210 protein-coding genes and 4 tRNA genes (2 of these 214 only partly in view) are annotated in these 230,686 nt (G+C 40.7%); 123 read left to right on the top strand and 91 right to left on the bottom strand.

Annotation, left to right across the window (positions count from 1 at the left end; all coding sequences use genetic code 11):
* The 3 genes in view from FJX03_02845 to FJX03_02835 are tightly spaced (at most 26 nt apart) and all read right to left on the bottom strand, a layout consistent with a single transcriptional unit that may run on beyond the window.
* A protein-coding gene (locus FJX03_02845; GenBank protein ID MBM3632633.1) for a coproporphyrinogen III oxidase crosses the window boundary here: on the bottom strand, positions 1–381 show its 5' end (the start). Its footprint begins 768 nt before the window's first position; 381 of the gene's 1,149 nt are visible here — the first part of the coding sequence; its start codon is at positions 379–381; its stop codon lies off the left edge, out of view.
* Positions 374–985, bottom strand: a complete 612-nt coding sequence (rdgB, locus tag FJX03_02840; GenBank protein MBM3632632.1) for an RdgB/HAM1 family non-canonical purine NTP pyrophosphatase — start codon at positions 983–985, stop codon at positions 374–376. Before rdgB ends, FJX03_02845 begins: the two co-directional genes overlap by 8 nt.
* 26 nt (positions 986–1,011) lie before the next feature.
* The gene (locus tag FJX03_02835) at positions 1,012–1,731 is read right to left on the bottom strand and encodes a ribonuclease PH (GenBank protein ID MBM3632631.1); all 720 of its coding nucleotides are present in this window, start codon (positions 1,729–1,731) and stop codon (positions 1,012–1,014) included.
* A gap of 72 nt (positions 1,732–1,803) precedes the next feature.
* Between FJX03_02835 and hrcA the strand changes: the two genes are divergently transcribed.
* Positions 1,804–2,847, top strand: coding sequence for a heat-inducible transcriptional repressor HrcA (gene hrcA / locus FJX03_02830; GenBank protein MBM3632630.1), 1,044 nt, complete (start codon positions 1,804–1,806; stop codon positions 2,845–2,847).
* A gap of 42 nt (positions 2,848–2,889) precedes the next feature.
* Here hrcA and FJX03_02825 read toward each other — a convergent pair whose 3' ends face one another.
* From FJX03_02825 to FJX03_02815, 3 genes are all read right to left on the bottom strand, one after another.
* The gene (locus tag FJX03_02825; protein ID MBM3632629.1) at positions 2,890–3,333 is read right to left on the bottom strand and encodes an RpiB/LacA/LacB family sugar-phosphate isomerase; all 444 of its coding nucleotides are present in this window, start codon (positions 3,331–3,333) and stop codon (positions 2,890–2,892) included.
* A gap of 201 nt (positions 3,334–3,534) precedes the next feature.
* Positions 3,535–3,795 carry a glycine zipper 2TM domain-containing protein gene (locus tag FJX03_02820; GenBank protein MBM3632628.1) on the bottom strand — a complete coding sequence of 87 codons (261 nt, stop codon included), beginning with the start codon at positions 3,793–3,795 and terminating at the stop codon, positions 3,535–3,537.
* Positions 3,796–3,856: 61 nt separating this feature from the next.
* Positions 3,857–4,117 carry a hypothetical protein gene (locus FJX03_02815; GenBank protein MBM3632627.1) on the bottom strand — a complete coding sequence of 87 codons (261 nt, stop codon included), beginning with the start codon at positions 4,115–4,117 and terminating at the stop codon, positions 3,857–3,859.
* 59 nt (positions 4,118–4,176) lie between these two features.
* On the opposite strand from FJX03_02815, the gene FJX03_02810 reads away from it, so the two are divergent.
* The gene (locus FJX03_02810) at positions 4,177–5,949 is read left to right on the top strand and encodes a class I poly(R)-hydroxyalkanoic acid synthase (GenBank protein ID MBM3632626.1); all 1,773 of its coding nucleotides are present in this window, start codon (positions 4,177–4,179) and stop codon (positions 5,947–5,949) included.
* A gap of 123 nt (positions 5,950–6,072) precedes the next feature.
* Positions 6,073–6,942, top strand: coding sequence for a DUF2608 domain-containing protein (locus tag FJX03_02805; protein ID MBM3632625.1), 870 nt, complete (start codon positions 6,073–6,075; stop codon positions 6,940–6,942).
* On the opposite strand, the gene FJX03_02800 is transcribed toward FJX03_02805, so the two are convergent.
* From FJX03_02800 to fsa, 11 genes are all read right to left on the bottom strand, one after another.
* Positions 6,939–8,291 carry an AarF/ABC1/UbiB kinase family protein gene (locus tag FJX03_02800; protein ID MBM3632624.1) on the bottom strand — a complete coding sequence of 451 codons (1,353 nt, stop codon included), beginning with the start codon at positions 8,289–8,291 and terminating at the stop codon, positions 6,939–6,941. The two genes, FJX03_02805 and FJX03_02800, sit on opposite strands and share 4 nt — an antisense overlap.
* An 85-nt stretch (positions 8,292–8,376) precedes the next feature.
* Positions 8,377–9,582, bottom strand: coding sequence for a hypothetical protein (locus FJX03_02795; GenBank protein MBM3632623.1), 1,206 nt, complete (start codon positions 9,580–9,582; stop codon positions 8,377–8,379).
* The gene (locus FJX03_02790; GenBank protein MBM3632622.1) at positions 9,582–10,283 is read right to left on the bottom strand and encodes a hypothetical protein; all 702 of its coding nucleotides are present in this window, start codon (positions 10,281–10,283) and stop codon (positions 9,582–9,584) included. The genes FJX03_02795 and FJX03_02790 overlap by 1 nt, the downstream gene beginning before the upstream one ends.
* Before the next feature lie 12 nt (positions 10,284–10,295).
* Complete coding sequence (locus tag FJX03_02785; GenBank protein ID MBM3632621.1) at positions 10,296–11,948, bottom strand: type II and III secretion system protein family protein; 1,653 nt, start codon at positions 11,946–11,948, stop codon at positions 10,296–10,298.
* Between the two features lie 6 nt (positions 11,949–11,954).
* Positions 11,955–12,764 (bottom strand): Flp pilus assembly protein CpaB, encoded by an 810-nt coding sequence (gene cpaB / locus FJX03_02780; GenBank protein MBM3632620.1) that lies wholly within the window; start codon positions 12,762–12,764, stop codon positions 11,955–11,957.
* Between the two features lie 3 nt (positions 12,765–12,767).
* Positions 12,768–13,334, bottom strand: coding sequence for a hypothetical protein (locus FJX03_02775; protein ID MBM3632619.1), 567 nt, complete (start codon positions 13,332–13,334; stop codon positions 12,768–12,770).
* Positions 13,331–14,125, bottom strand: coding sequence for a tetratricopeptide repeat protein (locus FJX03_02770; GenBank protein MBM3632618.1), 795 nt, complete (start codon positions 14,123–14,125; stop codon positions 13,331–13,333). Before FJX03_02770 ends, FJX03_02775 begins: the two co-directional genes overlap by 4 nt.
* Positions 14,126–14,243: 118 nt before the next feature.
* On the bottom strand, positions 14,244–14,507 hold the full coding sequence (locus FJX03_02765; GenBank protein ID MBM3632617.1) for a hypothetical protein: 264 nt from the start codon (positions 14,505–14,507) through the stop codon (positions 14,244–14,246).
* Positions 14,508–14,701: 194 nt separating this feature from the next.
* Complete coding sequence (locus FJX03_02760; protein MBM3632616.1) at positions 14,702–15,529, bottom strand: ATPase; 828 nt, start codon at positions 15,527–15,529, stop codon at positions 14,702–14,704.
* Between the two features lie 188 nt (positions 15,530–15,717).
* Positions 15,718–16,926, bottom strand: a complete 1,209-nt coding sequence (locus tag FJX03_02755; GenBank protein ID MBM3632615.1) for a hypothetical protein — start codon at positions 16,924–16,926, stop codon at positions 15,718–15,720.
* Between the two features lie 97 nt (positions 16,927–17,023).
* On the bottom strand, positions 17,024–17,674 hold the full coding sequence (fsa, locus tag FJX03_02750; protein ID MBM3632614.1) for a fructose-6-phosphate aldolase: 651 nt from the start codon (positions 17,672–17,674) through the stop codon (positions 17,024–17,026).
* 188 nt (positions 17,675–17,862) lie between these two features.
* Here fsa and FJX03_02745 point away from each other — a divergent pair, with 188 nt between their 5' ends.
* A complete protein-coding gene (locus tag FJX03_02745; GenBank protein ID MBM3632613.1) occupies positions 17,863–18,552 on the top strand; it encodes a hypothetical protein in 690 nt (229 codons plus the stop codon).
* A 140-nt stretch (positions 18,553–18,692) separates the two neighbouring features.
* The gene (locus tag FJX03_02740) at positions 18,693–21,215 is read left to right on the top strand and encodes a hypothetical protein (protein ID MBM3632612.1); all 2,523 of its coding nucleotides are present in this window, start codon (positions 18,693–18,695) and stop codon (positions 21,213–21,215) included.
* A 134-nt stretch (positions 21,216–21,349) separates the two neighbouring features.
* On the opposite strand, the gene FJX03_02735 is transcribed toward FJX03_02740, so the two are convergent.
* The 3 genes from FJX03_02735 to FJX03_02725 form a co-directional block, all read right to left on the bottom strand.
* The gene (locus FJX03_02735; protein ID MBM3632611.1) at positions 21,350–23,509 is read right to left on the bottom strand and encodes a PBP1A family penicillin-binding protein; all 2,160 of its coding nucleotides are present in this window, start codon (positions 23,507–23,509) and stop codon (positions 21,350–21,352) included.
* A 7-nt stretch (positions 23,510–23,516) separates the two neighbouring features.
* Positions 23,517–25,499 (bottom strand): sensor histidine kinase KdpD, encoded by a 1,983-nt coding sequence (locus FJX03_02730; protein MBM3632610.1) that lies wholly within the window; start codon positions 25,497–25,499, stop codon positions 23,517–23,519.
* A 117-nt stretch (positions 25,500–25,616) separates the two neighbouring features.
* On the bottom strand, positions 25,617–26,399 hold the full coding sequence (locus FJX03_02725; GenBank protein MBM3632609.1) for a porin family protein: 783 nt from the start codon (positions 26,397–26,399) through the stop codon (positions 25,617–25,619).
* 175 nt (positions 26,400–26,574) lie between these two features.
* Here FJX03_02725 and ettA point away from each other — a divergent pair, with 175 nt between their 5' ends.
* The 17 genes from ettA to FJX03_02640 all read left to right on the top strand — a co-directional run bounded on the left by ettA (position 26,575) and on the right by FJX03_02640 (position 49,451).
* A complete protein-coding gene (gene ettA, locus FJX03_02720) occupies positions 26,575–28,254 on the top strand; it encodes an energy-dependent translational throttle protein EttA (protein ID MBM3632608.1) in 1,680 nt (559 codons plus the stop codon).
* Between the two features lie 48 nt (positions 28,255–28,302).
* Entirely contained in the window at positions 28,303–28,788 is a 486-nt protein-coding gene (locus FJX03_02715) for an Lrp/AsnC family transcriptional regulator (protein MBM3632607.1), read from the top strand.
* A 61-nt stretch (positions 28,789–28,849) separates the two neighbouring features.
* A complete protein-coding gene (gene priA / locus FJX03_02710; protein MBM3632606.1) occupies positions 28,850–30,832 on the top strand; it encodes a primosomal protein N' in 1,983 nt (660 codons plus the stop codon).
* A gap of 137 nt (positions 30,833–30,969) precedes the next feature.
* Positions 30,970–31,524 (top strand): CAP domain-containing protein, encoded by a 555-nt coding sequence (locus FJX03_02705; protein ID MBM3632605.1) that lies wholly within the window; start codon positions 30,970–30,972, stop codon positions 31,522–31,524.
* A gap of 150 nt (positions 31,525–31,674) precedes the next feature.
* On the top strand, positions 31,675–32,319 hold the full coding sequence (locus tag FJX03_02700) for a phospholipase (GenBank protein MBM3632604.1): 645 nt from the start codon (positions 31,675–31,677) through the stop codon (positions 32,317–32,319).
* A gap of 48 nt (positions 32,320–32,367) precedes the next feature.
* Positions 32,368–33,318, top strand: a complete 951-nt coding sequence (gene mdh / locus FJX03_02695; protein MBM3632603.1) for a malate dehydrogenase — start codon at positions 32,368–32,370, stop codon at positions 33,316–33,318.
* Positions 33,319–33,344: 26 nt separating this feature from the next.
* The gene (sucC, locus tag FJX03_02690) at positions 33,345–34,514 is read left to right on the top strand and encodes an ADP-forming succinate--CoA ligase subunit beta (GenBank protein ID MBM3632602.1); all 1,170 of its coding nucleotides are present in this window, start codon (positions 33,345–33,347) and stop codon (positions 34,512–34,514) included.
* Positions 34,514–35,401, top strand: coding sequence for a succinate--CoA ligase subunit alpha (gene sucD, locus FJX03_02685; GenBank protein ID MBM3632601.1), 888 nt, complete (start codon positions 34,514–34,516; stop codon positions 35,399–35,401). The genes sucC and sucD overlap by 1 nt, the downstream gene beginning before the upstream one ends.
* A 39-nt stretch (positions 35,402–35,440) precedes the next feature.
* Entirely contained in the window at positions 35,441–36,004 is a 564-nt protein-coding gene (locus FJX03_02680) for a hypothetical protein (protein ID MBM3632600.1), read from the top strand.
* A gap of 124 nt (positions 36,005–36,128) precedes the next feature.
* On the top strand, positions 36,129–38,984 hold the full coding sequence (locus tag FJX03_02675) for a 2-oxoglutarate dehydrogenase E1 component (GenBank protein MBM3632599.1): 2,856 nt from the start codon (positions 36,129–36,131) through the stop codon (positions 38,982–38,984).
* Positions 38,985–39,015: 31 nt separating this feature from the next.
* Positions 39,016–40,320 (top strand): 2-oxoglutarate dehydrogenase complex dihydrolipoyllysine-residue succinyltransferase, encoded by a 1,305-nt coding sequence (gene odhB, locus FJX03_02670; protein MBM3632598.1) that lies wholly within the window; start codon positions 39,016–39,018, stop codon positions 40,318–40,320.
* 1 nt (position 40,321) lies between these two features.
* Complete coding sequence (gene lpdA / locus FJX03_02665) at positions 40,322–41,764, top strand: dihydrolipoyl dehydrogenase (GenBank protein ID MBM3632597.1); 1,443 nt, start codon at positions 40,322–40,324, stop codon at positions 41,762–41,764.
* Between the two features lie 197 nt (positions 41,765–41,961).
* Positions 41,962–42,855 carry an arginase gene (locus tag FJX03_02660; GenBank protein MBM3632596.1) on the top strand — a complete coding sequence of 298 codons (894 nt, stop codon included), beginning with the start codon at positions 41,962–41,964 and terminating at the stop codon, positions 42,853–42,855.
* Positions 42,852–44,078 carry an ornithine--oxo-acid transaminase gene (rocD, locus tag FJX03_02655; GenBank protein MBM3632595.1) on the top strand — a complete coding sequence of 409 codons (1,227 nt, stop codon included), beginning with the start codon at positions 42,852–42,854 and terminating at the stop codon, positions 44,076–44,078. The genes FJX03_02660 and rocD overlap by 4 nt, the downstream gene beginning before the upstream one ends.
* Before the next feature lie 108 nt (positions 44,079–44,186).
* Positions 44,187–46,190 carry a transketolase gene (gene tkt / locus FJX03_02650; protein ID MBM3632594.1) on the top strand — a complete coding sequence of 668 codons (2,004 nt, stop codon included), beginning with the start codon at positions 44,187–44,189 and terminating at the stop codon, positions 46,188–46,190.
* Between the two features lie 4 nt (positions 46,191–46,194).
* Positions 46,195–47,589: a UbiA family prenyltransferase gene (locus FJX03_02645; GenBank protein MBM3632593.1), complete on the top strand. Its 1,395-nt coding sequence runs from the start codon at positions 46,195–46,197 to the stop codon at positions 47,587–47,589.
* Positions 47,586–49,451 (top strand): hypothetical protein, encoded by a 1,866-nt coding sequence (locus FJX03_02640; protein ID MBM3632592.1) that lies wholly within the window; start codon positions 47,586–47,588, stop codon positions 49,449–49,451. Before FJX03_02645 ends, FJX03_02640 begins: the two co-directional genes overlap by 4 nt.
* 47 nt (positions 49,452–49,498) lie before the next feature.
* Here the strand turns inward: FJX03_02640 and FJX03_02635 are convergent, their stop codons facing one another.
* A complete protein-coding gene (locus FJX03_02635; GenBank protein ID MBM3632591.1) occupies positions 49,499–50,482 on the bottom strand; it encodes a GNAT family N-acetyltransferase in 984 nt (327 codons plus the stop codon).
* A 216-nt stretch (positions 50,483–50,698) separates the two neighbouring features.
* On the opposite strand from FJX03_02635, the gene gap reads away from it, so the two are divergent.
* The 3 genes from gap to FJX03_02620 all read left to right on the top strand — a co-directional run bounded on the left by gap (position 50,699) and on the right by FJX03_02620 (position 56,176).
* Entirely contained in the window at positions 50,699–51,706 is a 1,008-nt protein-coding gene (gap, locus tag FJX03_02630; GenBank protein MBM3632590.1) for a type I glyceraldehyde-3-phosphate dehydrogenase, read from the top strand.
* A gap of 86 nt (positions 51,707–51,792) precedes the next feature.
* Positions 51,793–54,189 carry a PAS domain-containing protein gene (locus FJX03_02625; GenBank protein ID MBM3632589.1) on the top strand — a complete coding sequence of 799 codons (2,397 nt, stop codon included), beginning with the start codon at positions 51,793–51,795 and terminating at the stop codon, positions 54,187–54,189.
* A 214-nt stretch (positions 54,190–54,403) separates the two neighbouring features.
* Positions 54,404–56,176, top strand: a complete 1,773-nt coding sequence (locus FJX03_02620) for a hypothetical protein (protein MBM3632588.1) — start codon at positions 54,404–54,406, stop codon at positions 56,174–56,176.
* Between the two features lie 22 nt (positions 56,177–56,198).
* Here FJX03_02620 and FJX03_02615 read toward each other — a convergent pair whose 3' ends face one another.
* The 4 genes from FJX03_02615 to FJX03_02600 all read right to left on the bottom strand — a co-directional run bounded on the left by FJX03_02615 (position 56,199) and on the right by FJX03_02600 (position 60,183).
* The gene (locus FJX03_02615; GenBank protein ID MBM3632587.1) at positions 56,199–57,290 is read right to left on the bottom strand and encodes an NAD(P)/FAD-dependent oxidoreductase; all 1,092 of its coding nucleotides are present in this window, start codon (positions 57,288–57,290) and stop codon (positions 56,199–56,201) included.
* Positions 57,291–57,335: 45 nt separating this feature from the next.
* Positions 57,336–57,605 carry a 30S ribosomal protein S20 gene (locus tag FJX03_02610; GenBank protein ID MBM3632586.1) on the bottom strand — a complete coding sequence of 90 codons (270 nt, stop codon included), beginning with the start codon at positions 57,603–57,605 and terminating at the stop codon, positions 57,336–57,338.
* A gap of 111 nt (positions 57,606–57,716) precedes the next feature.
* Entirely contained in the window at positions 57,717–60,005 is a 2,289-nt protein-coding gene (locus tag FJX03_02605; GenBank protein MBM3632585.1) for an NADP-dependent malic enzyme, read from the bottom strand.
* Positions 60,006–60,096: 91 nt separating this feature from the next.
* Positions 60,097–60,183: transfer RNA gene (locus tag FJX03_02600), tRNA-Leu, on the bottom strand.
* Between the two features lie 197 nt (positions 60,184–60,380).
* Between FJX03_02600 and FJX03_02595 the strand changes: the two genes are divergently transcribed.
* A complete protein-coding gene (locus FJX03_02595; protein MBM3632584.1) occupies positions 60,381–61,952 on the top strand; it encodes a hypothetical protein in 1,572 nt (523 codons plus the stop codon).
* Here FJX03_02595 and FJX03_02590 read toward each other — a convergent pair.
* The 3 genes from FJX03_02590 to lpdA (FJX03_02580) are packed head-to-tail and all read right to left on the bottom strand — an operon-like array spanning position 61,949 to position 64,669.
* Positions 61,949–62,389, bottom strand: a complete 441-nt coding sequence (locus FJX03_02590) for a type II toxin-antitoxin system RatA family toxin (GenBank protein ID MBM3632583.1) — start codon at positions 62,387–62,389, stop codon at positions 61,949–61,951. The two genes, FJX03_02595 and FJX03_02590, sit on opposite strands and share 4 nt — an antisense overlap.
* Positions 62,376–63,287: a lipoyl synthase gene (gene lipA, locus FJX03_02585; GenBank protein MBM3632582.1), complete on the bottom strand. Its 912-nt coding sequence runs from the start codon at positions 63,285–63,287 to the stop codon at positions 62,376–62,378. The genes FJX03_02590 and lipA overlap by 14 nt, the downstream gene beginning before the upstream one ends.
* The gene (gene lpdA, locus FJX03_02580) at positions 63,287–64,669 is read right to left on the bottom strand and encodes a dihydrolipoyl dehydrogenase (protein MBM3632581.1); all 1,383 of its coding nucleotides are present in this window, start codon (positions 64,667–64,669) and stop codon (positions 63,287–63,289) included. The genes lipA and lpdA (FJX03_02580) overlap by 1 nt, the downstream gene beginning before the upstream one ends.
* A gap of 93 nt (positions 64,670–64,762) precedes the next feature.
* Between lpdA (FJX03_02580) and FJX03_02575 the strand changes: the two genes are divergently transcribed.
* Together FJX03_02575 and FJX03_02570 are read left to right on the top strand one after the other, a co-directional pair.
* The gene (locus tag FJX03_02575; GenBank protein MBM3632580.1) at positions 64,763–65,479 is read left to right on the top strand and encodes a response regulator; all 717 of its coding nucleotides are present in this window, start codon (positions 64,763–64,765) and stop codon (positions 65,477–65,479) included.
* A 77-nt stretch (positions 65,480–65,556) separates the two neighbouring features.
* The gene (locus FJX03_02570; GenBank protein ID MBM3632579.1) at positions 65,557–66,453 is read left to right on the top strand and encodes an LD-carboxypeptidase; all 897 of its coding nucleotides are present in this window, start codon (positions 65,557–65,559) and stop codon (positions 66,451–66,453) included.
* On the opposite strand, the gene FJX03_02565 is transcribed toward FJX03_02570, so the two are convergent.
* Complete coding sequence (locus FJX03_02565) at positions 66,439–66,726, bottom strand: hypothetical protein (GenBank protein MBM3632578.1); 288 nt, start codon at positions 66,724–66,726, stop codon at positions 66,439–66,441. The two genes, FJX03_02570 and FJX03_02565, sit on opposite strands and share 15 nt — an antisense overlap.
* A 66-nt stretch (positions 66,727–66,792) precedes the next feature.
* Between FJX03_02565 and FJX03_02560 the strand changes: the two genes are divergently transcribed.
* The 6 genes from FJX03_02560 to FJX03_02535 all read left to right on the top strand — a co-directional run bounded on the left by FJX03_02560 (position 66,793) and on the right by FJX03_02535 (position 71,598).
* Positions 66,793–67,761, top strand: a complete 969-nt coding sequence (locus FJX03_02560) for a glycosyltransferase family 9 protein (GenBank protein MBM3632577.1) — start codon at positions 66,793–66,795, stop codon at positions 67,759–67,761.
* A gap of 188 nt (positions 67,762–67,949) precedes the next feature.
* Positions 67,950–68,417: a 30S ribosomal protein S6 gene (locus tag FJX03_02555; protein ID MBM3632576.1), complete on the top strand. Its 468-nt coding sequence runs from the start codon at positions 67,950–67,952 to the stop codon at positions 68,415–68,417.
* Complete coding sequence (rpsR, locus tag FJX03_02550; GenBank protein MBM3632575.1) at positions 68,414–68,683, top strand: 30S ribosomal protein S18; 270 nt, start codon at positions 68,414–68,416, stop codon at positions 68,681–68,683. Before FJX03_02555 ends, rpsR begins: the two co-directional genes overlap by 4 nt.
* A 184-nt stretch (positions 68,684–68,867) precedes the next feature.
* On the top strand, positions 68,868–69,764 hold the full coding sequence (locus FJX03_02545; GenBank protein MBM3632574.1) for a hypothetical protein: 897 nt from the start codon (positions 68,868–68,870) through the stop codon (positions 69,762–69,764).
* A 37-nt stretch (positions 69,765–69,801) separates the two neighbouring features.
* Positions 69,802–70,425 carry a 50S ribosomal protein L9 gene (locus FJX03_02540; protein ID MBM3632573.1) on the top strand — a complete coding sequence of 208 codons (624 nt, stop codon included), beginning with the start codon at positions 69,802–69,804 and terminating at the stop codon, positions 70,423–70,425.
* A gap of 195 nt (positions 70,426–70,620) precedes the next feature.
* A complete protein-coding gene (locus FJX03_02535; GenBank protein ID MBM3632572.1) occupies positions 70,621–71,598 on the top strand; it encodes an RluA family pseudouridine synthase in 978 nt (325 codons plus the stop codon).
* Positions 71,599–71,625: 27 nt separating this feature from the next.
* Here the strand turns inward: FJX03_02535 and FJX03_02530 are convergent, their stop codons facing one another.
* Positions 71,626–73,707 (bottom strand): oligopeptide transporter, OPT family, encoded by a 2,082-nt coding sequence (locus FJX03_02530; GenBank protein ID MBM3632571.1) that lies wholly within the window; start codon positions 73,705–73,707, stop codon positions 71,626–71,628.
* Positions 73,708–73,996: 289 nt separating this feature from the next.
* Between FJX03_02530 and FJX03_02525 the strand changes: the two genes are divergently transcribed.
* The 4 genes from FJX03_02525 to FJX03_02510 all read left to right on the top strand — a co-directional run bounded on the left by FJX03_02525 (position 73,997) and on the right by FJX03_02510 (position 77,691).
* On the top strand, positions 73,997–75,151 hold the full coding sequence (locus FJX03_02525; GenBank protein MBM3632570.1) for an EAL domain-containing protein: 1,155 nt from the start codon (positions 73,997–73,999) through the stop codon (positions 75,149–75,151).
* 26 nt (positions 75,152–75,177) lie between these two features.
* Entirely contained in the window at positions 75,178–76,335 is a 1,158-nt protein-coding gene (locus FJX03_02520) for a trypsin-like serine protease (protein MBM3632569.1), read from the top strand.
* An 80-nt stretch (positions 76,336–76,415) separates the two neighbouring features.
* Positions 76,416–76,502 (top strand) — tRNA-Leu (locus tag FJX03_02515).
* 328 nt (positions 76,503–76,830) lie between these two features.
* Positions 76,831–77,691 (top strand): hypothetical protein, encoded by an 861-nt coding sequence (locus FJX03_02510; GenBank protein ID MBM3632568.1) that lies wholly within the window; start codon positions 76,831–76,833, stop codon positions 77,689–77,691.
* Between the two features lie 205 nt (positions 77,692–77,896).
* On the opposite strand, the gene FJX03_02505 is transcribed toward FJX03_02510, so the two are convergent.
* A complete protein-coding gene (locus FJX03_02505) occupies positions 77,897–79,852 on the bottom strand; it encodes a tyrosinase family protein (protein MBM3632567.1) in 1,956 nt (651 codons plus the stop codon).
* Between the two features lie 284 nt (positions 79,853–80,136).
* Positions 80,137–80,574, bottom strand: coding sequence for a hemerythrin domain-containing protein (locus FJX03_02500; protein MBM3632566.1), 438 nt, complete (start codon positions 80,572–80,574; stop codon positions 80,137–80,139).
* Positions 80,575–81,131: 557 nt separating this feature from the next.
* Here FJX03_02500 and FJX03_02495 point away from each other — a divergent pair.
* Entirely contained in the window at positions 81,132–81,647 is a 516-nt protein-coding gene (locus FJX03_02495) for a hypothetical protein (protein ID MBM3632565.1), read from the top strand.
* A gap of 84 nt (positions 81,648–81,731) precedes the next feature.
* On the opposite strand, the gene FJX03_02490 is transcribed toward FJX03_02495, so the two are convergent.
* Together FJX03_02490 and FJX03_02485 are read right to left on the bottom strand one after the other, a co-directional pair.
* A complete protein-coding gene (locus FJX03_02490) occupies positions 81,732–83,291 on the bottom strand; it encodes an NTP/NDP exchange transporter (protein ID MBM3632564.1) in 1,560 nt (519 codons plus the stop codon).
* Between the two features lie 269 nt (positions 83,292–83,560).
* Positions 83,561–84,712 (bottom strand): flagellar motor protein MotA, encoded by a 1,152-nt coding sequence (locus FJX03_02485; protein ID MBM3632563.1) that lies wholly within the window; start codon positions 84,710–84,712, stop codon positions 83,561–83,563.
* A gap of 252 nt (positions 84,713–84,964) precedes the next feature.
* Between FJX03_02485 and FJX03_02480 the strand changes: the two genes are divergently transcribed.
* Complete coding sequence (locus FJX03_02480) at positions 84,965–87,118, top strand: hypothetical protein (protein MBM3632562.1); 2,154 nt, start codon at positions 84,965–84,967, stop codon at positions 87,116–87,118.
* A gap of 26 nt (positions 87,119–87,144) precedes the next feature.
* Here FJX03_02480 and FJX03_02475 read toward each other — a convergent pair whose 3' ends face one another.
* Positions 87,145–87,810 carry a hypothetical protein gene (locus FJX03_02475; GenBank protein ID MBM3632561.1) on the bottom strand — a complete coding sequence of 222 codons (666 nt, stop codon included), beginning with the start codon at positions 87,808–87,810 and terminating at the stop codon, positions 87,145–87,147.
* Positions 87,811–88,398: 588 nt separating this feature from the next.
* On the opposite strand from FJX03_02475, the gene FJX03_02470 reads away from it, so the two are divergent.
* Positions 88,399–89,292, top strand: a complete 894-nt coding sequence (locus FJX03_02470; protein MBM3632560.1) for a LysR family transcriptional regulator — start codon at positions 88,399–88,401, stop codon at positions 89,290–89,292.
* A gap of 34 nt (positions 89,293–89,326) precedes the next feature.
* Positions 89,327–90,568 (top strand): MHS family MFS transporter, encoded by a 1,242-nt coding sequence (locus FJX03_02465; protein ID MBM3632559.1) that lies wholly within the window; start codon positions 89,327–89,329, stop codon positions 90,566–90,568.
* Positions 90,569–90,585: 17 nt separating this feature from the next.
* Here the strand turns inward: FJX03_02465 and FJX03_02460 are convergent, their stop codons facing one another.
* The 3 genes from FJX03_02460 to FJX03_02450 all read right to left on the bottom strand — a co-directional run bounded on the left by FJX03_02460 (position 90,586) and on the right by FJX03_02450 (position 92,728).
* On the bottom strand, positions 90,586–91,434 hold the full coding sequence (locus FJX03_02460) for a phosphatidylcholine/phosphatidylserine synthase (GenBank protein MBM3632558.1): 849 nt from the start codon (positions 91,432–91,434) through the stop codon (positions 90,586–90,588).
* Positions 91,434–92,132, bottom strand: a complete 699-nt coding sequence (locus tag FJX03_02455) for a phosphatidylserine decarboxylase (protein MBM3632557.1) — start codon at positions 92,130–92,132, stop codon at positions 91,434–91,436. Before FJX03_02455 ends, FJX03_02460 begins: the two co-directional genes overlap by 1 nt.
* A gap of 137 nt (positions 92,133–92,269) precedes the next feature.
* Complete coding sequence (locus tag FJX03_02450; GenBank protein MBM3632556.1) at positions 92,270–92,728, bottom strand: winged helix DNA-binding protein; 459 nt, start codon at positions 92,726–92,728, stop codon at positions 92,270–92,272.
* A gap of 584 nt (positions 92,729–93,312) precedes the next feature.
* On the opposite strand from FJX03_02450, the gene FJX03_02445 reads away from it, so the two are divergent.
* The 12 genes from FJX03_02445 to FJX03_02390 all read left to right on the top strand — a co-directional run bounded on the left by FJX03_02445 (position 93,313) and on the right by FJX03_02390 (position 102,391).
* On the top strand, positions 93,313–93,807 hold the full coding sequence (locus FJX03_02445) for a hypothetical protein (GenBank protein MBM3632555.1): 495 nt from the start codon (positions 93,313–93,315) through the stop codon (positions 93,805–93,807).
* A gap of 89 nt (positions 93,808–93,896) precedes the next feature.
* Positions 93,897–94,679 carry a pyrroline-5-carboxylate reductase gene (locus tag FJX03_02440; GenBank protein MBM3632554.1) on the top strand — a complete coding sequence of 261 codons (783 nt, stop codon included), beginning with the start codon at positions 93,897–93,899 and terminating at the stop codon, positions 94,677–94,679.
* Positions 94,676–95,203: a hypothetical protein gene (locus FJX03_02435; GenBank protein ID MBM3632553.1), complete on the top strand. Its 528-nt coding sequence runs from the start codon at positions 94,676–94,678 to the stop codon at positions 95,201–95,203. Before FJX03_02440 ends, FJX03_02435 begins: the two co-directional genes overlap by 4 nt.
* On the top strand, positions 95,197–96,393 hold the full coding sequence (locus tag FJX03_02430; protein ID MBM3632552.1) for a 2-octaprenyl-6-methoxyphenyl hydroxylase: 1,197 nt from the start codon (positions 95,197–95,199) through the stop codon (positions 96,391–96,393). Before FJX03_02435 ends, FJX03_02430 begins: the two co-directional genes overlap by 7 nt.
* A 77-nt stretch (positions 96,394–96,470) precedes the next feature.
* Positions 96,471–97,685 carry a CCA tRNA nucleotidyltransferase gene (locus FJX03_02425; protein ID MBM3632551.1) on the top strand — a complete coding sequence of 405 codons (1,215 nt, stop codon included), beginning with the start codon at positions 96,471–96,473 and terminating at the stop codon, positions 97,683–97,685.
* 104 nt (positions 97,686–97,789) lie between these two features.
* Positions 97,790–97,865: transfer RNA gene (locus FJX03_02420), tRNA-Phe, on the top strand.
* Between the two features lie 118 nt (positions 97,866–97,983).
* Positions 97,984–98,196 (top strand): DUF465 domain-containing protein, encoded by a 213-nt coding sequence (locus FJX03_02415; protein ID MBM3632550.1) that lies wholly within the window; start codon positions 97,984–97,986, stop codon positions 98,194–98,196.
* 113 nt (positions 98,197–98,309) lie between these two features.
* Positions 98,310–98,726 carry a rubrerythrin gene (locus FJX03_02410; protein ID MBM3632549.1) on the top strand — a complete coding sequence of 139 codons (417 nt, stop codon included), beginning with the start codon at positions 98,310–98,312 and terminating at the stop codon, positions 98,724–98,726.
* A gap of 18 nt (positions 98,727–98,744) precedes the next feature.
* Entirely contained in the window at positions 98,745–100,046 is a 1,302-nt protein-coding gene (locus FJX03_02405; protein ID MBM3632548.1) for a glycerol-3-phosphate dehydrogenase, read from the top strand.
* Positions 100,047–100,130: 84 nt separating this feature from the next.
* Positions 100,131–100,718 carry a DUF3501 family protein gene (locus FJX03_02400; GenBank protein MBM3632547.1) on the top strand — a complete coding sequence of 196 codons (588 nt, stop codon included), beginning with the start codon at positions 100,131–100,133 and terminating at the stop codon, positions 100,716–100,718.
* 159 nt (positions 100,719–100,877) lie between these two features.
* Entirely contained in the window at positions 100,878–102,194 is a 1,317-nt protein-coding gene (gene gltA, locus FJX03_02395; protein ID MBM3632546.1) for a citrate (Si)-synthase, read from the top strand.
* Positions 102,191–102,391, top strand: coding sequence for a hypothetical protein (locus FJX03_02390; protein MBM3632545.1), 201 nt, complete (start codon positions 102,191–102,193; stop codon positions 102,389–102,391). The genes gltA and FJX03_02390 overlap by 4 nt, the downstream gene beginning before the upstream one ends.
* 65 nt (positions 102,392–102,456) lie before the next feature.
* On the opposite strand, the gene FJX03_02385 is transcribed toward FJX03_02390, so the two are convergent.
* Both FJX03_02385 and FJX03_02380 read right to left on the bottom strand, forming a co-directional pair.
* Complete coding sequence (locus FJX03_02385) at positions 102,457–103,428, bottom strand: hypothetical protein (protein ID MBM3632544.1); 972 nt, start codon at positions 103,426–103,428, stop codon at positions 102,457–102,459.
* A gap of 166 nt (positions 103,429–103,594) precedes the next feature.
* Positions 103,595–104,026: an aminoacyl-tRNA hydrolase gene (locus FJX03_02380; protein ID MBM3632543.1), complete on the bottom strand. Its 432-nt coding sequence runs from the start codon at positions 104,024–104,026 to the stop codon at positions 103,595–103,597.
* Between the two features lie 87 nt (positions 104,027–104,113).
* On the opposite strand from FJX03_02380, the gene FJX03_02375 reads away from it, so the two are divergent.
* The 12 genes from FJX03_02375 (at position 104,114) to FJX03_02320 (ending at position 118,629) form a co-directional block, all read left to right on the top strand.
* Positions 104,114–105,043 (top strand): TerC/Alx family metal homeostasis membrane protein, encoded by a 930-nt coding sequence (locus FJX03_02375; protein MBM3632542.1) that lies wholly within the window; start codon positions 104,114–104,116, stop codon positions 105,041–105,043.
* 98 nt (positions 105,044–105,141) lie between these two features.
* Positions 105,142–107,388: a response regulator gene (locus tag FJX03_02370; protein ID MBM3632541.1), complete on the top strand. Its 2,247-nt coding sequence runs from the start codon at positions 105,142–105,144 to the stop codon at positions 107,386–107,388.
* A gap of 162 nt (positions 107,389–107,550) precedes the next feature.
* Positions 107,551–108,606: a recombinase RecA gene (gene recA / locus FJX03_02365; protein ID MBM3632540.1), complete on the top strand. Its 1,056-nt coding sequence runs from the start codon at positions 107,551–107,553 to the stop codon at positions 108,604–108,606.
* Between the two features lie 7 nt (positions 108,607–108,613).
* Positions 108,614–111,244, top strand: a complete 2,631-nt coding sequence (gene alaS, locus FJX03_02360; GenBank protein ID MBM3632539.1) for an alanine--tRNA ligase — start codon at positions 108,614–108,616, stop codon at positions 111,242–111,244.
* A 330-nt stretch (positions 111,245–111,574) separates the two neighbouring features.
* Entirely contained in the window at positions 111,575–112,228 is a 654-nt protein-coding gene (locus FJX03_02355) for a porin family protein (GenBank protein MBM3632538.1), read from the top strand.
* A 221-nt stretch (positions 112,229–112,449) separates the two neighbouring features.
* Complete coding sequence (locus FJX03_02350) at positions 112,450–113,154, top strand: hypothetical protein (GenBank protein MBM3632537.1); 705 nt, start codon at positions 112,450–112,452, stop codon at positions 113,152–113,154.
* A 304-nt stretch (positions 113,155–113,458) separates the two neighbouring features.
* A complete protein-coding gene (locus FJX03_02345; GenBank protein ID MBM3632536.1) occupies positions 113,459–114,097 on the top strand; it encodes a porin family protein in 639 nt (212 codons plus the stop codon).
* Positions 114,098–114,325: 228 nt separating this feature from the next.
* Entirely contained in the window at positions 114,326–115,003 is a 678-nt protein-coding gene (locus FJX03_02340) for a porin family protein (protein MBM3632535.1), read from the top strand.
* 98 nt (positions 115,004–115,101) lie between these two features.
* A complete protein-coding gene (locus FJX03_02335) occupies positions 115,102–115,941 on the top strand; it encodes a porin family protein (protein MBM3632534.1) in 840 nt (279 codons plus the stop codon).
* Positions 115,942–116,261: 320 nt separating this feature from the next.
* Entirely contained in the window at positions 116,262–116,930 is a 669-nt protein-coding gene (locus tag FJX03_02330) for a hypothetical protein (protein ID MBM3632533.1), read from the top strand.
* Between the two features lie 144 nt (positions 116,931–117,074).
* A complete protein-coding gene (locus FJX03_02325) occupies positions 117,075–117,809 on the top strand; it encodes a 1-acyl-sn-glycerol-3-phosphate acyltransferase (protein ID MBM3632532.1) in 735 nt (244 codons plus the stop codon).
* Positions 117,802–118,629, top strand: a complete 828-nt coding sequence (locus FJX03_02320; protein MBM3632531.1) for a hypothetical protein — start codon at positions 117,802–117,804, stop codon at positions 118,627–118,629. Before FJX03_02325 ends, FJX03_02320 begins: the two co-directional genes overlap by 8 nt.
* A gap of 20 nt (positions 118,630–118,649) precedes the next feature.
* On the opposite strand, the gene FJX03_02315 is transcribed toward FJX03_02320, so the two are convergent.
* The 3 genes from FJX03_02315 to FJX03_02305 form a co-directional block, all read right to left on the bottom strand.
* Positions 118,650–119,393 carry a class I SAM-dependent methyltransferase gene (locus tag FJX03_02315; protein ID MBM3632530.1) on the bottom strand — a complete coding sequence of 248 codons (744 nt, stop codon included), beginning with the start codon at positions 119,391–119,393 and terminating at the stop codon, positions 118,650–118,652.
* 70 nt (positions 119,394–119,463) lie between these two features.
* The gene (gene rfaE1, locus FJX03_02310) at positions 119,464–120,918 is read right to left on the bottom strand and encodes a D-glycero-beta-D-manno-heptose-7-phosphate kinase (GenBank protein MBM3632529.1); all 1,455 of its coding nucleotides are present in this window, start codon (positions 120,916–120,918) and stop codon (positions 119,464–119,466) included.
* 132 nt (positions 120,919–121,050) lie between these two features.
* A complete protein-coding gene (locus tag FJX03_02305) occupies positions 121,051–121,752 on the bottom strand; it encodes a hypothetical protein (protein MBM3632528.1) in 702 nt (233 codons plus the stop codon).
* 228 nt (positions 121,753–121,980) lie between these two features.
* Between FJX03_02305 and FJX03_02300 the strand changes: the two genes are divergently transcribed.
* A complete protein-coding gene (locus FJX03_02300) occupies positions 121,981–122,517 on the top strand; it encodes a translation initiation factor IF-3 (protein ID MBM3632527.1) in 537 nt (178 codons plus the stop codon).
* A gap of 323 nt (positions 122,518–122,840) precedes the next feature.
* On the opposite strand, the gene FJX03_02295 is transcribed toward FJX03_02300, so the two are convergent.
* Positions 122,841–123,494 (bottom strand): carbonic anhydrase, encoded by a 654-nt coding sequence (locus tag FJX03_02295; protein ID MBM3632526.1) that lies wholly within the window; start codon positions 123,492–123,494, stop codon positions 122,841–122,843.
* A 2-nt stretch (positions 123,495–123,496) separates the two neighbouring features.
* Complete coding sequence (gene polA, locus FJX03_02290) at positions 123,497–126,256, bottom strand: DNA polymerase I (GenBank protein ID MBM3632525.1); 2,760 nt, start codon at positions 126,254–126,256, stop codon at positions 123,497–123,499.
* Positions 126,257–126,436: 180 nt separating this feature from the next.
* Here polA and FJX03_02285 point away from each other — a divergent pair, with 180 nt between their 5' ends.
* Genes FJX03_02285 through pgsA form a run of 3 tightly spaced genes read left to right on the top strand, consistent with a single transcriptional unit; the run spans position 126,437 to position 129,908 of the window.
* Complete coding sequence (locus tag FJX03_02285) at positions 126,437–127,375, top strand: hypothetical protein (GenBank protein ID MBM3632524.1); 939 nt, start codon at positions 126,437–126,439, stop codon at positions 127,373–127,375.
* Between the two features lie 31 nt (positions 127,376–127,406).
* Positions 127,407–129,266, top strand: coding sequence for an excinuclease ABC subunit UvrC (gene uvrC / locus FJX03_02280; GenBank protein ID MBM3632523.1), 1,860 nt, complete (start codon positions 127,407–127,409; stop codon positions 129,264–129,266).
* A 24-nt stretch (positions 129,267–129,290) separates the two neighbouring features.
* A complete protein-coding gene (pgsA, locus tag FJX03_02275) occupies positions 129,291–129,908 on the top strand; it encodes a CDP-diacylglycerol--glycerol-3-phosphate 3-phosphatidyltransferase (GenBank protein ID MBM3632522.1) in 618 nt (205 codons plus the stop codon).
* 19 nt (positions 129,909–129,927) lie between these two features.
* On the opposite strand, the gene FJX03_02270 is transcribed toward pgsA, so the two are convergent.
* The 5 genes from FJX03_02270 to FJX03_02250 form a co-directional block, all read right to left on the bottom strand.
* Positions 129,928–130,398 carry a flavin reductase family protein gene (locus tag FJX03_02270; GenBank protein MBM3632521.1) on the bottom strand — a complete coding sequence of 157 codons (471 nt, stop codon included), beginning with the start codon at positions 130,396–130,398 and terminating at the stop codon, positions 129,928–129,930.
* A gap of 222 nt (positions 130,399–130,620) precedes the next feature.
* Positions 130,621–130,995, bottom strand: coding sequence for a hypothetical protein (locus FJX03_02265; protein ID MBM3632520.1), 375 nt, complete (start codon positions 130,993–130,995; stop codon positions 130,621–130,623).
* A 77-nt stretch (positions 130,996–131,072) separates the two neighbouring features.
* Positions 131,073–134,120: a multidrug efflux protein gene (locus FJX03_02260; GenBank protein MBM3632519.1), complete on the bottom strand. Its 3,048-nt coding sequence runs from the start codon at positions 134,118–134,120 to the stop codon at positions 131,073–131,075.
* A gap of 16 nt (positions 134,121–134,136) precedes the next feature.
* Complete coding sequence (locus FJX03_02255) at positions 134,137–135,234, bottom strand: efflux RND transporter periplasmic adaptor subunit (protein ID MBM3632518.1); 1,098 nt, start codon at positions 135,232–135,234, stop codon at positions 134,137–134,139.
* A gap of 83 nt (positions 135,235–135,317) precedes the next feature.
* Positions 135,318–136,856: an efflux transporter outer membrane subunit gene (locus FJX03_02250; GenBank protein ID MBM3632517.1), complete on the bottom strand. Its 1,539-nt coding sequence runs from the start codon at positions 136,854–136,856 to the stop codon at positions 135,318–135,320.
* A gap of 152 nt (positions 136,857–137,008) precedes the next feature.
* Here FJX03_02250 and pgeF point away from each other — a divergent pair, with 152 nt between their 5' ends.
* From pgeF to FJX03_02230, 4 genes are all read left to right on the top strand, one after another.
* Positions 137,009–137,764: a peptidoglycan editing factor PgeF gene (pgeF, locus tag FJX03_02245; GenBank protein ID MBM3632516.1), complete on the top strand. Its 756-nt coding sequence runs from the start codon at positions 137,009–137,011 to the stop codon at positions 137,762–137,764.
* Positions 137,765–137,914: 150 nt separating this feature from the next.
* Complete coding sequence (locus tag FJX03_02240; GenBank protein MBM3632515.1) at positions 137,915–138,886, top strand: ribose-phosphate pyrophosphokinase; 972 nt, start codon at positions 137,915–137,917, stop codon at positions 138,884–138,886.
* Between the two features lie 100 nt (positions 138,887–138,986).
* Entirely contained in the window at positions 138,987–139,640 is a 654-nt protein-coding gene (locus tag FJX03_02235) for a 50S ribosomal protein L25/general stress protein Ctc (protein MBM3632514.1), read from the top strand.
* 15 nt (positions 139,641–139,655) lie between these two features.
* Entirely contained in the window at positions 139,656–140,237 is a 582-nt protein-coding gene (locus FJX03_02230; GenBank protein ID MBM3632513.1) for an aminoacyl-tRNA hydrolase, read from the top strand.
* Between the two features lie 60 nt (positions 140,238–140,297).
* On the opposite strand, the gene FJX03_02225 is transcribed toward FJX03_02230, so the two are convergent.
* Positions 140,298–140,705, bottom strand: a complete 408-nt coding sequence (locus FJX03_02225; GenBank protein MBM3632512.1) for a hypothetical protein — start codon at positions 140,703–140,705, stop codon at positions 140,298–140,300.
* Between the two features lie 287 nt (positions 140,706–140,992).
* On the opposite strand from FJX03_02225, the gene FJX03_02220 reads away from it, so the two are divergent.
* Entirely contained in the window at positions 140,993–142,219 is a 1,227-nt protein-coding gene (locus FJX03_02220; GenBank protein ID MBM3632511.1) for a hypothetical protein, read from the top strand.
* Positions 142,220–142,235: 16 nt separating this feature from the next.
* On the opposite strand, the gene FJX03_02215 is transcribed toward FJX03_02220, so the two are convergent.
* From FJX03_02215 to FJX03_02180, 8 genes are all read right to left on the bottom strand, one after another.
* Positions 142,236–143,039: an ABC transporter permease subunit gene (locus tag FJX03_02215; protein ID MBM3632510.1), complete on the bottom strand. Its 804-nt coding sequence runs from the start codon at positions 143,037–143,039 to the stop codon at positions 142,236–142,238.
* A 16-nt stretch (positions 143,040–143,055) separates the two neighbouring features.
* The gene (locus FJX03_02210; GenBank protein ID MBM3632509.1) at positions 143,056–143,985 is read right to left on the bottom strand and encodes an ABC transporter permease subunit; all 930 of its coding nucleotides are present in this window, start codon (positions 143,983–143,985) and stop codon (positions 143,056–143,058) included.
* A complete protein-coding gene (potA, locus tag FJX03_02205; GenBank protein ID MBM3632508.1) occupies positions 143,982–145,124 on the bottom strand; it encodes a polyamine ABC transporter ATP-binding protein in 1,143 nt (380 codons plus the stop codon). Before potA ends, FJX03_02210 begins: the two co-directional genes overlap by 4 nt.
* Before the next feature lie 183 nt (positions 145,125–145,307).
* A complete protein-coding gene (locus tag FJX03_02200; GenBank protein MBM3632507.1) occupies positions 145,308–146,492 on the bottom strand; it encodes an extracellular solute-binding protein in 1,185 nt (394 codons plus the stop codon).
* Entirely contained in the window at positions 146,493–147,563 is a 1,071-nt protein-coding gene (locus FJX03_02195; protein ID MBM3632506.1) for a sulfite exporter TauE/SafE family protein, read from the bottom strand. It lies immediately after the preceding gene.
* Positions 147,564–147,751: 188 nt separating this feature from the next.
* Positions 147,752–148,264: a disulfide bond formation protein B gene (locus FJX03_02190; protein ID MBM3632505.1), complete on the bottom strand. Its 513-nt coding sequence runs from the start codon at positions 148,262–148,264 to the stop codon at positions 147,752–147,754.
* A 14-nt stretch (positions 148,265–148,278) separates the two neighbouring features.
* A complete protein-coding gene (locus tag FJX03_02185; GenBank protein ID MBM3632504.1) occupies positions 148,279–148,896 on the bottom strand; it encodes a DedA family protein in 618 nt (205 codons plus the stop codon).
* On the bottom strand, positions 148,893–150,515 hold the full coding sequence (locus tag FJX03_02180; protein MBM3632503.1) for a lysine--tRNA ligase: 1,623 nt from the start codon (positions 150,513–150,515) through the stop codon (positions 148,893–148,895). The genes FJX03_02185 and FJX03_02180 overlap by 4 nt, the downstream gene beginning before the upstream one ends.
* Before the next feature lie 137 nt (positions 150,516–150,652).
* Here FJX03_02180 and FJX03_02175 point away from each other — a divergent pair, with 137 nt between their 5' ends.
* The 3 genes from FJX03_02175 to mrdA are packed head-to-tail and all read left to right on the top strand — an operon-like array spanning position 150,653 to position 153,451.
* Positions 150,653–151,264 (top strand): SIS domain-containing protein, encoded by a 612-nt coding sequence (locus FJX03_02175; GenBank protein ID MBM3632502.1) that lies wholly within the window; start codon positions 150,653–150,655, stop codon positions 151,262–151,264.
* A 60-nt stretch (positions 151,265–151,324) separates the two neighbouring features.
* Positions 151,325–151,606, top strand: coding sequence for a DUF2312 domain-containing protein (locus FJX03_02170; GenBank protein ID MBM3632501.1), 282 nt, complete (start codon positions 151,325–151,327; stop codon positions 151,604–151,606).
* 42 nt (positions 151,607–151,648) lie between these two features.
* On the top strand, positions 151,649–153,451 hold the full coding sequence (gene mrdA / locus FJX03_02165; protein ID MBM3632500.1) for a penicillin-binding protein 2: 1,803 nt from the start codon (positions 151,649–151,651) through the stop codon (positions 153,449–153,451).
* Between the two features lie 66 nt (positions 153,452–153,517).
* On the opposite strand, the gene FJX03_02160 is transcribed toward mrdA, so the two are convergent.
* The 5 genes from FJX03_02160 to hemC all read right to left on the bottom strand — a co-directional run bounded on the left by FJX03_02160 (position 153,518) and on the right by hemC (position 158,646).
* Complete coding sequence (locus tag FJX03_02160; protein ID MBM3632499.1) at positions 153,518–154,549, bottom strand: sensor domain-containing diguanylate cyclase; 1,032 nt, start codon at positions 154,547–154,549, stop codon at positions 153,518–153,520.
* Between the two features lie 215 nt (positions 154,550–154,764).
* Complete coding sequence (locus FJX03_02155) at positions 154,765–156,108, bottom strand: hypothetical protein (protein ID MBM3632498.1); 1,344 nt, start codon at positions 156,106–156,108, stop codon at positions 154,765–154,767.
* Complete coding sequence (locus FJX03_02150) at positions 156,105–156,956, bottom strand: hypothetical protein (GenBank protein ID MBM3632497.1); 852 nt, start codon at positions 156,954–156,956, stop codon at positions 156,105–156,107. The genes FJX03_02155 and FJX03_02150 overlap by 4 nt, the downstream gene beginning before the upstream one ends.
* 32 nt (positions 156,957–156,988) lie before the next feature.
* Positions 156,989–157,711 carry a uroporphyrinogen-III synthase gene (locus FJX03_02145; GenBank protein MBM3632496.1) on the bottom strand — a complete coding sequence of 241 codons (723 nt, stop codon included), beginning with the start codon at positions 157,709–157,711 and terminating at the stop codon, positions 156,989–156,991.
* Entirely contained in the window at positions 157,699–158,646 is a 948-nt protein-coding gene (gene hemC / locus FJX03_02140; protein MBM3632495.1) for a hydroxymethylbilane synthase, read from the bottom strand. The genes FJX03_02145 and hemC overlap by 13 nt, the downstream gene beginning before the upstream one ends.
* Before the next feature lie 222 nt (positions 158,647–158,868).
* Here hemC and FJX03_02135 point away from each other — a divergent pair, with 222 nt between their 5' ends.
* On the top strand, positions 158,869–159,573 hold the full coding sequence (locus FJX03_02135) for a hypothetical protein (protein ID MBM3632494.1): 705 nt from the start codon (positions 158,869–158,871) through the stop codon (positions 159,571–159,573).
* Between the two features lie 401 nt (positions 159,574–159,974).
* On the opposite strand, the gene crcB is transcribed toward FJX03_02135, so the two are convergent.
* Positions 159,975–160,376, bottom strand: coding sequence for a fluoride efflux transporter CrcB (crcB, locus tag FJX03_02130; protein MBM3632493.1), 402 nt, complete (start codon positions 160,374–160,376; stop codon positions 159,975–159,977).
* Between the two features lie 281 nt (positions 160,377–160,657).
* Here crcB and FJX03_02125 point away from each other — a divergent pair, with 281 nt between their 5' ends.
* The 4 genes from FJX03_02125 (at position 160,658) to FJX03_02110 (ending at position 165,421) form a co-directional block, all read left to right on the top strand.
* A complete protein-coding gene (locus FJX03_02125) occupies positions 160,658–161,416 on the top strand; it encodes a helix-turn-helix transcriptional regulator (GenBank protein MBM3632492.1) in 759 nt (252 codons plus the stop codon).
* 91 nt (positions 161,417–161,507) lie between these two features.
* Complete coding sequence (locus FJX03_02120) at positions 161,508–162,323, top strand: helix-turn-helix transcriptional regulator (GenBank protein MBM3632491.1); 816 nt, start codon at positions 161,508–161,510, stop codon at positions 162,321–162,323.
* Between the two features lie 542 nt (positions 162,324–162,865).
* Positions 162,866–164,494: an ABC-F family ATP-binding cassette domain-containing protein gene (locus FJX03_02115; protein MBM3632490.1), complete on the top strand. Its 1,629-nt coding sequence runs from the start codon at positions 162,866–162,868 to the stop codon at positions 164,492–164,494.
* A gap of 24 nt (positions 164,495–164,518) precedes the next feature.
* Complete coding sequence (locus FJX03_02110; protein MBM3632489.1) at positions 164,519–165,421, top strand: 3-deoxy-D-manno-oct-2-ulosonic acid (Kdo) hydroxylase; 903 nt, start codon at positions 164,519–164,521, stop codon at positions 165,419–165,421.
* A gap of 16 nt (positions 165,422–165,437) precedes the next feature.
* Here the strand turns inward: FJX03_02110 and ubiG are convergent, their stop codons facing one another.
* The gene (gene ubiG, locus FJX03_02105) at positions 165,438–166,190 is read right to left on the bottom strand and encodes a bifunctional 2-polyprenyl-6-hydroxyphenol methylase/3-demethylubiquinol 3-O-methyltransferase UbiG (GenBank protein MBM3632488.1); all 753 of its coding nucleotides are present in this window, start codon (positions 166,188–166,190) and stop codon (positions 165,438–165,440) included.
* 91 nt (positions 166,191–166,281) lie between these two features.
* On the opposite strand from ubiG, the gene FJX03_02100 reads away from it, so the two are divergent.
* The 8 genes from FJX03_02100 (at position 166,282) to FJX03_02065 (ending at position 174,751) form a co-directional block, all read left to right on the top strand.
* Entirely contained in the window at positions 166,282–167,499 is a 1,218-nt protein-coding gene (locus FJX03_02100; protein MBM3632487.1) for an aspartate kinase, read from the top strand.
* Entirely contained in the window at positions 167,477–168,565 is a 1,089-nt protein-coding gene (locus FJX03_02095) for a 2-nitropropane dioxygenase (GenBank protein ID MBM3632486.1), read from the top strand. Before FJX03_02100 ends, FJX03_02095 begins: the two co-directional genes overlap by 23 nt.
* Positions 168,549–170,369 (top strand): phosphoenolpyruvate--protein phosphotransferase, encoded by a 1,821-nt coding sequence (gene ptsP / locus FJX03_02090; GenBank protein MBM3632485.1) that lies wholly within the window; start codon positions 168,549–168,551, stop codon positions 170,367–170,369. The genes FJX03_02095 and ptsP overlap by 17 nt, the downstream gene beginning before the upstream one ends.
* 35 nt (positions 170,370–170,404) lie before the next feature.
* Complete coding sequence (locus tag FJX03_02085; GenBank protein ID MBM3632484.1) at positions 170,405–170,995, top strand: hypothetical protein; 591 nt, start codon at positions 170,405–170,407, stop codon at positions 170,993–170,995.
* 5 nt (positions 170,996–171,000) lie between these two features.
* The gene (locus FJX03_02080) at positions 171,001–173,217 is read left to right on the top strand and encodes a hypothetical protein (protein ID MBM3632483.1); all 2,217 of its coding nucleotides are present in this window, start codon (positions 171,001–171,003) and stop codon (positions 173,215–173,217) included.
* A 103-nt stretch (positions 173,218–173,320) separates the two neighbouring features.
* Entirely contained in the window at positions 173,321–173,698 is a 378-nt protein-coding gene (locus FJX03_02075; GenBank protein ID MBM3632482.1) for a VOC family protein, read from the top strand.
* A gap of 33 nt (positions 173,699–173,731) precedes the next feature.
* On the top strand, positions 173,732–174,349 hold the full coding sequence (locus FJX03_02070) for a hypothetical protein (protein ID MBM3632481.1): 618 nt from the start codon (positions 173,732–173,734) through the stop codon (positions 174,347–174,349).
* 12 nt (positions 174,350–174,361) lie between these two features.
* Positions 174,362–174,751 (top strand): hypothetical protein, encoded by a 390-nt coding sequence (locus FJX03_02065; protein MBM3632480.1) that lies wholly within the window; start codon positions 174,362–174,364, stop codon positions 174,749–174,751.
* Positions 174,752–174,778: 27 nt separating this feature from the next.
* Here FJX03_02065 and FJX03_02060 read toward each other — a convergent pair whose 3' ends face one another.
* From FJX03_02060 to FJX03_02050, 3 genes are read right to left on the bottom strand one after another with little or no spacing between them, the layout of a single operon-like run.
* Entirely contained in the window at positions 174,779–175,330 is a 552-nt protein-coding gene (locus FJX03_02060) for an ActR/PrrA/RegA family redox response regulator transcription factor (GenBank protein MBM3632479.1), read from the bottom strand.
* A gap of 59 nt (positions 175,331–175,389) precedes the next feature.
* On the bottom strand, positions 175,390–176,295 hold the full coding sequence (locus FJX03_02055; protein ID MBM3632478.1) for a HAMP domain-containing histidine kinase: 906 nt from the start codon (positions 176,293–176,295) through the stop codon (positions 175,390–175,392).
* A 9-nt stretch (positions 176,296–176,304) separates the two neighbouring features.
* Positions 176,305–176,496: a hypothetical protein gene (locus FJX03_02050; protein ID MBM3632477.1), complete on the bottom strand. Its 192-nt coding sequence runs from the start codon at positions 176,494–176,496 to the stop codon at positions 176,305–176,307.
* Between the two features lie 653 nt (positions 176,497–177,149).
* On the opposite strand from FJX03_02050, the gene FJX03_02045 reads away from it, so the two are divergent.
* The 8 genes from FJX03_02045 (at position 177,150) to FJX03_02010 (ending at position 185,387) form a co-directional block, all read left to right on the top strand.
* Positions 177,150–177,782 (top strand): SCO family protein, encoded by a 633-nt coding sequence (locus tag FJX03_02045; protein MBM3632476.1) that lies wholly within the window; start codon positions 177,150–177,152, stop codon positions 177,780–177,782.
* A 263-nt stretch (positions 177,783–178,045) separates the two neighbouring features.
* Positions 178,046–178,678, top strand: a complete 633-nt coding sequence (locus FJX03_02040) for a DUF882 domain-containing protein (protein MBM3632475.1) — start codon at positions 178,046–178,048, stop codon at positions 178,676–178,678.
* 176 nt (positions 178,679–178,854) lie between these two features.
* Positions 178,855–179,877, top strand: coding sequence for an SPFH/Band 7/PHB domain protein (locus FJX03_02035; protein MBM3632474.1), 1,023 nt, complete (start codon positions 178,855–178,857; stop codon positions 179,875–179,877).
* Positions 179,874–180,317, top strand: a complete 444-nt coding sequence (locus FJX03_02030) for an NfeD family protein (protein MBM3632473.1) — start codon at positions 179,874–179,876, stop codon at positions 180,315–180,317. The genes FJX03_02035 and FJX03_02030 overlap by 4 nt, the downstream gene beginning before the upstream one ends.
* A gap of 106 nt (positions 180,318–180,423) precedes the next feature.
* A complete protein-coding gene (locus tag FJX03_02025; protein ID MBM3632472.1) occupies positions 180,424–181,362 on the top strand; it encodes a helix-turn-helix domain-containing protein in 939 nt (312 codons plus the stop codon).
* A 171-nt stretch (positions 181,363–181,533) separates the two neighbouring features.
* Complete coding sequence (locus FJX03_02020) at positions 181,534–181,962, top strand: hypothetical protein (GenBank protein ID MBM3632471.1); 429 nt, start codon at positions 181,534–181,536, stop codon at positions 181,960–181,962.
* A 159-nt stretch (positions 181,963–182,121) separates the two neighbouring features.
* The gene (gene scpA, locus FJX03_02015) at positions 182,122–184,227 is read left to right on the top strand and encodes a methylmalonyl-CoA mutase (GenBank protein MBM3632470.1); all 2,106 of its coding nucleotides are present in this window, start codon (positions 182,122–182,124) and stop codon (positions 184,225–184,227) included.
* Between the two features lie 335 nt (positions 184,228–184,562).
* Positions 184,563–185,387: a hypothetical protein gene (locus tag FJX03_02010; GenBank protein MBM3632469.1), complete on the top strand. Its 825-nt coding sequence runs from the start codon at positions 184,563–184,565 to the stop codon at positions 185,385–185,387.
* Here the strand turns inward: FJX03_02010 and FJX03_02005 are convergent.
* The 5 genes from FJX03_02005 to FJX03_01985 form a co-directional block, all read right to left on the bottom strand.
* On the bottom strand, positions 185,377–185,973 hold the full coding sequence (locus FJX03_02005) for a hypothetical protein (protein MBM3632468.1): 597 nt from the start codon (positions 185,971–185,973) through the stop codon (positions 185,377–185,379). The genes FJX03_02010 and FJX03_02005 overlap by 11 nt on opposite strands.
* Positions 185,974–186,106: 133 nt before the next feature.
* Positions 186,107–188,245, bottom strand: a complete 2,139-nt coding sequence (locus FJX03_02000; GenBank protein ID MBM3632467.1) for a glycine--tRNA ligase subunit beta — start codon at positions 188,243–188,245, stop codon at positions 186,107–186,109.
* Positions 188,245–189,114: a glycine--tRNA ligase subunit alpha gene (locus FJX03_01995; protein ID MBM3632466.1), complete on the bottom strand. Its 870-nt coding sequence runs from the start codon at positions 189,112–189,114 to the stop codon at positions 188,245–188,247. Before FJX03_01995 ends, FJX03_02000 begins: the two co-directional genes overlap by 1 nt.
* A gap of 191 nt (positions 189,115–189,305) precedes the next feature.
* Positions 189,306–189,779: a DNA polymerase III subunit chi gene (locus FJX03_01990; protein ID MBM3632465.1), complete on the bottom strand. Its 474-nt coding sequence runs from the start codon at positions 189,777–189,779 to the stop codon at positions 189,306–189,308.
* Positions 189,772–191,262, bottom strand: a complete 1,491-nt coding sequence (locus FJX03_01985) for a leucyl aminopeptidase (GenBank protein MBM3632464.1) — start codon at positions 191,260–191,262, stop codon at positions 189,772–189,774. Before FJX03_01985 ends, FJX03_01990 begins: the two co-directional genes overlap by 8 nt.
* Positions 191,263–191,535: 273 nt before the next feature.
* Here FJX03_01985 and FJX03_01980 point away from each other — a divergent pair, with 273 nt between their 5' ends.
* From FJX03_01980 to FJX03_01960, 5 genes are all read left to right on the top strand, one after another.
* Complete coding sequence (locus FJX03_01980) at positions 191,536–192,597, top strand: DUF1849 family protein (protein MBM3632463.1); 1,062 nt, start codon at positions 191,536–191,538, stop codon at positions 192,595–192,597.
* A gap of 96 nt (positions 192,598–192,693) precedes the next feature.
* The gene (locus FJX03_01975) at positions 192,694–192,912 is read left to right on the top strand and encodes a ribbon-helix-helix domain-containing protein (GenBank protein MBM3632462.1); all 219 of its coding nucleotides are present in this window, start codon (positions 192,694–192,696) and stop codon (positions 192,910–192,912) included.
* Between the two features lie 422 nt (positions 192,913–193,334).
* Positions 193,335–193,799, top strand: a complete 465-nt coding sequence (locus tag FJX03_01970) for a hypothetical protein (protein ID MBM3632461.1) — start codon at positions 193,335–193,337, stop codon at positions 193,797–193,799.
* Between the two features lie 37 nt (positions 193,800–193,836).
* A complete protein-coding gene (locus tag FJX03_01965) occupies positions 193,837–194,853 on the top strand; it encodes a hypothetical protein (protein ID MBM3632460.1) in 1,017 nt (338 codons plus the stop codon).
* A gap of 402 nt (positions 194,854–195,255) precedes the next feature.
* On the top strand, positions 195,256–197,040 hold the full coding sequence (locus tag FJX03_01960) for a tyrosinase family protein (protein ID MBM3632459.1): 1,785 nt from the start codon (positions 195,256–195,258) through the stop codon (positions 197,038–197,040).
* Between the two features lie 395 nt (positions 197,041–197,435).
* Here the strand turns inward: FJX03_01960 and FJX03_01955 are convergent.
* The 8 genes from FJX03_01955 to FJX03_01920 all read right to left on the bottom strand — a co-directional run bounded on the left by FJX03_01955 (position 197,436) and on the right by FJX03_01920 (position 203,120).
* Positions 197,436–197,512, bottom strand: a tRNA-Met gene (locus FJX03_01955).
* Between the two features lie 86 nt (positions 197,513–197,598).
* Entirely contained in the window at positions 197,599–198,156 is a 558-nt protein-coding gene (locus tag FJX03_01950; GenBank protein MBM3632458.1) for a class I SAM-dependent methyltransferase, read from the bottom strand.
* A gap of 295 nt (positions 198,157–198,451) precedes the next feature.
* Positions 198,452–198,895, bottom strand: coding sequence for a HigA family addiction module antidote protein (locus tag FJX03_01945; protein ID MBM3632457.1), 444 nt, complete (start codon positions 198,893–198,895; stop codon positions 198,452–198,454).
* 11 nt (positions 198,896–198,906) lie between these two features.
* A complete protein-coding gene (locus FJX03_01940; protein ID MBM3632456.1) occupies positions 198,907–199,185 on the bottom strand; it encodes a hypothetical protein in 279 nt (92 codons plus the stop codon).
* 74 nt (positions 199,186–199,259) lie between these two features.
* Positions 199,260–200,015 (bottom strand): cytochrome c1, encoded by a 756-nt coding sequence (locus FJX03_01935; protein MBM3632455.1) that lies wholly within the window; start codon positions 200,013–200,015, stop codon positions 199,260–199,262.
* A complete protein-coding gene (locus FJX03_01930) occupies positions 200,012–201,208 on the bottom strand; it encodes a cytochrome b (protein ID MBM3632454.1) in 1,197 nt (398 codons plus the stop codon). The genes FJX03_01935 and FJX03_01930 overlap by 4 nt, the downstream gene beginning before the upstream one ends.
* Before the next feature lie 18 nt (positions 201,209–201,226).
* Complete coding sequence (petA, locus tag FJX03_01925; protein ID MBM3632453.1) at positions 201,227–201,787, bottom strand: ubiquinol-cytochrome c reductase iron-sulfur subunit; 561 nt, start codon at positions 201,785–201,787, stop codon at positions 201,227–201,229.
* 181 nt (positions 201,788–201,968) lie between these two features.
* Entirely contained in the window at positions 201,969–203,120 is a 1,152-nt protein-coding gene (locus FJX03_01920) for a hypothetical protein (GenBank protein ID MBM3632452.1), read from the bottom strand.
* A gap of 135 nt (positions 203,121–203,255) precedes the next feature.
* Between FJX03_01920 and FJX03_01915 the strand changes: the two genes are divergently transcribed.
* A complete protein-coding gene (locus tag FJX03_01915) occupies positions 203,256–203,768 on the top strand; it encodes a hypothetical protein (protein ID MBM3632451.1) in 513 nt (170 codons plus the stop codon).
* Between the two features lie 42 nt (positions 203,769–203,810).
* Here FJX03_01915 and FJX03_01910 read toward each other — a convergent pair whose 3' ends face one another.
* Complete coding sequence (locus FJX03_01910) at positions 203,811–204,275, bottom strand: NUDIX domain-containing protein (protein MBM3632450.1); 465 nt, start codon at positions 204,273–204,275, stop codon at positions 203,811–203,813.
* Positions 204,276–204,454: 179 nt separating this feature from the next.
* Between FJX03_01910 and obgE the strand changes: the two genes are divergently transcribed.
* Positions 204,455–205,516, top strand: a complete 1,062-nt coding sequence (obgE, locus tag FJX03_01905; GenBank protein ID MBM3632449.1) for a GTPase ObgE — start codon at positions 204,455–204,457, stop codon at positions 205,514–205,516.
* Positions 205,517–205,522: 6 nt separating this feature from the next.
* On the opposite strand, the gene fumC is transcribed toward obgE, so the two are convergent.
* Positions 205,523–206,914, bottom strand: a complete 1,392-nt coding sequence (fumC, locus tag FJX03_01900; protein ID MBM3632448.1) for a class II fumarate hydratase — start codon at positions 206,912–206,914, stop codon at positions 205,523–205,525.
* Positions 206,915–207,006: 92 nt separating this feature from the next.
* Here fumC and FJX03_01895 point away from each other — a divergent pair, with 92 nt between their 5' ends.
* Entirely contained in the window at positions 207,007–207,435 is a 429-nt protein-coding gene (locus FJX03_01895; protein MBM3632447.1) for a nucleoside deaminase, read from the top strand.
* 11 nt (positions 207,436–207,446) lie between these two features.
* Here the strand turns inward: FJX03_01895 and FJX03_01890 are convergent, their stop codons facing one another.
* The 5 genes from FJX03_01890 to FJX03_01870 form a co-directional block, all read right to left on the bottom strand.
* Positions 207,447–208,796, bottom strand: a complete 1,350-nt coding sequence (locus FJX03_01890) for a glutamate--cysteine ligase (GenBank protein MBM3632446.1) — start codon at positions 208,794–208,796, stop codon at positions 207,447–207,449.
* Entirely contained in the window at positions 208,793–209,386 is a 594-nt protein-coding gene (locus FJX03_01885) for a DUF721 domain-containing protein (GenBank protein ID MBM3632445.1), read from the bottom strand. Before FJX03_01885 ends, FJX03_01890 begins: the two co-directional genes overlap by 4 nt.
* A gap of 18 nt (positions 209,387–209,404) precedes the next feature.
* Positions 209,405–210,727: an AmpG family muropeptide MFS transporter gene (locus tag FJX03_01880; protein MBM3632444.1), complete on the bottom strand. Its 1,323-nt coding sequence runs from the start codon at positions 210,725–210,727 to the stop codon at positions 209,405–209,407.
* 150 nt (positions 210,728–210,877) lie between these two features.
* The gene (locus FJX03_01875; GenBank protein ID MBM3632443.1) at positions 210,878–211,222 is read right to left on the bottom strand and encodes a hypothetical protein; all 345 of its coding nucleotides are present in this window, start codon (positions 211,220–211,222) and stop codon (positions 210,878–210,880) included.
* Positions 211,223–211,573: 351 nt separating this feature from the next.
* Positions 211,574–212,533, bottom strand: coding sequence for a hypothetical protein (locus tag FJX03_01870; protein MBM3632442.1), 960 nt, complete (start codon positions 212,531–212,533; stop codon positions 211,574–211,576).
* A gap of 167 nt (positions 212,534–212,700) precedes the next feature.
* On the opposite strand from FJX03_01870, the gene hflK reads away from it, so the two are divergent.
* The 4 genes from hflK to FJX03_01850 all read left to right on the top strand — a co-directional run bounded on the left by hflK (position 212,701) and on the right by FJX03_01850 (position 218,806).
* Positions 212,701–213,939, top strand: a complete 1,239-nt coding sequence (gene hflK / locus FJX03_01865; protein MBM3632441.1) for an FtsH protease activity modulator HflK — start codon at positions 212,701–212,703, stop codon at positions 213,937–213,939.
* Complete coding sequence (locus FJX03_01860) at positions 213,936–214,814, top strand: protease modulator HflC (protein ID MBM3632440.1); 879 nt, start codon at positions 213,936–213,938, stop codon at positions 214,812–214,814. The genes hflK and FJX03_01860 overlap by 4 nt, the downstream gene beginning before the upstream one ends.
* Positions 214,815–214,835: 21 nt before the next feature.
* Complete coding sequence (locus FJX03_01855) at positions 214,836–216,587, top strand: Do family serine endopeptidase (GenBank protein MBM3632439.1); 1,752 nt, start codon at positions 214,836–214,838, stop codon at positions 216,585–216,587.
* A gap of 89 nt (positions 216,588–216,676) precedes the next feature.
* Positions 216,677–218,806 carry a mechanosensitive ion channel family protein gene (locus FJX03_01850; protein MBM3632438.1) on the top strand — a complete coding sequence of 710 codons (2,130 nt, stop codon included), beginning with the start codon at positions 216,677–216,679 and terminating at the stop codon, positions 218,804–218,806.
* 32 nt (positions 218,807–218,838) lie between these two features.
* Here the strand turns inward: FJX03_01850 and FJX03_01845 are convergent, their stop codons facing one another.
* Entirely contained in the window at positions 218,839–219,861 is a 1,023-nt protein-coding gene (locus FJX03_01845; protein MBM3632437.1) for a polyprenyl synthetase family protein, read from the bottom strand.
* 237 nt (positions 219,862–220,098) lie between these two features.
* Between FJX03_01845 and FJX03_01840 the strand changes: the two genes are divergently transcribed.
* The 12 genes from FJX03_01840 (at position 220,099) to FJX03_01785 (ending at position 229,434) form a co-directional block, all read left to right on the top strand.
* Positions 220,099–220,842 carry a methyltransferase gene (locus tag FJX03_01840; protein ID MBM3632436.1) on the top strand — a complete coding sequence of 248 codons (744 nt, stop codon included), beginning with the start codon at positions 220,099–220,101 and terminating at the stop codon, positions 220,840–220,842.
* Positions 220,843–220,853: 11 nt separating this feature from the next.
* Complete coding sequence (locus FJX03_01835) at positions 220,854–221,450, top strand: J domain-containing protein (GenBank protein ID MBM3632435.1); 597 nt, start codon at positions 220,854–220,856, stop codon at positions 221,448–221,450.
* A 58-nt stretch (positions 221,451–221,508) separates the two neighbouring features.
* Complete coding sequence (gene ccmA, locus FJX03_01830; protein MBM3632434.1) at positions 221,509–222,087, top strand: heme ABC exporter ATP-binding protein CcmA; 579 nt, start codon at positions 221,509–221,511, stop codon at positions 222,085–222,087.
* A complete protein-coding gene (locus tag FJX03_01825) occupies positions 222,080–222,715 on the top strand; it encodes a hypothetical protein (GenBank protein MBM3632433.1) in 636 nt (211 codons plus the stop codon). The genes ccmA and FJX03_01825 overlap by 8 nt, the downstream gene beginning before the upstream one ends.
* A gap of 432 nt (positions 222,716–223,147) precedes the next feature.
* Positions 223,148–223,840 (top strand): hypothetical protein, encoded by a 693-nt coding sequence (locus FJX03_01820; GenBank protein MBM3632432.1) that lies wholly within the window; start codon positions 223,148–223,150, stop codon positions 223,838–223,840.
* 215 nt (positions 223,841–224,055) lie between these two features.
* The gene (locus tag FJX03_01815; protein MBM3632431.1) at positions 224,056–224,796 is read left to right on the top strand and encodes a heme transporter HemC; all 741 of its coding nucleotides are present in this window, start codon (positions 224,056–224,058) and stop codon (positions 224,794–224,796) included.
* Positions 224,796–224,942 carry a heme exporter protein CcmD gene (gene ccmD / locus FJX03_01810; GenBank protein ID MBM3632430.1) on the top strand — a complete coding sequence of 49 codons (147 nt, stop codon included), beginning with the start codon at positions 224,796–224,798 and terminating at the stop codon, positions 224,940–224,942. The genes FJX03_01815 and ccmD overlap by 1 nt, the downstream gene beginning before the upstream one ends.
* The gene (gene ccmE / locus FJX03_01805; protein ID MBM3632429.1) at positions 224,932–225,375 is read left to right on the top strand and encodes a cytochrome c maturation protein CcmE; all 444 of its coding nucleotides are present in this window, start codon (positions 224,932–224,934) and stop codon (positions 225,373–225,375) included. Before ccmD ends, ccmE begins: the two co-directional genes overlap by 11 nt.
* A complete protein-coding gene (locus FJX03_01800) occupies positions 225,345–227,603 on the top strand; it encodes a heme lyase NrfEFG subunit NrfE (protein MBM3632428.1) in 2,259 nt (752 codons plus the stop codon). Before ccmE ends, FJX03_01800 begins: the two co-directional genes overlap by 31 nt.
* Positions 227,604–227,629: 26 nt before the next feature.
* Positions 227,630–228,064 carry a DUF1937 family protein gene (locus FJX03_01795; GenBank protein ID MBM3632427.1) on the top strand — a complete coding sequence of 145 codons (435 nt, stop codon included), beginning with the start codon at positions 227,630–227,632 and terminating at the stop codon, positions 228,062–228,064.
* The gene (locus tag FJX03_01790) at positions 228,061–228,645 is read left to right on the top strand and encodes a DNA-3-methyladenine glycosylase I (GenBank protein ID MBM3632426.1); all 585 of its coding nucleotides are present in this window, start codon (positions 228,061–228,063) and stop codon (positions 228,643–228,645) included. Before FJX03_01795 ends, FJX03_01790 begins: the two co-directional genes overlap by 4 nt.
* 84 nt (positions 228,646–228,729) lie before the next feature.
* Positions 228,730–229,434 carry a pirin family protein gene (locus tag FJX03_01785; protein ID MBM3632425.1) on the top strand — a complete coding sequence of 235 codons (705 nt, stop codon included), beginning with the start codon at positions 228,730–228,732 and terminating at the stop codon, positions 229,432–229,434.
* Between the two features lie 64 nt (positions 229,435–229,498).
* On the opposite strand, the gene FJX03_01780 is transcribed toward FJX03_01785, so the two are convergent.
* A protein-coding gene (locus FJX03_01780; protein ID MBM3632424.1) for a YifB family Mg chelatase-like AAA ATPase crosses the window boundary here: on the bottom strand, positions 229,499–230,686 show its 3' portion. 339 nt of this gene lie beyond the right edge of the window; 1,188 of the gene's 1,527 nt are visible here — the last part of the coding sequence; its start codon lies beyond the right edge, outside the window; it ends in the stop codon at positions 229,499–229,501.

Genomic DNA, 230,686 nt, shown 5'->3' with positions numbered 1-230,686 from the left:
TAAAGCTTGTACGCCGATGGATATACGATTGATTCCTGCATTTTTTAAATCATGGAAGCGATTCACTTCCACAGAATTAGGGTTGGCCTCAAGAGTGATTTCGATATTGGGACTTGCCGTCCAGTGATTCAGCGCACGCTTGATCAAAGCTTCAACAGTTTTGGGGCGCATGAGAGAAGGGGTTCCCCCACCAAAAAAAATGCTTGTAAGGGTTCTTGGGCCTATGCGTTTGGCTGTTTGATCAAGCTCCTTCAAGAGGGCTTCCTCCCAGGAATTCTCATCTATAGATGCTCTAACATGGCTATTAAAATCGCAGTATGGACATTTTGATAAACAAAAAGGCCAGTGTATATAAAGAGCTAAATTTTGATTTTTAAGCATGAGGTGTGAAGCATGCATGTATCATTTTCTGAATGGCTATGGCTCGGTGTGAAATGCGTTGTTTCAGTTCAGGTGCCATTTCTGCGTACGTGATAGAATGTCCTTCAGGAATAAAAATGGGGTCATAACCAAACCCTTTTTTACCGCGGGGAGGAAAGGTGAGATGACCGTAGACTTTTCCTTCAAGAGTTACGTCAGAGCCATCGGGCCAAACCAAGCTCAGCGCACACACAAAATGGGCAGACAGATCACTTTTATCTGTCAAATCTTGATTGATACGATTAATGGCATAAGAAAAATCACGTGTTCCATCTGGTAATTGTGCCCAACGACCAGAATAGATACCAGGCTGTCCTTCAAGGGCAGTAACTGCGAGGCCTGAATCGTCAGCCAAACAGGGTAAGCCTGTGACATTCATCCCTGCTTGTGCTTTGAGAAGAGCATTTTCCATAAATGTTGAACCTGTTTCTTCTGGTTCCTCTAAATTCAAAGCGGCAGAGGAAGTTGTGATAATTTGAAGGGGGCCCAAAAGGTCTGCAATTTCCCGAATTTTACCAGAATTATGACTGGCAATAAGCAACTTAGGTTCTTGAAATAAACGCATATCGGTATCCTTAGTTTTTCTATAGATCACTCGATTTTTAAAGCTTGTTTCTGCAACTTAACAAGTTCTGTGATGCCCTCGCGAGCCAATTTCAACATATGCCCAAAGGCTTCGTCTCCAAAGGAATTCTTTTCGGCTGTAGCTTGAATTTCAACAAGATTGCCTGATCCTGTGATTACAAAATTAGCGTCAACCTCTGCGTTTGAGTCTTCTTGATAATCAAGATCGAGAAGAGGCTCATCTTTGACTATTCCGCAAGAAATGGCAGCAACTTGATCAATAATTGGCATTTTTGCTAATGTTTTATTCTTAACCAATTTTTCCAGTGCTTGGTGCATGGCTACGTAGGCACCCGTAATACTGGCGGTACGGGTTCCTCCATCGGCTTGAATAACATCACAGTCGATTCGAATTTGTCGTTCTCCCAATAGACTTAAATCAACAACGGCACGTAAGGATCTCCCAATTAACCGTTGGATTTCTTGGGTCCGTCCCGATTGCTTGCCTTTGGAAGCTTCTCTGTCTACACGTTGATGAGTTGCCCGCGGGAGCATGCCATACTCAGCTGTAATCCAACCGGAGCCGGTATTTCGTAAAAAAGGGGGAACTTTTTCCTCTATTGTTGCTGTACAAATCACGTGTGTATCGCCAAATTTAACAAAACAAGACCCTTCAGCATACTTTGCGTAACTTGGGCCTAAGAAAACACTTCTTAATTCATTCGTTTTTCTTTTATTATTGCGCATATGGATTTCTTCTCTCCCTTGACGATTTGTTGTTTTTTTACTACATGTTAAAGACGAATGAAAGGCTAAAACATGTCATTGACAGTTGCAGAACTAAATAAACGCTCGATAGATATTTTTCGTGAACTTGTCGATGCGTACGTGGAAACGGGGGAACCTGTTGGATCTCGTAAACTTTCCCGTCGTCTGAAAACAACTTTATCCCCCGCAACAATCCGCAACGTGATGGCGGATTTAGAGGAGGCGGGGCTTTTATACGCACCCCATACCTCTGCAGGACGTTTGCCGACAGAAGCAGGTTTGCGCTTTTTTGTCCATGGTTTGTTGGAAGTAGGAGATCTTTCAGAAGGAGATCGATCCTACATTGAGCAACGCTGCACGAACGCAGGACGAAAAGTTGATGATGTCTTAGAAGAAGCAACTTCGATGCTGTCGGGCTTATCCAAATGTGCTGGCTTAGTTCTCGCGCCAAAGACTGAATCCCCTCTTAAACACGTTGAATTTTTAAGTTTAAGTGCTGGTCGGGCTATTTTGGTTATGATTACAGAAGATGGGGTTGTTGAGAATCGTTTGATTGAGGTTCCCATTGGGGTTCCTCCAACCATATTAATTGAAGCTTCAAACTATTTAAATAATCGGCTAGCGGGTCGTACATTAACAGATGCAAAACGCGTCATTTTTGAAGAATTAAAGCAACATAAGGCCCATTTAGATACCTTGACTGCAAAAGTGGTGGAAACCGGTATTGGGGTTTGGAGTGAAGGAGATCAAGGTGGTTCTTTAATTGTAAAGGGCCAAAGTAACCTCCTCACAAACGTAAATGTCGTTGAAGACCTAGATCATATAAGGGATTTATTTGCGGTTCTGGATACCAAAGAAACGCTTATTCAATTGTTAGATGCCTCGATACAAGCCGAAGGGGTACAGATTTTTATTGGGGCTGAGAATAGCCTTTTTAGTCTTTCGGGATGTTCGTTAGTTGTGGCGCCTTATAAAAACTCTCGACAACATATTCTGGGTGCAATTGGTGTTGTGGGGCCCACTCGAATGAATTACGGAAAAATAATTCCCCTTGTCGATTACACCTCAAAATTGGTGGGCCAACTGCTTGGTTAACTATTTGATTTTTATAAAAATTTCTATTTAAAATTCAAAATGTCAACTATGATTACTGTCAATTGCTTTTAACTCAGAAACACCCTTTATCCCGATTGTGTGATCATAATCCTGAAACCAAGCTGTTAAAATTTCTTTTGCAATATCTTGGCTGAGAAGTCGATTTGATAGGGCCAATACGTTAGCATGGTTCCAAATGCGCGCACCACGAGTCGTTTCAGCATCTGTGCACAGAGCAGCTCTAATTCCCGAGATTTTGTTGGCAGCTATCGAAATACCCGTTCCCGTCCAGCAGAAGAAGATTCCATCGGTACATATCCCATTTTTTATGGCCTGTGCCGCTTCATGGGCCGCCTTTACCCAAGATTCATCACGTTGAGACTTGAGGGCCCCAAAAGGAATGGGCTCATGACCATTAGCTTTCAACCAATCCATTACGAAGGCATGGACAGGGTAAATTTCATCCGTTGTTATTGCTATTTTCATTCCCAAAACCCTCTTTCCGTCTCTCTCAAAAATGCATAGCAAACCTTAGCTTATTTTCAAAGTTATTTTAATGATTTGGCTTCAGAAAAGTCTCGTAGGGAAAGGGAGGCGGAGAAACAAATAAAGCTTTCTAAGCCATTGGAATTTTTAGTCCCAATGGCTTAGAAGATGTTTTTAGACTATAAATGTTAAGCCTTAGGCTTAATAACGGCCATGGCGATGATTATCATCCATGCTCTTGCCAATTTGGTTGCCAGCGAAACCACCCGCTAAACCACCAATACCAGCCCCCAAAAGAGCCCCGCTGCCACCTCCCATACTGGACCCTATAAGTCCACCAGCAAGTGCGCCTCCGCCGGCACCGAGTAAGGTACCATTATATTGATTTGTGCCTTGAGGGGTTGAGCATGCTGATAATAAGAGACAAGCAGCACAACTAATGGCAACAAAATTTTTTTTCATAATACACTCCTATAAAATTTCTATTCCTACCTTTATAAAACTAGGGTGATCGGATTGAAAATCAAGGGGTGGTTTGCGGAATTGTTAATTTCTTTTCAGATTTTAAGATTTCTGTTTGTTTTTGAGAAGCTTCTTCAATTTCGCGGCGAAGACGTTTTTGTTGAAGGCTAATGTCTTCAAAGGGCGGAATTGAGTCTCGATTGGGTATATTGCCTAAGAGGGGGAATTGTCCTTGGGGCGCTTCATAGGCTTCCTCTGATACGGGATCTGTTGTGCAAGCTGATAAAAGGAACGTTACACCTATTCCGAGTATTTTATACATTTTATTAATCTTTTACCATTACGTTAGACATATACAACCCTACTTTAGAGCATTCAACCATGGCGAAGCAACCAAAGGAATTTGAAACCCTACCGTCTCCGGGGAGTTCTTATGGAACTTCAGGGAAATGGAAGGATAAGTGGAAAAAAATTGCATCAGAAAATCATAAGTTAATGGCTCAATACATGAAAGTAGCAGATATTCCTTCGGCCCCTTGGGTAGATGAGGGGCTTTTTAAGCCCCAGGAAGTAATAAATACGTTCTCGCAAACCTTAAAAAAACTGTCGGATCAAGCGACGAATGAAGAGGAAATCCCCGAAAAGGGATTGGTAGATGTTCAAGATTTTCTACAATCTACTTTGAATCATTTTCAAAAAAAGACCATAAAAACTAACCTGAATTCTCAAATAACCCAGGATCAAAAAGGAGCATGGGATGATCATCCATTTTTCCATTTGCTTCATCAATCTTATATTTTGAATGTGCGCTTTTTAAAAGATGTAGCAAGTCGAATAGACGGTCTTGATCCGCTTATAAGTAAAAAATTAGGACTTTATACGCGCCATCTGGCTGATGCTCTCTCTTTGACAACTCATTCTTCGTCAAATGTGGCAAATTTGGAAGGGGCATTAACCTCCTCGAGTCCAAGATCAAAAAGCCCGAAAATTAAAGTTGCAAGGGGCCCTAAGAAGGGGTTTGAATTGGGTGAAAATTTAGGTTTGACACCGGGAAAAGTTGTCTTTCAAAATGATCTATTTCAACTTATACAATATGAACCCAAAACAACAAAAGTTGCTCAACAGCCTTTGTTGATAGTGCCACCCTGGATCAATAAATATTATATATTTGATTTAAGTGCCGAAAATTCCTTTATAAAGTGGGCCGTTGAGTCTGGCCTTACGGTATTCATAATGTCTTGGGTTAACCCGGACGAACGTCAAAAAAATAAAACCCTAACGGATTATGTCTTAAATGGGGTCAACGCAGCGCTTGATGAAGTGTGTCAAATCACTGCAGAAGAGAAAGTTAATACGCTGGCATATTGTTCTGGAGGCACGTTGCTTATGGTATTAATGGCCTACTTGAAGGCCAAAAAAGATACGCGCATCGCCTCTGCAACATTTCTAGCAACTCCCTTTGATTACAGCAAAATTGATGAATTGGGGATTTATCGATATGATCGTCAGCAAAAGAAATTAGAAGAATATGTTGCCACCAAAGGGTATTTAGAAGGTCAATATATGGTCCAGGCGTTTAATTTGCTGCGGACCAATGATTTAATATGGTCATCAGATGTAAATCACTACCTATTGGGTCATGAACCCTTTCCTTTTGACATGCTTTATTGGACATGTGATGCTTTGCGAATGCCGGTTAAGATGCACAGCACCTATTTGCGAGATTTTCTCATTGAAAATCGATTGATTGTTCGGGGAGGACTCTCTATAGAAGATACACCATTACAGCTGCAACAAGTATCATCTCCCTTATTTATTGTGGCGGCTTATGAAGATCATATTGCTCCTTGGCAATCAGTCTATGCACTAACTCAAGTGACCAAATCTTCCGCACAAAAATTTATTTTGGTAGGAGCGGGTCACCTAAAAGGAATTTTCAATCCCCCAGAGCTTAATAAACATCATTTCTGGAAAGGTGATTCGTTATCCATGGAAGCCGACGAGTGGCTAAAAGAGGCAACCTATCAGGCTGGATCTTGGTGGAATGAATGGCGACAATGGTTAGTTCCTTTTGAGGGTAGGAAGGTTTCTGCGCGAATAATTCACAAGAAGCATGTCATTGAAGATGCTCCAGGAGCTTATGCGCGGACATAGACATATTGTGAAGGGAGGCAGGAGCACCCTTTTGAAACCTATCTCATTTTTTAAAATAAAAATTAACCCGTCATTCCAATTTTGTGATAAAATAGAGGGTAAAAATTCAACATCGGGTTGAACATGCTCTCGACATTATTTGGAATCATTATGATGGTATGTATTTTATCATCGTCAACTCAAGCACAAATTTTTTCTATTAAAGTTATGAAAGAGGTTCAAGCCAAAGTTGAGCAAGTTTTAAAGGTGCACAAGCCTGAGGATGTTTGGGTTGCTTTTGATATTGATATGACATTAATTCAATCAGAGCATCCAGCTACCTATTATCCAGTTTTAAAAAAATATAAGGATGTTTATAAAAGAATTCTGGGAAAGTTATCGCCTCTCCAAATCGATCTTATGCACACCCTTCTTGTTCTAACAACACCCCAAAAACTGGTGGAAGCAGATACGCCACACCGTATTAAAAATCTTCAAAAAAAGGGTGTGGGAACTATTGCCTTTACGGCTGTTTTAACCGGAAAATTACCGGGATATAAGAATAAGGTACTTGTCCTGCGTAAAGATCATTTACAAAAAATAGGACTCGACTTTGCCAAGAAACGGACACAATTTCCTCCTTGTGTGCCTTTTATGGATTTCCCTCACTATGGAGGATACTTCCCGCTTTTATACAACGGAATTTTATCCTCAAATGGAGAGCGTAATGTGACAAAAGGAGAAACTTTTGTTGCATTTTTAAAGCACATGGGCCCTTCCCATTTGATAAAAGTAGGTAAATGTCGGTATCCTAAAGTGGTTATATTGGTGGATGATCGTAAGAAAAATCTTGAAGATGTGGGAAGATCCTTGAAGGCGTATGATTCATCGATTCAATTTATTGGCCTTGAGTATCAAGCGGCTTATGATTATGCTCCTACAGATATCTCAAAAGAGGACTTTCAAAAATTTTGGGAAGGACTTGCTGAAAAAGCAAAAGCTGTCAATTTCTAAGTCCGATAATTTCCAGAACTCTTAATATTTAGGGCTAATTTTTGACGACGTTCAACTTGGTCAATATCAAAGTTTTCAATCAATCCTTCAAAAAGCTGGTGCCAATTTTGTTCGGCTTTTAAGCGCATAATAACAGATCCAATTCCCACAGCAGCTCTATCCATAAAGACAAACTCCTTAGGCGGCCGGATGCCACCCAGGCGTTCCAATTCTGCATGGACTTTGGTTGCCGTTTCCCAGCCTAAACTGCCGTCCAAAATGTCTTGAATGGGTCGTACACGATCATCAAGAAGGGGGCTATAGAGCAGGCGTGCCCATTGCGTAATGATATCGATCATTTCCTTGTTTAAATTTTTGAAGCCCCAAGCCTCGTAGGCCTTAACGGCTAAGTCCTGATTCTCTTGTTGGAGAGCTCTATAGAGGTCAATGACACCTTGAATAAAAGGGGGAGGGAAAATACGCACACACCCAAAATCAAGAATATTCAAATGATTGTTTTCTCGTACTGTGTAATTTCCAGGATGAGGGTCTCCATGAATAACTCCAAAATGATAAAAAGGGTAATACCAAGCCATGAATAGTTGACGACTTAAGATATTGCGCTCTTCTTCGGGTGCTTCTGTTTTGGTTAAAAGTGATTGTCCGTCCATCCAGGAGAGGGTCAGTAATCTTTTGGTAGATAGATCATTGGAAACGGTGGGAATATGGACAGCGTATGTGTCCTCTTTGCCTTGAAAAATATGTTGATAGATTGCAATATTTTGAGCTTCATTTTGGTAATCAAGTTCTTCAGCGAGACGTAAAGCAATTTCTTCTTGGACTTCTGTTGTGTCGAGTGCGGAACTCCAATTCTCGTATAGGGATAGGACTAACTTGAGTTGGGCAAGATCAGCTTGAATAATTGAGGCCATAGCGGGATATTGGAGTTTACAAGCCAAATTATTGCCCATAGTATCTTTGGCGCGATGCACTTGACCAAGTGAAGCTGCCGCGATGGCTTGTTGTGAGAATTCTAAGAAGCGATTTTGCCAATCGGCTCCGAGTTCCCGAACCATGCGTCGGCGCACAAAGGCCCACCCCATAGGAGGTGCGTTCATTTGCAAAGATAAGAACATTTCGGCATATTCAGGCGGTAGAGCACCTGGGACGGTTGCGAGAAATTGACCAACCTTCATCAAGGGGCCTTTTAAGTTTCCCAGGACGCTTGTTAACCCTTGAGCATGGGAAGCTTGATCAATTTCAATACCAAATAATTTTTGCCCAACCAATCGAGCCGCCAATCCCCCTACAGCAGAGGAAACTTGGCTATATCGTTTTAAACGGGCGCTTAAGGAGTCTTCATCATTCATGAAGGGAATGGTAGCAAGTGCGCACTAAACACACAAGAGACTCGCACGATGGGGTCTCTTTTAATCAAGGGAGTGTGTTTTTGCTTTACCGTCCTGTGAGACTTTTGGCAATTTTTGTAAGAAAGGGAGCTTGATTCTTTCGAATGCTCGATCCAGTAATGACTTCCACAATTTTATTGATATCTGTTCTGAACCCTTGACTTTTGGTTGCTAAAGGTACGCCTAAATCAGCGGCTCCAGAAGCTCCAGAGTTATAGGCAACTTCAATGTCAATTTTTTGACCCAGCAACTCTTCAAATCGTTCACGTTTAATGGTTTGCTTTTCATGCGTATGGCTAAGGATAATAGAATGCGTTTTAGTGTCTTTTTCTTCGGCTAAAACACTCGATATCCTTAACGTGTCTCTGAGAGAAGTAATATTTAAACCCGTTACGAAAAACACCATATTTGCATGTCGATTAAAATAGCGCCATAAAACGGGATGGTGGCGAGATAAATCAATAACAATATAATGAAATTTAGATGTAATAAGTTCCATAAGGTGGTCAAGATTTGCGAGACGTTCTTGATCTAGTTCAAGATACTCGTTTAAAGATTCTTCTGAACTAATGACACGTAAGCGGTCTCCATATTCACCCATGGATTGCTCAAGAAACACATCATCAATACGATCAGGGCTTTCAAGGGCATCATGAAGCGCGTGAGATGCAGGCAAATCAAGAAGAGTTCTTACATTTCCAAATTGGAAATCGCCATCAATCAAAACAACTTTTTTGCCAACTTCTGAAGCAATCATAACAGCTGTATTTGTTGCTAAGGTAGTTGTACCAATTCCCCCAACAGTTCCTAAAAAGAGAATGACTTTACCTGCACGTTTTTTCCGTGTGAGAGATTCATTCGTATCAAGTTTTAAGGCAACACTGAGAGAGCGGGAAATAATTTCTGCGCTTGCAGGTTTAACTAAATAGTCCGAGATATTTAATTTCATCAAATCTCGAAAGATACTGACTTCATTTCTATCTCCTAAAATAATGACATTTGTGTCTGGCGGACAAAATTCCATCAGTTTTTCTACATCGGAAATAAGCAAGTCACTTTTGCTACAATCGACACATAAAACCTTACACCGGGCAGATGACTTGGTATATTCAATAGCGTGGGTCAAGTCCCCGGGGAATATTTTATATTGAATATCTCCGAGTCTTGAAATGGCTTCAGCTACCGCGGACCCCGTTCCTTCATCTTGCGTAAAGCAAGCAACGTCGAAACTATCGAAATCTATTTTTGTCATTATTGACCTCCACCACTAGCGGAACCAGAAGAGCCACCAGCTCCTTCAGATTTTTCAACTTTTAGCCACTTACCTTTATCCTTGCCAGCTCGATGATCTGCTATCGCGAGGGAATCTCGAGCCGCGTCACGACTTACGCTTTGTTCGCCTTTGAAGAGAATAATGGGATCATCTAACATTAACAAGAAATTGGCAGCAGTTGCACAGCCAAAATTCCCGGTCTGACCTCTGCTATAACCGGATCCATATTGGGTCGACCAGTTAGGACAAAGGGGAGGAATAGCGTGATAGGTATCTAGGACAATCTCAATTGAGTTCCCGCTCGCTTTCGATAATTTGTCATTTTTGTGAATTTGTTTTGCTTTTACACCTGATTCTAACAACGTACGAATAAGATTTTTTAAGCGCTGCTTATCTAGACGTGATCCCTTATTGGGAATTGTAACATGAGTTGACATTTTTCCAGGGCCTGAAGGTTTTATGGCCGCTAGGAGGCGGACCCTCTCTGGTTCAGAAAGTTTGCTGTTACGGCCGTGAAAATGGACGGTATATAACTTCGTGTCATGCTTCAAGATATAAGGTTTTTCGGGCATAGGGATTTCTTGTTTATTGGGGACTTCACACCCCTCTAAACTTAAAAGCATCAAAAGAGCTATACTTACTTTGCTCATTTTCAGGTTCGGATTTCTTGTTTTCATCATATTATCTCACTTTTAAAAGTAAAAACCTGCGTTGCCAATCAAGGATGGGCAAGGTGCCGCACCTGTCGCTTCATTTATGTGCTTGTATAAAATCATTTCCAACAGTTTAGCAAACTTTAAGCCTTGTGTCGGGAGAATGACATCTTCTGGATTGTCGATAGGTTCTACAATGTAAGGCGTAACAATGATCACTAATTCCGTTTTTTCATTTTGATAATCGACGGAACGGAATAACGCGCCCAAAATTGGAATATCTGCCAAACCAGGGAGATTGTTGATGGTGCCAGCAGTTTGGTCGGTTAGAAGCCCCGCCATAATCATGCTTTGTCCATTAGCCATTTCCATCGTGCTTTCGGCGCGACGCGTTTGAATGGAAGGAATTTTATTTCCATTTTGATCCGTAATTGTGACGGTATTGTCAAGTCCGCTCACCTCTGGACGAACACGAAGACTGATCATATCTCCAATGACAACGGGGACGAAAGAAAGACTAATACCATAAGGTTTAAATTGAATTGTTACTGTCAAATTTTGTCCATATCCTTGAGAAATTGGGTAAGGATATTCACCGCCAACAAGGAAACTTGCTTCTTCTCCCGAACGTGTCACCAAGGTTGGTTCTGCTAGAACTGTAGCTAAGCTTTCTTGAGCAAGGGCATCAATTAAAGCGGAAAAATTTGTTTTTCCAAAATTTGATTTGAAGTTGGCGCCAATACTGCTTTTTTGCGGTGTTGTTGAAGAGGGGAAAAAGTTTACGGGTAAACCTGTAGCGGCGCTAATAACGGTGCTGGGGCGGCCCGTAAACAACCCGAACTTGAAGTTTTGTATGGGTGCTGTTGACCAGTTAATTCCCAATTGATTCACGACATTTCGCTTAACTTCAGCAATTTTTACTTTTAAGCTAATTTGCGTTGAACCTTTGACTTTAAGTTGATTAACAACCGTACCTTGTGTCCCAACATAACGTTGTGCAAGAGAGCGAATATCTTCAGCTTGTTTTGCAGACTCAACTGAGCCTTGAAGGAGCAGCCCGTCGGGTACAGAATGAACTTTTATTTTGTTGTTAGGAACAAATCCATGAATCAAATTTTCTAACTCGCGATAGTCAGAAACAACTTGGACTTCGTAACGATAGGCTGTTTGCATATCTTGTCCCGTGACAACAATTTCTGTATTGCCGGGAGAACGACCATAAACATATAACGTTGAGGGGGTTACCAGTTGGACGTCTGCTATTTTTGGATCTGTCAACAAGACCTGTCCCCCTGCTTGTTTTAAATTAATAACTTGTGTTCCATGATTGGCTAATTTGATGCGTTTTGTTGTGGCTACACCAACGTCTTTCACTGGGACGGGGGGAATACCTTTTGGTGGCGCATCAACAATAAGATTCTTAGCTTCTGAGGGAACCGGTGCTGTTGAGGCGGGAGCAGCAGCGGGTGTAGCCGGTGCATCTCCAGATTTTGCTCCTTTTGCAGGAGCTGCAGTCGATGCTGGCTTATTTTCCGATTTGGATGAAGCGGCGGGAGCCTCCTCTTTTGCAGGATATTGCGAGTTTGAGGGAAGATTTTGCCCGGCATACGTTGCGACTACCAGTAGGGAAGCGAAAATGCCTCCTTTTGTGAATAATTTCAAGTTAAATAGATTTTTTCTCATGTTTATCATCACTCTTTATTTCTGTTGCGTAGGGGCTTGTGTCCCGTCACCACGGATAATCTTTATTTGGTCTACCGGTTTTAACGAAGATTCAACGCATGTTGTTTTATCATCATTGCTTGAATGTAAGCTTAAGGAAATTGTTCCCATCTTCACAGCTGATGCCAAAGCAGATGCTTGTCGAGGCGTGACTTCAAGGGTTACAGACTTGGGTGCTTGAATTGCCTCACTTACTTTTTTGCTCAGGACTTCTACCGAACTTGATAGATGTTGGTCTATGGCTAAGACTCGAACTCCGCACAGAATTGTCCGATTGAGATCTTCATGATCTTTTTCTTCCTTGCCTGTATTATTTAAGGCCACAATAACGTCAACTATATCACCGGGATTTAGTAAGCCAGACATACCAGAATTTTGATCCAATCCAATAGATACTGCGCGCATACCTTCATTTAGTAATGCGGAAAGCACACCATGATCCTTACGATCAACAACGCTATTTTTTGCAATTGGTTCGCCTTGATTAATAATACGTCGAGCAATCAATGATTTTAATTGTTCTGGCGTTATTTGGTCTTTGGCATAGAATCCAGCTCTTATGGAAGATGTTGGCCATTTTTCGTAAACAATGGAACCGTTGATAGGATCTCCCGTATTAATGATTGACTTGGCAATCATGATTTCTTTCATCTCTGGAAGGGGAGGACAATGCTCCATATTGGTAGTTTGTTTGGGTGCAGTATAAACCAAATGATAGACACCAAACGCTACCAAGATGGCAACGACAAAAGCAATGACAGCAATAATGGGTTCAAGACGTTGCATAATTTACATTATCCCCTTTAATAGAATAATTAATCCGGCTCCCGCGATACAAATACCATAAGGAACCATTCTTTTTTGTTGCAAAGAAATAACCTCACCTTCAATATTATCCACGTCAGAAACTAAGAATTTGACGCCCTTTTTGAGGAAAGTTTGCTTTTGAATAAAGTGGCGCGTTTGGGCGGTTATATGATAAATCATTTTTGGGAAAAATAAGTATGCGCAAGAGACAACTCCCCCAAAAATGAGCAGCCAAAGCATAAACGGAACGATATTATTCCAGCCCATCCATAAAGTGACGGCTGCAAGTAATTTGGCGTCTCCCCCTCCAATAATAGCAGTAGAAAATAGACAAAATCCGATGAGTATTGATCCTACAAAAACCAAGTAGTTGCTAAAAAGATGAAACTTAAAAGAAAGAAGGATATAGATGGGGAAAAGGTAAAAAATTATATAAAAAAGTTTATTTGGCAATCTGTAATATAGAAAATCTAACAGCGCTGCCAATAAAAATATGGTGCCGACAATGAGAGGAATAGAATTAAATACAGGTTGTAATGTATCTATCATTCTACGGTCGCTCCCTCATCCATGGCTATTGATTCCATGGTTTCGTTTTTCATAGTTTGAGGTTTCACAGTCATGTTTAGTGCATGGAGATTCTCTTGAATTTCTCTTGCATCCATATCTTTCCCGTAAATTTCTTGGGCTTTGGCTTTGTTTCCGGATAACCCATAAACTAAAGCAAGATTGTGCCGATGTTTGGATGTCGCTCCTACGGCTTCACCAAGGGGTTGTAAAAGTTTTAAGGCTTCATCGTATTTACCGGAAAATGCAAGTGATAGGCCAAGATTACTTTTAACTTGGTCATTATCTCCGTTGATTATAAGTGATTTGCGATAAAGATCTTGAGCCCGTTGGTGGTCACCTTTTATATCATACGCAACGCCCAATCCGTTCAATGCTTTCCCATCATCTTTATGGACCAACAGAATACCTTCAAACATTGAAATAGCTGTGTCCGGTTGCCCTGTAGCAATATAAAGGCGACCTAGCTGTTTTTTAACTTCATCATTCTCATCGTAAGGCAATGCTTCTTCGTAAGTTTTTTTGGCCTCTTCTAGGCGCTCCGCATTCATATAAGCTTCACCCAATTTTAAATACAGAGGAAGTTTTTGAGGAGGATTTTTTTCTAACGCACTTTTATATACGTTTATGGCTGAAGTAGAATCACCAGCTTGATTGACACGATCCCCAGCGCGAATGAGACCATCTTGATCACCTTGCTGCCCCGATTTGTGATTACAGCTTGACTGCAAAAAGCTACAAAGTAGCACTAATAACAATGGTCGTTTCATCATCACCGCGGTATTTAAGAGTTAATATTAATTTAATTTTATACAAATTTTAAAATAATACTAGACAATAAATTCACTGAATTAATTTTATTTGAAATTAAGGAAAGTAGCCAAATTTTTGCTATTTACTACTTTGTGAGGATTCAGAAGATTTTAAGTGGGAATCATTTTCTTCTAAACGCGCCACGAGGGCGCGCAATTGATCGTCGGACATATCACTAATCTGAGTAACTTTGGGAAACTCTTGCGTGTGGAATAAACCAATAATTTTACTTTGAAGTTCTTTTGCTTTCAATGCGACCTGTAATCTATCCGTATCTAAAGCTTTTTTATATAAATCTTCAATATCTTTAAGAATGAATTCTTTGGAAGGTTTAAAGAGCATCTTTAATTTCTCCTTTGTTAAGGTTTTAAAGATTGCCCCCCCTTATTAGCAAGACAAATGATTGCCCCAAAGTCATGTTGGATCTTCTCAGGCATCCCAAACACTTTGATTCTAATTATATTCTCATTTGGTTGAGAATTAAAAAAGGCCAACCGACTAAATGCTTCCCTTAATTCTTCTCTTCCCAGGGAAAATTACGCGACTCTTGCGGCTCGTGAATGGTTAGGTAACTGAATCATATTCATCAAAGAAACCAGCTCCTGTTTGGCAGCTATGTGAGACAGAGTCAGGGCTGTGTTACTTTCTTTCATATCAAGGAGCGTTAGTCCATTTAAAAATAATTCCCGGAAAATAACACGTTCTCCGAATCCTGCAACGAGGCGGAAGCCAATACGTTTAGATAATGCAGACAACACCCGCTCCATTTCTTCTTTGTTTCGAGAGTTTAGGCTGCTAAGGCGGTTACGAAGAACAATCCAATCAATTGATCCACTATCACGCATTGCGCGTTGTTTCTTTTGATCCCACACCATTTCAGAATATGTGCTTGGCCGTAAAATATCGAGAGAATCTGCATTGACTCTCACCAACATGTCTAAGTCAATAAAACTGTCGTTGAGGGGGGTAATGAGTGAATCAGCATAGGAGTGGGCTAAGCGAGAAAGATAAGTATCACTTCCAGGTGTATCAATGACGATAAAGTCATTTTCATTTAGACGAGTTAAGGCTTGGGTGAAGACTGATGTTTCTTCAGCCTCTGCTGCAGGTACAGATTCTAATTTGCTACGATAGACAGGGATATGGTCAGATAAGGGTAAATTCTCATTTGTTTTTTCTTTGCGTGCCCGGCGATTTTCGATATACCGTGTTAAAGTTCCTTGGCGCGCGTCAACGTCAATAGAGCCTACGGAATGGCCTTCGCGTAAAAGGTGAACAATGATGTGCATAGCAACAGTAGACTTACCCGTCCCCCCCTTTTCATTACCGAGGACGATGATGTATGGTTTATGTTCTTGTATCATCAATAACTCCTGAAATTGTCTGCCGTAATCTTAGAAATTTACCTAAATTAAGTGTGTTAAATTTTTTAACCTATATCTTTAGATACTTTTTACGCCATTTGAAGTCGATATGGAACTAAAATGAATCCAAGGATCAAAATAAAGCTATATTCAGACCCTTGGAATATGGTGGGGGCAAAAACTGAAGACTAGGTCTTATCGCTACCGTCTTTCGCAGCTCCTGTTAGGATACTTTGAAGACTTTTTTCGTCCGTTGGACTGACAACGCGTATCCCCTTTTTGCTGACCAATAAGCTGGTTGGTGTTCCCTCTAAGCCAATGTCGAGTGCGAGTTTCTTGGTGTTATCAACAATGTCTTTTGTTGCTTGTGACTCAAAATCCTTTTTAAACTTGGTAACATCGAGCTTGTGGTCTGTGACCCACAAAAGCAATTTCGCAAAAGTATACCGATCTTCGCTTGCCGCTATGGCTTTGGTGATAGCATTAAACTTATCACTTCCTTGTTGTTTAATAGCCCATAAGCCACGGGCAACTTCCTCGGAGTCTGGACCTAGAATGGGCCATTGGCGAACAAAAATAGCAACATTCGGATGTTCTGTACTTACTTTCGTCAAAGCCTGGGAGAAAGGACGACAGTGTGGGCAATTTGGGTCTAAAAAGACGACGAGCTTAATTTCCGCATCCTTCTTTCCCAAAACGATTGCGCTCGAATCTTTTGAGATTTCATCTTTATATTTTACTAAGGAAGCATCCAATTTTTCTTGTTGGATGCGATGTTGAGCTTGATTGAATTTTTGTAAAGCTGCGACAATCATCTCTGGACTGTCTGTGAGAATTTTATTAATTCTTCTAGCAAGAATAGTATCATCAATGCCTTCTAAGGATTCTTTCGCACTGGCAGGAGATGTCGCTCCTTCTCCACTTGTTCCGGAGATTTCCTTTATGGCCGTACTCCCTGAAGAGGAGGAAGATCCAGAAGTTTCGCTTGTTGCTGTAGAACCAAGATTCTCAGCTGTCCCGGTTGTTCCTGAAGTCTCACGGATCCCTGTAGAACCAGAAGTTCCCACACCACCAAGGCCACCAGAAACTTCCGTTGGATTGGCCTGTTTAGTGGTTTCTTTGGTCCCAAGGGACGAAGAGTGAGTCAAACCTTCTGAGGCTCCAGTAGTCTCTTTTGTTCCAGAGCTCGATGAATTATCCAATACTCTAGCAAGTCCAGAAGTTTCCTTTTTTCTTGTGTTCTCGCCTTTCGACTCTGCTCCTGCAGTCCGTGGTTCCTTTGATTCCAGAAGAGAGGGAGCTAAATTTTCAGAACCCGTACCGATTTTCCCTACTGCGAAAGAAACTGCTAAGACGCTTGCTAATAAACCAAGAACAAATTTTCCTTTACTGACCATAATTGACCCCTATTAATAAAAGTTATCTAAATTTTATTGTAATAGATGTTGGCCAGAAAACAAACCCTGATTTTAAAGGGACTGATATCTTATAAGATTAAATTGTCAAACCGCTTTGATTCCAATCTTTGATAAACGTGTCTAATCCACTATCGGTAAGGGGGTGTTTATAAAGTTGGCGGAGTACTTTTGGGGGCATGGTTACTACATCGGCACCAGCTTTAGCGGCTTCAAGAACATGAATGGGATGGCGAATCGAGGCGGCTAAAATTGCCGTTGTGTATCCATAATTGTCATAGATAGTTCGAATATCATGGATAAGTTCCATGCCGGATTGGCTAATATCATCAAGACGACCGATAAAAGGTGAAATAAAAGTTGCCCCCACTTTTGCGGCTAAGAGGGCTTGAGTTGCGGTAAAACATAAAGTTACATTTACCATGATGTCTTCGCTGGTTAAGACATGACATGCCTTCAGCCCCTCAACCGTTAAAGGAACTTTCACCGCAACATTTTTGGAAATTTTTGCCAATTGACGTCCTTGAATTATCATGGTTTCCGCATCAATTGCTGTTACCTCTGCACTAACGGGTCCTTCGACCAATTCGCACATTTGGGTAATAAGGTGAGTGAAAGGGATACCGGAAGATGCTGCGAGTGTGGGATTGGTTGTGATCCCATCGATCATGCCGGTTGCAACGAGTTCTTTCACTTCATTGACGTCTGCTGTGTCTAAAAAAAATAACATCTCTCTCTCCTTATACTATTGAGCTTTGATTCTTGATTATCAGGATTAGGTTATAAAACACAACTGATTAATCAAAATTATTAAGTTTCCTTTTTAAGAATAGAGAAAATTATAGTGTCTTGTTCAGCTTTTGTTATTAATTTCCTTGTAATATCAATGATAGGCTAAAGAAATGATTGGTATAAGCAATGAATTTCACAAAAAGATTAGGACTTGGGTTCCTTTTTCTTCTTTGCGGTTACGTCTTACTCGGTATGTACGGGAATGCTCAGCGTTTATCCAATCCCCAAACCATCATGACAAATAATCTTTTTGGGGGTTATCAAGCTCCCCCTATCTCATCCACACTATACCCTAACAATCAAATTCAAGCCTTGTCGCCCCAGTTGCCTTCTGGCATTCAAGTGGTTCGGTCTCTATTGGGATTAGAGGTGAACTTTGCTAATGGTCATGTGACTTATCCTGGCCCCATGATTACGAATGATGCAAGATACCAGGCTCTTACTTCTCAAGAAAAACTTGTTGATGCTATTATGTTTCGACCACAGAATGTATCTCCTTTTCTGCTACTTATTGCCATTGCAAAGAATACAAATGGATCTCCCACTATTGTTCCGGGAAAATTTGATATTGTTCAAACTACCCTGCAAAACGGTTTCATACTTTATGACTCTCATAAACGATTGTTTTATTATTCGGGATATGTCCTAGCAACACCCCAATGGCAAAATTTGCCTCTTGGGCAAAGTCTTACAGATCAATTTTGTAAGGACTTGGTTCCGCTAACGATGTGTTCTCCTCAAAAAATCGTTAATGTTGTTTTGAGGAAATCTCTCGATCCACGCAAAGATATACCCCTGTTTGAGTTGGTACAATAAAGGGATTGATAACCCTTAGGTTGCCGACAATTTCGAAATTATACAAAATAGTAAGGCTACCAAGATAGTCCGGTTATTAATCAAATATTAATTTAAAGTATTTACGGTAAATTTAGGGGAAAAAATGTAAAGAGGCAAAAATGTTAAAATTATTGTTATTGAGTATGGCTCTCTTCCTTTCTACAATGCAAGCTGTTGAAGGGAGTTCGAGGGTAACCGCACCACAGTCCCAAACTTCTAATCTTCCTCAGCAGGGCTTTACGTCAGGTGAGTATTTGCGGGATAAAGATCAAGCTCAATCCCATAAAATATTTTTGGACAAGCAAAAATTAAAATTAGATCCTACTCAAGCTTACAATCCCGATATTGAAAGAAACCTTTCCCAGACAGAAGCAAATCTTTACAAAGCTATTGAAGCGGAAGAAACGAGCGAAAAGTTAATTGCTGCCACTGTAGAAAAAATTTCTGCAACAATGGATACGACTTACACATCAGCCCTTAAAATTCTCAGTCTAGGATACATTAAAAACAATCACCCGGATGCCGGTAAATACTCCCAAAAGGATTTAGAGGAAGTTCAAAATGAATTAGCAATTTTGCAACAATCTATAAAGGCACAAGAAGACGAATTGGAAGTTGTCAGTCAATCACTTAATGAAATGACAGCGGAAAAAGAAAAACTAGAAACGTCAACCCCTGATTTTTTGACAAAAGGAAATAAAGAAAGTGCTCCCCGTACCTTAAAGACGAAAAAGGGAGATTTGAAAATTCAAGATCCCCTAGCGCAAAGATTAAAAGATATTAAGCGGGGAGTAGCGAAGGATAGCGTTGGAGTGGCTATTCTGGCAGAACGATTTATTTTAAAGCTCGTAGCTCTTGATAAAATTTTTGACATTTTACGATCAAAAATAAATATTTTTCGAGGTCGAGTTGACGAAGATAAAGCCATTCTTAAATTAATGGCGGACGACCCCGAACTTAAGCAAGAGGGCGTTGCTTTGTGGGAAAAATTATGGGCCCGTATTTTTGTGGTAGGCAAAACACCTGCAGGCTTAACACTAGAAGAAAACAATAGATTACGCGCGGGCTTAACAAAAATAAAAAAAATTTTAAATGATGAAGTTTCCCAATACGAAAAAGTTATCAAGATTTTTGAAGACTATGCCTATGGATTGCCCGATAAGATAAATGAATTTAAAAAAAGAAAAATCGATTTTTTTAAACGCCATTATGCTGAAGTTAAAACTGATCTGGATAATCTACATAAAAGTGCCATTGATAATCTCATTCAGGCAGAGCGAGCTAATAATAAGACACTCATGATTGATTTGAGGAACAAAACGGGCTCTTTGAAACGTCAACTTTACTTTCTAGAACAATCTGTGTCAGTTGAACCGCTAACAGCAGAGAAACTTGCTCATTTAACGCAGAAAGTTAAGCAATCAATGACTCAAGAACAAGAACGCCCTTCCCAATCAAAAGACACCAGATCCATTGATGATTTGCTTGAAACGCTCGTGACATTGACGCAAATAGTCCAAGAAAGTGGAGCAGATGTTTTAAACCCGGTTCTTAAGGATAAAGTGAGAGGATTTTTTGGGGCCAATTTGATTAAAGAAGTTGCCATAAAGAGTGCTCCTATTTTGATTTCAACTTTAACCGGTATGGCCCAAAGTAAACTGGCAGAACTTGCGGCAACGAGTGGGGTTGTCAAAAATTCTCCCCAGTTAGAATTGTTGAAAATTATTAGTCAACTGAATGCGATAGATTCTCAATTGGCTGCAAATGGGGAAGGTGCGAGTAAGGATCTTAAAAAGAAAAAAAATGAGTTGAGAGAAGAACTAGCGATTTTCCTAAGTCTTGTAAATTGTGAGAATGAGGGAGCCGATGTAGGGAAACGTCAAAAATCGTGTAAGAAAGTTTTGAAAATAATAGAAGAAAAAAACAGGGAATTAAAAACCAAAAATATCAATCTTTCTGCCAAAGACCAAGTGCTCATTCTACAACAAAAAAGTCTTATGGCTAATTTAGCAAAACTTGATACGGAAACTAAGAAAGGCCGTGTTGTAAAATCTTCCGCTAAAAATGAAGTTCAACGCCAACAAGAGTCTCTGGGGCTGATATTTGATGCTTTAGGTGAGGTTGTTGCTGATTCTCAAGCCATTCGTAGCGATGCTGTAGAAATGGCTATCAATAATGTTTTGCCGGAATTTCAGTCTAAGTCTCTGGATGGGGCAAAGAAAAATGTAGTGAATTGGGTTGTGCCCCTTTTAAGTGGGTTTTTTGATGCAAAACTAGAGGCTATTGTTGAGTCATCAAACCCAGATCCAACAAAGCACAAGTACTATGATTCGGGTATCGTGAATCTTCTCACGGCCCGAATTGCGGCTCAGCCTGATTCAGCAGAATATCAAAAGCTTTCTGATGATATAAAAAAGGCTTATGAAGAAATTATGAAAGTTAGAATGGCCTATAAAAAATCTATATTGCAGTTGGGAAGTCATGAAAAGAAAACAGTACTTTCTTTTGGATTTGGTGAGGAAACCGCTAAGAGCAAAAGACAAGAACAACGCCTAATACAAAATGCTCGAGAATCGGCGGGAGAATTGCGGAATAAAAGCGAGAAGTACTCAGGAGATATTAAAAAGCAGGCTGGTAAGTAAGACAATGCGTTTTCCTTATTGCGACTCCTCAAAATTATTCCTGATCAGGAATTTTTAGAAGTTATTTTTCAAAAAAGGACAAATATTACCGCTCGGTAATTTTTGGTGGATTTGTTAATTTTGTAAAGTCTTTCTTAAAGTCCATCAAAGGTTAAGGCAGGTTTGTTCTTCATGGCTTCAGTCATAAACCTTTTGAAAATGGGAACGGCAACCTTTGAGCCGGATTCGTCAGGCCCCAAGGTACGTGGAGTTGCAAAACCCACAAAGACTCCAACAACAAGATTCGGGGTGAACCCCACAAACCAACTATCCTTAAAGTCATTTGTACTGCCAGTTTTCCCTGCGATGGGGCGTTCCAAACTGATGAGGCTTTGGGCTGTGCCCTTTTGAATGACGCCTTCCATCATTCGAATGATTTGGCGAATGGACTTCTCACTTGCAACCCGGGTTTTCTCAAAAGGCTTTTCTTCATAAATACTTTGGTTATGGCGATCCAGAACTTCTTCAATAAAAACGGGAGTGATGTGGTGTCCCCCATTGGCAATCATACCATAAGCAGCTGTGAGTTTAAGAAGGGTTGTTTCTGCAGCGCCTAAGGCCATAGAGAGTTGATGAGGGAGCTTGTCAACCAGCCCAAAAGTTTTTGCTGTATTTTCAATTTTTCGTAAACCAATTTGTTGAGCCAGACGAACAGTCATTACATTTCGGGAATAAATAAGACCTGATCGCAAAGGTGTAGGTCCATAGAATTTATTCGTAATATTTTTAGGGGCATATACGCCCATCTTTCCCCCAACATTGAGCATAAGAGGAGCATCTAATACGCGCGTTTCTGGAGTATAACCATGTTCTAAAGCCGTTAAGTAAACGAAAGGTTTAAAGGCAGAGCCTGGCTGTCGTTTGGCTTGCGTAACACAGTTATATTGGCTGAGTTCAAAATCATATCCGCCAACCATGGCCAGGATGTGGCCTGTTTGGGGATCAAGAGCAACAAGGCCTCCTGTCACTTCCGGAATTTGTTCTAAGCGAAAGGATTTATCTTGAATGACGGATACAGCAATGACATCTCCCGGGTTTAAAACATCTTCGGGATGAGTAATTTCAGGACCGAGTAATTGATTCGGCAGATTTTTTTGTGCCCATTTAAGGTGTTCTAGGGATATAAAGCCTATCTCACCATCTTTAAGACCAATTTTTGCTTTTTGTGATGTTGTTTCAAGCACAATTGCAAGCATCCAATTTCCAAGACCCGGGGGAGAAGCTATTTTTTTGAGATCATGGTGCCAATCTTCGTTATCGCCAGAGTCAAAATTAATATGATCGATGGGGCCTCGCCATCCGTGGCGTCGATCGTAAGCAATTAAGCCTTGTTGTAAAGCCTTAATGGCAATGGGTTGCAAATCAGGGTCCAGAGTTGTCTTAATACTCAGGCCGCCTTGCATCATTGTCTCTTCACCCAGCTGACTTATAAGTTCTTGACGAACATATTCTGAGTAATAGTCGGGAGGGCTTTTTTCTGTTTTTCCCAAAGAAAATTCTAAGGGTTCATTCTTGGCTTCTTGAGCTTCGGTTTCAGATAGAAGTCCTTCTTCATATAATCGATCAATAACCCAATTTCGTCGACTCATGGCTCGAGTTAAGTCTTTTTGGTTGGGATAAAAAGAAGGAGCTTTGGGCATAGCCGCTAAAAAGGCAATTTCTGCGATTGATAATTTATCGAGGGGCTTATTAAAGTAAGTCGAGGCGGCGGCAACAACACCATAGGCCCCCATGCCGAGATAAATTTGATTGAGATATAACTCAAGAATACGCTCTTTTGTTAATGCGGATTCTAGGCGCAAGGACATAATCGCTTCTTTGGCTTTTCTTTCAAAAGATCGATCATTTCCAATCAGAAAATTTTTGGCAACTTGTTGGGTTATGGTTGACCCTCCTAAAGGTCTTGTTGACCACGAGCCTTGGGTGCTGTTAGCGATAACTGCGCGCAGAATTCCTTGAATGTCTAACCCACAGTGATAGAAAAAATTCTTATCTTCTGCGGCTAAAAAACTATTAACAACCATAGGTGGAATTTCGTCCAACGGAATAGTAATACGTCTTTCGTGTGAAAATTCTCTCAAAACATCACCGTTGTTGGTTTTGATGCGATTTATAGTGAAGGGTTCGTAATTGTGAAGAAAGTCATAATCGGGCAATCCTCTACCGTAATAAAAGAAAAGGAAAAAAATCGCAACACCCGTTGAAGTTAATATAAACGTTAAAAAGGTGAGCCAATTGATAAGACGGCGTTTCATACGGTACTCATTTTTCCTTTTTCTTGGGCTTTGATACGTAATTTAACCGATCAATGGCCAATGCGGCTTGATCAATGAGAGTTTGGGCCATACGCAAATCATCAATAGTTAATTGACCTTTTAAAGCTCGAATACCTACAACCCCCAAACTATTCTTCCCTATTTTTATGGGTAAGTAAAGATAACGAGCATCAGAAAAATTCTTTGTAGATCTACCGCTGCGACTTTGGTGGGCCAAAGCCCACTGAATAGCACTTTCATCTACAGGGGTGAGCTCAGGATTTTTGGTTTTGGGAAATCTGTGTGCAGGTGTAAATTTATCATGTATTTCCCAAAAAGCGATAACGGAAATATTCAAGAATTGATGCAATTCCTTACACAGGTAAGATAAAATCTGTTCTTTGGCTCTATGGCGCGTGAGTTGAGTCGTAAAGTTGGAAAAAAAACGAATCTGACGTAATCGTCCTTGCGATGCTTTAAAAACATTTTGAGAATGAATAGCCAGATTTGAGATAACGATGGATGCAAAAACAAAAGAGACGAATACAATCCATCCTCCTAACGTATCCATTCCCACATTACGCAGGGGATCAATATATGTATAATCGTAAACCAGACTTCCAATTATTGTCGCCAATACGGCAGGTCGTAATCCAAATTTGATCGATACCCACAATACACTCAAGAACAAGAAAGTTGAGACATCCGTAATTTTTGTGTATTTGGTTATTTGACCTGCAGCTGCCAACATCCCTAGTGTAATAAATAAACTAGAAATATAGGGTAAAAAGGGTTTTAAAGGAGATTTGGTAAAGGATTTGTTGTGGGGAATTGGTCCATTTTGTTCTGTAGGAATAACTCGCAAAGTCAAGGAAGGACGATAAGACAGTATTTTCTCAGCTGTAGATTTGCTGACCAATAGGGGACCAATTACAGGAATTTTCTCCCATTCTTTTCCTTGAGAAGCTTGACCCACAAGTATATCCGTAACGTTATTTGTGAGGGCATATTGAACTAAGGTCTCGGCAACATCCGTTCCATCAAGTGCGACGACTTCTGCACCTAACTCTTCTGCTAAATGTAAATTTTGTGAGAGCTGTTGCTGAGCAATTAGGGAACGATTTTCATCATCTGATGTTTCAATAGTGACGGCAACAAGCTTGGCATGCAACCGATCAGCAATACGACGGGCGGTGCGAATTAAGTAGGCACTTGATAAATCTGTGCTCACACATACCATAACTTTATCACTTGTTGGCCAGGAGCCCTTGATACCCCGTTGTTGGACGTCTTGCGTTACTTTTTCATCGGCAACAGTAATGGTTTGACGCAAAGCAAGTTCACGTAAATTTAAAAGATTCGAGCGCGTAAAAAAATGATCAATAGCTGTCTTTGCTTGTTCAGGTATATATATTTTACCATCTGAAAGTCTTTGAAGTAAATCATTGGGTGGCAAATCAATAAGTTGCACTTCATCTGCTGATTGCGTGAAAGAGTCAGGGACAGTTTCCCGAATTGTGATGCGCGTCATTTGCTCAATAATATCTTTTAAACTTTCAAAATGTTGAATATTGAGAGTTGTGTAAACATCGATGCCATGCTCAAGGATTTCCGTTATGTCATCATAGCGTTTTGGATGGCGGCTTCCCGGAAGATTGCTGTGGGCACACTCATCAATTAAAACCAATTGAGGAGCACGTGCCAAAATACCATCAAGATCAAGTTCTTCAAAAGTACGACCCCGATAATTTAATTTTTTTCTCGGCAAAATTTCAAGATTTGCGAGTTGTTCTTCTGTCTCTTTTCGTTTGTGCGTTTCAACCAATCCGACAACAACATCTACGCCTTCTGATTGTCTTTCTGAACCGGCTTGTAACATAGAAAATGTTTTGCCAACGCCCGGAGAAGCTCCCAAAAAAATTTTTAAATGACCTTTTGGAAAAAGCCGTGTGGAGGGTCCAACGATAGGGGGATCAATGGGTACGGTCACAGGATGCGATCCTTATGATAAAGAGCTTATAATAAATTAGAAGGGATTCCTTGAATTTTTGCAAGGGCTAAACCGGAACCCTTTCATCAGAGTCAAATTAACGACTATTCATTATGCTCATGTTTTTGGGGGTCGAGATCTTTTCCGTTTTCTTTCTTTGGGTTGAGGTGTTGCAAAATCAACAGCACTCAACTTATAACTGAAGCGAAACATGACTGCGTGAGAGGTGGGGATGATGCTCATATTCAATTGAGAAATCCCAGCGGTGTCCGCTAAATTATGAGAAAATGTCGGATATCTGCGATAATTATATTCTGTCCCAAATGCTAAACGATCCGTGACGGGAAATTCGGCCCCCACACCCATTACTAAACCAAACGGTCTTATGGCTTTATCTCCTTTATATTTCAGGGCATTACTGACAGAGCTTGCTTTCAAAGTTCCAAAACTCGGACCCACTCGCACATAGGCTACAGCTGCTCCTTTAAACATATATCCAAACTTAGCAACAACTTCTAAAGATCGTTTGTAAAAAACACTTGTTGATAAATCACCTGTGTATACATCCACAGCTGAGGGAAAAGTTCCCATGGTACTTTTTTTTCCTTTTGTCGTTAAGAAATTAATACTGGCTTCTGCGCCTGCCATAATATCAGAATTACCGACTAAGCTCATCCAATCGACTGATAATCCTAAGATGCCGCCTCGACCAGAAATGTCAGAATAATCTACGTTGGGTACGGGTATAAGTAGGGTGCGTGTCGTTGTTAGTTTTGAATCGATGACACCGAATCCCACCTGCAATCCAGCTCGAACCCCTTCACAGGCAGTATCGGCTCGAACCGTAGTGGGGAAAGTTACAAAGCAGATGAGCCAAGTTATCCATAGAAAATTTTTCATCGCGTCTTCCTACTCAATTAATAATACAATTATTGTCAGGTGAGCATTTCAATAAAGCAAGACCCTTTTTTAAAAGCAAAATTCGAGTAAGGGCGTGGATTTTACTATGATAAATCCTCATTTTGACGTATAAAGAGTATCAACTTCAAAATCCTGTTTCGGGAAAGGTTATTCTATGGCCAGTTATCAATATATCTTTGTAATGAAGGAGCTCTCTAAACTCTTTCCCGGTGGTCGGGAAGTTTTAAAAGAAGTAACATTATCTTTTTTCCCAGGCGCTAAAATTGGTGTCATTGGTGCCAATGGCGCTGGAAAATCGACTCTCCTTAAGATTATGGCAGGCATAGATAAAGAGTATAACGGAGAAGCTTGGGCAGCAGACGGTGTGACTGTTGGTTATTTGCCTCAGGAACCTGAGTTGGATACAAGCTTAACGGTGGCAGAAAATGTCATGGCTGGATTGGCTTCAACGAAAGCTCTTCTGGATCGATTTGATGCTGTTAATGCAAAGTTTGGCGAGTCTCTTTCTGATGATGAAATGAATAATCTGATTGCCGAACAAGCTGAGTTGCAGGAAAAAATTGATGCATTAGATGCTTGGGATTTATCTAGACAAATTGAGATTGCAATGGATGCATTGCGTTGCCCACCCGGTGACGCTGACGTTAGTAAGTTGTCTGGGGGAGAGCGTCGGCGTGTAGCGTTGTGTCGTTTATTGATGCAAAAACCTGATATGTTATTGTTAGATGAGCCCACAAACCATTTGGATGCAGAATCTGTCGCCTGGTTGGAGCGCTTTTTAAAGAACTATACGGGAACAGTTGTTCTTATTACCCATGATCGTTATTTCCTCGATAATGTTGTGAATTGGATTTTGGAATTGGATCGGGGTCAAGCGATTCCCTATGAGGGAAATTATTCCAATTGGCTGGAGCAAAAACAAAAGCGATTAGTCGTAGAACAACGTCAAGAAACAGGTCGACAAAAACAGCTGGCTCGCGAATTGGAGTGGATTCGTCAGTCCCCAAAAGCCCGACAAACGAAGAGCAAGGCTCGTATTCAGGCTTATGAAGTTTTGCTGAATCAAACAAGCGATCAAGGCACAGGAGATGGCGCTATTACCATTCCTGCGGGTCCTCGTTTAGGAGATAATGTTGTAGAAGCTAAGGGTTTGACAAAGGGTTATGGGGATCGTCTGCTAATTGATGCCCTCAATTTTCGTCTTCCACCGGGGGGTATTATCGGGGTTGTTGGGCCAAATGGTGCAGGAAAAACGACACTATTTCGCATGTTGACGGGCCACGATCAACCGGATGAAGGCGCATTGCAAGTCGGGGAATCGGTTGTGATGGGATATGTAGATCAATCGCGAGATGCCCTAAATGCTGCAAAAACTGTTTGGGAAGAAATTTCTGGTGGTCATGATGAAATTTTGTTAGGTAAACGTCCCATTCCAAGCCGTGCTTATTGCGCTTTGTTTAATTTTAAAGGTGCTGATCAACAAAAACGAGTGGGGCAATTATCAGGGGGAGAGCGTAACCGAGTTCACCTGGCAAAAGTTTTAAAGTCTGGTGCTAATGTGTTGTTGTTGGATGAACCGACCAATGATCTGGATGTGGAAACCTTAAGATCCTTGGAAGAAGGCCTATTGGATTTTGTTGGGTGTGCTATTGTCATCAGCCATGATCGATGGTTCCTCGACCGTATTGCTACCCATATTTTGGCTTTTGAAGGAGAAAGCCAGGTTGTGTGGTTTGAAGGAAATTATCAATCCTATGAAGAAGATCGTAAACGAAGATTAGGGATGGCGGCTGACCAACCTCATCGAATAAAATACAAGCCACTGGTTCGATAAAGGCGATGGTGTGGTGGAACAAAAGATTATAGAAACTAGGAAAATGCCGTGGACACAAGACTTGATGTAGTTGATTTGCAGATTTTAGAAGACTTACAAGCTGATGGTCGAATAACAAATGTTAAATTAGCTGAGAATGCGGGAATCTCTGCGCCTCCTTGTTTGCGTCGCGTTCGTGCACTTGAAAAATCGGGAGTTATTGAAGGATATCATGCGTCTCTCAATTCAAAAGCTCTCGGGTTTCAAGTAATCATATTTGCGCAAGTTGGTCTTTCCAGTCAAAGCGATTCTGATCTTCGGGCATTTGAAGCTAAAGTTCATCAATGGCCTCTGGTTCGGGAGTGTCATATGATTGCAGGAGAAGCTGATTTTTTTCTCAAAATAGTGGCCCGTAATTGGGATGAGTATCAACAATTTCATTCTCAGCATTTAACCACCTTGCCGATTGTGGCCAGCGTAAAATCCATACTTGTGATTCGAACGACAAAGCAACAAGCAGGTATCCCAGTGGATTTGGTAAAAGTCGAAGATTAAGGGAGTGATAAACTCTTTGAAAAATATATAAAAATTTTGACAGAGAGTAACCCCTTAAAGGATGGCTATGTCGACTTCTAGCTCTATAGTGCAAGTTCTTCTTCCGATGGCAATTGATCGTCCATTTGCTTATGGCTTACCCCAAGAGGTTAATTGTGAAGTTGGTGATTTGGTAGAAGTTCCATTTCGGGGCAAAACGGCAACAGGGGTAATTTGGAAAAAAGGCAGCACTGAATATACAGGTAAAGTTAGAGAGCTTATTCGTAAATTAAATCTTCCTCCTCTTTCGTTGGAAAGCCAAGAATTTATTTCCTGGGTCGCTCGGTACAATTTGGTGCCTATGGGTATGGTTTTGAAAATGGTTTTGCCCGTGACTTTAGAGTCTAAAAACACCCGCAAAAAATTATTAGAAATTAATATCCCTAATCTTGATCAGCTAGAAAAAATTTCTTTATCAAGTGACCAAAATGATGCAGCTGAGGCTATAAAAAAAGCTATTGTTACACAAAAATTCCAACCCTTTTTACTTGATGGGGTTACAGGATCAGGGAAAACAGAAGTCTATTTATGCGCTATGGAATCTGCTCTCAAAGCGGGTCGGCAAATTTTGGTTTTATTGCCAGAAATTGCTTTGACGGCACAGTGGTTGGATCGATTCCAGCGCCGTTTTGGTGTGGAGCCTCTTCAATGGCATTCTGGTTTAACGACAAGTGTGCGACAACAAACTTGGACCGCTATTCTTGAAGGACGAGCGAGCGTTATTGTTGGGGCGCGATCTGCTCTATTTTTACCCTATTCAAACTTAGGACTTATCATTGTTGATGAAGAGCATGATCCCTCTTATAAGCAGGAAGAACAGGTTATTTATCAAGCAAGGGATATGGCAGTCGTACGAGCTAAAATAAGCCATATTCCTGTTGTGTTGGTTTCGGCTACGCCCTCTTTAGAAACAGTAGCAAATGTTGAGCAAGGACGATATGAACATTTGGTTTTGAAGAATCGTCATGGGGGTGCAAATCTTCCCATAATACAAACAATTGACATGCGGCTCTATCCCCATAATTGGATTTCTCCTCCTTTACAGAAGGCAATAGGAGAAAAATTAGCTGAAAAAGAACAAGTCATGTTGTTTCTAAATCGTCGAGGTTATGCACCCTTAACTTTATGTCGATCATGTGGCCATCGTCTTATGTGCCCAACATGTACTTCCTGGTTGGTAGAGCATAAACGTAGTGGTCGTCTTCAATGTCATCAATGTGGTTATAGTCTTAAAGTGCCGTCGCATTGCCCAGAATGCAAAGGTGAAGATTCTCTCATTGCCTGTGGCCCCGGGGTCGAGCGTATCCATGAACAAATAATACAAATGTTTCCCGATGCGCGGTGTGAAATGTTAACAAGTGATATGATGACAACGCCGAAACAAGTCCACAACCTTATCCGTCGAATTACCGGCCATCAAGTAGATGTTATTATTGGAACTCAAATATTAGCCAAAGGGCACCACTTTCCCATGATGACTCTTGTCGGTGTTGTGGATGCAGATTTGGGATTGAGTGGCGGAGATTTGCGGGCGTGTGAGCGTACCTATCAATTGTTGCACCAAGTTTCTGGGAGAGCAGGGCGAGAAATGTTGCCGGGACGGGTTCTTTTACAAACCTTTAATCCTGATCATCCTGTAATGGCAGCATTAGCATCTCAAGATCGAGATAGTTTTATCAAGGCCGAAAAATTGGAAAGAGAAGCTCGTGTCATGCCCCCCTTTGGTCGGTTAGGGGCTATCATTCTTTCCGGTTCTGATGCGGAAAGTGTCGAAAAAACTGCCAAGACATTAGTGCGTCGTGCCCCTGTATATGCTGATGTTACGGTACTGGGGCCGGTGCCAGCGCCTCTTGCGCAACTGCGGGGACGTCACCGATGGCGTATTCTCGTAAAAGCTACAAAAAGTGTGCCTTTACAGACATTTCTTGCTGCTTGGGTAGGGGGAATAAAGGTACCTGCAAATGTCCGCATTACTATTGATATTGATCCTTATAGTTTCTTGTAAGGAAAGGAGAAGCTTTTGGTCATGAATTAGGGGGGCTTAAAAAAATTTTAACAGAAAATTTATATATTTGCGGGTAAACTATTAAGAGATTTACAGCAACAAAAAATGTGTTTTAAGAACTTTAAGGCACTATAGTGATGAGAAATTTTTTACCTTTGTTAAACCGACCATTTCTCACTAAACTTCTTTCTCTATGGTCGTATAGTATTTCGCTTGTTATTTTTTTATTATCCTTATCAGGTGTAGAGGTTACGCAAGCTGTTCGTAATCCCGTAAAATCTGCAATTCAAAAAAATAAAGGGGGTTATCTCTCTGAAGAATGGAAGCTTCTGGAACTCACCAATCGTGTAAGAGTTCGTAAAGGTCTTAAACCTTTAAGAATGAATAGCAAGCTTGCGCATGTGGCGCGAAATCAGTCGTTGGACATGGCGCGTCATCATCATCTTTCTCATTCTGTGAAAGGGAAAAATCTTGGCATCCGTATCAAGAAGTCAGGTTATGTATATCGTGACCTTGGGGAAAATGTTGCTAAATCTAGGAAATCTTCTTCTCATGTTGTCCATATGTGGATGAGATCTTCCGGTCATCGAAAAAATATTTTAAATCCCAATTTTACTGAAATGGGAGCTGGCATTAAAAGGGTTCGTAATGGAACTCGCTATTTCACGCAAGTTTTTGGGTCGCAACGATAATCCTTTTAAATAATTGAAAATAAAATTTTAAAATTGGAAAAGGGATAGAGCTGAAATTGTTTGAAAAGCCTTGTTAGGTGATCTTGAATGAAAAAGTCTATCGGCGTAAGATTCAGGATAATGGACTCGAAAAATTAGAAAGGGACTGCAATGCTAGAGGGACCTAGCCTTTTGCCGTTATCTGGAAAAAAGGCGAAAAAATTAGTTGTTTTTTGTCATGGGTATGGATCCAACGGGCAAGACCTTTTGAGTTTGGCGCCTTACTGGTCGCGTATTTTGCCCGAGGTTGAATTTATATCTCCCAATGCGCCGGAAATAGGGGAAGCTTATCCTGCAGGATACCAGTGGTTTAGCTTGAAAGAATTCACCCCTCAAGCGATAAGAATAGGTTTGAATAAGGCTGTTCCGGTTTTGCAAGAATTTATTCTTCAAGCGCTTGAAAAACGAAATCTCACCCCTGCTGATTTGGCCATTGTCGGATTTTCCCAAGGAGGCATGATCGCTCTAGAAATGATATTTGCACTCCCGGACTTAAAGGGAGTCATTAGCTATTCTGGTGGATTTTATCCGTCGGTACTTTTAACACCTATTACAGGACAACGTACCGAAATTTTACTTGTTCATGGTAATGAAGATACAGTTGTGCCTTATGAGTTTCTATCTGAATCTCAAGAACACTTGAGAAAACTGGGTTTTGATCCCCACACATTGACCTGTTCGGGATTGGGGCATAGCATAGACGAAGAAGGACTGAAAGCAGGTGGGAAGTTTCTGGCGGATGTTTTAGGTCATTAACCTCACCTTAAAATCGGAATAAAACAGGAATAGGGACGAAATAAAAAAATGGTACGAAAAAAAATTGCCCTCGTGGGAAGTGGTAATATTGGGGGAACACTGGCTCATCTCATTGGTTATAAAGACCTGGGAGATGTAATCTTGATAGATGTTGCAGAAGGGCTCCCACAAGGTAAGGCTCTTGATTTAGCTCAAGCGATGGCAGTTGAAGGACGATCAAGCAAGATTGTTGGTAGCAATGATTATGCTGGGATGGAAGGGGCAGATGTTGTCATCGTAACGGCAGGTCTGGCCCGTAAGCCAGGCATGAGCCGGAATGATCTTCTGACCATAAATGCAAAAATTATTTCTGATGTGGGCAAAAATATCAAACGATACGCGCCGAACGCATTTGTCATTGTTGTTACAAATCCCCTGGATGCTATGGTTTGGGTGATGCATGAAGCTTGCGGTTTGCCACACCATCGCGTTGTAGGTATGGCGGGTGTTCTGGATAGTGGTCGTTTCAGGTGCTTCTTGGCGGATGCGCTGGGCGTATCTCCAACAGATGTGCAAACTTTTGTTTTGGGCGGTCATGGAGACGCGATGGTGCCTTTGCCACGCTACACAAGCGTTGCAGGTATTCCCTTACCTGACCTCATTAAGAAGGGTTGGATTAGCCAAACCCTAGTTGATGCAATAGTCGATCGAACTCGTAATGGAGGGGCCGAAATTGTGAATTTGTTGACAACAGGTTCAGCTTATTATGCCCCGGCAACTTCAGCGATTGCGATGGCAGAATCCTATCTTAAAGATCAAAAACGTATATTGCCGTGCGCAACATGGCTTACAGGTGAATATGGCGTCGAGGATGTCTATGTCGGCGTTCCGGCAATAATTGGTGGGACTGGCGTTGAAAAAGTTGTTGAATTTGACCTGACTCCTCTCGAACGGGAAGCGTTCACCCAATCTGTTAACGGTGTGAGAGCACTCGTAAAAGAGATGGAGTCGAAGCATTAGGATATTATACAAAAAGGCTTTACGAAATGAATATTCATGAATATCAAGCGAAATCTATCCTTGCGGGCTATGGCGTACCCGTATTGCGTGGGAAAGTCGTTAATACTGTTGAAGAATCTGCCCAAGCCGTTTCAGATTTAGGGGGATCCTTGTGGGTAGTCAAAGCCCAAATTCATGCTGGGGGACGGGGTAAAGCGGGTGGTGTTATACTTTGCCATTCCTTGGATGAAGTTCGTCAAGCCGCACAAAAATTGTTAGGAGCTCGCTTGGTAACCCATCAAACCGGTCCTGAAGGTCAAATTATTAAGCGGCTTTATATAGAAGAAGGATGTGATATTGCGCAAGAACTGTATTTGAGTTTGGTTGTGGATCGCAGGCATCAATGTCTTTCTTTTGTCGCTTCTGAAGCTGGGGGAATGGATATCGAGAGCGTGGCTCAAAAGACGCCTGAAAAAATATTAACATTTCAAATTGATTCGGCGTCCGGTTGTCAGCCATATCATGCTCGAAAAATTGCATACGGTCTTAACCTTTCTGGTCAGGCCGCTCAACAAATGGAGGCCTTTGTTCTCAACCTATACGAGAGTTTCTGTGGCGAAGATGCAAGCCTCATTGAAATTAATCCCCTGGTCGTAACGAAAGTAGGAGATTTGGTGGCTCTGGATGCGAAAATGACTTTTGATGATAATGGTCTATTCCGTCGACCAGAGATTGAGAAATTAAGAGATGAGGATGAAGAAGATGCTTCAGAGTTAGAAGCCAATCGTCAGGGTTTAAGTTATGTCAAGTTGGATGGAAATATAGGGTGTATGGTCAATGGTGCAGGTTTGGCAATGGCAACCATGGATATTATCAAACTGAATGGTGCCTCGCCGGCAAACTTCCTAGATGTTGGGGGGGGAGCTTCCCGGGATAAAGTTGCAACAGCTTTTAAATTGATTTTAGCCGACACAAACGTTAAAGCCATTTTAATTAACATATTTGGTGGCATAATGCAGTGTGATGTAATCGCTGAAGGCATCGTTTCTGCAGCAAAAGAAGTTCATTTACGGGTTCCTATGGTTGTTCGACTTCAGGGGACGAATGAGAAAGAAGGGAAACTAATTTTGAAGAATTCTTCTCTCACAATAATTTCTGCTGATGATTTAGGAGAAGCTGCATATAAGGTTGCCCAAGCAGTAAGGGAGGCTGCTTAATGACTATTCTTGTTAACCGCGATACCAAAGTAATTTGTCAAGGATTTACAGGCAAACACGGAACCTTTCACTCGGAACAAGCCTTAGCCTATGGGACGCAATTGGTTGGGGGTGTGACTCCAGGAAAAGGGGGTAGGGAACATTTGGGTTTGCCGGTTTTTGATACCGTAGGTCAAGCTGTTAAAGCGACTAAGGCAACGGCTTCCGTAATCTATGTTCCTGCGGGTTACGCTGCTGATGCTATTTTTGAAGCCGCAGATGCTGGTATTGAGTTGATAGTGTGTATTACGGAAGGCATACCTACCCTCGATATGATTCGAGTAAAAAGGGCTCTAAGGGACACCAACGTGCGATTGATTGGTCCCAATTGTCCAGGAATTATTACCCCCAATCAGTGTAAAATTGGCATTATGCCGGGAGTAATTCATACGCCAGGAAAAATTGGTGTTGTCTCTCGTTCGGGAACATTAACCTATGAGGCCGTCTCTCAAACAACGGCTATCGGATTGGGGCAGACAACGTGTATCGGGATTGGCGGAGACCCTGTAAAAGGCATGAACTTTGTTGATATTCTTCAATTATTTTGGGCTGATGAAGAAACAACTGGAATTTTACTGATTGGGGAAATTGGTGGTCAGGATGAGCAGGAAGCAGCTGAGTACATTCATCACCAATACAAAAAAGGATCTGGCAAACCTGTAGTTTCCTTTATTGCAGGAATAACAGCACCTTCTGGGCGCCGAATGGGGCATGCTGGAGCCATAATTGCCGGCGCAGGAGCAAGCGCGAATGAAAAAATTGAAGCATTACGTAAAGCGGGTGTACAGATTGCGATTTCTCCTGCAGAATTAGGGAGTACAATGCTGAAAACTATGCAAGGTCGTTGATAAAAACTAGTGAACACAGAAATATAAGGAGTGATAGTCGTGCTAAAGAACATGCAAATTCTATTAGGTATTTTTGTCGGGTTTGCCCTTAACGCTTTCGCCACTCTCCCCATTGAAAATAATAAAGTGGGGCCAAAAGGAAACGACAAGCTTAAGCCAGAAATTGATGCTTATGTTGAAAAGCAAGAGAATCAAGATCCGGCGTTTACTAAAGCAGTTGAAGATGCCCTTGTTGCTGTTAAAAAAGAGGCTCCAGATGTTCATGAACAAGCCTTGAAAGTATGGAAAAATTTTGATGGTAAGACAAATCCAAATTTCACTTATCGATTTTGGGCGCGAAGTATTATTATGTGGTTAAAAGATAACAAAAAAATTGTCTTTGATAGTGACAAAAAAGTTGCAGATGTCTTCTTGGAGCTTTGGAAAAAAGGTAAAATCTCTCGAAGTGCTGCCATCACCTTAAGCTTGGATTCTTGGGGGCATTTGGTTTATCTACAAGGTTTGCCCGCTTGGGAAAGTCGTATGGAAAATCAAAAGAAAAAAGATCAAGGGAAACAAAGTGATATTAATAAATCAAAATCAAAATCTGAAGCTGAGACTTAGGTTTGCAGGATATTGATCAAATTAATATCGGCTAATTTCGACAAGCAATTCTTAACGCTTTTAGGAGTAAACTAGTTACAGTCGACTCGTCTATCTAAAATAAGCGGAAAGCAAAATGACAGAAATGGAAGTTACCACGGATCAAGATAGTTTCCTATATGGGGCAAACATGCCTTTTATAGAGGAGCTCTTCCATACCTATCGTCAAGATCCCCATTCTGTTTCAGAGGATTGGCGTACATTTTTCCAAAGTCTTGGATCAAGGGATGAGCTCATTCCGGATAATCGACCCCCCAAATGGTTAAAGCGCATAGATAATTTGATGACCCCATCAACGCAGGCCAATGAATCACAAAGTATACCCCACGTGACTCAAGGTATGCTTGATTCTCTGCGCGCTTTGATGATGATTCGAACGTTTCGAGTGAGAGGTCATCTTATTGCCAATCTAGATCCCTTAGGATTAGAAAAGCGCATGGGTCACCCCGAAGTTGATCCCGCAACCTACCATTTTGGTCCTGAAGATTATGATCGCCCCATTTTTATCGACAATGTTTTGGGATTTGAATGGGCAAGCTTACGGCAAATTTTGGATCGTCTTCGCTCTACCTATTGTGGAACCGTTGGTATTGAGTTCATGCATATTCAAGATCCTGATCAAAAAGCATGGATACAAGAGAGACTCGAGAATATTTCCGATGAGGATCGGATCACAGACGTTAAGCGACTTCAATTATTGAAAGATCTAATTCGGGCGGATGCTTTTGAGCATTTCTTACATGTAAAATTTTCGGGCGAAAAGCGATTTGGTTTAGAAGGGGGGGAAAGTTTGATTCCTGCCTTGGAATCCATTTTGGCAAAAGTTGTTTCTCAAGATGTAAAAAGTGTTGTTTTTGGAACAGCTCATCGTGGTCGATTAAATATTTTGGCTAATGTTTTAGGCAAGCCTATGCATAGCATTTTTGCAAAATTCAACCATAGTAAAAACTCTTCAGGCCTAAAGTATGGATCAGGCGATGTGAAGTATCACCTAGGATTTTCAGGCGATCGAGAAATTGAGGGACGTCCCGTTCATCTTTCCTTAACATCTAACCCTTCCCATTTGGAAGCCATTAATCCTGTTGTATTGGGTAAAGTTCGCGCACAACAATTTCGCGTAGGGGAAGAGGGGAAAAATCAAGTTATTGCCTTATTGATTCACGGAGATGCAGCGTTTGCCGGACAAGGTCTCGTGGCTGAAACTCTCGAATTATCAGGATTAAAGGGTTACCAAACAGGCGGAACAATTCATCTTATTATTAATAATCAGATTGGATTTACAACAAGTCCACCCCATTCACGATCTTCGCCCTATAGTTCAGACATAGCCAAAGCCATTCAAGCGCCAATTTTTCATGTGAATGCGGATGATCCTGAAGCGGTTGTATGGGTATCAGAATTAGCTGCAGAATTTCGTAAAAAGTTTTGCCAGGATGTGGTTGTGGATATGATTTGTTATCGACGCTATGGCCACAATGAAATTGATGAACCCTCTTTCACTCAGCCCAAAATGTATAAAGCGATTGCCAATCATCCAACGACGCGCCAAATTTACACTCAAAAGATGCTGTCTAAAGGATTAGTTACAGAAGAAGAAGTGAAGCGCATTGCTAGTGACTATGAAGCAATATTGCAAAAAGAATATGAAAAGGCTAAGGAAGAAACGCAGCAAGATAGTTCTGAAAAAATAGACTGGTTGGAGGGAATTTGGTCAGATATTAAACCCCCTAAACATATTGAAGAAGATGATGATATCGAGGCAAAAACCGGCGTTTCTCTCGATCGTTTACGGGAGATTGGACTTGGCAATTTTCGAATTCCAGATGGCTTTAATTTACATCCCCGCATTGCCCGTCAGATGGAAATGAAACGTCAATTGATAGAATCTGGAGACAACATTGACTGGGCAACGGGTGAAGCTTTGGCAATAGGAAGTCTTTTATTAGAAAACAATCCTGTGCGTTTGAGTGGTCAAGATTGTAGCCGAGGGACATTTTCCCAACGGCATGCCGTATGGATTGATCAAGAAACAGAAGCAAGATATGTTCCCTTAAATCACCTAAAAAATGATCAAGCACCTTTTCAAGTTGTCGATAGCCCTTTGGCAGAAGCATCTGTCTTGGGCTTTGATTATGGGTATAGTTTGTCCAGCCCCCATGCACTCGTAATGTGGGAAGCTCAGTTTGGTGATTTTGTGAATGGGGCTCAAGTCATTATTGATCAATTTATTTCATCAGCAGAAATTAAATGGCTTCGTCTTTCCGGATTGGTAATGTTATTACCTCATGGACATGAGGGACAAGGGCCAGAGCATACTTCGGGACGATTAGAGCGCTTTTTACAATTATGTGCGGAATCAAATATGCGGGTTGCCAATTGCACAACCCCTGCAAATTTTTTCCATATTTTGCGTCGCCAAATTCGCAGTGAAACCCGCAAACCCCTGATAGTCATGACACCCAAGTCTCTGCTCCGTCATGCCAAGGCTGTGTCCTCTTTGCGTGACATGGATATTGAAACCCACTTTCAAACGGTCATTCCGGATTTTAGTATCCCCCCCCACCGTGCAAAACGCGTCGTGTTATGTAGTGGTAAGGTTTATTATGATTTGTTGGAGGAGCGCGAAAAGCAAAACGCACAAGAAGTCGCAATTATTCGGTTAGAACAATTCTATCCTTTCCCCCGTAAGAAATTGATAGAGGTATTATTGCCGTACAAAGAAACCCAGTTAATTTGGTGCCAAGAAGAACCTATGAACATGGGCGCCTGGACATTTTTGGATCGACGATTAGAAAGTGTACTGATAGAAGCGGGGGCTAAACATATTCGTCCTTTATATATTGGACGAGCCGCATCAGCTTCACCTGCAACAGGTATTTTGAGTCGACATCTGACAGAACAAGAACACTTGGTTGCTCAAGCCATAAGACTGGAATCATAAAAGAAAATTAATTAAGGAAAGGGAAGAGATGATGTCATCAAGCGAACAAAGCGAAATTAGAGTTCCCTCGTTGGGAGAATCTATAAGAGAAGCAACGATTGCGCGATGGTTGAAATCAGAAGGTGAAGGGGTAACAGCTGACGAGGTTTTGGTAGAGCTGGAGACCGACAAAGTTACTCTTGAAGTCAGTGCTCCCGCCACTGGGACTTTGAGTAAAGTGCACGTTCCTAAAGGCGGAACGGTGACGGTAGGTGAAGTCATTGGGTCGATTACTCAAGGATCCAGTGCAAAGCCAGAAGAAGGGACATCTATGACGCTTCAACAAGCATTGGAGAAAAAAATATCTGGCTTGAATAAAGTTGATTTAACGCTAGCTGCTTCTCAAATAGGGTCACCAGTTACTGAAAAAATCAAGTCACCTGTTCAAAATTCTCCTGCATTTGAGAGTGTTGCGCCTTCTGTACGTAAACTAGCTGAAGAACTTGATATTAATCCCAACGATGTTTCGGGGAGTGGAAAAGGGGGACGTGTAACCAAAGGTGATATGCTCAATTTTTCTGAGGAAACCGCAAACCCAGTTCATAAGCCAGTTTCAACCTCGGGCTTGCCAGTAGGGTCAAGTGTCCGGACTTCCTCTCGTCGTGAAGAGCGTGTAAAAATGTCTCGATTACGTCAACGTATTGCAGAGCGTTTAAAACATGCACAAAACACGGCGGCAATTTTAACAACATTCAATGAAGTCGACATGTCTGCCATTACCCTCATGAGGAATGAATTTAAAGAATCTTTTGAGAAAAAACATGGCGTGCGATTGGGTATGATGTCTTTTTTTGTAAAAGCTTGTATTCAAGCCTTAAAGGAATTCCCCGCAGTCAACTCAGAAATTGACGGGGATGAAATCATTTATAAAAATTATTACGATATTGGTGTAGCGGTTTCAACGCCTCAAGGGCTTGTCGTTCCCGTTGTGCGCAACGCAGATTTATTAAGTTTTGCTGAATTGGAACTTGAAATTTCTGCATTGGCTCTTAAAGCCAAAGAAGGAAAATTAGCCATTGCAGAAATGACAGGGGGCACATTTACTGTTTCAAATGGGGGTGTATTTGGCTCCCTATTAGCAACACCCATATTGAATCCACCTCAAACAGGTATTTTAGGCATGCATAAAATACAAGATCGTGTAATTGTTATAGAGGGAAAGATGGAAATTCGACCGATGATGTATTTAGCTTTATCCTACGATCATCGTGTTATAGATGGCCGAGAGTCCGTTACGTTTCTTGTTAAGGTAAAAGAAAATTTGGAAAATCCTGAACGCCTAATGTTGGATATGTAATATGAGTGCAAATTCCGTAGATTTATTGGTTATTGGTGCTGGTCCTGGGGGTTATGTAGCGGCGATTCGAGCAGCTCAGTTGGGAATGAAAGTTGCTGTGGTTGACAAGCGGAGTGTTCCTGGAGGGACTTGTTTAAATGTGGGATGTATTCCCTCAAAAGCCTTACTCCATTCTTCTCATAAATACACAGAAGCCAAAAATCACTTAGAAAATCATGGCATTGATGTTGAACGGGTTCGATTAAATCTAAAAAAAATGCAAGGGCGCAAAGAAAATGTTGTTGATGAACTGACCCGTGGCATTGGATTTTTATTTAATAAAAATGGGGTGACTTTTATCCAAGGTACGGCGCATCTTACGGCTCCTGGCAAAGTTCAAATTACAACAATGGATGGTAATTTCTCCCATTGGGATGCTCGACATATTCTCATTGCCACCGGCTCCGAACCCTTCGTACCCAAAGGTTTTGAAGTTGATGAAGATCGTATTGTGACTTCTACGGGCGCCTTAAATCTCGATAGAGTTCCAAAGCACTTGGTCGTTATTGGTGCGGGTTATATCGGCTTAGAATTAGGATCTGTATGGGCACGTTTGGGGGCTGGGGTTACAGTTGTTGAGTATTTGGATCACCCGTTGCCGACTCTGGATCGAGAGATGGCTTCCGCCTTACATAAGTCATTAACATCTCAAGGTTTGACTTTTAAATTTGGGCATAAGGTGGCCAAAATTATTAAACGAGAAAAGGATGTTGCTATTCATCTTCATCCCGCTCATTTGGAGACTTTAGAAGAGCCCGAAGTGATGACATGTGATGTTGTTTTGCTTGCTATGGGGCGGCGTCCGCATAAAGAAGGGCTCGGGTTGACAAATGTTGGCATAACTCTTGATGAACAAGGCTATATCCCCGTTAAGCATCTTACCTATGAAACCATATGTCCTGGCATTTATGCGATTGGAGATGTTATTCCAGGGCCGATGTTGGCCCATAAAGCTGAAGAAGAAGGTATTGCTGTTGTCGAACGAATTGCCGGCCAGGCGGGTCATGTCAATTATAGGGTTATTCCGGCCGTGATTTACACCTCTCCCGAAGTCGCAACGGTTGGAAAAACCGAAGAAGAATTGAAGGCAGAAGGTAAATCCTATACTGTTGGGAAATTTCCATTTATGGCCAATAGTCGTGCCAAAGCTGTTGGAGATACGGCGGGGTTTGTTAAGATTTTGAGTGAACATAAGTCCGATCGAATTTTAGGCGTTCATATTATAGGGGAAATGGCAGGGGCGATGATTGCTGAGGCAACTTTAGCGATGGAAATGGGTGCCTCTTCTGAAGACCTTGCTCGCACATGCCATGCTCATCCCACGCACTCCGAGGCACTGAAAGAAGCCGCCATGGCAGCGTATGACAAACCCATCCACATGTGGTACCCTAAAGACAAGAGTTAATCTCTTATTCTTTCTTTTTTTAAACCTCTCATTAAAACTGACGATACCATAGTTATATCTTCATAAATCTATATATTTATCCCCTCTTATTTGGTTAAAAAGGAATAGGTCTATTAAACGATACAATTTCATACAAAATTTACCTTTTTATTCCACAATAAGCTATAGAGCCCAAAGTTGTCAGAAAGGACTTACAGGTGCGTCAGTGGAAAATTATTGGTGTTGGCTCGGGATGGGGCGCTCGAGATATGGGGACGGCGGACGGACCAAAAGTTCTGTTTGATCAAATTCCTAAATTTTTTCAAATTTTCCCTAAAGCTCTTACCTATTGGCATAAACACCCTTTAGGTTTTTCTCATTCTGTGCCGTTGTCTTCTCTTGAAGCAACTCTGCATGCAGATCATGTCTTAGAAGTCGTATCTCACTTGTATGATCAAGCAAAAGCCACGATTCAACGAGGAGAGATACCTCTTGTTCTGGGGGGAGATCACTCCATTGCTATTGGTACTTGGGGTGGGGTGAAGGCGGCTCTACCTGAAGAAGATATAGGATTAATTTGGATAGATGCACATTTGGATGCACATATTCCTCAAACAAGTCCTTCATTAAATATTCATGGTATGCCGGTGGCTGTCCTTTTGGGGCAGGGGGATACTTGTTTTACGCACCTGGGGAAGGAAGTGCCAAAAATAAAACCAGAAAATCTCTGTCTGATTGGTATTCGTAGTTTTGAAAAAGGAGAGGCTGACCTTTTAACGGGATTGGGTGTAAAAATCTACTCTATGACTGAAGTACAAGAGAGAGGTTTTTCCGTTGTTTTCGAGGAAGCACGAGATAAGATTACTGCGCGGCGGTTTGGATTAAGTATTGATGTGGATGCATTCGATCCGGAAGAAGCACCAGGGACGGGAACGCCCGAAGTAGCCGGTTTGAAGTTAAATGACGTAAAAAGAGTTTTATGGGAATTGGGGCATGATCCTGAATTCCTTGCTCTAGAAATAACGGAATTTAACCCCCATAAGGATTTAGATAACAAGACATCTCAATTGGTATGGGATCTTGTATCAATAATAACAGGAGAGCTCCCATGATAGACGTAAAAAGAGAACAACTAAAATCGCAAAGTTATATTGATCTTGAGGAAAAATGGTGTGCTCATAATTACCGACCAATTCCTGTAGTTTTGACACGGGGAGAGGGTGTTTGGTTATGGGATGTGGATAACAATAAATATTTAGACATGATGTCGGCCTATTCTGCAGTGAGTCACGGGCATTGTAATCCCAAGCTTCTGGCAGTTTTGATGGCTCAAGCGAGTCGCTTATCCATGTGTTCGCGGGCTTATTACACAGATGTTTTGCCTCCCTTTTTACAAAAACTATGTGAATTTACACGTATGGACAGAGCCCTACCCATGAATACCGGCGCTGAAGCTGTTGAAACTGCTATTAAAGCTGTAAGACGTTGGGGGCATTTTATCAAAAAAATTCCTGATAATAAGGCTGAAATTATTGTCATGGCGAGCAATTTTCATGGTCGTACAAGTGGGGTCATTAGCTTTTCCAGTGAACCTTCCTATAAAGAAGGATTTGGTCCCTTCTTGCCTGGTTTCGTTGAGGTCCCTTTTGGGAATGCGGCTGCAATCCAAGCAGCCATTACACCAAATACCTGTGCCGTTTTGACTGAACCTATTCAAGGAGAAGCAGGTATCATTGTTCCCCCAAAAGGTTGGCTCTCTGAAGTGTCTCAAATATGCAGAAAAAACAATGTGCTTCTGGTCGTGGATGAGGTGCAAAGTGGTCTTGGACGTACGGGAAAAATGTTTGCTTGCGATCATGAAAATGTTGAGCCAGATGCCATGATTTTAGGAAAAGCATTGGGGGGTGGGTTTTTCCCTGTTTCCGCTCTTGTGGGTAAGGAACATCTTATGAGTGTCTTTAATCCCGGTAGTCATGGATCAACCTTTGGTGGTAACCCATTGGCTGCAACCCTTGCTCATCGTGCTCTTGAAATATTAGAGGAAGAAAAACTGGCAGAACATAGTGCTGAACTTGGAGCTTATTTTATGGAAGAGATGAAATCGATTAAAAGTTCAGCGATTCTTAATGTAAGGGGGATAGGTTTGTGGATAGGGGTTGATCTTGATCCTGATATTATTTCTGCGCGCAAGGTTTGTGAAAATCTCTTGAAACAGGGAATTCTATCAAAGGAAACCCATGAAACTGTTGTGCGTCTTGCGCCTCCGTTAGTGATTACAAAACAAGAATTAGATTGGGCTATTGAAAAAATAAGATTGGTTCTCGAAAATTTGTGAAAGGGGTAGGGATCTTTAATCTAAAGATCATTAATACACTGCCAAAAATTCTCCTCAAGGTTATTTGTTTATGCTATAAAAATGGGTTATATGAAAGTAGCTGAACCAATGACAAAATCTTCTTACGAATCCAAATGTGATCCATCTCATCGGGACATGGCTAATGCCATTCGTTTCCTCGCCATAGATGCTGTTGAAGCGGCCCAGTCTGGACATCCTGGTATGCCAATGGGTATGGCAGATGTAGCAACGGTATTATTCCGAGATTTCTTGAATTTTGACCCCCAACAGCCGACATGGCCCAATCGGGATCGTTTTGTTTTATCTGCAGGGCACGGCTCTATGCTGCTCTATGCTCTTCTCTATTTAACGGGCTATTCGGATATGACTGTGGATCAGTTAAAACAATTCCGCCAATGGGGGAGCATTACTGCCGGACATCCTGAATATGGACATGCGCTTGGCATTGAAACAACCACTGGGCCTTTAGGTCAAGGTTTGGGGGCTGCTGTTGGGATGGCCTTAGCAGAAAAAATGGCTGCTGCACATTTTGAAGCTAACCTTTTCAATCATTATACTTATGTTATTGCGAGCGATGGGGATTTGATGGAAGGAATTTCCCATGAAGTCGCATCGTTTGCAGGTCACTTAAAACTGGGAAAATTAATTGTTTTCTTTGATGATAATCATATATCGATTGATGGCCCAACCTCATTAGCTGTATCTGATAATCAATCCGCTCGGTTTGAGGCGTTGGGATGGCATTGTCAAGCTATTGATGGTCATGATGAGGCTGAGATTAGAAAGGCCATCCTTGCGGCTCAAAGGTCGGACCGCCCTTCAATGATTGCGTGTCGAACAAGCATTGGTTTTGGAGCGCCTAAAAAGGAGGGAACAGCTGCGGCTCATGGATCTCCCTTGGGAGCAGAAGAGGTGGCAGCGACACGTAAAGCTTTGGGATGGCATCATGAACCTTTTGTAGTGCCAAGTGAAATTTTAAAGGCTTGGCGCGATATTGGAAAGCAGGGTGAGAAAAAATCAAATGCCTGGATATCTGTGCTAGAAAAGTCTCCCTATAAGTCAGAAATTTTAAGAAGGCTCGAGGGCAAATTGCCAGAAAAATGGTATGAAGGAATACAAAACTTTATCTTGCAAGTGCAAAGCGAATTACCCAACCAAGCCACACGTCAATTATCTCAACGCATGTTGGACATATTAACCCATAAAATTCCCGAACTTGTTGGAGGATCTGCTGATTTAACAGGTTCAAATAACACAAAAGGCCAATCTCAAATCGATATATCATCTCTTAATTTTGAGGGATCTTATATACGGTATGGTGTACGGGAACATGGTATGGCGGCCATTATGAATGGGTTAAGTCTATCTAATCTTTTTATCCCTTATGGGGGGACATTTTTAATTTTTAGTGATTATTTGCGGCCGGCGTTGCGCCTTTGCGCTTTGATGAAGCGTCAAGTCATCTATGTACTTACTCATGACTCGATTGGGTTAGGGGAGGATGGTCCAACTCATCAACCTATAGAACATCTTGCGGCTTTGCGAGCAATTCCCAATCTCAATGTTTTTCGACCTGCAGATGGTGTTGAAACGGCCGAGTGTTGGGCGTTAGCGTTAGAACATCGAGAAACACCCTCTGTTTTAGCTTTAACACGTCAACCTATTCCAACAGTGCGTACGCAAAAAACGACAGAAAATTTATCTTCCTATGGAGGATATGTTTTAAGAGAAAGTAAAGCAGCTCGACAGGTTACACTTCTGGCGACGGGATCAGAGGTTCACATTGCATTGGATGCCAAGAACCAGCTTGCAGAATTAAATATTAATGCAGCAGTTGTTTCTATGCCATGTTGGCAGCTATTTGACCAACAATCGAAGACCTATCGTGAGGAAACCTTAGGGTCAGTTTTGCGCGTAGCTATTGAAGCGGCAAGTCCATTCGGTTGGGAAAAGTATATTCGAGATGAGGGATTTATCGTTGGTATTAATAGTTTTGGAGCTTCAGCACCTTATAAGGACCTTTACGCTCATTTTGGCATAACATCCCAAGCGATTGTTAAAATGATTCAAAAAAAATTAAAGGATATTTAATCGGATGAAACCAATCCTTTTTGTAGATCTTGATGAATCTTTAATCCATACAGATATTTTAAGAGAACAGCTTATCCGTTCTTTCGCCATTTCTCCCTGGCAAACTCTCAAATTACTTTTCCGGCAACGGTTTCGCCCCGAAAAAATTAAAGCTGCTATTGTTAATGAGATGAAAACAGACCCAGCTACTTTACCCTATAATACTGAGGTTATGGCGCTTATTCACCAAGCCAAAAAGGATAAACGCCTCGTAGTATTGGCAACGGCTACCCATGAAAAAGTAGCGCATCAAATTGCGAGTTACTTAGGGATTTTCGATGCCGTTTTGGCGACATCCCATACCCATAATTGTAAGGGGAGAAAAAAACTTCTAACTATGCAAGAATTTGCAGCTGGTCGTCCTTTTGATTATGTGGGGGATAGTCGTGCTGATCTTCCTATTTTTAATAAATCTCAAACGGCTTATATTGTAGGGGGTTTAGCCTACTCTCACAAACACGAGAGATTTACGCGACCTTCAATTTTTTTACCCTTTCTCAAAGCTATACGTCCCCATCAATGGGCAAAAAATGGGTTGATTTTTCTACCTCTTTTGACGAGTCATTTTTTAAGTTTGCGAACGCTTTCGATCGGAGTTTTTGGTTTTATTTGTTTTTCCTTAGCAGCATCGGCTATCTACTTAATTAATGACATGGCCGATGTGGAAGATGACCGCCATCATCCTGAGAAAAAAAAGCGTCCTTTTGCAAGAGGGGATCTGACAATCGACCAAGGAATTTGGTTGAGTCTAACATTGCTAACGTCAGCAATTGTCCTATCTTACTTATGGCTACCTGAAGGACTATGGGTTCTTATTGGATACATTTTCCTGACTTTTCTTTATTCATTTTCTCTAAAATCTCAGCCTATTTTAGATGTGTTTTGTTTAAGCACACTTTATGCTGTTCGGGTTCTTTATGGGCAAGTGATAAACGATATTGAGCAGTCATCATGGTTGTTAGCATTTTGTGTATTTTTCTTTCTGAGCTTAGCTTTCATGAAGCGAACGGCAGAAATTGAAAAGGCTAACCGAAATGAACAACCTCTAGAGACTCGTCGGGGGTACCAACTTCAAGATGATTTGTTGCTTAAAATTGCAGGAGCAAGTTCTGGATTGTTATCCATACTCATTCTTACCCTATATATTAATTCGACTCAAGTGACCAAGCTGTATGCTCATCCAGACTTCTTATGGGGCTCAGCTTATGTATTATTGTATTGGAAATTACGACTCTGGTTAATTGCGCTACGCGGTGAAATGAATCAAGACCCAGTTTTATTTGCCTTGAAGGACCCGATTTCCTATCTTGTTGGAATCATAATTTTTCTATTTGGCGTATTTGCCAAGGGCTTAGGATGATGAATTTGAAGGGTCAATCTGTTCTGGTCAAACTTCTATTTCTTCTGTGCCTATATGTTTTTCATGGTCGACCTTTTGAAGGAATATTTGATTATTCATTTGCACTTCTAACTATATATTTACTTTTATTCGGCATTATACGAGAGAGAGTGAAGCCCACTTTTCTTATTATGGGTATATCCTTTCTGATGCTTAGTCATTGGGTGCCCCAGCTCGCAATTCCCGAACAAGAAAGATTTCTACTCGACACGAAAGCAACGCCCGTTACGCCCAATCAATTCCTGGAAGATACTGAAAAATATCCCTACTTTTTAACGGCAGATGGTTACTTGCAGGGTTATAAAGACAGGCGTTTGGTGCGAACAATTGATATTGATGAAGGTGTGCTTTCTTTGCGCAGTGGATGGATCAATCTTCCAAAATATAATTTCTATTTACCCCTAAACTCTCTTGAGAGGAAAAATATTCCTTACGTTGTAAGTTATGAAATTATACCAGAGATGGTAGGTATGACCTTGGCTCTGAAAGGATTATGGTTTTTTATTCGTGATGGTCAAAGCAAAATTCACGATATCACCGTTGAGACTTTAGTGGTTCAAAAGGATCATGTAGGGTCCAGAATCCAGGGATTTGGAGGTCAATGGGATGAAAAGGGGTATAATAATTTAAAAATAAAATTAGAGAAAACTGCACTCTATAAATTTTATGATTTCACTCGCATTTTATGTCTTTTCTTGGGTCTTGCGGCGCTTTTCTGTGGATTATTTTTTCTTAACCCCACTCTTGATTTTGGATTGCAATCTTTGCTTTTGGGACTGTCTGCAATCTCTTTTTGGGTGAATTTTCCAAATATTTTTCGATGGGGTATTTTGGCAAAAGGGGGTGGGGATGGCATTATACATGGTGGTTTTCCCTATGAGATGCTGGAGAAATGGGTGATAGGAGATTGGGGGGTAGCGTTAATGTCCCCGGAGCGAGTCTTTTATTTTATGCCGGGAACGCGTTATGTTCGTTTTCTCGAAATGCTCATGTTTGGTGATGCTTATATTCTTCAAGTTTGTCTTATCATTTTTGTTCCCGTTATTTTTTATCGCTTCTTTTCGGTATTTTTAACACGTTATACTGCTCTTATATTGTCACTCTTGGCTTTTGCCCATATGTTTAATGGCATCGGTCTGAGCTTTAAATTGTATCTCAACTCAATCATTAATTTATACGGGGAAGGAATTGCCTTTGCCTTGCTATTTATAACTTTGACTCTTTTGGCAAAATCTATCCACAAAACGGGATGGGGTGTTCTTGCTTTTTTCTTAAGTGCAATCAGTATTTCCATTCGGCCCAATTTGGCGATCTTTATGGGAGTGATTGTGGTGTTTCATCTCTTTACTACGACCTTTACCCCCCTAGGGTGGAGATCTCGGTTTATAATGCTTTGTGGCTTGGTACCTGTACTTTTGATACCTCTACATAATATTTGGGGGGGAGAATTTGTGTTATTAACAAAAGCCTCCCAAATACCCGAGAATCTGCCCTTATATCCTTCTTTGTATTATCAAGCTATCACTTATATTTTGGGTTTGAATGATTCTTTTAACGAAAAGGGGCTTTTTTTGATTCACTTCCGTGAGTTTTATCCGCAATATATATTAGCCGGAGTAGGCTTGTTTTGGTTGGCCCTTAAAGGAAATGCGCCCAATGTTCGAGTTATTGCGTTAGCGGCATTTGCAGGATTGTCTCTTCACTTATTCTACTTGCCAAACATACGGTATATCCATCCGTATCTTACAATCGCTATTATTTTAGGCTTGTCCCAAATCTCCCGATTGTGTGCAAAAGAAAATTCTCCTCAGCTTTCTAAATAACGGTATAAATGTTAACTCTTTATTTTATCATTGATAATGATTAAGGCTTAAAGTTCTTTCCTTAAATATGTCTTAGCTAAAGAATTATCATTTTCATAACCCATAAATTTATAAAAATCATGAGTTGTCCCTTCACTGCGCGCTGAATCACTCATAAGATCAATAAAAGTTCCCTCATTATCTCTTACAAATGACTCGACACTTTGCATAAGTTTTCGTTTAATAGAAAGGCCAGACGGCGAGCTATCGACAACTAATTTTTCAATGTGGCATCTCTTTCCCTTACATTCAAATAAATCATAAATAATAAAGGCAATGAACCCAACAATTATCTTTCCTTTTTCAGCAATCAAAATGTGATTATGATTCCCATAAGAATAGGCTTGTATTCGTGCCTTCATATTTTCATCACCTTTGGGATGGCCGAGGTTTTCCAGGAAAGTTAAGATTAGGTCCGCATCTTTAGGAGATGCTTTTCGAAGATTAATTTTATTGGAAAGAATTTTGTGACTCAAATTAAGGGGAATTTTAATCGCCATATCGCGCATATCTAGGCGACTTTCTAAGCGGCGTTTTTTCATCCACATTTTAAAGGCCGCATCTTGAGCAATTTCCTTGGACTCAAAACCATTATATTGGTTTTGGAGACGGCTTAGTGTCCACGAACATTCCCAATTTGGACGGATGGTTGCTTTGAGTTTTGGGTTATAAAAACTTCCCTCTTTATTGACATACCATTTCTTTCGTGCAGAAAGAATTTTCCAAACATATAGTCTTCGTTGTGTGTAGTGATAAAAAGTAGATAATTTTGAGGCAACCAATAATGTAAATTTAGCGATAGAGCTTAAAATAAACGCGAGGTATTCAAATAATTCTGATATAACGAATACCACAAAACCATAAAACTTTTTTATCACAGCAAAAACAAGAGATACTTTCCCGTTTAAAGACCGGTGGTAAGTAATAAATATTTTTTGAGCCCATTTAAGCTGTTCTCTTGTTTTTGTATGAAATGCGGTAACTGGGATCATCTGTCGAATCTCCAAACTAGCGATATTATAAGCTGCTACTCGTCAAATGGGTATCTTCCTATAGGGTATAATGAGATAAAGGATTTTACAAATATGTTTTGTATATTCAAGATAATGCACAATCAAAGTCAGTGAGGGCTCTTGCGAAAATTAAATACGCGGGTATAATCCGTTATCAAGAGATTAGAGAAAATTATGAAGGTATGAGGGACAAACATGACAATTAAAATAGCAATTAATGGATTCGGACGCATTGGGCGGATGGTATTGCGGGCATTGGTTGAAAGTGGTCGTAAAGATATTCACGTTGTTGCAATTAATGACTTGGGTTCAATTCAAGATAATGCCCACATGTTTAAATATGATTCTGTCCATGGTCGATATACAGGGAAAGTTTCCACATCTGGGGATTCTTTAGATGTAGGTCAGGGGCCGATTAAAGTATTTGCCGAACCTCAACCTGAAAAACTTCCCTGGAAAGATTTAAACATTGACATTGTCATGGAATGTTCGGGTTATTTTACGGATAAGTCCTCCGCATCTAAACATTTGACTGCAGGAGCAAAGCGTGTCCTGATTTCAGCACCGGCGACGGGAGCGGATATTACAGTCGTTTATGGGGTTAATCATCAAAATATATCTCAAGATCATCTTGTGATCTCTAACGGATCTTGCACGACAAACTGTTTGGCACCTGTTGCAGATGTTTTGCACACTGGAATTGGTATTGAGGCAGGTTATATGACGACAATTCATTCCTATACAGGTGACCAGCGGTTGGTGGATACACTTCACAAAGATTTGCATCGAGCTCGTGCTGCAGCCGTTTCAATGATTCCCACCTCAACCGGTGCTGCTAAAGCTTTAGGTTTGGTTCTGCACGGCCTACAAGGAAAATTAGATGGATGTGCCATTCGTGTTCCAACACCGAACGTATCTCTTATTGACTTTACCTTTACGCCCAATCGGGAGACAAGTGTGGAAGAAATTAACACATTAATGACCAATGCTGCGCAAGGGAAATTGAAAGGGGTATTGGAGGTCACGAGTGGTCCTTTGGTTTCTATCGATTTTAATCACCATCCCGCGAGCTCAATATTTGATATAGGTCAAACACAAGTTGTAGGCGGAAAGTTCTGTCGTATTTTGTCTTGGTATGATAACGAATGGGGTTTTGCGAATCGCATGAGTGATGTGGCGATAGTTATTGGTAAAACCTTGTAAGATCATCCTTTTGCCCTTTCCGAAATTATAAAAATCCTGTTAAAATTTCTTCAGGCTTTGTAATTGAATTTAAGGGCATCAATTTTGTGTTAGACTGGCTTGTTACCACAACCCCACTGTTAAACTGGTTTGAACTGCTAGGTCTGATTCTTGGAATCTTGGGTATCATCGGATTGCCCGTACTTACCTATATGCGTCATTTGTATGATCAACATCATATTGTTTCAGATACGCAAAATGATCTCTTCAAAATCTTAGAAGGAATACCTGAGGCCCGTTGCTGGTGGCGCGATACTGAGAGTCGTGTGAAATGTTCGAGTTCTTTTGCCAAGTTACTGGGCCTTAATCTTGCTCATCCCATCGAGGTTGTTGATGTAACGAACCAGTTCGATTATCAGTCCGCATTTGTGTTGGATCAAGCGATTCAAAATGCGCACCAAACCGGAGAAAATTTTACCCATCAATTAACCCTTCTTGATCAGAAAACACTGGTGCAAGTTGAGGGGATGCGTCTTGTTCAACCCTCACATACCCTTATTGTTTTGTCGGTGATCGATATCTCAGATCGGGCTTATGAAACTCAGAGATTAACCCAAGAAGTCAAAACATTGCGAGCTGAGCATGAAATTTTGCAAGCCATGATTGATATTGTTCCTGTAGCTTTGTGGTATCGCAATGCTGAAAATCAGGTCGTTTTTTGTAACCAATCCTACGCTGGTGCTTTAGAAAGTACGCCTCCTCAAGTCGCTCAAGAGCATAAGGAATTAATTGAAAAATCTCGCAGTACAAGCCCCCACCATTTGGCACTTAAAGTTCGACAAACCGGCAACAGTCAAAGTCAACGAGGACATGTTGTCATAGATGGATTCCGACGTTTACTGGAAATGACAGAAGTTGCTCACGATGGGGGAGCAACTGTTGGATATGCAATTGATCTGACAGATAGTGAAGAGATGGCTTCAGATTTAAGTAAGCATATTTTGGCTCATCAGGAAGTTTTGCATCAACTCTCAACCCCAATCGCAGTATTTGGTGCGGATACACGATTGGAATTTTTTAACAACGCTTACACAAAGCTTTTTGGATATGAAGAAGCTTGGCTTCATACAAAACCAACTTTTGGGGACGTTTTGCAAGATATGCGGGAACGACGTAAGTTGCCTGAATATCCAGATTTTCAAGCCTTTAAACGCGGCAGGCTTCAACTTTTTAAAACGCTCCTTCAGCCTATCCAGGAGCTTATTCATCAACCCGATGATCAGATTTTGCGTCTCCTGATTGCTCCCCATCCTTTGGGGGGGTTATTATTCATGTATGACGATGTTACAGATAAATTGGCTTTAGAACGGCGCTACAATACCCTTATTGCTGTTCAAAAAGAAACCTTAGATCATTTGTATGAGGGTATTGTTGTGTTAGGAAGTGATAGCCGACTGCGCTTGAGCAATCCAGCCGCTGCTCGTATTTGGCAAGTCGATGTGTCAGAGATTACACCGGGAAGGCATGCAACAGAAGTTTTGGCACAGATTCGTCCCTCATTTGCAACCGAAGAGGAGTGGAATGGATTCCAAGCGCGTCTTTTAACGATTATAAGTCAAAGAGTTCCCAAAACGGGCCGATTCAATCGAGCGGACAAAACAATGATTCAATACGCCTATGTTCCGTTACCCGACGGCTCTCATTTGCTCAGTTTTATCGATGTTTCAGATCGTTGGAGATTTGAGCAAGCCTTGCAAGAGAGGAATCAAGCTTTGGAACAAGCAGATCGTATTAAGTCGGATTTTTTGTCTCACGTATCTTATGAATTACGCGCTCCCCTGAACACTGTTATTGGTTTTGCAGAAATTCTAACAAACCAATATTTTGGCAATCTGAATGAGCGACAATTAGATTACTGCCGAGGCATTGTGGATTCTGCCCAGAGATTATTAGCCCTTATTAATGATATTTTAGATTTAGCCAGTATTGAGGCTGGTCAAATGACATTAACGGAACAGCCTGTTCATTTAGATAATTTCTTAGCTAGCGCGGTGGGGTTAGTTTATAACCGGTCGCATGATCAAGGCGTCAATGTTACCCATGAAAATAAATCAAAAATCCAAACATTTATTGGGGATGAACGGCGACTAAAGCAAGCTGTATTCAATTTGTTGAGTAATGCTATTAAATATACGCCATCGGGGGGGCGAATTGAACTGAAAGCTTTCACCAAACAATTTGGGGATGGCCAAGAGCTTTGCTTAGCTGTTCACGATACGGGCGTTGGAATTAATGATGATGACCGCGCGCGCATTTTTAAACTTTTTGAACGAGGACCCCATCATCCAAAATCAAGATCCATTGGGGCAGGCTTGGGACTTTCTCTTGTCAAAAGCCTTATAGAACTTCATGGGGGCTCCATTAGTATCGATTCAACTCAAGGAAAAGGTACTATTATCACATGTAGAGTACCCTTGGTGGCTCAACAGGATCTTGCTTCTTAAAATTCTCTTTTATTTGACAAAATTTGGAAAAATATAGTATTTCTATACATCTACGCAATTTCAATTCTTAAGTATAACCATAAATATGATTACAAAATTTATAATATTCTCTACATTTTTTTTCCTTTTCGGCCCTACTTTTGCTGCAGAAAGCTCTCAAGCGTTGCAAAATCCATCGTCTGGGAGAACATTATCCAATCGAATGGCAATTGTTATGAAATATTTGCCGGCAATCGACGAAGAACAAAAACGCGGATATTTTCTAAACAGAGATAAAAAACCGGTACCAGTCCAGCTTTGTGAAACTGTAGGGGGAAAAATAAAAGAGAATTTTAAGAAGCAATTTTTATTGCCAAAGCCGGATAAGAAAATTTTATTGAATGACGTTAGAGATTATGCATGTGTCATGAGTTTTTCTCGTGTTCATGCGGCTTTAACCGTATTGGATAAATTAATTACGGCTGAACATACACGCTCAATATGGTTGGTTCGACTTATTCTGGAGCAAGCCGTTAGTGATAAAGATGTTGTTTCAAGAGATTATGTATTGTTTGGTTTTGCACTCTTGAGGGGTGCGACAATTAAAATTTATAAGGGTGAAGATTACGGCGAGATTTGGGATGAAGTTTACCTGATGCTTAAAAAAGGATTAGATCTTAAAGTTGGGCTTACGAATGAAGAGTTAATCGAAACTTATGTAGCACTGTTAAAGTATACCTCTGATAAAAAGCTATATGCTGAACACATTCGTTATAATCTGGCCTTTCAAGAATTAAATGCAGTACATCATAAATGGCAAGCTACGGATGTAATCAGAGCGTTGTTTCTTTCTGAATACTCCCATACACTTGCTCAAAGTTATTTTTATTGCGGGCGTTATCGGGAAGCCTTTGAGCTATACAAGAAAATCTTTGGTTCAAAAGATCTTTTTGGCAATCCTCATTATAAGAAATTTGTTAACGCAATAAAATTAGATGATTTGGTTGTATTGTATTCTTTATATATGGTTGTTGAAAATGAGGAAGATAGAGCTGCCATTTGGGAAATGTTTCATGCTACGACAGAAAATATGAATCCAGAAAGTATATATGAAATTTGTCGTAAATTCCATGAAGCATCTTCTCAGTCTTCATCCGCGCAAAGTGTTGCGTCAAATTCTAAGAAAAAAGACAAGCCTATAAAACAACAAAAGTCAAATCCTGCAAGTTTGCGAGAAATTATTGTGAAACAGTTTATTAAAGATCGCAAACAAAAAATTAAGGAATTGGTGCGGACTGTAAAAGAGTTAAATATGACTCAATATGAAAAAGATCAAGAAACATATCAAGTTGATCCGGAATATCTTCTTCTTATGAAAAAACTTGTATCTAATATTGAAGCCGTATCCACTGATGCCGAAAGTCTTAACGAGGAAAAGTCAGACTTAGCACTTCAAGCAAGGTTATGTCATGAGAAAATGAAAAATAATGTTGAAGACTTGATGAAAGTATCTAAACAGTTTAGAGAAGCAGTTCGCCGTAAAAGTAGAGAAAATTATCGGTCAGACAAACCTACTTTTGTGGTCTTTCCAATCTTAAATCTTAATCAAAAAAGAGAACTATCGTTAGAGCAGGAACAGTTAAAGAAAAAAGAAAAGAGACGAGGTGACCAGACTTCCCCTAGTGAACAACAAGTGGGGAGTCCAGAAATTCAACAGAAGGAAGATGAGCCCAATAATATTATTTCGTGTCAAAAGAATGTCGTGGATATATTAACTACACAAAATTCGGGAACATTTCCTCCTAATGCTATTGAACTTCTTAATATTTTAAGAAGGAGTGAAAACATTTTTGAATTAGGGAACAATCTAAAAGGGCATAACTCGCAGCTAAAAAAATTAGAGGAAACGAACAAATGGTCTTTCCGCGTAAATGATGCCTATCGTATACGGTTCCATGTCGATTCATCTGATCACTTTACAGAGGTTGAAATTGGTGATTTTCACTAAAAATCATTATTTTTCGGAATTTTCAAGCTGCTGTTGCAGATTTTAATTCAGCTTCTGGAGTTGGCACACCTTTGGTCGTTGAATATTCGAAATGTAAAATTTCCTCAGGATAGAGGAATTTGCGTATAGCATGGGCAGCTTGTGCCCCTTCTGCAAAGCCATTGAGAATTAACTTTAATTTATGAGGATAAGTGGCAATATCGCCAATAGCATAGATGCCAGGGCGATTGGTGGCGCCCGTTGCAGGATCAATAGTTATGTGGTGATTGTCCAAATTCAATCCCCACTCTGCGATCGGCCCCAAATTCATAGAAAGCCCAAAAAAAGGCAGCAACACATCTGCGGCTAAAGTTTTTGTTTGCCCATCTAAGGACTGGACAATAACGTCGGTCAATTGTGCACCATTTCCTTCTAATCCAGCTAATTGATAAGGGACAACCAGATCAATGACGCCCTTATCAGCTAAAGCTTTGAGGCGGGCTTCGCTCTCAGGAGCCGCGCGAAATTTGGGGCGACGATGAACAACGGACACATGACTTGCCACTTCGCTTAAAGAGAGTGCCCAATCCACGGCAGAGTCACCGCCCCCGGCGATAACAATCTTTTTCCCCCTATAAGATTCTCGTGACCCTACATAATAATGAACACACTGGCCTTCAAAATTTTCTATGTTTGGCAAGGGAGGCCTATTGGGCCCAAACGCACCAACACCTGCAGCTATGATAATGGTCTTTGTTAGTATTTGAGTTCCTTGAGAGGTGGTCACACGCCAGCTTTGGTTAGAATTATTTTCAGCGCTGATAGCGGTTACTTGCTGATTTAAGTGATAAGTTGGATTAAATGGGGCAATTTGTTGACGCAAATTTTCAATGAGCCCCTCGCCGGTGATTTGAGGGTGGGCTGGAATATCAAAAATGGGTTTTTCGGGGTAGAGAGCAGCGCACTGTCCTCCAATCATGCTTAAAGAGTCAATCACATGACAATCTAATTTGAGCATGCCGCATTCAAATACCGCAAAGAGCCCAACAGGACCAGCCCCAATTATCACAACATCCGTTGTATGGGTTGGGCTTTCTTGCGCAAAAAGAGATTCAATTTGGTTTAATATTGACATGGGATATGAGCTCCGGCTTGGTAAAGCGGTAGCCCTTTTGCAGCTTTAAGCAGCTGCTAAGGCTTTCACTCGCTTAGATAAACGAGAAACTTTGCGAGAGGCTGTATTTTTATGCATTGTTCCTTTGGTGACGCCCCGCATGATTTCAGATTCAGCTTCTCGTAAAGCAACAAGAGCTTCTGATTGGTTACCGGATTCAACGAGAGATTCAACTTTTTTAACAAATGTACGAATACGGCTAACACGTGTACGATTTTGCTCAGTACGTGTTGCAATTTTTCGAATCGCTTTTTTTGAGGACGTATGATTGGCCATAATTCACCTTAGTTAATAAAAAAGTATTATTTGACTAGTATATACCTGAAAACTTTCCCTCACGTCAATCATTTATTGTCGGCAAGAATCTCTAAAGTAAAGAAATTATGCCTATCTTGAGTCTGCATCAACGACGGCAAGTGCTGCCATATTCACAAGCCCGCGGGGAGTTACAGAAGGAGTGACAATATGGACAGGTTGGGAGCACCCCATAAGAATGGGGCCAACAGTCAGGGCATTCCAAAGAGATTTTGCCATGTTAAAAGCAATATTAGCTGAATCTAAACAAGGCATGATGAGAAGATTGGCTTGCCCATGAAGTTTTGAATTGGGGAAAATTTGTTGGCGAATGGCTTCGGAAAGTGCAGCATCTGCATGCATTTCCCCTTCCACTTCGATATCCGGTACATTTGCATGGAGCCAAGCGGTGGCTTGACGCATTTTGCAGGCAGACTCCGTTGTTCCTGCCCCAAAGCTAGAGTGAGAAACGAGAGCAACCTTAGGCGTTACGCCAAAACGACGGACTTGATCTACAGCCATTAAGGTCATTTGACAAATTTGCTCAAGAGATGGGTTAGGATTGACGTAAGGGTCACAAATAAACAAAACGCCATCTTCTCGGATTAAAACACCTAAGGCTGCAAGTTCGTTAGAATCCTCCGGGGAAGAGCCAAAAATTTGGCGAATATGTTCAAGATGAATATGATAGCGTCCAATGGCTCCACAGATCATGGTATCGGCATCACCGAGATGGACAGTCAAGGCTCCAATAATTGTAGGGCTTGTACGGGTCAGAATCTTGGCGACTTCCGGAGAGATTCCTTTTCGTTCCGTCAGTTGGTGATAGGCATGCCAATAGCTGCTGTATCGGTTGTCTTTATTGGGATCTATAATCTCAAAATCCGTTCCTTCTTTGAGGCGCAAGCTGAGTCGTTTGATACGCTTTTCAATCACAATAGGACGTCCAACCAATATGGGTTTTGCAAACCCCTCATCTACCAAAATTTGCGTTGCGCGTAATACGCGCATGTCTTCTCCTTCTACAAACGTAATCCGCTTAGGATTTTTCTTTGCTTTTTGGAAGATAGGTTTCATAACCATTGCAGAACGATAGACATACTCACTTATTTTTTGTCTATAGGCTTCCATATCTTGAATAGGACGTGTGGCTACTCCTGTTTCCATAGCTGCAAGAGCGACAACAGGAGCGATTTCCATAATGAGGCGAGGATCAAAGGGTTTTGGAATGATATAGTTGGGCCCAAAGGTATGCATTTCACCACCATAAGCATTAAAAGCAACATCAGAACCCTCAGCATGGGCAAGACTTGCAATCGCCTTTACGCAAGCAATTTTCATTTCTTGATTGATGGTTGTGGCACCAACATCCAAGGCTCCTCGAAAAATAAAAGGGAAGCATAATACGTTATTAACTTGGTTAGGATAGTCTGTTCTGCCCGTGGCGATAATGGCATCGGGACGCACTTCCCGAACAATTTCTGGGAGGATTTCTGGATCTGGGTTCGCTAAGGCTAAAATTAAAGGATTTTGGGCCATGACCGTAAGCATATCTCCCTTGACAACATTGCCAACGGAAACGCCTAAAAATATATCTGCATCTTTTAAAGCTTCAGCTAAGGTACGGTGAGGTGTATCAATCGCATACCGTTGCTTACTGTCGTCCATATGTTCTTTACGACTCTTATGAACAACACCTACGCTATCACACAAAATGATATTCTGAGGTGATAATCCAAGGCCTACAAGCAAGTCAATGCAAGCTATTGCTGCAGCACCCGCACCGGATGTTACAAGTTTTACTTTTGCAATATCCTTATTGACCAACTTGAGTCCATTAAGGACTGCTGCGCAAACAATGATGGCTGTTCCATGTTGATCATCATGAAAGACAGGAATTTTCATCCGTTCATTGAGCTTCTTTTCGATGTAAAAACACTCTGGTGCTTTGATATCCTCTAAATTGATTCCGCCAAAGGTTGGTTCTAAAGCCGCAATAATATCGACAAGTTTGTCAGGATCATTCTCATTGATCTCAAGGTCAAAAACATCTATGCCTGCAAATTTTTTAAAGAGAACTGCTTTTCCTTCCATGACAGGCTTGGCTGCTAAAGGGCCAATATTGCCAAGGCCGAGAACGGCAGTTCCATTTGAAATTACGGCAATAAGGTTACTTCGTGCTGTTAGGTTCGCAGCTTCTCCAGGATTTTCCACAATGGCGCGACTCGCACCGGCAACACCTGGTGAATAAGCAAGAGCTAAATCTCGCTGATCTGCCAAAGGTTTGGTTGGGTGGATAGAGAGTTTACCAGGAGTGGGATAACGATGATAATCAAGGGAATCTTTGTAAATATCAGGCTTTGATGGGGTGTCGGGTTTCATTCGTGTTTGCTCTTTATTTGAAAACTTGAAAGACTCAGATCTTGATATCAATTTTCAATGAAATTGAAATCAATTGGTAGCCTTAAAAAAATGGTGCGGTCGAGAAGACTCGAACTTCCACAGTGTTTCCACCACAGCCACCTCAAGGCTGCGCGTCTACCAATTCCGCCACGACCGCACAAATGTCATTAGGGACTTCCTCATCTGAATACCAGATCGCTTGGAATCGTTCAAGAAGAATACGTGATCGTCCTGACCATAAGTGGCTTTTAGATAGGTTATTTTTCAAAAACAATGATGACGATGATTTTATTCAACATCACCCATTCTTATGTTAAATTAATTTTATAAAAATCAAATTAAGAAGATAAAAAAATGAAAAAATTACCCGTTATTTTTTTAATTATTATTTTGGCGTTATCTAAATTTACTATGGCAACAGAAAAATTTGAGACATCTGCTTCACTCGCCGTTACAAAACAAAATTATCAACGGAATTGGAACTTTCCTTGCAAAGAACTTGCTAGTGGCCTTGCGTTTTTAGCAGTATCTTATGCGTCTCCTTTTGAAGAACTTGCTGATATAGCAATGGTAGCTAGTGTTGGTTTTTTATTTGATGGTGCTCTGCGTTTTAGCAGAAATTTTATAGAGTATTATGCAGAAAAATTAGGGCAAAAAGAAATCGATAAAAGAAAAAAAGGGTTACCCGGCTATTACAGGACTCATTCAGAAAGGAGAAATGAATTAGAAACTCTCTTGATTTATCCGAAAATCAGGAGCACAAGAGCTGCTTTTCGTTTGACGGAAAATTTGGTCAATCTGGCGGCAAATCTTTCTCTTACCTATCTCGTGTTTATAGGGGATAGCTCCCAAGTTTTTACAATCAGTGGCGTGGGATACCCAATACTTTTTACGCTCCTCATGGCGGGGACAGTTTATAACGCAGATGAAATTCGGTATACCCTCCAAACAGGTCTTACGCGCGGTGACCGTCCCGTAGCTAAAATTTCCAACGCTCTCACTCAAGCCATGTTGGCACATTTTTATTTTGTGCACCATTCACAGCGTGAAATTGTCAAAATTCCTGGTCTTTCGTATGCCGTATCTATGCCGCGTCGATTGACTTCGGGAGAGTGGGCTTTTTATCGATTTTTACAAGCCCATGGAGATAGTGAAGCCGTCGTTGGCTTGACTCAACTGGTTTTAAATTCTAAGGATTTTTTAAACCACTTTTTTTATCGCCAACCCATTGTGGAAGAAATTAAACCTATTCATTTTACGCAAAAGCAAGAGCCTATTCAAAAAGCGAAGTCAGTACCTCACCATGCAGTAAGACCCCCGGTTCAGGAGAGGAAAGAACCTCTCTTTGAAAGTTACAGCCAAGATATTCGGGCTGAATTGCCTCCCCCCAAAGAACCGAAAAAAAAGACCAGAGGTGAAAAAAACAATTCCCAGACTTCAAGTGCCTCTGAAAGTTCGGCACCCCATCAGGGAATATCTGTGTCACCTGTATTGCAGGAAGATAATGAAAATAATAAACGTGATCAAGTGATACTAGACGCATTAGCCAGAATTGAGCAACTCAGTCGCCACAACCACACATTAGCTGTTAGAGTGGCCAATCAAGAAATTAGCACCATGCTTAGATTTTTACCCAATGCAAGTCGTAGAGAATCTGGGCATAACAAAAGTGCCATCCATATTACCTTTTCGAATGGTACAGAATTTAAATTAAGATTTGAGGCCCCTCATCAACAAAGTGGTGCCAGTTCCTCTGAATATAAGGGTGCGCGGAAAGAGCGCGTGTTAGATGTTTTGCGAATCTGCTATTTGGCAGGTTGGGATGAACGGAAAATCAGAGAATATATGCAGGCACAACAGATCGTCAGTTTTTATAATGTTCCAGGACATCTTATCCACGTTTTATGGGAGCGTGGCGATCTTTAACGAAGAGAACGACTTAAGATACCAGCACGTTCTTCAAAAGCTGTAATCATTTTTGAAACGGCACTTGTGAATACAGACTGAATCATGCCTTGGAAAAATGAGGATTGAAATTCGAAGTCGATAAAGAAATCTACTTGAACGTTATTTCCTGGGGCTGGGTTGAAAATCCAATAATTCTCTAAGTGCTTAAAGGGACCTTTGATATAGTGAATATCCACCCGGTCTTGTGGGGTAAGAATGACTTCAGAGCGGTAAGTGTCTTGGAACATTTTATAGCCAACCGTAAGATCGGCAATAAATCCCTTTTCAGTCTTTTTCAAAATATCTGCTGTCACAATCCAGGGTAAAAATTCTGGATATCGTTCCACATCAGCTACAATGGCATAAAGAACTTCCGGTGGATAAGGAAGAAGGCGCTTTTCGCTATGACGGGGCATTGGCCTTCAATCGTGCGGCTTTCAGTTTAGCAAAATCATCACCAGCATGGTAAGAAGATCGTGTGAGAGGAGAGGCGGAAACCATTAAAAATCCTTTGCCTCGAGCCATAGAGGCATATTCATCAAATTCTTCAGGTGTTATAAAATCGATGAGGGGATGGTGCTTAGGCGTTGGTTGTAAGTATTGTCCAATGGTGATGAAATCCACATTGGCAGCTCGAAGATCATCCATAACTTGGTAAACTTCTGCTTTAGTTTCTCCCAGTCCTACCATAATTCCTGACTTTGTAAACAAAGTTGGATCTATCTTTTTCACTTGATCCAGAAGCCGTAATGAATGGAAATAACGAGCCCCTGGGCGGACTTCAGAATAAAGACGGGGAACAGTTTCTAAGTTATGGTTGTAGACGTCTGGGCGTGCGGCTACGACAATTTCAATGGCGCCTTCTTTTCTTAAAAAATCAGGGGTCAAAATTTCAATGGTTGTTAAGGGAGCTGTTGTTCGAATGGCGTGAATTGTTTCAGCAAAGTGAGTAGCACCGCCATCATCTAAATCATCTCGATCAACGGAGGTGATAACAATATGAGATAGCCCCATTTTACCAACAGCTTCTCCCACCCGTTGCGGTTCATGAGGGTCAAGTTGGTCTGGGCGTCCTGTCTTAATATTACAAAACGTACAGGCTCGCGTACAGACTTCGCCTAAAATCATGATGGTGGCGTGTTTTTTAGCCCAACATTCCCCAATATTGGGGCAAGCTGCCTCTTCACAAACTGTATTCAGTTTGTGATGGCGCATGAGAGCAGCTGTTTCTTGATATTCTTTTGAAACAGGAGCTTTCACCCGAATCCAGGGGGGTTTACGTTTAATACTTGGCGTTGTCAATAAGGTCTCCATTAAAAATGGATGGCTTGGTTGTAGGCATCCAATACCGCTTCTTGCATCATTTCAGATAAGGTGGGGTGCGGGAAAATGCTGTGCATCAATTCAGCTTCTGTGGTTTCTAATGTCTTGGCAATACCAAAACCTTGAATCAACTCTGTGACTTCTGCCCCAATCATATGCGCTCCTAAAAGGGTACCGGTTTTGCTATCAAAAATAGTTTTGATAAGGCCTTCCGTTTCACCCAAAGCTAAGGCTTTGCCATTAGCTTTATAAGGGAATCGACCGACTTTGAGATCCTTATATCCGGCCTGAATTGCCTGAGCTTCAGTAAAACCAATGCTGGCAATTTGGGGTAAACTATAAGTACAACCCGGAATATTGCGAACATTGAGGGGGTGAATGTTCGGAAGGCCTGCAAGTTTTTCTACGCAAATAATTCCTTCATGACTGGCTTTATGAGCAAGCCATGGGGGGCCGGTGACATCACCAATTGCATAAAGATTAGGCTCATCAGTTTTGGACCACGAGTCCACAACAATCTGTCCGCGATCAATCTTAACTTTCGTTTTCTCTAAGCCAAGATCAGTCGTATTGCCAACAATTCCTACAGCTAGGATTACCCGATCAAAAGTATGGTCTTTGCCCTGAAGCGTGACATTGACAGAATCTTTTCCTTTGGTGACTTTCTCAACTGATGTGCCCAAAAGAAACTTAATGCCTTGTTTTTCAAATGATTTTTGAGCAAGTGACGAAATTTCTTCGTCTTCTTGAGGGAGAATTCTTGTTTGCAGTTCAACCACTGTTACCTCTGAGCCGAGAGCATGATAAAAACTGGCGAACTCTATGCCGATAGCGCCGGAACCAATTATCAATAAAGATTTTGGGAGAGCTTCAGGTGTCATGGCGTTTCGTGCGGTCCAAATCAATTTGTCATCTGGCTTAATGCCTGGCAAAGATCGTGCACTCGCGCCTGTGGCTAAAATAATATGTTTTGCAGAAATTTCTGAAAGCCCTGTTGACGAGGTGACACTGATACTCCCACCACCCTTGAGACGAGCATGTCCTTCTATGACTGTAATCTTATTTTTTTTCATAAGGTGTTTAATGCCTGTAACGAGCTGAGCGGAAATCTTTCGAGACCGATTCACAATTGTTTTCAAATCAATTGTTACGGGACCGACGTTCAGTCCATAATCCGCGGCGTGGGATATAAGAGTTTTTATTTCAGCCGTCCGTAAGAGGGCTTTTGTGGGAATACATCCCCAATTTAGGCAGACGCCGCCCAATTGCTCTTTTTCAACTAAAGCTGTGGAGAGCCCAAGTTGACTCGCACGAATAGCGGCAACGTATCCACCGGGACCGCCGCCAATGACAATAAGATCATATTTGGTCATACGCTCTCTACTCATTATTAATTTTACTGTACCTTGTTCTTGCTTAGCATATATTATACCTTAATCCCAAGAGTGTTAATTGAATGTTTAAATATGACAAGTTCTCAAACACAATCTCGGCTTCTTATTGTTGATGATGATCGACGGTTACGCGAACTGTTAGTTAAATTCTTGAGTGAGAACAATTTTTTGGTATCATCTGCAGCAAATGCAGCGGAAGCCAGAGCTTATTTAGCCAGTCAGTCTGCGGATCTCATTGTATTAGATATTATGATGCCTGGCGAAGATGGTTTGTCATTGACCAGAAGTTTAGCACAAAAAGATGAAACAGAGGCAGGGATCAAAGGATTGATCCCTATTTTGTTTCTTACAGCGAGAGACCAAGTGGATGATCGTATTGAAGGGCTTGATGCGGGGGGGGATGACTATTTAACAAAGCCTTTTGAGCCTCGCGAATTATTGGCGCGTATTCGAGCCATACTCAGGCGATCTTCTGTCCCTAACGGGCAGATTGATCAGGAAATGATTTTGGGTGCTTACCGATTTAACACAAGTACAGGCATACTAACGAAAGGCCAAGAAGTCGTATTTTTATCATCTACGGAATTGGTTTTGCTCAAAATTCTCTCCCAAAATCCCCATAAACCTTTTTCGCGTGAAGATCTAGCTCAACGTATTGGCCATCGGGTGAGTGAAAGAACGATTGACGTGCAAATTACTCGTCTGCGTCGTAAAATTGGTGATGACCCTCGTCAACCTCGTTATTTACAAACAGTACGGCATATAGGGTATGTTTTATCACCAGATTGACAGGCAATAAATCTTTAAATTTTTTTCATATATTCGTTAGAGATACGTGGATAAAATAAAGAAAACAGGAAATTCTTATGAAGCAACTTTATTTAATTGCCCCTTCATGGCCAATTCCTATAGAAAAAGTCAATTTAACAAAATTATATCTTGAATCTTTAGGTCGTAAAGTGATCCTTCCGGCGGATTTGTTCGGAGAAGATCTTCTGTGTGCCAATACAGATGCTGGGCGATTTTCACACTTAAAAGAAGCCCTCACGTCGGATGCAGATGAAATCATGGCTATTATTGGTGGCTATGGTCTTACCCGCTTAATGCCAGCATTGCTTTCCTTACCTAAACCAGGCAAAGCAAAAGTGATGTATGGATTCAGCGACATTACCGCACTCCATATATTTTTAAATCAATTCTGGAATTGGCCCACGGTTCATGGCCCTTGTGGCGTTGGGCTTATCAATGAGAAGGCTGATAAAGTTTCTATAGCGCGCACCGTTCGCATTATGAATGAGGGGCTGTCGGCTTATGAATTGCCGGAGTTAATTCCGTTAAACTTGGTGGCCACAAGCATCACAGATGTTTTAGGGGAAGTGGTTGGGGGAAACCTTTGTCTTGTTCAAACGTCACTGGGGACACCGTGGCAATTAAATACGAGAGATAAAATTCTTTTTCTAGAAGATGTTAGTGAGCGGGGATATCGTATAGACCGTATGTTGAACCACCTGGAACAAGCGGGCCTATTTCAGGGAATTAAGGCTGTTTTGTTTGGTGAATTTACAAAAGGAAACGAGCCGAACGGATTAAATCTAGTCGGAGATGTTCTCCAGGCATTTGCAAAAGCCATGTCATTCCCTATTTTTCAATTATCAGGGTGCGGTCATGGACTTCAAAATTATCCAATTCCTTTTAATTTTACAATCAATTTGAAGGTGAGAAGGCAAGAAAATAATTCTATATATACTTTAGGGTCTTCGTAAAAAGATCATTTCATTGATTGCGGATTGGGTAAGGATAGGGCGTTGCCGATAGCGAATAAATTCGCGAAAGATTTTGATATTTTCAGCGTAAGACTCCCGACCTTGACCTACATCCATATTAAAGCTCAAATATTTTCGACGCATAATTTGAGAAAGATCAACTTCAATATCGAAAGTTCCACAATCATAGCAGGCAATACTATAAATGCCCCCAACAATTTGTTCGCCCTTTTCTTTTAAATATTTGTTACAAATAGGACAATTCAGGAGCATTTTTTCTCCCCTTTTTGTGATAACTCTTCTATGATTATGCAAAATATTTGTTTAAGGAGGAGTTAATTGAAACTCTTATTTATTACGGCCAGCCGGATTGGTGATGCAATCATATCTTCAGGGGTTCTCAATGAGATGATTGAAAGACACCCTGGCATTGAAGTTACTGTTGCAGCCGCTCCTCTAACTTTGCCTCTATTTGAGGGTGTTCCTAACCTCAAACGTCTCATCCCAATTGTGAAAAAACCACACCATCGGCATTGGATTGATCTATGGCAAGAGTGTCGACAGGAGCAATGGGATATCATCCTGGATATTCGGGGCTCTTTGGTTACGTATTTTTTAAAAGTGGGGAAAAGGTATGTGTGGAAAAGTCCTAAAGCTTATGATCATCGGGTTGTCCAGCTGGGTCGTTTAATTGGCAAAACGCCGGCGCCATCCCCGCGCCTTTGGTTGACGCAAGCCCACACTCAAAAAGCTGCGCGTCTCGTTCCACCGGATACGCAAGTTTTAGCCTTGTCTCCGGCTGCAAATTGGATTGGCAAGCAATGGCCACCGGCTTCTTTTGCAAATCTTCTGACTCAATTCCTAGAAAAATATTCCGCAAAAGTAGCTATTTTTGCTGCACCTGAGGAAAAAGAATCCATTCAAGTTGTCATAGATGCTATTCCTAAAAAGCAGCGCTTAGATTTTGTGGGTCAATTAAGTCTTCTTGAAATTGCAGCTTGTATTCAAAATTGTCGGGTTTTTATTGGGAATGATTCGGGTCTCATGCATATGTCTGCGGCCATCGGTACGCCGACGTTAGGGTTATTTGGTCCCACCGACAACAATATGTATGGTCCCTATTGCCCTCCAGAAACCCCGATTAATCAGGTTGTTCGTACACCCGAATCTCGCGAGGCGCTCATGAAAATTCCTGGCTTTACTTTTGATGCGCCGCGTAGCTATATGAATAACTTGAAACCAAAGACGGTTTTCCAAGTTCTTGAGGAGATGTGGGGTAAAACGTATGAAAGGTGTCGTGAAAATTAACATTTCTCATGAACGATTTCGAGCTTTTTCGGTTTTTACTTGTATGCTATGGGGTCATTAAAAGCTTGATTTTTGAGAAGTTCAGAGATTATAGTGATCTCGAACTCATCAAAAATTAGTGAGTCCCCTTGCCCGCAGGACGTGGGCTGTAGCTTGAATTACCAAGCTATCAACCGTAAGGAGACATTATGAATTGTTACGAAACTGTCTTTATTGCGCGTCAAGATTTAACGAACGCGCAAGTCGAAACCATGGCCAATACATTTACTCAAATTATTAAGTCCCATAAGGGAGAAGTCAGCAAAACCGAGTTTTGTGGTTTGAGAAACTTGGCTTATAAAATCAAGAAAAATAAAAAAGGTCATTATGTTTTATTAAATATTTCTTGCGAACCAGCCGGCATTACGGAAATGGAGCGCCAAATGAAGTTAAGTGAAGACCTTTTACGCCACTTAACCGTACGAGTTGAAAATCTTGATCCCAATCCATCGAAATTGATGCAACGTGTTTATAGCGATGAGCGTTATCGGGGATTTGATGATGATCAAGATGATATTTTAGCTGGATTGCCAGAGATAGAAGAGCGTCCCCTTGCTGACAAGCCTTCTCGTCCCCGGCATCAAGCAACAACTGAAGATGAAGGAGAGACTATATGAGCGCGAATCATGAATCCAGTGGCGAAGATATGGGCGGTCCAGTTCGTCGACAGTTTTTCAGACGTCGTAAAACGTGCCCTTTTTCCGGTGATAATGCAATTCCCATAGATTATAAAGATGTGCGTCTATTGGGTAGATTCGTTTCAGAACGGGGAAAGATAATTCCCAGCCGCATCAGTGCGGTCTCTATGAAGAAACAGCGCGAATTGACAGTGGCTATAAAGCGAGCTCGTTTTCTTGCATTAATGCCTTTTGTTTCTGATTAATATCTACGAATATTTCCTTTAAAATGTTAGCGTGCTCTCTTTATTCTTCCCTTTGAGGAAGAAGAAGAGGGCCCCATATTATGGGGGAAGACCTAATCGATATTTCGTATTATACTTGTTATTAGATTTAAACTATTCCAAGGTGAGCAATGATCAATACTGTAGTTGATGTTGGAATGAATTTATGAGTATAGAACGATTACAAAAGCTTAATCCGAATATTATTGCCATTTGTGGCGGTATCTTAACAGCTGGGTTTGCGCTTTTCCCTTTAAATTTGAGCCTTGTTTCATTTCTGGTCACCTATTTTGCTGCTATTCCATTATTTTTTGTTGGATTATGTTGGGGATTTTCTCAACTTATTGTAAGTTGTATTGTTGCCTTTGGTATATTTTCGCTCGGCTCAGGCCTTCATTCCGGGCTCGTGTTTGGTTTGACAACACTCGTTCCTTCCCTTCTCATGGTTTATCGGTTTTTCAAAGGGGATCCGGCAGGTTATCTTGTGTCCTGGCTTGCAGGGTTGGCAATCGTTTTATTCTTGGGAATACTTCTTGCCTTATCTTCTCAAAATATGAATGTACTTGATATTATGCATTCTTGGTTTACATTCTTTGCAGACGAACAAGCTTTTAAAAGTTTGCATAGTAATGTTATTCAGTTGCTTCCTGCAATTTCTTCCATTTCTTGGATTATGATGTGTTTGGTGAATGCTTCCATAGCGCAACGATTTGCCGTAAAAAATGAGTTGGCATTGAGACCCTATCCGCTTCCTAAGGATACTCAAGTTTATGAGTATTGGGATCTTATTTTAGTGTTAAGCCTTATGCTGATATTGACAGAAGCCCCCTTGTTTGCTTTTATAGGGAAAAATATAGCCATAATCAGTTGTATTCCGATATTTTTTGTGGGCCTAAAAGTTGTTTATGCTTGGCTAAATCAGTTTGATAATCCTAAATTATGGATGGTAACAATTGTATTTATGTCGATTTTTCTTGTATGGCCAGGGATAGTTATAGTAATGTTTGGGGTTTTAGAACCTACGCTCCGTCTTTGCCAAAGATGGACTGGCAAAAAAAGTTAATAGTAAAAAGAATGGATTGATGAGGGGAGAATGAAAGATGCAGGTCATCTTGCTGGAAAGAGTTGAGAAATTAGGTCAAATGGGCCAAGTCGTTAGTGTAAAAGCTGGATATGCACGCAATTTTTTATTGCCAAAGAAAAAAGCTTTGCGAGCCACAAAACAGAATTTAGGTTTTTTTGAAAATAAGCGTGTTGAGTTCGAAGCTAATAACTTAAAGCGTAAATCAGAAGCTGAAAATGTTGGCACAAAAATGGATGGCGTCATGATTACCTTGATCCGCCAAGCGAGTGAAGTTGGCCATTTGTATGGTTCCGTTCGATCTGGCGACATTGTGCAAGGCCTTAGTGAAGCTGGGTTTCAAACAGCACGGTCTCAAGTGCAAATTGATGTTCCTATTAAATACTTAGGTATGCATCAAGTGCGCATTCTTCTTCATCCGGAAGTGTCCATCAATGTGAACGTTAACGTGGCCCAATCTGAAGAAGAAGCAGCAGTTCAAGCGGCTGCAAAAGATAAAAAAGAGCCAGAGACATTCGGTGATGTTGAAAAGGCTTTTGGTGGAAAAGCAAAAGTTGATGCACCAAATAAGAAAGCGGCAACTGCAAAAAAAGCAAAAGCAGAAACCCCTGATAATACAGAAGACTCAGTCTTGGCTGAGTAATATTTGCGGCCTAAGGATGTTATTTATTTTATAAATGACATCTTTAGGGAGTGCAAAATCGGCATCCTTGAATTTAGTTAATTGCTATGATGATGACATTTTTTTGGTAAAAACAAATATTTTATCTCTAAATTCTCCTTCAAAATTTATTATGAGAATAAAGTCTTATCTCACTCTCTAAAAAGAAAAGCCGTTATGAAAAAACCTTTTATATTAACATTACCCGTAGAAGATAGTGAAGGGATGCGTCTCGATCGTTGGTTGCGTAAACATTACCCAACTTTAAGCCAAGGTATTATCGAGAAGCTGCTTCGTTTGGGGAAAATTCGTCTTGATGGAAAAAAGGTGACTTCAGGGACACGCCTTTCTATTGGTCAGTTGGTTGAAGTTCCAGATACCATTGATGCTGACGCGCATAAACCCTTAACGCCCCGGTTGAAACCAATCTCCGTTTTGACCCAAGAAGATGAGCACTATATTGAGTCAATGATTCTTTGGGAAGACGAAGAGGTTCTTGTGCTTAATAAACCTGCAGGTCTGGCTACGCAAGGTGGTAGTAAAACGGTGCGTCATTTGGATGGATTATTATCCGCCTATGGAGCAAAGAAGGGTGTGCGTTATCGCCTTGTTCACCGGTTAGATCGGGATACAAGTGGTGTATTTTTAGTTGCGAAGACCAGTGATTCTGCTACATTTTTAGGTGAGGCTTTTCGTAAAGGAGCGGTTAAAAAAATTTATTGGGCCATCGTTGTTGGCCAACCCAAGCCAGGGCAGGGAACCATTAATGCTCCCCTATTGAAGGGGGGGGATGGAAATCAAGAAAAAGTGGCAGTTAACAAAGCAGGAAAACCCGCTATCACAAATTATCGTACGATCAAAGGGTTGCAAAAGCGGAGTGTTACAGAATTTGCCTGGTTGGAATTATCCCCTGAAACAGGCCGTACTCATCAGTTGCGTGTTCACCTTACCTATATTGGCTGCCCAATTTTAGGGGATGGGAAGTATGGTGGCCAATTGGCAACGGCAGCAAGTCGGGAGATGCATCTTCATTCCCGCGCGATAACGTTTCCAGACCGATTAACAGGCACACCCTTGACATTTATGGCTCCTCCGCCATCCCATTTTGAAACAACTTTAAGAGCCTATAAGGTTGATTGGGAGCAGATGGCTTAGGTTCTAAGCTTTTAAATATGGACTCCTCTAACGATTCGGCGTTGCAACTTTTCCTTGGTATCCAAGTCGATAAAGATAATAACACATCCCCACGAAGGTCAAAGTTCCAAGATATGTTGCTATGCCGTGAAAAGATGGCCCAACAATAGCCAGAATGCTTGTGCTTTGATAAGCGGCAAAAGGAATGGCCAAACAAATGCCAATTAGCGCATCTCCCGCAATAAGTCCTGAGGCAAATAATAGTCCCTGACGCTCAGTATGGGCTTCAACATTTTTAAAGTTTTTTCCATGGTAGCCTTTAAGAGAATTTAAGCGCAATTTGGCTAAGAAATTAACAAATCCCCCAATAACTAAAGGCATAATAACTTCTAGAGGCAGATAAATGCCCAGAGCCACAGCCATTACGGATAAACGGTACGTGGATTTCAACGGTTTTAAAACACCTCGATCAATTAATACAATACCCAAACCGATTCCGACCCCTAAAATAACCAAAGGCCAATCTAGGTCATGAGCGAAGACTCCTTTAGCTACAGATGCCATTAATGTTGCTTGTGGGGCAGAAAGAGCATGCAACGGGTCCATTCCAAGGCGAGGGAAACGTCCTCCCATTCCATAGGCATCATATAAAAGTTGCAAAATAGGAGCGATAACAGATGCGCCGGCAGCAACACCGATCATTAATACCAACTGCTGTTTCCAGGGTGTAGCCCCAAGAATATGGCCGGCTTTCAAATCTTGTAGGTTATCACAACTCAAAGCAGCTGCCGTTGCGACGACGCCCCCAATAAGAATGACTGTTGCAGCTAAACTTAATGACTCTTTTGTTTCACCCCCAAAACTCATCTGACTCCCTAAAAGAACAAGCAGAGTGCCAGAAACAGCAAGAATGGCTCCAATAGTAATGCCAGAAATAGGATTCGCTGAAGATCCAACAATACCTGCCATATAGCCCCCTATAGAGGCACAGATAAATCCAATGAGGAGAGATAACAAAGTGAGAAAGGTAACAGTCGTCCAATATAATGTAGAGGTAATGGGAAGGTCAGCCGTTCCCAAAACATTGTTAAAAATAAAGAAAATAAGAACAGATAAAGCGGCAATGGATATCAAAACCGTGGTCATTGGAATGTCATATTCAGTACGTATAATTTGACGAGGCACCCCAGAGCGAGATTTTCGAATGGCTGCAAAAGAAGAAGAAATGGCTGTGCGAATGGGACGTGCCAATGAAAACAAAGCAAATAATCCGCCAAAAATCATGGTGCCCACACCAATATAACGAATTTTTGTCGTTCGAACCGCCATTGCCCAATCAAAAGCACTGGCATCTGCACTCAATCCAAAATCCTGAGGCTGGCCAAATGTTGTGTATAATGGAACGCCAATAAGCCAAACAATACCGGCTCCAACTAACAGATTTATGGCAACTTTCATGCCAACTATATACCCTGCACCCATCATAGAAAACGTGAGGCCAGTACTAGCTCCAAACACGGTGCCTCCGATAGAGAACCATCCTTGTAGGCTTTCTGCAAAGATGTGCAATCCAGTTTGGCAAAACTTGTACGCACTTGCGCAGATGGCACCTCCCGCCAAGATACCAACACCTGTTTTATTGCCAGCGTTAATCTGATCACCGGCTTTTAAAACTTCTGCCGCAGCAATACCTTCGGGAAATTTTAATTTCTCATCGATGATAAGTGCGCGGCGTAAGGGGACAGAAAAAAGAACCCCCAACGTTCCCCCAACAATAGCAATGGTTGTAATTTGCCAATACCCAAAATCTTGCCAATAGCCCATTACAACAAGGGCAGGAACAGTGAAAATAATGCCACTGGAAACCACGTAACCCGCAGAAGCAATCGTTTGCACGATGTTGTTTTCTAGAATGGTCGAATTCTTAAACAAACGTAAGATGGCCATTGAAATGACAGCTGCCGGTATGGAAGCAGATATGGTTTGCCCCATCTTTAATCCTAAATAGGCTGTGGAACCCGATAAGACAATGGCTAACATGATCCCTAAGAAAATAGCTTTTAGTGTTGTTTCCGGAAGAATTGTTGATTCAGGAATGTAGGGGGTAAATTCTTGTGGGCTGGAATTCATTATTTTATTTTCCCTTCAAGTTTAGTGTGATCCAGGTGTAAAAAATATTTTTCTAAAATTAAATGATCTTAGCGTAAATTATTACAAATAGAAGAGGGAAGCTATAGAAATTTAATTGGAGATCAAGTTAAGGATTGTGAAGAAATAACGTTGCAACATATCAAATAAGTCAAAAACTTGTTAAAACCTTTTCCTCTCACGTTTCTAAAGAAAGATAAATAATTTAAAATTTTATAAAAAATCGTTCTTATTAACGGAATTTCAACTATTTTTAACCATTCTGACTCTTATGAAGGACTATTTTAACATAGAAAAAGTTGTGGCGGTGTTCACTTCGCTGGGTCAAATTCCTTCAGTGATTCGCCGCTTGGTGCCTCCCCTCATTTGTGGGTTGGTCGGCATAATGTTAACTATTACCCTTGGAAAAATCCCTCATAGTTTTTCGTCGCTGATTCTTCTCGGATTTGTTGTGTTTTTTATTTATGCTCATATCGTGTGGTTTCAAAAAGTCATTCAAAATTTGCGACATGATCTTAAATTTTCAGCTGATCCTATCAAGCGCCACTCTTTGCCCCCCTACGTTTCCATTGAGGAAGAACATCATCATGATGCGGTCATTGAAGCCACATTTTTTCAGCTGTTACGAGATCAATTGAATACGACTCATCCCCCTCATATTCAGGCGCAAAGCTTACAAGATAATAAGATTCACCTGATTCAAACGGGAGGACTTATTCCCTTATTAAGGGATAATCAACTTGAAATTTTGACTCAACCCATTGTGAATTTGCCACAAAAGAGATTAACTTTTTTTTATTGTGTCCCTTGCTTAACTATTGAGAATGGGATGATTATTAATTTAAATACCTTTTCTAGCGGGGCGAATAATTTAGCATCGCAACAAGCTATTGAGCGGATGATTTTATTTCAAAATCTACAGTTTGTAAGGCGTCATTATATCTCACATCCTAACCATGCTTTTATCTGTTCACTTTCACCACTCTTATATCAGGATTCGAGTTGCTTTCAGGAATTTTGTGAATTTCTTCATAAAAGTCATTTTCCTTACCAGGCGGTAATTTTTGAAATTCCCTTAGATATATCTATCAGTCAATTGAATAATTTTACTAAGCTTAAAAAATATGGAGCACGCTTTATTGGTAAATGGAAAAATAAGGATTTACCTGAAAATTTAGGCGATCTTCCCTTTCCAGCTGTGGATTTTATTATGCTGTCCTATACGGGAATATTGGCTTGGTTGAAGAAGCAACCCCGGCGTCAAAGTTTGGGTGCCCTTCAGCAGATTCTTGAAAGTGCCCCGCAAACAATCATTTCACATGTAGAAAATGAGCAAGATCTTTACCATTACATGCCGTTACCTTTTGATTATGCAGCTGGGGGCGCCTTTGGGGGTGCTAAGCCATTTTATCATATTCAAATATAGAATTTTTAAAGAAAGAGTTGTAATTTATGGAAAGAATTTCATCCCTTCTTTTTCGGAACTTTCTATTAACAATGACCATAATTCCAAAAATTATCTTGCTCATAGTGTTTTTTTTAACCCCTTGCCACACAATGCTTTCCGATGGCCTTCACCAAGCGCAAGACTATATAGATTTTGTCGAAACAGAAGAAGCATTTAAGGCAAGTTGTTTTATTTATGATCATCATCGTCATATTTTGCAGACGGGGGTTTTAATTACACCAGACATTGTCATGACAGCGGCTCATGGGTTTGAAGGAAAAATTCATTTGAACAATATTATTGTTGGTTTTGGGAATGTCATTTCTCGCGAATCAGAACAAAATTATCAGGTTAAAGCCTTAAGGACACATCCTCGGTATTATCAAACAGAATTTCCCTTGCAGGCAAAATATGATTTGATGTTTTTGAAACTAAAAAAACCTGTACAGGGCATTAATCCTGTTCCTTTATTTAATGAAAAAATATTCAATGACGTGCCTCCCTTGTATGTTGCAACTTTTGGTTCTGCAGATATACCCCGAGGGACGCCGGTCCAACGTCGCGCTTTTTCCCTTCCTGAATCTGACATTTTTTCTATTATGGGAAAAGATCCCGAAGCATTATATGACCGCAAAACAGTCATGATGGGGGCTATTTATTTTGAGCCGAATGATCATTTGAAGCCCTTTAAAGCTTCTGATTCTGAACGAACAATTCGAACCTATCAAGCCAATCGTGAGTGGCAAAAATTGGGGAAACCTCCTTATGCACTGGCCCTAGCGGGTAGTAGTGGCGCCCCTTTGTTTATCAAAGTAATGGAAGAGGGATTGCCAAAAATGTATGTTTTTGGTGTTATCCAAAGCTTCTCTCACCTTTCCGCCTCATCATTTCGGCATTCCTCAGGAGAGCGGGAAACTCATCGACTTCTTCATACGCCGCGTCAGAAAATTTATGGGCATTATCAGTCGGTTTTTTGTATTCCGTATAAACTGTCGCTCACTTTTAAATCCTATGAAGATATTCCACGGGTGTACCAACTTTCAAAGCATGTTAAAAAAATCTTGAATGAGTTAGAAGAGGGCCCAGTGCCGTCTTCACTTCAACCAAAAAGGAAAATTCCTCGACAGAAGAATGAGCGGGTTCATTCGGCTCGAAAAAATTAAATTTTTTTCTATTGAACTTATTGTGTAAATCGGTATGATTCGATATGGTCAGGCGGATTGCAAGCTGTCTGACCATGTTAGCCCTTGTGGCGGAATTGGTAGACGCGGCAGACTCAAAATCTGTTGTTCGTAAGGACGTGGGAGTTCGATTCTCCCCGAGGGCACCATGAAAACCAACCGTGTGAGAGGATTTCGCTAAATCTCTCAAAATACCTCAAAAAAATTTCCTCTAAATTGTCACAACCGTGAGAATTATGAGAGGTATTCAAAAATTCTTTAGTGTTCTCCCTTTCAATTATAAGCGAACAGGACCCCCTTTTAAAGGGAGCATAAAATAATAAGATTTCTATGGAGGGTTGTGATATGGTGTTAAACATGAATCTTTTTAATTAAATTAATAAAGAAAATAATGAATTAAAACATATGTTTGATCTTTAATTTTATTTGTTTTTCAATAATTTTGAGGAAGCGTTTTATTAAGGATGACATTTAACTTTGATAAAAGATTATTCAGATCTTCTGGCCTATAATATTCAGCAACAAGAAGTTTTTAGTAATATATGCAAACCCCTTTTTGAACATTTACCCATTTCTCATTTTTTTTATGGAAGATATTATTTAAACGGACGCTACTTTGTTTTAGGAAATCGACCTAAGTTTCTCAAATTTTATTTTGATCATAATCTAACCAAACCTAATGAAATTTTTCTGGAAGATTTTGTATATATCCCTTCCCAAGGTGTTCATAAGTATTTGTGGCCTCTTGAGTCGACAGTCTTGTCTTCTACCATGAATGTCTTAAAAGAAATGGGCATTAGAAATGGACTTAATGTCACAATTAACAGGGGTGACTTTTTTGAAACCTTTATTTTTAGCTCAAGTGTTGGAATTCAACAAGCTCACAATCTATATCTGAATTCGTTTGATCTACTTCAACGGTTTATGACTTATTTTCATCAACAGGCAAGAACTCTCGTGACTGGTGAAGAAATAAAGAGCTTTCCCTATTCTGCTCTTTATGAGAATAAAATGAGGGAGGCAAGCTTAGAAAATTCTCAAAAAACAAGTAGAATGAAGCTGATTGAACAAACAATTTTATCTCAGCACCCCATCATGATTTTGGGGAAAGAGTTTAGCATTTCTACCAGAGAATTTGACTGTATGACGCATCTGAGTAAAGGAAAAAGTATTAAAGAAATAGCCTCTATTTTAGAACTTTCCCCCCATACAATAACATCTCATATAGGCAACATAAAAATTAAACTCGGTGTTATCAGTAAATCAAAATTGATCGATTATTTTTTAGAGTCATCCCCTGCATCTCCAAATTATAAGGATGATGAGAATAACTTTTAGAATATTAATGGTCATTCATGCAGAGTAATATTCACTTTTTAAAAAAGGCGCATAAACCAAGAGATTTCTTAGCTTATGCGCCTGTAATTAGAAAACTTAATATTGCTTTTATCTCGTTGAATGTAACCTTTTTATTAAAAGACCTACAGAGACTAAATATGTAAGTAAGTTACATTCAATTTCTCTTACCCATATCAATTTCTATCTACATAGTTAAAAAATATGCTCCACTAACCATAGGTGCCCGTAGACAACCAAGAGGTCCCATATCAAGCGGAATCCATGTTGTTCCGTCTTCAGTATATCCACCCTGTACTATACAGTCGCCAGGCTTAGAAGTTACTAATAACATTCTGTTTGGGGAAGAAATTAATTGTAAAGGCGAAGCCGTCCAATTTAAGTTTTGTGTTTCTTCCCATTTAGTTCCGTCAGTTGATGATGAGATCTGTATTTGACCATTACCTGGATTAGAAGATGCCATGTAAAATTTATCTTTAAAAGATGCTAAACTTATGTACGATGCTCTACGCTCCGGGTCTCCAGGCCCAGTTACTAAGTCATCCCAAGTTTCCCCATCTGTTGAAGAAAGCTGAATATATCCATAATTATTATTTGTGCAGGTTGCCACATATAATCGGTTTAAGAAAGTTGCTATGCTTATGGCAGATCCTCTTCTATCAGTCTCTCTTGGGGAAGTCTCAAATTTGTTCCATGTCGTCGTTCCATCATTATTGGAAATTTGAAGTGCTCCCGAACCAGGCATGGTGCTTGCCAACCATAATTTCTTATTGAAAGATGCCATACTTATGTCATTGGCTCTACGATCGTTATCTCCCGGAAAGGTTAGTACTTTACCCCATTTAATCCCATCGCTTGTTGAAGAAAGATCAATAATTCCACTTGATGAAGGTCTGCAAGTAGCCAACCATAATTGGTCATTGAAAGTTGTCATGCTTACGGCATGCCCTGTTCGCATATAGTCTTTTCGAATACCGTCTCCAGGATTTTGGGATATTGGAAGGTTCCATGTTATTCCACTATTACTAGCGGTAAGGTTTATAATTCCCTCATCAGAAGTCGTGATTGCTACAAAGTATGGAGGAGGAGTGAGATTAGAATATCTATACCCAAGTGTCCTATAGTTAATTACTTGACCTGGAGTACATGACACACCAGGTGTTTTCCACTCATATGGGGTCGGATCAACCATACTTGTGTCCCATGGTTCCATATTATCATCAAGATTTTGTCCTTTACTATATCGAGACCCACGTGGATATGAAGTTCTATCAACGGAAAGTTCAGAAAATAATCTCTTCTCTTGCCAAATTGCCCAAATACGATCGATGTTACACAGATGTAGAAAATAGGCTGGATCGTTCGGTGAAGGCACACTCATTGTGCCACCTATCCACTGACAAACTCGTTGATGAAAGTTTGGTGCTATTTGTGGGTTATCAAGTAACCCCTCTAAAGTGATTCTCAAGCCACCTTCACTTTTACCATCTTGGCTAGTATACTCATAGGTTGGGCATTCAAGAGCATAATTTACATCTGCAAGCGTAGGCAGTGTTGGAGCCTTGGGATCTCTCCCCATAGCCCGGCTTAAAGTTGTTCCTGTTTGTTTCCTTTGGGAATCAGGAACTGTAACCCAAGTAGTGGTCTGAAGTTCACTTTTACCAATGATAATATTATCACCATCTCCTCCCATAAAATTAGAAGCCCAAATAGATGCTTGTTTTGGATCGGGCAATGCAGCATCTTCGGTCCAATCCCAATAAGGTAGGGCAAAAGATGGCTTTTGAAGTACTCGTTGAAGATCTTTTTCAAATTGCAAAATGAATTGACGGTGCCATGGTAAAAATGAGGGTTGATTCGTAAAATTGGAGTGGTTGACTACGCTATCTTGCATATAAGTAACCACGTAAAAATCGTATGTGTTCGTGTAGTTTTGTCCTTTTACGACTCCTTTGGTAACTACTTCATTTTTTAGTAAGTAGCAACCCCTAACATAATCACTTCTCTCCACAGATGTTAATGTATTAACATTTTTCCTTAAGACAGTGGGTTCACCCTTCACTGCTTGATCCATAGCTAAAATTGACGTGCAATTCGTTGCTAAAGTTAAAATATAAAGTAAACATTTCGTTCTAATTCTCATAAAATATATCCCTTTTCTTTTATTTTATAGCGCAATTTATGTTTAATAATTTTCAAATGATTAAAATTATAAATACATTCTTAATTATTTAATTTAAAAATTATTTTAAACATCTGCTATCCATTATTTTTGGGGGTATCATTTTTTTTATAAAGGGCGTATAGGGCAAAATAATTACGATTGTAATGTTGGGTGATTGGATATTTGTACCTTATATAAGATAATCTAAACTTTGTTAAAAATTTTTGGTGCCCATTCATAAGAAAAGGCACCAAATTAATATATTATGCGGCCATTAATTCGCCTTTTAATGCATCCATCTCTTTGGCTAATTCATTAGCTTCTTCCGTACTTAAAACTTCTTTTGCTAAATCGAAAATATCCCCTTCCTCTTCTTCGACATGGTGTGTAACGGAATGCTTAAATTCTCCAAACAATTCCATCCATTTTTCATTTTCAATGGAAACACCCCTTATCCTCGAAATATATTCTTTAACTTCTTCATGTTCTTTATCAGCATGTTCAATTTTCTCATAAATTTCTTCATACTCCCTTAAGGCATTGTAAAATGTAGCATTTTCAGTTTCAATATGCAGAAGCAGTTCCTTAGCGACTTCTTCAAATAGGGATTCACGCTTTTTAAGGCTTTTCGTGGAAAGTATGTGTTGAAAAATTTCATCAACGGCACGATGATCTTTTTTTAAGTAATTATAAATATTCATTTTTCCCTCCCTTTTTAATTTTTTGCTTACCTCATAAGATAAATATTTATAAAATAAGATTTTTATTTTTTATCCTCGACTCAAAACATTCGAAAAGAGGATAAAAAGGAACTTACTCTTCAATCATGCCAAGAGATAGGTGAATTATGATCAAATTTTAACCTATATAGTTTGCAATGGGCTTGATCAGGGATGCTTATGTTTTATGCGAAAAATTGAGGTTCTCATCATATGAACTCCAAATAAAAACAGCAAGTATGCTTTTTGAAACTCATAGCCATAACCTGATCGTATCTCTAAACATTTATGAGGGTGAACCTGATGGACTAATGCAAAGGAAAAGAGTTATTTATGGTAATCGTTTAACAGTCTGATAAGTTCCTAGACTCTTTCATTAGAATAATAAACTCAATGATTGCGCAATCAAGCTTGCCATCAATGGCTTAAAGCCCCCTGTTAATCCGTCTGCTATACGAAGAATTAGGAATATGATAACAATCATAGGCTTAATGCCAGGTGAAAGACCATTATTAATAATTAAAGAAAGTGAGGTTATTATGTTTCAAATATTTCTTCCCGTCCGCACAAGAAATGGGTTGATTGGTAGCTTATATATAGCTTTATTCGTGAGCTCAGGCTGGGCAAACTTTCCTGGGGATTTAGAATTGCGAGAGTTACGGGAATTCGATGATGTTCGTCAAAAATGGTACGATGCTGATGAATATCAAGAAAGAAAAATTCGCGACGAAATGCTAAAAATCTCTCCGGAGATGCTTTTTCAATGTCAATTCAGTCAACCCAAGCAATCTATGGATTACTTTCGGGGAATAATGAGCCAATGGGTTAATTCGCACCTTGAACTTATCGATGTGGCAGGAGATGAAAAGGTCCTAAAAAGATATCAAGGGGTATTGCGGAATGCATTTGCGAAAGCTGTCAATAAAGTTATGGCGGTTACCCCATCAAGTCCTACGATGGCTTTGGCGGATGTCAGGAATGACGATGATAAAGTATCGGAATCTTTAACTCCGCTCCATTCTCAAGAACGATCTTATTCTCCAGATGTTTTTTAATCAAAATAATTTTTTAGTATTTTGGCCATAAAAAAACGGGGAGAAAAATCTCCCCGCTTCCCTACAAAAGTCGGTTAAAAACCTTTATTTAGCGGCTTTTGTTTCTTCAGCGCGTCTTGCGACAGCTGCTGTAACTTTGGTAGATAAGCCTTTTACAGCGAAGAGCCACAGAACGCAAATGACGGCAAAAATACCAAATGCATAAGGAGCTGTCGCTGCAACTTCACCTGCACCACTGCTGATTCCAACAGCGGCTAGGATCATTTGAAGGTTACTTTGAACGAAAGCACCACCGGCTTTACCAGCACGCCCACCAATGACGTCTACGGCCGCTTTACCTTTGGTTTTCAATTCATCATCTAGGGGAATATATGCCATTTCTTTCGTGGAATCGAACAAGATATATTTGATTCCTTTTGAGATGATAATAATTCCTGCGCCTAAGAAGCTTGCAGCTGCCACGGGGCTTGTCGATATGGCATGCAAGATAAAGTCAACCCAGTCTTTCGCAAAGATAAAGGCGAAGAATATAAAACCACCCAACGTAATAACAAGAGGTGTGATGACAGCAGCACTAAACCAACTGACACGGCGTAGAATATTCGATCCAACAACCAATCCAAACACAATGGTGAAGATACCGGTCAATGTGGAGAAATTCCCCATGAACGCGTTGTATCCCCCTTTATCTCCTCCGAAAAAGAGACCGAGCTGATTTTTCCATTGAACTTCAATCAAGTTAATTGTAATTCCATAGGCCATAATTAAGAGGGCAATGAATCCTAATTCAGGGGAACGAAGAATTAACTTAAAGCTTTCAGTAAGGGAAGGCTTCTCTTTCTTCTTCTTGGGAACGCCTGCTTCTTCTGGATCGAAGAAACGCTTATCTGTCAAAACAGACGTATGCATCCATCGATAAATCATCATGGAAAATGCACCAAAAACAACAACGGAACCCATGAGAAGGTATAAAGACATTTGCCAGGCTTCTTCATGAGAAGGGTAGAACTGCTTAATATCTTCGGAACAGTAGCGCACCAATTGACCTGATAAGATCAAGGCTACGTTTGCAACCACACCAAACAATCCATAAAATCGTTTAGACTCTCTCATGCGTACGACGTGGTTGGCGAATTGCCAGAACATCAAAGCAATCATTGCACTTCCCCAAATCTCTGAGAGAACATAGAACAAGGAAAATGACCAATAAGCATAAATATCAATAAATCCAACTAAAGCCGGATGTGCCAGTTTTAGAGCAGAAATTGATTCTGGGCTGGGGTGTAAAGCTTCAAGATTTGGATAAATGATAAAGGCAAAAGCACCAAAAAATATTAAGAACGGCATGACAACGGCATAAAACACGTTTTCACGAGACAAAATATTCGTTAGCTTTGCATAAATAATAACAAACAAAATGGCCGCAGGAGTGACACAGTATAATTTCAAGAATGAAATTGCACCCGCACCGGCGGAGTTTACAACGATTGTATCTTTTGTGTCTCGTAATAATGTGTAATTAAACAATATACAAAACATGATAAAAGCCAGCGGTAAGAACTTCTTGAGTTCATAGTTATGAATGGGCCATAGAGCGGCACGCCATCCTGTAAATTCGGGTTGAGTTGAATCTTTAGCACTCATTTTCTAGTTAATCCTTCATTGTTAATACCAATCATTACCGTAGGTTTCGAATTTTTCTTCTGCAAAAATAGAAAAACTAAGCGATTAAGCATATGATTATTCTATAATATTATTATTAGAAAAACACATTAGACATACGTCAAAATGACATAGTAAGTATATTCTACTACATCTTCAATGGTCTATCACAAAAAACAGACCCTTTACAACAATATTTTCTGTGAGAAATCAAGTGGATTGCGCCCGTAGAAGCCCTAAGGGAATAGGAGCTAAGCAGCTTCTTGGTCAGCAAGCGCAGAAATTGTCCTTGCGACAAGACGTATTTCCCCTCGAAGCTCTTGAATGCCGCGGTCTCTGCCCTCTATGAGTTCTTCTAACAATCGGAGAGTTGTTGCATCTAAATTTCGCAAATATTGCTTGATTCCATCATCGCCACCATTAAAAGCCGGTGTTGCGGCAATTGTTGCAAATGTTTCAAGTTGCTTTTGAAGGTCAACTTGTCCTTGAGCCATTTTTTTAAGCAAGACTTGTTGGGAAACCATTTGTTCTGTCAGCATTGACATTTTTTCACCAACCATATGAAGCGATTGGAGAATATTACTCCTATTGTCCTCATTGCGCTGCATTATATTTTGAAGTTGGCCCATGCCTTCAGCGGTTTGTTCTAAAAGACTATGGGTGTACGCAGGACCGCTATGGCCAGATCCAATGTTTGTGTTGCTAAAATCAGGAGTTGTTTTGGTTTGTCCTGTTAAATGATCTTCTAGATTATGATATAAACAGCCAGCTGCCTTTGTGACTTGGAGATCTAAGAACCCTAAGACTAATGATCCTGCTAATCCAAACATGGATGTGCTAAATGCTGTTCCCATACCCATTAAAGGAGCTTGTAATCCCTGCTTAAGGGTTTGGAATGAGTCTTTGACGTTTGTTGAGTCTACTTCTAGCCCTGTTATAACACCAGCAATGGCTCCAATTGTTTGAGATAGGCCCCAGAAAGTTCCTAATAGGCCTAGAAAAATTAAAAGTCCGATCATGTATCGCGAAACGTCTCGTGTTTCATCGAGTCTAGCTTCAATACTGGAAAGAATAGAACGAAGGTTCAAAGTGGTTAATTGATGATGTTGTTGACTTTCCCCTAAAGAAATTGACAGAGGTATAAGGATTTTTGGGGCGGGCGTTCCGGGAAAACGTTCTTCGCCCCGTTCATAACTCTCAAACCACGACTGCTCTTGGCGAAGCCGATATAAACGATAAAAAACGATACCAATACCGAGACTTAATGTCACAAGAATAACTGAATTGAGGGGGATATTGTTTTTAAATGCTGTTAAAAGGGGAGTGAAAATTACCGCAACAACACCAGCCATAGCAGCTAAAAAAGCCATCATTCGAATAAAATAGCGATTAATATAATTCACGAGAAATGCCCCTTATTATCTAATTTTTATTGCTCACTCTAGACTAAAAATTGAGCTGTGCAAAGTGCAATCCATTTTTATATGATTCATCACTTTAAAAAAAGCATTTTTCTAAACAAAGCTATCCCTTTTTTAGTAAAATTGGATTTACGGATTGTGGGGAGGGCTTATTCATCGCCTTGTCATTAACGAAAAATAAAACATTTTCATTTTATCATTTCATAGGAGAGTCATGAGGAAAGGAATGTCGTAATGGAGAATTATAAATTCTCGTGGAAAAGTAGAAAGCTCTATGTCGATATCATGGCGAGCTTCTTCTTTATTACTTTTGGGACGACCCTTGCTACTACGTGGTATACCTATCATTCAAATTCTGAATCTATGCTTCAAGTTTCTGAAGATTTGTTGACTCATGTCAGTAAGTTCTCTGTAGCAAAAGTTATTTCCTATTTGAATCAAGCGCAACTCATTACTCATCTTGGGGCAAATCTTGTTAAAGATAAGGCTCCTATTACCAATGAAAACCAACCACTTATCGCGTTTATGGAAGGTATATTAAGATCTTATCCCTACCTATCTTCAATTTATATAGGAACGGAAGACGGAACATTTCTTCAAGTTAAAAGCCTTAATTCTTCCTCTACCTACCGCACGGACCCCTCTCGTCCTCTCCCAGGAGGTAGTGTTTCGTCAATACGCTACATTACGCGTGCCAATGGTCATGTTTCCGAAGTGTGGGAATATCAAGACGCAGAAGGTAAAATTCAGGATAGGGAAGCCATTCCTAAAGTGATGTATAATCACTTGATCAGAGATTGGTATGTCAGTGTTTCGCAATCACGCCTTTCCCAGTGGAGTGACGTGTATGTTTTTAGTTCAACAAAAAAGCCAGGTATTACAACCGGATATCCCCTTACAAACTCAGAAGGTGACTTCTTTGGGGTTATTGCTGTTGACATTGAAATGGGCGCCATATCTGAATTTTTAAATGAAACACGCATCTCTAAGGGTTATGCAGCTTTTATTCTTACAGAAAAAGAGGAATTAATTGCCAGTACAGATAAAAGCCAAATGGTTAAGGTTGAAGGGGAAAAAGTTCGTGCCATCAATCTAAATGAGTTAAGCGATAAGCGCGTTGTCTTAGGTTATCAAAAATTTAGAAATGATCAGAAGGATAACTTTACTTTTGAGAAGGATGGAATTGAGTATATTTCAAGTTTTTCCTTCTTTCCAAAAGAGTTTGAGAAAAAGTGGGCGATTGGCCTTATTGTTCCTATTGATACTTTCGTTGGCAGCATCAAAGATACCCAGCGCAAGATCCTGCTTATTACATTCCTCATTTTTTTGACGTCGGTAACGTTGATTGGCTTTATTTCCCGGCGAATTGCCCGTCCTATCATTTTGCTCTCTGAAGAAGCCACGAGGATTAAAAATTTTGAACTTGACAGTAATGATGAGATCAACACAGATATTTATGAATTACAGCTTTTAAATAATTCAATATCCTCTATGCGTATGAGTATGCGTGCTTTTTCTAAGTTCATTCCTAAAGTATTGGTTGCGAAGCTTTTAAAGACGAATCAATCTGTGAAAATTGGTGGAAAATTGCGGCGTGTCACATTGCTTTTCTCGGATGTTGTAAATTTCACAACAGTTTCAGAGAACTACCCGCCAGAAAAGCTTGTCGTGCATTTGTCTGATTATTTTGAAGAAGTCACTCAAATTATTATGAAAGGCAATGGCACTATTGATAAATATATTGGCGATGCGGTTATGGCATTCTGGGGCGCACCGATTGCGGATAAGGATCAAGCTCTAAATGCTTGCCGTTCGGCTCTTACTCTTCAACAACGTCTTTCACACTTAAATAGACAGTGGGCGATAGAAAACAAGCCAATATTAGAGACCCGCATCGGGATTCATACAGGGGATGTTATTGTTGGAAATATGGGATCATCCGACCGCATGAACTACACAGCTCTTGGAGATACTGTTAATTTGGCAGCTCGATTAGAGGGTACAAATAAAATGTATCATACCCATATTATTATTAGTGAAGAAGTATACCATGAGGTTAAAGAACGTTGTCTTGTTCGTCCTGTTGATCTTGTCGCTGTAAAAGGAAAGGTAAAGCCTGTAAAAATTTATGAGTTGGTGGGAATTTTTCAGGATAATCCATCACTTCTTCCTTCGGAAATGCAAGTCAACTATTGCACTCTCTTTACGAAAGCATTCCAGCTATATGTTGAGCGCCGTTGGGACGCAGCAATCAGTCTTCTTGAGGATATCAAGGTTCACTATGGAGATGATTTTACAGTCTCAGTATATTTGGAAAGGTGTAACAATTTCAAAGAGAACCCTCCCCCCGAAGACTGGGATGGAGTTATGCATTTGACGGAGAAGTAAATTGGGGAGCTAAGGCTTAGGTTGATTTAAAAATCAGATAATGCAAAATATTTCAAATAGGCCCGTAATGCTGGATTTCCCCATTGATTGCGCCAGAGGGTTTGACGGAAGTCTTGATTAACCTTCTGTAGATGTTTAACCAATTCCTGGTGAGTATCATGATCTGCGGATATCCTAATTTGAATTTTTTCCTCTGAAAGTGTTGGTATCCGTGATTCATGGAATATAAAATTTCGATAAATTTCAAGGGCATCCAGATTGCTATCATCAACAGTTAAAGCTAACCCATTTGCATTTGTCGCTTGGCAAAATACAAGGAGGGATTCTAGCATGTTGAGATAGAATCGTGCAGTCAACATTTCTTGTATATATTCATTGCCAAATGCTTTTTCAGGTAGCTTTTGAGCTTCTAGAATGGGCCAGTCACTCATCGCCATTGGTATTAAATACTCTTCATTCGACTGTTCGCTAAGATCACATATTAACGTATCTTGGATAGCTAGCACGAAAGAGCAGCGTAGATCATAGCGCGCATCTTGGGCATAAAATGAAAAGAGGTTAGGGGACAATTCATGGAAATTTGAAAGAAATTGCTTCTTGAAGGACGGGTTGTTTTTCGGGTTTTGGTCAACTTTATGAGTATGGCCCTCCGATTGATTAGACAGTGTGGTTTTTGGAACAATGTAGAGCATAATCACGCCTCCCCGTTCTTTTTAGTGCAAAGACTTCTTGAAAAGCAGGTGCTCATTCAAAGAATATCTCGTGCAACTCCAATTAAAATTTAAAAACTTAATTTTTGTTTCTACTTTTTTTAAAATTCTTTCTGATTTACTGTAATTTTTTAGAATTAGAACTAAATTTATTATCTTTAGCGCCAAATTTCTAACTTAGTGGATAATATCTCTTATTGTTTCGTTTATCAGAACAGTAATTCGCTCTTATGAACTTATTACAAAAATGTTTCATTTGTAAACAAAAAAATATCTCATAACATATCTTGAAACAGAACCAGCATTTGATTATGGTACGAAATATGCACTGACTCAGATACCGTATATCTTTTTCTCAAATCGTTTAAGATAGCTTGGTTCAGTTGCGTTATCTAGGTTTAGAAACTTTCGATAATAACTCTGATAGTGGCGGTCAGGCATTTTTTTGCCTTAATTTTGTTTCAAACGAAAAATAGACGTGACAAAATACCCCATTTGCTTAAAGGAGAATTGATTTAATGATTCTGCTCTCTTACTCGATATAGCAGAAACATTATTTACGGATTAATTATGGACTTTGAATATTTAAAAAATTTCTACGAACTCGTTCTGGCAGGAAGTGTCCGGAAGCTCGCAGAAATTAAAGACATTCCTGTCGGGAAAGTTTCCCGGCAACTCTCGGTATTAGAACGCGAACTCGGGACGACACTTCTCGAACGCAAACAAGGTATTGCTGGACTTAAACTGACAAGACAAGGGCAAATCCTGTTTGGGGCTCTGCCCGGGATTATCGGATCAATTGAAAATGTAAAAGCAATGATGGGGTCAGATCCGAACCTTAACAAAGGGGAAGTGACTATTTATACCACGTCATCTTTAATAGAAGACTGGATTGTGCCTATACTGCCTAGTTTTTTTGAAGAATATCCTTCTATTCATTTAAATTTCTTACGTCATGACAACTTATTATCGGAAGAAATGAAGGCGAGAGTTATTTCTATAACGCCAAAAAGTGAGGAACTGGACAACATTATTCAAGTTCCTTTGCGAGATTTTCATGTCGGGCTTTGGGCATCTTCTGAATATCTGGAAAGATATGGAATTCCAAAAAAACAAACAGACTTAATTCGTCATAGATTGCTCGTTTTTGCAAAAGATTTTGACAAAATGACCTACCCAAACATCAATTGGCATTTAAAAAATCTTGATATAAAATCTGAAGATTTATTGTGTATAAATTCGAGTGCTGCTCTTATCAAAGCTGCCCGAAATGGTCTAGGAATTATTTCTTTATCTGCAGAAGCAATTGAGGCGAGCGGGTATTCTTTAGTCAGAGTTCTTCCCGATTTGGAGGGGCCAATGGTTACGATGTGTTTAACTTATCCAACCTATTTCCAACAAAATAAATTAATAAAAAATATTGAAGATTTTTTTAAAAAGAAATTTGCAAATATAAATAATTAAAAATTAATAATATTCTAATATAGAGAATGAATAAATGAAAACAAAAGCAAAGCAAACTTTTTCTATTGTCGCAGGACATTTATTTGAACACTACGACATTTCCCTGTATGGTTTCTTTGCAGTACTTTTAGCCCCTGTGTTTTTTCCACCTGATTCAGGATACTCTTCCATACTGGCTAGTTTTGCAATTTTTGCGGCTGGCTTTTCTATGCGCCCTTTAGGGGGCGTGATTTTCGGGTATATTGGGGATCGGTATGGGCGTAAGCGAGCTTTATTACTTTCCATTAGTCTGGCTATATTACCGACTTTTTTAATTGGTCTACTTCCCACCTACAGTTATATAGGATTGGCGGCACCCATCCTTCTTTTGATCTTGCGACTTATTCAGGGAATAAGTGTGGGCGGTGAATATTCAGGTGCCATGATTTATGTTTTTGAGCATGCTCAAAAGAAGCACCCGGGTTTAAAGGCAGGAATTTTAATTGGTTCCGGTTTTGCAGGAGCTGTTATGGGCACGGCTATTGGAACCTTCTGTACCTCTTTCTTTATGCCAACCTGGGGGTGGCGTATTCCCTTTATATTTGGGGGCATTATGGGAATCATTATTTATTGGCTTCGTAAAGATATTCAAGAGACACCAGAGTTTAAAGCCTTATCCAAACTTGAGGGGCCCATAAAACATCCTTTCCGTAGTGTTTATACTTTGAACAAAAAAGAATTTCTGAGTTCAATAGTTTTTGGGGGGGCCAACCTTGTTCCCCTTTACCTTGCAACAGTCTATATAAATGTTTGGTTCGTTGAATTGGGATTATCTCGTACAGAAATTTTGTTTGATAACACAATTGTTTTATTATGTTCAGGCCTTTTAATGCCGCTCACAGGATATTTGGCGGATCGGCTAACGGCGCTTAAAATGATGAGGGGGGCTTTACTCGTTCTATTGGTGTTTTCTTTACCCTTATATTATTATATTTCGCAGGATCCTACGTGGCAAAAATACCTTATTCTTCAAGCTTTTCTGGTAATTTCCAATGCGTGTATTATTGTACCGTTAACAACTTTTTTGCCCTCTCTCTTTTATTCTTCTCATCGTTATACGGGCATTTCTGTAAGTTATACGCTTGGTCAAGCCACTCTCGGAGGATTGACACCAGTTCTTGCCACTTTATTAACAGACTCTATTGGGCAAAAGTGGGCACCTTCGCTTTTATTGTCGGCATCTTCTTTGCTTTTTCTCATTGCTTTAAGGATTTGTCAAAAGCCAAGATTTGGCTAACCCTCATAAGAAGAACCTTACTCTTTTGGCGGAACCTCGTTTTTTCGCGCGGCATTATGATAGGATATAATGCTAAACGGAAAAGTACTTACATATCCTAAGGCGATGATTGTCAGCGTTAACCATGGATTACTGAATAACGCAGCCGTTGATAAAGCTATAAGAACCATAAGGGGAAGTACAAATTTATGGGGGATATGGACTTTCTTTAAGGTAATTGTTGGCATTGAACTAATCATTAAAAGAGCGACACCAAATAAAATTGCCCCGCAAAAAAAAGGGCTCATGATAAAATCATAAGACCATTGGAAGGACATGACAATTGGACTGATAGTTAAGGCTGCAGCAGCGGGCGCTGGTATTCCTTTAGAATATGCGGCAGCCCAGGAGGGGGTTGTACCTTCAATGTCCCCAGTGTTAAAACGCGCAAGACGTAAAGCCATACAAACACTAAATAATAGAACAATAGCCCATCCAAAACCGCCCCACTGCTTTAAACAAAAGAAATACATGACGAGTGCGGGGGTGACGCCAAAACTAATAAAGTCAGAAAGGGAGTCTAACTCCGCGCCAAAACGGCTTGAGCTTCCCAGGAAGCGGGCGAGGCGACCATCAATTGCATCCAAGATTCCTGCTATAAGTATGGCAGCCACGCACCATTCCCAACGCTCTTGTAGCGCAAAGCGAACGGCACTTAAGCCTGTGCATAATGCCAGAACTGTAGCAATATTGGGAAGCATGGCGGGCAAGGAATAACCTTGAAGGGGGCGTTGTCTCAATCGACTTGGTAGGTGGGTGGACAATTTACGCCTTTTGGGTTTAGGGGGTTTTTCTTCAAAAGGCAGTGTTTTTCGTTTCCAAGCCATTAGTGGCAAATCCCTTCACGTAAATGCTTATGACTCGTTCCTTTTGTTGAGAGATCAGCAATGATGGTTTCCCCGGCAATCATTCGCTGGCCTTCAATAATAGATGGGAAGACACCTTCAGGTAAGTAGATATCCATACGACTTCCAAAGCGAATGAGGCCATATGTTGCTCCCGTTTGTACTTGATCTCCTTCTTGGGCTTGACACAAAATTCGTCTCGCAATGAGCCCGGCAATTTGGACAACTGCAATTTGTGGCCCACTGGGCACTTGAATGACCAGGGATTGTCGTTCATTCTGATCACTGGCTTTTTCATCAGCAGCATTAAAGAATTGACCAGGCTGATAGATAGACTTCAAAATTTTACCGCCAATTGGGATTCTATTCACGTGCACATCAAAAACATTTAAGAAAATGCTAATTCGAAGGCATGGATTTTTCCCCAGACCGAATTCTGCGGGAGTATCCATTTGCTTAATGCCACATACGATACCATCTGCGGGGCTTACAATTAAGCCATCTTGTACAGGGGTGAATCGTTTGGGGTTGCGAAAAAAGTAAGCACACCAACCTGTAAGGATAATGCCGACCCAGCCTAGGGGCTGGCAAATATAGAATAAGAAAATTGATATGGCTCCGAAAAGACCAATAAAACGCCACCCTTCTGGATGTATGTGAATGGGGAGGAATAGAGACATTGTTTTATTGACTCCTTCGTACTGACAATGTTTGTTCACACTGCCTTGAAGTCAAAAAAAATTCAAGAGAAGAATATAAGTGGGAAAGTGAAAAAGGAGGGGATAGCCCCTCCTTTATTTTGAAATAAGTCTTTCAATTAGCGGCGTAAATCTCGTGTTAATAAGCTTGTCCAGAAAGTTTCAAGATTATTAAGCATACCATCTAATTCCTCAGCTTTTGCAGAACTGATACCCTCATTAGCAAGCGCTTTCGCGTGCATTGTGAATAATTCATCAAGCCTGTCATGTAGTTTTATGCCTTTTTCAGACAATTTTACATGGCTTGAGCGTCGGTCATGAGCACTGGGCTCTTGAATTAAATAGCTATTTTGAACCATTTTACGCAAATTATAAGACACGTTAGATCCAAGATAGTATCCCCGGTTTGTCAACTCACCCACAGTAACTTGTCCGCGACCTACGTTGTAGAGAACAAGACATTGAACGTTGTTGATGTCTCGAATTTTCATTCGGTCCAATTCAATTTTTACAACTTCTAAGAACAGTCGATGGAGGCGTTCGATCATCACAACTGATTTAAAATAATTTTCTTTCATGGTCCACCCCTTAAAATAATTTTGGTTTCAATTTAAATTTATCGCTAATTGGTTAAAATTCTTTTAAGCTTTTAAAAAAAAATGAAATTATATCGATTTTTTTGTAATAAAGCTTGCCGCACAGGCAACTAAAAAATAAAAATAAATTTTTTCAGCAGTACCCGAGTGCAACTTTAGAGAAGAATATCATCCTGATGTTGATATAGTTTTTAATGCTGGTTCTTGTTGTGACCTTTACACTATAGCTATCTTTATTCTGATTAAAGAAATGACTTGAAGTTTAAATTCCAACATTCAAATAATCAAATTATTTCTTCATACACAATGGGTATAATTACCTTAATATACCTTTCCTCATTGTTTTTCAATACCATACATGAAAAAATATAGAAAAAATTTCCAGAAATTGAGGTTGAAAGTGAATAGTGACGGTGTATTTCTCTGAAATAAGACTCTCCCTGCGACTTAATGGCATAGGATGTTTTTCCTGGAATATAACTTTCTTCGTATCACAACCCTTGAAATTATATGTATAATATTCCAAGATACCTTACAAATTTATTGAATTGAAAAAATTTCCCAAAATGATTGTTGCGAAGAAGATTGAAAATTTTGATCCCTTAAGCGTGGCGACGCAAATTGCAGAAGATTCTTTATGGAATTGGGAAAGACTGAGGCCCGATGAGTTAATTATCGATATTCCGGGACATTGGGGTGAATATCGCTTCCATCTGTGCTGGCAGGCTGAATCCCATTTGTTCTATCTGGCTTGTTTCCTGGATTTAAAAGTTCCAGAGCCCCTTCCTTTAGGTATTTATGAACTTCTGACTTTAATCAACCGAAGGTTGTGGATGGGTCACTTTGATTTGGTTGATGATCAATGGATCGTTTTTCGATATTCACTGCTTTTACAAGGCAAAAAATCTAAAGAAGTAACACCTCAAATTGAGGAATTAATGGAAACAATTATTGGAGAATGTGAAACATTTTATCCCGTTTTTGGAACCTTATTAACCCATGGTACACTTCCGCAGGATGCTTTGCAGATGGGGTTAATTGATACGGTTGGAGAAGCTTGATATTTCGTTAGGAGTTTTATGAAGTTTTTATCAAGGATATACGGGCAGTATGTTGGTTCGAGCGAACGATTGAGGAAAGCGAGAATAAAATGAAACGCGCAAAGTTTCTTTTGGTAGGATGTGGTGTCATGGGAAGTGCCTTAAAACAAGGCTGGGAGCGGGATAACGCGCCCTTTGATGTCGTTGTCATTGAACCGTCAAATCCTCAATATGTACCCGATTTGGCTTCACTTCCTGAAGATTTTGTGCCCAATCTTATTATTTTTGCAGTTAAACCCCAAATTTTACCTGACCTTTTGCCTCATTACCGACGATTTTCAGGACAGGGTTGTTTATTCTTATCTATAGCAGCAGGTTTGACATTGAGCACTTATCATCGACTTTTAGGCGAAGACGAATGTATTATTCGTGCTATGCCCAATATCCCTGTAACAGTGGGACAGGGGATCTCCGTTCTTGTAGCGCAGAATCCGTTAACAAAAGAACAACGAGCTTTAGGACAATCAATCTTTGAGGCATCTGGAAAAGCGATATGGCTCGAACACGAAGCTTTGATGGACGTTGTGACGGCAGTGTCTGGGAGCGGGCCGGCCTATTTTTTTCGCCTTGTAGAATGTCTGGCAGCTGCAGGTGCTGAGTGTGGTCTCCCGCGGGAGGTGGCGTTTGCATTAGCCCGTCAAACAGCTATAGGAGTGGGGGCTATTCTTCAGGGTACGTCAGATTCAGCAACTGATTTGCGCATAAAAGTTACCAGCCCGGGAGGAACAACGGCTGCTGCATTAGGTGTATTTGACCAAGGTCATGCTTTAGAAAAGCTAACTTATACGGCTGTAAAAGCGGCCGTGCATAGAGGACAGGAATTGTCTCAATGAATGAAGAGGCTCTATGGAAGCTAGCGGAAGAAGGGGGTTTAGAAGCCTTAACAGTTGAAAGATTGGCTCAAGAAACGGGGCAGAGCCCTCTTGAACTTGCATCTCTTTATCCGGAAACGGCCTTTATGGTTTTAGTCCTCATGGAAGAAATTCATGATCAGACGATGCGTGAAATCCCCCCCTCGACATTACCCACACATGATCGGTTAACAGATATGGTCATGAGTCATTTGGATGCTTGTGCTTCTCATCGCAATGCGATTCGTCGTCTCTGGGGGGACCTGGTCGCAAAACCTCTGATGCTGCTGACGTTACGTCCTTATGTGATGAAAATGGTTGCGCGTATTTTGAAAGATTGTGGTATGGAGGAAGATAATCTTTGGGCTCCTATACAATTACGAGCTTATTTGACCCTATTTATTTATGTATTGTACGTGTGGATTTATGACGAGACGCCTGAACAAGAGCACACACTGGTTACTCTAGATCAAGGGCTCAAACAATTAGGGAGCTTGCCATGGTAAAGCCACAGGCAATGGATGTTGTCATTGTTGGGGGTGGTTTGGTTGGAGGAACGTTAGGTGTCGCCCTGGCTCAACAGGGACTTATGGTAACAGTGATAGATAGGGAGTCACCAGAGGATCTTTTAAAGCCAGATTTGGATGGGCGAACAACTGCTGTCGCTTATGGATCAAAACTTATTTTTGATCGCCTGAACATCTGGCCCAAAGTTGACCATGCGGCAGAACCTATCCTGGATATTCGTGTATTTGAAAAAGATTCTCCCTGGGCTGTTTATTATGATCATCGAGATGTTGGCCCAGATCCGATGGGTTATATAGTAGAAAATCGAACTTTGCGCCAAGGTATTTTTCAGCGTGCTCAGGAGTTGTCACATAATTTGATTTGGAGGGCGCCCGCACAGGTGCTTCAAAGTGAGCGTCACCTGGAAGCAGCTGTCATTCAGTTGGAGGACGGTGACGTTTTGAAGACCCCGTTGATTATTGGAGCGGAAGGACGCTTATCTCCCTTAAGAGATGAGGCGGGTATCAAGACATTTCGGTGGCGATATAACCAATCGGCTTTTATTGCTCACGTCCGTCATGAAAAACCGCACGAAGGCAGGGCCTGGGAGATTTTTCAAGCTCAAGGGCCGTTTGCTATCTTACCTTTACGGACATGCCCTGTGACTGGGGTGAACCGATCAGGTATTGTGTGGACAGGCTCTCCGCAGGATATTAATCGTCTATTAGACTTGGACGATGTCAAAATTTCCCTAGAGCTTCAAGAAATTTTTCCCTTTTATGGAAATTTGGAAGTTTCTGGCAAGCGGTGGTCATACCCCCTCTCGGCCATGGTTGCGAAAAATACAGTCGATCATCGTCTCGCGATTGTGGGGGATGCCGCTCATACAGTCCATCCTGTGGCAGGACAAGGAGTTAATTTAGGTTGGCGGGATGCGCAAATTTTGGCAGAAGTCCTCAAAAAAGCTAAGGATTTGGGGCTTGATATTGGATCACAGAGTATTTTATCTGACTATCAGCGTCGACGTCGACTCGATACAGCTTCGATACTCGCAATGAGTGATGGAATGGTTCGATTATTCTCCAACAAATCCAGCATACTTTCTTTTATGCGTAATACAGGTTTGGGAATCGTAAACCAAATCCCTCCCTTGAAAAGACGCCTCATCCGAAAAGCGATGGGCATTTGAGGGGGAAAATTGCAAAGTTATTTTGTTCTTAAGTCCTCCCCTTGCTCAATTTTGTGAGACTTCCTATAGTATCATTGATGAAGCTCGACTTAACCCAATTTCCTCTTATGGGGGATGCCATAACCCAAAGGCTCTTTCAAATTTTTCGGGAAGAGGGGGGAGAGGCACGGTTTGTTGGAGGATGTGTGCGTGATGCTGTTCTAGGGATTTCTGCACAAGATATTGATATAGCTATTCCCATTGGCCCTGATGATATTATTTACATCCTCACCAAAGCGAATATCAACGTGATTCCGACAGGTTATGAATACGGGACCATAACAGCTGTTTTAGAAAACCGAACATTTCAAATTACGTCTTTGCGCAAAGATTGGGAAACAAACGGCCGTCGTGCACGCGTTACGTATGGAACAAGTTGGGAAGAAGATGCAAGCCGTCGGGATTTCACTATTAATGCGCTTTACGCGGACGTCCAAGGGACTATTTACGATTACTTTCACGGTCTAGAAGATCTTAAATTTGGGATGATTCGCTTTGTTGGCGATGCCCATACACGCATTCAAGAAGATTATTTGCGCATCTTACGATACTTTCGCTTCTTAGCTTGGTATGGCCAAGGTCCTGTCAACTTAGAGGCAATACAGGCCTGTACAGCTTTACATCAGGGGCTAAAGGATTTGTCGCGAGAGCGTATCGGGTATGAATTTTTGAAGCTTTTATCGGCCCCTGATCCTTTATCAAGTCTTCGTTTGTTAAGCAAAGCGGGTATTGCCCCCCTGATTTTGCCTCACTCCATAAATCTTGATGCCTTCGAGTCTCTTTTAAATTTTGAGAAAGTCCCCCGAGTAATGTGTCGTTTAGCGGCCCTTTCTTTACCCAAAATTGACGTTATGGCTCTGGCGAAAACTTTAAGACTTTCGCGAGACCAAAAGAATTACCTTCAATATTGTCAAAATCGTTTAGAGTATTATCCCAGTTCTGAAAAGACGATCTATGCAAATCTCTATCATGATGGTGCTGAATGGTTTGAAGATTTGACTCGATTAAGCCTAACTTTGCGCGCTGTAGGTTCGACAAGATCTATTCTTGACGCAACTTTAAATGTTTCGGCATCTTGGCGGCATCCTACCTTTCCTATTCAAGGCAAAGATCTTGTGGGGATGGGTGTAAAACAAGGTCCCAAATTGGGCGACCTTTTGAAACAGTGTGAAGCCTGGTGGATTGCTCAAAATTTTCAGCCCAATCGCGATGCCTGCCTGAAATGGATTCGAGATCGACAGCAGTCCCATTAGGTTTGGTGCCCTTTCACTTCAAAGTTTCCGTTTCAATGCCATTTTTCATCTAGACAATTCAGTCAAGATTTACTATGTCTGGGAGGCCTAATGTGTAAACGTATGCCCAGATAGCTCAGTTGGTAGAGCAAGGGATTGAAAATCCCTGTGTCGCTGGTTCGATCCCGGCTCTGGGCACCATTAATCTTCTTTCTAGTTTTCAATTAACACTAAATGTAGTATTTATTATTTATGTTGTTTATTTGATTAAGAAGTGATTATATAGATTACTACAAAATAATATGGGTATTATGGAATAATGGCACTAGAACCAAGTATGGTTGTAGAATTACAGCACAAGCTGGACAAACTCAAAAAGGAAGATCGTCAGCTGGTGGACGAAATTTCTCATTTGTCCCTTGATAGCCACCAAAACGACGTTCAAGTTCACCGCTTAAAGAAGCGAAGAATACTTGTAAAAGATCAAATCCAAAAAATTGATGGCCTTCTGGTTCCCGATATTATTGCCTAAACTTCAAGAATTTTAGCCCAAGAATTCATATAAGCCACTATATCCCTTGACGTTTCCCCCTTACTTAGCTGATAGTACTCATTGAACAAATCGCTTAATTTGAGGAGGAAAGTATGTCTTTAAAAGGAAGTAAGACGGAACAAAATTTAAAAGAAGCCTTTGCTGGGGAATCACAAGCCAATCGTCGATATCTCTATTTTGCGCAAAAAGCAGATATTGAAGGTCATAATGATGTTGCCAGTGTATTCAGATCAACAGCTGAAGGTGAAACCGGGCATGCACATGGTCACTTAGAGTTTCTTGCAGCTGTTGGGGATCCGGCAACGGGCTTGCCGATTGGCGATACCTCTTTGAATTTGAAAGCTGCGATCGCGGGAGAGACACATGAATACACAGATATGTATCCAGGTATGGCTCGTACTGCCCGTGAGGAAGGGTTTGAAGAAATTGCAGATTGGTTTGAAACTTTAGGGAAAGCCGAACGTTCTCATGCCGGTCGATTCCAAAGAGCTTTGGAGACCATGAGCTAGGGTAGAGGTGCTCATTGCATGCGTCATACTATTGATTGGACTCATCCCGATTATTTAGATGCGGATAAATTAGACGAAGAAATGCGGCGGGTCTTTGACATTTGTCACGGATGCCGTCGCTGCTTTAATTTGTGTGATACCTTTCCGCGGTTATTTGATTTAATTGATGCGGCGCCCACCGGGGAATTAGATTCTGTTGCTAGTGCTGATTTTGCGCCCCCTGTTGAAGCTTGTACCTTATGTGACTTGTGTTACATGTCAAAGTGTCCCTATACGCCTCCACATGAATTTAATATCGACTTTCCCCACCTTATGCTGCGCTATCGGGCGATGGAGTTTGCTGCGGGCAAAGTACCTTTTTCGACGCAGATTTTAGCAAATACAGATTTGGCGGGTACGGTAGGTAAAACTGTAGCTCCCCTGGCGAATTGGGCGACAAAAGAAGGCAATAAAATCACACGCCCTCTCTTGGAAAAGACATTGGGAATTCATCGGGAAGCCGCTGTGCCTCAGTTTCACGCTAAAACTCTCGTTCGCCAAACCCGTGAACCCTTGTCCCTCAATAAGGCAGCTCCTGCTTATGGGCGCAAAGTCGTTATTTATGCCACCTGTTATGGGAATTATAATAACCCTAATATAGGTCTTGCGACGCGCAAAGTTTTGGCTCACAACGGCGTTGAAACCCAAGTTATTTATCCTGGTTGTTGCGCAATGCCTTTATTGGAGCAAGGTAATATTGCTGGTGTGGCTGAAGCCGCAAAGCGTGTTGCGGGCGAATTAAGACCATGGATTGATCAAGGTTACGAAGTCATTGCTCTTGTGCCATCTTGCGCTTTGATGCTGAAGTCGGAGTGGCCGTTAATTCTGCCCAATGACGAAAATGTAAATCTTTTAGGGCATTCAACGAAGGATATTACGGAATATATGGTAAGTTTGGCTAAAGGGCCAGGGTTAGTAGAAGGCATTAAGCCGCTAACAGAAGGCGTGACGGTTCATATTGCCTGTCATGCGCGGGCTCAAAATATGGGTCAAAAAGCAGCGGAATTGCTTCGCTTGATTCCGGATATTGATTTGCAAGTTATTGAAAGATGCTCCGGTCATGGAGGAGCATGGGGCTTGAAGGTCGAAAATTTTGATATTGCCTTAAAGGTTGGCAAGCCGGTAGCACAACAGGCTTTAAAGAATCAGAACCGTCTCGTTTTATCTGAATGCCCTCTGGCAGCTACACATATTCGCCAGGGCATGGAAAAATTAGATTCTAATTTTGTAAGTGAAAACGCTCATCCTATTGAGATATTTGCCCACGCTTATGGGCTATAAAGCTTTAGGTTGATTATTTTTTACCCCTCGTGTCTTTAGGCTTTGATGAATAAAAGAATAAGTTTTTAAAGATTGAAAGAAATCATGATGAAAAAATGCTTAACAGCAGAAGACATTCTTCCCATTGAAGTTTTTCGCAGAGTCCGGGAACAGATGCGTCAAGAAACAATTGCTATTAAGAAAAATCGTCGGGTTCCCTTAGGGGCGGAGGCAACACTTTTCTTTGAAAACTACGATACCCTTTGGTGGCAGGTGCAAGAAATGCTCTACATCGAAAAAGGGGGGGATGCTCAAATGGCCGATGAGCTCTTGGCTTACAACCCCCTGATGCCTCAAGGTAAAGAACTAGTGGCAACCTTTATGATTGAGATTGATGATCCCATTCGTCGTGCAGAGGTCTTGGGAAAACTTGGGGGTATTGAACATCATTTATACCTTCGGTTTGCAGGGCACACCCTGCAATCACTTCCCGAGGAGGATCCCAACCGAACAACGGAGTCAGGAAAGACATCGGCAATTCATTTTATCCATTGGGCTTTTACACAAGAACAAATCGCTGATTTTTCAAAGCCTAATCAAGATATAATCGTTGAAATGACGCACCCTGATTTCACTTTTAAGGCAATTATGTTAGAGTCTGTGCGCAACACACTTCAGAAAGATTTTGAATAACGTAATTTGGGAGAAATTAAAATTATTCCCGGTCGTGTTATTGATTCCTTTACCTTTCAGGCGTAAAGTTGAAAGTAGGAATGTGGGTAATCGTTCGTTATTGCCCCTAATTTGCTTTTCTCGCTACTTTTAAAATTAAGGGAAGAAAGAATGATCATGGTGGCACCTAAAACTCAAACATTTGCTCAGTTGAGTTATCAAGGAAAAACCGTAGATCTTCCGGTTTATGTTGGAACTGATGGACCTGGAGTTCTCGATCTTCAGGATCTCTTTGCAACCTCGGGCCTCTTTACCTTCGATCCTGGCTTTGTGTCTACAGCCAGTTGCCGCTCAGAAATCACTTTTATCGATGGTGACAAGGGAATATTGCTTTATCGGGGGTATCCCATAAAACAATTGGCTGAGAAAAGTGACTTTATGGAAGTTTCGTATTTGCTTCTTTATGGTGAACTTCCGACAGCTACCCAAAAAATTGAATTTGTTCAATCTATTAACAAGCATACCCTCGTACACGAACAGGTGAGTGCTTTTTATCGCGGATTTCGTCGCGATGCGCATCCTATGGCGATTATGGTGGGTGTTGTGGGGGCGCTGTCATCATTTTATCATGACAGTTTAGATATTCAAGATCCTAATCAACGTCAAATTGCCGCTTTACGTCTAATTGCGAAGATGCCTACGCTCGCTGGTATGGCTTATAAATATTCTATTGGTCAGCCTTTTGTGTACCCGCAAAATCATTTAAGCTATTCTGAAAATATGCTCAATATGTTGTTTTCAACCCCTTCGGAGCCTTATCAGATTAATCCTCTCTGGGCTCGGGCTATTGATCGCATTCTCATTCTCCATGCTGATCATGAACAAAATGCTTCGACGTCAACCGTACGCTTAGCTGGTTCGAGTGGTGCCAATCCCTTTGCTTGCATTGCAGCGGGAATTGCAGCCTTGTGGGGCCCCGCACACGGGGGTGCCAATGAGGCGGTTCTGCGAATGCTGGAAGAAATTGGTCATGTAGATCGAATTCCTGAATTTATCAAGCGGGCTAAAGATAAGTCTGATCCCTTCCGGTTAATGGGATTTGGACATCGTGTTTACAAGAGTTATGATCCCCGCGCTCATGTTCTGCGTCAAACGTGTCATGAGATTATGGGTGAGATTGGTATAAAAAATAATCCGACTCTCCAGCTAGCTATGGAGTTGGAGCGTATAGCACTTGCAGATGAATATTTCATTGAGAAAAAACTTTATCCCAATGTTGATTTTTATTCAGGCATTATTTTTAAAGCAATGGGCATTCCCACTTCCATGTTTACGGTTCTCTTTGCAATTGCCCGTACAGTCGGTTGGATATCCCAATGGAAAGAAATGATTGCGGATCCCATGCAAAAAATTGGGCGCCCCCGTCAGCTGTATATAGGGAAAGGGTATCGGGAATATATACCTATGGAAAAACGTCTAGAGGAGAAAAGTAAATGATTGAAACAAGTAGGAATAGAATTCGCAATGCAGCCGCTAGACGTCCTGGTGATATGCCTGACCCAACAAAAGGAATGATTTATCAAATTATCCAAGCTTCTGCTAATGATAATTTGATGCCGGCAATGAAATGGTTTACTTGGCTCATCTCATGGACCATTGTTGTGGGTGCAGTCCTAGCTTATGCAATATTTTAGAAATTATTTAGCTGTTGTCTATTCCGGCCGGTGCATGCCGACCGGGATATAATTTATGAGAACGTCTATCCAATAATACGATAATTGGCAGGAAGGCCAGTGTCTGCATTGTAAGTCGAGCAGTTTGGCCGATTTTTCTTACCAATACCGAGACCCTCGCGTAGATCTTGCCTTTCTTTTAAAAGTATTTCGTGTGGCCCAGAATAAATAGTTTGTCGGGGAGGAATTGCTGCACAAATGACACGTGTTGTCGGGGTGGCTTCATAGATTGAATAAGCGTGCCGCATTTGAATCTTGCCTAGTTTGCGAGCTTGATGTTCCTTTCCATGTTCACGACAAAAGTCGAATAAAAAGGTCGGTGCTGTAATTTCTGCCACAGTGACAGGATAAAGAATTTCTTTAAATACTTTACTCTGCTCATTTTCAACTAAAAATATAGCAACTTCTGCCGGCGTGTTTAGAGGTTTGCTCACTAATTCTTCAGCTGTAATAGGTTTCCTATCAAAATAGAACATAACTACGCCCTCATATAAAAGAGAGGATTTATTTAAGACTGTACCGTCTGGCCGCTCAAAAATTTCTACGTTGCAGACAGAGACTTTATCACCAGGAAAAAGATCCGTATTACTAACTCTGGTGTTTCCCTTAAATTTCTTCTCCTCTTGCTTTTCTATGAGTTGATATTTAACAGGTTCTTCCTTCGTATATATCCTTGGGTATTCGACTTTCTCGCCATTACATATAAGATAAGGAGTGCCAAATCTATAAGCTCGTGCGAGTTGGTCATTATTTTCCCACCCTTTTTCGGCAAATAGGGCTGGTACATTGCGCGCTTGACTGGGTGTTCCTGTATTAGATGTTATATCGATATCAACAAAAAGAGCGGGTTTATGATCAGGCCCATGATTTTCATAGGCATTCGCAATTGAGTAAATGGCACCTTTTTGATTTAAAAGTTTTTCTTCCCTTTGTTCAGTTCCAAAAACAGACCCCATGACCAAAAACATAGAGAAAAGTTTATATAAGAATTGTTTCATCGGTAATTCCTTTAATTTACGGGGGTTGAAAATCTGCAATTCAAATTTCAGGGTATAAAATATTTATAAGCAAGGTAATAATACGCAAATTTATTAAAAAAAGCAAGCATGTCAGCAATTTTTAGTTTTAATAATTTGAAAAAAATTTATTTAGATATATTTGAATTTAAGAGAGTTCTTCTTTATCTTTCCTAATATTTTGTCGTCCCTGTTTTACCTGGCTACGACGGGCTTTGGCGGCAAGGCGTGTTTCTTTAGATGTTCGCGTTGGTTTGCTGGGAATGCGCTTTACGAGAGGAATGGTGGCGCGGTAGATCAATTCGGCTAAGCGATTTCGGGCATCTTGGCGATTTTGGTCCTGGGTGCGGTAGCGCCTCGCGGTAATAATCAGCACACCTTCCTTTGTAAGACGGCTGCGCACCATGACTAAAAGACGGGCGCGAACATTTTCGGGCAATGAAGGAGAGTGAAGGATATCAAAGCGAATTTGCACAGCAGTCGAAACTTTATTGACGTTTTGTCCGCCGGGTCCACTGGCTCGGATAAACGATTCGCTGATTTCTTTTTCATCAATAAAAAGTGATGGTGTGATTTGCATCTATTTTATGCCTCTGGTTCTTCTTCGAATTCAAGTCTATGATAAATTCATTAACAGAATTATTCCAACCCTTTGAAAGTGGTTAGCATGGGAAATACATCTCTTTTTTGGATTATTTTTAATGTGTTGGTATTGGCAATGCTCTGGATTGATTTAAAAGTATTTCATAAAGATGCTCATGTTGTCGCCCCCCGGGAAGCTTTGAAATGGTCGTTTATATGGATTGCTCTTTCCTTGGCTTTTGGAATAGGCCTTTCCTTTGTTATGGGACACGACAAAGGATTAGAATTTTTCAGTGGTTATCTTGTTGAAAAATCCTTAAGTATCGACAACATTTTCATCTTCTCTGTTGTTTTTCGAACTCTTTCTATTCCTTTGAAATATCAGCATCGTGTTTTATTTTGGGGTATTTTTGGGGCCCTTATTTTGCGGGGGCTTATGATATATTTTGGGATTACGCTCATATCCTATTTCCATCAAATTCTTTATCCCTTAGGCGCCTTTTTATTATACTCAGGTCTCAAAATATTTTGGTTAACTGAAAAGCGCTTCGAGGTTGAAACTCACCCTATTATTATTTTTTTACAGCGTTATATTTCCTTAACCCCAAAAATAGAGGGTCAACAGCTATGGGTTCGATCAAAGGATCACCCTAAGCGATGGCAGGCCACGCCTTTGTTTGTAGCATTAGCGCTTATTGAAGGTTCCGACCTTCTCTTCGCGATTGATTCGGTCCCTGCCATATTTGCGATTACCCTAGATCCCTTTATTGTGTACACATCGAATGTTTTTGCAATTCTTGGGTTGCGCTCTCTTTATTTTCTATTGGCGGATGCTGTAGAAAGATTTTATTATTTAAAGTCAGGTGTTGCACTTATCCTTTGTTTTGTTGGAATAAAAATGCTGATGATGGATATATATAAAATTCCAACGGAAGCTTCTCTACTTATCATATTGTTGATTTTGGGAGGTAGTATTGCTCTCTCAGGGTATCGGAGTCGAAATTGCCACAAATAGGATCTCTTTTTGTTATATTGGGGACGCTCATATGGTGTGGTGCATTTAGCTATTTAAGTGCCCATGCGACAAGCAAGCTCGAGTGGTTTAGCCTTGTTATGATTGGCATCGTATCTGTGGCGACAATGGCATACTGGGTATATGGTAACCGACAACAAAATATTTATAAACAAAAGTTAAAACTCATTCATGCGGGCATTTCAACGCTGACACCGGCCATTGAAGCAGCCATTTTCGATGACTCTGGTAAATCAATTTGGACGACGCATCCCAATACCTATCCCAATCAAGAGGAGTTTTTGCGAAAAATATTAACGCGCATCGCCCCAACGCCAGAAGCGGCGCAGTTGAAAACGATGATAGAAGATCGTTTGCGGGGTGAGATTTTGGTAAGTGGGGGTGGAAATGGTTTGGGGCAGGATCAAAAGTGGTGGTTAATGGCAACGGCTCCCTTAGAAATAGGGGGATACTTTGGACGCAAAGGCCTCATGGCAGCATTGCGAGATATCACACCTCATTTTTCGAGCCATAATCAGCTTAAGCATAACTATGGGGCCCTTGAGTCTTTTGTTGATAAAGCACCAATCGCTATCGTTTATACAGACGCAAATGGACTCATTATGGGGACGAATAATACTTTTTGTCGTTGGATCGGCTTGCCTCGTGAGGGGTTGCTAGGAACTGCGCTTGAGACCTTTTTAGGGGATGAGTGGGCCCAAGGAAAATCTCTAATTTCTGTGCGAAGTCCCCATTCCGTTCCCTTTAAAATGTTGGCGTTAACATCTCTAAAGTCTCAGCCCCTGCTTTTTTGTCGGCCAGACAGTCTTCTGACGACGGGTGCCGGAGCTGGCGTTTTTAAACAGGCTTTTTCCGAAGCACCTATTCCAGCTGTTATTATTGGGGGGGAGGGGCAAATTATCGATTATAACCCTGCCTTTACACTGATGGTTGGGGAGGTTAAGCCACGTCAAGACTTCTTTGAAATGATTCATCCTGCTGTTCGATCAGAAACAACAACTAAACTGCGCCGGGCATTTGAGCGCACAACGCCTCCATCTCCTTTCGAAATAAGGTTTGATGAGGGGAAAATTCACACTACAACTTATGTCTCACATTTGCCTCAAGAAGATGAAGCCTCTGTTTTGATGCTCCAATTCCTGGATATCTCGGAACAAAAACGGTTAGAACGGCAATTTATTCAGTCGCAAAAAATGCAAGCTGTGGGGCAACTGGCTGGCGGAATTGCCCACGACTTCAATAATTTATTAACAGCGATGATTGGCTATTGTGACCTCTTGCTTCAACGATATTTGCCTAATGATCCTGCTTATACCGATGTGATGCAAATTAAACAAAATGCGAATCGAGCGGCCAACTTGGTGCGTCAATTGCTCGCATTCTCACGACAACAGACTTTACAACCTAAGGTTGTTCATATTACAGATAACCTAGCAGATCTTTCAACGCTCTTGCGACGATTAATTGGGGCAGGAATAGAACTGAAAATGATTCATGGTCGTGATTTGTGGCCCGTAAAGGTCGACGTCAGCCAACTGGAACAAGTCATTATTAATCTGGTGGTTAACGCCCGCGATGCTATTACCCGGGGGGGAGCTCTTACTATTCGGACCAGTAATTTTCAATGTTTGAAGCAACAGCGCATGGGGCATGACTTGGTAGCAAAAGGTGATTATGTGATGATAGAGGTGATAGATACTGGTCACGGTATCCCTCCAGAACACTTAGAGCATATCTTTGAACCTTTCTTTTCTACGAAAGAAGTCGGTGAAGGGACGGGTCTTGGTTTGTCCACGGTTTATGGTATCGTGAAACAAACGGGTGGATTTGTCTTAGTCGACAGTGTTGTAAATGAAGGTACGAGCTTCAAAATTTTATTGCCCCGACATGCGGGTGGTGAAGAAGAGGTTCATATTCCTCATGTTGAATCTCCTTCAGGAGATTTGACGGGAGCCGGAACAATATTGCTTGTGGAAGATGAAGATGCTGTCCGTATGTTTAGTGCCCGGGCTTTACGTGAAAAAGGATACCGGGTGATTGAAGCGGATAGCGGGGAGTCTGCTCTTGAGATTTTAAGCCAGGGCGAATGCTTTGATTTGTTGGTTACGGATGTTGTGATGCCCAAAATGGATGGGCCAACGTTAAGTAAAAGGATTCGAGATCTTTATCCAGATACGAAAACAATTTTTATTTCTGGCTATACGGAGGATACATTCCGAAAAAATTTAGATCATAATGCAAAAATTCATTTTTTGCCGAAACCATTTACACTAAAAGACCTAGCATCTAAAGTTAAAGAAGTGCTAACACTAAGTCAGGAACTATAGCTCTTCAGTTTAAAATACACAGATGGCTTTAAGGGGCGCTTTTAGCGTATAATTCATATCAAAGTACTGCTTAGCTTTCGCTGCTGATTTTGTTAGGTATGGCTGTGTAATTTGAAGAGAAAATACAAAAAAACAATTTAATATTTAAAGGGAGAATGTCCAATGTCTAATGATTTATCTCGCGGTGATAAAACCAAAGCTTTAGATGCAGCTCTGTCACAAATTGAGCGCGCTTTTGGTAAAGGATCGGTTATGCGATTGGGTCAACGAGACAGTGCTGTCGATGTTGAAGTCATTTCTTCAGGTTCATTAGGTCTTGATATTGCTTTGGGCATTGGCGGGTTACCAAAAGGTCGGATTATTGAGGTTTATGGCCCTGAATCTTCAGGAAAAACAACCTTAACTCTCCATGTTGTTGCCGAAGCACAAAAAATTGGTGGGACTTGCGCATTTATTGATGCAGAGCATGCTCTTGACCCTGGGTATGCAAAGAAATTAGGTGTTAATTTAGATGAACTCTTAATCTCTCAACCTGATACTGGTGAGCAAGCCTTGGAAATCGCGGATACGTTGGTGCGCAGTGGCGCAATCGACGTTTTGGTTATAGACAGTGTGGCGGCGCTTGTTCCGAAAGCTGAACTTGAAGGAGATATGGGAGATTCCCACATGGGGTTGCAAGCGCGTCTCATGAGTCAGGCCTTGCGTAAATTGGCAGGATCAATCTCTAAGACAGGCTGTATGGTCATATTCATTAACCAGATTCGTCAAAAAATTGGTATTGTTTTCGGCAATCCGGAAACAACAACAGGTGGAAATGCCTTAAAGTTCTATGCTTCCGTTCGTCTCGATATTCGTCGAGTTGGGGCGATTAAAGATAAGGACCTGGTTACGGGCAATCAAACGCGCGTTAAGGTTGTAAAAAATAAGATGGCGCCTCCTTTTAAGGTTGTTGATTTTGACATTATGTATGGAGAGGGCATTTCAAAGACAGGTGAGCTCATAGACCTTGGCGTTCAAGCCGGTGTTATTGACAAGTCAGGCTCTTGGTATTCTTACGGAAGTCAACGTATCGGTCAAGGTCGAGAGGCCACACGTGCATTTTTGAAAGAGAATCCGGAGATGTTTGCAGAAATTGAAAAAGCTGTTCGGGATAATACGGGCGTTGTTGCTGAAGCAATGATTGCAGGACCGGAAGCTATGATGGAAGATGCGGCGTAGGTAGATTGTGCGAAGCCTTACAGATATCCGATCCACATTTACGCAATTCTTTAAGACGCAAGGCCATGAGCATGTGTTATCGTCCCCGCTTATTCCGCGTAATGATCCGACACTCTTATTTACAACGGCGGGGATGGTTCAATTCAAGGATGTCTTCACCGGTGCAGAGAAACGAGCATATAGTCGGGCCACTACTGTTCAAAAGTGTATGCGGGCAGGTGGTAAGCATAATGACCTTGAAAATGTAGGGTATACAGCACGACACCATACATTTTTTGAAATGCTGGGCAATTTCTCTTTTGGGGATTATTTTAAGGAAGAGGCAATTTCTTTTGCCTGGGATTTGGTTTCGAATCACTTTAATTTACCCAAAGAGCGTCTCTTGGTTACGGTTTATGCTGAAGATGAGGAAGCCGCAAAATTATGGAAGAAAATTGCCGGTTTTTCTGATGATCGGATTATTCGCATCGCAACTTCTGATAATTTTTGGTCAGCGGGAGATACAGGGCCGTGTGGTCCTTGTACGGAAATTTTCTATGATCATGGGGATAAGATTTTTGGCGGTCCTCCGGGCAGTGCTGATCAAGATGGTGACAGATTTACCGAAATTTGGAACCTGGTTTTTATGCAATATGAACAATTGGCCGATGGTCGTCGTGTCAACCTTCCAAAACCTTCCGTAGATACAGGTATGGGGCTAGAGCGTATAGCTGCGGCTTTACAAGGTGTGCACAATAATTATGATATTGATCTTTTTCAAACCCTCATTCAGGCTTCTATGGACTTAACAGGCGTAAAGGATGTGGCCCATCGACAATCTCACAACGTCATTGCCGATCATTTGCGGGCAAGTTCTTTCTTGTTGGCGGAAGGAGTTCTGCCTAGTAATGAGGGGCGGGGGTATGTCTTGCGCCGAATCATGCGTCGCGCCATGCGTCATGCTCATCTTTTAGGGGCTAAAGATCCTTTAATGTGGCGCTTAGTGCCCACATTAATTAATTTGATGGGGGCCGCCTATCCCGAATTGATCCGTGGGGAATCCTTAATTGTTGAGAATCTCCGGTTAGAAGAAGAAAAGTTTCGTCAAACATTGGAGCGGGGTTTACGCTTACTAAATGAAGCTACAGCTTCTTTGGCTCCTAGCGATCCCTTGCCCGGCGAAGTTGCTTTTAAACTCTATGATACCTTTGGTTTCCCCTTGGATTTGACACAAGATGTTCTAAAAGGCTCCGAGCGCACCGTTGACATGCTAACATTCGAATCAGCGATGGCAGCGCAAAAGGCAGCAGCTCGTGCCGCATGGGCCGGGTCAGGAGAATCAAAGAATGAGCAAATATGGTATGATTTACATGAAGAATTTGGCGCAACAGAATTCTTAGGCTACGAAACTTTGGAAGCGGAAGGTATTGTTCAAGCTATTTTAAAAGATGGCCAACGACGGGACCAAGCCACTTCGGGTCAAGAGGTCTTGTTGGTTGCTAACCAAACTCCATTTTATGCAGAATCCGGCGGTCAAATGGGAGATCAGGGACACCTATTAACGGTATCCGGCGCTGAAATCAATATTTTGAATACCCTCAAGCAAGGGGCGAGTTTACATGTTCATGTTTGTCAGGTGATTAAAGGGACTCTAACCAAAGGGGATGTTGTTAAACTGACGGTTGATGGAAATCGACGTGCTCTCTTAAGGGCCAATCACTCAGCCACCCATCTGTTGCATGCGGCTTTGCGACAACTCTTAGGAACACATGTTACCCAAAAAGGTTCATTGGTGGCTCCGGACCGTCTGCGGTTCGACTTCACCCATACACGTCCTATGAGCCGTGAAGAAATTCTGACCGTCGAGAAGTTAGTCAATCATCATATTATTTCGAACCATGAGGTGCAAACACACCTCATGGATGCCGAGAAAGCCATTAGCCAGGGAGCAATGGCATTATTTGGGGAAAGATATGGAGATGAGGTTCGGGTGTTGAGCATGGGAATGGTGCCGGAGGATGAGGCGCCATTTTCAATAGAACTTTGTGGCGGTACGCACGTCAATCGTACAGGAGACATTGGTCTTTTTAAAATCATTAACGAATCAGGCATTTCTGCCGGTATTCGACGCATCGAAGCTTTCACTGGGCTCGTAGCATTAGACTATGTGACGACTGCAGAGTCGACATTGGCTGAAGTGAGTGCATTGGTCAAGTCAACGGCCCTGGAACTTCCGGGGCGTATTGATGCCTTAATAACAGAAAAAAAATCTCTCGAGCGACAAGTCGCCGAACTCCAACGAAAGTCAATGAACCAAGAAGCGGTAGGGAGAAAAATTGGCGATATTGATCTTTATGAGCTTCATGTAAAAGATGTGTCAGCCAATGATTTAAAACCGCTCATGGATAATATAAAACAAAAAATTGGCAGTGGAGTTGTTGTTTTAACAAGCGTTAGCGAAGCCAAGGTATCCTTACTTATTGGTGTGACCCCTGATTTGACCAGCCGCATCAGCGCTATAGACCTTGTGCGTGCGGGGGCTAAAGCTATCGGAGGCAGTGGCGGTGGCGGGCGTCCGGATCTTGCACAAGCCGGGGGGACCAATACAGACATCACGGCTGCCGTGGTTGCTATCGAGACCTTTATTTTGAGTCAGTAATTTTCCGCTTTAATTGTTTTCCATTTATCACATTTCCAAGAAATGTTTATTCCACTTTTTTCTGGTTAAGGCTTCAGAGCCTTAACCTTTATCTCTTCAATTTATTAGCTTTTACAAAGTAAAAAACGTTTGCGTTAAGTGTTTATTAATAATTATTAATAATTTATGAATGTGATTCTTAAGTCACACATAAGTATTTTGTAAAAAATAAGAACATCAATAAAATTGATTGTGCCATATTTAATATGTAATTCTATTGTTGTGTAAAAGTAAAATATGATTAATTGTTTAGTAATAAATTGTTAATATTTAACGTAAAGGAGTTAGGATATGAAAAAGTTAACTTTAGCTCTCGTAGCAAGCGCATTGAGCATAGGTGCTGCAAGCGCCCACATTAAAACAGGCTTTTATTTAGGTGCTGCCGTTGGTTATGGCGCAACAACAGCCAAAGGAACAGCAACAGGAAATAATTCTTTCACAGGAAATATTGCTCATGGCGATACTGCTGCTAATATTGGTATCCACACGGGTTATGGTTGGGTTCAAAATTGCACATATTTTGGTGGTGAAATTGCTTACACTTTTGAAAATACAAAGATAAACAATAATCCTAGTACTTTGCAACAAACTTTCAAGCGTAATGGCTACTTCGGTGCAGCGCTTCGCGCTGGTTACTTGTTTACACCAGCTACAATGGCGTACATTCGACTTGGTGGTAACTGGGGTAAGTGGAAACTTAATGACAATGTAGGCGTGGCTGGTGTTCCTGCAGGCGCTGGTTCTAAAAATCGCTTATCATTTGCACCCGGTTTTGGTTTGGAAACAGCAGTGCACAAGAATGTATATTTACGTGGTGAATATACATATGAATTCGGTCCAAGTGTGACTGCAAAAAACAATGGTGCGGGTGCAGCTGCACGTACGGTTACTTTCAACCGCGTACGCAGCCAATCTGCGAAACTTGGTTTGTCCTACAAGTTCTAAGAATTTATTTCTTAGCTATTAACTGTAAGAAGGTCTCGCGCTTAATGGTGCGAGGCCTTCTTATTATTCCCCCCTATATGTGCCAATGTGTCGCAATCAACACACTTCTCAACATTTATGATTGCCCTCTCATAATTCATCTTTATTCTCTGTTAAGAAACTGTAAACTAATCTTAGGAAGATAATAAAATTTGGTTAAAATTTTGCAAAACTAAATTTAAATGTTGGGGGAATTTATCATGAATAAGTGGGTTGCCGTTCTTGTCACCACCACAATCTGTATGGGTGCCACCAATGCAAATATAACAACGGGTTCTTATTTTGGCATGTCCGCAGGCTATGGGGCCGGTTCTGCGAGATTATCAACAACAAAAGCTAATGCTGCTGGTGTATTTACAGGAGGAGCTGCTGGGGCAAGAGATGTTGGGACGACGGCTGTTAACATTGGTGCGCACTTAGGGTATGGCTGGGTTGCAAATTGTTTCTATTTTGGGGGAGAATTTGCCTACACATATGATAATCCTAAAATTAGCGATAATATAGACTTCTTTGGCACGTCAGGGCAAATGATGCTGAAGCGAACGGGATATGTACAAGCGGCATTTCGCGGAGGATACATGTTTGTTTCAAACTCACACTTCTATATTCGACTCGGGGGTAACTTCAGCAAATGGAGTATCACTGATTCTTTAAATGGTCAGTTTAACACAGCGCGATCTGGAAAAAGTAGCAAGACGCGTCTTTCTTTTTCCCCTGGTTTTGGGTTGGAAGCCGCGGTTCATCCAAATGTTTACGTACGTGTTGAATATGTTTATGAATTTGGGCCCAGTATTCGGGCGACCAACAATTCCGTTTCTAACGCTTACACCAATGCCGGTGTCTTACGAACTCAATCAGGAAAAATGGGATTATCTTATAAGTTCTAAACAGTTGGCTTTAAGCCTATGCATTAAAGAGCCCTCATACTAGTGAGGGTTTTTTATTATTCAAGAGGGTCCAAAACAAAGGATTAATACAGCATTAAAATCATAAATCCATATTTATAAAGGAAATGGAGATGTGGCGTACAAGACACACATAAAGTTTTTATGAAATGAAATGGTTAACATTATATTGTTAGGGATCTCTCTTGTAGGGTAGAAAAAGGGTGTGTGAAAAAAAAGATAGTCAGATTTAGTTCTGACACAATCTATACAAATAATAACTTAAAGTCTGAAGGAGACGTAAATTATGAAAAAGTTAGCTTTAGCTCTCGTAGCAAGCACAGTTGCAATCAGTGCAGCAAGTGCAAATATTAACACAGGTTTCTATCTTGGTGCAGCCGTTGGTTACGGCGCAACAACAGCAAAAGGTGCTATCCAAGGCGCATCCGGTACTTTCGCTCATGGTGATACAGCAGCAAATGTTGGTATTCATGCTGGTTACGGTTGGGTTCAAAATTGCACATACTTTGGTGGTGAAATTGCTTACACTTTTGAAAATACAAAGATAAACAATACACCTTTTGGTTTGCAACAAACATTCAAGCGTAATGGTTACTTCGGTGCAGCACTTCGCGCTGGTTACTTGTTTACACCAACAACAATGGCATACATTCGCCTTGGTGGTAACTGGGGCAAGTGGAAATTGGATGATAAAGCACCTGGTTTTGCTGCAGGAGCCGGTTCAAAGAATCGCTTCTCTTTCACACCAGGTTTTGGTATTGAAACAGCCGTTCAAAAGAACGTTTTCTTGCGCGCTGAATACACATATGAATTCGGTCCAAGTGTAACTGCAAACAACAATGGCGCTGCTGCTTTGGCACGCTCTGTTACTTTCAGCCGCGTTCGTAGCCAATCCGCGAAAGTTGGTTTGTCCTACAAGTTCTAAGAATTTAATTCTTAAGACTGTAAAACAAGAAAACCCTGCACTTTATCGTGCAGGGTTTTTTTCATACTTGGTATGATCTTGTGTTGTATTCAACTCAAATATAAATTTAACGCCCGCCCTCTCATATTTTCTATTTATTTTTCGTTAAGAAGCTGTAAACTATTCTTAGATTAATAGTAAAATTTGTCTAAAATTTTTTTTGCCAGTTTAAAATGAGGAGGAACTTCCGTGAAAAAGCTAATTTCATCGCTTATCATTAGTACAGTTGTTTTAATCGCTAGTGCAAGTGCGACCCAACTGCAAACAACCAAGGGGGGGCCTTATGTTGGGGTAACTGTTGGTTGTGGTACGACAAAAGCAAGAGTAACTGCTCAACCATCTCCATTTATAAATGGGTTGAGCAATACCAGTACTGGTCTAAGTAACACAGCAGCTAATTTTGGCTTGCTAACCGGTTATGGTTGGATTGAAAATCAGTTATATTGGGGTGGAGAAGTGGGTTATTCTATTGATAACACACATATTAATAATACGTTTACTACAATGAATATTACTCAAAGTCTCAGAAGAAGTGGTTATTTTCATGCATCTTTTCTTATGGGATATTTGTATACGCCAATGACTATGGTTTACGCTCGCCTCGGCATGATTAAAAGTAATTGGAAAGCCGTTGATAACCAATATACATATGGTCCAATGCTGAATGGTTCAACGAATAGAGCATCTTTAGCCCCCGGGTTAGGTTTTGAGTTAAATTTTAAGGAGGGTTTTTCCGCACGCCTTGAATATATACAAAATTTCATTCCCAGCGTGTCAGCAACAAATCCAAATGACCCCACACAGGTGGTGAAATTTGATCGCATCATTAATCAGTCACTAATGTTCGGTTTGACTCGTAAATTGTAAAAAATAATTATTAGATTAATGAGGCAAATTATTCACTGCCAGGATAGTTTTTCTAATATTCAGGGATAGGGCAAAGGTTACAATAATTATAGAAATTAATTTTAGCGTTCCTGGTAAAAATACTTATTTTTATAAAGAAAAAGTACAATTGGTTGGGAAATAGATTAAAATTTATTATAATTTTTTTATTTTTAGGGAGATTTATCGTGAAAAACATTATCGCGTCTTTTGTTACAAGTGTTGTGATTTTATCTGTCTGTGAAGCCAACACACCGGCAATTAATCCGTCTTATAATCCAACTGCCAAAACTTCCGCAATTCCCTATTCAACAGCCAGTTTTAAAGGGGCGTATGTCGGTTTGTCCCTAGGTGCCAATATGACAAATGCTGATTTACTATATCCTAACCCGGCACCTGGAGGGGAGATAATGGCAGGGGAAGTTACCTCTAATTTTGGTCTTCAGGCAGGGTATGGTTGGGTAAGTCATCAAGTATATTGGGGTGGAGAAGTAGGTCATACTTTTGAAAACATAAAACTCAATAATGACCAATTTAGTGTTTCAGGGGGGGCTCAAACTCTCACTCGAAATGGAACGACTACCATAGGCGTGCGTATTGGTTCTTTTCCTGTGCCAGGAACATTGATATATGGGGGTGTGAATGCCATTTATGGCAAGTGGAAAGCATTAGATAACGGTTTTAGTCAAAATGGCGTGACTCTCACAGGGACTTCGAAAAGTATTTCTTGGGCTCCTTTATTGGGTGTTGAAATTGGGGTCGGAAGTAACGTTCGTGTGCGTGCGCAATATGCCTACGAATTTGGACCTGATATAAAGGCTACATCCGCAAGCAGTAATTTCGTGACAGAATATAATAACATTCGAAATCAAACTTTCACCTTAGGTCTAAACTTTAAGTTTCCCCCTTTGCCAAGTTAAATATAAGGAAATCGTTACCTAACAAAATGTCGACAGTTTTGAAAAAATCTGTCGACAAAAAACTTGTGAAAGTTGAAGCGAATGAGAAGGATTTGAATTCATTTTTATCAAGAAGATATTAAATTTGTATAAAAACGGCTTTTCTGGTTCTTAATCCTTATGTGCTATTGTGTCGCAATCAACACACTTATTAACTTTCACTTAAATCTCCGTCTCAATTCATATTCATTCTTAGCCCAAAATTTGTAAACTAAGTAAGAAAAGTAAAATTTAATTAAAATTTTGTATAAGCAATTTTTTCAGTTTAGGGAGATTTTATCATGAAAAAACTAACGTTAGCACTTGTTGCAAGCACATTAATTCTTACCAATGCAAATGCTCATATTTCAACGGGTTTCTACCTGGGTGCGCATGCGGGTTATGACACGACAACGGCGACAAATACATCACAACAGTTTGGTGTAACCAACAGTGGAGATATTCAAGTTGGAAGTTCCAATGGGATTATCGGCATTCATGGAGGCTATGGTTGGGTACAAAGTTGTTTATATGTTGGCGGCGATTTCGGATATACTTTTGGCCGTACAAAACTGCGGGATAGCATGGCAAATCCAGGAACTCCTGGTGAAGCCACCTTAAAGCGTGATGGTTATTTTAGAGCGGCCTTTCGCGCAGGTTATCTATTTACGCCCAATACCCTTCTATATATTACTTTGGGTACGAACTTAAGTAAGTGGAATTATAATGATACTCTCAACAATGGTTTTAACCAAACAATTCCCGGTACAGCCTCAAAGAATAAATTTACATTTGCACCAGGTGTTGGCTTAGAAACGGTTATTCATAGAAATGTTTACTTACGCTTTGACTATTTTTATGAATTTGGCACAAGTTTAAGAGCCGTTAATTCAAGAAATGGTAATGCATACAGTCAATTAAGCACAATTCGAAGTCAATCGCTTAGAATGGGAATTTCCTATAAGTTTTAATGTCTTCAGTCTTAAAATTATGAAAAAAGCCTTGCACGTAATTGCAGGGCTTTTTTATTGAAAATATCACGATAGGATTAATAGATTGCAAAATTCTGTTGATTGCATCACAATCCACGCATCATTAAGCAAGGATAAAAAATGGTGAAATTTCTTCGCTCAGTCTTATTTGATGCGGCATTTTATATAACTTCATTTATCATTATGTTCATATTTTTACCCCTGATGATTTTACCGCAAAGGGCAATTTTTTGGGCTGGTCGCATTTGGGCAGGCGTTACTATGAGTTTACTTCGGATGATTGTTGGATTATCCTATCGTGTTGAGGGAATTGAAAATTTGCCGCTGGGAGGCTGCATCGTCGCGTGTAAGCATGAATCAGCTTGGGAAACTCTCATTTTTCATATTTTGTTGAATCGACCTGGATATGCATTGAAGCGTGAATTGATGTGGATTCCTCTCATCAACCTCTATTTTTGGCGAATGGGAATGGTTGTCATTGATCGAGGAGCAGGCGCAAAAGCTTTGAAAAGTCTTATATATGGTGCCCGGCGTGTTATAGATCAAGGTCGGCCTCTTGTGATATATCCGGAAGGAACACGCAGTGCTCCTGGAGTGCCTGGAAATTACCAAGCTGGTGTTGGTGTTTTATACAAAGATCTTAACGTTCCGGTTGTGCCGGTTGCCCTTAATTCAGGTTCTTTCTGGGGACGGCGTAGTCCTATCAAGCTTCCCGGCCAAATTGTAATTCAATTTCTTCCTCCAATTCATCCTGGCCTTCCCCGTGCTGAATTTATGGAAACATTAGAAAATTGTATCGAGAAAAATAGTCGTAAACTCTATGCCTTGGCGAATGCAACAGGAGGTAAAAATGGCTGATAACAAACAGAATATTCCCAGCCGATGGGGCAGTCGAGCCATTCAATTTGCATTAAGCATCCTTATTTTAGCAATGGCTGTCGATTATGGTAAACATCTTGTTTTAAAAAGCATTTTGCAAAACCAAATTATTTTATCAGAAGGGACAGTTGCCGTTGACTCTATGGCTGTTTCTCCCTGGCCTTTGTTGGATAATAAGCTTGTGCTAAAAAATATTCGTGTCACCTTTTCAGGAGAAGTTATCGACGTTGAAACGATAACCGTTCGTCAAAGTTGGACGGATTGGAAACTAGCCCACATCCAGGCTAGAGACGTGAGATCGTCGGATGTTGTAGTCGTTGAAAATGCGCAAGGAATTTTGGATACCGCGCACATAAAGTCACAAGTAAAAATTTCCGACGTCATGTTGAAAGATATTAAGGTTAAGCTTCCCCTTCTTTCCTTCTCGGGCCCTATAGCTTTGTTTGACTTTATCTATGATATGACGACCCATCACCTAACTTTGAAAACAGACGTGCCGCAAATGGTTTTCCCAAGTGGAGCAACATTTGGTCTTAAAGGTGAAGGGGCGATTGAGACAAAAGACCCTATTCACGGCAATATGGATGTTAAAATTAAAAATATTGATAAAATGATGAAAGAACTTGTTGATGTTGGTGTGATTAATGCCTCTCAAGCCGGACTTGTGGTGTCGGGAAGCAAGTTCTTAAGTAATATTGGTCTTCATGATATTACTTTACCGCTCATTATTAAGGATAATATAGTTTCATTGGGTCCTATTGCCTTATTTACGATCAAAAAGCACTCAAAAATCAGCTAAAATCCTCAGAAGAGATTGTCTTAAACACCCACCAAAGACGTTGAGCGGGCCTGCTTTCGAACGCGCATAGGGGTGCCGGCATAAACTTGTTTCATCGCTTCTACGCAGACGATGCCTGAGAATTTCTGCAAAACTTGGTTGCCAATTTTATCTAAGAAAGGCGCGCTCGCCATCATCAAACGTGATTGACTGGGGGCCATATATAAAGCTCGTTTTGTTGATACAGGGGTAAATAGGTTGCTTTTTAAGAGGGTGGTGAGTTGCGTCATGGTATAAGGCTGGCCGTGACCAAAGGGCGTGCTATCAAGGTGGGCCCACATACTTCGACGGTTGGGAACAATAATCAACAACCGGCCTTGCCCATTTAAGACTCGCCAGGCCTCGCGCAAGAGTTGGCGGGGTTGTCCTGTATGTTCAAGCGTATGGATCATTAAGATGCGGTCAATGGATTGATCCGGTAAGGGAAGCGAGCCTTCTTCAATTAAAGCAATACGTGAGGGGCCGGCTTCAGGCCATAACACCACGCCTCTTTGAGCAGGCATTAAGGCAACGATATGTTCGGCAGGTGTGAGGTAAAAGTCCAGATACGGCAACGCATAACCCAGACCCAAAACATGCTGCCCCGAAAGATCTGGCCACATGTCAAGAATACAGGCCTGAATTTGGTGACCTGCAGCTTGCCCCAAGGGTGTTGAGTAAAACTCACAAAAATTAGCAACATCATAGGCCATAAGGTATTCTAGCAAAGTTAGATCTGTTGACACAAGCCTAGGTTATTAAGGCTTATAAGGACCAATAAAAGATTAGGTGGTGAAGAATGAAGAGGTGCGGTTATCAAGTCTGTTGCATCTTTTCCACGGTTGCAGTTGTGCTGTATCCCGGTTTCAAATCAATGAGATGAACTTTGCCTCCATTCAAGTGAACGACGTCAGCACCTACAACAGTATCAACGGTATAGTCAGCTCCTTTAAACAGCACATCTGGCAAAAGAGAGGTAATAAGATTCAAAGGAGTTTCTTCTTCAAATAGGATAACTGCATCAACATATTCAAGAGCAGCCAAAACATGGGCACGAACATTTTCTTCTTGAATAGGTCGATTTTTGCCTTTTAAACGTTGAATCGAGGTATCGCAATTCAGCCCCACAATCAGGCGGTCGCATCCCTTTTTACATTCTTTTAAGGAATGAAGGTGCCCCAAATGAAGAAGATCAAAACACCCATTGGTGAATCCGAGGGTTAAACCATGACGTCGCCAGATTTGCGTGTGATTTTTTGCTTCCTCTAGAGTCATTATTTTGGAAGGGGTGAGCGGTTCAGCCTTAAGAACTGCACTCGCTAGTTCTTCCTGACCGACAACGGCCGTCCCAACTTTCCCTACAACAATGCCAGCGGCTATGTTGGCAAGTCTTGTCGCATCCTCAAATGAATGTCCGACACTGACGGCAGCCGAGAGGGTTGCTATAACGGTGTCACCTGCTCCCGATACATCATAAATTTCTCGGGCTTGTGCAGGAATATGTATGGGATCTGGTGTTGACTTCGACGTAGAGGGCGACAATAAAACCATTCCCTTTGCTCCCCGGGTGACGAGAACACCGTCGACGAGATAAAGGTCTCGTATTTGCGCCATTGCATCTACTATATCTTGATCCGATTGCAAGGGGGTAAGGGAGACTTCGCGCAACTCCTTTTCATTGGGAGTTAAGAGTGTAGCGCCTTTATACCTTGAAAAGTCTTGGCCTTTTGGGTCGACAATGGTGGGAATACCTGCAGCTTTTGCAGCAAGAATAACAAATTGACAGAGTTCAGCCGGTAGGGCCCCTTTTCCATAATCAGATAAAATAACGACTTGAGTCGAAGGAAGATGCTCCAGAACCATATCTTTTAAATTTTTGAGGATGCCTTCTGAAGGCATAGCAACAATTTCGTCATCGACTCTTAACAATTGCTGAGAATGAGAAATGAAGCGAGATTTTACGGACGTGCGGCCTTCAGTTGTAAGATATGCCTTCACATGAGGAAGGTCGCTTAGGAGATCTTTGGTCTTTTGTCCTGCATCATCTTTACCAATATTACCAATAAATATAGTGTTACAACCGAGAGAAGATAAATTTCTCACCACATTGCCGGCGCCCCCCAAAGCGAGAAAATCTCGATTGATTTTTAAGACAGGAACTGGGGCTTCGGGGGATATTCGATGAACGTTTCCATAGACGAATCGATCCAATAGGAGATCGCCTAAGCACAATATGTGTTTATCTTGGAGGGATATGTCAAATAATTTCATATTTTATGCAAGGTACTTTTGGGGTTCATCTTGCTTCTAATTATACGATCAGCCAAGTTATTTCAATGTATAATGTCAATTTTAAGCCTTTTTACTAATTCAACCCTTATAAAACCGAAAGGTAAATTCTGGCTAATAACTAACGTCAATCTTATCTATATTAGACCAGCCAGGATGCTGTGTCATGCTTTGGAAAGGGATTCGACCTCCCGGCATTAACTGTTCGCCCTTGTTGGTATGTCGCCATTTGTGAGATTTTGGCGCCATATCCTGCCCATTATTTTTCCCTGTAATTGTAATCGTTAATGGTGGCACGGGTACGGATTGAGTGGAAACATTTACAAGTTCCCCGGTAACAATTAAGTGGGGTAGGTTATTATGATGTGTCGCATCATAATTAATTCCTTGTATCATGAGTCCAGGTCCGGGGGCACCTGGATTGCCCCCTATTCGAGGATTGATAGCTCTCTTAAAGGTGGGAGCCTGATCGAATAGAGTTCCTCGTTCACGGTAGGTTACATAAACAACGATAAGGAGCGCAAAGACGATGATAAGCCAATCTAAATAGTAGTTTTGCAAAAAGGCCTTTAGCCCCCTAGGTTTCTCTTCAGCCTCAATCGTTTTTTCTAATTTAGTTAAGCCTGGATTTATATTATGAGGTATTCGATCTATTTCGCGGATCCCTTGTTTACTGGGATCAAGTGTCATAATATCTGAGGGTTCTTGCCACCACATAGTCCCACAATCACCACATCGAACTTGTCGCCCCTTGTCAGGCATCGAATGATTCTCGATTAAGTATTTTTTATCGCAAGAAGGACAAGTGATAATCATGATTTCATATCCATAAAATAAATCATTCCTGTCATAATCATAAAGGAAGTTTATGAAAGAGAGCAACGAGATTAGATAAAATTTTAAAATATTTTTAAAAAATTAGCGAAAAGAGAGCAAAACTGTACAATTGTAACTATATTTTTTTTAAGCAAAGTCTAGACCGGCTAGTAAGCGTTGTGTTAATAGTAATTCTGTATAGTTTTTTTGAAAATTAAGGAGATAGTTATAGCACGTTTACCAAATGAACCGACAAGCTCTAAAGATGGACCGCGCGTCAATGGAGAAATTACCTCCCCAAAAGTCCGCCTGGTTGATGAAAATGGAGAGATGATAGGGGTTGTTACTCGCTTTGAAGGCATGCAAATGGCACAAAAAGCAGGATTAGATTTAGTTGAAGTCTCACCGAATGCTGAGCCACCAGTATGTAAAATTCTGGATTACGGCAAGTATAAGTATGAGCAGCAGAAAAAACGTGCTGAAGCTAAGAAAAAGCAAAAAATCGTTGATATCAAAGAAATTCAGATGCGTCCAGGTATTGATGAAAATGACTTTCAAGTTAAGTGTCGTGCCATACATCGATTTATTGAGGACGGTGACAAGGTTAAAATCACCATGCGGTTTCGGGGACGAGAAATTTCTCACCATGAAATTGGGATGGAAGTTTTGAAGCGATTGTGTGAAATGTTTGAGGAAACTGCAAAAATTGAGCAGTTCCCGCGTTTAGAAGGCAAACAAATGATAATGGTGCTTGCACCAAAGTAAAATCACGATACACACACGCAGTGTTGGGAAAATTTTCCATTCATCATGAATAATTGCGTTATTCTTCCCTTATTAACTAGAGGCGAGGAAAAACGATCTATATTTTCATGTGACGTATCCTTTTCAGTACGATTTAGATCCCCCTTACCCTGTTTTCTTAAAAACCTACAATCGTACGATGAAAAATTTTTTTATCATATTAATAAATTTTATGTATTTATAAATACTATTTCTAAAGGTGTAAATACATGGCTTATTAAATTTTTTAAATTCCTCGCAATAACGGAGAGTATGGCAATCCAATTAAGTATATCTATAGTTTCCTAAAAGATCTCGCCACCCAATTCTTCAAATTGCTTAGATTTAAAATTATACGCATCAATGATACCCGTAGATAAATTGAGAAACCAACCGTGAATGAATAAGGTGTTGTCTTTTACTCCTTCTGAGATCCATGGGAAAGTCATGAGGTTGTTTAAAGAATTGATGATGGCGTAATGTCCGCAAAGATGAGCCTTTTCTTCAAGAGTTGCTTGTGCGTGATGGGTATATGTGTAGTCACAAGCGGACTGAGCAAGTTCCATCCATTTTGTTACAAAGCTGTAAGGCAGATGCTCTTTCCCCGCTTGATTTATTAAGGTTTGGATGCCACCACATTGACTATGACCAAAAATGACAACATGGTGAATTTTTAATCCTCGAACTGCAAATTCTAAGGCTGCACTGGTGCCGTGATACGCATTGTCGGCTTCGTAAGGGGGGACAAGATTGGCAACATTACGGACAACAAATAAGTCACCCGGTTTGCAGTTCATGACAATGGCAGGGTCCACGCGCGAGTCAGAGCAAGCAATCATTAAGACTTTTGGGCTTTGGCCGTGACGGACGAGTTCTTCAAAAACATCACAAGAACCACTAAAATATTGTTGTCGAAATTCTTTGTAGCCATCGATTAAAGATTCTATATTTTTGGGCATGTTTAGTGGGCCTCATCCCAGTTATTGCCAATACCGACCCCAACAACAAGGGGGACTTTTAAAGTTAAGACGTTCTCCATGAGCTTTGTCAACATCGGTATTGTTGTAGAAAGTTCTGCCTCGGGAACTTCAAAAACCAATTCATCGTGGACCTGAAGAAGCATTTGTGTTTGCGAATTGATTTTTTGTAGGAGGGGGGGTATGTGAATCATGGCACGTTTAATGATGTCGGCGTTGCTACCCTGCAAAGGGGCATTAATCGCTTGGCGCTCTGCAAATTGTCGTGCCACAGGATTGTTGTCCCGAATTCCAAGCGTATAGCATTTTCGCCCCCAAAGGGTTTGGACATAACCGTGCTTACGGGCAAATTCTTTGCTGCGTTCCATATATTGTTGAATGCCGGGATAGGTCTCAAAATAAGCTTTTATATAAGCTGCAGCTTCTCCTTGGGCGATTCCCAGTTGGTGAGCAAGGCCAAAGGCACTAATCCCATAAATAATACCAAAGTTAATGGCTTTAGCTTTACGTCTTAAAGCTCCGTCAATTTTGTCAGGGGGGATATTAAACATGGTTGAAGCTGTTACGGTATGTATATCAATACCCTTTCGAAAAGCCTCAACAAGGGAGGGAACTTCTGCCATGTGAGCGAGAAGACGCAATTCAATTTGAGAGTAATCCAGAGAAACCAGCTTATAACCGGAATCCGCGACAAACGCTTGTCTTATTTTTCGTCCATTTTCTGTACGAATCGGGATGTTTTGTAGATTCGGGTCAGACGAAGAAAGACGTCCCGTAGATGTCGTTGCCAAAGCATAAGATGTATGAACACGACTGGTTTTCCCTGAAGCCGCAGCAATGAGAGCATCCACATAAGTTGACTTCAATTTTGCAAGTCCGCGCCATTCGAGAACACGAGCTGGCAATTCATGGCCTTGTGCAGCAAGAGTTTCCAGCACATCAACATCTGTAACATAGGCTCCGGTTTTGGTTTTTTTAGGAGGCTTTATTTTTTGAGATTCTTGAGCATTTTGAGTGGTTGAGAGATTCAGTTCATCAAATAGGATTTCTCCGAGTTGTTTGGGAGACCCAATATTAAAACTTCGTCCAGCAAGTTGATATATTGTTGTTTCTAGATGAAGCATCTGGGTGGCAAATTCTTGACCGAGACGATCTAAAAGCAGGCGATCAACTCGAATTCCTCTTACTTCCATTGCAGCAATCACGGGAATGAGGGGGCGTTCAAGGCGCTCAAAAACAGTGACCATTTTTTCAGCAATTATGCGGGGGTGCAGAACAGTATAGAGTTGTAAGGTTATATCTGCATCCTCAGCTGCATAGGCTGTTGCTTGATCCAGAGCGACGTAATCGAAAGTTTTCATGGCTTTCCCAGTGCCGCAAACATCTGCAAATTTAATGGTTTTATATCCTAAATGAAGTTCGGCTAGCTCATCCATTCCATGGCCATGTCGGCCGGCATCTAAAATGTAGGACATGAGCATTGTATCCGTTAAGGGAGATATCGCAACGTCGTATTTTGCTAAAACCACAAGATCATACTTAAGGTTGTGGCCAACTTTGAGAACGCTAGGATGCGTGAGAAGGGGTTGAAGTGTGGCGAGCACAAGTTCAAGAGCAAGTTGGGGTATTTCTGTTCTGTGACCCACGGGAATGTAACAAGCCTGATCTTTACCAACACTTAATGACAGGCCAACGAGTTGAGCTTCAACTGCATTTAGCGATGTCGTTTCCGTATCGATGGCAATCACAGGGGATGATAGGGCTTTATTAACCCACGCATTGAGAGATTCGAGAGTGGTAACCGTTTCATAGGTTGCTTGAAGTTGAGGAGAGGGACTGACAGAAAATCCTGGTAGTTCCTGAGATCCAATAGGAGCTGTGTTGGTGGCTGTATTTTGTCGCTCAATTCGTGCGATCAGACTATTAAAACCTTGCGTACGCAAAAATGTATTGAGCACTAATTGTTCCAAGGGGCGAACACTCAAACCCTCCAAAGGGAGGGGAAGAGGGGAATCATGGCGTAAGGAGACCAATTGATGGGAAATACGTGCTTTTTCGGCATTTTCGATAAGAGCTTCTCTTCGCTTAGGTTGTTTGATTTCATGCGCGCAAGCCAAAAGGTTTTCTAAATCTCCATAGGCATTAATTAACTCCGCGGCTGTTTTGATGCCAATGCCAGGAATGCCCGGAACGTTATCACTAGAATCTCCAGCAAGAGCTTGAACTTCCACAACTTTTGAGGGAGGCACACCAAACTTTTCAAAAACTTCCTCTTCGCCAATGGTTCTATTTTTAATAGGGTCCAACATGGAAATGCCAGGACTAACCAACTGCATTAAATCTTTATCAGAGGAAATGATGCACACCTCATAGCCTTCTTTACGGGCATGGTGAGCATAAGTTGCAATCAGATCATCGGCCTCAAAACCTTCGGCTTCAATGGTGGGAACATTAAAGGCGGTACAAGCATCTCTTATGAGTTGGAATTGGGGAATGAGATCTTCAGGAGCATCTGGACGATGGGCTTTATATTCAGGATAGATATCTTGACGAAACGTTTTACGGCCCGCATCAAAAACAACGACTAAGGCTTCCGTTTTGTTTTCCAAAATTGTTTTGAACAACATGGAACAAAATCCATACACCGCCCCTACAGGAACACCGTCTGGTCGGCGTAAAGGGGGCAAAGCATGAAAAGCTCGGAAGATAAAGCCAGATCCATCAATCAAAGTTAACTTAGGCATGGGTTGACCATTTCAAGATTATGCGTGCTTTAAGGGGTACCATATGGCGTCAAAAAACTCTACAAGGATTGTTGAACAGTTGCACCTATTAACTTGGTTCTTGAAGAAATTGTTGGACTTGCGCATAAGTTAGAGGAGACGAAATGATTATTTCATTTCCAATAAATTGAAGGAATTAGAATGAACTCTCCTGTAAATACTTGGATTTTGGCAGATCATGGTAAAATTGGTACCTATAGCCAGTGTCTGGGTGTGGCCCAAGCGCTTGGATTAACCCCAATATTTAAATCAATGAAGCCTCGCTTTCCTTGGCGTGTTTTGCCTCCCCAACTTTGGGTGGGAGCTTTGAAATCTCAAACTCTTGGTCATGACCCGCTTGAGAGTCCTTGGCCTGATGTCCTGATAGCTTCTGGACGCGTTTCTGCAGCTCCCGCATGCGCTATTAAAAAGCTTAAGCCGTCGTGTTTTACAATTATGCTCCAAAATCCCTATATCAATGTCCGCCATTATGATTGTGTTGTAGCGCCCCAGCATGACAATTTAACCGGGTCGAATGTGCTTCCTATATTAGGGGCTTTGCATCGATTAAATGAAAGTGAGATTCGAATCGCAGCCCAGAAGTATCCCTATCCTTCAGGCGTACCTCTGACGACATTATTGTTAGGTGGCGATAATCGGCATTGTCGGTATCAAGAATCTGATATGAAAGCTTTGGCAGAAGCGTTAAAGAAAATAGGTGGACATTGCTTTATTACGCCTTCGCGACGGACCTCTGCGGACTTGCTAAGGATGTTGAGGGAATTTTTAAAAGGTTTTTCCTATGAAATTTGGGATGGCACGGGGGAAAATCCCTATCAAGCTTATCTCGGGTTGGCGGACCAAATCATTGTTACCCAAGATTCTGTTTCAATGATTTCTGAAGCTTGTTTTACGGGAAAGTCAGTCTATATTTGGGAAATTGGACGGTACTCTGCAAAACATAGAGAATTTCACCGAACCCTCTATGAGAAAGGGTATGCAAAGCCATTTCAGTGGCCTTTTCCCCAGTGGACTCCCAAAAAGCTTGATGAAATGAGTCGAGTCGTAAAATTTATAAAGGAAAAAATGGGGCAACCCTAAGGAATTTTAGCAAGTGTAGGGATCAATAATCATGACAACTTCCACACCCCTCGCAGCCTCTTTGCAAAAAGGAATTGAAACGATTCGGCAAGTTGTTATGACATTGCCGAACGGACCGGGCGTTTATCGCATGATTAATGCCCGAGACGAAGTTGTCTATGTAGGGAAAGCGAAGGATCTTAAAAAGCGTGTGGTATCATATACGTTTGCTCCAAAACTGCCCCATCGTCTTCAACGTATGGTTTCTGAGACTGTGGCTCTTGAAATTGTCACAACCTATACAGAGATAGAAGCTTTATTATTGGAAAGTAACTTAATTAAGAAGTTGCAGCCTCACTACAATATTTTATTGAAGGATGATAAATCCTTTCCCTACATTCTCATTACAAAGGATCATTCCTATCCCCGCTTAGAAAAGCACCGCGGTCCTCACCATACTAAAGGAAAATATTTTGGACCCTTTGCATCAGTACTGGCTGTTGAGGAAACGATGATACTTCTGCAAAAGGTTTTTCTAATACGCAATTGTAGTGATAGTTTTTTTGAAAAAAGAACACGTCCCTGTCTTCAGTTTCACATCAAGCGCTGCAGTGCTCCTTGCGTAAATAACATTTCTCAAGAGGATTATGCACTTCTCGTTAAGGAAGCATCGGCTTTTTTAAACGGGAAAACAACCACCATCCAAGATTATTTGGCCAAACGCATGAATGAGGCCAGTCAATTACTTGCTTATGAAGAGGCAGCTCAATATCGTGATCGATTGCGTCTTTTAACGCGCATTCAGGCCCATCAACGAATCAATATAGCCAAAATTCGTGATGCGGATGTAATTGCTGCGGTAGGAGAAGGAGGCCAAACGTGTATGCAAATTTTCTTCTTTCGCCAGGGACGTAATTTGGGAACCACTTCCTTTTTCTTGGCTCACATAGCAGATTCTTCCCTTGAAGATCAAATGGCTGCTTTTTTAACTCAATTTTACCAAGATCGAGCTCCCGCTCCAACAATATTATTGAGTCACAAGCCCACAGAACTATCCCTTATTCGTGATGCGCTACAGGAGCAGTTTGGAAGTCGCTCTTCTTGGGAGGTTCCGAAATCGGGTGCTAAGTTGGAACTTGTGGAGCATGCCTTGAGCAATGCAAAAGGGGCTTTAAGTCGAAAATTTGCTCAAATGGCAACGTTTGAAGCACTTATGGATCAAATGGCAATTACCTTCTTAATGCCCAAAAGACCAGAGCGCATTGAGATTTATGATAACAGTCATTTGCAAGGAACGCATCCCTATGGGGTGATGGTTGTGGCAACATCTCAAGGATTTGAAAAGAAATCCTACCGGAAATTTGCGATTCGATCTCCCGCGCCAGCACAAGGGGGCGATGATTATGAAATGATGCGTGAGGTCTTGTACCGACGTTTTGCTCGGGCAGATGAAAAGAACTGGGTACTTCCTGATTTGATCCTGATTGATGGGGGACAAGGTCAACTTAATGTTGCTTTAAAAGTTATTCAAGAATTGGATGTGGACGGTATTACAGTTGTGGGGATTGCCAAAGGACCGGAAAGAAATGCTGGAAAAGAGAGATTTTTTCAAAAAGGGCGCGACAATTTTACCCTTTCAGAAAATGATCCGTTGATGCATTTCTTACAACGACTACGAGATGAGGCGCATCGGTTCGCCATTGGAACCCATCGTGCCAAAAGAGCGAAAAGTCTCATTCAGTCAAAACTTGATGAAATTCCGGGTATTGGTCCTGCACGGAAAAAAGCTCTCCTGAACCATTTTGGATCGGTACGTGGAGTTGCAGTAGCCACTATTCAAGATTTACAACTTGTTGAAGGGATAAATAAATTTGTTGCAAAAAAAATCTATGCGTACTTTCATGATAAGTAATATTATAATTGATTGAGAATGCAAATGACTCAAAACAACCTTAAAAAAGAGAGACTTGTGACTGAATTTTCAAAAGACGATGGGGACCCTAATTCACTCCCCAGTATTCCGAATCTTTTGACGTTGAGTCGTATGGCCTTAATTCCTATTATTATGGCGGCTTTTTATACAGACAATCATATAGGGCGGTGGGTCGCAACTCTTGCGTTTATTAGCGCGTGCTTTACAGATTTTTTAGATGGATACGTTGCGCGTCTTTGGTCGCAAACAAGCCGTTTGGGTCAGTTTTTAGATCCTATTGCGGATAAGCTACTGGTGGCATCAACTTTGTTAATGCTTGTGGGATTTGGGCGAATTCGCCCTGTGTCTTTTCTGCCGGCAATTATTATTTTATGTCGGGAGATTCTGGTCTCGGGTCTGAGAGAATTTTTAAGTGATTTGCAAGTCCAAATGCCCGTTACAACGTTGACAAAATGGAAAACTGCTGCCCAAATGGCGGCAATTTCCCTGCTCTTAATTGGAGATATATCTCCTTTTGGGAATGCGGTAAACCTTATTGGTGAAGGCCTTTTGTGGATAGCTGCTGTTTTAACACTGATAACAGGATATGCTTATTTGAAGTCCAGTCTAAGACATCTATAACATAGACATCTTATTTTATTCAGAAGATACTTCCTTGGAAATATATTAACGGTTTCCCAATTGCCCCATTATCTTTTTGGATATCTTCCACGTAGTTTAAGAATATAGTGTGATCTCCGCCCTCATAGGTTGCTTCACGGCGACAATGAAGAATTCCCAATGAACCAGCAAGTAAAGGGCAGCCAACTTTACTGAACTCGTAAACCAAATCTTTCCAAGGATCAACGGATGGACGAGAAAAAGCATGACACAAATGCTCTTGTTGAGAGGATAAAATATGGATGGCGTAATGGGTACTTTCAAAAATAGCTGGAAAAACAACGCGTTTTTTGCCCAAACAAAAAAGGATAAGGGGGGGAGTTAAGGAAACAGAAGTCAACGTATTAATGGTTACCCCCACAGGTTTCCCGTGGTGTTGTGTGGTGACGATGGCTACCCCCGTTGTGAAACGTCCCATAATTTTGCGAAAGTCATTTTCTGGAATACTCATTGTCGATCTTCTTCAATATCTATCTCTTAAAAGACTTTAGCATTCTTGAAGAATCTTGTGCCAAAATTAATCTTAACTTTTACATGATTTGTCATTTAAAAATTGTTTTGGATAAAGGAAATAGTTAGGGAAGCTCAACTTGATAGAAAAGCTTACCCTAAAATTTGTAAAGTGATTTAAAGCAACAAAATCCATTGAATCTATTGCTTCAAGCTCAAATCTTTATGCAGCTGCTTTTTTCTTAAGCTTGTCTTGTAGTTCGTTCATCATCAAAGGATTTGCACCTGGTCTTTTGGGTTTTGCGGCTGCTGTTGTTGCAGGCTTCTCTGCTAGAGGCTTTGCTGTTCCATCTTTTGCCATATCTTCGGCTATATCTCTTACGCTTCCCTTTAGAACAATGTTCCCAACTTTGCGTTGTTCATTTAGCTTTTTCTCTAGGACTGAGCTTGTGCATGAAGTTGACGCTGCTGCTTTGCCTGGCAATGGGGGAGGAGGTGGTGGGGGTGCCATTGTACTTACTGCAAATGTTGGCAATACGCCTAAAGCTACTGTAGAAGTTAGTGCTAGAAATGATGATGTAAGTAATTTATTTTTCATAAGAATCTCCCGTAATCTTTGTTTATATATCTGACAGTACAAGCTTAAGGAGATGATGATTAAAATTTAATTAAAAATCATTGGCTAGGGGAATTTTTTTCAAAAGAGTCGGCTAAAACCATATACATCGCTGGAACAACGAATAAGGTGAAAAGGGTACCAATGGAAATGCCGGAAGCAATCACTAAGCCAATATTATAGCGACTCATGGCCCCTGCGCCCGTTGCTGTGATAAGAGGGATAACGCCTAAAACCATGGCAGCTGTTGTCATAAGAATGGGTCTTAACCGAATATTGGCAGACATTTCGATAGCTTCTCTTTTTGTCTTTCCTTCCCGTTGAAGATCATTGGCAAATTGGACAATTAAAATACCATGCTTACTGATTAGGCCAATTAAAGTGACGAGTCCAACTTCTGTATAGATATTTAAACTAGCACCTCCGACACCCAGACTGATAAAAATCATGGCTCCACAGATCGACATGGGTACACTGATTAAGACGATGATGGGATCACGAAAGCTTTCAAATAAAGCAGCAAGAGAAAGAAAAATGATAATAAGCGCAAAGAAAAATGTGAGCAAAAGTGCTGAGTTCTCTTGCTCATATTGTCGCGACTCTCCCCCATAATCTACGCTATAGCCCGCGGGCAGGTTTTCTTTGGCAATTTTTTTCATAGCATCAAGGGCCTGTCCTAGGGTTATCCAAGGAAAAACCACTCCTGATATTGTGGCTGCATTCAATTGTTGAAAATGATTAATCGATTCCGGCACAACTTTTGTCTTGAGACTGGCCACTGTTGATAAGGGCACAAGTCCTCCTTTTGCGGTTCGAATATAATAGTTCAAGATCTGCTCAGAATTTAAACGCTCCCCCTGTTTGACTTGAGGAATAACTTGATAAGATCTTCCATCTAAATAGAAATAATTTACATAGCCCTCGCTGAGGGCAACTTGAAGCTCACCGCCGATGGATTGCATGTCTATTCCCAGAAGAGAAGATTTATCACGATCAATAGAAATTGTAGTTTGAGCTTTATCAATTTTTAGATCTGAGTCTAGGAAGGCAAACATACCTGTTTGCATGGCTTGGTCTTTGAGGTTTTGCGCAACTATATCGAGTTGATCGTAAGGTTGGGTTGTTTCAACAACGAATTGAAGGGGAAGACCCCGCCCAGCACCCGGCAGGGGTGAGCGTTGAAAAGCGGCAACAATACCGCCGGTAATCTCGTTTAATTGCTCTTGCAATAGAGGCTGAATTTGATCTGCAGTTCGGGACCGTTGGTCCCAAGGTTTCAATACCATTCCTGAAAAGCCCAAATTCAAAGCGCCTCTTCCATCGAATTGAAAAATATGATCTGTTTCGGGGAATTTTTTAAAAATATTATAATTTTCATTGGTATATAATCCAGTTTGTTTGAGAGTCGCATTGGGAGAGGTCGTGAGCATGGAAATAATAATCCCTTGATCTTCTCGAGGGGCTAATTCACTTTTTGAAGTGATATATAAAAAGTAAATACTGGTAAATACGGCACAGGCAAAAACACCGACAACAGGCAAGTAATTTAAGACTTCCTGTAAGGATTTTTTGTAGAGATTTTGTAATTTGTCAAATTGTGTATTAATAACAGTGATGAGTAGATTCTGACCAGAATGCTTCAGAAGCTTAGAGCACATCATGGGCGAAAGCGTTAAAGCGATCATCGCAGAAATGGCAACGGCTCCAGCGAGCGTGAAGGCAAATTCAGTAAAAAGCGCTCCTGTGAGTCCACCCATAAATCCAATAGGAAGATAAACGGCAATAAGAACCACAGAAATGGCGATAATGGGATTGGCAAGTTCTCTTGCCCCTAAGAAAGAGGCTTCAAGGCGTGACTTGCCTTCTTCCATATGACGATGAACATTTTCAACAATAATAATAGCATCATCAACCACAAGACCAATACCCAGTACGAAAGCCAGAAGAGTCAAAATATTTACAGAAAAGCCGCATAACAACATGAGAAAAAATGTGCCGATCAAGGAGAGCGGAATGGTTACAACAGGGATTAAGACAGACCGTATATTGCCTAGAAACAGAAGAACGACGAGTGTAACAATAACCATGGCTTCAAAAAGAGATTTTTCGACTTCATGAATAGAGCTGTTGACGAACAAGGTTGAATCATAAACAATTTGTCCCTTCAAGCCTTCTGGCAGCTGTTCTTGAATGGTGGGAAAAATTTTGCGAATGTCGTTAACAACGGTTAGAATATTTGCATTTGGGGCGACTTGTATGCCAACGTAAACAGCATCTCGACCATCAAAACGGACATTTGAATCGTATTGTTGTGCCCCCAAGGAAACTTTTGCAACATCACTTAAACGAACGATTGTATCGTTTTGAGATTTTACAACGAGGGCGCGGAATTCCTCGACTGAACTGAGTCCAGTTTCGACACTCAAATTCATGGTTACCATTTGTCCATCCGTACGTCCTGCAGCTGCAATAAAATTATTGGCAGCTAATGCCGTGGAAATATCTTTTGGTGTTATGCCAAAAGCAGCCATTTTTACGGGATCTAACCAGGCACGTAAAGCAAACTGTCTGTCGCCTAAAATTTCAGCATATTGTACATCCTTAACGGCTTGTAGTTTGGGTTGTACAATACGGTTTATGTAATCTGTAATCTTATTGCGAGATAAAATATCGCTATAAAATCCGATATACATTGCATCTAACACATCTCCAATCGCGACCGTAATGGTGGGTTGAAGCGCAGATTTGGGCAGTTGGTTGAGAACGGCATTTATTTTGGCATTAATCTCTGTTAGAGCTTTTTGAGGATCGTAATTAAGACGTAAATTAACTTGAATCGTGCTTAATCCTTGCGTGCTCGATGAGGTCATGTAATCGATACCATTGGCTTGTGCAATCGAAAATTCAAGAGGTGTTGTGATAAATCCAGCAATCAATTCTGGATTCGCACCCGTGTAGGCCGTTGTCACCGTTACAACGGCATTTTGTGTGAATGGGAATTGTCGAACCGGTAAAAGCCCCAACGAACGTGCTCCCAAAACAAGGATGAGAAGGCTTACGACCGTTGCGAGAACAGGGCGTCGGATAAAGATATCTGTAAAACTCATTTTCGACACATCCTATTTATTCATCTATGGGTTCGGGCGCTATGTTTGTGTCGGGCTGTATAGAGTTATTAATTCTGACAACTGTTCCATTTTTCAACTTTAATTGACCGGCTGTCACAACCTGATCTCCCTCTTTTATCCCTTTTAAAATTACGGTTTGATTGTCTCGACTTTCACCCACAGTGACGAAAGTTTGTTTAACACTTAATCGACCTTTATCTTTGGTTGATTGTTGAATAACATAGACAATTTCCCCAAATGGATTGAAACTTATGGCCATTTTAGGCAAAACGAGGGCATTGCGAGATGTACCTGTGTAGACTTCTATTTCTCCAAACATACCCGGATAAAGCTTAGAATCAGGGTTGGGAATGGTGGCTTCAATTTGAATATTACGTGTTGTCGCATCCACCTTTGTGTCAAGAGAAGTTATTTCTCCCTCAAAAAGTTTTTCGCCGTAAGCATCAATTTTAAGGGTCACTTTTTGACCAACTTTTATGGAACCAATAGCTTGTTGAGGGAGAGAAAAATCTACATAAATGGGGTCTAATGACTGAAGGGTAATAATTTTATCGCCTGTATTGAGATATTGACCCAGATTAACAGCTGAAATTCCCAAAATTCCAGCAAAGGGCGCGCGAATGATTTTTTTTGCAAGAATGGCTTCTTGTTGAGCAAGTTGACCTTTTTTGTTCTCAAGATCTGTTCTGTCAAAATCTAAAGTTGCTTGGCTAATCGCACCAGCTGCAAATTGTGATTTATCGCGCGTGTAGGTAATTTCTGCAAGCTCAACAATGGCTCGTAGTGAGTCCCTCTGCGCAATTTCAGCATCAGTATTGAGTTCAACAAGGATGTCGTCAGCGTTGACACGTCCTCCGGACGTCAAATGAATTTTCCTCACTTTTCCCGGAAGCTCCGTTGTAATATCCACCCCCTGGATGGCCTGCAATGTCCCCACAGAGCGAATCTTTGACTGCCATTCTTCTGTTTTAACAAAAGTGGAGGAAACGCTGATGGGCGGGGGCATTTGGTGGGTAGTGAAGAAAATCTTGATAAATTTGTATCCAAATATTCCTCCAAAGAGGAGAACAACAAAAAGGATCATTTGGGCCATACGAAGATGAGTTTTGTTGGGGACTAATTTTTTATGCCAAGTCCTCTTGGCAGAAGATACAATTTTTTTTACTGTGTCTCGCTTCACGATGCATTCTCCTTAGAGGCTGATTTTTCGGAATTTATCTCTTGAGTTTGTTGTTCTAGCTCAAGAGCAAAACAGTCTCCGCCTAACGCTTGAAATAGAGCGGCTGTATCTGCATAGCGTGCGGCCTCAGCTTGAATGCGACTTATGGAAGTTTGGAGGTAATATCGTTCTGCCGTCAGGAGAGTGGAAAAAGCTATGGCCCCCAGTTGATATTGCTTTTGGGATATTGTTAGGGAGTGCCGAGCTGATTTTTCTGCTTTCGCGAGGAATTTGCAGCGATTTGCATCTTCCACAAGAGCGTGTAAAACATCCGCAACTTCCTGAAAAGCATGCAAAACCGTTTGCCGATATTGAGCAAACATCTTGTCGTAACCAGCGGAAGCTGCTTTTTCTTTGGCCAGCAAAGTTCCTCCTTGGAAAATCGGTTGAAGCAGCTGAGAGGCAATACTCCAAACGTTGGAGCTACTGGTAAAGAGATTATGATACTTGTTGCTGATGTCTCCGACACTGCCGGTTAAGGTTAATTGAGGAAACATATTGCCTTGAGCAATACCAATTTGAGCATTGGCTTCGCGAAGGAGGGCTTCGGCAGCTTTAATATCGGGTCGGTGGCGAATGAGGGATGAAGGGACGGTCAAAGGGAGCTCAGCTGGTAAATGGATATCGGTAAGATACAAAGACGGGATATCCGCTTCAGTGGGTAAATCACCTATAAGCGTAGCTAAAGTATGACGTGTTTGTGCCAATGAAGTGGCCAAGGGGGGCAAGGTTGCTTTTGTTTGATTAACTAAGGTTTCTTGTGTCAAAACTTCAATTTCAGAAACACTTCCCGCTTTAAATTGAGTCTGAAGGATCTGAAGTTGCTTTTCTTGTGCCCGAATTAGGTCTTGCGTGACTTGTATTTGAGAACGTAAAGAGGCTTCCCGGATGGCCATTGTAACAATATTTGCAGTGAGTGTGAGGTAAGTTGCCTCAAGTTCAAAACGTTTGTTGTCAACAACTGCCCCTAACGCTTCCACTTGACGGCGCAATGCCCCAAATATGTCGGGTTGGAAAGATACATTTAGAGAAGCATTATAAAGATTAAAGGTGCTGGGTGATGAACTGAGCCCAAAGGCAGTAGCCGATTCTTTTTGTCGTGTTGCTCCGATTTGAGCATTCACATTAGGTAAGAGCCCTCCTATACCCGCATTTAAATTTTCTTCAGCTTGTCTTAAGGCGGCTTGTGCGGCTTGGAGAGAAGGATTCCTGAGAAGGCCCTGGCGAATTAATTGGTTTAACTTTTCACTCTTGAAGAGAATCCACCATTGGCGACTGATATGATCTAGAATAACAAATTCTTGGCTTTTTTCTTCTCCTTTCTTGACCTCCCCACTTTTCATGGGTAAAGGCATAGAGGTATAGGCTTTAGTCTTTGGAGGTTCGGGGTATTGATAATCAGGTCCTACTTCGCAACCTAGCAAAGTCACGCAAAATATTATTACAAAAAGAAATATATATTGTCGTGACAATGTTTCTAATCCTCTATTATACATTCATTTAGGTTAGAATGGATTTTTAAGGAAAACAACGGCAAAACGAAAAAATTTTATTAAATTTTTAATCAGGGCGATTAAATAAAATCTGTACTATTCGTTTTTTTTAGAATCCTTTATAAATAAATCAGAATAGATCATAGGTGACATTGATGGTTCCGTATCTAAAAGCTTCTCTTTTATCAAATGTACAAGGTGTTCGTCACGGGTTTTTTACCCGTAAAGGTGGCGTAAGCCAAGGGGATTTCAAAACACTTAATACTGCCCGTGAAAAAGGAGATAGTCTTGAACATGTTGAGGAAAATAGGCGTCGGGTATGCGAATCACTGGGGTTTAAAGGGGAGAATTTAATAACAGTTCGGCAAATTCATTCCTCTAAAGTTTTGGTTGTCAATCAACCATTTTTAGAAAATCTACCCGAAGCTGATGCCTTGGTAACAACAACTCCGGGTTTGTTAATCTCTGTTTTAACTGCCGATTGCGTGCCGGTTTTACTCTCCACAATGCGGGGAGATATTGTTGCCGCTGTTCACGCAGGTTGGCGAGGGGCAGTGGGAGAAATTATAGAGGCGACGGTTCAACAGATGAAAGATTTGGGTGGTCACGATATTATAGCAGCTTTAGGGCCGTGTATTTGGCAAGATGATTATGAAGTTAGTCAGGAGTTCTATGAAAATTTAAGGGATGAGCCTTCCTTTTTCAAACCCGGTTATCGTCCCCATCATTGGCAATTTGATCTTCCCGGGTTCGTCATGAAACGACTTTCAGGGGCGGGTATCTCCCAGATCATGCCGGCTCTTGCAAATACCTATGCAGATGCAGATCGTTTCTTTAGTTTTCGTCGTAAGACAATTTTAGGGGAAGCCAATTTTGGGTGTAGCTTGTCAGGTATTGGAATAAAGAATTAGGGTTAAATAGTTAGTGGAACTATATTTTGCTAACAAACCATTTCATGTTGTTTTATTTATCTTTTATGGTTTAGATAGAATATTAAATCTTTAAACTCTTTAATTCTATAAGAATTAGGGAGTTATTGGTCCTTGGAGGAATTAAAGCGAATGAAAATCTTATCTTGCAATAGTAATCTCCCCTTGGGAAAAGCCGTTGCAGACTATCTGAAAGTACCCTTAGTCCAAGCTTCGATTCAACGATATGCTGATCGGGAAGTCTTTGTTGAAGTCCAAGAAAGTGTTCGTGGACAAGATATGTTTGTCATTCAACCCACATCATGCCCTACAAACGATACCCTAATGGAGTTATTAATCACTCTCGATGCATTGCGTCGAGGATCTGCTCGTTCAATTACAGCTGTTGTTCCTTATTATGGTTATGGGCGTCAGGATCGCAAAACATCCTCTCGCAGCCCCATTTCGGCAAAACTGGTTGCGAATCTTTTGACCGTCGCCGGAGCAAATCGTGTTCTGACAGTTGAGTGGCATTCAAGTCAAATACAAGGTTTCTTTGATATTCCTACAGATAATTTATCAGTGGCCCCAATATTTTGCCAAAATATTCAAACTCGTTATGGTCAAGAAAACACTGTTGTTATCGTCTCCCCCGATGTTGGCGGATTGGTGCGAGCACGCATTGTAGCTCAACATTTGGGCGCTGATATGGCTATTATTGATAAGCGTCGCACGGTTCCAGGAGCCTCTGAAGTCTTAAATCTCATAGGGGATGTGAAGGGTCGGTTATGTATTCTCATCGATGACATGGTTGATTCTGCAGGGACACTATGTCAAGCAGCTGAATCGTTGAAATCAGCGGGAGCAAAAGATGTTGATGCTTACGTCTCTCATGGGGTTTTATCAGGCAAAGCCTTGGAAAAGATTGAGCAATCAGCTTTAAGACGTTTGGTCATTTGCGATACCATTCAGCCCTTACCTGAAACGCTTCTGGCACCAAAAATTGAGATTATCTCCGTGGCTGCTCTATTAGGAGAAGCCATTTATCGAATTGCGCATGACCAGTCCGTTTCTAGTTTGTTTGATTGGGAAGATGCAAAGTTAAGAAAAAGTCCTCAAAAGTAAGCGCTTCTCTTGATGTCGATCTTGCTTTTCTGATTAGAGTCATGTATACACGGGGAAAGGTATTTTTTTTTAATAGCCAAATTTTGAGGGAGTTTTTCTCATGAGCACAGCAATAACACTTAATGCATCTCCGCGGACACTGTCTGGGACAGGCGGGGCTCGAGCCGTTCGAACATCTGGAATGGTACCGGGTATTATTTATGGTAATAAAAAAGAACCAGAAATGATTGCTATGGATCCAAAAGTATTGATGACAGAATGTTTGCAACCTGGTTTTTTTAGCCGTCTTTATTCTGTTGCTTTAGATGGTAAGGAACAGGAAGTTTTGGCAAAAGCTGTTCAATTTCATCCAGTTACAGACCGCCCTATTCATGTAGATTTTATGCGTGTTAGCAAAGGTGCTAAAGTTCACGTATTTGTTCCTGTCACTTTTATTAATGATGATAAAGCCCCAGGAATTAAACGTGGCGGCGTTTTAAACATTGTGCATCATAACCTTGAACTGATTTGTCCAGCCCATTCTATTCCAGAAAAATTGGTTGTTGATTTGAGCGGTTGTGATATCAACCAGACCATTCATTTGGATACTTTGGCTTTGCCATCAGATGTTGTGGCTGCCCATCCAGAGCGGGATAATACGATTGCAACGATTGTGGCTCCAACTGTGATGGAAGAAGAGAAACCAGCGGACGTTGCTACGGCTGGCGGCACAAGTGCTCCGGCAGGCGGCGGTTCTTCTGGATCTGCGTCCTAAAGCGCATTATTATTGATGTATGTGCTGGTTGGTCTGGGAAATCCAGGAGACAAATATGTTCTCAACCGGCACAACATTGGCTTTATGGCCGTTGACGTCATTGCGTCGGCTTATAACTTTCCTCCTTTTAAAATAAAATTTTCTGCAATGGTTTCGGAAGGAACCATTGGAGACAACAAAGTAATCTTATGTAAACCTATCACCTACATGAATTTATCGGGTCAAGCTGTTGGCGATCTTCTTCGATTTTACAAAGTGTCTCCCAACCAAGTTTATGTCATGCATGATGATTTGGATTTAGAACCTGGTCAAATTAAGGTTAAAATTGGCGGCGGTCATGGTGGACATAATGGATTAAAAAGTCTAGATCAACATATTAGTCAAGATTATTGGCGCGTACGTTTGGGAATTGGCCATCCGGGTCGCTCTCCAGGTCAGGAGGATAAAGTTGCTCATTATGTTTTGAGTAATTTTTCCAAGGCAGATGAAAATTGGTTGACACGTCTTCTTTCGGCCATTTGTGATGAAATCATGAGTCTTTTCGGTTCTGATCCGGGTATATGGTTAACGAAGATCGCTGAAAATTTAAGGCGATAAAGCAGATTGAGCCCATAAAAAAAGCGGGGATAATCCCCGCTTTTATTGATTCCAAAATTATTATGGAGTCTTTTGACCTGGGACTTCAGGTATTGGCATTTTCGGGCTGCTGTCTGTGGGGGTATCACCAGAGCATCCGTATGTTTCTGAGGAGACACCTTGTTGAATGTAATCCCATGGTGCATCCCATTTGTTTGGATAATGTCCTGAGCCACCATGATGGTGATGACGGTGTTTACGGTAATGCTTCTTTTTCGGTTCACCAGTCGTTGCTTCAGCGGTGGGAGCTTTTTTACCCTTTTTAGCTGTAGGTGCTGATGCACCTGTGGTTGCAGCAGTCGGAGTTGCTTCCATAGCAGGGGCTGCAGCGTCTGGTGCTGGTGTTGTTGAAGCTTCGCTAGCATATGTACCTGAAATGGCAAAAGCAGCAAGCATTGTACTTAATATTAGTGGTAACTTAATGGTCATTGCAATAGTCTCCTGTTGATAAATAACGCTAAACTTCACAATTGATAGCATAGCATCAAAAATAAAAAAAAATACAACACATTTTTTCACATATTTAAATTAAAATTTATCTAATATCCAAAAAATCTGCAGAAATGCTTATTATTTTTAAAAAAACTAAAAAAAGTTAAAATTTCTCTAAAATAGTGTCATACTTTTAAGAGTAATTGGTTTATGGCTGAATTTTTTATTTCGTTATAGCCAATTGACCGGGGAGAAAGATAGGAAGTCTGAGGTAGGATATAGGGTTGAAAAATATTCACCAAATTAAAAAAAATTGGAAGAATTCATTTGAGACACAGACTGAAATCAGTGAACAACATGGATATCGGAATGTATCTCAATCGCCATATCAAGCTGCCAATAGGTCATCTTTTTTAAAGGAGGATTATAATTTTCACTCTTCAGTGAGCCAGGGGCCGCCCCCATCATTTTTAGTCAAAACCCCCCTCGGAACGCCTCATGAAGATACAGTTGAAATCGCGCAAAAATTTGAAATGCTTGCGAAAAATCAAAAGGAACTTCAGTCACCTCATTATTTGGCACCGAAAACAATATTGGAGCAAGAAAATGAAGTTGTAGCGCTGGTTAAAGAAAAAGATGAGCGGCTGCAAAAATTGAAAATATTAAAAGGCGCGGCAGATAAAAATGGAATGGTTCACCGTTGGATTTATAAGGAAGTTAGGCTTTCAATGAGTAAAATGTCTATTATGAGTACAGTTCTTGGATTATTATTTCTGGGGGCGCTTTTCTTTATTATTGGGTTTCTTACCGCTGTAACGACTTTGAAGGCGGAGGAGAGTCAGCATAATTCTCAATCAGCATGGCTCGCTTCAAATAATCCGGAGCAACAGCACGCAGGTAAGGGAGGTGCTTTAGGGACTATTGCGACCCGGGTGGGGGGGAATTATGTTGGGGGTGCCCTTCGCAAGGAGTTTTCTCCTCTTGGAAAAGCATTAGGAACCGCTTCAGCAATTGTACCGGCTCCTTTACAGCCATTTGCACGCTATGGTATCGGCACAGCTCGTGCAAATGTTCAAAGCGCCACGAGGGCCGTCAACCCATTTGCAACCAGACGCGGTCAACCTCAAGAATCGTCCTATGGGGGGAATCCACAGCCTATGGCCATGGGGCAACAATATGCGGGACCTCAGGGACAACAATATATGTCTTCAGGTGCTACGCCTGTTGGTTATCAACAACCTATAGGATCTGCGCCGAGTGCCTATTATGGGCAAGGATATGGTCCTGCTCAACAGCAGCCATTGATGCAACAACCTATTCAACAGCCCATGCAACAACCCATGCAACAACCCACGCAACAACCATATTATTATCCCTTAAGTGCGCCCCCACAGTTTTTGCCTCCACAACAAATGATGGCACCTGCGCAAGGTCAGATAATGGTTCAACAAGTTATGCCACAACCACAATACGCGCAACAAATTGTTCCTCAACCCGGCTATTATCGGTAACTTTATAGCGAAATTGTCAGTGACGCTTTTGTTGATGATGTATAAGAATACCTGCAATCATAACGCTGGTTGCAACAATACCGACAATAATTGTTGATAAGGCATTAATGACGGGGCTAACCCCCATGCGAATACTGGAAAAAATCAACATAGGGAGTGTTGTTGCCCCAGGCCCAGATAGGAAGCTCGCAATGACAACATCATCTAACGATAATGCAAACGCAAGCAACCATCCGGCCGCTAAAGACGGTAAAATTAAGGGCAAGACAATCACAAGAAATACTTTTAAAGGGCGAGCTCCTAAATCTAAAGCTGCCTCTTCAATTGAACGATCAAAATCTTGTAACCGTGCTTGAACGACAAGATAGACATAAGCCATAGCGAGGGTAATATGAGCAATGGTGATGGTTAATATTCCCCGATGAGCGGGCCAACCAATTAATTGTTCAAAGGTTACAAACATCATGAGAACAGCTAGGCCTGTAATAACATCCGGCATGACAAGAGGTGCGGAGATCAGCCCACTAAACAAAGTTCGTCCCCGAAACTTGATAAATCTCACCATAACGACGGCGGCGAGAGTTCCTAAAATCACTGCTGCGGTTGCTGTCATAGAGGCAATTTTAAAGCTAGCCAAAACAGTATCTAAAAGTCCTTCGTTGGTCCATAAAGCCCCATACCATTTGGTTGAAAAGCGACTCCATACGGTTACTAAACGGGATTCATTAAAAGAAAAAATAATGACCGTCACAATTGGAAGATATAGAAAGGCGTACCCAACGATGAGGGAAGTAATGCCAGTTTTCGATAGATGACGCATCAGGGAACGACCTCGCTTATTCTTCTTTGTTACGCAATTGAAAGCGTTGAAAAATCATAAAAGGAATTACAAACACCACCAGCGTAACAAGCGCCAGAGCGCATGCTAAGGGCCAATTTTGATTGTTAAAAAATTCAGACCACAAAACACGACCAATCATAAGAGTTTCTGGAGCCCCTAAAAGTTCAGGAATTACAAACTCACCTACAGCAGGTACGAAGACGAGGATACTTCCTGCAATGATCGCTCTCAACGACAAGGGAACAGTAATGCGCCAAAATGACCGCCAAGGTCGGCATCCCAAATCGTAAGCTGCCTCTAAATAGGCAGGATCAATCTTATCTAAGACAGAATAGATCGGTAGAATCATAAAAGGTAGATAGCAATAAACGATGCCTATCGTAACAGCAAAAGAATTATACAATAAGGGCAGAGGTTCTTGAATAATACCAACATACAATAAAAATGTATTGATGACACCTTCTGTACTGAGTAAGCCAATCCAAGCATAAACCCGAACCAAAAAAGAGGTGAAGAAAGGAAGAATGATCAAGAGAAGCAAGAGAGGACGCCATCGAGGAGATGCTTGAACGATCGAATAAGCCATTGGATACCCAATGATTAAGCAAGAAAAAGTGGAGACCAAGGCAATTTTAAGAGAACCTACGAATGCAGATGCATAAAATGGGTCTGTTAATAAGGTCGTATAAGCAGCGAAATTCAAACGGATTTGAAGAATTTGCTCTGCTGACCATTGAAATAGAGGATGAAAGGGAGGTATCGCCATAACGGATTGCGACAAGCTAATTTTGACAACCAACAAAAAAGGGATAAGTGAAAATAGACCGAGCCACAGGTAGGGCCCAGCAATGACGAAACCTCGTTCTCTTGTCAGTCGGCTCCAAAACCCTTTTCTAGGGGTCAAGATATTCTGAGGGGTGGTCATGATGTTAAGACAACGCCGTTTTCGGCACGCCAATATACGTAGATTTCATCATCCCATTTAATGTCTCGTTCAGATAGACGAAGAAGATTTGGTAAGGCGGCTTGAATAATTTTACCGGATGACAGTTCGACGTAATAAATAGAAAAGTCTCCCAAGTAAGCAATTTCCCGGACCACGCCTTTAGCAAAATTGCGATTGCCTGAGGGTTTGTTCGTTGAAATCATTACTTTTTCAGGACGAACAGCTATGGCAACTTGGGCTCCCACGGGAACAGCGGCTGAGTGAGTGACATAAAGCTGACATCCAGCGGCTTCGGAATCAATAAGAACATGGTCAGGTTCATCTTCAAGGACGACACCTTCAAAAATATTGATCGTCCCAATGAATTCGGCAACAAATCTTGAGTTTGGAAATTCATAGACATCATGTGGTGCCCCTATTTGTCGGATACGGCCTTCTTCCATAACACCCATACGGCTAGACATGGTCATAGCCTCTTCTTGGTCATGGGTGACCATAATAAATGTAATACCTACACGCTCTTGAATATTGACGAGTTCGAATTGTGTTCGTTCTCGCAGTCCTTTATCGAGGGCTGCTAAGGGTTCATCTAATAGGAGAAGTTTGGGTTGTTTCACCAAACTTCTAACCAAGGCGACGCGTTGACGTTGCCCCCCTGAGAGTTGGTGAGGTTTGCGTTCTGCGTAAGCACTCATCTGGACGAGGTCAAGGCCTTCTTTTACACGTTCCCGTATAATTTTGCTGGGTAAGCGTTCTTGCTTGAGTCCAAAAGCAACATTTTGGGCAACAGTCATATGCGGAAAGAGAGCATAGGACTGAAACATCATGTTTACGGGGCGTTCGTACGCCGGTACATCGGTAATATCGACCCCATCAATATAAAGACGACCCGTTGTCGGTTTTTCAAAGCCAGCAAGGAGGCGTAATAACGTTGTTTTTCCACATCCTGATCCTCCCAACAGAGAGAAAAGCTCGCCTTGATAAATGGATAAGGAAACACTTCTGACAGCAACGACGGAGCCAAAGCTTTTGGTAACATTTTCGATTGAAATATAAGGTTTAGCCTTCGGATCTTGCCAAGGTTCTATTTGACGACGAGTTTGAGGTGGGTGAGCCATTTCAAACGCCAGGTATTAGAAAAATGAAGCGAGAACACAACCTTATTAAGGAACTGCCATCTAACTTTTGAACATTAATTTTATAATTTCTTTTCAAATTTCTTCTCCTGTCGCACCTTAAAAATAACCGCCTCTTAAGGGATGGGGGTGTTCAACGTGGTTTGGGGTGATCGCTGTCCTCGTTCAAGGTCCTTGTTTTGCCAGAAACCAATTTCGAGTTCGTATCTCTACATACCGAGAGTTTTGTATTTTATCAAGCTTTAACCTCTTAAACACCTCCGGACGGGGATATAAAGTTTCATTATTTCGAATTTCTTTTTTGAGCAGGGTGTGTGCGCTCTTATTTGTTGTTGGAAATAATAGAGTATTCGTGATGGCTGCACTAATGCTGGGTCTCATCAAAAAATTAATGAATAGATAAGCATTTTGAGGGTGAGGTGCATCTTTTGGAATGCACATTGCATCAATCCATAGAGTGCCGCCTTCTTCGGGGACGACATACTGGATGGTTGTTTTTCTTTTTGCCTCTTTCGCTTGTTGTTGAGCAACCTGGACATCTCCAGACCATGCTTGAGTCAAACAAACTTCTCCAGATACCAATTCACTGGCGAAGCGTTGTCCCAGAAATCGCGAGATAGACGGCCGGACTTTTAGAAGTTGGTCTTGTGCGGCTTTGAGATCTTTAACGTCGGTACTTTGGGGATCGAGTTTTAGAAAAGCTAATACGGCAGGGTATACGTCGACAGCTTCATCCAAGAGGGTAACCCCACAAGATTTAAAATGAGAAACAACTTCTGGGTCGAAAAGCATTCGATAACTATTGACGGGGGCATTTGGCAAACGCATTCGGATGGCTTCTTCCACATAAGCAAAGCCAAAGGTACCCCAATAAAAAGGAACGCTATAATTTAAGCCTGGGTCAACAATTTGCATCCGCTCTTCAAATTCGGGGTCTAAATGAGAAAGGTTAGGCAGTTTTGTTTTATCTAATTTTTGAAAAACACCCGCACGAATTTGCCGCTCAATATATGGAGAAGCGCTTGGAAAAACGATATCATAACCCGAACTTCCGGCTAATAGCTTGGCTTCTAATATTTCGTTATTATCGTAAAGGTCATAGTTGATGTGAATTCCAGTTTCGGCCTCGAACTGCTTTAAAATTGCGTGGGGAATCATTCCATACCAGTTATAAACGTTTAGATAAGGAGCTTCCCCTGTTAACTGGGAGGAGGGCGAGTTTACATAAGATAAGATTATTCCTACCAACAGCGATATGCTGATAGCCAAAGCAAATAATTTTTTTATAAGTGGTTGTTTTTCTGAAAAATTCAACGACCATTCCCTTAATAATACCTGTAAAAATGACATTTAGTCACGATGTGTTCGAGAAAGCAACGAAAATCGATAAAAGACAAATTCTAAAATAATAGAAAAAAGGATAGCGCCGACAACCCCAACGAAGGCACTTGGAATGGGATAATGCTGAGAGAATTTCATAATGCAAGATAAGGAATTTAAGGAAGAAAGGGCGGAATCTTGCGTCGTGAAACAGCTAGCTAATTTACCCGTATTCATTGTCCAGGAAATGCGCAAACAAATGCCCAAAATGACAAAGGCTCCTATCATTCCAATATAAGGACGAGGAAGAGTATAGCCAAATCGAACGCCCATCTGTGATCCTAAAATTCCACCTCCTAATAAGATGAGAACAAGAAATAGATCCACAGATTGTGTTCCGATGGCGTACATAAAAGTTGTTACAATACTCATACCAATTCCCGCTAAAAGGGTGGTGCCATAGACGACAGGGCTGGTTCTGCCAATTAGATATGATATAGCGGGCATCATAAAGACTCCATTGCCGACACCTAAACTTGAGGTGAGGGTTCCATTGATGATGCCGACGAGCAAGGGAAAAAGAATACTTAGTTCAACACGAGTCCGTGTAAAATATATTTTGAGCCCAATAAAACGTGTCCAAGTGGGTGTATGGATAACTTTCGTAGCTGAACGATAGTGCGCTAATGTTTTCAAACTTTGGCGGAATAGAACAAAAGACATGACTCCTAATACAATAATGTAGCTTATGGTTATGATGGAAACGGCTTGACCATGGGCATTTAACCATCGTAATAGAAAAACACCCAATATGGCGCCGACGATTCCCCCGATGAGCAAAATTCCCCCTAAGCGAAAATCAACATCATTATTCCGACGATAATTTAAGAATCCTGTTAAGTTTGTACCGATAGAATGGTTAACTTGACTTGCCACAGCAACTAAGGGGGGGACACCCAGAACCATTAGGGCTGGTGTAATAATAACGCCCCCACCAACACCCAACATACCTGACAAAAAGCCTCCCATCCACCCTAAACCTAAAATGAGGAATATGTTTAATGTAACGCCTGCGATGGGTAATGTAAGTTCAAAATTCATTATATAACTATACAGTCCATTAGCTCGAAAGGGAATTTGAAGTTTTAGATTAACTTCAAATTTTTAGAATCTAAAAATCTTGTATGAACTAAGGTTTATTCTGAATTCCTATGGTAATTTTGACATGTTGTGGGGAAAAAAGGATTCATTAAAGGGTTTGACAGAAAAAATTAGGGCGGGTTGTCTGTTTATTTTTCACGCAAATACAGTCCTAAGGATGTTATGAAAGCAAGGCCAGCTTGAAGCATTAAATTCCACAAGGTTGCAGAAATTCCGAAGAGAGCCCAAGAAATCTGGTCGCATCGAGGGCGTGAAAGTTTCATGAGCTGTGCGCGAAAATCTTCAAAGGTGGCTGCGGGCGTAGGGCCGGTACAACTGGCAGGTCCTACCCACCAATGTTGTTCCATACCTACGTGATAAAACGTAAGGGCAATACCAATAGACAAAATCAGGAGTTGAGTAAAGATTCCAAAATTTCCAGAGAAGAGCTTTGTCCTCAGGCTGAGAAGGCCGAGAATAATGACGATCGCATAAATGCATCTTTCATATAGGCAAAAATCACATGGTTTAATATTAAAGCCATATTCGGCAGTGAAAGCAAATGCAAGAGACGCTACTGCCATAGCGATGAGAAAGTATTGAATATGCTTTTGGGTGATGAGGGTGCATATTTTTGTCAGGGACGTGCAATTCATGCCCATTTCCTCATTATCAATTAACCTGCTAAAATTTTAACAGCAACAAACCCGGCAATCAAGCTAACTAATAATCCACCTAAAATCCAAGGCAGATAACGCTCAATAAATGGTCGTGCCCAATCTCCAAAATACCACAGTAAGCCTGCGAGAAGAAAAAATCGGAATGAACGAGCAATGATAGAGGCAAGAACGAATTGAGTCAGGTTCAATCCGGCCACACCACTAGCTATTGTTACCAGTTTAAAAGGAATAGGTGTAAGGCCTTTGAGGGCAATGATCCAAAATCCCCAGTTTTGGAAATCTGTTTGGAATCGGGTGAAGGCATCTTGTAAATGATAGGTTTGAATAATCCACTCCCCTGCCGATTCAAACAAAAAATAACCGATTGCATAACCGACTAATCCTCCCAAAACTGATGAAATCGTACATATGGTGGCTAACCACCAAGCTTTAGCTCGGTCTGCCAATATCATGGGAATGAGCATTAAATCGGGGGGAAGAGGGAAAAAAGAACTCTCTGCAAAAGACATGAGTGCCAGGCTCCAGATTGCCTTTGGCGTATTTGCCCTTTGAAGGGTCCAATCATAAAGACGTCTTAACCAGGATGAAGACGGAATGACAGTCGTTGTTGTCATGAGGATGTACTCGCATTTTCTGAGTCAGAGGGTTGATTTAGTTTCTCATCAATTAAGGCTATCATTTCATTTATACCATATAATGCAATAAAGGATCCCATTCGTGGTCCTTCGGATTGGCCTAAAAGAACTTCATAAAGTGATGTGAACCAAGATCTTAAATCAGGATAGGGATGGCGTTTCCCCACTTCAAAGACAAGAGATTGTAGGTCTTCCGCTGACGCGTCAGGCGGCGTGATTTTTAGACACTCCCGCAAATCAAGGAGGGCAGCTTGATCTGTTCCTGTAGGGGGGCGATAGGTTTTTTGGGGCAGAATAAAGTCATGAAAATAATGAATTGCATGATCAATGAGTCGATTCAAAAAGGGGGCAGATTCAGGTGTCACTTCAGGCTGATAGCGAGTTACAAATCCCCACAAAATAGAAGCATCTTCTGCATTGCAGACGGAGGCCAAGTTTAAGAGAATGCCATAACTAATGGTGCTCTCTAAAAGAGGCGGATGCCCAGAATGGACGTGCCAGGCCGGATTTTCCAATTGCTGGTCTTGAGATTGGTCAGAATATTTAGCCACGGAACTTAAATAATCGTCTACGTGACGCGGAATGACATCAAAATATAGCCGCTTGGCTTTACGCGGGGATTGATACATGTAATAAGACAAACTTTCCCAAGGAGCATATTTTAGCCACTCTTCAATGGTTAATCCGTTTCCTTTTGACTTAGATATTTTTTGTCCCAATTCATCAAGGAAAAGTTCGTAAGTTAGGCACTCAGGTGGTCGTCCCCCCAACACTTGGGTAATTTGACTGGAGAGTTTGACAGAGTCAATCAGATCTTTGCCCGACATTTCGTAGTCCACATCAAAGGCACGCCATCGCATGCCCCAATCGGCTTTCCACTGCAGTTTACAGTGTCCCCCCGTTACAGGAACTTCTACAGATTTTCCTGTTTTAGGGTCTAGATAGGTGATCGTTGCCGCTTCAATATCTCGACTGATAATGGGGACTTGTAAAACAATACCGGTAGTTGGGCAAATCGGCAAAAAAGGGCTATAAGTTGCTTGTCGCTCTTCGCCCAACGTAGGGAGAATGACGGCAATTACCGCATCATAGTTTTCGAGGACAAGTTTTAAAGCATCATCAAATCGACCGCTTTTATACCATTCTGTAGAGCTTTGAAATTCATAATCAAATCCAAAAGAATCTAAAAACTTGCAAAGCATGGCATTATTGTGATGGCCAAAACTTTCATATTTTTCAAAAGGATCAGGAATTTGTGTGAGGGGTTTGCCTAAGTGAGCGGTTAACATGACTTGGTTGGGAACGTTGTCAGGTACTTTACGCAAGCCGTCCATGTCATCAGAAAAAGCAAATAAGCGCGTGGGAATATCGCATAAGACTTGAAAAGCATGTCGTACCATACATGTGCGGGCTACCTCGCCAAATGTACCAATGTGCGGTAAGCCGGAGGGACCATATCCCGTTTCAAGAAGCACAAATCCCTTCTTAGGGACTTTATGTTGTATACGATTTAAAATACGGCGTGCTTCTTCAAAAGGCCAAGCTTTTGCTTCGGCACCAGCTTTACGCCAGCGGTCCCAATGTTCATCAGTTGTCATGTCATTTTCTCAATCTGTAAAGTCACATGCAAGGATATATACCATAGATTGAAATGTTTTGGAATGCTTGCCATTCCTTCTAACACGTGATATTACCGTAAAATAGCCATTAATTTATGAAATGAAAGGACAGATTAATGTCTTTAAAAGACTATTTAAATGAGTCAGCGACTGTCATTCAACAGGCCGCTTCGAACGAAGACTTATTGAATGCTTTAAATGAAGCCATTTCACTAATTATTGAGACTTTGTCAAAAGGGCTTCCCGTATTGGTTTGTGGCAATGGGGGGTCTGCGTGCGATGCTTTGCATATAACCGGGGAGTTGGTGGGTCGCTTTTTGATGGAACGTAAAGCCCTCAATGTCATTGCTTTATCTGATAATGTTAGTATTTTAACCGCCCTTGCAAATGATTATTCCTACGATTATGTTTTTGCCCGTCAAGTGGAAGCTTATGCGAAACCGGGAGCTGTCATCATTGGTTTGTCGACGAGTGGTAATTCAGCTAATGTTATCCAAGCGTTTGAGATGGCTCATTCTTTAGGAATGAAGACGATAGCTTTCACAGGACAAGGTGGAGGAAAAATGGGTCCATTAAGTGATATTCTTTTGGCGGCACCCTCTTCTTCAACGCCTTTAATTCAGCAGGTGCACATCTGTTTGTATCACTATCTTTGTCATGCAATTGAACAAGAAATGTTTGGTGCTCTCCATCAAGGGAGTCAGAAGGTTCTTTATTCGAGAGCCTAATACCTGATATAACGGGTCCATCTAGGATTTTACTTTAATCATAACCTTAGGAGAATAATTATGTCATTTGAAGTCATTTCGTCAGGACAATTACGTCAATATATTGAAAAAGTAGAGCGCCTTGAAGAAGAGAAGGCAGATCTTATGGAAGCCATTCGCGAAGTTTTTGGCGAAGCTAAAGGCAATGGTTTTGACGTTAAAATTATGAAGCAAGTTTTAAAAATGCGTAAAATGAAACAAGAAGAATTAATGGAACAAGAAGAGTTGCTCACATTATATCTTCAAGCCTTGGGTATGGCGCCTGCTGCTAAATTGGGCGAGGGAATTGAAGAAGCCGCTTAATTATAAAAGTATATTTGGGTAAAGAGACAACGAGATACGCATATGTCCTCTCAAGAAAAGCATCACCTCTTTACCCGCCGCGCTCTCATTCTGGGGGGCGTGCAGGGCGCGCTTATGACCAGCCTATTGGGGCGTCTCTATTATCTTCAAGTCAATTCCTCTGATCACTACCGTACCCTTTCTGACAAAAACCGTATTCATTCTCGGCTTATTGCTCCCTCCCGTGGTCAGATTTTGGATCGTTCGGGTAAAGTGTTGGCCACTCATCATAACGCGTATCGTGCCATTGTTATTCGAGATCAGGTAACGGATTTACCTCAATTGCTTCAATCCATTCAGTCTTTGTTGGGTCTAGATGATCAGTCGATAGAGAGTATTACGCGAGATATAAAGAGAAAGCCTCGCTTTGTTCCCGTGACATTAAAGGAAGGACTGAGTTGGGATGAAGTTACGCGCCTGGAACTCCATTTACCAGATTTGACAGGAATGAGTGTTGAACAAGGCCAAAATCGATCTTATCCTTATGGTTTAGAAACTTGCCATAGTGTCGGGTATGTCGGTACAGTTTCTGAAAATGATTTGGATGGAGATCCCTTACTAGAATTGCCGGGAATGCGTATTGGCAAATCCGGAATTGAAAAAACTTACGAAAATGAATTGCGGGGAGAGCCGGGAGTCAAACAAGTTGAGTTAAATGCGATTCGTCGTATTGTACGAGAGTTGTCTACCACCCCCAGTATGGCCGGAACAGATAAAAATCTTACCCTTGACCTTGAATTGCAACAATCCGTCTTTCAACGTCTTTCCTTAGAACAGAGTGCCGCCGCTGTAATTATGGACGCAAAAAAAGGCGATATTTTAAGCTATGTTTCTGTGCCCGGATTTGATGCAAATTTATTTGCCAATGGTATCTCAAAAACAGATTGGGAGGGACTTTTAAATCATCCGCAACGCCCATTAAATGATAAGATTTTGACTGGCCAATACGGACCTGGATCCACATTCAAAATGGTAGTGGCTTTGGCGGCGTTGGAAGCTGGGGTTATTACCCCCTCAACGCCGGTGTGTTGTGCAGGATTTGTAACATTGGGAGATCACCATTTCCATTGTCACAGCTGGAAAAATGGGGGACACGGAACCATAACTCTTGAGAATGCAATTGCGCAATCTTGTGATGTCTACTTCTTTCATGTGGGCAAATTATTGGGAATTGACCCGATGGCCGCAATGGCTGAACGATTTGGCTTAGGGGCTGCAACGGGTGTTGATTTGCCTGGGGAGAAACCAGGACTTATTCCGTCACGGAAATGGAAAAGTTTGGTTATGGGAAAATCTTGGATGCTTGGTGAAACGTATAATGCAAGTATTGGCCAAGGATATGTTTTAGCAACGCCTCTCCAATTGGCAGTGATGACCGCACGTCTGGTAACGGGAAATGCTGTTACACCGCATCTTGGTATCCCCAGCCAACCCCCCACTTTTGAAGATATGAAATTAAACCCAGACCATTTGAAAGCTGTTTTGTCGGGCATGAAAAAAGTGGTAAATGAGCCGTTTGGATCCGGTTATGCAAGTCGTATCCTTGAACCAGGATTTGAAATGGGGGGCAAAACAGGCTCAACTCAAGTTCAACGCATTACCAAAAGAGACCGTGAACAAGGATTGGCCAGTAGTGCCAATCGTCCTTGGCATACCCGCGAACATGCATTTTTTGTTGGGTATGCACCGCTTCATGATCCGCGTTATGTGACAACCGTTCTTGTCGAGCATGGGGGAAGTGGGGGGCGTGCAGCAGCCCCTATTGCCCGGGATATACTTTTATTGGCGCAAAAGATGGTGAAGTAGAATTCTTTATTTAAGATAAGCTTTTACTTTGAAAGAATTCTCAAGAAAATCTAATAAAAGAATTTTTTAGACAACTACTATCTGGTTTCGGCCACTGCGCTTTCCTTGATATAAAGCTTGATCAGCTTTGCCAATGAGATATTCTAGTGTTGGGCGTGTCCCGGCAGAAATACTCGTTAAACCAATGGTGGCTGTCACATTTTGAGATTGAGAATTCGGGAGTATAATTTGATATGATGCTAGGTTAGCTCGAATACGCTGGGCTATTTCCATGATATTCTTTAACTTAGGTTCATTAATCAAGAGAAGAAATTCCTCTCCTCCCCATCTTCCGACTGCATCTTTTTCCCGACAACCCTTTATGAGACTTTGCGCAATGGCTTGAAGGGTATGGTCACCCACATCATGCCCGTAAGTGTCATTGATACTTTTAAAATTATCAATATCGAGGATGGCTAACGCAAAACTCACGCCATTTAACAGGTAGTCATCCATTCGATATTTTAAAATATTGTAAATACCTTGACGATTCCACAAGCTTGTTAACGGGTCAACCATGGATGCCATGCGGGCTTGATCCAGGTCTAAAGTGAGCTTGCCTTTGTCTGTACTCATTGCAAAGTTTTGAATTTCTGTTTCAACCAGGGCGGCAACATCTCGTAACCATGTCAATTGCTCAGGTGCAAAATAGCGTGGTTTATTGTCAACTATAGAAATTGTTCCTAATTTTTGATGATTCAATTGAATGGGGCAACCTGCGTAAAATCTGACGTTGGGGTTTCCCAAAACAATAGGATTATTGCAGAAACGTTCATCTAAAAATGTTTCGGGGACCGCGAAAATTTCGTCTTGATTCACTACATGTTCGAAAAAGGAGATTCCATATGAGGGGTTAATAAGATCTTCTGTAAAAAGGGTCTTAAACTGTTTAGAATTTTCATCTATAAAACTTACGGTTGCGATGGGCACGTCAAATAAATTTTTTGCTAGGCGCGTGATCCTTTCAAAATTTTCTTTCAGAGGGCCTTGAAAAATATCAAATGAGCATAGGTCATGATGAGGGTGGGACGAGTCAATAGGAAGATTCGGTGCGAGCATAAGCTATTCCCTTTAAAAGCCCTTTTCGTGCAAACTCTCTTACACAATTCTCTTAAAAAACCATGTAGGTTTTAAAAGACTTATCCCAAAATTTGAACTTATACCTATTTTGTATAATCCATATAAAATCTTAGAGAAAGAGGGAAAATGAATTTTTGTCTTTTTAAATAAATTTCTCATCAGAAAATTAGAATTTTTTTAGTGACGGCACAAAACTATCCTAATAAAGGTGTTGTTTCTTTGGGATTCGTAGATGAAAGACCGGGAGTCTGCCAACTTACCTGATCAAACGCTTCACAAGACGGACAAACGGGATGCCAAATGGGTAAAGTAATTTGGCAACTGTTGCATATCCACATGGGATCAGAAGGTGCAGACGACGCTTTTTCCAACCACTCTTTAGCGTGATTGGCTTGATGAGGATGTTCAGCTTCTTCAACTAGTGCCATAAGGTTGCAGACACGTTGGGTATATTGAATTCCTTTTAAGAGAGTTAGATAATGTCGACATTGTCCCCATAATTTAGCAGCCAGAGAGGCTTTTGCAAGAATATATAGAGATTCTGGATGATTAGGTGCCCCTTCAACAAGCTTTTCAATTTCCCGATATTGATCAAGAGAATTCATGTCCGAATTTATAATAGATAATTGTTCGGCAAAGCTAGGATGAGGACAATGAGCGTAGCCACCCATAAGAATTTTTTGCGCTTTAGATGTTTTGCCAATCTTATGATAGTGTTTTGCTAACCCCACAGCGATTGTTGAAATTTCTGGCGCTTCATAGTGGGCACTGGCAGCAGTTTGAAGGAATAGCCCTTCATCTCCCGCTATTTCTGCCGCTTCTGCTTTCATCCAATGAATCAAAGCATGTCGACGACGACTTTCTGGTTTTGTAATAATGTGACGTAGTTGCATTTGTTCAACAATCATACTGGCTTTATCAAATGCGCCCAAACGAAGATCAAGTTCTAGGAGTTGTTGGAGAACCCAGGGAGACTTTGGTCGCATTGTCATAGCTTCTTGAAGCAATTGTCGCATTTGCTCCCAATTATTGGTGTGATGAGCTTGTAGAATGAGGCCACGCAATCCCAAAAAAGCTGTTTCAGGATTCTTGCTCATTTGCACAAAATGAGCATTTGATTCTTCAAATTTTCCCGACATATATGCGCTTTGTGCGGAAAGAAGAAGAGCGAGGGGTTGTTGGGAATTTAAGGTTAACGCTCGTTTTGCAAGACGTCGTGCCTCAAGAAATTCTCCGGCAGCAATAGCACTCAGTCCTTCGAATAATGCGCTTTGCCCTTTACGAATTCGGCGGTTCCTCTGGCGCTCTGCCCATAGGATAGGAAGTCGCCACAAAGCGCGCCAAGCTCCTATAAGGAGAAGGAGAGTTGCAACGCCAAATAATGTTCCGGCAAGCATTATTCCCATACTCATGTCAATTCGATAACCAAACCATGTGAGATCTGCTTCTCCAGGATTCTGAGCGAGCAGCACGCCGAGAATAACAAGAATGCTCAACTTAAGAAAAAATATAAATCCGCGTAAGAAATGAACCATCATAGCTGATCTCCAGAATGGGGTGTCGAAGAGGAGGATAAGGATAGATTTTTAAGTTTGTGGGTCAATGTTTGATCAATCTCATTGAGAGCGTTTTCAATATCATGATGTCCTGAGAAAGGTTCAGGGGTTAAGGATTCGGTTTCGTCAATCTTCTCAATTCGAATAAAAGAAGTTCCCATGGCTTTGAACCGACTCCACCAGGACCCTTTGGTATTTTCAAGGAATGTTTGTGAGGTCTTTTCACCTTCTTTAAGACCATGCAGCCCTTTATTGGCGTATTTTTCAAGGATTGATAGGTCTTTAATTTCTTGTGTCGTGGTTTTAAAATCACTGAGTTCAGAAGTATAAGGGGCGCCTGATAAAATTTGTGTTCGCAATCGCCAAAACAATAGATGTGACTTCAGGATTTTTTGACTTTCACCAAGGCGTTGGATATCTTTATCAAGATTTTTCGTTCGTTCTATTTCTTGAGCTGTTACCTCAACTTTTGGCTGGTTTTTGAACGTCTCTAATTGTTGTGTTAGAGATGAGAGTCGCGTGTCAAAGTCTTTAAGACGCTCAGATTCTAAGGATGGGGAAAGGGGTTCTTTACTCTTTGCTTCTAAAGAATCAACGCGATTATTAAGTATTTCTGTTTGATTCTTTAAAAGGGCAAAATCATGAATATTAGGCTTATTGGACATGACAGAGGCGGGAAGAAGGAAAATAGCCATGCCTAAAATACCTGTCGCCAGAATAATGCAAAAGGAGATCAAATACCGATGAAAACCACGATGACGCAATGTGGACGGTGTACTCTCTGCAGCGCTTGCATCTTTTTTGATCGGGGGTTGGCCTTTTTCTTTCATAAAAACCTCCACAAGTTATTCTAAAATCATCGTTAGTCTGCCATCATCAGCGCAATTAGTAAATCGTCTGTTGTTGTTTTTTTTGCAACTTGAATATTTTGCCAAGGTAATTTGCCAATTACCGTTTTAATGGCATCACTTAAACATACGGCTTTAATGGAGTGACAGAACTTTTCAAGTTGACTCGCTTGACACAAATTTTGAAAAATATGTGCTGTACGGGGCGAATAGAAAAGCACAGCATCTAGAATCGATGTCTCCAAGGCATTTTTCGTTTCCGTGCTGAAAGCTGTTGCCTCTTGTGTTGAATAAACAATAATTCTTTGGGCTTGTACCCCTTGTTCTTGTAGAGACTTTGCAATATCTAAGCGAATCACATCGCCAGATAAGTGAATTATGGGATGAGGAGAATTCGGTGTGATGCTTATTAGCAATTGAGTCAATAAATTTTGAGCGGAACCTTCAGCCCAGTGGATATTTTGAAATCCTAAATCTTGGGCAACTTTAGCGGACTCAATTCCGACACACCAAAGGGGAAAGTCGCGACGTTCTATTATTTTTGACAAACAAATTATCGCCTGTTGAGATGTGGTGACAATCGCCTCAAAAGATGGGGGGAGAGATTCGAAGATGATTTTTGGGTTTCGCGGGACAATATGAATCAACGGGTCGTTTATGACGTGATGACCGAGGCGTTGAAGTTTGTCTTGAAGAGCAGAAGAACTTTCTTGGGGTCGGGTGATTAAGATATGCATAAATCACTCCAAAAGCTAGGCCCACCCATGTCTTTCAAAATTTTGGCGGTTGATTGGCCGAGATCATTGGCGTCCTCACCAATTTGGATTGTCCTATATACAGTTGTTCCACAATGGGATGCAATGAGAGCATCTAAGCGAATGTGACCATCTTTTTGAATGGTGGCATGACCCCCGATAGGGGTATGACAATTCCCGCCCAGGCTGAAAAGTAGTGCGCGTTCAGCAGTCACGCAACGCTCAGTACCTTTATGATTGAGGGGCATTAGATAGTTTTTCGTAACTGTGTCATTTTTCCGACATTGAAGGGTTAAGACGCCCTGACCGATTGCGGGGAGAATTTCTTGTTCGGAAAAAATATATGTGGCTTCATCTTCGCGCCCTAAAAGCTTCAAGCCAGCTAAGGCAAGTATAATTGCATCCATTCCTCCCTCATGAAGTTTGCGGATACGTGTGTCGACGTTGCCACGCAGAGGAATGCAGTGAAGATCGGGTCGATGGTGTAATATTTGAGCAACGCGGCGGGGTGCACATGTGCCAACGATGCTCCCGGGAGCGAGAGTTTTTAAGCAAGAGGCTCTGGGGCTAAGCAAAATATCTCGGGCATCTTCTCTATTTAAAAATGCACACAATGTCAAATCACTGGATTGAACTGTTTCCATATCTTTTAAACTATGAACGACACAATCAATTTCATTGGCCTGTAAGGATAGCTCAAGTTCTTTAGAAAACAATCCTTTACCCCCAATTTCAGAAAGGGGTCGGTCTCGGATGCGATCTCCTGTTGTGGTCACAGTAATTAAAACAGCATTTTGAATAGCGGGATCTGTTGGATGCACCTCTTTTAATAAATTCAAAACAATATTTGCTTGTGTGAGGGCAAGAGGACTGCCTCGCGTGCCAATGCGAAGAGGAGTAAGAAGAGATGAGTTCATTATATTTTCCTCTTGTGATTGTATCTCGATATATACTGAATGTGATGGAATGCTGCAAGAGAAGAGCCTATTTTCCGAGATTGATATCCCACGTTTTCTCGTTTATTCTTTTGATAAGGATATAATTTCGTTATTATTATGGCTAATTGAGTTTTGATGAGGAATGGGACTATTTATATGCAGGCCTCGAAAATACGACTAAGTTTTATGGTGCTGACACTCGTGTCTTTTTTATTGGGCGCAATAGAGTGTACGGCACAAACTGACCAGGTCCAATATATAACGCAAAGAGCAAAAGTTAATAAATTAATTCCTGCTACTGCGGTTAAGCTACAGGCAAAACCTTCATCCAAACCACCCCTAAAGAAAAAAGAAAATCCAATAATGGGTGAAGATGATCCCGATTTAGATGACGACGAGGAAATGACTTCCGATGAAGATGAGGCTCCCCCCGTTCGTTCTCAACTGCAGTCTCCGAGCGATAGTAAAAAAAAGAAAACTAAGGCGGAAATTGCTAAAGAAGAAAAAGCCAAAAGAAAGCGAGCAAAGTTATTAGAAGGATTTCGTCAAGGGGAAGAGTTCCATAAAAAATGGTTCCACTTACCTTCGGGCAAAATATGTGCGTCACTTGATAAATTGAAAAAATTTTGCAAAGCCGCTTGTACAAAAAAACATTGTTTGGATGAACAAGTGGCCAATAATTGTCATTTGATATGTCCAGATTCAACGACAAAACAATGTGCAGATCCCTTAAAGCAAGCAGATCCAGAAACAGAAGAAGTGACCATGGGGAGTGAAGAAGCACTCTCAGATGTACCCCAACCCATTGAGGACTTCAAACCAAAAAATTCTGTTTCTACTTCCGTCAAATCTTCCTTAGATGAAGCTGAGAAAATGCTAAAAGCTAGCGAAGGAGAAGGGGGATAAATCCTCTTTTATCCGCCTCGCTCGCTTTGTCTTGGAGGAATATAATGGACATAAAAAACTACCCACCTATTGTATTGTATTTAATTGGTTTGGCGGGGACAGGCAAACTAACAATCGCTCACAACTTTTAATGAGAACTGTGAGTAAGTTTAACAGCCCACAATTTAGCTTTAAGCGCCTCGATAGTTAGGCGTATGAGGGCATTGGCTTTTTCGCCAGGTTTGTAGTCAATATTTTTAATAGAGGAATTGGTTTTATTTGTTCTAATTTATTTTCGTCGATCTTATTCAATCGCATAGTATTTATTACCATCTTGGTAGCTGAAAGTCATAGGTCGAATATATATTTTATTTTAATTTAAATTTGCTATAAGGATCTGCTCCTTTTTTTATAAAAATTTATTAGGGTATCGGCAAATTTAAAGAAAAGATGAAACGTACTAGGCGAATACCTACAAAAAAACAAAGGATGTTTACCATTACACTTGAAACAGCATAAATGATTGCTTGGTAGGGAAGATCTTTATCAATCAACAAAGCAAATTCAAGAGTAAAAGCTGAAAATGTAGTAAATCCACCTAGAAAACCAGTTGTTATAAAAGATTTGACTGCAAAAGAAGGTGACCATTTTAGAGCCATATATTCAATGATAATTCCCATTAAAAAACACCCCAATGCATTGACGAGAAAAATTTGTAAAGGGAAGTGAGTCAATATATTCCTTGGTAAGGCCCTTCCCAAGCTATATCTAGACATGGTTCCCAGAGCTCCCCCAATTCCAATGGCGACGTAAGTCGTGATCATGATAACCTTAAGAACAATATTGATTTCTTCTCAAGGATCACAAAAATTTTATAGGGGCGTCAATGGGTGTTGTTCAAGGTAGGCATTTTAGTTGTCAGTTGTTATAACTACGGAAGATTTGAAGCCGTAGGGTAAATGCCTTACAATCTTAAATTGAGCCTATGCTAAGTCTAAGGTTGAGGAGAATTTGTATAAAATATAATTGATAATGCTTGGCTATGTGGACAGTCACACTTCCTTTGATCAAGATTCAAAAATAAGAATAAAGTTAGGTCGTATTAATGCTTTGCGAAAATTTATATACATTTTTCAAATATGACGAAGAAGTCAGAAAAATTGCTGAACCTTTTATTTTAAACCTCGGTTATTCTTACTTTCATTTTCGCAGAAATTTTAAAGATGGTTCTTCCATTATATTATCAAACAATTCATCATTTTTACTCGATTTTATAGAAAATACAAAAAGGGTAGTTCCCTATAAGGATCCCATTTCTCTTCAAAAAATATTGGTTTATTTCTGGGATGAATTTTTACCCCAAGACCTTATTTTTTTAACGCGAGATAAACACTATCTCCATCATGGAGTATCCATTTTTGATCGTCACAAAGATTACTATGATTGCTATGCCTTGGCCATGTCTGAATTCCATCCTTCTCCCGTTTCTTGGCATTTAAAGAATTTTAATGATCTTAAAATTTTTATGGAAAAATTTCCAAAAATGGCAGAGCACCTTATTAAGCAAATGGAAAGGGAGCGTTATATTGTTCCTGTGATTAATCTAACAATTCGACCAGAATTACTCTATTTACCGGAGCGGTCGGGGAGAATTGATCTTGGGTCTGGGTACAAAGATTATATTACCACTTATGAACTTTTATGTATGCAATTACTACGAGAGGGTAAATCGTATAAGGATATTGGATCAAATCTTTCAATGTCTCCTCGAACGGTAGAAACACATCTTGCCCGGCTCAAGAGACGAACAGGTCTGACATTTGATGAGCTTTTTGTAAAGTCATTCAAAATGGCGGCAGCCTGATATTAAGGTTACAAACCAGGACTATAAAGTCGAATAATAGGGAGCTTTTATTCTGACTGCTGAGAGTCATAGATTTGTTGAAAGGTTCTTAATGTCTACAAATCCATTCTTTGAAAATATTTCTTTTTCACGCTCATTTACGGATCAAGTGAAATTCATTGTCAAAGATCTGTTTTTCAATACCGGGATTAAATATTTTATTTATCTTAGAGGATCTCTAGATGGTTCTGTTAGCGCCCTCTTCTCTCATGGGGACTTCTTTCTAGATTTGTTAGAAAAGGGACTGCCTATTAGTCTTGGATTTGGCGAAGAGTATAAATCTTTGCAAACTTATTCATATTGGTGGAATGATAAATATCCAAAAGAGGTTATCGCATTAGCTCAAAAACACGGATTAGGAAGTGGCTTTTCCCTTGTGAGACGCTATCATGATTATTTCGAAATGTTTGGTTTTGCAGATTCCAATACGGCTCCCTTAACAGCCTCTTCTTATATAAGTTGTTTGTCGGGTTTCGAGACGTTTTCAGATCATTTCGTGCGGGTTGGAAAAAATATTATCAAGCAAGTTATTGAACACCCCCTGTTGATACCATCTCATCAAAACTTTCACAATCCTCAAGAAATATGTTTGGGAGGGCTTAAGGGCCAATATTTAACAAAAGGAATCTCTGGCGAAACATATTTGACAGCTCTAGAATTTTTTTCATTACAATTATTTTTAAAAGGAAAATCTTATAAAGAAATTGGAAGAATATTATCTGTCTCACATAAAACAGTGGAAAAATATCTTTCGAACGTTAAGCGTAAAACGGGCTATTATCCTCGAGATATTACGTTTCTTTTTGAGTCTAAAGGTCAGGTTAATTTAACACTGGGAATGAATGAAATTCCGGAAATTGTTGTTTAATTATCTTTTCATTGTAGGATTTAAGACTGACAGCATTTTTTTCCAATTCACCCCATAGTGCTTATTGTGTTGAAAACTTATTTCTACCCCTAATTTTGAGTAGGATGAAGGGAAGTAACAATAAGTTTTAGCAATCAGAAAAACTGAATTCTATATCTTAAATTCAAAATGTTAAGACGAAATGGATGTAGAAAAAAGTAAATCTAGAGGCTACGCGGAGCCTGCAATCCGCGACCAATTTTTTAAAACCCTAAAACCTCTTAATTTTATTAAATTGTTAAGGTACTATTTATGCCAAAATTTCTGCCTCCTCTTGACAAATTTTAAAAGAAACCCACATAAAAGGTAATGTAATTGTGTGAAAGTAGGAAATATATGATGTTCCGCCGAGTTTATGTCATCGCAAGATAGGCTCGCACACGGCTGAAAAACACCGTGTGCCTAAATAATCGATTATTTCGGTATACCCACTAAAATTGAATAACTCCCTCTTTGCTAGGCTTTACTCTAAGAGCAAAGAGTGTTCTTTCAGGAATTGTATTATGATTTATATTCAAAATCTTGTAAAACGTTTGGGCGGCAAATCTGTCCTTGATGATGTCTCATATCATTTTCCCCAAGGAGAGCATATTGCCCTGGTAGGTGATAATGGTGCAGGCAAGTCAACATTATTGAATATTTTATGTGGCTTAGACGAGGCGGATGAAGGAACGATCATTAGACCTAAAGGTTTGGTTTTGGGATATTTGCCTCAGGAACCTAGCTCTTATCCAGCATCTACGGTTTTGGCTGAGTGCCTTGAAGGAGCTGTCCGCGTTAAAGCTGTTGGATTGGTGCGCGATAGATATCTGGCAGAAATGGAAGCATCCTATACAGATGAACTTTACGAAGCCTATGATAAAGCTGAGGCGGAATTTCAAGCCTTAAAGGGTTATGAAGTTGAATCTGATGCAAAAAAATATTTAGTCGGTTTGGGTTTTTCCCTCGAACAATTTGACCAATCTCCTCTTGAGCTTTCCGGGGGATGGCGTATGCGCCTTGAACTTGCCAAAATTCTCGTAAACAACCCGAATTTCTTGATTCTCGATGAACCAACGAACCACTTAGACTTGCCAAGTTTGGTTTGGCTAGAGAGCTTTTTGCAAAGCTTTGAGGGGACACTTTTATTTGTATCTCACGATAGAGCTTTATTGAATCGGCTATCGTCCATTACTCTTCATTTGGCCCATGGCTCATTAACGCCTTATGTTGGCAACTATGATCAATTTTTAACTCAATATGAATTGGCAAGTTTGCAAACAGAGGCACAAGCTAAAGGATTGCAGCAAAAGCAAGCTCATCTTCAGAAATTCGTTGATCGATTTGGCGCCTCGGCTGCTAAAGCTGCGCAAGCCCAAAGTCGTGTCAAACAAATTGAGAAATTGCGAGAAGTCGAAAATGCGTTGAATCTTCCCAAAGCCCAGAGAGTTATTTCAGCAAGTTTAAAAATTGCTGCAGCAAGTGGCAAAGATGTTCTTAAATTGCAAAAAGCAACCGTTGGATATGCGTCCCCCATTGCGCGGAATTTAAGCTTATCCATTCAAAGAGGTCAACGCATTGCTATTATTGGTGCGAATGGTGTGGGAAAATCTACTTTAGTAAAAACTTTAGCAAACAGTCTCCCGCTTCTTGATGGTGTACTGGAATTTGGTCATAATGTGATGCTTGGGTATCACGCTCAAAATCACTTGGATGGTTTGAAACCCAATGCAACGGCATTGGAAAGTGTGACAGAAGCCAACAGAGAACTTACCGAGCAAAATGTGCGCAGTTTACTTGGCCAATTCCTACTGCAGAAGGACGATGTATTTAAAAAAGTGAGTGTTCTGTCAGGAGGTGAAAAGAATCGCGTCAGTTTATGTTGCTTACTTGCGAAACAAGCCAACTTCCTGATTCTTGATGAACCAACAAACCACTTAGATATGGCCAGCGCTGATATTTTGGCTTCAACATTAGCGGATTTTAAAGGGACAATTTTGTTTGTAAGCCATGATCGTTCATTTATTGACACAGTGGCAACCCATATTTTTGTTGTTGCAAATGCAACCCAAAGTGCCTTATTTGAAGGAAAATTAAAGGATTATGAAGAAGTTGCTGAACGGAGTGGATTTCCAAATATCTTAAAAGGGTGATAAAAATAAATAACGGAGGTTGAAATGATTGTGAAACTGGAGAGTAATTCCTGGGATGCTGCACCTACGACAAATATTCAACAAAAAATTCTTGCAGATATTGAAAGAGGAGACGTGATTTTTCTCCCTCATTTAAAATTTGACTTATTGCCTTTTGAGAAAAAATTTTTAACGGCTGATTGCGCAGATCCCAAATCAAAAAATATTAGTTTGGATATGCAAACATCTATTTTACGGGGCAGTCAATGCGAGAATTTTGAGTTTGTTCAGCTTCAGGAGATGATGACCCGGTTCGCTCATCAAGCCCGCAAACTAATTGAATCTTTTTTTCCCTTTTATCAAGAATCGCTTCGTTGGGGGCGAACCAGCTTTCGACCTATGGCGATTGAGGGACGTAAAGTGGCATCCTATCGAAAAGACGATACACGAATCCATGTGGACTCTTTTGCGTCTAGACCTGTCCAAGGACTTCGTTTATTACGTGTTTTTTCAAATATTCATCCTCTTCATCCTCGTATTTGGAAGTTGGGTGAACCTTTTGAAAATGTTGCCGCTAGATTCTTGCCGCAAATTCGACATAAGCAATGGATAAATCCTCGAATTTTACAAAAGCTAGGTATAACAAAAGGAATTCGCTCGCTATATGATCACTTCATGCTCCAAATACACGATACGATGAAGGGTGATATTGCTTATCAACAAACTATCTCAGCGCAGGAATTTTCTTTTCCTAGTGGGAGTAGTTGGATTGTCATGACCGACAAAGTTTCTCATGCGGCATTATCGGGGCAATTTATTTTAGAGCAGACTTTTTATCTCCCTGTGGAAGCTATGCAACAGCCGGATCAAGCTCCTTTGCGAATTTTAGAGAAAATGGCGGGCAAATCCTTGGTTTCGAATAAGTGGGATAGTCTCATAAAAACATAAGATATATTATACATTTTTATAGTCCTCTTTTTGCATATCCCAAATAATTTACGTCTAGATCTTTAGACAAATTCCAACGGCCGGTTAGCGGGCCGTAAGATAATCCTTGTAAATTTACAAAAGAAAAATCGAGGGGGCGCAATAAAGCCGCAAGTTCAGCTGGGCTTAGGAACTTCTGCCAGTCATGCGTACCTTTGGGCAGCATTCGCAAAATGTATTCGGCACCGATGATAGCCAAAGCATAGGCTTTCCAAGTGCGATTTAAAGTAGATAAAATGAGAGCTCCTTTTGGAGAAAGCAGCTTAGTGCATGTAGATAAAAATCCAGATACGTCCGCGACATGTTCCACAATTTCAAGGGCTAAGACACCATCAAAGGTTTTCTTTTGATGGAGGAGCTCTTCAGCAGAAGTACATATATAGGTAATGGGTAACTCCATCAATGCTGCATGAGCTGTTGCCACATGAATGGCTTCTTCGCTGGCATCAATCCCTGTTACTGTGGCGCCTAATCTTGTTAAAGGTTCAGCCACAAGGCCTCCCCCACAGCCAATATCAAGAATGGTAAGCCCCTTTAATGGTTTACTCATTTTAGCGTCGACGTGAAAATGAGTGGTGAGACAGTCTCGAATATATTGGATACGTGTTGGGTTCAGTTGATGTAAAGGTTTAAAGGGGCCATTTTCTTCCCACCATTTGGATGAAATTTTGCTAAACCGTTGAATTTCTGAAGCATCTATGGAAGAATATGGGGAGGTATACTGAGTCATCTCTTGATTGTCTGTCCTTGAAGGGTTAAGAGTATTCTAAATCTCTATTATCTTAAACCTACTAGACTACACGAAAAATATCGCGAGGAAAATGGCACGTATTGTTCAAAAATTTGGAGGAACGTCCGTGGCGGATATTGGACGCCTGGAAAATGTCTCTTTAAAAATAAAACGTGAAATTGACGCAGGCCATCAAGTAGCTGTTGTTGTTTCGGCTATGGCAGGTGTTACAAATCGTTTAGTTGGATATGCGACAAGCTTAGTCGGTCATGCTCAAAGTGCAGAATATGATGTTATTATTGCCGCTGGGGAGCAAGTCACGAGTGGACTGCTGGCTTTAGCCTTGGCACAAATTGGTATTCCGGCTCGCTCTCTTTTGGCGTGGCAAATTCCTATTATTACCGATTTAAATCATGGTAATGCACGCATTCAAGATATCGATCCCACGTGTCTCGAACAGTGTTGGGAACAAGGTTTTGTTCCTGTCATTGCAGGGTTTCAGGGATTGACATCTCAAGGGCGTCTTACGACTTTGGGTCGAGGAGGATCTGATACTACCGCTGTTGCTATTGCTGCAGCCTTAAGGGCGGATCGGTGTGATATTTATACAGATGTTACAGGTGTTTATACGGCTGATCCTCGAATTGTTCCTAAAGCCCAGAAGTTAAAAGAAATTACTTATGAGGAAATGTTTGAGCTGAGTGCTCAAGGCGCAAAAGTTTTGCAGACAAGATCCGTTGAAACAGCGATGAACCATCAAGTCCGCGTTCGTGTGTTGTCGAGTTTTCACGAAGAAAGAGGAACAGAAATTGTCCCTGAAAAAATGCTTTCTGATTCGGCCCATGTTAGCGGTATTACTCATCGGGGAGATGAAGCACGACTCACCTTAAAAAAAGTTCGTAATGAAGCTTTGGCCGTATCAAGTATTTTTGAAACTTTGAGTGAAGCAAACGTTCATATCGATATGGTTGTTCAAAATGTATCTTTAGATGATTATACGGATTTAACATTTACTGTTCTTAAGGGAGAAATACCTCGAGTTGTAGATGCTTTGCAGCAAATGAAACATTTATCCTATGATGACTTGATCCTAGATCCAAATGTTGCCAAGATTACGGTCGTGGGTGTTGGCTTACAACAACGTCTGGGAATTGCAAGCTTGATGTTTAAAACTTTGGCTGATATGAAGATATCTCTTCAGGTGATTTCTTGCTCTGCTATCAAAGTCAGTGTATTAGTAGACGAGTCAGTGGCTGAAGAAGCATTGCGAGCCCTTCATAGTGCCTATGGTTTGGATAAGGAGTTTTAAGTTGAATTTACAACAATTATGGCAACGTGGATGTTTTTTTCTTGGAACAGAATATGCCATTTTAGGCGGGGCCATGACTTGGGTATCTGATCGCCACTTGGTGTCAGCAATCTCGAATGAAGGTGGCTTTGGTGTTGTAGCTTCAGGGGCTATGTCGCCTGAACAGTTGGATGAAGAAATTAAAGGGACTGTTAAGCTGACTCAGCGCCCATTTGGTGTCAATCTGATTACAATGCATCCTGATTTAGACCGATTGGTTGAAGTGTGTGCTAAAAATCAAGTGACGCACGTTGTTCTTGCGGGAGGCTTGCCGCCTGCTTCGGCTATTGCCAGTGTGAAAGCTTATGGCGGAAAAGTTTTATGCTTTACTCCCACTTTAGGGTTTGGGAGAAAGCTGGTGAAGATGGGTGTTGATGCTCTTATCATTGAGGGGAATGAGGCCGGAGGACATGTGGGTCCCGTTTCTACCAGTGTATTGGCTCAAGAAATTCTTCCCTTTATTCGTGAGATTCCCATTTTTATTGCGGGTGGTATTGGGCGTGGAGAAGCGATTGTAAATTATCTTGAATTGGGAGCTTCTGGCGTTCAATTGGGAACTCGTTTTGTTTGTGCAATCGAGTCCCAAGCGCATGCACGATTTAAACAAGCATTTATTCGGGCAAATGCCCGTGATGCTGTGTCTTCCGTCCAGTTAGACCCCCGGTTTCCAGTCATTCCTGTGCGGGCCTTAGCTAATGATGCCACACGTCGTTTTTTTGAAAAGCAAAAGGAAATGATCGGTCGGGTTGATGAAGGAGAAATGGACTTGAAGCAAGCTCAATTGGAGGTGGAACGTTTTTGGGCAGGATCATTGCGACGAGCAGTTGTGGATGGTGATGTCGAAAATGGCTCCCTGATGGCGGGACAAAGTGTAGGTATGATTACTCAAGAGCAAACAACCGGTGAAATTATTCAAGAATTAATTACTCAGGCTAATGCCTATATCCTAAGCAAAAGTGAGAGCAAAGAAGTTAAGGGAGCAACCACTGATTTCCAGGCTAAACACATAAATGGTGAAAGACAGTAAGGTTAAAAAGAAAAAGAAAACCAGCTTTCAAGTTGATGGGGTTACCCTCAATACAGGAATTGGGCTTGGGTATGCTTTTTTACATCCGGGCTTTCAATCTCATCTAGCCACAAATCGGCGACCTTTACCCCAACCAAAAACACAAGAAGAATTAGCTCAATTACATCAAGCATTGGCAAATTTAGCTGATGAAATTCAAAGTCTTATAGACCAACAAGCCCTTGCCTCTTTAGCAACTCAGACTTATCATATTCCCCCTTCTTTAGCCTCTCGCGACATATTAGATGTCTATTTAATGCTCGCTAAAGATCCCCACTGGCACCGCCAATTGATCGATAAAGTTAACTCTGGTACATCCGCACTTGACGCTGTAGATCAGACACTTCAATCCATTAGTGAAAAGTTAAAAACCAAGAAAAAAAACTCTCTTTGGCAAGAGCGGATCAGTGATTTTGAAGATTTATCTACCCGTCTAAAACGACATTTAAGCCCCTCACGAGAAGTGTCGAAAACGAGTAAGGATAATTCCGCAATTATTGTTATTGCCGACCGGATTGGTCCTGCAGAATTATTAGATTATGATAGATCTCGCTTGGCGGGCCTCATTCTTGTTGAACAATCTCAAACTTCCCACGTAGCAATTGTAGCACGTTCTTTAGGTATCCCTGTTGTCGGGGGAATGAACAAGTCAATTCATAAAATAAATTCGGGAGATTATATTCTTGTCGATGGCAATGAAGGTCGTGTACATATTCGCCCCACCACCGAAATTATTAACAGTGTTGATTGGGAATCATTGACTCATAAAAAGAGTTTAGAAGATCCCAACTGGGAAAGTTTAACGTATTTATCAGCCCAAACGTTGGATGGGATTACCCTTTCGCTTTTTTTAAATGCTGGATTAGTTGAAGATGTTGATTATATAAATAAATCTGGCGCAGAAGGAGTGGGTTTATATCGCACGGAAATTCCTTTTATGATGCGACCTAACCTACCGACTGTAAATGAACAAATTACATTATATAAAGAAATTATCCAAAGAGCAGGTCGTTATCCGGTAACTTTCCGAACTCTCGATGTGGGAGGAGATAAAGTTTTACCTTATTTAGAGCGTTTAAAAGCTGGCAATTCACTTAAGGAGGAGGGACCAACGCGCTTGGCTTATGATAGGCCTATTTTATTGCGTTATCAGGTGCGGGCGTTAATTCGTGCATGCGAAGGTACAGAATTAAGCATCATGTTGCCTATGGTTGCAGAAGCTAGTGAGGTAAAGGCCGCTCGGGAGGTTCTTGAAAATGAAATAGAAAGAGAAAGAAAAAAAGGAAATCCGGTACCTGAAAAAATTCGACTGGGGGCGATGATTGAAGTTCCTTCTCTTGTTTATCAACTGCCCCATCTTTTCTCTGATGTTGATTTTTTATCCGTAGGCAGCAATGATCTTTTCCAATTCTTCTATGCTATTGATCGCGAGTATCTTAAATTATCCGAGCGATATGATGTCCTTTCTCCTACATTTTTAAGACTATTAAAATCTATTCAAGACCAGTGTGCATCAGCAAATATTCCTCTCAGCGTTTGTGGTGAAATGGCGGGTCGTCCTCTAGAGGCATTGGCCTTAATTGGTCTTGGTTATCGCAATTTTTCCATGTCTGCGCCGGCCGTGCCTCTTGTAAAAAAAATGATTCGTAGCCTAAACTATCAGGAGGTTTCTAATTATATGGCTGAACTTTGTAGCTTTTCTCTTGTCAACCCAAGGGAAAATTTGAGTTGTTTTGCCAAAGATCATAATATATTTATCGACTAAGTTCTTGGAAAAAAGTTGAAGGAAAGAAGGATTAAATGGATATGTTTAAGGCCTTAAAAAAGGGATTCACTGTAATCAGTTTAAGTATGCTTATCGTGCCCGTATGGGGAGCCCAAGGTTCTGAGTCGTCACAACTAGAAGAGATGATGAAAAGAGTTGGCCAGCTTGTAGAGCGAGTTGAAGCATCTGATGTAGCGCGTGCTAAAGAACGTAAGCAGTTCGAACAAACTGTTAAAGAATTAGCAACTTTACATGCTAACGAAATAAATAATTTAAAAACACATCATGATGACGCGTTAAACGCCTTAGAAGAAAGATTTAAAGAATATAAAAATCATGTTGCTGCTGTCTTGGGAGGGAAAAAAACTATTTTTTATCAAGAAATAACAGCAAATAAATTGCTTTTGGGAATAAGCGTTTGTTCTGTGTGTGGATTTTTGACAAATCTTTACTATGCTTATCATGAAACAGGCTCAATATTCTTTGGGCTATTTCGGGCATCGAGGGATACGTTAAAGGACTTTGTTACTTATTATTATGGGGCAAAAATTCTTGAACAAGTGGGTACAATAACGGGTGGGTTTGTTGCCCGAACGCCTCAAAGTCCTGACAAAAAGGATAAGTAGATGATATGGAAAGTCTTGCTGTTTTAACACTTTTGAAATTGTTAGAAAACGGATATGGCGACTCAAGCCTGCACCCCTCCCTTACTTATCAGTCAACATTAACCTCCCAAGAAAGGCGAGACGAATTATATGGGGAAGTTGATCGTTCATTCCAACATCTTCCCGGATATCAAAGCGCGCTTATAACTCATTCACAAGGTGATTTTCCCTTAGGTGTTTTTGAGCGGCCTTTAGCAGTAGATGACAAAATAGGCGATGGAGTTCTGTCAAATTATTTGCAAGGCGCTATTCGGGGTTTTATTGAAAACCTACAGGCAAAAGGGGCAACTTGGTACGCCGAAAATGTCACTCCTCTTGATCGAACACTTATTAAGTTATGCGTTCAAGGATATGGCCTTGCAATTGCACAAAGAAAAGTGATGTTGGGCCAATTTAACATTGAACAAGGTGACTTTTTGGGCAAACTAAATGCTCAAAACTATTTAGGGGCCTTACTACAAGCTTTTGATTTGGCTAGATTAGGATTTGATCGATTAAGAGGATATGTGATTCGAACAGAAGCTTTAAGACAAGCTCCTCTAATCTCAATGGTAGATAAAGTCAAAATACAAGGTGCAATGGATATTGCCCTCAAAAGAAGTGAAGAAGAACTTAAATTTTGGATGATTCGCACCTTAAGTCTTTTGAAATTAACGGATTTGTTACATTATCTCGACGACATAAATGAAACTCTTGTCTATCAGGAAGAGACGGGGGGACCGAATCGGGGATTCCAAAACGCTCTTGAGCGATATAATATTCAGTCTTTAATAATTGAGCTTCAAGCTGCATTTTATAATGAAACTCGCCGCCAACGCCTATATGTCAGTTTTATATTTAGAGCATTTGAGTATATTGCCAATCCTTTAGGTGCGTATCTTGCACAAGGAGTTGGGGCCAAACAACCTCGCACTTTTCCCCTAGTTGCCGAAGAGGCAAGCGCCAGAATTACCCAAGAGTATCGAGATTTAAGCGATTACCGTGAAGTTAAAATACTCTCAGAAACAGATAAAGCTGTAAAATATTTGGAAGCTGTTGCAAGAGGCCGTTTTTTATTAGGTAAACAAATTTTGGTGAATTGGCAGCATATTCCTAATAAAAAATTTTCGAGTGAGCAAGAACTTAGAAAATTAGATACTTACAAAAAATTTCTTGAGCAGCTTCGTTGGTTACAAACTCAATTATTCGTATTGGAATATCATGTTGCGCTTAAATTAAAAGAAAATCGCGATGTAGCGCTTGAAAATTATGCTGACAAGATAAGACAAGCGATAGCGACCCTTAATTATGACCATAAAGAATTGACGGCGTCGTTCTTGATGGATGTTCAAAATAGCATTAAAGCTCTTCATCCGAATTTAGCACAATTAAAAACAACCTTTACCGATATGCTGAGGCGGATTCTTTTGCGCGGTAGTCTTGTTGAATCAACGAGTTCATTTGATGTCGTTGCCAAAAGAGTAACACAAAGGAATCAAGAGTATTGCGAAATCACGAAGCAAGTGCATGACTTATTGTGGGGAGGTTTGCCCGTTCCTGAAAATGCTGACGTCATAGATAGCCATCAAGATGTGGAGGGGGAGGCATTACCAAACCCAGCATTGTTGAATCCTGCAAAAGTTGGTGTTTTTAACGCCTGGGCTTTACATGCCTTTAAAAAATTTGAGACACCGCAAAGATATTTAGCTTTTGTAGAAGACCCTCAGTTTGAATCTCTCATAAAAATTGATGTAGCGGTTTTTTTTAGTGATCAAGATTTAGAAGTACAACTTGTCAAGTGGAGTTGGAGACAGCAAAAAGAAGATTTAATAAAATACTGTGAATTTAGTCGTCGTGTTGATGAACTAGCTTCCCGTCTCTCACTCTCATCTCAAGATTTAATTCTTCGCCTTAAATTACTGCTTTTAGAAAGTTTAAGGAAACAAGTTCGTACAGATTATAGCGCTTATAAATCAAGTATAAGTACAAGTTGGTTTGCTCCGGAAAGCTATAGAAATAGTATGGTTCTTCTGGGAAGGAGTGCTGCACGTAAATATTTTAGGATGAGCCAAGGCAGTTTTCCTTTAAATAATGATGTTCCACATTTTCGCGACCCGTTGTTTCAAGCAGATATTGAAGCTCAATTAAATTTAGAGATAATACCCTCACCCATTAAGAATCAAGGCAATGATTCTGATGAATAATATACGGGCATATGAGGCAATACGCCTGTTGTCTGTGAACTTCACTTTATGCTACTTCAAGTTTGATTAAACTTTAATTTATGAAAGAAAAGAAATGACGAATATGCCAGAAAATGGGGAATTTTGTTGGAATGAATTGATGACTTCAGATACGGGTCAAGCGCAGGAGTTTTATTGTAAACTTTTTGGCTGGACAAGCCAAGAGCATCCTATGAAAAATATGACCTATACCATTTTTAAAAAGGGTGAAAAAGGCATTGGGGGTATGCTTCAAATTCCCACTTCGGAACAGGGCAAAATCCCACCTCATTGGTTAAGCTATATTTTGGTTGCCAACCTTGATGAAATGATTATTAAATCCGAGACGTTGGGGGCACAAGTCAAAGTGGGGTCAACCCTTGTAGAGGGTATGGGACGCTTTGCCATTCTTATGGATCCTACCGGTGCTGCTATCGCTCTTTGGGAAACTATTAATAGCTAAGTTATGGATCATAAATTTTTTAAGGAACTTTCTATGAAATTCTTCATTTCTTTTGTAATTCTTTTTATCTGGTCCGCAATTTCTATGACGACCTTTTCTCAAGAGAATGCATCACAAAATATTTTATGTACGTATACAGTTGATGCGCACGAAGCTGTGCAGGATAGAACATTCTCTTCAATTTCTCTATTGGATCACTCAACCCTAACTGTTGTCAGTGATCAACATATGAGAGACTTGATGGGAGACGACCTTGAACATCTTCGGAACTGTGCAAACATAGAATTTCATAAATTTTCACCGTCTCAAATAGCCTTATATTCTCATAATCCCAGTAAGATTATTGAAATTAAGCAGGGAAAAGCCAATGTTTTTACTGATGTGTCTTTGGAAGAAGATCGCCTTATTTATTCCCCAGATATACTCGATTGTGTCGGCTTATATGTGGGAAAACCAAGAGGCCCTATTGCTTGTGCCCATTTAGATTCGAGTGACATTGAAAACGGTAAAGTGGCACGAATTTTATCTAGATTTAAAGACCTTAATGCTGAAGAAAAAGCCACGTTTCAGGTTTATCTTATTAGTGGAAGTTATTCATTGGATTTGAGACATACTTATGCTGCTTTGAAATCGGAAGGGTTTAAGGTGTGAGGAAAATCGATATTGCCTATATTTTCGAATGTATCACAAAAAATGTTTTCCATCTCGCTTTCTGCTTTGGGGATTGAAGAGAGTCAACTTCAAGATAAATCAGCAGCGAATATTCTAGAAATTTTTGCAAAAAGGCAAGAAAGGCCTCTTATTCCGCAAGTTTTAGCAGCAACTTTAGGAGATGGTAAGTTTTATGGCATGCAAGAAGCTTTAGGTCTCATGCAAGTTGCAAGTAGGCCCGGATTTATTTCCAAACTTCAAGATTTGATGACAAGATTATTCACCCTTGATTTAACCAAAATTAGCGCTGGAACAAAACAAGCTATGGTTGACCAATTGAAAGCGGGAAACTCTGTAGAACAAGTTCTAAAATTGTTTCCAGAATTAAAAATCAAAAGCTAATAAAACTAATTTTTAGGATGCGTCTTTCTAATTTCTGGGAGCATGTTTGGCTAAAATTCTTTGCAAGGTCCGTCGGTGCATCTTAAGCTGCCGCGCTGTTTCGGAGACGTTGTTGCCACATTCTGTAAAAATACGTTGAATGTGTTCCCATTTTACACGATCTGGAGACATAGGATTTGTTGGCGGTGGGGGAAGATCTGGAGAGAGATTCATTAGTGTGCGTTCAATGGCTTCTGCATCGGCAGGCTTGGGAAGATAATCTGTGGCTCCATGCTTTATTGCTGTTACAGCGGTTGCAATATTACCATACCCCGTCAAAACAATAACTCTGGCTTTGTCATTCACGGAGTGAATATAGTCGACAACTTCAAGCCCTGATCCATCATTGAGTTTGAGATCAACGATTGCGTAATTGGGAACATTCCATTTTATAGAAGCATGCGCTTGAGCAATACTATCCGCGGTGGATACAATAAAACCACGTTTCGTCATTGTTTTTGCTAAACGCTCTCGCAATGGCGCATCGTCGTCAATTATAAGAAGTGATTTTTCGAGGTTATTGTCTGTATCGGACATCATTTGGCTCCCCTTCTTGAATATCACACCTTATACGTGTGATCATCTCGATTTTTTCTATCCTAATCCTTCTTTTCAAAATTCACAACCCGCATGGTTCCAGGCCACTTTATCAAACAACATGCCCCATCGTCATTGTAAAAATGGACTTCTGCTTGTCGCTGCGACAATAAAGTCTTTGCAATAAACAAGCCTAGCCCCATTCCTTGGTATTCTCCGGCTCGTGATTCGTCTTTATGTTTAGCGGGTTGCGGTTCCCCCAGTCGAGGAAGAACGGCAGGGGGGTAACCGTGACCATCATCTTTGATTATAGCTTGAATACTATCTTTGTTCCATTTCAGGGTTACGTTCACGTTGGACGTAGCAAATTGGAAGGCGTTTTGAAGGACGTTACCCAAGCCATGAATGAGGTCTGGTGTAACATAGAAATGGGGTTCAGGATCAGGAGCATCTTTATGAATTGTAAGTCCAATATAAGGCAATTTATGAGGCTGAGCTGCCCTATCAATAATTGCGGATAGAGGGAGACTTTGTTGTGTTTGATCTGGTCCTTCTCTCATACTGCGAGATAAGTCGGCTAGAATATCGCGGCATCTCTCTCCTTGGCTAATAATAAGGTGTATGTCTTCCGTTAAGGGGCTGTCAGGGGTGAGCGAGGAAAGAATATCTTTTGCTGCAAGAGAAATGGTGCTTAAAGGGGAACCAAGTTCATGGGCTGCAGCTGCGGCTAGGGCGCCAAAGGAAGATACTTTTTGTTCCTTTGCTAAGGCTAATTGTGTGGCATTCAGGGCATTGGCTAAGTCATTAACTTTTTTGGATAAGCTGCCAATATAAAATGCCACCACCATGAGAAAAATGACCAAAGATATGGCAATGAGCAAAAGGGGAGGGTAAGGCAAATTAACAACTCCACCAACATCTCTATCCACCCATGAAAAGAGGAAGTTAGTGAAGAATGAAGAAATCAAATGATCACCCTATGCGCCGCAGATAAGGCGTTGAAGTGAGCAAATCAGAAAAAATGGGGCTGTTCTATCTCCGAGTTTTTTATCTGTGAAGGGTGTTAGGCATGAAAGGATGAGGCAACCAAGAGTAACCAACTTTAGGTGTGCGACAATATCACGCATCCCTAACATGGCAATTCTCTTGCTACTAATAAAATTGGACAAGTTGTATGTTCCTGTTGGTTATTTAGACTCGAGAGAGTAGACTTGGTAATTTAGTCTCTGGGGTCTTTTTAGAAGGTCAGCAATTTATGCTAGGTTTTTATTTTTTTTGCTGTTTCAAGTAGCAAAATAAGTAGTAAATCTTTTTTAAATTATAGCTAAAGTGTAGCTAGCTCAAAACAACTACACTTGGCTATATTTTTTAATTTCTACAAATAAAAATTATTTTTCAAAAATTAAATGTTCATTTTTTTATTGTTTTTTCCTAGAAATTATTTGTTTTATACTTCTAAATCTCCAGTTCTTTATTGTTAAGCAGGGAATATTTATTATTATTTTATCCCCTTTTTTCTTGAGAGTGTATTCTCTTTTTTCTTTTTAATTTTTCTCTCTATATTGAAGCTATATAAACACCATCAGAATTAAAAATCAACACTTTGACAAAGATTTTTGATAATAAAATTGCAGTTTATAAAATAATACAGTTTAATTAAAGGTTTAATATTTTTTACCTCTGTTGCGAGGACTGCAATATCGGCATACTAAACATGCAAGTTCGTTTCCTTTTACTTGTAATGCCTGGATTTGCTGATCTTGTTTTATTTAACGCCAACATAGTTTTTTTATGTTAAGACTAAATAAAAAGGAGAATAAAAATGCGTAAACATCGACTTTTTCTGTGGGCAAGTTTTTCTTTAAGTTTGGGTTTAGCTTGCGTTTTATTGGTCTACTATCAAATTCAACACCAGTCGAATGTAAGTCTTCAAGATCATCCAGGTAAGGGAATACCTCAAATAGGGGGAGAATTTAGGCTGTATGATCAGCAGGGAAACTTACGCACTGCATCAGAATTTAAGGGAAAATATCAGTTGATTTATTTTGGCTATAGTTTTTGTCCCGATATTTGTCCCCTCGGTCTTCAAAATATGTCAGGAGCTCTAAATTTGCTGGGTCGAGATTTAGATGATATCGTCCCGATTTTTATAACTATAGATCCGGAACGAGATACAGTTGAGAATCTCAAAATTTATGCGACAAACTTCCATTCTAAATTCTTGATGCTCACGGGAACACAAGAACAAATTAATTCGGTGTTAAAAAGCTACAAGGTCTATGCTGCAAAGGCAAAGCCAGATGGTACAATGGCTGATTATTTGATGGATCATAGTACCTTAATTTATCTAATGGACAGGCAAGGGCATTTCTTAAAGTCCTTTCAGCATACAGCCAGCCCGGAAGAGTTGGCTAAAAGCCTAACGACGTTGCTAGCAAATGAGAAAAAATTATAAAGAGGGCGCCATTATTTACATTCACCTACAAATTGCACTTAATAGATAAAATGCTGAACGTTTATAAAATAGTTTAGCTTCAAAAACTAAATTAAATTTTGTTTGTTTTTATTGTTATAAGATTAGTGAATTTAAATAAAAAATCATCCTTACTTTTTATCATTTACGCACTGTACCTATTTTAAATTTTACGCCCAAATTTGACAAATACACAAAGTAGCATTAAAGTTATTATATAATCTTAAATGATGAAAGGCGGTTAAATGACTTATAAAAAATCCCCGCTTACCCCTGAAAAGACTGAGGTAAATCTCAGCCGTCGTTTATTCCTAAAACTTACAGGAAGTGCAGGTTTAAGTGTTGTTGCTGGACCAACATTGTTAATTCCAAAATCCGCTGAGGCAAAGACATTTGGCTCATATCTTTTTGCCCCTTTAAAGAAAGATCAGGATATTTTTTTAAGTTTTTATAATCGCCATACGGGGGAATCGCTCAAGAAATGTACTATCTGGGCGGGAGGAGAGTACGATCCTCAAGCATTAAAGGAAATTAATCATTTATTCCGTGATCATCGAACTCACACGGTATATGACATCGATCGTAATTTATTACTTATGTTACATAAAATTCAAAGGCAACTGGAGACAGTTGAACCCTTTCATTTGATTTCGGGGTATCGGTCCCCCAAAACAAACACCATATTGAATGCAAGGAGCTCAGGCGTTGCGAAAAGAAGCTTGCATATGAGTGGAAAGGCGGCAGACATTTACGTGCCGGGGCGAACGTTACGCCAGGTGCAAGCATCAGCAAAGGCTTTACGAGTTGGCGGTGTTGGCCGTTACAGTGATTTTGTCCATGTGGACACAGGACGCGTCCGATATTGGGGCGCGACTTAATAATTCTTCCTCATTTTTCCTCAAGTTCTAAGATGAATCTTGAGTATAGATTGCTGGTTGTATTAAAATATGTTAAAATAAGAAAATTGTATAATTTTTGTAAATGATTTTACATTTTCTTGAAGTTCAATTGTCTTAATATATAGAAATTATTAAATTCTTAAGGAAAAGCGAAAATGGGTGAAATAATTGCTGGTATTTTTGGATTGCTTGCTATTTTAATTGTTGCACGATCGGTGCGCACTGTTTCTCAAGGGTATGAATATACTGTAGAGCGATTTGGACGTTACACCCGGACTCTCTCTCCTGGTTTGCACCTTATTGTTCCGATAATGGATAGAATTGGGGCAAAAATTAATATGATGGAAGCGGTTTTTGATGTTCCATCTCAGGATGTCATTACCAAAGACAATGCGGCAGTTACGGTTGATGGTATTGTGTTTTATCAAGTATTAGATGCGGCAAAAGCAGCCTATGAAGTTGCAAATTTGGCCAATGCAATTCTTAATCTGACGATGACGAATATTCGTACTGTTATGGGATCTATGGATTTAGATGAATTGTTATCCCATCGTGAGGTTATTAACGCTCGACTTTTGGCAGTTGTGGATGAGGCGACTTCACCCTGGGGAACTAAGGTGACCCGTATTGAGATTAAGGACATTAAGCCTCCGCGTGATTTAATTGATTCGATGGGACGTCAGATGAAGGCGGAGCGAGATAAGCGCGCCTTGATTTTAGAGGCCGAAGGAGAGCGTCAGGCGGCAATTTTAGCGGCGGAGGGCGATCGGCAAGCGCGTATTTTAAAAGGTGAAGGTCTTAAACAATCTATGATTTTAGAAGCAGAAGGTCGACGAGAATCTGCTCAAAGGGACGCGGAAGCTCGGGAAAGATTAGCGGCAGCAGAAGCCAAAGCAACAACTGATGTGTCTAATGCCATTAATAAGGGTTCTGCTCAAGCTATTAATTACTTCGTTGCGCAAAAATATGTAGAAGCTATGCACGCATTTGCTCATTCACCAAATCAAAAATTATTGCTTATGCCTATGGAGGTTTCAAGTGTCATCGGTTCTATTGCAGGCATAGCTGAAGTCGCTAAAGAAGCTTTTGCGGATCAAAAAAATAATGGCGGAACTGAACGTCAAGTCAATCGTTCAAAAGTCAAAGCTAGTGTGCCAACAGTTGGAGAGTCAACATGATATTAGAGTATTGGCATTGGGTCATTTTTGGTATGGTCATGATTGCAGCTGAGATTATTGTACCAGGTGCTTTTTTTCTTTGGGTAGGTATTGCGGCTTTAATTCTGGGAGCACTTGTTTTTGTGTTTCCTTTTACAACGGTTTTTGTACAGTTGATTCTATTTGGATGTATTGCGATTGTCTCGACGGTCGTAGGCCGCAAACTTCTTCGCAAAGCTTTGATAGGCGGAGCTACATCTTTGCCGCTTCTCAATCGGCGAGGCCAACAATTTATTGGTGAAACAATCGTTTTGGATGCTCCTATTCTAAATGGACATGCTCATGTAACAGTTGCTGATTCAAAATGGCGCGTTAAGGGGCCTGATTTGCCTATTGGTGCAGTTGTTATCGTTGTGGGAGTTGAGGGAAATATTCTGGTTGTTGCTGAGAAAAATTCTTAAGTTATTGATTCCATAATTACTTATGCTACCTTTTCTTTATTGCATCAAATAGATAATTTTGCTCTAAGTGTTAAGAAGCCAGCGATATGTCAGGGGTGGAATACAAATGGGGTCTGCAAATTTATTAAAAGAATCAACAATTAGAAACCTGGACGACCATATTTTGGAAGCATTTCAAGAAATCGGTCAAATCCTTGCAGAGGCAAGGAAAGAGCAGAATTTAACCATTACCCAAGTTGCCTCAAAAATTCATATCCGCCAACGCTATTTAATTGATTTGGAAGAAGGGCAACTTGCGGATCTGCCTGGGCGTGTTTATATCTTAGGTTTTATTAGGACCTACGCTCGTCTATTAAATTTAGATGGGGAAGAGTTAATTCGTCGCGTTAGTAAATCCCCTCATATTCCTGATTATGAAAAAAGTCAAATTTCCATACCCATGCGTCCGGAAGAAGAACCGAGCTATTATGCACTGGCAGGATCAATACTGTTGATACTTTGTGTATCTATAGGGGGTTATCTCTTTTTAAAACCCGCCTCAACAACCGTAACGCCGCTAGCTGGAATTATGGGAGCAGAAACGGCACTCCCTCAACAGCCTCCTGTTTTGGCAGTAACAGAGCCGGTGCCGGATATTTTGAAACCCGAACTTAGCCCAATTGAGTTGCAACCAAAAGTATCAAAAGAATATTCTTCACCTGTCATGCCAAAAATTATTTATCCAGAAAACATGCCGACGGTCGTCTCTCCGGTTGAACCAGTAGCCAAGGAGCCAACTGCCCAAAACTCTCCCAAGCTCATCAAAAAAATTACAATTAAGGCTACAGAGCCTTCCTGGGTTGAAGTTCGGGATGATTCAAAACGAGTGATTTTCATGAAAGTTTTGAAAACTAAGGAAGAATACACTGTACCAGAGAAACCTGGCATAACCATTAGTACGGGGAATGCGGGGGGCATTGAAATATTTGTTGGCGAAACTAAATTGCCTATTTTAGGGGTACGCGGAGAAGTTAAACGTGATCTTCGTGTTGAAACTCTTCAATAAAATTAAGAAACGTTAAGGTTATTGTCTCCTATGTCATAACTTAAATAATATAATTATTTCAAAATACAGATAATATCATAACATTCATTTTTAAATGTGAAGTTTAGTAACTAAAAATTTACGCCCTCCTATCTATACTATAATAATATTCTTCTGGTGTAGTTTAGCATTATGCTCATTAAATCAATCCTTGGAACTATGCTCATGTGGGCAGTCTTAACGGTTACCAGTTTTTCTGTATCTAAGCATTTTCTTAGCAAACCGCCTCAAGAATCAGAGGATAAAGTTGGCGCGGATGAACAGAAGTTGAGATATGAGGGTCTGGATATAGAAGATATTTGTAAGCCTGCAAGAAATCCTCATTGTAAAGCCATAATAAATGATTACTGCCATAAAACCTGTAGGGCAAAATTATGTGCAAAGCATGGTACGATACGCAGTATGTGTCGACTTATGTGTGAGGCAGAAGATTTGTCACCAGAATGCTTAAAGATGGGCAGTTCGCGCGTGAAAAGAAAAAATTTATTGAGTCAATCCATGAATTCACAATTCAATCAACCGGGGCCCGAAACCCAACAGTGGATTATGTCTCAGCCATAATGAATTATTAAAAAGGTGCCATCTTTTCTTCCCAGGTTCTCTGGCTTTTTATATTGGCAAAATACGTTCGCAAATTCTTAACGAATCTATGATCTTATTTAAGATATAGACTCGAACTAAGGATGCACTTTTTTGAAAAAGCCACCCCACGATAATGAATTGGATTGGGCTGCGCGCGCGAAAGCAGAACGGCAAAATCAAACACAAGGCGATTTCGTTTGGGCGACACCAGAAGGTATCAGCATAAAATCACTATATACAAAAAAAGATCTTGAAGGATTATCTCATTTTAATTCAATGCCGGGTTCTCCTCCCTTTACAAGGGGAGCGCGAGCCACAATGTACGTGGGTCGACCGTGGACACTACGTCAATATGCGGGTTTTTCAACCGCCAAAGAAACGAATGCATTTTTTCGAGACTGTTTAAAAGGGGGGCAGAAAGGGTTATCTGTTGCCTTTGATTTGCCAACCCACCGGGGCTATGACTCTGACCACCCCCGTGTTGTTGGAGATGTTGGAAAAGCTGGTGTTGCCATCAATTCTGTTGAAGATATGAAGCGATTGTTTGAGGATATTCCCTTGGATCAAATGAGTGTATCTATGACTATGAATGGTTCGGTTCTTCCTATTTTGGCGTTCTATATTGTTGTAGCTGAAGAACAGGGCGTTTCTCCTCAGCAGCTATCGGGAACAATTCAAAACGATATTTTAAAGGAATTTTTGGTACGTAATACATACATCTATCCCCCCGCTGCAAGTATGCGCATTGTTGGTGATATTATTAGTTATTGCACAAAGTTCATGCCCAAATATAACCCCATTTCTATTTCCGGGTATCACATGCACGAAGCAGGCGCAACAGCTGTTCAGGAGCTCGCTTACACATTAGCAGACGGATTAGAATATGTACGCACGGCTCTTTCTCGTGGATTGAAAATAGATGATTTTGCCCCCCGATTGTCCTTTTTCTTTGGGATTGGTATGAATTTCTTTATGGAAGTAGCAAAGTTAAGAGCTGCGCGATTCCTCTGGGCTGAATTGATGGAGTCTTTCCATCCTCAAAATCCTCAAAGCTTAATGCTTCGAATGCATTGTCAAACCTCAGGCGTAAGTTTGACAGCTCAAGATCCGGATAATAATGTCATTCGCACAACGCTAGAAGCCTTAGCAGGGGTATTTGGAGGCACGCAGTCGCTCCATACCAATGCTTTAGATGAGGCATTGGGCCTTCCCACCACGCGTACAGCACGCATTGCAAGAAATACTCAGTTAATCTTAGCCGAAGAAACCGGCTTTACAAAAGTTGTTGATCCGCTCGGTGGTAGTTTTTATGTAGAAAGCTTGACAGATAGCATAATACAGGAAGCTCGTAAGTTAATCATAGAAATTGAAGATTTAGGAGGTATGACGAAGGCCGTTGAAAGTGGATTACCAAAATTACGAATTGAGGAATCTGCTACCAAACGACAGATTCGTATCGATGAGGGGGAAGAAACAATCATTGGTGTTAATAAGTATAAATTGGATCAAGAGGATATTTCATTCCTTCTGGACATTGATACCCAAGCTGTCAAAAAAGAACAGCTACGGCACCTACAGCATTTGAGGAAAAATCGAGATCAAGAGGCGTGTGATACAGCATTGGCTGCTTTAATCGATGTGGCAAAAACAAAGGAGGGGAACCTGGTAGAGGCGGCACTGACGGCGGCACGTGCACGGGCAACATTAGGAGAAATTTCTTTTGCGCTAGAGAAAGTTTTTGGTCGATATGAAGCTTCAACCCAAACCTTAAAGGGTACTTACGCACACAATATGCATGAGGAAGATGAGTTGCAAAAAATTAAAGCAGACGTTGCTTTTTTTGTGGAAAAGAATGAGTATAGTCCACGTTTACTACTTGTTAAATTGGGGCAAGATGGTCATGATAGGGGATTAAAAATTATGGCGACAGCCTTTGCAGACTGTGGGTTTGATGTCAGCATTGGTGCACTCTTTTTAACCCCAGAAGAAGCCGCTTTGCAGGCTATTGAAAAAAAAGTGAATATAATTGGTGTTTCTTCCATGACAGCAGGTCACAAAACACTTATTCCCCCACTCCTTGAAATTTTAAAACAAAACAACGCTACAAATATTCAAGTAATCTGTGGAGGAATTTTACCCTTGAACGACCATGATTTTTTAATCAAATCTGGAGTTTCGGCTTTATTTACTCCGGGAACGCCGGTGTTGGGGATTATCAAAGAGGTTTTATCTAGGCTTAAGTAACGTCGATAGCCTCAATTCTAGCATAACAGAAATCGTCTGACTTGACGTTGTCCAATATCTGTCAAATTATATAAGAGAATTTCGTTGCGTCGGCGAGATAGAGGTTAATCTTTTGTAAAGGCGAAATGATCATGCCATTACCGGTAAAGTTTAGGAATACCTATACAAGGAGAAAAAAAACAACGACAAGTAGAATTTTGCTTTCCTTAATTGCTTTTTTTATAAGTTTTTCTCTTAGCTTGAATGTCCAGAGTTCCCAGAGTTCCCAGAGTTCCCAGAGTTCCCAGAGTTCCCAGAGTTCCCAGAGTGCTCAAAGGGCTCAAAATAAAACAAAATTGACCATTCTACTTGGTATTGTTAATTTGCTACTTCATAAAGAAAACAATCCTGTCAAAGCCAAGCTATTAGAAGGTGCTCTTGAAAGTTATACGGACCAAGATGTTCATAATATGTTCCTTAAGTTGAATCACTACCTTAAAGGATCAATCAAAACAAATACATATACCCTTGAACAATATTTTGCACTGACAGAAGGCCAAACGCGTATTCTAATTGTGGGGGGCGGGCTTACATTTGAACATGCATATAGTCATAATTGTTTTTTAATTAATATAAATAGCGATCACAATCCCGACCTGGTAGTGGATTTTAGTATTAAAAATACTGCAGTTTTAGAACCCCTACATCGTAAATTTGATATCGTTATCTTAGAACACGTACCCATTCCTTATATCGTTCAAGATGGTTTTTTGAGCAATGTTATTGCTGTATTAAAATCGGAAGGTAAGCTTATTTTAAATCCAATTTATGGTTTTGAAGAGAGAGTCGGTATAGTGACAAAAGCTGCTAAGCATCTGTTAATTGAAGGTGTCTATCATGCAGATATAATGATTAGCACAGGTATGAATTATAACGTAGGTATACCGTTTACGATTTACCTTAATGAAAACATTTATAAAGTTTATGAAAAGAGCCGGAGGGGAGATGAACCTTCGAAGCAGCTTATTTCTGCTATTCAAAACAAATTCTTTGCAGAAATTATTAAACCATTTTTTGAACAAAGAGGGTTTAAAAATATGAAAATTATTCCTAACAAGGACTTTGCCCATTTCACGGGACTGGAAGAACATGAATTATTTCAGGCAGAAATTAGCTTATAATATTTTGGGGGTCATAACTAACTTTAAGCCCCTTTTTTTCGAGGAGGTTAACGAGAAAGTCTTTAGATAGAATAATATTGTGAAGCTTTATTTCTTTAAGATTATCTAACGCCAAAAGAAATTCTAATCCATCACTATTGACGCGGGTTCCTGAAAAATCAATTGATTCTAAATTTTTAAGAGAAGAGAAATTTTTCAGTCCTTTATTCGTAATATCAGAAGAATTAAGAAGAACAATGCGACGGAGTCCTAAATGTTTTCCCGTAATGACAAGTAACTCTGCATCCGTTATTTTGTGACCCGAAACATCAAAGCTTGTTAATTGACTTTGTGAAAGAATAGCGGTCATCTCTTTTTTCAATGAACCAGAAACTTTAAATTCAAATTCTGTTTGAGTTGTTGGTGAGAGATTTTTTTTCTCAGATTTGGGACTCTTATCCCCTGTTGTTAATTTAGCTAAGAATAACGAAGGAGGCCTGGTTTGGTGATGAGGCAGCGTGCCAGGAATTTTTTCAACATCTATGGCATAAGTATTGGTTAAGGAACACATGAAAAGCATCCAGAATGACGTATATTGTAGTTTCATTATTGCTTTCCCAATTAAATTTAAATAATCAATACTCTATATTAATTTATCTACTTTAAATATAGTAATTTTGGGCCAATTTTGCAAGAAAGAATGTTATTTATTTAGGAAGCCTCTTTATTATTAGCGAGATTTACCCTTCAATTTTAGAGAAATTGGCAATTAATTCTGTCTGAATTCTGAGTTTTCCTAAAAGACCAAGGCGATTCGCCCGTATGTCCTTATTATCGTCATTAACTTTTAAGGTTTCAAAGAAGTGATCCACAGACTCATGTAAAGAGGCTAATTGAGCCATCCATCCTATATAATCGTGTGCATCCAACAGTGACTTTCTAACCTTAATAATATTCTCAATTTGTTGATATAGATTCTGTTCTGCGGTCTCCAACAGAAGTTCTGGCTTAATATTGAGATAGAAATGATTATCTTTTGTTGTTTCATTTTCTACAATCCCATCTACGCGCCGAAACGTGGCTGATAAAGCTGCGCCTTTTGGTGATTCCAGAAAAGTATGCAAGGCTTCAACACGTGCCGATAGAGAGAAAATGTTATGAGAGCGTGTTCCAATATATTCTTGAATGGCAACAGATTCAGGTGAATTTGCTAGCTCATCCACATTGATGGTGTGGGCAAGAGAAGTACGATCAATGACAGCAACAATACAATCATGGCGCATACCTTCTGCTTTAAGGGCGACTTTCAAACGATCATTAATGAAATTAAGAATTGATTCAAATTGAAAATCTGATTGGAAGGAAATGCCTTGTTTTTGATAAGCTTCAATAGCTTGACAACATAAGGGTTGGAGAGAAAAATCTGAGAGACCATTGTCTCGGATTAATCGAATAATACCCAGAGCAGCTCGACGTAAAGCAAAGGGATCTTTTGATCCGGTTGGTTCTTCGCCAATTCCAAAGAAGCCGACCAACGAATCTAATTTGTCTGCAAGGGCTAATGCAATACTTAAAGGGGCGTGGGGGCATTGATCGTTCGGGCCTTGAGGTTGATAATGTTCCCGGATGGCTGCGGCAACGTGGGGTTCTTCACCTTGAGCCGATGCATAAATTTCACCCATTACACCTTGAAGTTCAGGAAATTCTCCAACCAGGGAGGTGACCAAATCCGATTTAGCGAGTAAGGCTGCTCGTCTGCCGTCATCTTCGGCGCCTTGTGTGGTCATAAGAGTCTTTAGGCGCTCACATTTTTGATGCAGATTACCAAGCTTGGCATGAAAAATAATTTTGTTAAGTTTTTGGGCAAACTCACCGAGAGGGACTTTTACGTCTTGTTCAAAGAAGAATGCGGCGTCGCTCAAGCGAGCGCGTAAAACGCGTTCATGGCCTGCTATCATTTTAGCCCCACCATCCGCCCCTTTGGTATTAGCAACAACACCAAAATAAGGAGCTATTTTCCCATTTTTATCAAGAAGGGTAAAATATTTCTGATGGACGCGCATGGACGTCGACAAAACGGGCGATGGCAAACGCATGAATTGCTCTTCAATTTGTCCCAGAAGGGGAACAGGATATTCTACTAATCCAGCAACTTCTTGAAGGAGGCCTTCATCCGTCAACAACACCAATCCTTTTTGATGCGCTAATGCCTCAAGCCCTTCCCATATTTGAGTCTGACGAGTCACCGGATCCAAGATGACAAAAGCTTTTTCTAATTTAGTTTTATAATCATCAAATGAAGAAATTTCTTGAAGATCGGGCTTCAAGAAACGATGGCCGGATGTCTGATTGCTCGTGGTGAGGCCTAAAGTTGGCAACGCAAAAGATAGGGGTTTTCCATCAAAAACACATAAGACAGAGCGAACGGCGCGTACCCAGAATTGAGACTTATCGCCGTTGTCTAATGTCCAAAATTGTGATTTTTGCCAGGTAAATTTTGTTAAAATAGCTTGAATGACTTGGGGCAATATATCAGGTGTTTCTTGAGGTTTTGTTTCAATATGGGCGTAGTAATACCCCTCGCGTTGTTCACATTTCTCCAAGGTTAAACCAGTAGATTTTAAAAATCCTTGGATTGCCCCTTCAGGAGCGCCAACTTTGGGGCCCCGACGTTCTTCAATTGTACCCGATGTAGTCGTCGGTAAATTGAATACAACAGCAGCTAAGCGTCGAGGTGTTACATAACTTTCGACGGATGAGAATGTAAGTCCCTTTGCAGTCAATTCATCTTCCATCAATTTTTTTAAGTCATCCTGTGCTCGACGTTGCATTCGTGCAGGAATTTCTTCTGACAAAATTTCTGTTAAAAATTCAGGCATTAGTGAGCCCTCTTTTCTAGAGGGCTTGTATCTGAGTTTTTCAACCATTCCTCGCAACATCCCTTAGCGAGAGTCCGTACACGGCCAATATAGCTTGCCCGTTCCGTAACACTTATGACGCCTCGGGCATCCAATAGGTTAAACAGATGACTGGCTTTAATACATTGGTCATAGGCGGGTAAAGTAAGGTTGAGAGCGAGCAGGGCGATACATTCTTGTTCAGCATCTTTAAAATGTTGGAACAATAGATTTGTGTCTGCATGTTTGAAATTATAGGCGGAAAATTCTTTCTCACCGCGCATGGACACATCCTTGTAGGTGAGTTTGCGCGAGCCTGTCGCCCCATTCCAATCTAGAAGAAAGAAGTTGTCGACATCTTGAACATTGAGCGCAACACGCTCCAAGCCATAGGTAATTTCCACGGGAACCACTTCACACTCTATGCCTCCAACTTGTTGAAAGTAAGTGAATTGGCTAATTTCCATTCCATCGCACCAGACTTCCCAACCCAAGCCAGCTGCTCCGAGTGTGGGACTTTCCCAGTCATCTTCAACAAAACGAATGTCGTGATTTTCAATATCAATGCCGAGATACTTTAAACTATCTAAATACAACTGCTGACAATCAGCGGGCCCGGGTTTCATAATTACTTGAAATTGATAATAATATTGAGTGCGGTTTGGGTTCTCCCCATATCGACCATCGGTGGGGCGACGAGAAGGTTGAACATATGCCGCATTCCAAAGATCAGGGCCTAGTGCCCGCAATGTGGTTGCTGGGTGGAAGGTTCCTGCACCAACTTCAACATCATATGGTTGCAAAATGACACATCCCCAATCTGCCCAATACTGTTGTAGGTCAAGGATCATTTGTTGAAATGATTTCGGTCTTGAGACCATCTGTCATCCTCATGTTAAGAACGAGTTGTTATAAATTTAACGTAGTCAAGCTGGATAAAAGGGTCAAGGAGAATCCTGTCAATAAAAATTAAAGGCTTTTTTACCTAAACTATTTCTTCCAAATAATAATATTATTTCTTGCAAAGTAGGGTGTGAACTGCCTAGTTTGTTGGCACTTGATCCCAGTTGCCGTTTAAAGATTGCTTCCAATAAACTAAGGAATGTCCATTTTGTTGGTAAGTTTTTTGACGAAGTTGGGCGGCGGAAAGAGTGGTTGGATCATTCCCGTCAAAAATATCGACACACCGAGTGTATCCTGACAAATCGTCAACTTGACAACCATTTGTTAAAACAAGGACAGTTGCCTTATTTTTGTTATCCATTTCTGTTGAGATCCAAATAGGATTCTCAAGTGGATCTAGCAGCTTATTGCCATCGGCACCGTGGGGCAAAAAGGCACCCGATGAATAAGTCCAAAGAGATGAATTTAACTGCTGCATATGATCTGAAGAGTCCGTCACGACGAGGGCTCGCAAACCCCCATCGTAGACTTTTTCTAATATTCTTGGCAAAACTTTTTCAAGAGGATGTGTCGTTAATTGATAAAGAGTTACTTCTGCTTTTTCTTTATTCATAGTGCGTTTGAATCCATTGATTGAGTAATCTTACACCAAAAGCGGTTGCGCCTCTAACACTTAAAGGTCGACCTTTTTTATCCCAAGCCGTTCCAGCAATATCTAAATGAGCCCAAGGCACGTCGTTAACAAATCGTTGTAAAAACTGAGCGGCAGTAATGCTTCCCGCACCGCGACCCGATCCAATATTTTTAACGTCAGCAACCGAGGAATCAATATCTTTGTTATAAGCTTCTGACAAGGGAAGACGCCATAATTTTTCACCTGTAACATCTCCCGCTTCTTTCAAGCGATTTGCCAATGTATCATTGTTTGAAAACAATCCGGCATGTTCTTGCCCTAATGAAATTACAATGGCGCCTGTCAATGTTGCCAAGTCAACCATAACTTGTGGTTTAAAGCGACTTTGTGTATACCACAGAGCATCAGCTAAAACCAAACGACCTTCAGCATCCGTATTCAAGATTTCAATGGTTTGTCCAGACATAGACGTTACGACATCGCCAGGTCTTTGAGCAGAACCTGATGGCATATTTTCGGCAAGAGCCATAACTCCCACGGCATTGACTTTTGCTTTTCGTCCAGCTAGGGCGCGGAAAAGTCCCAATACGACGCCAGATCCGGCCATATCATATTTCATATCATCCATGTCTGTTGCAGGTTTGATAGATATGCCGCCTGTATCAAATGTAATACCTTTTCCCACGATCGCTAGGGGAGCTTGACTTTTCGGTCCTCCTTTCCACGTTAAAACAACAAGGTGGGAATCACGAATACTTCCCTGCCCAACGCCGAGGAGAGCATTCATGCCCAGCTTCTGCATTTGAGCTTCTGTCAAAACTTCGACACTAACGCCTAAAGTTTTCAATTCTTTAGCGATTTTGGCTAGACTTTCTGGATAGATAACGTTTGGGGGTTCAGAAACCACGTGGCGTGTTAGAAATACCCCCTCTGCAATTTGGTTTAAAGGCTCAAAAGCTTTTTTAGCTGCTTTCGGCTCTTTTGTCATAAAGTTCAATGTTTTAAGATGAACCTTATGGGCGTCTTTTTTCTTAGTTTGGTATTTGTCAAATTTCCAAGTCCGAAGAAGGGCGCCATAGGCAACGTGGGCTATGGCTCTATCTTCATCTGCAACTTTAGATGCTAATGAGGGAAAATTGACACAAGCTGACTTATCCTTGGTACTTTCCAGAACCGCAAAAATTTTGGCTCCTAATTCTTCTAGACTCAATAGTGTAATGTCTTTTTCCTTGCCCAATCCAAAAAGAATGATTTCACTCACCTTTAATCCATTGGGGGCTATCAACCGAATTATTTCATCTTTCTTGCCCTTAAAATCTTTTGTTGAAATAGCTCGAGATAAGGAGCCACCCGTTTTTTTATCAACGTCTGCTGCGATTCCCTCAAGCTTTTTCCCTTCAAAAGTTCCAATGATGAATGGGCCTTCTGTTGTTAAACTCCGGTCTAGAAAGTCAATTTTCATTATGTTCTCCCAAGGTTAATATCTACCACTTTAGACGGATGTAAGTCTTTTTCAGTTAGCAATATGCTTATTATGATCATAAGACAAAATTCTCTAACGAAAAAGACATCATTCAAGGGGAAGGAATCTATTTTAAAAATAATAGTGATATTGTAATAACAGGTGAAATATATTTCTCAATCTTTATACAGAAAATACTTTCAATTTCTTGTGATTTAGGCAATATGGGTAGCAAGGATGTCTAAAAATAAATAATTAAGGGCTTGAATCTCAATGTTTTACTGGGGGTTTTTCATTTTTTTCACCTGTTTGTGCAGCATTGGAAATGCTGAACAAACATTCCAACCGGTGTCAACAATCCCTGTCCTTCCTCAAGAAACCGGCATTTCCCAAAAGTCGAATGAGATGCAAACAGAAAGTCTTCATCAAGAAGGTGTCAAGACGAGTGATACCAAATTGCTGGCACCCCCTCTTGAATCAATAAAAGTTGCTGAAATTAAGCCGACAGTTTCCTCTTCTGAGGGTGCCAAAGGTGAAGACCAAAAGCAACTTGAAAGGAAAGCAAAAGAGCAAGCAGCTTTGCCGACAAGCTCTCTTCAACCCGCTATTGCCCCTGTAGAACTTTTACCCCACCGGGCGACCTATATCATTTCTCTCGACAAAAATTACAACGATGAGGATATTGCGGATGCGAAAGGGCAAATGACCATTCAGCTAGCTAAAGTAGGGGATGGATGGGCTATCGAACAAAAATCGACGTTACATATTTATTATAAGGATGAGTCAGCGGAGCAAGTCATTACGACTTTGGCCACTTACGAGTCCTTGGATGGTTTGAAATATAGTTTTAATGCCCGCACCCTGCGGGGCGAAGAAGAAGAAAATATTAGTGGTGATGCTATTTTGGCCAGTAAAGGTGGTGCGGGAATTGTGACTTACCAACAACCCGATGTCTCCGAAACTCGCTTGCCTGTCGGCACTATTTTTCCCACACAGCACCTTATTTATATGCTCCAAGGGGCTATGAGAGGTCAAAAAGTTATTTCAAATCTTGTGTTTGATGGATCGAGTGAAACTCATGAGGCCGTTCAAGTTGATACAGTTTTGGGAGCAGCTCAAGAGCCAAAATTGGCTCTTACCAACAAAGAGTTATTGAAGGCCAAAAAAGTATGGCCAATGCGGATGGCGATTTATACAGTAGAGAGTAATGCGCCGGAAGCTGATTACGAAATCAATCAACATGTTCTGGATCGAGGCGTTATTCGTGATATGACATTAGATTACGGAACTTTCAAGGTTAAAGCCGTCTTAACGCAAGTGGAAGTGTTTTCTTAAGACTCAAAAGGGCTAAATTGGTCATGAAAATTAAGCCCTAAGATGACGTCAGGATTTTAATCTTTCGGAAAGATATAAAATTTGCCCATTCACAAAATCATTAAGCGATCTGTGGTTATTGCAGGGCACGCAACGAGCGTTTCTTTAGAGCCAGAATTCTGGGAAGTTTTGCAAAGTCTTGCTGCTCAGGATGGTCTTTCTGTAGCGGCTTTTATTCGCCAAATCGATGCAACTCTTCAGCCTTCCGAGCATCGCAATCTTTCTAGTACAATTCGTGTTTATATTTTAAAAAGACTGAAAGAAGATAAAGGGTAACTATTTCTTTTCCGTATCCTCGACAAATGATTTTAATCTAAAATAGATGTTATACCTGAAGTTATTGATGAAGGCTCGGATAAAAAGGGGACAGAGAGCAAAAAACCGTCAGTAAAGAAAGAAAAACAGCGGCCAAAAAACCCAAGAAGGAAACCGAAAGCTCAAGCAAAAAGAATGATCTTTCAGATGATGATGATGAACAAGCTGATGATGAAATAGCTAACTATCAATATACCCCCACTGATATAAATCGTTTATTACATCTACCTCTCTCAGAAAAACTCCCCGATGCTGCAGAATATTCTAAATTTTCTCTAAGTGGGGCCGATGTCGATGATGATGCAGATACAAATGATATCATACATTGTTTAAATACCAGCAGATATGTCTTGCCGCCAATTATTGGTCATGCAGAGGGACATATGGATAAGAGTCCTGCTGAAACATTAATTGACCTTCTATCGGATTCGTTTTACCCACATGAAGCAGTGATTGAATCCCCTCCTGAGGAAATGATAATTCCCTTTAATCCTGGCGGTCACTGGGTTACATTACAAATTTTAATTCCAGAATTGGAAAATGAAGAGATTACATTTAACTACATTGATTCTTTAGAGGGAACCTCAAAGAGCGAGGCACGCCTGTTTCTGGCGTTCTTAAGAGGTAAGTATTTGGGAAGAACCATAAAATTTGAACCGATACTTTCTAGGATACAACCAGATGGAACTTCTTGTGGAGCTGTTACAGTAGAAAATGTTAAAGATCTTTTCCGCGAGGTACAATTGCCTGATCCACACTTAATTAATTTATCGGATATTTTAGCCCTGAAAAAAGAGCACCAGGCGCACTTAGCCACTATTGAACAAGATTTCGACTTTGATAAATGATTGGTATTAATTTGGTTTTAATTACGGAGGTATTTTTATGAAAAAAATTTCATATATATTTATATATAGCCTTATTAATCTTGGATTTACGCTCAATATTGATGCGATAGATTCCATTCTTACTACGCCTGTGGAACATTGTCAGTTCATAAGGTCATCTCTTGCAAAGGCTCAAAGTAGAGTCATTATTGTTTCTCCCTTTATCACTTCTTGGAGACTTACAAATAATGATTTTAACGGTAATAACGGATTAGGTGCCCACCTTAAAGCCGCAATGGATCGTAGGGTAGAAATTAGTGTATTTACAGATGCTGCATTTGATGCAAACAAAACATACGCTGCTCAGGGAAGGATAATTCTTGCCAGTTTAGGAGTTGATCTCAAAATTGTTTCGCATCTTCATTCAAAAAATTTGATTGTTGATAATGATTGTATTACTTTTGGCTCTTTTAACTGGCTGTCAGCTGATACTAATCCTGGAGGCATGTATAACAATTATGAAACCACGACTATTATGCGCGCTGAACAAGCACAAGAAGTTATTGCTAGAATTGTTCCTGAACTCATAAATCTCGAGGTTAAGCTGCATGGGGGTGGTTATTCATCTTCTCTATTAGATTTAAGTATTACTGTGGAAGACCAAGCAGCTTATGCACTTGAGCTTTATCTAGAACAGTATACCCGTCCTCATTACAAGCAACTTGCAGAACACATCCTCTCCAATTATATGGTTGATTGTTTGGATGCGAGGGTTGGACTTCGAATCCTTAGAAAAGCAGTGGCTATTGGCGGAGCAAATAATCTTATTATTGCTGGAGCAGAAGCACTTCCTAGATATTGCACAAGAGCATCCGAATTTATTGAGCTTGCAGAGATGTTGGTAGGAATTAATCAACAACAAAAAGCGGCTGAAATTGCAGCTAGTATTTTTCACATAAATCGTGGGGAGGCATTTGAGGAGCTAGATTTTATATGTGATCGTTTAAAGCGCATTGGGTTGAGGGAAATGGGGAAAAAATTTGAACAGTATATACTAGGGCCACACACTCAATAGATAATTAAATTCAAAACTCTGGAATGCTCTAGATGGTATTAACAAGAGATACGAACTAGGTACTCTTTTTTCTGCAGCTTATGCGAACCTTTAAGGTGGAAAAAACCATATAATATTTATCCCCCTTCATAGCAAGTGGCAAGAGTATTCTAGTTTTAGAGCATAAATTTTTGAATGGTTTTGAATATCATTTTTTTACTTCATAAACTATATTAACCACTTTTAGTAATTTTTGGTCATTTAAAAAGGCAATTTTTTACATTTGATTTTCGTCACCCATATATCGGGACAATAAGAATAATTATTTGCCTATAATTTTTACTTAAATTAAAATGAATTCTATAAATTTGTTAAATGTTTTTTGAAAAATTTTAGTTAATTATTATATTAAGAGGTGTTAAGTTGTTAAATAAATTTAAATATTATCCTATTATTTTTATGTTTATGATTATCTTGTGTTCCAATTTATGTGGTATGGATGAAAAAATCGAAGAATTATCTACGAGTTCTCAATCAGCAACTCTTGTTCTAAGAAAAAGTGTTAGAAACTTAACTGATTATGAAAAGAAACGTTATGTAACTGGTGTTAAACTTTTAAAAGCTGAAAAAATTGAAGGTAAATTATATAAAAATACTTATGATAAATATGTTTTAATACACTCAAGACAAAAAAACATGGCGGTTGCCCACGCCGCTCCTACCTTTTTACCATGGCACAGAAATTTCATATTACAATTCGAAAAGGATATGCAAAGAATATTAAAAGATAATGCTTTTGCTTTACCATATTGGGATTGGGAGTGGGACGCCAATCAAGCTGATCCACTTAAAACTCCTATTTGGGATGATGATTTCATGGGTGGAGATGGACAACCTGTATCTAGTGGGCCATTTACCCAAAGCCAGTGGATAACCACAAGTGGCGAAGGATTATCAAGAAAACGTTCTGTACATGCAAGCATACTACCTTCTGAAGATGATATCAACCAATCACTTATAGCTACGACCTATGATGTAGGTCCTTATAATGCGCAGAGTCAGGGCGGTTTTCGTAACATTATTGAAGGATGGCTTGGTTTTAAACTACACAACCTCGTGCATACTTGGATTGGTGGAGATATGATGATGGTACCAACTGCCCCAAACGATCCAATTTTCTTTTTGCATCATTGTAATATTGATCGCATATGGGCGATGTGGCAGTCTCAACATCCGAATGAATTTGACCCCTTAAAAACGACCTATCCCAAAATAGGGGCAGCAAAAGGTACGAATTTGTATGATTCGATGGTCCCATGGAAGACTACACCAGCACAAGTTTTAGACTACAAAACACTTGGATATGATTATGATGAAAATTGGACTACAGTTTCTTCTTTAACATTTGATAATGAATTATCTAGGGTGTGTATTTCGCCATTTTTAAATTATTTATATATCGTAGCATTAGATAGCAACGAGCATGTATACATTTCTACATTAATTGGTGGAAGTGCTACTAAGCCCGTACAGCCTAATGTTGATTGGAGAGCTTCTGCAGTTAGCATGATGATTTTTAATAATTATATGTTTATGGCTCTCGTAGGTAGAGAACATGTTTATCTTACCCAAACAAATGGTACAAATTGGGTGCCAGTATTTGAACCTAACCAAGGTTGGCGTGCTTCTGACTTAAGCTTTGCATCCAAGGAAAATAAGTTATATATGGCAATTATAGGAAACGAACATATTTATACAGTATCATCTTTTGATGGTCAAAAATGGTCTGAAGCTAAAGAACCTAATGGCAATTGGAAAGCTTCTTCAATAAGTTTAATAAATTTTAAAAATACTCTATTCATGACATATGTTTATAATGGAAATGTGTATTGTACTTATGCAACTGATGGAGATAATTGGGTGGATGCATTTCAACCTAATAAATTATGGAACGCTTCAAATGTAAGTTTATCAACAGATAAAAATAAGTTATTCCTATCTCTTATCGGTAAAAATAATTACATTTATATTTCATCATCTTATGATGGAAAAAATTGGAGCGAAGGCTATATACCCAATGTAAATTGGAAAGCAGCTAACCTTAGCTTAACAGATTTCTTCAATCCAGTCCCCCCTATGGAGCACAGTCAAAATATAGCTTTCATAGATAATACGAGCCGATATAGTGTAAAAATAGTAAGGGGATAAAAAGTAATTTATTTTTAAATATAAATTTCAACGACAACTATTTTGTTGTGATGGAAAAAAAATAAAAATTTATATTTTTCCATCACATTTTAAACTTTAATTTATAAAAATCACGTTTTGCTTTTTAGAATTTATCATCTAATTCTAATTTTGAATTTTGTTAATTAAAGAAAATTTCAATTTTATTTAGTGACAATACGAAAAATATCTTAGGAATTCTGAATTAGGCTTATGAGAAAGATGAAATAATATTTTGTGGTGAAATTTTGGAAAGAATGAAAAATTAAAGCATTATATAAAGTCTAGCAGATATGAAATTGATTGTAGATTGGTACAAACACGGTACAATTATAAAAATTTAAGAAATCAGGTTTCTGTTTAAACCTTGATGTGATTGGTAGCGAGGGAGGGACTCGAACCCCCGACACGCGGATTATGATTCCGCTGCTCTAACCAGCTGAGCTACCCCGCCAAATTTAAGTCAATATACTGTTCCCATGGCTTGGTGTCAAAGGAGAATTACCGAAACCCGGACCAAATCATGGGCTCCTTAAATTATTATCGAATAATGGCTTCGATGGCTAGGGTCTTTCGTGAGCCTGAACCTTTCGTCAATTTTTGTCCCCAAGTGGTTCGATTTGGGGAAGCTTGATCCAAAATTCTGATAGACTTAATATCAATTCTTGCCTCACGGTAGTCCCAAGGGATAACACTTTTTGCGCGTTCCAAACTGAATTCAGGCAACCCAAGCTTTTGACAATATTCTGAATTGTCAAAAACAGAGAGGTTAATCAAAATTTGCAATGACGCTCCTGGCTTCGCTAAACGAGCTATATTTTTTAAGATATTAACCTCCGGCGCCACCAAGGCTTGAAGGAGCGATCCCCAAGGATAGTTAATGGTTATTTCTGAAGCCATTCCGCTCAATTCAAGCGGTAAGGAGTTGGCGTTTGCCCAAACGAATAGGGCGTTAGCAACACCACCTCGTTCAGGTTTTGCAATTGTTTTTTGGGAAGATTCACGCATAGCTTCAGGGCTTGCGTCAATACCGATACAGAATTTGTGGGGAAATTGACGAGCTTGGTCTAGAATGAATCGACCGTCACCCGTACCCATATCAATGAATACCGAATCTCAATTCTGAGATCAATTAATGAGTTCAGTAGCGGTCATCTGATGAGTTTTTTTACCAACAACAATACGCATCGAACAGTCTTTCTAAGCCTTACAAGGCAAGCGAGTTATAACTCGTCTTATATAAAATAAGTTTAAATTCCTGTCAATCCATGTATGTCATATTTATGAAATACGTTTAACAATTATCAAAGTTAGAAGCATATATCGTTCTTGCCAGAAGTGCGTACGTCACTGTCTAGGAATTAAAGTTTACTTTCTTAAAAAATGTTTGTTTTTACCGACTGGGCTTTCTCGGTTTTACAGCAGATTTCTTTAGTGCGTGTGGTAAAGTTGCTTTTGAAGATTTAGCAGCTGCAATACCACCACTGTTGTTTGATCTGGCAGCAGGCCACTTTAACCCTCTTTGTCCCCTTTTTTTAAGGCTTTGGGGTGAGTACGCGCGTATTCGGGGTTCAATTGTTGGCCAGACAGTTCGTCTAATTTTCCGCAAATCAAAATCGTCTTGAAGATTAAGCCAAAATTCAGCAGAAGTCCCAAAATACTTACTGAAACGAAGAGCCGTGTCAGCAGTTATAGAGCGCTTTCCATGAATGATATCGTTAATTCGTCCAACAGTAATATCAAGATCTCTTGCCATTTGGTTTTGAGAAATTTCTAAGGGAACCATAAATTCTTCCCAAAGAATGGTTCCTGGTGTTATAAGATCAAGATTTGTCATTTTTAATTCTCCTAATGGTAATCCACAATTTCAACATTTATGGCGGCACCATTCTCCCACTCAAAACATATACGCCATTGATTATTAATCCTAATACTATGTTGACCGCCTCTATTGCCCACAAGTTTCTCAAGTTTATTACCGGGTGGGACAGTTAAATCATTTAGATTATGAGCAGCATTTATCATAAAAAGCTTCCTACGCGCTTGATCTTGAAAATTTGAGAAATCCCCAACATATTTATCGCCAAAAAGCTTTTCTGTTTTTTTGCATCGAAAATTTCTTATCATACACATTATAATATACTCTTTTTCAGTATATTTCAAGTGGTATATGTAAATAATTATAAGAAATTCTTAAAGAATTACTTCACGCTTTTCCAAATTTTTCGTTTGGAGAGATAAAGAACAGTCGTGAGGATTAAAAGATAAAACAAAACTTTGAACCCCATTTGCTTGCGCTGCTCCATTTCCGGTTCTGCGGCCCAAGATAAAAAAGTCACAACGTCTTTCGCCATTTGATCTGTCGTAGCTTTCGTACCGTCAGCATATTTGATTTGTCCCTCAAATAAAGGAGGTGCCATAGAAATTTGTCGGCCTGAGAAATAAGGATTGTAATGCATCCCTTGGGTAATCGCCGTATCCTTGGGGGCTTCGCAAAATCCCGTGAGGAGCGCATAAAGATAGTTTGGTCCCCCTGTGCGTGCTTTTGTAATGAGCGAAAGATCAGGCGGCAAAGCGCCGTTGTTTGAGGCTCGAGCGGCTTTATCATTGGCATAAGGAGAATGAATTTTGTCTGAAATGATCCCTTTACGTTGGGTAGGTTCCCCATCGTCTGTAAGATCCGGGTGATCATGTTCCAGGGCAAGTGCTTTGACAGCGTTTTTAGAAAGACCAATGCCCATCAATTTTTCATAAGAAATTCGATTTAAACCATGACATGCGGAACAGACTTCCTTATAAGCTTGATATCCTCGTTGCAAAGCATCTCGTTTAAAAGTCCCCGTGGGACCCTCAAAGGACCAAGATTGTTTGGGAATAGGTAGCGTATCTCCTTCAGCACAAATAGACCCACTTGTGATGAAGAAGGCTGTCGTTAATTTGACCAGAGCGAGTCTCATTTTGGTGTCTCCCCAAGGACAGGCCTGCTAATGCTTAAAGGCAGAGCCATAATGGGTTCCAATCGACTCAATACGGGTAAGAAAAGAAAGAAGTGGGCAAAATAGTAAAAAGTGGCTAATCGACCAATAATAATAAACATACCCTCTGGGGGATTCGCTCCTACCCAACCCAAGACAAAACAATCAAATAGAAATAACCAAAATAACCATCGATGATAAGGACGAAAGCGAGAACTACGCACCGGATGCGTGTCTAACCAAGGAACAATAAACAAGGTCATGACGGCCCCAAACATGGCGAGCACACCCAGAAGTTTATTGGGAATAGATCGTAAAATGGCATAGAACGGCAAGAAGTACCACTCGGGCACAATGTGAGGGGGGGTGACGAGAGGATTTGCGGGAACATAGTTGTCCGGTTCGCCAAAAAAATTAGGGGCAAAGAAGATAAAGCCACAGTAAATGATTAAGAAAATCCCCAAACCAAATGTATCTTTGATGGTGTAATAGGGATGAAAAGGAATACTATCCTCCGGACCTTTGCGCTCAATTCCTAATGGGTTACTTGAACCAAATTGATGTAACGCCACAAGATGAAGAATGCTGACCCCGACAATGAGAAAAGGTAAGAGATAGTGGAGGGCAAAAAATCGATTCAGGGTCGGATTATCAACGGCAAAACCGCCCCATAGCCAGTGAACAATACTGTCCCCAAAGGGAAAAGCAGAAAACATATTTGTGATAACAGTTGCGCCCCAAAAGCTCATCTGTCCCCAAGGCAGGACGTAACCCATAAAAGCGGTTGCCATCATCAGGAGAAGAATAATGACACCCAATATCCATAACAACTCGCGAGGGGCCTTAAATGAACCATAATACAGGCCTCGGAAGATATGAATATAAACCACTATGAAGAACATGGTTGCCCCATTCATATGAATATAGCGTAGTAACCAACCTCCGTTCACATCCCGCATAATATGTTCAACACTATCAAAGGCGTGATCTACATGGGGAATATAGTGCATGGCGAGAAAAATACCGGATGCAATCATAATAACAAGGATAATCCCTGCCAAAGAACCAAAATTCCACATGTAGGAAAGATTCTTAGGGGTGGGATAATCCCCCAGTTCATTCTTAATTAGGCTAATAAATGGCAGTCGACGATCAATCCATTTTAAAATGCTCATGATTTTTTTTATTCCCTTCTATCCGATTCGAAGAACCGTGTTAGGGTTTGTAAATTCATAAACAGGGACTTCCAAATTCTTAGGAGCCGGCCCGCTAATGATGCGACCTGAATAATCATATTTCGATCCATGGCAGGCACAAATCCATCCAATATCCGGATCTTCAGAGGACTGCATAGCTTTACGTTGCGTGGGAATACACCCTAAATGCGTGCAAACACCGACAACGACTAACCAATTGGGATCTTTTGCCCGTTGTTGATCCGTTTCAGGGTCAGGCAAAGTTTTGAGTGCTGTGGCTCGCATTTCCGTAATTTCTTTTTCTGTTCGATGGCGCACAAAAACAGGTCGTCCGCGCCACATTACCGTATGAGTTTGGCCTTTGGGAATAGATGAGATATCGATTTCGATGGAAGATAAAGCCATAACATCCGCAGAAGGATTCATACTGTTAATGAAAGGCCAGGCAGCTGCCCCAATTCCTACGGCACTCATTGCGCCCGCGGTTAAATGAATAAACTCTCGGCGGGTTGTACGGGGCGCAAGAGAGGGTGGTGTTGAATCCTTTGTATCTGCCATCGTGACCTTCAATACCTAACAGTAAGTGATAATTTATTATTAGATTAAAGGGCATGGATGATCAAGGGGCAGAGTTTTATCTGTATAGGGAAAAGAATATTATTTTTAATATTGTTGGCGGGGAAAAAGGGGAAAAAAGTGATCATAGTCAAGCTATGATCACTTTCAAAAAAAGAGAATGCTATTTACGCATCCACGTTCTGACGCGTACATTTTTATTTACAAATTTAGGTGTTGTATGATTGGGAAGTGCTGAAATTTGTGCTTGATAGGTACAAAATCCTGAAGGATCCCTCTGTTCCCCAAATGAACTCACAAAGTCAAGGATATTAATTTCACTATAAAGTGCCGGTGGATATTCATCAATACGCTGCCCATCATGTTCAAAAACACCAACTTTTTCTCTATACCATGTCCGCTCATCAGCATCATTAACTTTGCCATCTTTAATGAGATCAATGATCTCATCACTACTGAATACAGGGCAGTTACCTTCATAGGGCCCAAAAGCTTTTCTATTTTTAGCGTAGATTTGAATTGGCTTATTAATGAAAGCATCAAATAATTTATCAGTTTGTTCTTGGATCTTTGAAATACGGGCTTCGTATTTGCAAGCATCTGGATAATCAACATAGCTTTTTACTGTACTTAAAATGGGTTTCGAAATTTTTTTACCATCAGTAATAATAAAATTTTTAAGGTTTTGGTCAAATCTTAAGACGACAATTTTTTTAACGCCGGGCTTTGGTATGAACGTAACATTTGCATCTTCTAAAATTAAAACATTATTGCTTTTATCTTTGTAATGTTTCTTTTTAATTAAAGTTTGTATCTCGTCATTCGTAAGGTCCGGGCAATCACTGGGTCTAGAAATGCGTTCTACTTTAGAAACTTCAACAGGTATAGTGATGGTCTGATTAAAAAATGCGAGATTATAGTGCGTATTATTGTTGTCTGCATTGTTTGAGTCGGTCTTAATTTGTTCTGATACTGTAGCTTCATAATTACAAATTTTTAGAGAGCTAGGTTCTTTCAAATTGTTTGGAAGTGCTTCTGCAGTATCTTCTTTTAATTTGCCATTTTTAATCGTAATTTTTTTTGCAACTTTCTTGCTTACCTCATAATTTAATTTATATTTTTCTCCGAAATCATATTCTCTAATAAAATAGGATTTACGGTCCAAGAAATTTCCCTCTTTATCTATATAATGCCCTTCTCTGATAAGTTTTTGTATTTGATCATTATTAAGAACGGGACATTTATTCGCGAGTGTTGAACTACACATGATGGCGGTAAAAATACTTATAGCACTCAAAAATTTCATATTGATCATGATTTCTACTTACCCACATTTAAAATTATTTTCACATTTCTATTTTACAATAGGAGGAATTAAAAAAATCTTAACGTTTAGCTCTTAGAATGAAGCGGATAGTGCATAAATAAGTTTTTAAGGGTGAGAGAAGATATGGATGCTATAGAAAGGTTATCTATAGAACGAAATCAAAGTATTCAGCATCAAGTTATGTTTGGTGAAAAAATTATAGGATATCTTTATTTGTCTAATGCTGGTGCGATGGTCGCCCTTGTGGGTTATATAGCCCAAAAGCAATCTCTTATTTTTCCTTCTTGTTGGAAACTAAGCGCATTATTATTTTGTGTAGGATTATTATGTGCTATTTCTTCGCTAGCATTTGCATACTTTTACCAAATGCAAAATACTAAATATATAAATAGGCTACAAAGAGAAGCAAATTATAATGATGCTTATGATAGATACCACTTAACAGAAAATGATAAAAAAATTTCCAGAGAAAAAAGAGATTTAGATTCAAAATATTTAAAAAATGAATATGATGTAATTACTAAAAATCCTCCCTTGGAAGCGAGTCAAAATTTAATTGCAGGATATTTTGCTTCAGGTTTTCTTTCTGCATTATTCTTTCTAATTGGCTTTATTGCTATAATTCTTGTTATATAAATTTATTTAATTCTGATTATACACTATTTATGAATATTTTTTTTACCACTTATCTGATTTATCCTTTTGATCTAGAAACTCTTCAATACGCTTTAAAGTCGAGGGAGTTATGTCTTTCGGCAAGGCTGTAAAAGGAAACCATTGTTTTTCAGCAATTTCGGGCGAATAAGATGTTTTTTGCATCTCAAAATGGCGAACAATATAAAACGCAATGTAATCATCTCTTTTCAAATATTTTTGATGATAGACGGCAAATAATTCAGGCTTTTCTAGCGTAATGACACCAACTTCCTCGACAAGTTCTCGTATCAGAGCCTCACGAGGGGATTCATTTTTATCAACGCCGCCTCCAATGGTGCACCATCCTTTTTGATAGGTATGTTTGACGAGGAGGACTTCATCATTTCTCACAACCAGCGCTCTGGCGCCCACCGTTTTGGCGCCTAGAGCTCGGCAAGCCAAGCTATGTATATAGCTGATGGGTTTGTAAAGAAAATTGGGGATCATGCAACTTAGTCCTCATTCAGGATATTTTTTATGGCCCTTTTGTCAGGCCCTTTGCTTCTTTTACCATAGAGATTTAAGCCAGACTAGGGATTTTGTCTTTGATTTATGGGAATTTTTCAGTTATGGATAGACGACGTATCCTGAAAAATAATTTTATTCTAAGACAGATTAGATCCCTTATGAAATTTCTTGACCAAGTTAAAATCTATATTAAATCCGGCGAGGGCGGGGCAGGTGCCTGCAGTTTTCGTCGGGAAAAATTTATTGAATATGGCGGTCCCGATGGTGGTAACGGGGGTCGAGGGGGAGATATTATTGTTGTTGCGGTGGATGACTTAAATACACTTATTGATTATCGCTACCAACAACATTTTCGCGCCCAAATAGGCCATCATGGCATGGGGCGTAACCGAACCGGGCGGGACGGTGACTCCATTATTATGAAAGTTCCTGTGGGAACGCAAATTTTTGATGAAGATAAAGAAACTATTTTGGCAGATATGGTGGAAGTTGGGCAAACGGTGCTTTTGGCTCGGGGCGGAGATGGTGGCTTAGGAAACGCCCATTACAAGTCTTCGACCAATCGCTCGCCACGTAAAACGTTGCCTGGATGGCCAGGGGAAGAACGCTGGATTTGGATGCAATTGAAGCTAATTGCCGATGCGGGGCTCGTAGGGCTGCCCAATGCGGGGAAATCCACATTCCTCTCTTCCGTTACACGCGCCAAGCCAAAGATTGCGGATTATCCTTTCACAACACTGGCTCCTCAATTAGGGGTGGTTTATGTGCATGATAAGGAATTTGTTCTTGCAGATTTGCCGGGATTGATTGAGGACGCTCACTTAGGAGCGGGCTTAGGCCATCGCTTTCTAGGGCATGTGGAGCGTTGTGGGGCCATCCTTCACCTCATTGATAGCAGTGCTGAAGATGTATGTGTTTCCTATAAAACCATACGCCGTGAATTAGAAGAGTACGGTTGGGGATTAAAAGATAAACCGGAAGTAATTGGTCTCAATAAATGTGATCTTTTAAGCGAAGATGAGATTAAAGAAAAATTGAAGAAACTCAAAAAAATTACGAAATCTGAAGTCTTTGTTATGAGTGGAGCAACGCAACATGGCATACCCAAATTGCTCTCCTGCTTGCTAAACCATATTATGGCTGATCGCGCTCATAAAAAAGAAGCGGTTAAAGAGAAGAATCTTGGATATGACCCTATGAAAGGTGGAGAGAGCGAGTAACCACTTTTAGCTCTGTATGCCAAATGCCTTTTGAATTTGTTCTCGAAAGTCCTCAGCAGAGAGAAGACCAAGATCAAGAGCGGCTTGTTCTAAAGAAATATCTTCCGCAAGAGCTCGTTTTGCCACTCTAGCGGCATTGTCATACCCAATAAGGGGGTTCAAGGCTGTGACCAACATGAGCGCATTTTCAACATTTTGACCCATTTTTTTCATGATGGGCGTAATGCCTTTCAAGCAATTATCTGTAAAACTACGCAGAGCATCAGCCAAAAGACGAATGGATTGTAAGACGTTGGCAATAATGACGGGCTTATAAACATTCAATTCAAAATGTCCTTGGCTGCCGGCAATGGAAACGGTTGTATGATTTCCCATCACTTGGCAAGCCACCATGGTAAGAGCTTCGCATTGGGTTGGATTGACTTTTCCAGGCATGATGGATGATCCCGGTTCATTTTCAGGTAAATGAATCTCTCCCAACCCACAACGGGGGCCAGAAGCGAGCCAACGAATATCATTGGCAATTTTCATCAGACTCCCTGCGATTACATTCAAAACGCCGGAAATTTCTACCATCGCATCGTGGGAAGCGAGAGCTTCAAATTTATTGCCGGCTGTTATAAAAGGAAGTCGTGTGTAATCCGCTACCATTTTGGCGAAAAGATGATCAAACCCTTTGGGGCAATTCAGTCCTGTCCCAACAGCCGTTCCGCCTTGCGCGAGAGGATAAAGACGTTTCAAGGAATCTTCAATACGGGCTATGCCAAATTCTATTTGAGTTGCATATCCAGAAAACTCTTGTCCTAAAGTTAAGGGAGTTGCGTCTTGGAGATGCGTTCGTCCAATTTTCAGGATAGCTTGAAAAGACTCTTCCTTTGATTTCAAGTGTTTATGAAAGTGAGTAAGGGCAGGAATTAATTGGTTGTGAAGTTCTAAGACAGTTGCAATATGCATAGCTGTGGGGAAAGCATCATTTGATGATTGTCCTGAATTAACATGGTCGTTTGGGTGAATAGGATTTTTTGATCCTAAGGGAAAGCCGAGTAATTCATTGGCACGATTGGCAATGACCTCATTCAAATTCATATTAGTTTGTGTGCCAGACCCGGTTTGCCAAATGACAAGCGGGAAATGGTCGTCCCATTTGCCGTCAATGACTTCTTCAGCGGCTTGAATGATAGCTTCTGCAATTTCAGGCTTAAGGATATCTAAAGAGAAATTGGTTTTAGCAGCGCAACGCTTTTGAATAGCTAAAGCCCGGATAAGGGCTATAGGCATTTTCTCACCTCCAATAGAAAAATTTTGTCGGGAGCGTTCCGTTTGAGCTCCCCAATAAGCACCTTTCGGAACATGCACTTCACCCATAGAATCGGTTTCTTTTTGAAATTCTTCTGCCATGATTTTCTGCCTTTGTTATACAAGATGCCTAATCTATATTATCTTATTCTATAGTAAGTGTATCTGGGAGAATGTTAATGACTTCTAAATGGATGGAATTTGCCATCATTCAAGCTGAGGAAGCCAAGAAGAGAGGAGAAGTGCCTATCGGTGCTGTGCTCGTGTGGGAGGGGCAAGTCATTGCCGCTGCTGGAAATCGAGTTGAAGAGTTGTCAGATCCCACAGCTCATGCAGAAATGTTGGTCATTCGAGATGCTGCTGTTATCCTAAAAAGTCCCCGTCTCTTGGGGGCAGATCTCTATGTGACCTTAGAGCCTTGTCCTATGTGTGCAACGGCTCTTTCGTTTGCCCGTATCCGTCGAATTTTCTTTGGAGCGTTTGATCCGAAAGGGGGGGGTATTGATCATGGCCCGCGTATTTTTGACCAAACTTCATGTCATCATCGACCGGAGGTTGTTGGGGGCATCTGCGAGGAAACATGTTCTGCTTTGTTAACAGATTTCTTTCGTGAAAAAAGGTAAAGTAAAAACTTTTACAGGGACCGATAGGCATACTGGCGGACAACCGCCTCAATATTTCTCGTCTTTTCATATTCTTCAATCATTTTTGTTGCAACGGTCCGTCCTGATTCCACTATTTCCCACAGAGGATTGAGATAAGACGATTCATCTCGGTCTGCACTCCAGTTGGCGCGTCGTTTGAGCCCTTGATCACTGATAGCTAAAACGTCTTGGGCAATAGTTTGAAGATTACGATTGCCAAGAACGGTTCGCAGACCTTGGAGAGGAGTTTGTTGATATGTTGTTAGCATTTGGTCAAAAGACCAGGACTTAATAAGTTGTAAAGCCTCATCTTGTGCCTGGGGATCATAAAGTAATCCGACCCACAAAGCTGGTAGAGCTATGAGCATTTCTTGAGGACCGCAATCGGCCCCTCGCATCTCAAGAAAGCGTTTTAAGCGAACCTCTGGGAAAACGATTGTGGTTTGATCCATCCAGTCTTTAAGCGTGGGATATTGGCCCGGGAGAGCGGGCAGCTGACCTTTCAGAAAGTCACGAAAAGATTGTCCGCTGGCATCTATGTACCTACCATCACGGTACACAAAGTACATAGGCACATCGAGAAGGTAATCAACATATCGTTCAAAAGTCATCTTGTCTTCAAAAACAAACGGGAGAAGGCCGCACCGGTCTGGGTCCGTATCTTGCCAAATATGGGCACGGTAGCTTTGATAGCCTGTTTTTCCCCCCTCTAGAAATGGGGAGCAAGCAAAAAGGGCAGTCACTAAAGGTTGCAAGGCCATACCAATGCGCATCTTGGCGGCCATGTCATTTTCACTTTCAAAATCAAGATTGACTTGAACTGTGCATGTGCGCGTCATCATGTCGAGGCCTAAATTTCCTTTTGTCGGCATGTATTTTCGCATAATTTGGTAGCGTCCTTTGGGCATCCAAGGAATGTCATTCCTTCTCCATAAGGGATCGGTTCCTATTGGAACCATAACGCCCCCCATTGAAGAAAGAATACTTCCCACTTCCATGAAGTGCTCATCAAGTTCAGCCTTTGTTTCGTGAAGTGTCTCCACCGGTATGCCCGATAGTTCAAATTGCCCGCCAGGCTCCAGTGTTATGAACAAATTTTTATCGGATTTCTTTAGAGAAATAAGGTGATTGTCTTCAAATATGGGTTCCCAATTAAAGGATTGTAGGGCCTCTAAGACTGTTCGAATACTTATTTGACCCTCGTAGGTGAAGCGTTTGAGGGAATCAGACATGAGAAGAAGTTTTTCATGTTCTGTTCCAATTCGCCACTTTGTGCGGGGTTTGCACCCGGACGCTAAATAATCAATAAGGTCTTGTCTTTCAATTCGTGCAGATGTCATGCTTTAGTCTTTTCTTGTAATATACCAACGCCCAAAGAGAGAAGGGCTGTGCGCAGACGTTCATCTTCTATGTGTTGAACTTGGTCTTCTAAAGAAGATTGGCACGCAGCAGAAAGTGGTTTTTGCTTTGTGATTTGATTTTTTTGGGAGGGGGTAACAGGTCCTTGTTGTAAGCTGATTTTGCTGATGGCTTGGTAACCAAAATATTGATTAATACGACTCAAAATTTGAGGTTCAAGATAGGAAATTTCTGTCGCCATACTGCTGGTTGTTCTGAGGAGCAATCGACCGTTTGTTCGTTGCATCATTGGGAAATTAACTTTTAGGGGTGTACAAAATTGGGCAAACTGGGGTGAGACTATGTATTCCCATTCTAACAAAATTCGGGCTTGGATGAATCCATTTTGCTGGCAAATGGGGGTGATGGTGTCCAGAATCAAGGGGCCAATCCGGAACGTTCTAGCGGTACGCTGATTGGAATCCTTGTTATATTTCCTATAAGGCACTGCTAATCGTCCTTCGCTACTCTTGCTGTGTTTTTCTATTGAATTGACACTATCCTTTAGATAATCGAATGAATTGTCAATCACTTCATCTTAAATTTTTTTTTAAAATGTATGCACATTCTTTATAGTTTTTGCATAGGATCGATCCTCATTTTCTTCATTGAGGTGAACGAGCTTAATGAGGATATAAATCGCTGGCAAAATAAAGATACTTGTGATGAGAAATAAAGAAGTCCAGCCAATAGAGTCTGCTGTCCAACCGGCTAGTGTAGAGATAACGACGCGGCAAAGAGACCCAAAAGAATATAGTAAAGTGAAATGACTTGCGGTATAGGGTTGGCGGCAGAAGTTAGAGATATAAGCAATAAAGATAGCTGAAACCATGCCAGAGCAAAAACTCTCAACGCCCACTGTAATAATGAGCACATTTAAGTGATATCCCACTAATGATTGAATGACATACATCAAGCACGAAATACCTTGCAGTCCAACACACATAATTGTAGATTGAAGAATTCCGAGTCGATGAATCATGACGCCGCCCACTAGGCCACCAATGACCATGAGGGTAATGCCAAATACTTTTGTGATATTAGCAAATTCAATTTTGCTAAACCCGAGATCACATAAGAAGGGTGCACACATAGCATTTAAGACCGTATCGCCCATTTTAAAACAGAAAATAAAGGCCAGGAGATAAACTAATTCTCGTTTTTTTGGGAGTTGGATCCAGGGAACAATAAACAAAGTATGGAGCCACTCACGTAATGATCTTGAGCTGTTTTGCGTGACAGGTAGAGGAATGCTTTTTCTTTGTTTGGGTTCTGCTATTAAACAAAAAAAGATCATTCCAAAGATAATTCCAACTGCCATGACGATATATGCGAACTTCCAAGAAAATGTATGGGCAAGGTATAATGCACCAGCTCCCGATGCGAGCATGCCAAACCGAAATCCAATAGCCTCCAAAGCTGCACCTGCACCACTATTTTCAGTCTTTAAAATTTCAATTCGATAAGCATCAATAATAATGTCTTGTGATGCGGAAAAGAAGGAAACGAAGAACGAAGAAATGGCAATCAAGGTAATGCCATTTCTCGGGTCGCAATGTGCCAGAGCGATTAAGGAGAGGAACAAGCCCGCTTGGCTGAGAAGTCCCCAACTGCGGCGTTGACCAAATTTTTGTGTTAAAAGGGGGAGTGAAAAATGGTCGGCAAACGGCGCCCATAGAAACTTTAAACTATAAGGCAAGCTGACGAGCATAAAAAGTCCAATGGTGGTTTTGCTAACACCTGTTTCTGCAAGCCAGAAACTCAACGTTGACAATGTCAACAGGAAAGGAAGGCCGCTGATCATCCCTAAAACAAGAATAATTAAAAGCTGGGGTTGGGTATAAATTCGTAACTGTTTTAACCACGAAGTCATTACGTATGCCTATTGGGATTTTTATTCTAAGGGTTATTATACCAGCAAATGAATTTAATCGCTTTACAAAATTCTTATAGTGACCATGTTTGTCAAGGGAGGAGTGATTATTTGAAATTTGAAAATTAGGGATTATAAATAATTGAGTTCTTATCGGCTTCGATTCCGCCTCTCCAGATAAAACAACGCTTGACCCTCTTCGTAATTTTTTTTGGCCTCGGAAGTATTATCAATTTCCTCCAGAAAAGCCTTTATAATAATTTGTGAATCAATTTTTGTGTCTTGAATATCTCCATGTCCCATCTGAATTAAATAACTTTTTTCATAGTCTGTTAGATGATTTCCTTTTTTAGACAATATTGACATGCAAGCCCGAATATCTATAGGTATTTTATCATTCCCCCAATCTTTTCGTGTTGAGAGATGGGAAGACACAAAAAATATGATAATAATGACCAAAGATACGCCGCTAACGACTGGGGCCCATTTCCACATCCTATTGATCCTTAATAATGCAATCTTACTTTTTGCAAGATACCTATATAAAAAAGCTAGAACATTAATAGCAATTAGGGAAGTAGTCTTTTTCAAAAAGAGGGGAAGAATCATTTCTTAACAACTCGTTAATAGTTTTCCCCGAAATCTGTGGATAACTTTGGGGAAAACATGTGAAGCACGTGTGAGAGTCCATGGGATCATTGGTTAAAACTCCCTTTGCTTAAGAAATAGGCTCGTTTTTAACTCATTGTTTTTTAATGAATAATTTAAAAATGAATTAAAATCAATAAGTTTGTGAGACAGAGTTTGGAAGTGAATGTTCAAACAAGATAAGTTGTGAATAAAATTTCAGAGAACTTTTAGATTGTCAATGACTTTTTGTGCAATATTTTGATAGATTTCAGAAATTTTTGAATTTGGCTCAGTAGCGGTGATTGGCATTCCCGCATCACTTTGTTGACGAATGGAAAGAGTGAGAGGAATTTCCCCTAAAAAGGGGATGCCAAGCTTCTTGGCTTCTTTTTGTGCGCCACCATGACTAAAGATTTCTGTGACATGCCCACAATTGGGGCAGCTAAATTGACTCATGTTTTCAATAATACCGAGCACAGGGATATTCATTTTACGAAACATATTGAGACCTCGACGTGCATCGATCAAGGCAATGTCTTGTGGAGTGGATACAATTATTACTCCATCAATCTTAACCTGTTGACACAAAGTTAGATGGGCATCTCCTGTGCCCGGAGGCATATCCACAATTAGACTATCGAGTTCAGGCCATGCGACATCTTTTAACATTTGTTGGAGTGCACTATGAACCATGGGTCCTCGCCAAATCATAGCCGTCTCCTCAGCCACCATAAATCCTATGGACATACATTCAATGCCATATTGATTGATTGGGATAAGTTTTTTATCGGCGGTGGCTTCCGGTTTCTTAGTGATAGAAAAAAGCCGGGGGAGGGAGGGGCCATAAACATCGGCATCTAATAATCCAATTTTTTTCCCCAAGAGAGAAAGAGCAATAGCAAGATTGACCGCTGTTGTAGATTTTCCAACTCCCCCTTTTCCGGAGGCGATGGCTATAATTTTTTTCACTCCCGGAAGTTTGGTTGGTTCTTTTATCTTTGGGGGCACGGGAGTTGGGCGTTGGTTGGTTAAAATAGACCGAACTTGGTGGATATTTGGGAGTTTCTGAATGGCTTTCTCGGCTTTTTGACTTAACAATTCAACTTCTGCTGTCTTATCTAAAGGAACGTCAAAAACGAGGGTAATGTTTCCCTCTTCATTTTTTAGAGATGTCATCCAAGTAGAAATCGGTCGCCCGTCTTGTGTACGGAATTCTTTCAAAAGGTCTTGGATTTGGTCATTAAGTAAAATTGTTGAGGTCAATGTCGTTCTCCCGATTGTCGGTTTCTTTTGTTTGATATATAGTGTGATTAAAGATTCTTAATCAACTGAAAGAAATGTAAATGCCCTTAGATAATGATGGCAATGGTGATGATAATACCCCGAAGGGACCTGTAAAGGGACCTTGGGGTGGAAATTCAAATAAAAGTCGTCGACCCACGGAAGAGTCTGCAAAGGATTCTCAGAAAAAAGAGAACCCTTCTCCAAATCCATGGTCTCGTCGAGAAAGCCCTGGTTCTGGCAATGGGAATAGTATAGATGATTTAATTGACGTTATCCAAGATCGTGTTCGAAAAATGATGACCGGTGGGGGAGGCCCCAAGAGTGGCGGCTTTAATAATGGCGGTAAATCTAAGGGAAATTTTGGTTTATTTGTACTCATGGGTTTGGGTGCGTTTGTATTGTGGTTAGGCACAGGACTCTATCGCGTTCAAGAAGGTGAAGTTGGTGTTGTCTTGAGATTTGGTGAGATGGTAAGAACCTCATTGCCTGGTTTGCAATACCACTTTCCAGCTCCTTTTGAATCTGTCATTGTTCAGAAAATTGCCGTTCTTAACACTATTGATGGCGGTTTAAAAACAGAGAAGAATGGTGATTCTGCGGAAGCAACTTTAATTTTAACCGGTGACGAAAATATGGTTCACACGAACTATACGGTATTATGGAAAATTAAAGATGTAAGTGAATATCTTTTTACTGCACGTAACCCTGATGAAACAATTCGCGTAGCCGCTGAAAGTGTCGTGCGGGAAGTGATTGGCCAGACAACCGCACGTTTAGCGCTTACCGAGGGGAGAGGCCAAATTGAGACGAGGGCACAAGAAATTCTGCAAAAGCTTCTTGACCAGTATAAAATGGGAATTCAAATTGTGAGTATTCAACTCCAAAATGTGGCGCCTCCGCATCAAGTTGTTGACGCGTTTAATGATTTGCAAGCTTCGTTAGTTAACGCTGACCAATCTCGTAATGAAGCAGAAGCCTACAAAAATGAAATTATTCCGCGAGCCCAAGGCCAGGCTGCTCAAATCGGTAACGAAGCAACTGCTTATAGTCAACGCAAAATTGCGGAAGCTGAGGGGGAAGCTGGACGGTTTTTACAAGTCTTAGTCGCCTATGAGGCACATCCCAATATAACATTAAAGAGATACTATTTAGAAACAATGCAATCCGTCCTTTCGAAAGCAACAAAGATTATTTTAGATGAGAAGGTTGGGAAAGGTATTCTTCCCTATTTACCTTTAAATGAACTAAAGGGTCATCTTTCAGACTCTGCTGCAGCTAAGAAGGGTGGTTCTAAATGACTCTGACATCACGATTTTTGTTAGGTGTTTTTCTTTTAGGTATTGTTGCGATTGGTGGAGGAATGATCTTTACGGTTGATCAAACCAAACAAGCCATTGTTTTACAATTTGGTGAGAAACGTGCAGTCCATACGACGCCGGGTTTAAAAGTCAAAATTCCTTTTATCCAGGACGTTTTATTTTATGAAAAGCGCGTTCTCAATTGTGACTTTCCAGAAGTTCGGATAACGACTGGTGATCAAAAGCGGTTATTGGTGGATACTTACACGCGATATCAAATTGTCGACCCTATGCTCTTTTTCCGATCGGTTAAGCCTGCTAATGAACAAGGTGCAGCCATGCGATTAGAGGCTTTTGTGACCAGTACTGTTCGTAATGTTTTAGGTAAAGTGCCTTTGCGTAACCTATTGTCTGAAGAGCGGCCGAAAATTATGAAATCCATAGATCGTGAAGTTGATGCTTTGGCGCGACCCCTTGGAATTTCTATTGTGGATGTTCGCATAATCCGAACGGAACTTCCCATGGAAAATCGTGATGCTGTCTTTAACCGAATGATCTCAGCCCTTAATCAAATTGCTAAAGGAAACCGTGCAACTGGTGAAAAGATTGGGCAAGAAATTCGTTCAGCTGCTGACCGAGACCAGAGTATTATTTTAGCAACGGCTCAACAAAAAGCCCAAGAAATTCGCGGGCAAGGTGAAGCAAAGTCAATCCAAATTCTAGGAGCTGCCTTAGGGAAAAGCCCGGAATTTTATGGATTTTATAGAACAATGCAAACTTACCGTGAAACTATCGGTGAAGGAACAACTCTTGTTTTGACCACAGACAATGATTTATTTAAATATTTTAATGCCCCTGAACGACAAGTGAAATAGCGATAATAGTATAATTAACGAATGAAATTGAGGTTGATAATGAAAAAAGTTAGCAAATTAAATCGTACTTCTCTAGCTTTAGCTTTAACGGTAAGTTTTATTAGTATGACAGTTGCCCCTCTTGGGGCGGGATCGTCGGCTCCATCAGTGGGGACTGCCAGCAATATTGCAAAATCTAGTAGTGATAAACCGCAGAAATTTGATATTAGTCAGGGATTTTCCTCTGTAGCAGAGAAAGCAATAACAGCCGTTGTGAATGTTTCCACAACCCAAATTGTTGATGGTGGTGGACGCCAAGGTAAAGATGGTTTACCTCAATTTGCTCCTGGCTCTCCTTTTGAAGAATTATTCCAAGAATTTTTTGATCAAATGCAGCGCCCTCGCAAAGTTCAGTCTTTGGGATCAGGCTTTATCATTCAATCAGAAGATACGTCAGCCATAATCGTAACAAACTATCACGTTATTGCCGATGCAAAAAAAGTGACAGTATTCTTGAATGACAATACGGAACTAGAGGCGACCACAATGGCCTTCGACGAGCGCACAGATATTGCGTTGCTTAAAGTTAAAACGGATACATTGCCAGTCGGTAAGAGAAAACTTCCGGTCATGGATTGGGGTGACTCACATGCAGTAAAAGTCGGCGATTGGATTTTAGCTATTGGTAACCCCTTTGGTTTAGGAAGTACTGTTACCAGTGGAATTATTTCCAATAGATCTCGAGATATTATGTTGGGTCGTGGGGGTAAGAGTCGAGTTAACGATTATGTTGATGATTTTATGCAGCATGATGCGGCCATCAACATGGGGAACTCGGGAGGACCTCTTTTAGATTTACAAGGAAAAGTTATCGGAATAAACACAGCTATTTTCTCGCCAAGTGGTGGAAATATTGGAATTGGTTTTGCTATCCCATCCGCCGTTGCGCAAGACACTGTCAACCAACTTCTTAAATTTGGTCGAACAAAAAGAGGTTGGTTAGGTGTTCGTATTCAAGTTGTCACCGATGATATTGCAGAAAGTTTAGGTCTTGGAAAAGCAAAAGGCGCCATTATTGGAAGCGTAACGCCTGATGGTCCTGCTGCAAAAGCTAAGATTGAGCCTGAGGATATTATTTTAGAATTTGATGGTAAGGAAGTGAATGAAAAGGCACGCTTGTCCCGCCTGGTTGGGGAAACAACTGTTGGAAAGTCTGTTAAAGTGAAAATCTGGCGTAAAGGCAAAGAGATGTCTTTTGACGTGGTTTTGGGGGAGTTTGAAACTGCGCCGGATCGTGTCATTACGACTTCAACAGACAAAGCAAAGTCAGCCATTTCTAGAGAAGGCATAAAAGTCCTAGGCCTCACGGTTTCAGAACTAACACCAGAACTTCGCAAAACTTACAACCTTGCCAAAGATTTAAAAGGTATTATGGTGATGCAAGTTGAGCCCAATACACCGGGTGATGATATTAAATTAAATCCAGCAGATACAGGAAAAGGTACGTTAGTTCCGACAAAGCCGGGTGATATCATTCAAAAAGTCAACCAACAAGAATTGACAAAACCAGAAGAGTTCGCCAAAGCAGTGGACGAGGCTAAAAAATTAAAACGTGAAAATATCTTATTGTTGGTTATGCGGGAAGGCGAACCGCGCTTTGTTCCCATGAAACTAGAAAGCGAAGATTTAACCAGTTCTTCGAAAGATAAAAGCAAAAGTAAAGACAAAGAAAAGAACAAGGACAAAGATAAGGAAAATGATAAAGATAAGTCCGAAAATAAGTCCTCGAGTTAAAGAATACGGATTTTTACAAAGTTAGATTGAATTCGGCATAGCAACTTCGATATATATAAAACGAAGTTTGCTATGCTTGGGAAAAACCGATGATTCGCATTTTTGTTTTTTTATTAATTATTTTTCAAGCATTCCCATGTTTTGCTTCGACATCCCTTGTGCTTCCGGAAGTCTCTCAAATTGAGGCTTCCCCAAAATCAAAAGAAATTAAGAAAATTGCAAAATTAATTGAAGATCCTATAGAGCGTGCAAAGCTTTTAAAAACCCTTAAAGTACTTGCTTCGGCCCAAGAAGCTGAGGAGAAAAAGCGATCCGGGTCTCTAGTGGCCTATATTGCCCCGTTTATCCAAATGAGTTTGGATCGTGTCGCAACTTTTTTTAAAAGTCTTAAGAAAATACCCACAATTGTGAATGAAGTTATTGACTTTTTAAAGGTAGAAAATAATAAGGATGATTTTTGGAAAGCCCTTCAACGATTACCCATTTTAATCCTTATGGGCGCTTTCTTTGAAGGTATTCTAACGTTAATTTTCCAAAGGCGTCTTGAGGAGAGAAGGACAAGAAAACAAACTGATGTAGGCGAACGTCATACAACTTATGCGTACATGACGCTTTTTTATCCTTTTCTTTATTCTCTTCTCTTTCTCCCCTTATTTGTTCCAAACCCGTCTGTGGGAAATTGGCTTTTGGGGTTTTGGCTCACTATATTTGCCATTAGGACCTTACTATTAGAAAGGAAATTAACCCAATCTCAGGATACGGTTTTGAGATCTATGGAACCGGGTTCAAAAGGGAGAACTTTCTTAAGAGTGCTAGGGGGAGTTGCTCTTTGGGCAATTCTTATGTCTGGAATCAATATCGTTTTTGATACAAAAAACTATGGGGAAGAGTTTGTTACAAATCTGATTATCTTTATCTCGTTTCCCCTTCTGGTTTTGTATTTTCGAGAATGGCGAGCCCAAGAAATGCAGCGACAATTATCTGAAGGTAAATCTTTGATAACAGCGCCTCATTTCATAGCACCTTTCGTTAACATATTTATACGCTATCTTCCCTGGGTACTTTTTGTAATCAGTATTCCTTTAGCTATTGATAAAATCTTCTTTGCTGGTAATTTATGGGAAGCTTATGGATCGGAGTGTATTGAGACATTCATAGTCCTATTTGCATTTTTGGTGGGTCGACGTTATCTTGATTCTTTACATAAATTTCAACTCCCCAAATTTAAAGCCGCAAAAATTCAGACATTTATATCCTATATTACTCCTATACAACTTCCCCTCTTAAAAGGGGTTCAATGGCTATGGCACCTTACCTTCTTTGTTATTTTAATTTTTATATGGGACAGATGTTTTTCAAGTTTATTTATGACTACCTTTTCTCACCCTTTTGTAAAGACAATTTCAACAATAGTATTGATTTTGAGCATACTTTATTTATTATGGTTTGCCTTGGATTTATTTGTTCAATTCCACATCAAACCGCAGATGATTAAGGGAAAACGGAGAGAGCCAACAGCTTTTGCAAAAACTTTTGGGCCCATGCTTCACAGTGTGGCTCGTTGGTTAATGATTTTAATTGCTTTTTTTGTTACCTTAGAATCCTTTGGTTTTGACCTAAAGCTTCTCGTCTATTTAATGAGTGCTTTTGCTTTTGCTATCAGCTTGGGTTCCCAAAGTTTAGTGAAAGATATAATTAATGGTTTCTTCGCACTCGTAGATGGAAGTTTTTCCGTGGGGGATGTTGTCACAGTAGGGGCACATACAGGGGCTGTGGAATCTTTATCCTTAAGAGCTATCACATTACGTCATCGAGATGGATCTTTACAAAAAATTCCATTTTCTGAGGTGGGAAATATCATCAATCGTTCGCGAGATTATACTGTTGTTCCAATTGATATTGCCACTTCGCATAAAACAAAAATTAGTACTGTCTATGAGGCAATTTCTCTAGCAATAGAAGAAATGTCAAAAGACCCAACCTTTGGCAAGATGATATTGGAACCTTTGTCTATTTCAGGCGTTGATCGGTTTGCTGAAAACGCCGTGCATGTGAGTGCTAGTATTAAAATTACTCCTGATCCCAATAACACCTTCGTTCGTGACCTCAACAGACGGCTTAAGATACATATGGATGCTTTGGGCATTGCGCCTCCTATTTCGTTCCAAGAAGAATGGGTCAAGGATAAAGACCCCTTAATTTCGGAACCTTCCGAATAAATATTTCCCAGTCGCGATCGATTGAAAGTAATTTAGGATGTTCGCCTTAAGCTTTGCTCAATTAGGCTTTGAAGGAGTTCCTTAATAGGATGAGAGGCTAAACCTGCAAGGGCTTCTATGGCTTTTTGACCATAAGTCTTTGCTAGGGCATAAGATTTTGTTAAGCCGTTGTGTTTTTGCAAAATTTGAAGAGCAAGAGAAAAGTCATCGGGCGTTTGAATGTGATCAACGAGCGTTCGTTTGAAAAAGGATTTTTCCTCACTCGAACATTCTAGATAGGTTAACACAATTGGCAGTGTAATTTTTCCTTCACGAAAATCCGTTCCAATCTCCTTGCCGAGTAAAACTTCATTCGCACTATAATCGAGGATGTCATCAACAATTTGAAAAGCCATCCCTAAATTCTGTCCATAGACCCGAAGAGCGGTAGCGTTAGTTTGATGGGTTGCCATAAGAGCACCAACCTCACATGCCGCAGCAAAAAGCATGGCCGTTTTGGCCTCGATAACTTTTAAGGAGTCCTCAAGTTTAATATCCAGTTGATGACACAAGGATAGCTGCAAGACCTCACCTTCTGAGATGCAAGCCGAGGCTTCAGCTAATATGCGTAAAACATGCGAATTGTTGGATTGGATCATCAGTTGAAAAGATCGGGCAAACAAAAAATCTCCCACCAAAACGCTGGCTTGATTTCCCCAAAGCTCATTGGCAGTAGGAATGCCCCGCCGAAGTTTGGATTTATCAATAACATCATCATGAAGAAGTGTGGCGGTGTGAATAAATTCAACCGCCGCTGCAAGTCCTATGGCTTCGTTGCCTTTACTATTAAAAAGTCGATAACTGGCAATTGTTAGAAGAGGCCTGAGTCTTTTTCCCCCTGCATAGATGAGATGACGACCCAATGTTGGAATGAGGCTTACAGAGCTTTTTAGATTTTGCTCAATGACTCGATCAATCTCTTTTAAATCTTCTTGCAAAAGATCTTTGAGATCTGTCAACGGGTCGAATTCTCTTTTCTTGGATACGGGTAAGGACATTGGCTCTAAAAAATCCATCTGTTAGATATTCTTTCCTTCAATCTAGCGTGTAAAAGAGGTAGGATATAGAAAAAAATGTTATGAAGCGAGTTTATTGATAGCGATCTGGCTTTGTTGTTTCCTTTCGGAGATTCAATGACTTTTAATCAAGCCACCTCGGAGTGTTGATTTTGTGAACAATAAATTTACGGGCCAAAGTGTTAGGTTTTAATGAACTGAGTCAAATCGATAAAGCGGGAAAGGGTAAAAATTATTATGGGGCAGGATGCCATAACGCAAGATTATTTGTTGGGGGGGCGTGTTCAGATTCGTCAGCCCGCAGAAGGTTACCGCGTTGCCATTGATCCTATTTTTTTAGCTGCCTCACTTCAGCCCGAATCGGGTACAACTATTTTGGATATCGGCGCAGGTGTGGGAGCGGCTGCTCTATGTTTGGCTGCACGCATACCAGACTGTCGAATAACAGGATTAGAAACACAAAGAGACATCGTTCGTTTGGCATTTGATAATATAGCATTAAATAATATGCGGGATCGGGTCGAGATTATTGCGGGTGACCTTTTACGTCCTCCTCCTCGCCTTGCTGCAGGGACTTTTGCCCATGTTATGGCGAATCCTCCTTATTTAGAGGCCTCTCATCACACACCTTCGATAAAAGAGCAAAAGGCTCACTCTCATGGTGAAGGGGAAGCAACCTTAGAGCATTGGGTACGGTTTGCTTTGTTAATGGTCAGGCCCAAAGGCACAGTGACGTTTATTCATAGAGCAGATCGTCTTGACCAAATAATCAGTACGTTTGCCGGAAAAATGGGGGATATTGTTATTTATCCTCTGTGGCCGGGAAAAGATAAGCCTGCAAAACGTGTGCTGATTCGGGGGTGTAAAAACTCAAATGGTCCTTTACGGTTGGCGTCTGGAATGATGCTGCATGGGAGTGATGGTCGTTTTACGCCTCAAGCAGAGATGATTTTAAGAGATGGCGCTGCCCTTATATTATAAAGATAGGATGGATGTTTCGTAAATTTTCACAGTGGTTTGATACCCCACCTGGCAAAAACTTTGTGAGCAAAGACGTTTGTGAACATCCTGGTTGCCAAGATGAAGGGGTATATCGTGCGCCAAAGTCTCGCTATCACTTAGAATCAGGTGTAGATGATTGGCATTGGTTCTGTTTAATTCACATCCGCGACTATAATGCGAAGTGGAATTATTACACCAATATGTCAGAGGCTGAAATTGAAAAAGAACGTCGGGCTGACGTGACCTGGCAGCGTCCTTCCTGGCCTTTGGGATCGGCTTCAGGCTCTGAAAAAGGAAACGCACAATCAACACAATTTGGAGAATCGGTCCAAGATCCTTTTGGTCTTTTTAATGATCCCCTTTCCTCCTCAACGCCTTTGACAGAGCGTTTTCCTCCTCAATCTGCGCAGGCAAAAGCATTGGTAACTCTTGAATTGAGTTACCCTTTTTCGCAAAATGCATTACGACAACAATATAAGGCCCTGGTTAAAAAACATCATCCAGATACGCATGGAGGAACTCCTGAGGCTGTTGAGGCCTTAAAATGTATTAATGAGGCTTATGAAATTCTCAAGCGGTTAGTTTGAAATCTATTGTTTGGCATAAATATTTACGCATCTTACCTATTTCGGTATACTTAACTCCATGACAAATGTGCCTCTCCTTCTTGTTTCTGACTTTACCTATGCACGAGGAGGGCGAATTCTTTTCCAAGACATTTCTTTTTCGCTTTTTTCTGGCGACGTTATTGTTTTGATGGGGCCAAATGGGTCAGGCAAAACGACTTTATTAAGGTGTCTGGCCAGCATCCCTGAAGTCAGTGCGAATATAATGAAGAGTCAAAGCTTTTCTCAAAGTTATGTGGGGCATCTAAATGGCTTGAAAATGGGTATGACTGTTCAACAAAACCTTCTTCTTCAATCGCAGGCAACACCCAAACGGGTGAGGCAAATTTTAGAAGCAAAAGGGCTAGATGCGCTCAAAAATCGTTTTATCAGTACTCTTTCTGCAGGCCAGCGTCGTCAAATTGCTTTGACAAGATTGGCTTTAGCAGATGCACAAGTGTGGTTAATCGATGAGCCAACGACGCACTTAGATAAGGCTGCAGCAAAACAATTCTGGCATATGTTAGCGGCTCACATTCAAGGGGGGGGCGCGGGGGTGCTCACCAGTCATACGGTTGTTCCCTTTTCGCAGGCTAAAGTGATTACCCTTCATGAATAAGTTGATTCAACAAATGCGGCAAGATCTATTCTCTAGTGCTCAATACGTAATACACGTCTTAATTGTCTTTCTTAGTCTTGTGGTGGCTTTTGGTATTTTGTCTTCAAGTCGTCCTGCTTTATGGCAAGCCTTTTTGCCTACGCTCTTGTTGGGGCTTAGTTATGGTGTAATGAGTTTAAGCCTGGATCAATTATTTCGGGAAGACTGGGAAGATGGAACTTTAGAATGGCGAATAAGTGAGGGGATGTCTCTGGAGATTTATGTATTTGCAAAAATTATGACGCATTGGCTGCGCTTGAGCTTGCCCCTGACAGGCATAGTTGGCATAATTTCAGGTTTTTCCTCATTCCCCCTTTTAATCGGTGTTGCAACATCAACCCTTGTCTTAACATTTTTGGGGGCAATAGGAAGTGCGTTATGTTTGACGGTAAAAGCACATACCTCATTTTTACTGCCTCTTCTCACATTGCCGATTGGAATTCCCATGATTATTGTGAGCATGGGGGCAATCAGCGATCCAACAGCGACTACCCTTTCTTATATAGCCCTTCAGGGAGGGCTTTCCCTGATGGCTATAGCCCTTTCCATGATAGCTGCACCTTTTGCATTGAAGTTAGCTTTACGGTGATTTTTTAAAGAATTTGTGCGGGATCTTTGCAGTTATATTTGGAAAAACAATTCGCACAACAAATGTTGTTGTCAAAAATTTTATTAAATATAATCATTTTTTGAAAAAAGCTATAATAAGAATATATCATTTCGCATGTATATTTCCGCCCTTTTCAAGGTCAATTTTTTAAAAATACTAATACAATCATAATGTTAAATAAATATTTTGCTGAAAAAATATTCTTAAATTTTTAAAAAAATACATAATTTGATATTTCAAAAAAAATGAAAAAATAATTTCTAATTTTTTTAATGGAGCTATTGATTTTTAAAAAAATTAGTATTATATACATATTGTAAATTAGATAATTAAAATTTCTATTTTTACAAAAATGAACTGCTTTATAAGTAAATTTTGCAGTTTTACCCTATTTATTAAAGAGATATAATTATGAAAAATGTAATTAAGTTTTTGGCACTTTCTTTGGTTGTAACCACATGTGTAGTGACACCTGTATTAGCTAAACCAATCACAGTTTGTCATTCAGAAAGTGATAGTGAAATAGTAACGAGTGTTGGTTCTTTTAAGAATTTAACTTCCTTACAATATTCTAAAGAAATCCCAACGGATATTGGTACTTTTACAAACCTCCCGGATGTCGTCACAAAAGAAGAACCAAAATCATATTTAAATGTTCTTGGAGGTTACGCTTATAATGGCGCAAAGTTTGTTGGCCAAACTACATTAAACGTAGGCTTGAGCACAGCAGAAGGCATGGCGCGATATGGGCTTGCTTATTATGCAGCTTATGCAAGTGTTAAAACTCTTGAAGAAGTAACAGCATTAGGAGCTTATTGTGGCGCTTACGGCATCGTATCTTTTTCAGCTGGACCTATTGCTGCTACGGCAGCAGCGAATGCGACTTATAATATTGCAAAAATGGCTTTAGCGACAGCAAGATATGTTGTGCCGGGTTATGAAGGCGCTCTTGCTGCAACCTATTTGGTTCCTGTAAAGGCCGTAACAGATACAGCAATTAATTGGACGCCAACAGTATTAAAAGCTGGTATAAACGTTGCGAAAGCTGGATTTTCCACAAGTAAGGCAATAAGCAATACGATCTGGAATTACTTTAACGCTTAATTATCCCTAAAAAATCTACACGAAGCCCTTAAATAACGAGGCTTCGTGTAGATATTCTCCACACTTCATTTCATTAAAAAAATAATACTTATTTCTTTTCGTTTTTTTACGAACGATATGTGTACTCCTCTATCAATTAAATAGATTGTGGCAGATTCGATCATGCATTTGCTTGACCTTTGCTTTCCAGAAAGCTTTGGGGTAAAACAGGAACTATGACATCATATTTTTCACATCCCAAATTGCTTTTAAAGTTGGTAGAGACTCTACTCCCATGGAGTCTTGCAACATTTGCATTATTTGGATGTGCAGGTCTTCTTTTAGGACTCGTATTTTCACAAGCCGACTACCAACAAGGGGAAACGGTGCGCATCATGTATGTTCATGTTCCTGCTTCTTGGGGGGCTTTGAGTGTGTATACCGCTATGGCAATTTTGAGTGGGTGGGGGTTTGTCACGCGTGCACCTCTTTTGCATATTATGACAAAGTCGATAGCCCCAATTGGGATGGCATTTACTTTTGTGAGTTTGGGGACGGGAGCAATTTGGGGGAAGCCGACTTGGGGGACATGGTGGGCTTGGGATGCTCGATTGACATCTATGCTTCTTCTCTTTTTTTTATATGGTGGTTATTGGACACTTGTGACTGCGTTTGAGGAGGAGGAAAAAGGCCTTACGGCAGGAGCTGTAATTGCTTTAGTGGGGTGGGTCAATATTCCTATCATCAAGTGGTCTGTGGAGTGGTGGCATACCCTTCACCAACCGGCCAGTGTGTTACGACTTGCCAAACCCGCTATTCATTGGACCCTGTTAACGCCGCTCTTATGTATGGCAATTGCTTTTGCAGCCGGGGGGTTTGCATTGAGTGCTCTTCGTTTGCGCACAGAGCTGAATCGGCGTAAAATTCAGGCGCTTCAAATTCGAGAATGGTCTTCTCGTCACCAAGAGGTAGAGTGATGGATTTGTCTTCTCCTCATATTTTTTTCGTTGGAGCAGCTTACGTTTTGGGAATTTTTGTATTCACACTTTTGACCTTCTGGGTGGTAAAAGAGGATCGCAAAGCTTACCAAGAATTGCGGCAATGGACTTCTGATGACACTTAAAAAGCGACGTCTTTGGTATTTGGGTCTTTTGACATTATTTTTAAGTGGCTCTGCCCTTATTGTTTTGACCACGCTGAACGACCATCTCCTCTACTTTATGATGCCGACGGATGCTTTGGCAAAAAAACCAATTAAGCCCTTTCGATTAGGGGGCATGGTCAAAGAAGGAAGTCTTGAAAAAAGCGATAACTTAGAGATTAAATTTGAAATGACAGATGGAATTATGACAATTCCCGTTCGTTATCGAGGGCTTGTTCCCGATCTTTTTCGAGAAGGTCAAGGTGTTGTGGCGGAAGGTACCCTATCTAAAGATGGTATTTTTCAAGCAACATATCTTCTTGCCAAGCATGACGAAAATTATATGCCGCGGGATGTCGCCGAGGCTTTAAAAGAGAATGGACGATGGAAACCTCGGGGGGAGAAAGGTCCATGATCATTGCCTACACCGGCGAAGCGTTTTTAGGAATCGCTCTTCTTATTGCAGGATTACAAGCTTTTGGACCCGGTCGTTATCATTGGGCCAGTCGCTTAGCATGGGGGCAATTGATGTTTGTTGCCTTTGCATTTGGCTTACTTCTCTATGCCCATGTGACGGATCAGTTTTCCTTGTTGTCTGTCTTTCAGCATTCCCATACTCACAAACCACTTCTTTATAAAATATCGGGCGTATGGGGAAATCATGAAGGATCCATGCTTTTATGGGTATTGATTCTCACGGCTTATGGTGCAGTTCTTTTAAGTCAACTTAACAATAGAAATGAGTCATATTCTCTAATAGCTCCCCTCATGGGATTTATGAATTTCGGTTTTTTGCTCTTTATACTGATGACTTGTGATCCTTTTGCTGTGGCAGACCCCATACCCCTTCAGGGGCAAGATTTAAATCCTCTGCTTCAAGATCCGAGTCTGGCCGTTCATCCCCCCATTCTTTACCTGGGGTATGCGGGCTTTTCGATACCATTTGTTTTAACAATCATGACCTTAATAAACGGAAAAATTCCAGATGATTGGTCAACACTTATACGTCCTTGGATCTTATCTTCTTGGACTTTCCTTACGCTTGGAGCGGCTTTGGGCAGCTTTTGGGCTTACTATGAATTAGGATGGGGTGGTTGGTGGTTTTGGGACCCTGTGGAAAATGCGGCATTAATGCCGTGGCTAACGGGAACAGCTTTAGTTCACACGATTGTCGTGCACAAAACAACGAAAGCCTTACGAGCCTGGACACTTTTCTTAAGTATTCTGACGTTTGCTTTATGCTTATTTGGTACCTTTCTTGTTCGTTCTGGTCTTTTGACGTCTGTCCATAATTTTGCTGTTGACCCGGAACGAGGGGCATTTATTTTGATTTTATCGTCCCTGCTGGTTTTTCCGGCTTTAGGCCTTTTTATGTGGCGTCTTCCCATGATGCGATCCCCAGTCCCCACACTTCCCTTGTCAAGATCTGGCCTCATTTTATTGATGAGCTTGATTTTAATCACAGGTGTTCTAACGGTGGCTTTGGGAACACTTTATCCGTTAATTTTGGAAGCATTTGGCGAGAAGATTACAGTAGGAGCTCCCTATTATACGGCAACATTTGTTCCCATGATGTTGCCCCTATTAGTACTGACAGGTTTAGGTCCTTGGTATATTTGGGCATCTAACGGATTGCCAACGTCCTCTCTCAAATGGGTACTTCCTCTCTTCTGCGTTACAATTCTTATAAGTTGTTTTGGCTTAAGTATAAGCCACGCTCTGGGGTTGGCGGCATTTGCAGGTGCTGTTTGGGTAACCGTATCGACGCTTGGATATGCTGTGAAGAAACGCAAAATTTTTTCGGGGACAATTTTAAGCCATCTTGGAATTGGCATTGCCGTTTTGGGTATGGCTGGGTCAAGTTTGGGGGAGAAGGAAATGATTCAGGCGCTTAAAATTGGAGATAAGATCAGGGTTGGGCCTATTTCTTTAACTTTACAGCAAGTGACTTCTCGGGAAGGGGCGAATTATACAGCTCATCGGGCAACTCTTGATCTTGAAAATGGGCTTCCTTTAACGCCTGAGAAACGATTTTATTGGGCACAAAAAGTTATTCATGGTGAATCTGCCATTCGCTCTGTGGGATTTGGTTGGCTCAACCATATTTATGTCACCATTGGCGAAGAGTACGAAGGACAGAAATGGAGCATTCACGCTTATTATAAGCCGTTCATCAATCTTTTATGGATCGGAATGCTCCTGGTTGTTATAGGGGGGGGCGTGGCTTGCCTTAAGCGGTTTCGAGGTCTGTCAAAATTAAGTCCCTTATTATTGCTTCTTGCCTTTCCGACGTGGGGTATTGATGCTCATGAGCAATTGTCAGACTCTTCAATGGAAGAGCGTGCACGGATTTTGAGTCAGAAAATGGTTTGCCCGACATGTCAGGGACAACTTTTAGATGAGTCGCCTATTGAGTCTGCGGCTCAATTGCGAATCCAAATTCGAAAAGCCGTGCGGGCAGGGGAAACAGACGAACAAATTGTAAATGAGTTTGTTAAAAAGTATGGATCTCAAATCATTACAACTCCTCCGGTATCTTCAAGTACTTACATTTTGTGGTTTGGACCTTGGCTTTTTCTCCTCGCGGTAGTCGGAATTTTTATTGGGTTTAAAGTATTGGCACGACCTGGAAAAAATGGTTAAATCAAAAAAAATTGTGAGGAATAATCATGGAAAAAGGCCTTTATTATCTTGCAGGTCCTCATAAGGGAACGTTAGAGGAAGAGACGAATCGCTTTAATGTATCCCGAAACATTACAATCGCATTTATTAAGCAAGGTATCCCCGTTTTTTCGCCAATTGTTTACAGCAAACAATTTGTTGAAGACTTAAATATTTCCTCTCTTGAAGATCGTCGAAAAATCGTTATGGATTACCTTCTTAGTTTTTTAAAAGCCTCGAAGGGGATGATTTTGGTTGCGATGGAGGGTTGGAAAACTTCTTGGGGGGTGAATTTGGAGCTCAAATTTTGCCAAGAACACCACATTCCTGTTTATCTTATGAGTCCAGATCAAGGCTTGGAAAATTTATCTTCGGTTTTCTTGAGACCATTACAGGAAGCAGAAATAGATCAGCTTTTAGCAGAATACGAGGTTTGCAAATGACAGTCATAGGAACAGATGGAAAAGTGCGGTGTTTTGGTGGGCAAGCGGGGAAGGAGTTTTATGGGGACTATCATGACCGTGAATGGGGCGTGGCCGTTCATGATGACCAACAGTTATTTGAGTTGTTAATTTTAGAAGGGGCACAAGCAGGTTTGAGCTGGGAAACGGTTCTGAAAAAACGTGAGGGGTATCGCAAAGCTTTTCATCAATTTGACCTTCAAAAAGTTGCTAAAATGACAGATGCCCAGTTGGAAGAACTGCTACACAATCCTGACATTATTCGCAATCGACTAAAAATTTACGGAACGCGGAAAAATGCAAGATGTTTTCTGGAAATCCAAAATGAATTTGGCTCCTTCGATAAATATCTTTGGTCTTTTGTGAAGGGGAAAACTATTAAAAATCATGGGAAAAAAATGCATGATATCCCGACAGCGACACCTATTAGTGATGCATTATCAAAAGACTTAAAAAAGCGGGGAATGACGTTTGTGGGCAGTACAATTATATACGCTTTTATGCAGGCCGTCGGTATGGTTAACGATCACTTGACAACATGTTGGCAATATAAAGCCGAATAAAACAAGGTTTTTTGAGGTCATTGACCTGGATAAGAATTTCTCTCATTCTTAACCTTTAAGTTTATAATCTAATAGGTGACATTCATGCTTCAGATTCGACAAAGTCAAGATCGTGGTGCCAAAAAAATTTCTTGGTTAGACAGCAAACATACCTTTAGCTTTGGATCTTATATGGATCCCACCTTTATGCATTTTGGCTCTTTGCGGGTTATTAATGAAGACATCGTGAACCCCGCACAAGGCTTTTCTGCCCATTCTCATAAGGATATGGAAATTATTACTTACATTTTAGAAGGGTCGTTAGAACATAAAGATTCTTTGGGAACAGGTTCTATTATCGTACCAGGGGAAGTGCAATTAATGCGCGCCGGTTCTGGCATAACTCATAGTGAATTTAATCCTTCAGCACATGACTTTGTGCATCTTTTGCAAATTTGGATTATTCCTGACCAATTAGGTTTGACACCATCCTATCAACAAAGAAATTTTCAAAGTGTGCGAAAGGCCGGGAAATTAACATTATTGGTTTCTCCTCAAGGAGATCAAAATAGTCTTCAAATTCAGCAAGATGCGAAACTTTATGTTTTGGATTTGGATTCGGAACAATCCTATTCTCACTCTCTTGAAAGTAACCGGATGGTTTGGATTCAGATGGCTCGGGGATCTATCTCCCTAAATGGTAAAAATCTTTTCCAAGGTGATGGTGCTTTTGGAGATGAGGCAACTCTTGAGTTTCAAGCCCATGAAAAAGCAGAAATATTAATCTTTGACCTCTCGCCACATTCTTAACCGATTCCTACATTTCTTTGTCTCTACGCGGAGCGAAGCGATAGCCCATAATTTTCTTCCTCCCTCACACTTTCACGAAGGGTAAGCGTCGATATCCAAGAGCTTCGGCAATATGAGAGCGCTTTACGGTGGCGGATCCGTCAAGGTCGGCCAGGGTTCGGGCAACCCGCAAAACTCTATGATAACCGCGCCCTGAAAGTTTCATTTTTTCCATGGCTTGGTTCAGAAGTTTTTGCCCGTCTTCATCGGGAGTGGCAACCTGATAGAGGATATCACCATCTGCGATCGCATTAAGTAGGATGCTCATTTTTGGCGCTAACGTTTGATAACGCTCCCGTTGAATGGCTCGTGCTCGGGAAACCCGGGCGGCCACATGGGCACTTCTTTCTCGCGGGGGGTTGCCTACAAGTTCTGTGGCTTTGACCTCGGGAACATCAATGGTCATATCAAATCTATCCAGAAGAGGGCCGGAGATTTTATTTTGATAATCTTGAGCACAACGGGGCACCCGAGCGCATTCTCGCGAGGAATCTCCATAATATCCACATCGACAGGGGTTCATGGCTGCAACAACTTGAACACGAGCCGGATAAGTTATATGGGCATTTGCACGGGCAACAACAGCTCGTCCTGTCTCCAGGGGTTGGCGCAAAGCCTCAAGAGTGGATCGATTAAATTCGGGCAATTCGTCTAAAAATAAGACACCCAGATGAGCCAATGATATTTCACCGGGTTTGCAGTTAATACCACCACCGACCATAGCGGGTAAGGATGCAGAATGGTGAGGGTCACGAAAGGGGCGAATGCGGATGAGCCCTTCTTCCGGTAATGTGCCGCTAAGACTATGAATCATTGTCACGTCCAAAGCTTCAGCAGGTTCGAGAAGTGGTAAAATTCCCGGCAATCGTGCGGCTAACATGGACTTCCCGGCACCGGGTGGGCCCATCATGAGCAAATTATGTCCCCCTGCAGCTGTGACCTCTAACGCTCGTTTTGCCATTTCTTGACCGCGAATGTCATATAAATCCAGAGATGCTTTTAAAGATAAATCCGGTATTTTCAGTTGAGGAGGCGACAGGACTTGGGTTCCTTTAAAGTGGTTCACCAAGGCCAATAAGGTGGGGGCAGCGAGAATTTCAAGATCACCCGCCCATGCGGCTTCACTTCCACAACTTGCGGGGCAAATCAGGCCCCGTCCGGATGCTACAGTATTGATAGCTGCTGGTAAAATGCCAGATACGGGTGCGAGTGA

Source organism: Alphaproteobacteria bacterium (genome assembly GCA_016870095.1).
Taxonomy (GTDB): domain Bacteria; phylum Pseudomonadota; class Alphaproteobacteria; order Paracaedibacterales; family VGCI01; genus VGCI01.
The sequence above is the reverse complement of the archived record's forward strand: the minus strand, read 5'-3'. Positions and strand labels throughout refer to the sequence as shown.

Coding starts and splice junctions, on each gene's coding strand:
- rdgB (MBM3632632.1), bottom strand. CDS start 985: ATGCGTTTATTTCAAGAACCTAAGTTGCTTATTGCCAGTCATAATTCT.
- FJX03_02835 (MBM3632631.1), bottom strand. CDS start 1,731: ATGCGCAATAATAAAAGAAAAACGAATGAATTAAGAAGTGTTTTCTTA.
- hrcA (MBM3632630.1), top strand. CDS start 1,804: ATGTCATTGACAGTTGCAGAACTAAATAAACGCTCGATAGATATTTTT.
- FJX03_02825 (MBM3632629.1), bottom strand. CDS start 3,333: ATGAAAATAGCAATAACAACGGATGAAATTTACCCTGTCCATGCCTTC.
- FJX03_02820 (MBM3632628.1), bottom strand. CDS start 3,795: ATGAAAAAAAATTTTGTTGCCATTAGTTGTGCTGCTTGTCTCTTATTA.
- FJX03_02815 (MBM3632627.1), bottom strand. CDS start 4,117: ATGTATAAAATACTCGGAATAGGTGTAACGTTCCTTTTATCAGCTTGC.
- FJX03_02810 (MBM3632626.1), top strand. CDS start 4,177: ATGGCGAAGCAACCAAAGGAATTTGAAACCCTACCGTCTCCGGGGAGT.
- FJX03_02805 (MBM3632625.1), top strand. CDS start 6,073: ATGCTCTCGACATTATTTGGAATCATTATGATGGTATGTATTTTATCA.
- FJX03_02800 (MBM3632624.1), bottom strand. CDS start 8,291: ATGAATGATGAAGACTCCTTAAGCGCCCGTTTAAAACGATATAGCCAA.
- FJX03_02795 (MBM3632623.1), bottom strand. CDS start 9,582: ATGACAAAAATAGATTTCGATAGTTTCGACGTTGCTTGCTTTACGCAA.
- FJX03_02790 (MBM3632622.1), bottom strand. CDS start 10,283: ATGATGAAAACAAGAAATCCGAACCTGAAAATGAGCAAAGTAAGTATA.
- FJX03_02785 (MBM3632621.1), bottom strand. CDS start 11,948: ATGATAAACATGAGAAAAAATCTATTTAACTTGAAATTATTCACAAAA.
- cpaB (MBM3632620.1), bottom strand. CDS start 12,764: ATGCAACGTCTTGAACCCATTATTGCTGTCATTGCTTTTGTCGTTGCC.
- FJX03_02775 (MBM3632619.1), bottom strand. CDS start 13,334: ATGATAGATACATTACAACCTGTATTTAATTCTATTCCTCTCATTGTC.
- FJX03_02770 (MBM3632618.1), bottom strand. CDS start 14,125: ATGATGAAACGACCATTGTTATTAGTGCTACTTTGTAGCTTTTTGCAG.
- FJX03_02765 (MBM3632617.1), bottom strand. CDS start 14,507: ATGCTCTTTAAACCTTCCAAAGAATTCATTCTTAAAGATATTGAAGAT.
- FJX03_02760 (MBM3632616.1), bottom strand. CDS start 15,529: ATGATACAAGAACATAAACCATACATCATCGTCCTCGGTAATGAAAAG.
- FJX03_02755 (MBM3632615.1), bottom strand. CDS start 16,926: ATGGTCAGTAAAGGAAAATTTGTTCTTGGTTTATTAGCAAGCGTCTTA.
- fsa (MBM3632614.1), bottom strand. CDS start 17,674: ATGTTATTTTTTTTAGACACAGCAGACGTCAATGAAGTGAAAGAACTC.
- FJX03_02745 (MBM3632613.1), top strand. CDS start 17,863: ATGAATTTCACAAAAAGATTAGGACTTGGGTTCCTTTTTCTTCTTTGC.
- FJX03_02740 (MBM3632612.1), top strand. CDS start 18,693: ATGTTAAAATTATTGTTATTGAGTATGGCTCTCTTCCTTTCTACAATG.
- FJX03_02735 (MBM3632611.1), bottom strand. CDS start 23,509: ATGAAACGCCGTCTTATCAATTGGCTCACCTTTTTAACGTTTATATTA.
- FJX03_02725 (MBM3632609.1), bottom strand. CDS start 26,399: ATGAAAAATTTTCTATGGATAACTTGGCTCATCTGCTTTGTAACTTTC.
- ettA (MBM3632608.1), top strand. CDS start 26,575: ATGGCCAGTTATCAATATATCTTTGTAATGAAGGAGCTCTCTAAACTC.
- priA (MBM3632606.1), top strand. CDS start 28,850: ATGGCTATGTCGACTTCTAGCTCTATAGTGCAAGTTCTTCTTCCGATG.
- FJX03_02705 (MBM3632605.1), top strand. CDS start 30,970: ATGAGAAATTTTTTACCTTTGTTAAACCGACCATTTCTCACTAAACTT.
- FJX03_02700 (MBM3632604.1), top strand. CDS start 31,675: ATGCTAGAGGGACCTAGCCTTTTGCCGTTATCTGGAAAAAAGGCGAAA.
- mdh (MBM3632603.1), top strand. CDS start 32,368: ATGGTACGAAAAAAAATTGCCCTCGTGGGAAGTGGTAATATTGGGGGA.
- sucC (MBM3632602.1), top strand. CDS start 33,345: ATGAATATTCATGAATATCAAGCGAAATCTATCCTTGCGGGCTATGGC.
- sucD (MBM3632601.1), top strand. CDS start 34,514: ATGACTATTCTTGTTAACCGCGATACCAAAGTAATTTGTCAAGGATTT.
- FJX03_02675 (MBM3632599.1), top strand. CDS start 36,129: ATGGAAGTTACCACGGATCAAGATAGTTTCCTATATGGGGCAAACATG.
- odhB (MBM3632598.1), top strand. CDS start 39,016: ATGTCATCAAGCGAACAAAGCGAAATTAGAGTTCCCTCGTTGGGAGAA.
- lpdA (MBM3632597.1), top strand. CDS start 40,322: ATGAGTGCAAATTCCGTAGATTTATTGGTTATTGGTGCTGGTCCTGGG.
- rocD (MBM3632595.1), top strand. CDS start 42,852: ATGATAGACGTAAAAAGAGAACAACTAAAATCGCAAAGTTATATTGAT.
- tkt (MBM3632594.1), top strand. CDS start 44,187: ATGACAAAATCTTCTTACGAATCCAAATGTGATCCATCTCATCGGGAC.
- FJX03_02645 (MBM3632593.1), top strand. CDS start 46,195: ATGAAACCAATCCTTTTTGTAGATCTTGATGAATCTTTAATCCATACA.
- FJX03_02640 (MBM3632592.1), top strand. CDS start 47,586: ATGATGAATTTGAAGGGTCAATCTGTTCTGGTCAAACTTCTATTTCTT.
- FJX03_02635 (MBM3632591.1), bottom strand. CDS start 50,482: ATGATCCCAGTTACCGCATTTCATACAAAAACAAGAGAACAGCTTAAA.
- gap (MBM3632590.1), top strand. CDS start 50,699: ATGACAATTAAAATAGCAATTAATGGATTCGGACGCATTGGGCGGATG.
- FJX03_02620 (MBM3632588.1), top strand. CDS start 54,404: ATGAAATATTTGCCGGCAATCGACGAAGAACAAAAACGCGGATATTTT.
- FJX03_02615 (MBM3632587.1), bottom strand. CDS start 57,290: ATGTCAATATTAAACCAAATTGAATCTCTTTTTGCGCAAGAAAGCCCA.
- FJX03_02610 (MBM3632586.1), bottom strand. CDS start 57,605: ATGGCCAATCATACGTCCTCAAAAAAAGCGATTCGAAAAATTGCAACA.
- FJX03_02605 (MBM3632585.1), bottom strand. CDS start 60,005: ATGAAACCCGACACCCCATCAAAGCCTGATATTTACAAAGATTCCCTT.
- FJX03_02595 (MBM3632584.1), top strand. CDS start 60,381: ATGAAAAAATTACCCGTTATTTTTTTAATTATTATTTTGGCGTTATCT.
- FJX03_02590 (MBM3632583.1), bottom strand. CDS start 62,389: ATGCCCCGTCATAGCGAAAAGCGCCTTCTTCCTTATCCACCGGAAGTT.
- lipA (MBM3632582.1), bottom strand. CDS start 63,287: ATGGAGACCTTATTGACAACGCCAAGTATTAAACGTAAACCCCCCTGG.
- lpdA (MBM3632581.1), bottom strand. CDS start 64,669: ATGACCAAATATGATCTTATTGTCATTGGCGGCGGTCCCGGTGGATAC.
- FJX03_02575 (MBM3632580.1), top strand. CDS start 64,763: ATGACAAGTTCTCAAACACAATCTCGGCTTCTTATTGTTGATGATGAT.
- FJX03_02570 (MBM3632579.1), top strand. CDS start 65,557: ATGAAGCAACTTTATTTAATTGCCCCTTCATGGCCAATTCCTATAGAA.
- FJX03_02565 (MBM3632578.1), bottom strand. CDS start 66,726: ATGCTCCTGAATTGTCCTATTTGTAACAAATATTTAAAAGAAAAGGGC.
- FJX03_02555 (MBM3632576.1), top strand. CDS start 67,950: ATGAATTGTTACGAAACTGTCTTTATTGCGCGTCAAGATTTAACGAAC.
- rpsR (MBM3632575.1), top strand. CDS start 68,414: ATGAGCGCGAATCATGAATCCAGTGGCGAAGATATGGGCGGTCCAGTT.
- FJX03_02545 (MBM3632574.1), top strand. CDS start 68,868: ATGAGTATAGAACGATTACAAAAGCTTAATCCGAATATTATTGCCATT.
- FJX03_02540 (MBM3632573.1), top strand. CDS start 69,802: ATGCAGGTCATCTTGCTGGAAAGAGTTGAGAAATTAGGTCAAATGGGC.
- FJX03_02535 (MBM3632572.1), top strand. CDS start 70,621: ATGAAAAAACCTTTTATATTAACATTACCCGTAGAAGATAGTGAAGGG.
- FJX03_02530 (MBM3632571.1), bottom strand. CDS start 73,707: ATGAATTCCAGCCCACAAGAATTTACCCCCTACATTCCTGAATCAACA.
- FJX03_02525 (MBM3632570.1), top strand. CDS start 73,997: ATGAAGGACTATTTTAACATAGAAAAAGTTGTGGCGGTGTTCACTTCG.
- FJX03_02520 (MBM3632569.1), top strand. CDS start 75,178: ATGGAAAGAATTTCATCCCTTCTTTTTCGGAACTTTCTATTAACAATG.
- FJX03_02505 (MBM3632567.1), bottom strand. CDS start 79,852: ATGAGAATTAGAACGAAATGTTTACTTTATATTTTAACTTTAGCAACG.
- FJX03_02500 (MBM3632566.1), bottom strand. CDS start 80,574: ATGAATATTTATAATTACTTAAAAAAAGATCATCGTGCCGTTGATGAA.
- FJX03_02495 (MBM3632565.1), top strand. CDS start 81,132: ATGTTTCAAATATTTCTTCCCGTCCGCACAAGAAATGGGTTGATTGGT.
- FJX03_02490 (MBM3632564.1), bottom strand. CDS start 83,291: ATGAGTGCTAAAGATTCAACTCAACCCGAATTTACAGGATGGCGTGCC.
- FJX03_02480 (MBM3632562.1), top strand. CDS start 84,965: ATGGAGAATTATAAATTCTCGTGGAAAAGTAGAAAGCTCTATGTCGAT.
- FJX03_02475 (MBM3632561.1), bottom strand. CDS start 87,810: ATGCTCTACATTGTTCCAAAAACCACACTGTCTAATCAATCGGAGGGC.
- FJX03_02470 (MBM3632560.1), top strand. CDS start 88,399: ATGGACTTTGAATATTTAAAAAATTTCTACGAACTCGTTCTGGCAGGA.
- FJX03_02465 (MBM3632559.1), top strand. CDS start 89,327: ATGAAAACAAAAGCAAAGCAAACTTTTTCTATTGTCGCAGGACATTTA.
- FJX03_02460 (MBM3632558.1), bottom strand. CDS start 91,434: ATGGCTTGGAAACGAAAAACACTGCCTTTTGAAGAAAAACCCCCTAAA.
- FJX03_02455 (MBM3632557.1), bottom strand. CDS start 92,132: ATGTCTCTATTCCTCCCCATTCACATACATCCAGAAGGGTGGCGTTTT.
- FJX03_02450 (MBM3632556.1), bottom strand. CDS start 92,728: ATGAAAGAAAATTATTTTAAATCAGTTGTGATGATCGAACGCCTCCAT.
- FJX03_02445 (MBM3632555.1), top strand. CDS start 93,313: ATGATTGTTGCGAAGAAGATTGAAAATTTTGATCCCTTAAGCGTGGCG.
- FJX03_02440 (MBM3632554.1), top strand. CDS start 93,897: ATGAAACGCGCAAAGTTTCTTTTGGTAGGATGTGGTGTCATGGGAAGT.
- FJX03_02435 (MBM3632553.1), top strand. CDS start 94,676: ATGAATGAAGAGGCTCTATGGAAGCTAGCGGAAGAAGGGGGTTTAGAA.
- FJX03_02430 (MBM3632552.1), top strand. CDS start 95,197: ATGGTAAAGCCACAGGCAATGGATGTTGTCATTGTTGGGGGTGGTTTG.
- FJX03_02425 (MBM3632551.1), top strand. CDS start 96,471: ATGAAGCTCGACTTAACCCAATTTCCTCTTATGGGGGATGCCATAACC.
- FJX03_02415 (MBM3632550.1), top strand. CDS start 97,984: ATGGCACTAGAACCAAGTATGGTTGTAGAATTACAGCACAAGCTGGAC.
- FJX03_02410 (MBM3632549.1), top strand. CDS start 98,310: ATGTCTTTAAAAGGAAGTAAGACGGAACAAAATTTAAAAGAAGCCTTT.
- FJX03_02405 (MBM3632548.1), top strand. CDS start 98,745: ATGCGTCATACTATTGATTGGACTCATCCCGATTATTTAGATGCGGAT.
- FJX03_02400 (MBM3632547.1), top strand. CDS start 100,131: ATGATGAAAAAATGCTTAACAGCAGAAGACATTCTTCCCATTGAAGTT.
- FJX03_02390 (MBM3632545.1), top strand. CDS start 102,191: ATGATTGAAACAAGTAGGAATAGAATTCGCAATGCAGCCGCTAGACGT.
- FJX03_02385 (MBM3632544.1), bottom strand. CDS start 103,428: ATGAAACAATTCTTATATAAACTTTTCTCTATGTTTTTGGTCATGGGG.
- FJX03_02380 (MBM3632543.1), bottom strand. CDS start 104,026: ATGCAAATCACACCATCACTTTTTATTGATGAAAAAGAAATCAGCGAA.
- FJX03_02375 (MBM3632542.1), top strand. CDS start 104,114: ATGGGAAATACATCTCTTTTTTGGATTATTTTTAATGTGTTGGTATTG.
- FJX03_02370 (MBM3632541.1), top strand. CDS start 105,142: ATGATTGGCATCGTATCTGTGGCGACAATGGCATACTGGGTATATGGT.
- recA (MBM3632540.1), top strand. CDS start 107,551: ATGTCTAATGATTTATCTCGCGGTGATAAAACCAAAGCTTTAGATGCA.
- FJX03_02355 (MBM3632538.1), top strand. CDS start 111,575: ATGAAAAAGTTAACTTTAGCTCTCGTAGCAAGCGCATTGAGCATAGGT.
- FJX03_02350 (MBM3632537.1), top strand. CDS start 112,450: ATGTTGGGGGAATTTATCATGAATAAGTGGGTTGCCGTTCTTGTCACC.
- FJX03_02345 (MBM3632536.1), top strand. CDS start 113,459: ATGAAAAAGTTAGCTTTAGCTCTCGTAGCAAGCACAGTTGCAATCAGT.
- FJX03_02330 (MBM3632533.1), top strand. CDS start 116,262: ATGAAAAAACTAACGTTAGCACTTGTTGCAAGCACATTAATTCTTACC.
- FJX03_02320 (MBM3632531.1), top strand. CDS start 117,802: ATGGCTGATAACAAACAGAATATTCCCAGCCGATGGGGCAGTCGAGCC.
- rfaE1 (MBM3632529.1), bottom strand. CDS start 120,918: ATGAAATTATTTGACATATCCCTCCAAGATAAACACATATTGTGCTTA.
- FJX03_02305 (MBM3632528.1), bottom strand. CDS start 121,752: ATGATTATCACTTGTCCTTCTTGCGATAAAAAATACTTAATCGAGAAT.
- FJX03_02295 (MBM3632526.1), bottom strand. CDS start 123,494: ATGCCCAAAAATATAGAATCTTTAATCGATGGCTACAAAGAATTTCGA.
- polA (MBM3632525.1), bottom strand. CDS start 126,256: ATGCCTAAGTTAACTTTGATTGATGGATCTGGCTTTATCTTCCGAGCT.
- FJX03_02285 (MBM3632524.1), top strand. CDS start 126,437: ATGAACTCTCCTGTAAATACTTGGATTTTGGCAGATCATGGTAAAATT.
- uvrC (MBM3632523.1), top strand. CDS start 127,407: ATGACAACTTCCACACCCCTCGCAGCCTCTTTGCAAAAAGGAATTGAA.
- pgsA (MBM3632522.1), top strand. CDS start 129,291: ATGACTCAAAACAACCTTAAAAAAGAGAGACTTGTGACTGAATTTTCA.
- FJX03_02270 (MBM3632521.1), bottom strand. CDS start 130,398: ATGAGTATTCCAGAAAATGACTTTCGCAAAATTATGGGACGTTTCACA.
- FJX03_02265 (MBM3632520.1), bottom strand. CDS start 130,995: ATGAAAAATAAATTACTTACATCATCATTTCTAGCACTAACTTCTACA.
- FJX03_02260 (MBM3632519.1), bottom strand. CDS start 134,120: ATGAGTTTTACAGATATCTTTATCCGACGCCCTGTTCTCGCAACGGTC.
- FJX03_02255 (MBM3632518.1), bottom strand. CDS start 135,234: ATGGCCCAAATGATCCTTTTTGTTGTTCTCCTCTTTGGAGGAATATTT.
- FJX03_02250 (MBM3632517.1), bottom strand. CDS start 136,856: ATGTATAATAGAGGATTAGAAACATTGTCACGACAATATATATTTCTT.
- pgeF (MBM3632516.1), top strand. CDS start 137,009: ATGGTTCCGTATCTAAAAGCTTCTCTTTTATCAAATGTACAAGGTGTT.
- FJX03_02240 (MBM3632515.1), top strand. CDS start 137,915: ATGAAAATCTTATCTTGCAATAGTAATCTCCCCTTGGGAAAAGCCGTT.
- FJX03_02235 (MBM3632514.1), top strand. CDS start 138,987: ATGAGCACAGCAATAACACTTAATGCATCTCCGCGGACACTGTCTGGG.
- FJX03_02230 (MBM3632513.1), top strand. CDS start 139,656: ATGTATGTGCTGGTTGGTCTGGGAAATCCAGGAGACAAATATGTTCTC.
- FJX03_02225 (MBM3632512.1), bottom strand. CDS start 140,705: ATGACCATTAAGTTACCACTAATATTAAGTACAATGCTTGCTGCTTTT.
- FJX03_02215 (MBM3632510.1), bottom strand. CDS start 143,039: ATGCGTCATCTATCGAAAACTGGCATTACTTCCCTCATCGTTGGGTAC.
- FJX03_02210 (MBM3632509.1), bottom strand. CDS start 143,985: ATGACCACCCCTCAGAATATCTTGACCCCTAGAAAAGGGTTTTGGAGC.
- potA (MBM3632508.1), bottom strand. CDS start 145,124: ATGGCTCACCCACCTCAAACTCGTCGTCAAATAGAACCTTGGCAAGAT.
- FJX03_02200 (MBM3632507.1), bottom strand. CDS start 146,492: ATGTCATTTTTACAGGTATTATTAAGGGAATGGTCGTTGAATTTTTCA.
- FJX03_02195 (MBM3632506.1), bottom strand. CDS start 147,563: ATGAATTTTGAACTTACATTACCCATCGCAGGCGTTACATTAAACATA.
- FJX03_02190 (MBM3632505.1), bottom strand. CDS start 148,264: ATGGGCATGAATTGCACGTCCCTGACAAAAATATGCACCCTCATCACC.
- FJX03_02185 (MBM3632504.1), bottom strand. CDS start 148,896: ATGACAACAACGACTGTCATTCCGTCTTCATCCTGGTTAAGACGTCTT.
- FJX03_02180 (MBM3632503.1), bottom strand. CDS start 150,515: ATGACAACTGATGAACATTGGGACCGCTGGCGTAAAGCTGGTGCCGAA.
- FJX03_02175 (MBM3632502.1), top strand. CDS start 150,653: ATGTCTTTAAAAGACTATTTAAATGAGTCAGCGACTGTCATTCAACAG.
- FJX03_02170 (MBM3632501.1), top strand. CDS start 151,325: ATGTCATTTGAAGTCATTTCGTCAGGACAATTACGTCAATATATTGAA.
- mrdA (MBM3632500.1), top strand. CDS start 151,649: ATGTCCTCTCAAGAAAAGCATCACCTCTTTACCCGCCGCGCTCTCATT.
- FJX03_02160 (MBM3632499.1), bottom strand. CDS start 154,549: ATGCTCGCACCGAATCTTCCTATTGACTCGTCCCACCCTCATCATGAC.
- FJX03_02155 (MBM3632498.1), bottom strand. CDS start 156,108: ATGATGGTTCATTTCTTACGCGGATTTATATTTTTTCTTAAGTTGAGC.
- FJX03_02150 (MBM3632497.1), bottom strand. CDS start 156,956: ATGAAAGAAAAAGGCCAACCCCCGATCAAAAAAGATGCAAGCGCTGCA.
- FJX03_02145 (MBM3632496.1), bottom strand. CDS start 157,711: ATGCATATCTTAATCACCCGACCCCAAGAAAGTTCTTCTGCTCTTCAA.
- hemC (MBM3632495.1), bottom strand. CDS start 158,646: ATGAACTCATCTCTTCTTACTCCTCTTCGCATTGGCACGCGAGGCAGT.
- crcB (MBM3632493.1), bottom strand. CDS start 160,376: ATGATCACGACTTACGTCGCCATTGGAATTGGGGGAGCTCTGGGAACC.
- FJX03_02125 (MBM3632492.1), top strand. CDS start 160,658: ATGCTTTGCGAAAATTTATATACATTTTTCAAATATGACGAAGAAGTC.
- FJX03_02120 (MBM3632491.1), top strand. CDS start 161,508: ATGTCTACAAATCCATTCTTTGAAAATATTTCTTTTTCACGCTCATTT.
- FJX03_02115 (MBM3632490.1), top strand. CDS start 162,866: ATGATTTATATTCAAAATCTTGTAAAACGTTTGGGCGGCAAATCTGTC.
- FJX03_02110 (MBM3632489.1), top strand. CDS start 164,519: ATGATTGTGAAACTGGAGAGTAATTCCTGGGATGCTGCACCTACGACA.
- ubiG (MBM3632488.1), bottom strand. CDS start 166,190: ATGACTCAGTATACCTCCCCATATTCTTCCATAGATGCTTCAGAAATT.
- FJX03_02100 (MBM3632487.1), top strand. CDS start 166,282: ATGGCACGTATTGTTCAAAAATTTGGAGGAACGTCCGTGGCGGATATT.
- FJX03_02095 (MBM3632486.1), top strand. CDS start 167,477: ATGGTTTGGATAAGGAGTTTTAAGTTGAATTTACAACAATTATGGCAA.
- ptsP (MBM3632485.1), top strand. CDS start 168,549: ATGGTGAAAGACAGTAAGGTTAAAAAGAAAAAGAAAACCAGCTTTCAA.
- FJX03_02085 (MBM3632484.1), top strand. CDS start 170,405: ATGGATATGTTTAAGGCCTTAAAAAAGGGATTCACTGTAATCAGTTTA.
- FJX03_02080 (MBM3632483.1), top strand. CDS start 171,001: ATGGAAAGTCTTGCTGTTTTAACACTTTTGAAATTGTTAGAAAACGGA.
- FJX03_02075 (MBM3632482.1), top strand. CDS start 173,321: ATGCCAGAAAATGGGGAATTTTGTTGGAATGAATTGATGACTTCAGAT.
- FJX03_02070 (MBM3632481.1), top strand. CDS start 173,732: ATGAAATTCTTCATTTCTTTTGTAATTCTTTTTATCTGGTCCGCAATT.
- FJX03_02060 (MBM3632479.1), bottom strand. CDS start 175,330: ATGATGTCCGATACAGACAATAACCTCGAAAAATCACTTCTTATAATT.
- FJX03_02045 (MBM3632476.1), top strand. CDS start 177,150: ATGCGTAAACATCGACTTTTTCTGTGGGCAAGTTTTTCTTTAAGTTTG.
- FJX03_02040 (MBM3632475.1), top strand. CDS start 178,046: ATGACTTATAAAAAATCCCCGCTTACCCCTGAAAAGACTGAGGTAAAT.
- FJX03_02035 (MBM3632474.1), top strand. CDS start 178,855: ATGGGTGAAATAATTGCTGGTATTTTTGGATTGCTTGCTATTTTAATT.
- FJX03_02030 (MBM3632473.1), top strand. CDS start 179,874: ATGATATTAGAGTATTGGCATTGGGTCATTTTTGGTATGGTCATGATT.
- FJX03_02025 (MBM3632472.1), top strand. CDS start 180,424: ATGGGGTCTGCAAATTTATTAAAAGAATCAACAATTAGAAACCTGGAC.
- FJX03_02020 (MBM3632471.1), top strand. CDS start 181,534: ATGCTCATTAAATCAATCCTTGGAACTATGCTCATGTGGGCAGTCTTA.
- FJX03_02005 (MBM3632468.1), bottom strand. CDS start 185,973: ATGAAACTACAATATACGTCATTCTGGATGCTTTTCATGTGTTCCTTA.
- FJX03_02000 (MBM3632467.1), bottom strand. CDS start 188,245: ATGCCTGAATTTTTAACAGAAATTTTGTCAGAAGAAATTCCTGCACGA.
- FJX03_01995 (MBM3632466.1), bottom strand. CDS start 189,114: ATGATCCTTGACCTACAACAGTATTGGGCAGATTGGGGATGTGTCATT.
- FJX03_01990 (MBM3632465.1), bottom strand. CDS start 189,779: ATGAATAAAGAAAAAGCAGAAGTAACTCTTTATCAATTAACGACACAT.
- FJX03_01985 (MBM3632464.1), bottom strand. CDS start 191,262: ATGAAAATTGACTTTCTAGACCGGAGTTTAACAACAGAAGGCCCATTC.
- FJX03_01980 (MBM3632463.1), top strand. CDS start 191,536: ATGTTTTACTGGGGGTTTTTCATTTTTTTCACCTGTTTGTGCAGCATT.
- FJX03_01970 (MBM3632461.1), top strand. CDS start 193,335: ATGGATAAGAGTCCTGCTGAAACATTAATTGACCTTCTATCGGATTCG.
- FJX03_01965 (MBM3632460.1), top strand. CDS start 193,837: ATGAAAAAAATTTCATATATATTTATATATAGCCTTATTAATCTTGGA.
- FJX03_01950 (MBM3632458.1), bottom strand. CDS start 198,156: ATGGGTACGGGTGACGGTCGATTCATTCTAGACCAAGCTCGTCAATTT.
- FJX03_01945 (MBM3632457.1), bottom strand. CDS start 198,895: ATGACAAATCTTGATCTTATAACACCAGGAACCATTCTTTGGGAAGAA.
- FJX03_01940 (MBM3632456.1), bottom strand. CDS start 199,185: ATGATAAGAAATTTTCGATGCAAAAAAACAGAAAAGCTTTTTGGCGAT.
- FJX03_01935 (MBM3632455.1), bottom strand. CDS start 200,015: ATGAGACTCGCTCTGGTCAAATTAACGACAGCCTTCTTCATCACAAGT.
- FJX03_01930 (MBM3632454.1), bottom strand. CDS start 201,208: ATGAGCATTTTAAAATGGATTGATCGTCGACTGCCATTTATTAGCCTA.
- petA (MBM3632453.1), bottom strand. CDS start 201,787: ATGGCAGATACAAAGGATTCAACACCACCCTCTCTTGCGCCCCGTACA.
- FJX03_01920 (MBM3632452.1), bottom strand. CDS start 203,120: ATGATCAATATGAAATTTTTGAGTGCTATAAGTATTTTTACCGCCATC.
- FJX03_01915 (MBM3632451.1), top strand. CDS start 203,256: ATGGATGCTATAGAAAGGTTATCTATAGAACGAAATCAAAGTATTCAG.
- FJX03_01910 (MBM3632450.1), bottom strand. CDS start 204,275: ATGATCCCCAATTTTCTTTACAAACCCATCAGCTATATACATAGCTTG.
- obgE (MBM3632449.1), top strand. CDS start 204,455: ATGAAATTTCTTGACCAAGTTAAAATCTATATTAAATCCGGCGAGGGC.
- fumC (MBM3632448.1), bottom strand. CDS start 206,914: ATGGCAGAAGAATTTCAAAAAGAAACCGATTCTATGGGTGAAGTGCAT.
- FJX03_01895 (MBM3632447.1), top strand. CDS start 207,007: ATGGAATTTGCCATCATTCAAGCTGAGGAAGCCAAGAAGAGAGGAGAA.
- FJX03_01890 (MBM3632446.1), bottom strand. CDS start 208,796: ATGACATCTGCACGAATTGAAAGACAAGACCTTATTGATTATTTAGCG.
- FJX03_01880 (MBM3632444.1), bottom strand. CDS start 210,727: ATGACTTCGTGGTTAAAACAGTTACGAATTTATACCCAACCCCAGCTT.
- FJX03_01875 (MBM3632443.1), bottom strand. CDS start 211,222: ATGTGGAAATGGGCCCCAGTCGTTAGCGGCGTATCTTTGGTCATTATT.
- FJX03_01870 (MBM3632442.1), bottom strand. CDS start 212,533: ATGACATCTCTAAAAAATGAAGAGGGAAACATTACCCTCGTTTTTGAC.
- hflK (MBM3632441.1), top strand. CDS start 212,701: ATGCCCTTAGATAATGATGGCAATGGTGATGATAATACCCCGAAGGGA.
- FJX03_01860 (MBM3632440.1), top strand. CDS start 213,936: ATGACTCTGACATCACGATTTTTGTTAGGTGTTTTTCTTTTAGGTATT.
- FJX03_01855 (MBM3632439.1), top strand. CDS start 214,836: ATGAAATTGAGGTTGATAATGAAAAAAGTTAGCAAATTAAATCGTACT.
- FJX03_01850 (MBM3632438.1), top strand. CDS start 216,677: ATGATTCGCATTTTTGTTTTTTTATTAATTATTTTTCAAGCATTCCCA.
- FJX03_01845 (MBM3632437.1), bottom strand. CDS start 219,861: ATGGATTTTTTAGAGCCAATGTCCTTACCCGTATCCAAGAAAAGAGAA.
- FJX03_01840 (MBM3632436.1), top strand. CDS start 220,099: ATGGGGCAGGATGCCATAACGCAAGATTATTTGTTGGGGGGGCGTGTT.
- FJX03_01835 (MBM3632435.1), top strand. CDS start 220,854: ATGTTTCGTAAATTTTCACAGTGGTTTGATACCCCACCTGGCAAAAAC.
- ccmA (MBM3632434.1), top strand. CDS start 221,509: ATGACAAATGTGCCTCTCCTTCTTGTTTCTGACTTTACCTATGCACGA.
- FJX03_01825 (MBM3632433.1), top strand. CDS start 222,080: ATGAATAAGTTGATTCAACAAATGCGGCAAGATCTATTCTCTAGTGCT.
- FJX03_01820 (MBM3632432.1), top strand. CDS start 223,148: ATGAAAAATGTAATTAAGTTTTTGGCACTTTCTTTGGTTGTAACCACA.
- FJX03_01815 (MBM3632431.1), top strand. CDS start 224,056: ATGACATCATATTTTTCACATCCCAAATTGCTTTTAAAGTTGGTAGAG.
- ccmD (MBM3632430.1), top strand. CDS start 224,796: ATGGATTTGTCTTCTCCTCATATTTTTTTCGTTGGAGCAGCTTACGTT.
- ccmE (MBM3632429.1), top strand. CDS start 224,932: ATGACACTTAAAAAGCGACGTCTTTGGTATTTGGGTCTTTTGACATTA.
- FJX03_01800 (MBM3632428.1), top strand. CDS start 225,345: ATGGAAACCTCGGGGGGAGAAAGGTCCATGATCATTGCCTACACCGGC.
- FJX03_01795 (MBM3632427.1), top strand. CDS start 227,630: ATGGAAAAAGGCCTTTATTATCTTGCAGGTCCTCATAAGGGAACGTTA.
- FJX03_01790 (MBM3632426.1), top strand. CDS start 228,061: ATGACAGTCATAGGAACAGATGGAAAAGTGCGGTGTTTTGGTGGGCAA.
- FJX03_01785 (MBM3632425.1), top strand. CDS start 228,730: ATGCTTCAGATTCGACAAAGTCAAGATCGTGGTGCCAAAAAAATTTCT.